At 71.0% G+C, this 189,448-nt stretch carries 171 protein-coding genes, 1 tRNA gene and 2 pseudogenes (1 of these 174 cut by a window edge); 93 read left to right on the plus strand and 81 right to left on the minus strand.

Going from position 1 to position 189,448, the window contains the following annotated elements; genetic code table 11:
- Positions 1 to 2,241 carry the 5' portion of a M20/M25/M40 family metallo-hydrolase gene (locus tag C4T78_RS24165; RefSeq protein ID WP_093354943.1) on the minus strand. The gene continues 42 nt to the left of window position 1, outside the view, so only the first 2,241 of its 2,283 coding nucleotides appear in the window; it begins with the start codon at positions 2,239 to 2,241; the stop codon falls past the left edge of the window.
- Between the two features lie 261 nt (positions 2,242 to 2,502).
- Between C4T78_RS24165 and C4T78_RS24170 the strand changes: the two genes are divergently transcribed.
- From C4T78_RS24170 to C4T78_RS24185, 4 genes are all read left to right on the plus strand, one after another.
- Positions 2,503 to 4,917, plus strand: coding sequence for a phosphoketolase family protein (locus C4T78_RS24170; protein ID WP_093354941.1), 2,415 nt, complete (start codon positions 2,503 to 2,505; stop codon positions 4,915 to 4,917).
- Positions 4,914 to 5,999, plus strand: coding sequence for an acetate/propionate family kinase (locus C4T78_RS24175; protein WP_177247666.1), 1,086 nt, complete (start codon positions 4,914 to 4,916; stop codon positions 5,997 to 5,999). Before C4T78_RS24170 ends, C4T78_RS24175 begins: the two co-directional genes overlap by 4 nt.
- A 60-nt stretch (positions 6,000 to 6,059) precedes the next feature.
- The gene (locus C4T78_RS24180) at positions 6,060 to 8,009 is read left to right on the plus strand and encodes a WD40 repeat domain-containing protein (protein ID WP_143185925.1); all 1,950 of its coding nucleotides are present in this window, start codon (positions 6,060 to 6,062) and stop codon (positions 8,007 to 8,009) included.
- Positions 8,010 to 8,157: 148 nt separating this feature from the next.
- A complete protein-coding gene (locus C4T78_RS24185; RefSeq protein ID WP_093354934.1) occupies positions 8,158 to 9,147 on the plus strand; it encodes a glycerophosphodiester phosphodiesterase family protein in 990 nt (329 codons plus the stop codon).
- Here the strand turns inward: C4T78_RS24185 and C4T78_RS24190 are convergent.
- Positions 9,137 to 9,838, minus strand: a complete 702-nt coding sequence (locus C4T78_RS24190; protein ID WP_093354931.1) for a hypothetical protein — start codon at positions 9,836 to 9,838, stop codon at positions 9,137 to 9,139. The genes C4T78_RS24185 and C4T78_RS24190 overlap by 11 nt on opposite strands.
- Positions 9,839 to 9,951: 113 nt before the next feature.
- On the opposite strand from C4T78_RS24190, the gene C4T78_RS24195 reads away from it, so the two are divergent.
- Positions 9,952 to 11,934 carry an APC family permease gene (locus C4T78_RS24195; RefSeq protein WP_093354929.1) on the plus strand — a complete coding sequence of 661 codons (1,983 nt, stop codon included), beginning with the start codon at positions 9,952 to 9,954 and terminating at the stop codon, positions 11,932 to 11,934.
- A gap of 196 nt (positions 11,935 to 12,130) precedes the next feature.
- On the opposite strand, the gene C4T78_RS24200 is transcribed toward C4T78_RS24195, so the two are convergent.
- Both C4T78_RS24200 and C4T78_RS24205 read right to left on the minus strand, forming a co-directional pair.
- The gene (locus tag C4T78_RS24200; protein WP_093354926.1) at positions 12,131 to 13,165 is read right to left on the minus strand and encodes an MsnO8 family LLM class oxidoreductase; all 1,035 of its coding nucleotides are present in this window, start codon (positions 13,163 to 13,165) and stop codon (positions 12,131 to 12,133) included.
- Between the two features lie 46 nt (positions 13,166 to 13,211).
- Positions 13,212 to 13,913: a TetR/AcrR family transcriptional regulator gene (locus C4T78_RS24205; protein ID WP_093354924.1), complete on the minus strand. Its 702-nt coding sequence runs from the start codon at positions 13,911 to 13,913 to the stop codon at positions 13,212 to 13,214.
- A 191-nt stretch (positions 13,914 to 14,104) separates the two neighbouring features.
- Between C4T78_RS24205 and C4T78_RS24210 the strand changes: the two genes are divergently transcribed.
- Positions 14,105 to 15,199, plus strand: coding sequence for an FAD-dependent monooxygenase (locus tag C4T78_RS24210; RefSeq protein WP_093354922.1), 1,095 nt, complete (start codon positions 14,105 to 14,107; stop codon positions 15,197 to 15,199).
- 4 nt (positions 15,200 to 15,203) lie between these two features.
- Here C4T78_RS24210 and C4T78_RS24215 read toward each other — a convergent pair whose 3' ends face one another.
- A complete protein-coding gene (locus C4T78_RS24215; protein ID WP_093354920.1) occupies positions 15,204 to 15,386 on the minus strand; it encodes a PspC domain-containing protein in 183 nt (60 codons plus the stop codon).
- A 17-nt stretch (positions 15,387 to 15,403) separates the two neighbouring features.
- Between C4T78_RS24215 and C4T78_RS24220 the strand changes: the two genes are divergently transcribed.
- The 4 genes from C4T78_RS24220 to C4T78_RS24235 all read left to right on the plus strand — a co-directional run bounded on the left by C4T78_RS24220 (position 15,404) and on the right by C4T78_RS24235 (position 20,101).
- Complete coding sequence (locus C4T78_RS24220; RefSeq protein ID WP_093354917.1) at positions 15,404 to 16,288, plus strand: hypothetical protein; 885 nt, start codon at positions 15,404 to 15,406, stop codon at positions 16,286 to 16,288.
- Positions 16,289 to 16,436: 148 nt separating this feature from the next.
- Entirely contained in the window at positions 16,437 to 17,717 is a 1,281-nt protein-coding gene (locus C4T78_RS24225; RefSeq protein ID WP_093355288.1) for an MFS transporter, read from the plus strand.
- Positions 17,704 to 19,131, plus strand: coding sequence for an Nramp family divalent metal transporter (locus C4T78_RS24230; RefSeq protein WP_093354915.1), 1,428 nt, complete (start codon positions 17,704 to 17,706; stop codon positions 19,129 to 19,131). Before C4T78_RS24225 ends, C4T78_RS24230 begins: the two co-directional genes overlap by 14 nt.
- Positions 19,132 to 19,168: 37 nt before the next feature.
- Positions 19,169 to 20,101: a LysR family transcriptional regulator gene (locus tag C4T78_RS24235; RefSeq protein WP_143185923.1), complete on the plus strand. Its 933-nt coding sequence runs from the start codon at positions 19,169 to 19,171 to the stop codon at positions 20,099 to 20,101.
- Between the two features lie 138 nt (positions 20,102 to 20,239).
- On the opposite strand, the gene C4T78_RS24240 is transcribed toward C4T78_RS24235, so the two are convergent.
- Together C4T78_RS24240 and C4T78_RS24245 are read right to left on the minus strand one after the other, a co-directional pair.
- Positions 20,240 to 21,802 (minus strand): hydantoinase B/oxoprolinase family protein, encoded by a 1,563-nt coding sequence (locus tag C4T78_RS24240; RefSeq protein WP_093354910.1) that lies wholly within the window; start codon positions 21,800 to 21,802, stop codon positions 20,240 to 20,242.
- The gene (locus C4T78_RS24245; RefSeq protein ID WP_093354907.1) at positions 21,799 to 23,772 is read right to left on the minus strand and encodes a hydantoinase/oxoprolinase family protein; all 1,974 of its coding nucleotides are present in this window, start codon (positions 23,770 to 23,772) and stop codon (positions 21,799 to 21,801) included. The genes C4T78_RS24240 and C4T78_RS24245 overlap by 4 nt, the downstream gene beginning before the upstream one ends.
- A 160-nt stretch (positions 23,773 to 23,932) precedes the next feature.
- On the opposite strand from C4T78_RS24245, the gene C4T78_RS24250 reads away from it, so the two are divergent.
- Positions 23,933 to 24,433, plus strand: coding sequence for a GNAT family N-acetyltransferase (locus C4T78_RS24250; protein ID WP_093354904.1), 501 nt, complete (start codon positions 23,933 to 23,935; stop codon positions 24,431 to 24,433).
- Positions 24,434 to 24,441: 8 nt separating this feature from the next.
- On the opposite strand, the gene C4T78_RS24255 is transcribed toward C4T78_RS24250, so the two are convergent.
- The gene (locus C4T78_RS24255; protein ID WP_093354902.1) at positions 24,442 to 25,299 is read right to left on the minus strand and encodes a LysR family transcriptional regulator; all 858 of its coding nucleotides are present in this window, start codon (positions 25,297 to 25,299) and stop codon (positions 24,442 to 24,444) included.
- Positions 25,300 to 25,397: 98 nt separating this feature from the next.
- Between C4T78_RS24255 and surE the strand changes: the two genes are divergently transcribed.
- Entirely contained in the window at positions 25,398 to 26,297 is a 900-nt protein-coding gene (gene surE / locus C4T78_RS24260) for a 5'/3'-nucleotidase SurE (RefSeq protein ID WP_177247665.1), read from the plus strand.
- Between the two features lie 4 nt (positions 26,298 to 26,301).
- Here surE and C4T78_RS24265 read toward each other — a convergent pair whose 3' ends face one another.
- Both C4T78_RS24265 and C4T78_RS24270 read right to left on the minus strand, forming a co-directional pair.
- Complete coding sequence (locus tag C4T78_RS24265) at positions 26,302 to 27,330, minus strand: aliphatic amidase (RefSeq protein WP_093354897.1); 1,029 nt, start codon at positions 27,328 to 27,330, stop codon at positions 26,302 to 26,304.
- Positions 27,331 to 27,415: 85 nt separating this feature from the next.
- A complete protein-coding gene (locus tag C4T78_RS24270) occupies positions 27,416 to 28,492 on the minus strand; it encodes a substrate-binding domain-containing protein (RefSeq protein ID WP_235863656.1) in 1,077 nt (358 codons plus the stop codon).
- Positions 28,493 to 28,583: 91 nt separating this feature from the next.
- Here C4T78_RS24270 and C4T78_RS24275 point away from each other — a divergent pair, with 91 nt between their 5' ends.
- Positions 28,584 to 29,000 carry a MarR family transcriptional regulator gene (locus C4T78_RS24275; RefSeq protein WP_093354894.1) on the plus strand — a complete coding sequence of 139 codons (417 nt, stop codon included), beginning with the start codon at positions 28,584 to 28,586 and terminating at the stop codon, positions 28,998 to 29,000.
- A gap of 7 nt (positions 29,001 to 29,007) precedes the next feature.
- On the opposite strand, the gene C4T78_RS24280 is transcribed toward C4T78_RS24275, so the two are convergent.
- The 5 genes from C4T78_RS24280 to C4T78_RS24300 all read right to left on the minus strand — a co-directional run bounded on the left by C4T78_RS24280 (position 29,008) and on the right by C4T78_RS24300 (position 33,740).
- Positions 29,008 to 29,376, minus strand: coding sequence for a VOC family protein (locus C4T78_RS24280; RefSeq protein ID WP_093355283.1), 369 nt, complete (start codon positions 29,374 to 29,376; stop codon positions 29,008 to 29,010).
- Positions 29,377 to 29,482: 106 nt separating this feature from the next.
- Positions 29,483 to 29,812 (minus strand): hypothetical protein, encoded by a 330-nt coding sequence (locus C4T78_RS24285; RefSeq protein ID WP_093354892.1) that lies wholly within the window; start codon positions 29,810 to 29,812, stop codon positions 29,483 to 29,485.
- Complete coding sequence (locus C4T78_RS24290; RefSeq protein ID WP_093354889.1) at positions 29,809 to 31,773, minus strand: ATP-binding protein; 1,965 nt, start codon at positions 31,771 to 31,773, stop codon at positions 29,809 to 29,811. The genes C4T78_RS24285 and C4T78_RS24290 overlap by 4 nt, the downstream gene beginning before the upstream one ends.
- Entirely contained in the window at positions 31,773 to 32,501 is a 729-nt protein-coding gene (locus tag C4T78_RS24295; RefSeq protein WP_093354886.1) for a TIR domain-containing protein, read from the minus strand. The genes C4T78_RS24290 and C4T78_RS24295 overlap by 1 nt, the downstream gene beginning before the upstream one ends.
- A 36-nt stretch (positions 32,502 to 32,537) precedes the next feature.
- The gene (locus C4T78_RS24300; protein WP_235863655.1) at positions 32,538 to 33,740 is read right to left on the minus strand and encodes an NsdA family TPR-like regulatory protein; all 1,203 of its coding nucleotides are present in this window, start codon (positions 33,738 to 33,740) and stop codon (positions 32,538 to 32,540) included.
- Positions 33,741 to 33,948: 208 nt separating this feature from the next.
- On the opposite strand from C4T78_RS24300, the gene C4T78_RS24305 reads away from it, so the two are divergent.
- Positions 33,949 to 34,212: a hypothetical protein gene (locus tag C4T78_RS24305; RefSeq protein WP_093354881.1), complete on the plus strand. Its 264-nt coding sequence runs from the start codon at positions 33,949 to 33,951 to the stop codon at positions 34,210 to 34,212.
- A 410-nt stretch (positions 34,213 to 34,622) separates the two neighbouring features.
- Here C4T78_RS24305 and C4T78_RS24310 read toward each other — a convergent pair whose 3' ends face one another.
- Positions 34,623 to 35,603: a sugar-binding transcriptional regulator gene (locus C4T78_RS24310; RefSeq protein ID WP_093354879.1), complete on the minus strand. Its 981-nt coding sequence runs from the start codon at positions 35,601 to 35,603 to the stop codon at positions 34,623 to 34,625.
- Between the two features lie 119 nt (positions 35,604 to 35,722).
- Between C4T78_RS24310 and C4T78_RS24315 the strand changes: the two genes are divergently transcribed.
- The 4 genes from C4T78_RS24315 to C4T78_RS24330 are packed head-to-tail and all read left to right on the plus strand — an operon-like array spanning position 35,723 to position 39,810.
- Complete coding sequence (locus tag C4T78_RS24315) at positions 35,723 to 36,727, plus strand: zinc-dependent alcohol dehydrogenase family protein (protein ID WP_093354876.1); 1,005 nt, start codon at positions 35,723 to 35,725, stop codon at positions 36,725 to 36,727.
- Positions 36,717 to 38,060, plus strand: coding sequence for an ABC transporter substrate-binding protein (locus C4T78_RS24320; RefSeq protein ID WP_093354874.1), 1,344 nt, complete (start codon positions 36,717 to 36,719; stop codon positions 38,058 to 38,060). The genes C4T78_RS24315 and C4T78_RS24320 overlap by 11 nt, the downstream gene beginning before the upstream one ends.
- Positions 38,057 to 38,989, plus strand: a complete 933-nt coding sequence (locus C4T78_RS24325) for a carbohydrate ABC transporter permease (protein ID WP_093354871.1) — start codon at positions 38,057 to 38,059, stop codon at positions 38,987 to 38,989. Before C4T78_RS24320 ends, C4T78_RS24325 begins: the two co-directional genes overlap by 4 nt.
- Positions 38,986 to 39,810: a carbohydrate ABC transporter permease gene (locus tag C4T78_RS24330; protein WP_093354869.1), complete on the plus strand. Its 825-nt coding sequence runs from the start codon at positions 38,986 to 38,988 to the stop codon at positions 39,808 to 39,810. The genes C4T78_RS24325 and C4T78_RS24330 overlap by 4 nt, the downstream gene beginning before the upstream one ends.
- Positions 39,811 to 40,003: 193 nt before the next feature.
- On the opposite strand, the gene C4T78_RS24335 is transcribed toward C4T78_RS24330, so the two are convergent.
- Positions 40,004 to 41,917, minus strand: a complete 1,914-nt coding sequence (locus C4T78_RS24335) for a serine/threonine-protein kinase (RefSeq protein WP_093354866.1) — start codon at positions 41,915 to 41,917, stop codon at positions 40,004 to 40,006.
- Positions 41,918 to 42,180: 263 nt separating this feature from the next.
- On the opposite strand from C4T78_RS24335, the gene C4T78_RS24340 reads away from it, so the two are divergent.
- The 4 genes from C4T78_RS24340 (at position 42,181) to C4T78_RS24355 (ending at position 45,654) form a co-directional block, all read left to right on the plus strand.
- A complete protein-coding gene (locus C4T78_RS24340; RefSeq protein WP_235863654.1) occupies positions 42,181 to 42,606 on the plus strand; it encodes an FHA domain-containing protein in 426 nt (141 codons plus the stop codon).
- 25 nt (positions 42,607 to 42,631) lie between these two features.
- Entirely contained in the window at positions 42,632 to 43,288 is a 657-nt protein-coding gene (locus tag C4T78_RS24345) for a response regulator (RefSeq protein ID WP_093354864.1), read from the plus strand.
- Positions 43,289 to 43,325: 37 nt separating this feature from the next.
- Positions 43,326 to 45,068, plus strand: a complete 1,743-nt coding sequence (locus tag C4T78_RS24350) for a sensor histidine kinase (RefSeq protein WP_235863653.1) — start codon at positions 43,326 to 43,328, stop codon at positions 45,066 to 45,068.
- A 64-nt stretch (positions 45,069 to 45,132) separates the two neighbouring features.
- A complete protein-coding gene (locus tag C4T78_RS24355; RefSeq protein ID WP_093354861.1) occupies positions 45,133 to 45,654 on the plus strand; it encodes a DinB family protein in 522 nt (173 codons plus the stop codon).
- A 7-nt stretch (positions 45,655 to 45,661) separates the two neighbouring features.
- Here the strand turns inward: C4T78_RS24355 and C4T78_RS37110 are convergent, their stop codons facing one another.
- Positions 45,662 to 45,784 (minus strand): hypothetical protein, encoded by a 123-nt coding sequence (locus C4T78_RS37110; protein ID WP_256258523.1) that lies wholly within the window; start codon positions 45,782 to 45,784, stop codon positions 45,662 to 45,664.
- A gap of 114 nt (positions 45,785 to 45,898) precedes the next feature.
- Between C4T78_RS37110 and C4T78_RS24360 the strand changes: the two genes are divergently transcribed.
- On the plus strand, positions 45,899 to 46,831 hold the full coding sequence (locus C4T78_RS24360) for a phosphotransferase family protein (RefSeq protein ID WP_093354859.1): 933 nt from the start codon (positions 45,899 to 45,901) through the stop codon (positions 46,829 to 46,831).
- 9 nt (positions 46,832 to 46,840) lie between these two features.
- On the opposite strand, the gene C4T78_RS24365 is transcribed toward C4T78_RS24360, so the two are convergent.
- The 3 genes from C4T78_RS24365 to C4T78_RS36510 all read right to left on the minus strand — a co-directional run bounded on the left by C4T78_RS24365 (position 46,841) and on the right by C4T78_RS36510 (position 50,092).
- A complete protein-coding gene (locus C4T78_RS24365) occupies positions 46,841 to 48,160 on the minus strand; it encodes a hypothetical protein (protein ID WP_235863652.1) in 1,320 nt (439 codons plus the stop codon).
- Between the two features lie 69 nt (positions 48,161 to 48,229).
- Positions 48,230 to 48,607, minus strand: a complete 378-nt coding sequence (locus C4T78_RS24370; protein ID WP_177247664.1) for a hypothetical protein — start codon at positions 48,605 to 48,607, stop codon at positions 48,230 to 48,232.
- A 189-nt stretch (positions 48,608 to 48,796) separates the two neighbouring features.
- Positions 48,797 to 50,092: a hypothetical protein gene (locus C4T78_RS36510; RefSeq protein ID WP_177247663.1), complete on the minus strand. Its 1,296-nt coding sequence runs from the start codon at positions 50,090 to 50,092 to the stop codon at positions 48,797 to 48,799.
- Between the two features lie 519 nt (positions 50,093 to 50,611).
- Here C4T78_RS36510 and C4T78_RS24380 point away from each other — a divergent pair.
- The 3 genes from C4T78_RS24380 to C4T78_RS24390 all read left to right on the plus strand — a co-directional run bounded on the left by C4T78_RS24380 (position 50,612) and on the right by C4T78_RS24390 (position 51,673).
- Positions 50,612 to 50,902, plus strand: a complete 291-nt coding sequence (locus C4T78_RS24380; protein ID WP_093355270.1) for a hypothetical protein — start codon at positions 50,612 to 50,614, stop codon at positions 50,900 to 50,902.
- Between the two features lie 76 nt (positions 50,903 to 50,978).
- A complete protein-coding gene (locus tag C4T78_RS24385; protein ID WP_093355268.1) occupies positions 50,979 to 51,296 on the plus strand; it encodes a hypothetical protein in 318 nt (105 codons plus the stop codon).
- Positions 51,297 to 51,352: 56 nt separating this feature from the next.
- Positions 51,353 to 51,673: a hypothetical protein gene (locus tag C4T78_RS24390; protein ID WP_218161632.1), complete on the plus strand. Its 321-nt coding sequence runs from the start codon at positions 51,353 to 51,355 to the stop codon at positions 51,671 to 51,673.
- Between the two features lie 136 nt (positions 51,674 to 51,809).
- Here C4T78_RS24390 and C4T78_RS24395 read toward each other — a convergent pair whose 3' ends face one another.
- On the minus strand, positions 51,810 to 52,358 hold the full coding sequence (locus tag C4T78_RS24395; RefSeq protein WP_093354856.1) for a TetR/AcrR family transcriptional regulator: 549 nt from the start codon (positions 52,356 to 52,358) through the stop codon (positions 51,810 to 51,812).
- Between the two features lie 91 nt (positions 52,359 to 52,449).
- Here C4T78_RS24395 and C4T78_RS24400 point away from each other — a divergent pair, with 91 nt between their 5' ends.
- Together C4T78_RS24400 and C4T78_RS24405 are read left to right on the plus strand one after the other, a co-directional pair.
- The gene (locus C4T78_RS24400) at positions 52,450 to 53,943 is read left to right on the plus strand and encodes an MFS transporter (protein ID WP_093354854.1); all 1,494 of its coding nucleotides are present in this window, start codon (positions 52,450 to 52,452) and stop codon (positions 53,941 to 53,943) included.
- A 184-nt stretch (positions 53,944 to 54,127) separates the two neighbouring features.
- The gene (locus tag C4T78_RS24405; protein ID WP_093354851.1) at positions 54,128 to 55,717 is read left to right on the plus strand and encodes an outer membrane protein assembly factor BamB family protein; all 1,590 of its coding nucleotides are present in this window, start codon (positions 54,128 to 54,130) and stop codon (positions 55,715 to 55,717) included.
- Here the strand turns inward: C4T78_RS24405 and C4T78_RS24410 are convergent.
- Positions 55,694 to 56,311: a TetR/AcrR family transcriptional regulator gene (locus C4T78_RS24410; protein ID WP_093354849.1), complete on the minus strand. Its 618-nt coding sequence runs from the start codon at positions 56,309 to 56,311 to the stop codon at positions 55,694 to 55,696. The genes C4T78_RS24405 and C4T78_RS24410 overlap by 24 nt on opposite strands.
- Positions 56,312 to 56,464: 153 nt before the next feature.
- On the opposite strand from C4T78_RS24410, the gene abc-f reads away from it, so the two are divergent.
- The 4 genes and pseudogenes from abc-f to C4T78_RS24430 all read left to right on the plus strand — a co-directional run bounded on the left by abc-f (position 56,465) and on the right by C4T78_RS24430 (position 60,317).
- Positions 56,465 to 58,060 carry a ribosomal protection-like ABC-F family protein gene (abc-f, locus tag C4T78_RS24415; RefSeq protein WP_177247662.1) on the plus strand — a complete coding sequence of 532 codons (1,596 nt, stop codon included), beginning with the start codon at positions 56,465 to 56,467 and terminating at the stop codon, positions 58,058 to 58,060.
- A 70-nt stretch (positions 58,061 to 58,130) separates the two neighbouring features.
- Complete coding sequence (locus C4T78_RS24420) at positions 58,131 to 58,730, plus strand: CatB-related O-acetyltransferase (protein WP_093355265.1); 600 nt, start codon at positions 58,131 to 58,133, stop codon at positions 58,728 to 58,730.
- A gap of 886 nt (positions 58,731 to 59,616) precedes the next feature.
- Positions 59,617 to 59,859, plus strand: a pseudogene (locus C4T78_RS37115) (ribosomal protein bL12); the annotation flags it as partial.
- A gap of 176 nt (positions 59,860 to 60,035) precedes the next feature.
- Complete coding sequence (locus C4T78_RS24430) at positions 60,036 to 60,317, plus strand: HU family DNA-binding protein (RefSeq protein ID WP_093156217.1); 282 nt, start codon at positions 60,036 to 60,038, stop codon at positions 60,315 to 60,317.
- A gap of 51 nt (positions 60,318 to 60,368) precedes the next feature.
- Here C4T78_RS24430 and C4T78_RS24435 read toward each other — a convergent pair whose 3' ends face one another.
- The 3 genes from C4T78_RS24435 to C4T78_RS36515 all read right to left on the minus strand — a co-directional run bounded on the left by C4T78_RS24435 (position 60,369) and on the right by C4T78_RS36515 (position 63,778).
- Positions 60,369 to 60,731 (minus strand): hypothetical protein, encoded by a 363-nt coding sequence (locus C4T78_RS24435; protein WP_093354843.1) that lies wholly within the window; start codon positions 60,729 to 60,731, stop codon positions 60,369 to 60,371.
- Positions 60,732 to 62,014: 1,283 nt separating this feature from the next.
- Positions 62,015 to 63,286, minus strand: a complete 1,272-nt coding sequence (locus C4T78_RS24440) for an HNH endonuclease signature motif containing protein (protein WP_235863650.1) — start codon at positions 63,284 to 63,286, stop codon at positions 62,015 to 62,017.
- A gap of 354 nt (positions 63,287 to 63,640) precedes the next feature.
- The gene (locus C4T78_RS36515; protein WP_177247661.1) at positions 63,641 to 63,778 is read right to left on the minus strand and encodes a hypothetical protein; all 138 of its coding nucleotides are present in this window, start codon (positions 63,776 to 63,778) and stop codon (positions 63,641 to 63,643) included.
- A 240-nt stretch (positions 63,779 to 64,018) separates the two neighbouring features.
- On the opposite strand from C4T78_RS36515, the gene C4T78_RS24445 reads away from it, so the two are divergent.
- From C4T78_RS24445 to C4T78_RS24530, 18 genes are all read left to right on the plus strand, one after another.
- A complete protein-coding gene (locus tag C4T78_RS24445) occupies positions 64,019 to 64,726 on the plus strand; it encodes a thioesterase II family protein (protein ID WP_093354841.1) in 708 nt (235 codons plus the stop codon).
- A gap of 64 nt (positions 64,727 to 64,790) precedes the next feature.
- Positions 64,791 to 65,039 (plus strand): hypothetical protein, encoded by a 249-nt coding sequence (locus C4T78_RS24450; protein ID WP_093354838.1) that lies wholly within the window; start codon positions 64,791 to 64,793, stop codon positions 65,037 to 65,039.
- A complete protein-coding gene (locus tag C4T78_RS24455; protein ID WP_093354836.1) occupies positions 65,036 to 68,194 on the plus strand; it encodes a non-ribosomal peptide synthetase in 3,159 nt (1,052 codons plus the stop codon). The genes C4T78_RS24450 and C4T78_RS24455 overlap by 4 nt, the downstream gene beginning before the upstream one ends.
- Entirely contained in the window at positions 68,191 to 68,868 is a 678-nt protein-coding gene (locus tag C4T78_RS24460) for a thioesterase domain-containing protein (protein ID WP_093354833.1), read from the plus strand. The genes C4T78_RS24455 and C4T78_RS24460 overlap by 4 nt, the downstream gene beginning before the upstream one ends.
- 58 nt (positions 68,869 to 68,926) lie before the next feature.
- Entirely contained in the window at positions 68,927 to 69,727 is an 801-nt protein-coding gene (locus tag C4T78_RS24465; protein WP_093354830.1) for an SDR family NAD(P)-dependent oxidoreductase, read from the plus strand.
- A 6-nt stretch (positions 69,728 to 69,733) separates the two neighbouring features.
- Complete coding sequence (locus C4T78_RS24470; RefSeq protein WP_093354828.1) at positions 69,734 to 70,999, plus strand: glutamate-5-semialdehyde dehydrogenase; 1,266 nt, start codon at positions 69,734 to 69,736, stop codon at positions 70,997 to 70,999.
- Positions 71,000 to 71,022: 23 nt separating this feature from the next.
- Positions 71,023 to 71,304, plus strand: coding sequence for an acyl carrier protein (locus tag C4T78_RS24475; protein WP_093354825.1), 282 nt, complete (start codon positions 71,023 to 71,025; stop codon positions 71,302 to 71,304).
- On the plus strand, positions 71,301 to 72,647 hold the full coding sequence (locus C4T78_RS24480) for a TrpB-like pyridoxal phosphate-dependent enzyme (protein ID WP_093354823.1): 1,347 nt from the start codon (positions 71,301 to 71,303) through the stop codon (positions 72,645 to 72,647). The genes C4T78_RS24475 and C4T78_RS24480 overlap by 4 nt, the downstream gene beginning before the upstream one ends.
- On the plus strand, positions 72,644 to 73,705 hold the full coding sequence (locus C4T78_RS24485) for a hypothetical protein (protein ID WP_093354820.1): 1,062 nt from the start codon (positions 72,644 to 72,646) through the stop codon (positions 73,703 to 73,705). The genes C4T78_RS24480 and C4T78_RS24485 overlap by 4 nt, the downstream gene beginning before the upstream one ends.
- Positions 73,702 to 75,189, plus strand: a complete 1,488-nt coding sequence (locus tag C4T78_RS24490; RefSeq protein ID WP_093354819.1) for a class I adenylate-forming enzyme family protein — start codon at positions 73,702 to 73,704, stop codon at positions 75,187 to 75,189. The genes C4T78_RS24485 and C4T78_RS24490 overlap by 4 nt, the downstream gene beginning before the upstream one ends.
- Positions 75,182 to 76,435: a type III PLP-dependent enzyme domain-containing protein gene (locus C4T78_RS24495; protein WP_093354816.1), complete on the plus strand. Its 1,254-nt coding sequence runs from the start codon at positions 75,182 to 75,184 to the stop codon at positions 76,433 to 76,435. The genes C4T78_RS24490 and C4T78_RS24495 overlap by 8 nt, the downstream gene beginning before the upstream one ends.
- Positions 76,436 to 76,437: 2 nt before the next feature.
- Positions 76,438 to 76,686 (plus strand): phosphopantetheine-binding protein, encoded by a 249-nt coding sequence (locus C4T78_RS24500; protein WP_235863649.1) that lies wholly within the window; start codon positions 76,438 to 76,440, stop codon positions 76,684 to 76,686.
- Positions 76,683 to 77,951, plus strand: coding sequence for an acyl-CoA dehydrogenase family protein (locus C4T78_RS24505; protein WP_093354813.1), 1,269 nt, complete (start codon positions 76,683 to 76,685; stop codon positions 77,949 to 77,951). Before C4T78_RS24500 ends, C4T78_RS24505 begins: the two co-directional genes overlap by 4 nt.
- Positions 77,944 to 79,101 carry an acyl-CoA dehydrogenase family protein gene (locus C4T78_RS24510; protein WP_235863648.1) on the plus strand — a complete coding sequence of 386 codons (1,158 nt, stop codon included), beginning with the start codon at positions 77,944 to 77,946 and terminating at the stop codon, positions 79,099 to 79,101. The genes C4T78_RS24505 and C4T78_RS24510 overlap by 8 nt, the downstream gene beginning before the upstream one ends.
- The gene (locus C4T78_RS24515; protein ID WP_218161631.1) at positions 79,086 to 79,712 is read left to right on the plus strand and encodes a 4'-phosphopantetheinyl transferase family protein; all 627 of its coding nucleotides are present in this window, start codon (positions 79,086 to 79,088) and stop codon (positions 79,710 to 79,712) included. Before C4T78_RS24510 ends, C4T78_RS24515 begins: the two co-directional genes overlap by 16 nt.
- A complete protein-coding gene (locus C4T78_RS36160) occupies positions 79,709 to 80,614 on the plus strand; it encodes a hypothetical protein (RefSeq protein WP_093354808.1) in 906 nt (301 codons plus the stop codon). The genes C4T78_RS24515 and C4T78_RS36160 overlap by 4 nt, the downstream gene beginning before the upstream one ends.
- 5 nt (positions 80,615 to 80,619) lie before the next feature.
- Positions 80,620 to 82,155: an amino acid adenylation domain-containing protein gene (locus tag C4T78_RS24525; RefSeq protein ID WP_093354806.1), complete on the plus strand. Its 1,536-nt coding sequence runs from the start codon at positions 80,620 to 80,622 to the stop codon at positions 82,153 to 82,155.
- Positions 82,152 to 82,670: a flavin reductase family protein gene (locus C4T78_RS24530; RefSeq protein ID WP_093354804.1), complete on the plus strand. Its 519-nt coding sequence runs from the start codon at positions 82,152 to 82,154 to the stop codon at positions 82,668 to 82,670. Before C4T78_RS24525 ends, C4T78_RS24530 begins: the two co-directional genes overlap by 4 nt.
- Positions 82,671 to 82,689: 19 nt before the next feature.
- On the opposite strand, the gene C4T78_RS24535 is transcribed toward C4T78_RS24530, so the two are convergent.
- The gene (locus tag C4T78_RS24535) at positions 82,690 to 83,241 is read right to left on the minus strand and encodes a CGNR zinc finger domain-containing protein (RefSeq protein ID WP_235863647.1); all 552 of its coding nucleotides are present in this window, start codon (positions 83,239 to 83,241) and stop codon (positions 82,690 to 82,692) included.
- A gap of 131 nt (positions 83,242 to 83,372) precedes the next feature.
- Here C4T78_RS24535 and C4T78_RS24540 point away from each other — a divergent pair, with 131 nt between their 5' ends.
- From C4T78_RS24540 to C4T78_RS24550, 3 genes are all read left to right on the plus strand, one after another.
- Positions 83,373 to 84,683: an MFS transporter gene (locus C4T78_RS24540; RefSeq protein WP_093354801.1), complete on the plus strand. Its 1,311-nt coding sequence runs from the start codon at positions 83,373 to 83,375 to the stop codon at positions 84,681 to 84,683.
- 119 nt (positions 84,684 to 84,802) lie between these two features.
- On the plus strand, positions 84,803 to 85,408 hold the full coding sequence (locus C4T78_RS24545) for a class I SAM-dependent methyltransferase (RefSeq protein ID WP_093354799.1): 606 nt from the start codon (positions 84,803 to 84,805) through the stop codon (positions 85,406 to 85,408).
- Between the two features lie 554 nt (positions 85,409 to 85,962).
- On the plus strand, positions 85,963 to 88,953 hold the full coding sequence (locus C4T78_RS24550; RefSeq protein ID WP_143185921.1) for an AfsR/SARP family transcriptional regulator: 2,991 nt from the start codon (positions 85,963 to 85,965) through the stop codon (positions 88,951 to 88,953).
- An 87-nt stretch (positions 88,954 to 89,040) separates the two neighbouring features.
- Here the strand turns inward: C4T78_RS24550 and C4T78_RS24555 are convergent, their stop codons facing one another.
- The 3 genes from C4T78_RS24555 to C4T78_RS24565 form a co-directional block, all read right to left on the minus strand.
- On the minus strand, positions 89,041 to 90,225 hold the full coding sequence (locus C4T78_RS24555; protein WP_103908159.1) for a glycosyltransferase 87 family protein: 1,185 nt from the start codon (positions 90,223 to 90,225) through the stop codon (positions 89,041 to 89,043).
- 446 nt (positions 90,226 to 90,671) lie between these two features.
- Positions 90,672 to 91,742: a flavin-containing monooxygenase gene (locus tag C4T78_RS24560; RefSeq protein WP_093354791.1), complete on the minus strand. Its 1,071-nt coding sequence runs from the start codon at positions 91,740 to 91,742 to the stop codon at positions 90,672 to 90,674.
- Between the two features lie 61 nt (positions 91,743 to 91,803).
- Complete coding sequence (locus tag C4T78_RS24565) at positions 91,804 to 92,637, minus strand: helix-turn-helix domain-containing GNAT family N-acetyltransferase (protein ID WP_093354789.1); 834 nt, start codon at positions 92,635 to 92,637, stop codon at positions 91,804 to 91,806.
- A 99-nt stretch (positions 92,638 to 92,736) separates the two neighbouring features.
- Between C4T78_RS24565 and C4T78_RS24570 the strand changes: the two genes are divergently transcribed.
- Entirely contained in the window at positions 92,737 to 94,065 is a 1,329-nt protein-coding gene (locus tag C4T78_RS24570; RefSeq protein WP_093354786.1) for an FAD-dependent oxidoreductase, read from the plus strand.
- Here C4T78_RS24570 and C4T78_RS24575 read toward each other — a convergent pair.
- Positions 94,062 to 95,135 carry an ArsO family NAD(P)H-dependent flavin-containing monooxygenase gene (locus C4T78_RS24575; protein ID WP_093354784.1) on the minus strand — a complete coding sequence of 358 codons (1,074 nt, stop codon included), beginning with the start codon at positions 95,133 to 95,135 and terminating at the stop codon, positions 94,062 to 94,064. The two genes, C4T78_RS24570 and C4T78_RS24575, sit on opposite strands and share 4 nt — an antisense overlap.
- Positions 95,136 to 95,238: 103 nt before the next feature.
- Between C4T78_RS24575 and C4T78_RS24580 the strand changes: the two genes are divergently transcribed.
- The 3 genes from C4T78_RS24580 to C4T78_RS24590 all read left to right on the plus strand — a co-directional run bounded on the left by C4T78_RS24580 (position 95,239) and on the right by C4T78_RS24590 (position 97,086).
- Complete coding sequence (locus C4T78_RS24580) at positions 95,239 to 95,595, plus strand: ArsR/SmtB family transcription factor (protein ID WP_093156176.1); 357 nt, start codon at positions 95,239 to 95,241, stop codon at positions 95,593 to 95,595.
- On the plus strand, positions 95,592 to 96,647 hold the full coding sequence (gene arsB / locus C4T78_RS24585; RefSeq protein ID WP_093354781.1) for an ACR3 family arsenite efflux transporter: 1,056 nt from the start codon (positions 95,592 to 95,594) through the stop codon (positions 96,645 to 96,647). Before C4T78_RS24580 ends, arsB begins: the two co-directional genes overlap by 4 nt.
- 73 nt (positions 96,648 to 96,720) lie before the next feature.
- The gene (locus C4T78_RS24590; protein WP_235863669.1) at positions 96,721 to 97,086 is read left to right on the plus strand and encodes an arsenate reductase/protein-tyrosine-phosphatase family protein; all 366 of its coding nucleotides are present in this window, start codon (positions 96,721 to 96,723) and stop codon (positions 97,084 to 97,086) included.
- A gap of 15 nt (positions 97,087 to 97,101) precedes the next feature.
- Here C4T78_RS24590 and C4T78_RS37120 read toward each other — a convergent pair.
- Positions 97,102 to 97,218, minus strand: a pseudogene (locus C4T78_RS37120) (SDR family NAD(P)-dependent oxidoreductase); the annotation flags it as partial.
- Positions 97,219 to 97,314: 96 nt separating this feature from the next.
- Here C4T78_RS37120 and C4T78_RS24600 point away from each other — a divergent pair.
- Positions 97,315 to 98,112 (plus strand): alpha/beta hydrolase, encoded by a 798-nt coding sequence (locus C4T78_RS24600; RefSeq protein WP_093354776.1) that lies wholly within the window; start codon positions 97,315 to 97,317, stop codon positions 98,110 to 98,112.
- 29 nt (positions 98,113 to 98,141) lie between these two features.
- On the opposite strand, the gene C4T78_RS24605 is transcribed toward C4T78_RS24600, so the two are convergent.
- Positions 98,142 to 98,636, minus strand: coding sequence for a hypothetical protein (locus C4T78_RS24605; RefSeq protein WP_093354773.1), 495 nt, complete (start codon positions 98,634 to 98,636; stop codon positions 98,142 to 98,144).
- Between the two features lie 425 nt (positions 98,637 to 99,061).
- Here C4T78_RS24605 and C4T78_RS24610 point away from each other — a divergent pair.
- Positions 99,062 to 99,134, plus strand: a tRNA-Leu gene (locus C4T78_RS24610).
- 151 nt (positions 99,135 to 99,285) lie between these two features.
- On the opposite strand, the gene C4T78_RS24615 is transcribed toward C4T78_RS24610, so the two are convergent.
- The 3 genes from C4T78_RS24615 to C4T78_RS24625 form a co-directional block, all read right to left on the minus strand.
- Positions 99,286 to 100,854, minus strand: coding sequence for an ABC transporter substrate-binding protein (locus C4T78_RS24615; protein ID WP_093354771.1), 1,569 nt, complete (start codon positions 100,852 to 100,854; stop codon positions 99,286 to 99,288).
- A gap of 10 nt (positions 100,855 to 100,864) precedes the next feature.
- Positions 100,865 to 102,883, minus strand: coding sequence for a hypothetical protein (locus C4T78_RS24620; RefSeq protein WP_093354768.1), 2,019 nt, complete (start codon positions 102,881 to 102,883; stop codon positions 100,865 to 100,867).
- A 223-nt stretch (positions 102,884 to 103,106) separates the two neighbouring features.
- Positions 103,107 to 104,330 (minus strand): MFS transporter, encoded by a 1,224-nt coding sequence (locus tag C4T78_RS24625; protein WP_235863646.1) that lies wholly within the window; start codon positions 104,328 to 104,330, stop codon positions 103,107 to 103,109.
- Between the two features lie 91 nt (positions 104,331 to 104,421).
- On the opposite strand from C4T78_RS24625, the gene C4T78_RS24630 reads away from it, so the two are divergent.
- The gene (locus C4T78_RS24630; protein ID WP_093354766.1) at positions 104,422 to 105,333 is read left to right on the plus strand and encodes a LysR family transcriptional regulator; all 912 of its coding nucleotides are present in this window, start codon (positions 104,422 to 104,424) and stop codon (positions 105,331 to 105,333) included.
- Between the two features lie 29 nt (positions 105,334 to 105,362).
- Here C4T78_RS24630 and C4T78_RS24635 read toward each other — a convergent pair whose 3' ends face one another.
- The 3 genes from C4T78_RS24635 to C4T78_RS24645 form a co-directional block, all read right to left on the minus strand.
- Entirely contained in the window at positions 105,363 to 106,871 is a 1,509-nt protein-coding gene (locus C4T78_RS24635; protein WP_235863645.1) for an MFS transporter, read from the minus strand.
- On the minus strand, positions 106,868 to 107,431 hold the full coding sequence (locus C4T78_RS24640; protein WP_218161629.1) for a TetR/AcrR family transcriptional regulator: 564 nt from the start codon (positions 107,429 to 107,431) through the stop codon (positions 106,868 to 106,870). The genes C4T78_RS24635 and C4T78_RS24640 overlap by 4 nt, the downstream gene beginning before the upstream one ends.
- A gap of 81 nt (positions 107,432 to 107,512) precedes the next feature.
- A complete protein-coding gene (locus C4T78_RS24645) occupies positions 107,513 to 107,971 on the minus strand; it encodes a CAP domain-containing protein (protein WP_093354761.1) in 459 nt (152 codons plus the stop codon).
- A gap of 204 nt (positions 107,972 to 108,175) precedes the next feature.
- Between C4T78_RS24645 and C4T78_RS24650 the strand changes: the two genes are divergently transcribed.
- Both C4T78_RS24650 and C4T78_RS24655 read left to right on the plus strand, forming a co-directional pair.
- The gene (locus C4T78_RS24650; RefSeq protein WP_093355245.1) at positions 108,176 to 109,552 is read left to right on the plus strand and encodes an amino acid permease; all 1,377 of its coding nucleotides are present in this window, start codon (positions 108,176 to 108,178) and stop codon (positions 109,550 to 109,552) included.
- Between the two features lie 108 nt (positions 109,553 to 109,660).
- On the plus strand, positions 109,661 to 110,272 hold the full coding sequence (locus C4T78_RS24655; RefSeq protein ID WP_093156159.1) for an ANTAR domain-containing response regulator: 612 nt from the start codon (positions 109,661 to 109,663) through the stop codon (positions 110,270 to 110,272).
- Between the two features lie 91 nt (positions 110,273 to 110,363).
- On the opposite strand, the gene C4T78_RS24660 is transcribed toward C4T78_RS24655, so the two are convergent.
- Entirely contained in the window at positions 110,364 to 110,804 is a 441-nt protein-coding gene (locus C4T78_RS24660) for a hotdog fold thioesterase (protein ID WP_093354759.1), read from the minus strand.
- A 71-nt stretch (positions 110,805 to 110,875) separates the two neighbouring features.
- Here C4T78_RS24660 and polA point away from each other — a divergent pair, with 71 nt between their 5' ends.
- The 4 genes from polA to C4T78_RS24680 all read left to right on the plus strand — a co-directional run bounded on the left by polA (position 110,876) and on the right by C4T78_RS24680 (position 116,845).
- Positions 110,876 to 113,569 carry a DNA polymerase I gene (gene polA / locus C4T78_RS24665; RefSeq protein ID WP_093354756.1) on the plus strand — a complete coding sequence of 898 codons (2,694 nt, stop codon included), beginning with the start codon at positions 110,876 to 110,878 and terminating at the stop codon, positions 113,567 to 113,569.
- Between the two features lie 507 nt (positions 113,570 to 114,076).
- The gene (locus tag C4T78_RS24670; RefSeq protein WP_093354754.1) at positions 114,077 to 114,472 is read left to right on the plus strand and encodes a VOC family protein; all 396 of its coding nucleotides are present in this window, start codon (positions 114,077 to 114,079) and stop codon (positions 114,470 to 114,472) included.
- A gap of 42 nt (positions 114,473 to 114,514) precedes the next feature.
- Positions 114,515 to 115,327: a MerR family DNA-binding transcriptional regulator gene (locus tag C4T78_RS24675; protein WP_093354751.1), complete on the plus strand. Its 813-nt coding sequence runs from the start codon at positions 114,515 to 114,517 to the stop codon at positions 115,325 to 115,327.
- Positions 115,328 to 115,471: 144 nt separating this feature from the next.
- The gene (locus C4T78_RS24680; RefSeq protein ID WP_093354749.1) at positions 115,472 to 116,845 is read left to right on the plus strand and encodes a hypothetical protein; all 1,374 of its coding nucleotides are present in this window, start codon (positions 115,472 to 115,474) and stop codon (positions 116,843 to 116,845) included.
- 13 nt (positions 116,846 to 116,858) lie between these two features.
- Here C4T78_RS24680 and C4T78_RS24685 read toward each other — a convergent pair whose 3' ends face one another.
- The 4 genes from C4T78_RS24685 to C4T78_RS24700 form a co-directional block, all read right to left on the minus strand.
- Complete coding sequence (locus tag C4T78_RS24685) at positions 116,859 to 118,880, minus strand: YhgE/Pip domain-containing protein (protein WP_093354746.1); 2,022 nt, start codon at positions 118,878 to 118,880, stop codon at positions 116,859 to 116,861.
- Positions 118,873 to 119,526: a hypothetical protein gene (locus C4T78_RS24690; protein ID WP_093354744.1), complete on the minus strand. Its 654-nt coding sequence runs from the start codon at positions 119,524 to 119,526 to the stop codon at positions 118,873 to 118,875. The genes C4T78_RS24685 and C4T78_RS24690 overlap by 8 nt, the downstream gene beginning before the upstream one ends.
- A 35-nt stretch (positions 119,527 to 119,561) precedes the next feature.
- Complete coding sequence (locus C4T78_RS24695) at positions 119,562 to 120,494, minus strand: GNAT family N-acetyltransferase (RefSeq protein WP_093354742.1); 933 nt, start codon at positions 120,492 to 120,494, stop codon at positions 119,562 to 119,564.
- Positions 120,495 to 120,685: 191 nt separating this feature from the next.
- Positions 120,686 to 121,546, minus strand: coding sequence for a class I SAM-dependent methyltransferase (locus tag C4T78_RS24700; protein ID WP_093354739.1), 861 nt, complete (start codon positions 121,544 to 121,546; stop codon positions 120,686 to 120,688).
- A 302-nt stretch (positions 121,547 to 121,848) separates the two neighbouring features.
- Here C4T78_RS24700 and rpsA point away from each other — a divergent pair, with 302 nt between their 5' ends.
- Together rpsA and coaE are read left to right on the plus strand one after the other, a co-directional pair.
- Positions 121,849 to 123,348 (plus strand): 30S ribosomal protein S1, encoded by a 1,500-nt coding sequence (gene rpsA / locus C4T78_RS24705; protein ID WP_093156145.1) that lies wholly within the window; start codon positions 121,849 to 121,851, stop codon positions 123,346 to 123,348.
- An 88-nt stretch (positions 123,349 to 123,436) separates the two neighbouring features.
- Positions 123,437 to 124,633 carry a dephospho-CoA kinase gene (coaE, locus tag C4T78_RS24710; protein WP_093354737.1) on the plus strand — a complete coding sequence of 399 codons (1,197 nt, stop codon included), beginning with the start codon at positions 123,437 to 123,439 and terminating at the stop codon, positions 124,631 to 124,633.
- 95 nt (positions 124,634 to 124,728) lie between these two features.
- On the opposite strand, the gene C4T78_RS24715 is transcribed toward coaE, so the two are convergent.
- From C4T78_RS24715 to C4T78_RS24725, 3 genes are read right to left on the minus strand one after another with little or no spacing between them, the layout of a single operon-like run.
- A complete protein-coding gene (locus C4T78_RS24715) occupies positions 124,729 to 125,466 on the minus strand; it encodes an ankyrin repeat domain-containing protein (RefSeq protein ID WP_093354734.1) in 738 nt (245 codons plus the stop codon).
- Positions 125,467 to 125,494: 28 nt separating this feature from the next.
- Positions 125,495 to 125,980: a GlcG/HbpS family heme-binding protein gene (locus C4T78_RS24720; RefSeq protein ID WP_093354732.1), complete on the minus strand. Its 486-nt coding sequence runs from the start codon at positions 125,978 to 125,980 to the stop codon at positions 125,495 to 125,497.
- A gap of 58 nt (positions 125,981 to 126,038) precedes the next feature.
- Entirely contained in the window at positions 126,039 to 126,584 is a 546-nt protein-coding gene (locus tag C4T78_RS24725; protein WP_093354729.1) for a GlcG/HbpS family heme-binding protein, read from the minus strand.
- Positions 126,585 to 126,957: 373 nt separating this feature from the next.
- On the opposite strand from C4T78_RS24725, the gene C4T78_RS24730 reads away from it, so the two are divergent.
- Positions 126,958 to 128,097 (plus strand): sensor histidine kinase, encoded by a 1,140-nt coding sequence (locus C4T78_RS24730; protein ID WP_235863644.1) that lies wholly within the window; start codon positions 126,958 to 126,960, stop codon positions 128,095 to 128,097.
- On the plus strand, positions 128,094 to 128,735 hold the full coding sequence (locus C4T78_RS24735) for a response regulator (protein WP_093156137.1): 642 nt from the start codon (positions 128,094 to 128,096) through the stop codon (positions 128,733 to 128,735). The genes C4T78_RS24730 and C4T78_RS24735 overlap by 4 nt, the downstream gene beginning before the upstream one ends.
- A 52-nt stretch (positions 128,736 to 128,787) precedes the next feature.
- Here C4T78_RS24735 and C4T78_RS24740 read toward each other — a convergent pair whose 3' ends face one another.
- From C4T78_RS24740 to C4T78_RS24750, 3 genes are all read right to left on the minus strand, one after another.
- A complete protein-coding gene (locus tag C4T78_RS24740; RefSeq protein WP_235863643.1) occupies positions 128,788 to 129,171 on the minus strand; it encodes a DUF402 domain-containing protein in 384 nt (127 codons plus the stop codon).
- A 228-nt stretch (positions 129,172 to 129,399) separates the two neighbouring features.
- Complete coding sequence (locus tag C4T78_RS24745) at positions 129,400 to 129,996, minus strand: ribonuclease FAU-1 family protein (RefSeq protein WP_093354724.1); 597 nt, start codon at positions 129,994 to 129,996, stop codon at positions 129,400 to 129,402.
- 93 nt (positions 129,997 to 130,089) lie between these two features.
- Entirely contained in the window at positions 130,090 to 130,521 is a 432-nt protein-coding gene (locus C4T78_RS24750; RefSeq protein ID WP_093354722.1) for an SPW repeat protein, read from the minus strand.
- Between the two features lie 107 nt (positions 130,522 to 130,628).
- Here C4T78_RS24750 and uvrB point away from each other — a divergent pair, with 107 nt between their 5' ends.
- From uvrB to C4T78_RS24770, 4 genes are all read left to right on the plus strand, one after another.
- Complete coding sequence (gene uvrB / locus C4T78_RS24755) at positions 130,629 to 132,785, plus strand: excinuclease ABC subunit UvrB (RefSeq protein WP_093354719.1); 2,157 nt, start codon at positions 130,629 to 130,631, stop codon at positions 132,783 to 132,785.
- Between the two features lie 104 nt (positions 132,786 to 132,889).
- A complete protein-coding gene (locus C4T78_RS24760) occupies positions 132,890 to 133,666 on the plus strand; it encodes a phosphotransferase family protein (RefSeq protein WP_093354717.1) in 777 nt (258 codons plus the stop codon).
- 206 nt (positions 133,667 to 133,872) lie between these two features.
- On the plus strand, positions 133,873 to 134,814 hold the full coding sequence (locus tag C4T78_RS24765; protein ID WP_093354714.1) for an erythromycin esterase family protein: 942 nt from the start codon (positions 133,873 to 133,875) through the stop codon (positions 134,812 to 134,814).
- A gap of 50 nt (positions 134,815 to 134,864) precedes the next feature.
- Complete coding sequence (locus C4T78_RS24770) at positions 134,865 to 135,323, plus strand: VOC family protein (RefSeq protein ID WP_093354712.1); 459 nt, start codon at positions 134,865 to 134,867, stop codon at positions 135,321 to 135,323.
- A 59-nt stretch (positions 135,324 to 135,382) separates the two neighbouring features.
- Here C4T78_RS24770 and C4T78_RS24775 read toward each other — a convergent pair whose 3' ends face one another.
- The 6 genes from C4T78_RS24775 to C4T78_RS24800 form a co-directional block, all read right to left on the minus strand.
- Entirely contained in the window at positions 135,383 to 136,567 is a 1,185-nt protein-coding gene (locus tag C4T78_RS24775) for an acyl-CoA dehydrogenase family protein (RefSeq protein WP_093354709.1), read from the minus strand.
- A gap of 128 nt (positions 136,568 to 136,695) precedes the next feature.
- Complete coding sequence (locus tag C4T78_RS24780; protein ID WP_177247660.1) at positions 136,696 to 137,640, minus strand: 3-hydroxyacyl-CoA dehydrogenase NAD-binding domain-containing protein; 945 nt, start codon at positions 137,638 to 137,640, stop codon at positions 136,696 to 136,698.
- Positions 137,641 to 137,831: 191 nt separating this feature from the next.
- Positions 137,832 to 138,563 (minus strand): acetoacetate decarboxylase, encoded by a 732-nt coding sequence (locus C4T78_RS24785; RefSeq protein WP_177247659.1) that lies wholly within the window; start codon positions 138,561 to 138,563, stop codon positions 137,832 to 137,834.
- Entirely contained in the window at positions 138,560 to 139,333 is a 774-nt protein-coding gene (locus C4T78_RS24790; protein ID WP_093354704.1) for a crotonase/enoyl-CoA hydratase family protein, read from the minus strand. The genes C4T78_RS24785 and C4T78_RS24790 overlap by 4 nt, the downstream gene beginning before the upstream one ends.
- Positions 139,330 to 140,502, minus strand: coding sequence for a CaiB/BaiF CoA transferase family protein (locus C4T78_RS24795; RefSeq protein WP_093354702.1), 1,173 nt, complete (start codon positions 140,500 to 140,502; stop codon positions 139,330 to 139,332). The genes C4T78_RS24790 and C4T78_RS24795 overlap by 4 nt, the downstream gene beginning before the upstream one ends.
- Before the next feature lie 123 nt (positions 140,503 to 140,625).
- Positions 140,626 to 141,525 (minus strand): LysR family transcriptional regulator, encoded by a 900-nt coding sequence (locus tag C4T78_RS24800; protein WP_093354699.1) that lies wholly within the window; start codon positions 141,523 to 141,525, stop codon positions 140,626 to 140,628.
- A gap of 761 nt (positions 141,526 to 142,286) precedes the next feature.
- On the opposite strand from C4T78_RS24800, the gene C4T78_RS24805 reads away from it, so the two are divergent.
- A complete protein-coding gene (locus C4T78_RS24805; RefSeq protein ID WP_093354697.1) occupies positions 142,287 to 143,846 on the plus strand; it encodes an acyl-CoA dehydrogenase family protein in 1,560 nt (519 codons plus the stop codon).
- A gap of 181 nt (positions 143,847 to 144,027) precedes the next feature.
- On the opposite strand, the gene C4T78_RS24810 is transcribed toward C4T78_RS24805, so the two are convergent.
- From C4T78_RS24810 to C4T78_RS24840, 7 genes are all read right to left on the minus strand, one after another.
- A complete protein-coding gene (locus C4T78_RS24810; RefSeq protein WP_093354694.1) occupies positions 144,028 to 144,585 on the minus strand; it encodes a GAF domain-containing protein in 558 nt (185 codons plus the stop codon).
- A gap of 25 nt (positions 144,586 to 144,610) precedes the next feature.
- On the minus strand, positions 144,611 to 145,183 hold the full coding sequence (locus C4T78_RS24815) for a GTP-binding protein (RefSeq protein ID WP_093354692.1): 573 nt from the start codon (positions 145,181 to 145,183) through the stop codon (positions 144,611 to 144,613).
- Entirely contained in the window at positions 145,164 to 145,523 is a 360-nt protein-coding gene (locus C4T78_RS24820; protein WP_093156114.1) for a DUF742 domain-containing protein, read from the minus strand. The genes C4T78_RS24815 and C4T78_RS24820 overlap by 20 nt, the downstream gene beginning before the upstream one ends.
- A 2-nt stretch (positions 145,524 to 145,525) precedes the next feature.
- Entirely contained in the window at positions 145,526 to 145,963 is a 438-nt protein-coding gene (locus C4T78_RS24825) for a roadblock/LC7 domain-containing protein (protein ID WP_093156112.1), read from the minus strand.
- 45 nt (positions 145,964 to 146,008) lie between these two features.
- Positions 146,009 to 147,898 carry an ATP-binding protein gene (locus tag C4T78_RS24830; RefSeq protein WP_093354689.1) on the minus strand — a complete coding sequence of 630 codons (1,890 nt, stop codon included), beginning with the start codon at positions 147,896 to 147,898 and terminating at the stop codon, positions 146,009 to 146,011.
- Between the two features lie 401 nt (positions 147,899 to 148,299).
- Positions 148,300 to 149,235: an ABC transporter permease gene (locus C4T78_RS24835; protein ID WP_093354687.1), complete on the minus strand. Its 936-nt coding sequence runs from the start codon at positions 149,233 to 149,235 to the stop codon at positions 148,300 to 148,302.
- Positions 149,232 to 152,036 (minus strand): CocE/NonD family hydrolase, encoded by a 2,805-nt coding sequence (locus tag C4T78_RS24840; protein ID WP_177247658.1) that lies wholly within the window; start codon positions 152,034 to 152,036, stop codon positions 149,232 to 149,234. The genes C4T78_RS24835 and C4T78_RS24840 overlap by 4 nt, the downstream gene beginning before the upstream one ends.
- Before the next feature lie 469 nt (positions 152,037 to 152,505).
- On the opposite strand from C4T78_RS24840, the gene C4T78_RS24845 reads away from it, so the two are divergent.
- On the plus strand, positions 152,506 to 153,543 hold the full coding sequence (locus C4T78_RS24845; RefSeq protein ID WP_093354684.1) for a TerC family protein: 1,038 nt from the start codon (positions 152,506 to 152,508) through the stop codon (positions 153,541 to 153,543).
- A gap of 122 nt (positions 153,544 to 153,665) precedes the next feature.
- On the opposite strand, the gene C4T78_RS24850 is transcribed toward C4T78_RS24845, so the two are convergent.
- The 3 genes from C4T78_RS24850 to C4T78_RS24860 form a co-directional block, all read right to left on the minus strand.
- Complete coding sequence (locus C4T78_RS24850) at positions 153,666 to 154,322, minus strand: RES family NAD+ phosphorylase (RefSeq protein ID WP_177242028.1); 657 nt, start codon at positions 154,320 to 154,322, stop codon at positions 153,666 to 153,668.
- Positions 154,323 to 154,361: 39 nt separating this feature from the next.
- On the minus strand, positions 154,362 to 154,946 hold the full coding sequence (locus C4T78_RS24855) for a DNA-binding protein (RefSeq protein WP_093354682.1): 585 nt from the start codon (positions 154,944 to 154,946) through the stop codon (positions 154,362 to 154,364).
- Positions 154,947 to 155,114: 168 nt separating this feature from the next.
- Positions 155,115 to 156,095 (minus strand): chitinase, encoded by a 981-nt coding sequence (locus C4T78_RS24860; RefSeq protein ID WP_235863641.1) that lies wholly within the window; start codon positions 156,093 to 156,095, stop codon positions 155,115 to 155,117.
- 211 nt (positions 156,096 to 156,306) lie between these two features.
- On the opposite strand from C4T78_RS24860, the gene C4T78_RS24865 reads away from it, so the two are divergent.
- The 4 genes from C4T78_RS24865 to C4T78_RS24880 all read left to right on the plus strand — a co-directional run bounded on the left by C4T78_RS24865 (position 156,307) and on the right by C4T78_RS24880 (position 160,467).
- The gene (locus tag C4T78_RS24865; RefSeq protein ID WP_093354680.1) at positions 156,307 to 157,062 is read left to right on the plus strand and encodes an SDR family oxidoreductase; all 756 of its coding nucleotides are present in this window, start codon (positions 156,307 to 156,309) and stop codon (positions 157,060 to 157,062) included.
- A complete protein-coding gene (locus tag C4T78_RS24870) occupies positions 157,055 to 157,828 on the plus strand; it encodes an SDR family oxidoreductase (RefSeq protein ID WP_093354677.1) in 774 nt (257 codons plus the stop codon). Before C4T78_RS24865 ends, C4T78_RS24870 begins: the two co-directional genes overlap by 8 nt.
- Positions 157,829 to 158,108: 280 nt before the next feature.
- The gene (locus tag C4T78_RS24875) at positions 158,109 to 158,726 is read left to right on the plus strand and encodes a TetR/AcrR family transcriptional regulator (protein WP_093354674.1); all 618 of its coding nucleotides are present in this window, start codon (positions 158,109 to 158,111) and stop codon (positions 158,724 to 158,726) included.
- 109 nt (positions 158,727 to 158,835) lie between these two features.
- A complete protein-coding gene (locus C4T78_RS24880; RefSeq protein WP_093354672.1) occupies positions 158,836 to 160,467 on the plus strand; it encodes an AMP-binding protein in 1,632 nt (543 codons plus the stop codon).
- 4 nt (positions 160,468 to 160,471) lie between these two features.
- Here C4T78_RS24880 and C4T78_RS24885 read toward each other — a convergent pair whose 3' ends face one another.
- Positions 160,472 to 161,161, minus strand: coding sequence for a type 1 glutamine amidotransferase domain-containing protein (locus tag C4T78_RS24885; protein ID WP_177247657.1), 690 nt, complete (start codon positions 161,159 to 161,161; stop codon positions 160,472 to 160,474).
- Positions 161,162 to 161,556: 395 nt separating this feature from the next.
- Between C4T78_RS24885 and C4T78_RS24890 the strand changes: the two genes are divergently transcribed.
- Positions 161,557 to 163,107 (plus strand): AbgT family transporter, encoded by a 1,551-nt coding sequence (locus C4T78_RS24890; RefSeq protein ID WP_093354669.1) that lies wholly within the window; start codon positions 161,557 to 161,559, stop codon positions 163,105 to 163,107.
- Positions 163,108 to 163,193: 86 nt separating this feature from the next.
- Here C4T78_RS24890 and C4T78_RS24895 read toward each other — a convergent pair whose 3' ends face one another.
- The 8 genes from C4T78_RS24895 to C4T78_RS24930 all read right to left on the minus strand — a co-directional run bounded on the left by C4T78_RS24895 (position 163,194) and on the right by C4T78_RS24930 (position 171,167).
- Positions 163,194 to 163,646, minus strand: coding sequence for a MaoC family dehydratase (locus C4T78_RS24895; protein WP_093354667.1), 453 nt, complete (start codon positions 163,644 to 163,646; stop codon positions 163,194 to 163,196).
- 73 nt (positions 163,647 to 163,719) lie between these two features.
- A complete protein-coding gene (locus C4T78_RS24900; protein WP_093354664.1) occupies positions 163,720 to 164,817 on the minus strand; it encodes an acyl-CoA dehydrogenase family protein in 1,098 nt (365 codons plus the stop codon).
- Positions 164,814 to 165,998 (minus strand): acyl-CoA dehydrogenase family protein, encoded by a 1,185-nt coding sequence (locus tag C4T78_RS24905; protein ID WP_093354662.1) that lies wholly within the window; start codon positions 165,996 to 165,998, stop codon positions 164,814 to 164,816. The genes C4T78_RS24900 and C4T78_RS24905 overlap by 4 nt, the downstream gene beginning before the upstream one ends.
- 137 nt (positions 165,999 to 166,135) lie before the next feature.
- The gene (gene fabG, locus C4T78_RS24910) at positions 166,136 to 166,891 is read right to left on the minus strand and encodes a 3-oxoacyl-ACP reductase FabG (protein WP_093354659.1); all 756 of its coding nucleotides are present in this window, start codon (positions 166,889 to 166,891) and stop codon (positions 166,136 to 166,138) included.
- A gap of 242 nt (positions 166,892 to 167,133) precedes the next feature.
- Positions 167,134 to 168,345 carry an acyl-CoA dehydrogenase family protein gene (locus tag C4T78_RS24915; RefSeq protein ID WP_093354656.1) on the minus strand — a complete coding sequence of 404 codons (1,212 nt, stop codon included), beginning with the start codon at positions 168,343 to 168,345 and terminating at the stop codon, positions 167,134 to 167,136.
- 76 nt (positions 168,346 to 168,421) lie between these two features.
- Positions 168,422 to 169,465 (minus strand): phosphotransferase family protein, encoded by a 1,044-nt coding sequence (locus tag C4T78_RS24920; protein WP_093354654.1) that lies wholly within the window; start codon positions 169,463 to 169,465, stop codon positions 168,422 to 168,424.
- Positions 169,462 to 170,133 carry an HAD family hydrolase gene (locus C4T78_RS24925; protein ID WP_093354651.1) on the minus strand — a complete coding sequence of 224 codons (672 nt, stop codon included), beginning with the start codon at positions 170,131 to 170,133 and terminating at the stop codon, positions 169,462 to 169,464. Before C4T78_RS24925 ends, C4T78_RS24920 begins: the two co-directional genes overlap by 4 nt.
- Before the next feature lie 170 nt (positions 170,134 to 170,303).
- The gene (locus C4T78_RS24930; protein WP_093354649.1) at positions 170,304 to 171,167 is read right to left on the minus strand and encodes a TIGR03619 family F420-dependent LLM class oxidoreductase; all 864 of its coding nucleotides are present in this window, start codon (positions 171,165 to 171,167) and stop codon (positions 170,304 to 170,306) included.
- 371 nt (positions 171,168 to 171,538) lie between these two features.
- Here C4T78_RS24930 and C4T78_RS24935 point away from each other — a divergent pair, with 371 nt between their 5' ends.
- The 5 genes from C4T78_RS24935 to C4T78_RS24955 all read left to right on the plus strand — a co-directional run bounded on the left by C4T78_RS24935 (position 171,539) and on the right by C4T78_RS24955 (position 174,636).
- Positions 171,539 to 172,174, plus strand: a complete 636-nt coding sequence (locus tag C4T78_RS24935) for a cyclase (protein ID WP_093354646.1) — start codon at positions 171,539 to 171,541, stop codon at positions 172,172 to 172,174.
- A 323-nt stretch (positions 172,175 to 172,497) separates the two neighbouring features.
- The gene (locus C4T78_RS37440) at positions 172,498 to 172,788 is read left to right on the plus strand and encodes a hypothetical protein (RefSeq protein WP_235863640.1); all 291 of its coding nucleotides are present in this window, start codon (positions 172,498 to 172,500) and stop codon (positions 172,786 to 172,788) included.
- The gene (locus C4T78_RS24945) at positions 172,785 to 173,675 is read left to right on the plus strand and encodes a WXG100 family type VII secretion target (RefSeq protein WP_093354644.1); all 891 of its coding nucleotides are present in this window, start codon (positions 172,785 to 172,787) and stop codon (positions 173,673 to 173,675) included. Before C4T78_RS37440 ends, C4T78_RS24945 begins: the two co-directional genes overlap by 4 nt.
- Before the next feature lie 35 nt (positions 173,676 to 173,710).
- Positions 173,711 to 174,193, plus strand: a complete 483-nt coding sequence (locus C4T78_RS24950; protein WP_093354641.1) for a hypothetical protein — start codon at positions 173,711 to 173,713, stop codon at positions 174,191 to 174,193.
- Positions 174,190 to 174,636: a hypothetical protein gene (locus C4T78_RS24955; protein ID WP_143185917.1), complete on the plus strand. Its 447-nt coding sequence runs from the start codon at positions 174,190 to 174,192 to the stop codon at positions 174,634 to 174,636. Before C4T78_RS24950 ends, C4T78_RS24955 begins: the two co-directional genes overlap by 4 nt.
- Here the strand turns inward: C4T78_RS24955 and C4T78_RS24960 are convergent, their stop codons facing one another.
- Positions 174,637 to 175,809: a benzoate/H(+) symporter BenE family transporter gene (locus C4T78_RS24960; RefSeq protein ID WP_093354636.1), complete on the minus strand. Its 1,173-nt coding sequence runs from the start codon at positions 175,807 to 175,809 to the stop codon at positions 174,637 to 174,639.
- Positions 175,810 to 175,858: 49 nt separating this feature from the next.
- Here C4T78_RS24960 and C4T78_RS24965 point away from each other — a divergent pair, with 49 nt between their 5' ends.
- The 3 genes from C4T78_RS24965 to C4T78_RS24975 all read left to right on the plus strand — a co-directional run bounded on the left by C4T78_RS24965 (position 175,859) and on the right by C4T78_RS24975 (position 177,681).
- On the plus strand, positions 175,859 to 176,422 hold the full coding sequence (locus C4T78_RS24965) for a helix-turn-helix domain-containing protein (protein WP_093354634.1): 564 nt from the start codon (positions 175,859 to 175,861) through the stop codon (positions 176,420 to 176,422).
- Between the two features lie 210 nt (positions 176,423 to 176,632).
- A complete protein-coding gene (locus C4T78_RS24970) occupies positions 176,633 to 177,310 on the plus strand; it encodes a TetR/AcrR family transcriptional regulator (protein ID WP_309599291.1) in 678 nt (225 codons plus the stop codon).
- On the plus strand, positions 177,307 to 177,681 hold the full coding sequence (locus C4T78_RS24975; RefSeq protein ID WP_093354630.1) for a VOC family protein: 375 nt from the start codon (positions 177,307 to 177,309) through the stop codon (positions 177,679 to 177,681). The genes C4T78_RS24970 and C4T78_RS24975 overlap by 4 nt, the downstream gene beginning before the upstream one ends.
- A 275-nt stretch (positions 177,682 to 177,956) precedes the next feature.
- Here C4T78_RS24975 and C4T78_RS24980 read toward each other — a convergent pair whose 3' ends face one another.
- The 3 genes from C4T78_RS24980 to C4T78_RS24990 all read right to left on the minus strand — a co-directional run bounded on the left by C4T78_RS24980 (position 177,957) and on the right by C4T78_RS24990 (position 182,756).
- Positions 177,957 to 179,504 (minus strand): GMC family oxidoreductase, encoded by a 1,548-nt coding sequence (locus C4T78_RS24980; protein WP_093354627.1) that lies wholly within the window; start codon positions 179,502 to 179,504, stop codon positions 177,957 to 177,959.
- Positions 179,505 to 179,574: 70 nt separating this feature from the next.
- Positions 179,575 to 181,107, minus strand: a complete 1,533-nt coding sequence (locus C4T78_RS24985; protein ID WP_093354625.1) for an APC family permease — start codon at positions 181,105 to 181,107, stop codon at positions 179,575 to 179,577.
- Positions 181,108 to 181,262: 155 nt separating this feature from the next.
- On the minus strand, positions 181,263 to 182,756 hold the full coding sequence (locus C4T78_RS24990) for an aldehyde dehydrogenase family protein (protein ID WP_093354623.1): 1,494 nt from the start codon (positions 182,754 to 182,756) through the stop codon (positions 181,263 to 181,265).
- Between the two features lie 486 nt (positions 182,757 to 183,242).
- On the opposite strand from C4T78_RS24990, the gene C4T78_RS24995 reads away from it, so the two are divergent.
- The 3 genes from C4T78_RS24995 (at position 183,243) to C4T78_RS25005 (ending at position 186,611) form a co-directional block, all read left to right on the plus strand.
- Positions 183,243 to 183,812, plus strand: coding sequence for a TetR/AcrR family transcriptional regulator (locus C4T78_RS24995; RefSeq protein WP_093354620.1), 570 nt, complete (start codon positions 183,243 to 183,245; stop codon positions 183,810 to 183,812).
- 350 nt (positions 183,813 to 184,162) lie between these two features.
- Positions 184,163 to 185,026, plus strand: coding sequence for a coiled-coil domain-containing protein (locus C4T78_RS25000; protein WP_235863638.1), 864 nt, complete (start codon positions 184,163 to 184,165; stop codon positions 185,024 to 185,026).
- Between the two features lie 214 nt (positions 185,027 to 185,240).
- A complete protein-coding gene (locus tag C4T78_RS25005; protein WP_093354615.1) occupies positions 185,241 to 186,611 on the plus strand; it encodes a S28 family serine protease in 1,371 nt (456 codons plus the stop codon).
- Positions 186,612 to 186,663: 52 nt separating this feature from the next.
- Here C4T78_RS25005 and C4T78_RS25010 read toward each other — a convergent pair whose 3' ends face one another.
- On the minus strand, positions 186,664 to 187,779 hold the full coding sequence (locus tag C4T78_RS25010; RefSeq protein WP_177247677.1) for an acyltransferase family protein: 1,116 nt from the start codon (positions 187,777 to 187,779) through the stop codon (positions 186,664 to 186,666).
- A 115-nt stretch (positions 187,780 to 187,894) separates the two neighbouring features.
- Positions 187,895 to 188,677 (minus strand): SAM-dependent methyltransferase, encoded by a 783-nt coding sequence (locus C4T78_RS25015; RefSeq protein ID WP_093354610.1) that lies wholly within the window; start codon positions 188,675 to 188,677, stop codon positions 187,895 to 187,897.
- A gap of 163 nt (positions 188,678 to 188,840) precedes the next feature.
- On the opposite strand from C4T78_RS25015, the gene C4T78_RS25020 reads away from it, so the two are divergent.
- Positions 188,841 to 189,448 (plus strand): superoxide dismutase (locus C4T78_RS25020; RefSeq protein WP_103908139.1); only part of this gene is annotated, 608 nt, incomplete at its 3' end.

Genomic DNA, 189,448 nt, shown 5'->3' on the forward strand with positions numbered 1-189,448 from the left:
CTCGCGGGTTCCGGCTTCGAGGTCGGCCGGTCTCGGCCGGAAGCCGGGAGCCCCGGTGAGGCCGCGGGTCTCGTCGATCGCCGTCACCCGGACTTGGCCGCCGCGCGTGCGGAAGGAGATCTCGACGCCCTCCGGTGGCAGATCGCGGAAGCGGATCTCACCGGGCCAGGTCGCGGTCCGGGTGCCCGACACCTGGAGCGGGACGGCAGCGCCGCCGGGCAGCCGCGCCGTGACCTCGGTGATCGGCTGGTCCACGCGCAGCACCACCGAGCGGGCTCCGCGCGGCGAGGACACGTGCAGGTTCGTGGTGTCCCCGGTGCGGCTTCCGGTCACGCGAGGTCCTTCGACGGCGAGCGGTCGTGCCGGCCCCGTCCACAGCTCGCCGCGCGCATATCCGGGCGGGAGCGCTTCGGTGCTGCGGCTGCCGACGAACTGCGCGGTCCACCCGGTGGGCTTGGTCTCGGCGCTGACCCAGCTCGCGGTGCCGGTGTCGGCGTTCAGCACGTAAGCGAGGTGGGACCGGCGCGGGTGCTGCGCGTCGAACTGGTCGATGGCGAGGCCGCTCAGGACGAGCGCGACCGTCGCGGCGAGCGACGTGGACACCGCCACGACGGCCGATCGGCGGGACAACGCGCGGTCGGGCAGCAGGGCTTCGCCCGACGGGACCAAGAACAGGCCGAAGAGGACGATCAACGCCGCGGTCGCGCCGCCGAGCGCCAGGCCCATGCCGTTGAAGACGGTGCGCGCCACCACGGGCACCACCATCGCGGCCACTGCTGCGGCTGCGGCGATCGCGATGGCCGACCACCTCGGGAAGCACATCGCCAGGAGGAGTCCGAGCGCGCCGGCCAGCGCCGGCACGGTGAAAACGAACGCGGCGCCGGGCGCGATGGAAGCGCACGCGATGCCCGCCACCGTGGGCCAGGTCAGCGCCCCGAGGGCGAGCGCGGTGGGGCCGAGCCGGGTGCGCAGTGCCAGGTACCAGCCGATCAGCACGGTGGCGGTGAGCGCCGCGAGTGCGAGCAGGAAGGCCAGCGGTCGGTGCAGCAGGCCGTTCATCAGGTCGTAGTCGGGCCGCACGGCGACCAGCAGCGACCACAGCTCTTGCGCGAGCACGACCGCCACGGCGATCGGGACCAGCGCCGACAGCGCGCTCAGCAGCGTCCGCGGCAGCGAGACCAGCCGCCGGTACCGCGCCAGCACCACGGCTCCCACCAGCAGCAACGCGTTGAGCAGTGCCAGTGGGAGGACCACCGCGTCGGGATAGGTGATCAGCAGGCCGAGCGCGCGGAAGTAGACCAGGTCGTGGTCGGCGCGCAGATCCGCGAGGTCGGCGCCGCCGAAGGCGCGGGTCAGCGCGAGCATGTTCTCGCCCTGGTGCTGGAGGCTGCCCGGGTTGAGGTTGGCGATCGTGTCGCTCGCCGTGTGGTACCGCGACGAGCCTTCCAGGTAGGCCGAGTTGAGGCCCGCGAACCCGGCCCCGGCCAGATCGGTGAAGTCGGTGCTGTTGGGCATCAACCGGTACATCTCGACCATCGAGGAGTCGCCGCGCGGGTGCTCGACGGAGTCGGCGAACACCTCGATCAGGCGCGCGTTGTCCTGGGTGGTCTCGAACATCAGCGACGGGCCGTCGACGCCGCGCGCCTCCCAGTTCAGCACCACCCCGCCGCGAGCGGCCAGCGGGTGCTCCCGGGCGAAGACGCCCGCCCCGAGCGAGCCGTCCTCCTCGCCGTCGCTGATCAGCAGCACGAGGTCGTTGCGCAGCGGCCCGCTCTCCCGCAGCGCCCGCACGGTCTCCAGCATCGCCGCCACCGAGGCACCGTCGTCGGAAGCGCCGGGGCCGACGCCCGCCGAGTCGTAGTGGGCGGCGAGCAGGACCGTTCCCGTCGGCGCGGTGCCGGGCAGCGTGGCCACCACGTTGTCCACCTGGCCGAAGGTGGCCAGCCCGGTCGCGGCGTAGGCGCCCAGCGAGCTCTGGACCTCGACCCGGAGCCCTTCCGCGCGCAGGCGCTCGACCAGGTGGTCCCGGGCCCGGTCGGCCGCTGCGCTGCCCATCGGCCGCGGTTCGGTCGCGAACCCGCGCAGCTCGGCGATGGCCCGCTCGGCGCTGAACTGCCCGGCCGGAGCGGCGGATTCGGGTTGCTGGACGCTCGCCGCGCCGAACACCGACACCACGAGCACCGCTAGCACGGCCAGGACACCGGGTATCCGGAACCGCGTGCTGATCAACTTTCCGTTCACAGCGCGGAAAGTTACGGGCGCTGACGGCGTTGCGTAATGCGGTGCGCTGCACAGTTCCACTGCGGTTGTCCGCAGGGTCCGCCAGGAGTCGCCGCCCTGCTCCGCGGGGATCAGGCGCTTCGCGGCAACCGGAGCACCGCGAGCGGTCGAAGCGAAGACCGCCGGGCGAGCCGCTGCCGCTGGTCAGGCCGCGCCGAGTTGCGAACCGACTCGGTCCCCCCACGCTGAATGACGGGGGCGACGAGCGCGAGGGAGCCGCGGATGAGCAGTGAGATCAGCGTCGGCAGCGTCGGGTGGACCACCACGCCGGCCGTGCGCGAGCACCTCGAACGGGCCGAGCTGGACAGCTTGCAGCTCTGGTGGCAGGCCGCCAACTACCTCTCGGCCGGGCAGATCTACCTGATGGACAACCCGCTGCTGCGGGAGCCTCTGCGCCCGGAGCACGTCAAGCCCCGGCTGCTCGGGCACTGGGGGACCACGCCGGGGCTGAACTTCGTCTACGCGCACCTCAACCGCGCGATCCGGGCCCGCGATCTGGACATGATGTACGTCATCGGGCCGGGGCACGGCGGCCCGGGGCTGGTCGCGGCGGCGTGGCTGGAGGGCACCTACAGCGAGGTCTACCCGGATGTCGCGCAGGACTGCGACGGGCTGCGGCGGCTGGTCACCCAGTTCTCCTTCCCCGGCGGGATCCCCAGCCACGTCGCGCCGGAGACGCCGGGGTCGATCCACGAGGGCGGCGAGCTGGGCTACTCGCTGTCGCACGCGTACGGCGCGGCCTTCGACAACCCGGACCTGATCGTGGCGTGCGTGGTCGGCGACGGCGAGGCCGAGACCGGTCCGCTGGCCACCAGCTGGCACGCCAACAAGTTCCTGGACCCGGCCACCGACGGCGCGGTGCTGCCGATCCTGCACCTCAACGGCTACAAGATCGCCAACCCGGCGGTGCTGGCGCGCATCCCCGACGACGAGCTGCTGAGCCTGCTGCGCGGCTACGGCTACGAGCCCTACCTGGTCTCCGGGGCGGTGCCCGAGGCGATGCACCACCTGTTCGCCGCGACGCTGGACCGGTGCCTGGACGAGATCAGCTCGATCCACCGCCGGGCCCGCCGGGACGGCTGGACGCAGCGCCCGCGCTGGCCGATGATCGTGCTGCGCACCCCGAAGGGCTGGACCGGTCCGGGCACTGTGGACGGAAAGCGGGTGGAGGGCTCGTGGCGCTCGCACCAGGTGCCGATCAGCGATCCGCGCGGCGACCCGGAGCACCTGCGCCAGCTGGAGGCCTGGCTGCGCAGCTACGACCCCGACGCGCTGTTCGACGACGACGGCGCTCCGGTGCAGCGCATCAAGGACCAGAACCCGACCGGAACCAGGCGGATGAGCGCCAATCCGCACGCCAACGGCGGACTCCTGCTGCGGGCGCTGCGGCTGCCGGACTTCCGGGACTACGCGGTGCCGGTCGAGGAGCCGGGTGCGAGCACCGGTGAGGCCACCAGGGTGCTCGGCGGGTTCCTGCGCGATGTGATGCGCCGCAACGCCGACGCGCGCAACTTCCGCGTGTTCGCGCCGGACGAGAACAACTCCAACCGGCTCAACGCGATCCTCGACGCCACCGCCCGCACCTGGGTCGCCGACACCGAGCCCGACGACGACGCGCTCGCCCCCGACGGCCGGGTGATGGAGATCCTCTCCGAGCACACCTGCCAGGGCTGGCTGGAGGGCTACGTGCTGACCGGCAGGCACGGCTTCTTCTCCTGCTACGAGGCGTTCGCGCACATCGTGGACTCGATGGTCAACCAGCACGCCAAGTGGCTCAAGGTCGCCGCCGGGCTCGCCTGGCGGCCACCGATCGCCTCGCTGAACTACCTGCTCACCTCGCACGTGTGGCGGCAGGACCACAACGGCTTCTCGCACCAGGACCCGGGGTTCATCGACCACGTGGTGAACAAGAAGGCCGAGGTGGTGCGGGTGTACCTGCCGCCGGACGCCAACACGCTGCTGTCGGTGGCCGACCACTGCCTGCGCAGCCGCGACTACATCAACGTCGTGGTGGCGGGCAAGCAGCCCGCGCCGCAGTACCTGGACATGGACGCGGCGGTGGTGCACTGCACCCGCGGCATCGGGATCTGGGACTGGGCCAGCAACGACCAGGGCGGCGATCCGGACGTGGTGCTGGGCTGCGCGGGCGACGTGCCGACGATGGAGGTGCTGGCCGCCGTCGACCTGCTCCGCGACCACTTCCCGGACCTGCGGATGCGGGTGGTCAACGTGGTCGACCTGATGCGGCTGCAGGACGAGCGCGAGCACCCGCACGGCCTGTCCGACGCCGAGTTCGACAGCCTGTTCACCCGCGACCGGCCGGTCATCTTCAACTACCACGGCTACCCGTGGCTGATCCACCGGCTGACCTACCGCCGCCACAACCACGACAACATCCACGTGCGCGGCTACAAGGAGGAGGGCACCACGACCACGCCGTTCGACATGTGCGTGCTCAACCAGATCGACCGGTTCAACCTGGCCATCGACGTGATCGACCGCGTGCCGCGGCTGGGGCCGAGCGCGGCCTACGCGCGGGAAGCGTTGCAGGCCAAGCTCATCGAGCACCGCCACCACGTCTCGACGCACGGCGAGGACATGCCGGAGGTCCGGGACTGGACGTGGCGGGCGCGATGAGGGTGCTGACGGTCAACGCCGGTTCCAGCAGCCTGAAACTCGTGCTGCTGGACGGTGATTCGGTGGTGGCCCACGAGCACCTGGAGCGGTGGGACGGCGAGGAGGAGCCGATCCGCCGGTTCCTGGACGAGCACGGCGCCGACGCCATCGGGCACCGAGTCGTGCACGGCGGAACCCGGATCGTCGCGGCGACCGTGGCCGATGACGAGGTGGTGGACTACCTCGCGTCGCTGACCGAACTCGCACCGCTGCACCAGCCCCGGGCGCTGCGCGGGCTGCGCGCGGCCCGGTCGATCGATCCGGGCACGCCGTCGGTGGTGTGCGTGGACACCGCCTTCCACGCCGGGCTCCCGCCGGCGGCGTCGACCTACGCGCTGCCCCGGGAGTGGAACCGCAAGTGGTCGCTGCGCCGCTACGGCTTCCACGGCCTCTCGCACTCCTACGCGGTGGTGCGCGGCGCTGCCCTGGTGGGCCTGCCGCCGGGGGAGGGGAGGGTGCTGAGCTGCCACCTCGGCGCGGGCGCGTCGATGGCCGCCGTGCGCGACGGCAGCTGCGTGGACACCACGATGGGCTTCACACCGGAGGAGGGGCTGGTGATGAACACCCGCAGCGGCACCGTCGACCCCGGCATGATCGGATATTTGATCAACACGAAAGGCGTTGCGCCGCAAGAGCTGTTCGACGTCCTGGCGAAGCGGTCCGGCATCGCGGGGCTGTCCGGCACTTCCGGCGATCTGCGCGACGTGCTGACCGCGCGGTCCGAAGGGGACGGTGATGCCGCGTTGGCGTTCGACGTCTACCGGCGCAGCCTGGTGCGCTACGCGGGAGCGATGGCGGCCGTGCTCGGCGGCCTGGACCTGCTGGTGTTCACCGGCGGGATCGGTGAGCACCAGCCGCCGGTGCGAGCCGCGGTCGGCGAAGCGCTGTCGTTCGCCGGTGCGGCGGTGGATCCGCAGCGCAATGACGCGGCATCGGCAGATGCCGACATCACCGCGATCGGAGCACCGGTGCGCACCGCGGTCGTCCAAGCCCGCGAAGACCTCGAAATAGCCCGCCAGACCCGCGCCGCGATCGGCGGGTGAGCGTCGCGGATTCCGTGGTTCGGCGGTGAGCGTCGGGGTTCGCCCCTACCCTTCTCGATCATGGAAATGCGTGGCTTGAAAGCCCACCTGGGACGGACCGACCGGCCCGTTGCGCGGGAACTCCTGGAACAGCGGCTGGCAGCGCGCGGCGTGCGGCTGATCGAGTCGGGGAGCGAGCGGCCGGACGTGGTGCTGGCCGGTGAAGTGGTCTTCTCCGTGCGGATCGACGGACTGGAGGACCAGCAGCGAGGAATTCCGATCCTGCCGGAAGCCGAGCTGCACGAACTCCTGCTGACCGCCGAGCCCGGCGACGGCGAGCGCTTCGTCGACCACGAAGCGCTCGCGGCCGGATCCGCGGCCCGAGTGCTGGACCTGCTGCGCGAAGCGGACTGGGCGGCGTTCCGGCCGCAGCGGGATCTGCGGCCGTTGCGTGAGGCCCTGTCCGGGCTGGAGAGCTCCGGCGGGATCACCGAGGTGCACCGGTTCGCCACCGACCAGCTCCTGGCCCGTGGTGCCCGGCTGCGCCATCCGCACGCGCACCCGATCTACGAGGAGGGCGGTCGCGTCGTGGACTTCGCGCTCAGCCCGTGCGGGCGCTACCTGGCGACCGGCCGGTGGGGCGATGAAGCGGAAGCCGGGATCCTGCAGGTCTGGGAGCTGGCCACCGGGCGGGCCGTCAACGAGATCGTGGTCGACGGCGGCATCGGGTGGTGGGGCCAGCGGGACGCCGTGCAGTGGTCGGCCGACGGCAGCCGCCTCGCGCTGGGCTTCTGCACCAACCAGGTCGGGGTCTGGGACCCGTTCGGGCAGAACGCCAACCCCTGCGGCTACGCCGATGTGACCGACGGCGGCTCCGAAGGCGCGATCTTCGCGGTGTCCCCCGACGGGCGGCGCGCGTTCATCAGCACGCGCACCTCGGGCACCGAGGTGATGGGCTGCATCGCCGCGCTCGACCGCGGCCAGGTCGTCTACGCCGACCAGTTCGACCTGGTCGGAGGAGAGCGGCCCGAGCTGCTCCGAGAACCGATCCCGGCGGAACTCAGGCACCGGCTCGGTGCCTCGAAACCCGGCCGCGGTGGCGAACCCGACGAGTGCAGGTGGTCCTTCGGCCGGGTGCGGTGGTCGCGCGACGGTTCCCGGCTCATGGGTGAGCAAGGTTCGACGGCCTGCGCCGTGGACCTGCCGGGCGGGCGGATGCGCTGGCTGGTGCGCACCAGCGCCGAGATGCCGCTGGCGTGGAGCCCGGACGACCGGTTCGTCGCGGCCGTGGGCGAGGGCGAGCTCATCGTCCTGGACGCCGAAACCGGCGACCAGGTGGGGGAATCCGTCGAGCAGGGCCCGGGGATGCCGCACTGGGGAGTGCGCGACGGGGCAGCCCGGTTGGCGGTGGTGCTGGAGGGCGGCGGCGGTGTCGACGTCCACGACGAGGGCGGTCGGCGCTTCCACCTCGACATCGACACGACGGAGCAGCTGGGCGAGCACTCCGGAGACCAGCGCCCGTGGGCGTGGGAACCGTCCGGCGAGCACGGCGCTTGCCTGACCGGCGACGACCGGGTCGAGGTGTGGTCGCTGGGCGAGGAGCCCGCGCTCGTGCGGTCGCTGGACGTGCCGGAGGAAAGCACAGCCGTGCTCTGGGGAGCTGACGGCGTGCTGGTCGTGCTCGGTGCGCACGCATTGCGCTTCGTGCGCGCCCGGAACGGTGAAGTGCTCGGCGACTTCGTCTTCGACCAGGCTCCGGAGGAGGATTCGCGCCTGGAGGAGGAAGGCACCTACCTCGGCGACTGGTTCCAGGAGGACTCGTTCCCGCTGGACGATTCGACCTGGGCGACCATCGCCGAACCGGCGGTCGGCGCCGCAGCCCGCCTGGTGATCGCCCCAGAGGAGCGGCGCGAGGAGCTCGACGCGGTGCTGGCCTGGACCGTGGACCGGCGCTTCGCGTGGCCCGTGCGGTGGGGCGAGCTCGACATCGTCCCGGACTTCGAAGCCGCCGAGGAGGCCCTGGAGAGCTGAAGCGCCGTGCTCGATGGCCTGGGCCTGCTGGTGCTCACCGGCGGGATCGGTGAGCACCAGCCGCCGGTGCGAGCCGCGGTCGGTGGAACGGGCTGCGAGCGCGAAAGCCGGTGGGAGCCGGACTTCGCGCTGACGCCAGAATGGGAACATGGTCGACGCGCGCCCGCGGTGGCGGAAGAAGCGGTACGTCGCCGGTGCGCTGGCAGCGCTTCTGGTGACGTTCGCCTTCGCCAACAACACCCGGCTGTTCACCGCCGCCGGGCCGGAGGGGCCGAAGCTGCTGGCGCACCGCGGCATCGCCCAGACGTTCAGCACCGAAGGCGTCGCGAACGACACGTGCACCGCGGAGCGCATCGACCCGCCGGTGCACGGCTACCTGGAGAACACCGTCCCCAGCATGCGGGCGGCGTTCGACGCCGGCGCCGACCTGGTCGAACTCGACGTGCACCCCACCCGCGACGGGCAGTTCGCGGTCTTCCACGACTGGGAGCTCGACTGCCGCACCGACGGCACCGGAACCACCCGCGACTTCACGATGGCCGAGCTGAAGGCGCTCGACATCGGCCACGGCTACACCGCTGACGGCGGCCGCACCTTCCCGTTCCGGGGACGCGGTGTCGGGCTGATGCCCTCGCTGGACGAGGTGCTGGCGGCGTTTCCCCGCGAGCCGCTGCTGATCCACGTCAAGAGCGAAGACGCTGCCGAAGGCGCAGCGCTGGCCGAGCGGCTGTCCCGGCTGGAGGCGTCCCGGCTGGAGAACATCGCCGTCTACGGCGGCGACGCGCCGGTTCAGGTGGTGCGGGAGCGGCTGCCGCAGATCCGCACCATGTCGAAGGACATCGTGGTCGACTGCCTGCTGCAGTACGAGGCGGTCGGGTGGACCGGTGCCGTCCCGGCGGCCTGTGCGAACACCGAACTGCACGTCCCCGAGTCCTACGCGCCGTGGCTGTGGGCGTGGCCGTCGAAGTTCGTGAGCCGCATGGAGTCCGCGGGCAGCCGCGTCGTCCTGGTGGCCGGTTCGGGCGGGTTCTCCGAGGGGTTCGACACGCCGGAGTCGCTGAGGCGGATCCCCGATGGATTCACGGGCTACGTCTGGACCAACCGGATCGCCGAGGTCGCGCCGCTGATCAGCCGCTGACGCGGGAGGCGGAGTTCCAGAGGACGCACTCGTCGCAGTAGCCGCCTCCCGCTCGCCACCACTGGCAGCAGGTCGTCCGGCGGGGCCACGGGTCGCGATCGGGGGCGATGTCGAGGAGGCGTTCGCGGTTCGTCGCGGCGCGCAGTTCGCGGGCGGTGGCGATCGCGTCACCGGGCAGGCCCGCGCGTTGCAGGCGCCAGAGGACGGTGCCCACCGAGCCGACCGGGTTTCCCCAGTACTCGTGGCTTTCCGGTGGTGGGCCGCCCAGGGCGTGCAGTGCTTCGGTCAGCGGTTCGAAGGCCTCGGCCAGGTCCTGCCACCACTGCTGCGCGGTGACCACCTGCGAGGTCGCCGGGCGGAGCGCGGACAGGCGGCCTTCCGCGGTGATCGCGACCCGCAGGTCGCGCAGCGAGGGGACGGGTGCGCCGAGGTGGAACTCCGGGACCGTGGCGCAGGCCGCGAGCCAGCCGAACCGGAACGCCACCAGCACGAGGCCCGCTCGGCGGTGCCGGAAGCCGCCGCGCTCCTGCCACTCCTCGACGCAGCGCGGCAGCCACGGGCCCGCCGGGTCGCAGAACTCCGCCCACGGCGCGGTCGGCAGGGCCGAAACCGGGACCGTGCCCGGCCTGGGCAGCAACCGGTCGCACTCCCGCACGCGTCCGGCCAGCACGGCCGGGGAGCACTCGAGCATGTTCGCGATGCCTCCTCGCTCGTCGGCCGACAGCCTACCGCCGAGCCGAATGGCCACTGTGGACGATTTCCGTTGAGCGGGTGAGGCGCGCTGAGGCGGCCTACGCTGGAGCGGTGCCTTCGGCGGTGAACCTGGTGAAGCGCTTGCTGCTCGGTCGGCCGTTGCGCAGCGACCGGGTGGCGGAGACGCTGCTGCCGAAGCGGCTCGCACTGCCCATCTTCGCCAGCGACGCGCTCTCCTCGGTCACCTACGCCACGCAGGAGGTCCTGCTGGTCCTCTCGATCGGCGGGCTCGCGCTGCTGCACCTGGCGCCGTGGGTGGCGCTGGCCGTGGTGGTGCTGCTCGCGGTCGTGGTCGCCTCCTACCGCCAGGTGGTGCACGCCTATCCCAACGGCGGCGGCTCGTACGAGGTGGTGGTGCGCAACCTCGGCCGCGATCCCAGCCTGGTGGTGGCCGCCGCGCTGATGGTCGACTACGTGATGACGGTGGCGGTGTCGGTCGCGGCCGGGGTGGACAACATCGTGTCCGCGCTGCCGCAGCTCTACCCGCACCGGGTGGGCGTGGCGGTCGCCGTGGTCGTGCTGCTGATGGCGTTGAACCTGCGCGGCGCGCGCGAATCGGGGCGGGCCTTCGCGGTGCCCACCTACCTGTTCGTCGCCGCTCTCGGGCTGACCATCGTGGTCGGCCTGTCCCAGTTCGCCACCGGCCACCCGCCGGTCGCGGAGAGCGCCGGGTGGGCCATCCGGCCCGAGCAGGTGGACATCACCGGTGTCGCTCTCGTGTTCCTGCTGCTGCGGGCGTTCTCCTCCGGCTGCACGGCGCTCACCGGGGTGGAGGCCATCTCCAACGGGGTACCCGCATTCCAGCGGCCGAAGGCGGTCAACGCGGGGCGGACCCTGGTGATCATGGGCGTGCTGGCGATCTTCCTGTTCAGCGGGGTGACGGCGCTGTCGGTGATCGCCCAGGTGCGGGTGGCTGCCGACCCGTGCGACCTGATCGGCTTCCCGACCGACTGCCACAGCACCGGGCAGCGCACCGTCATCGCCCAGCTCGCGGGTGCGGTTTTCGGCCTGGACAGCGCGCTGTTCTTCGTCGTGCAGGCCGGTGCGGCGCTGATCCTGCTGCTGGCCGCCAACACCGCGTTCAACGGCTTCCCGACGCTGGCCTCGCTGCTGGCCCAGCGCCGCTACCTGCCGCGCCAGCTGCACACCCGAGGTGACCGGCTGGCGCACTCCAACGGCATCGTCCTGCTCGGGCTGGTCGCCATCGCGCTGATCGCGGTGTTCGAGGGCTCGGTGACGGCGCTGATCCAGCTCTACATCCTCGGGGTGTTCACCTCGTTCACGCTGAGCCAGATCGGCATGGTGCGGCACTGGAACCACGAGCTGGCCGGGGCCCGCGGTGCGCAGCGCAGGTGCATCCACGGGCACCGGCTGATCAACGCCGTCGGCGCGGTGCTCACCGCGACGGTGCTGGTGGTGGTGCTGGCCACCAAGTTCACCCACGGCGCCTACCTGGTGGTGGTCGCGATACCGCTGCTCTACGGGATCATGCGCGGCATCCACCGGCACTACCGCGAGGTGCGCCGGGAGCTGGAACCGGGGCGCGACGACGTCGCGCTGCCGAGCCGGGTGCACGCGGTGGTGCTGGTGTCCACGCTGCACAAGCCGACGCTGCGCGCGCTGGCGTTCGCCCGCGCGAACCGGCCGGACACGCTGACCGCGCTCACCGCGAACGTCGACGAGGGCGACACCGAGGTGCTGCGCCGGGAGTGGGAGCGGCACGGCATCGAGGTGCCGCTGACGGTGGTGGAGTCGCCATACCGGGAGATCACCCGGCCGGTCATCGACTACATCAAGCGCATCCGCCGCGCCGGGCCCCGCGATCTGGTGTGCGTCTACGTCCCGGAGTACGTGGTCGGGCGCTGGTGGGAGAACCTGCTGCACAACCAGAGCTCGCTGCGCCTGGTCTGGCGGCTGCGCTTCGAGCCGGGCGTGCTGGTGGTCAGCGTCCCGTGGCAGCTGGACTCCAGCCGCCACCAGCGGATCGACCGCGCCGACCACGCCCCCGGCCGAACCCGCCGCGGCATCGGTTAGACCTGGATCATTTCTTCCAGGCTCGTTTTGCATGGCGGTGCAGGTGGCGGAACCTCAGAGGTTCCCTGATCTGCGGGTGCCCAGCCTGATGTATGACCAATACACGGCGGCTGGGCCGTCCTCGCCAGGAAACCTCTGAGAACCCGCGGCGGTGCAAGCTGCCAGGGTGGGTCAAGCGCTGCGCGCTCGCGGCCGTTCATGCCGTCGTCGGTGTCCGCGTCGCGGCTGCGGACCCGACAGGAATCACGTGGCCGGGCACCTGCTGGAGCGTGCTCAGGAGCCGGTAGGAGTCGAGGCGGTCGGCCGGGTCGTGCGCGGTGGTGGTGACCAGGACTTCGTCCGCGCCGGTGCGCGCGGCCAGCCGCTCCAGACCGGTCGCGACCTCGTCCGGGGTGCCGAACAGGTGGCCGCGCAGGGCGCGCTCGAACTGGGCGCGCTGCCGGTCCGACATCGACCTCGCGAGGATCTCCTCCGGCGCCTCCAGCGGCGGGAACTCGCCGTGCGTGCGGGAGTACGCGGTCGCCCACGCCTCGGGGACGAGCAGCCGCCGGGCCCGCTCGGTGGTCTCGGCGACCGCGATCGAGCGGGCGAGCACCACGTACGGCTCAGCGGCCCGCGTCGAGGGGCGGAAGTTCGCGCGGTACTCCTCGATGGTGCGGATCATCCGGTCGTCGCCGTGGGCGGCGGCGATCACCAGCGGCAGCCCGAACTCCGCCGCGGTGGCCGCGCCGGTACCCGTGGCCAACAGGAGCACCGGCAGGTCCAGCCCTTCGGCGGGGACCGCGTGCACGCCGGAGGCCGACCGGCCGTCCAGGTAGCCCAGCAGCTCCGCGAGCTGGTCGCCGAATCCGTCGGCGGCTTCCTTGCCGCGCCCCAGCGCGCGCCGGATGCCGTCGGTGAAGCCGACCGAGCGGCCCAGCCCGACGTCGATGCGGTCCGGGAACAGCGATCCGAGCACGCCGAACTGCTCGGCGACCACGAGCGGCTGGTGGTTGGGCAGCATGACGCCACCGGTGCCGACCCGGATCCGGCTGGTCGCGGCGGCCACGGCGGCGGCGAGCACGGTGGGCGCGGCCCCGGCGACCCCGGGCACGCTGTGGTGCTCGGCGACCCAGAACCGGTGGTAGCCGAGTTCCTCGACCTGCTGGGCGAAGCGGACGGTGTCCCGCAGCGCCTGCTGCGGGCTCAGCCCCAGTCCGACGTGCGAGCGGTCGAGCACGGAAAGTCTCACACCGGGGTCAACGCCGGTGGTGCCGCGAGATTCCCGGTGTGACGGATCAGCCGATGCCCAGCCGGCCGGAGATCTCGCGCAGGCACTCCTCGAAGACGGGGTCCAGGTCGGTGTAGGCGAAGTCCAGCTGGTGCAGGACTTCCATGCACAGCAGGCCGTACAGGCGGACCCAGCAGGACAGGAAGACGTGCGCGGCCTCGGGCGGCAGGACGCCGCCGATGGACTCGGAGTAGTCGGCCAGCTGCCCGCGCAGCGACGGCGCCAGCTCGGCGGGATCGGGCACCGGGAACGGCCGGGTCCGCCACAGCTCGGCGGTCAGGTCCAGCAGGACCTGCTCGAAGCGCTGACCGGCCCGGTGGCGCGGCGAGTCCGGGCGCTGGTCGGCGGGGGCGATCGGGCTGGCGAAGACCCAGCCGAACTCGGCCGGGTGGGCGGTGGCCCAGCCGCGCATCGCCCGGCAGGCCGCCAGCAGCCGGTCGCCGACCGGTGCACCGGCGAGGGCGTCCCGGGCCTGTTCCATGGCGGTGGCCAGCTCGCGGAAGAAGTCCGCGGTCACCGCGCCGACGAGCTCCTCGTGGCTCGCGTAGTAGTGGTACAGCGCCGGACCGCTCATGCCGACCCGCCGGGCGACCGCGTTGATGGTCACCGCTCCCGGTCCGCCTTCCACCAGGAGCGCGCGCGCCGCTGCGTGGATCTCCTCCAGCGCGGCCTGGCGCAGCCGCTCCCGCCTGCTCGTGCCCGCGGCCATCGATGCCCCTCCCTGCGTCCGTTGACATCTTAGACCAACTATGTTTGCTTAATGGCTCTAAGTGAATCTAGAATGGATAAGAACGTGACGAAACGCTGGTGGTGGGTTCTGCTCCCGGTCGTGCTGGTCGCGGCCGCGTGGTGGCGGTCGTCCAGGGCCGCGCACCTCCGCCGCGAGGAGGTGGCCGGACGATGAAGGTGGCAGTCGTGGGCGGCGGCATCGGCGGACTGGCCGCGGCCGTCGCCTTCCACCAGCGCGGTTGGCAGGTCGAGGTCCTCGAACGCGCGCCGGAGTTCACCGAGATCGGCGCCGGGCTGTCGATCCAGCCCAACGGCCTCCGCGCCCTCCAGGAACTCGGCCTCGGCGATCGCGTGCGCTCCGCCGGGCTGGCGGACCCGCTGGCGGGCATCCGCCGCGCGAACGGGAACTGGTTGATCCGCAACGACGTCGACGACCTCAAGCGGCGCTTCGGCCGGTGGGCGACCGTGCACCGCGCGGACCTCATCGACCTGCTGCTCTCGGCCCTTCCGGCACGAGCACTGCGCCCCGGCACCGAGGTGAGCCAGGTGCGGCCCGACGGCACGGTCCGGCACGGCGGCACCACCACCGCCGATCTCGTGGTGGGCGCGGACGGCGTACACAGCGCGACGCGGCGCTCCCTCTGGCCGGACATCCCGGGCCCGCGCTACGTCGGATACACCACCTGGCGCCTCATCGCCCCGGCCCACCCCGTCACCGAGAGCGCGGAAACCTGGGGCAGCGGCGAGCGGTTCGGCTACGTGCCGATGCCCGACGGCCGCGTCTACTGCTACCTGATGGCCAACGCCCCCACCGGCACCCGCATCGGCCTCGACGTGCTGCGCGAGCGCTTCGCCGACTGGCACGACCCGATCCCGGCCCTGCTGAACTCGGCGCACGAGGTGTCGCAGCACGACACCTACGAGCTGCCGCGACTGCGCACGTTCACATCGGGGAAGGTGGCGCTCCTCGGCGACGCCGCGCACGCCATGACCCCGAACCTCGGGCAGGGCGCCTGCCAGGCGCTCGAAGACGCCGTCACGCTCGCCGCCGCGGTCGACGAGCTCGGCGTGCGCGCGGGACTGGCGGAGTACGACCGCACCCGCAGACCGCGCACCCAGCAGATCGCCCGCCGCTCCCGCCAGGTCGCCGCCCCGGCGCACTGGACGTCACCACCGCTGACCGCGCTGCGCAACGCGGCACTGCCCCGCCTCCCCAGCGCGTTCTTCGAACGCTCGATCACACCCGCCTACACCTGGACGCCCTGACGGCTCACGGCGAGTTCGGGATCAGGATCCAGAGCACCACGTAGAGCAGGATCTGCGGGCCGGGCAGCACGCAGGAGACGACGAAGGCCAACCGGACCAGCCCGACGCTCCAGCCGAACCGGTTGGCGATCCCGCTGCACACCCCGGCGATCACGCGCTGGTCGCGCGGCCGTTCCAAACCACTCATGCCCACAGCCTGCGAGCGTGGCGGACATCGCGCACCTCGGGGAGCCGTGGCACGTTGAGCCGGTGAACTTCGAGCAGATCGCCCGCGACCTGTGCACCGCCGACCCGGCCGGGTTCGTCGCCGCCCGCGACCGGGAAGCGGCGGAGGCCAAGCAGCGCGGCGACGACGACCTCGCCGCCGCGCTCAAGAAGCTGCGCAAACCCACCACGGCGGCGTGGGCGGTGAACCTGCTGGCCGCCCGCGAGCCGGCGGCGCTGAGCACCTTGCTGGACCTGGGAGAGCGGCTGCGCTCGGCCCAGCGCGAACTGCGCGGCGACGACATCCGCGGCCTCGCCGGCGAACGCACCGAGATCCTGCGCGACCTCACCGACCGCGCCGCGGCCCTGGCGGGCGAGCACGGCCACCCGCTGACCCCAACCGGCCGCCAGCAGGTCGAGCAAACCCTCACCGCCGCGCTCTCCGATCCCGCCGCAGGCCACGAGGTCCAATCGGCGACACTGACCAAACCCCTGGAATACAGCGGATTCGGCCTCGATGAGCTCGCCGTCGCAGCGATGCGCCGGACCGCGCAGCGCACCGAAAAACCGCGCCGGGCGGCCGAACCACTCGCCGAACTACGCGAAGAGCTGCGTCGCAGCGACGCGCAGCTGGGCGAAGCCGCGGACGCGCTGGAAGCCGCCGAGCGCGCGCAGCGCGAGGCCGAAGACCGGTGCGAGGAGCTGCGCGACGAGATCGACGAGCTGCGCGAGCAGCTCGCGCAGCGGCGCGGCGCGCTGGAGCACGCGGAGGACGAGCAGCGCGAGCTCCGACGCAGTGCGAAAGCCGCCCGGCAGCGCCGGGAACGCGCGCAGCGCGACCGCGACGCGGTAGCGGAGCGGCTGCGGAACGCGGAGGCGCGCTGAGCCATCCGCGGAGCGGATGGCGGGCATGCGCGGAGCGGGCTTTACCGGCGTGTGACGGCCGCTTATGGTCGAGCGCCGGATCCGCGACGGGTACGCGCCGCGGTCGGTTCCACGGCCCTACTGGGACACCGTCGTCCGGGGAGACCGCATGAGGCCACCGCAGGGCATCCGCCGGATGCGCGTCCTGCTCCTCGTCATGCTGCTGCTCATCGGCATCATCAACTACGTCGACCGCAGCACGCTGGCCATCGCCAACCACAGCGTGCAGGACGAGTTCGGCATCGGGCCGACCGAGATGGGGCTGCTGCTGTCGGTGTTCTCCTGGGCCTACGCCTTCGCGCAGCTGCCCGCCGGAGGGCTGCTCGACCGGTTCGGGCCGCGGAAGGTGCTCGGCGGCGGGCTGCTGCTGTGGTCGGTCGCGCAGGCGTTCTGCGGTGTCGCCGCCAACTTCAAGCAGATGCTGTTCGGGCGGCTGTTCCTCGGCGTGGGCGAGGCGCCCGCCTTCCCCGGCGGGGCCAAGGTCGTCGCCGACTGGTTCCCGCGCGAATCCCGCGGGTTGCCGATCGGGCTGTTCAACACCGCCTCCACGCTGGCACCGGCCATCGCACCGCCGCTGCTGACCTGGCTGATGCTCAGCTACGGGTGGCGCACCATGTTCGTGGTGGCCGGCGTCGCCGGCATCGTGCTCGCGCTGATCTGGTTCGCCGTCTACCGGGATCGCGCGCAGCTGTCCGCCGAACCCGGGCCGGCCCCGGAACCGGTGTCGCTGCGCGAATGGCTGGGCCTGCTGCGCCACCGCAGCACCTGGGGAATGATGATCGGCTTCTCCGGCGTCATCTACTCCATCTACCTGTACCTGACGTGGCTGCCCGCCTACCTGTCGAGCGAGCGCGGTCTGAGCGTGGCCGACACCGGCATCGCGCTCGTCGTGCCCTACCTCGCAGGCACCCTCGGCATGCTCTCCGGCGGCGGCGTCGGTGATCTGCTGGTGCGGCGCGGGTTTTCGACGATGATCGCGCGCAAGGTGCCGATCTGCGCCGGGCTGCTGCTCGGCGGGCTGTGCACCATCCCGGTCGCGCTCACCCCGAGCACCGCGCTCGCGCTGGTGTGCATCTCCGCGTCGCAGTTCTTCATGAACAACGCCAGCGCCGGTGCCTGGTCGCTGGCCGCCACCGTCGGCGCCGAGCGGATCACCGCCTCGCTGGGCAGCCTGCAGAACTTCGGCGGCTACTTCGGCGGTGCGTTCGCGCCGCTGATCACCGGCATCATCGTGGACCGCACGGGATCGTTCGTGATCGCGCTGCTGGCGGCCAGCGGGATCGCCATCGCCGCCGCGCTCAGCTACGCGTTCCTGGTCGGCAGACCCGTCGGCCCGGAGCCGGTGAAGTCCACTGTAGAGCAACGGAGGGGTGCAGATGGCCGAGGCTGACCCGACCGATCCGGCGAAGGCCTTCCCGGACGAGCACATCCCGCGCCCGCAGGTGCGCGACCTGCCGGAACCACCTGCCCGGCAGTGGCGGCTGATCGGCCCCGGCATCGTCGCCGCGGGCGTGGGCCTGGCCAGCGGCGAGTTCATCCTGTTCCCCTACATCACCTCGCAGGTCGGCCTGACCTTCGTGTGGGCAGCGCTGCTGGGCCTGCTCACGCAGTACTTCCTGAACATGGAGATCGAGCGCTACACGCTGGCCACCGGGGAGACCGCGGTCACCGGGTTCAGCCGGTTGTGGAAGCACTGGGGCCTGGTGTTCGCGGTGCTGGCCTACTTCGCGAACCTGTGGCCCGCCTGGGCGACCAGCTCGGCGACGCTGTTCACCTACGTCTTCGGCGGCGACGTCGCGGTGGTGTCGGTGGTGATCCTCGTCGTGGTGGCGCTGATCCTCACCCTGGCGCCCGCGGTCTACACGGCGCTGGAACGGGCGCAGATGGTCAAGGTGGCCGCGATCCTGCTGCTCATCGTGATCGGCTCGCTGTTCGTCCTCGGCGCCCGCACCTGGAGCGCGCTGCCCACGATCGTCTCGGAACCGCGGTTCCCGGCCGCTGAGCTGGGTTTCGCCGTGCTGATGGGCGCGCTGGCCTTCGCCGGTGCGGGCGGCGGCCAGAACCTGGTGCAGAGCAACTGGATCCGGGACAAGGGCTTCGGCATGGGCCGCTACGTGCCGAAGATCGTCTCACCGCTGACCGGCGAGACCGAGGCGCGCGGGCAGGCCGGGTTCATCTTCCCGGCCACCGAGGAGAACCTGGGCCGCTGGCGGGTGTGGTGGCGCTTCGCCAACAAGGAGCAGGCGCTGACCTTCGTGGCCATCACGTTCCTGTCCATCGTGTTCATGTCGCTGCTGGCCCACGCGACCGTCTTCGGCTCCGGAGAGGTGTCCAACGACGTGTCGTTCCTGCGCGTCGAGGGCGAGGCGATGATGGCCGCGGCCGGCGGCTGGTTCGGCTACTTCTTCTGGCTGGTGGGCGCGTTCTCGCTGTTCGCAGCGGCGCTGGGCATCGTCGACTACACCAGCAGGCTGGCCGCCGACGTGCTGAAGACGACGTACTTCCCGAAGGCATCGGAGAGCGCGATCTACGCCGCGCTGGTGTGGGGGCTGGTGCTGATCGGCATCGTCGTGATCATCGCCGGGCTCGGCCAGCCGCTGCTGCTGGCGACGATCTCGGCCTGCACGGGCGGGGTGATGATGTTCATCTACTCCGGCCTGCTGATCGCGATCAACCGCAAGATGCTGCCCGCCCCGATCCGCGTCCGCGGCTACCGGCTGGTGGCGCTGGTCTGGTCGATCCTGCTCTTCGGCGTGCTCGCGGTGCTGACGGTGCTCCAGCAGCTGGACAAGGTGTTCGGCTGACCGCGATCATCTGCCCGGTGAACACGAGGTGGTCGCGGTGAAGGCGGCGGAGGCGTACCGCTTCCGGCTGGACTGGTTCGTCAGCTTCACGTCCGTGGTGGAGCACGGTGGTTTCTCCGCCGCGGCCCAGGCCCTGTACCGCTCGCAGTCGAGGATCAGCACCCACGTCGCCGAGCTGGAACGGGCGCTGGGCGTGCGGCTGTTCGACCGCACGTGCACGCCCGTGGAGCTGACCGCCGAAGGCCGCGAGCTGCTGCCCCACGCCCGAGGCATGCTGCAGCACCTGCAAGCGGCCAGCGACGAGGCGGCGCGAGCCGCGCGGCGAGTGCACGGCAAGGTCCGGCTCGGCGCATGTCCCAGCGCGGCAGCGCACCTGTTCCCGTTCCTGTTCGAGCAGTGCGCGAAGCGCTACCCGGGTGTGGAGCTGGTGCTGCGGGAGGGCACGGCGCTGGAGCTGGAGGCGGCGCTGCTGTCCGGCGAGGTCGACCTGGCGGTCCGGCCGCTGCTGCCCGTCCCGTCCAGCGACGCGCTGACCTGCCGGACGCTGTGGCGGGAACCGCTGGTCGCGGTGCTGCCCGCGCGGGAACCCGCGGACGGCCCGCTGCGCCTGGCGGACCTGGCCACCCGCCCGCTGATCGCGGCAGGGGACAACGGCGCCCGCGGCAACGACCACGCCGCTGCGGCGCTGGCCTTCCAACGAGCGGGCCTGACGCCCGAAGTCGTCTTCCGCACCAACCAGTCCCAAACCCTGATCGCCCTGGTGCGCGCGGGAACGGCGGTAGGCGTGACGAACGCCCTGGCAGTCCTGGCGGCCAACACCGAAGGCGTCCGCATCGCCCCGGTCGAGGACGAGCCCAGAGCCCACGAAGTGGCCCTGTGGTGGCGAACCGACCGAACCACCACCAAACCCGCAGAAGCCCTCCGCACCCTCCTGGCCGAAGCCCCGCTCCCGGACCTGAGCCTGACGTAGGACTCCGTGAGGGCCACCGCGCCTTCGGCCGTCACCGCCACGTGACCAACGGAAGCCTCCGGCCGCTGGGGTCGGAGGCTCCGTCGGCCGGGGGTTCGAATGCTCCACGTGCCAGCGCGGAGCGCCCGGTCCGCACGTTCAGGGTAACTCTTCAGCCGGCTTTCCCCAGCCTCCGCCACCTGGTGTTTCGATGCGGATGCGGTCCCCTCGGCGCAGCGGCCAGGTGCCCTTCGACGAGAGCTCGTGCTCGGTTCCGTCGGCCCGGACGAGGACGTTGCGGCCGACCGCGCCGGGACGGCCGCCCCGGGCGCCTCGCGGGGCGTTGGCGCGGCGCTCGGACTGGATGGTCAGGGTGCAGTCGGCGAGGGCTTCCAGTTCGCGCACCAGGCCTTCGCCGCCGGGGTGGTGGCCGTCGCCGCCGGAGGACGGGCGCAGTTCGTAGCGCCAGACCCGCAGCGGGTAGCCGAGTTCCACCGCTTCGGCCGGTGTGTTGCGGGTGTTGGTCATGCCGGTGTGGACGCCGGACATGCCCGGGCGGTCGGGAGTTCCGCCCTCGCCGCCGCCGAGCGTCTCGTAGTAGCTGAACGCCGGATCGCTGCCGCCGATGAGCAGGTTGTTCATGGTTCCCTGGCTCGCCGCCGGGACGCGGTCGGGGATGGCCTGGGCGAACGCGCCGAGCAGGACGTCCACGATGCGCTGGCTGGTCTCGACGTTGCCCGCCGCCGTCGGTGCCGGGAACACCGGGTTGACCACGGTGCCCTCGGGAGCGGTCACGCGCAGCGCGCGGTAGCAGCCCGCGTTGGGCGGCGCGTCGGGATCGGTGAGCATCCGCAGGACGAACATCGACGCCGACAGCGTCACCGCGAACACCGCGTTGCAGTTCACCGGGATCTGGGCGGCGCTGCCGGTGAAATCGATCGACACCTCGTCCCCGGCGACGGTCACCGCCGCGCGGATCGGCACGCCGTCACCGATCTCCAGCTCGTCCTCGCAGCGGTAGCAGCCGTCGGGGATCTCGCGGATCGCCGCGCGCACCCGGCGGTCGGAGTAGTCGCACACCGCCGACATCGCCGCGCGCAGCCGGGCCGAGCCCGCCCGGTGCGCGAGTTCGCGCATCCGCAGCGCGCCGACGTGGTTGGCCGCGAACTGGGCGCGCAGGTCGCCGCGCCGTTCGCCGGGAGTGCGCGAGTTCGCCGCGATCAGGCGGACGACGTCCTCGCGCTCGCCCTCGGCGTCGGCGATGCGGACGGGCGGGATGCGCACGCCCTCCGCCGCGATCTCGGTGGCCGATGCGGGCATCGAACCCGGTGCCGCGCCGCCGACGTCGGCGTGGTGGGCGCGGTTGGCCACGTAGCCCAGCAGCCGGTCGCCGTAGCCGACCGCGGCGACGATCGTCAGGTCAGGCAGGTGGGTGCCGCCCAGGTACGGGTCGTTGACGCACACCTGCGCACCCGGTTCGAGCTGCCCGAAGGTGTCCAGCACCGCGCGCACGCCGGCGGGCATCGCGCCGAGGTGCACCGGGATGTGCTCGGCCTGCGCGACCATCTCGCCGTCGGCGTCGAACACCGCGGCCGAGCAGTCGGCGCGCTCCTTGATGTTGGGGGAGTAGGCGGCGCGGCGCAGGGCCACGCCCATCTCGTCGGCCACCCCGGCCAGCGCGTGCCGGAAGACCTCCAGTTCCACCGCGGAGAGTTCCGTCATGACAACCGCACCACCAGGTTCTCCGCATCGTCCACCACCGCCGCTTCACCGTCGCCGAGCAGCGTCGTGGTGTCCGGCTGCTCGACCAGCGCCGGGCCGGTGATCTCATCGCCCGGCCGCAGCGCGGCCCGCGCGACCACGCGGGCGCGCACCACCTGGTCGCCGATGCCGATCTCGCGGTCGTGCTCGCGCTGCGGGCTGCCCTGCTCCCAGTCGACCGGTGGGGCGGTGAGCACTGGCTCGCCCTGGGCGACGACCCGCACCGTCACCACCTCGACGCGCTCGTCGCGGATCTCGTAGCCGTAGGCCTCGTGGTGCGCGGCGTGCAGCAGTTCGGCGGTGCCGGTTTCGCCGTCGACGTCGACGCGCAGCTCGTGCGACTGTCCCGCGTACCGCATATCGGCCACTTTGGACAGTGAGATATCGGTTGTGACACCTTGCTTCTCGAGTTCGCGCCAGGCTTCCTCGGCGAGCTCCGACCAGGTCTGCGACAGGTCGTCGCCGGCATCGGCCAGCACCGTCCGCGAGGCCTCGAAGCGCGGCGGGGCCAGCAGCAGGCCGAGCGCGCTGAGCACTCCCGGCGCCGGGGGAACCACCACCGCGGGGCAGCCGAGCTCGCGCGCCAGCGCGGTCGCGTGCAGCGGCCCCGCGCCGCCGTAGGCGACCAGTGCCAGCCCGGCCGGATCGACACCTCGTTCGGTGCTGACCTTGCGCAGCGCCCGCGCCATCGTCGCCCGGACCACCGCCAGCACACCCGAGGCCGGTTCCGGCAGCTCGGCCAGCGCGCGGCGCGCCGCCTCGGCGTCCAGGCGCAGCCCGCCGCCGAACTCCCGGGCCGGATCCAGGTGCCCCAGCGCGCAGTGGGCATCGGTCACGGTCGGTTCCCGGCCGCCCGCTCCGTAGCAGGCGGGGCCGGGATCCGCACCGGCCGAACGCGGCCCGACGCGCAGCGCGCCACCCGCGTCGACCCAGGCGATCGAGCCGCCTCCGGCTCCCACGGTGTGGATCCCGACGGCCGGGGTGCGGAAGGGCAGCCCGGCGATCTCCGAGCCGGTCGACACCTCGGGACGCCCGTCGCGGATCAGGCAGACATCGGTGGAGGTGCCGCCCATGTCGAAGGCGATCGCGTCGTCGAACCCGGCCGAGCGCGCCACCGCACCGGCCGCCACCACGCCGGCGGCCGGTCCGGACAGCAGAGTGTGCACCGGGGCGGTCGCGGCGAAATCCACCCCCGCGGTGCCGCCGCCGGAGGTCATCACGGTGATCACCGGCCCGGGCAGGCGGGAGACCAGGCCGGACAGGTACCGGTGCATCACCGGCTCGATCGCCGCGTTGAGCACGCAGGTGGAGGCCCGCTCGAACTCGCGGAACTCCGGCAGCAGCGCGCTGGAGCGGGTGATCGGCACGCCCACCTCGGCCAGCGCCGCGCACAGCCGCCGCTCGTGGTCGTCGCAGGCGTAGGAGAACAGCAGGCTCACCGCGATCGACTCGGGCTCCAGCCGCCGCACGGCGGCGACCACGCGTTCGATTTCGGCATCGGTGAGGGCGATGACGGGCTCGCCGTCCGGGCCCATCCGCTCCTCGACCGCGACCACCAGTTCCCGGGGGACGAGCGGTTCGGGTTTGATGACCGACAGGTCGTAGAGCGCCGGGCGGTTCTGCCGGGCGATCTGCAGCACGTCGCTGAAACCGGCGGTGGTGACGAAGGCGGTGCGCGCGACCTCGCGCTCCAGCACGGCGTTCGTCGCGGTGGTGGAGCCGTGCGGGAGCAGGCGCAGGGTGCCGTCGGGCAGGCTCTCCCGGACACCGCGCCGGACGCCCTCGGCGGGATCGCCCGGGGTGGTGGGCACCTTGACGGCCTTCGGCCTGCGGCCGGGGGCGCGCAGGACCACATCGGTGAACGTGCCTCCGACGTCCACCCCGGCACACGCCTCGACCTCGTCCGACATCACGACACCCGAGGCCATCATCGCGCCACCGCGGCCATCCCGCTGGGCACGAGGCGCCCTTCTTCGCCCTCGGCGGCGCCCGCCTGGGCATCGGTGACGAGAACCCGCTGAGCGCCGTGACCCTTGGCGCGGGACGCCGGTCGTGCGAAGCTCCGGCTGCTGATGAACCGGGAGGAATGCGATGGAGATCCGCCGAGGCGGTTCCGCTGATGTGCCGAGGATCCTGGAGATGCTGGACGAGGCCGTGGAGTGGCTCGTCGCGCACGGCCGGTCGGGCCAGTGGGGCACCGATCCCTGGTCCGCGACGCAGAAGCGCCAGGACCAGATCGCCGGCCTGGTCGACGGCGGCACCACCTGGATCGCCGAGGTGGGCGGCCGCGCGGCGGGTGCCATGGTCGTCTCGCCCGAGCGGCAGCCCTACGTCCCGGCGGTCGACGAGCCGGAGCTCTACATCAACCTCCTGGTCAGCTCCCGGAGGTACGCGGGCAACGGCGTCGGCAGCGGATTGCTCGCGCACGCCCGGCGAGAAGCGGAGCGCCTCGGCGTCGGCCTGCTGCGCGTCGACTGCTACGCCGGGAGCGAAGGCCGCCTGGTCGACTACTACCGCCGCAACGGCTTCACCGCGACCAGCCCGTTCACCGTCGGCGACTGGCCGGGGCAGCTGCTGGTCCAGCGGATCTGAGCGACCGCTCACGGCGCGCGCGGCAGGCCGTCCAGCAGCGCCCGGAGCGTGCGGTCGGGATTGTCCTTGCGGTACAGCAACTTCACGTGGGTGCGCACCGGTGGTGCCAGCTCCACGACGCAGGTGCCCCGCACCGGCGCGTGCTCGGCGTGCCAGCGGTCGGTGAACGCGCAACCGAGCCCGGATCCGACCAAGTGCTCCCAAGCGAGGCGCTCATCGGTCTCGCACACCACGCGCGGGCGGATGCCGAGCGAGGCGAACCACAGGTCGAGCTGCCTGCGCCGGTGACCGCTCGCGGGCACGATCAGCGGCAGCCCGCCGAGGTCGGCGTGGGGGAGCGGTTCGCGCACCGGAATGCCGGTCGGGCACAGCAGCACGATCTCGCGGCGTCCCAGCGATGCGGTGCCCAACCCGTCGAGCACGTGGTCCGGTGCGGGGAGCTCGACGACACCGGCCATCGCCTGCCCGCTGCGCACCATGGCGGCGACTTCGCCGGGACCGTCGCGCCGCGCCAGGGACACCGTCGCCGTCGGGCACCGTTCGGTCAGCACGCGCAGGAGTCGTGGTGCCGTCCCGGCGCCGAGCGTGGGCGTGGCCGCCAGCACGAGCTCGCGATCTCCGCCCAAAGACAGGATGTCGGCGATGTGGTCGGAGATCGATCGCGCGTGGGCGGCGACCGCCAGCCCGGCCGGTGTCGGGCGCAACCGCTGTCCGTCCGAGGTGAGCAGCGACGCGCCGATCTCCCGCTCCAGCGCCCGCACCGCACGCCCGAGCGCGGGCTGGGAGACGTGCAGCGCGCGAGCGGCAGCCGTCATCGTGCCGTGCTCGATGACGGCCACGAGATAGCGCAGCTGCTGCAGGTTCATGTCCAGTGGGCATCGAAGCAAACCGAACCGGACTTGGACAAGTGCTTGGTTGGTCCGATGTCATGGGAACTCCGGTTCACCCGAGGAGAGGCGGCGTCATGAGGCGGAGTTTCCGATGGTGGGCGGCTTCGACGGCCGCGGTCGCGGGCATGCTCGCGACGGCTGCGGCGAGTCCCGCGCAGCAATCGCTGGACATCCTGCTGACCAACGACGACGGGCATGCGGCACCCACGCTCGCGGTCCTGAAGCAGGCGCTGACCGCTGCCGGGCACCGGGTGACCGTCGTCGCCCCGTGCGACGACCAGAGCGGCAGCGGCACCGAGCTGTCCTCGCACTACGCGACCGGGGAGCCGACGCCGGAGAACACGATCACGGCGAAGCGGCTGGCCCCGGACGTCTGGGCGGTGTGCGGATCGCCCGGTGACGCGGTGCTGTTCGGGGTCCAGAACGTCTTCGCCGCCGACCCGCCGGACGTCGTGGTCTCCGGCGTGAACCCGGGGCAGAACTCCGGAGCGGTCGCCAACCACTCCGGCACGGTCGGCGCCACCATCGCCGGCGGGGAGCTGGGCATCCCCGCCGTCGCGGTCAGCGTCGAGATCGATGTCAGCACCGATCCGCCGCAGGTCGGCTCGGCGCCCGCCGCCGCCGAGTACGCGGCCCGCGTCCTCGACCGGCTGCGGAGCACCTCGAACGGTGGGCCGCTGCTGCCGCGGCACATCGCGCTCAACATCAACTACCCGGTCGCCTCCGAGGTCGAGGGCACGCGGGTGACCTCGACCGGTCGGTCGGCGTTCGTCCGGCCGACCTACGAGCGCACCGATCTGTGCCCCGACTGCTACGTCATCCGGCCCGCGTTCGACGCATCACCGGACCCGGTGCGCGACTCCGACAACAACGCGCTGGCGGCCGACTACGTCTCCATCACACCGCTCGACGGTGACTGGACGGCCGACGAGCGGGTTCGATCGTCGATCCGGCAACGCCTCGGAGCGCCGTGAGCGCTCAGCTCGGCTCGGTCGGCAGCGAACCGACCTCGCAGTCCCGGACGCCGATCGTGTCGCGGGTGAAGGACTCGACCTCCTTCTGCGCGCGCTGCGGATCGGTCACCCAGTTCCGGTAGAAGTCGAACGGGCAGTCGGCGATGCCCTTGTCGCCCTCACCGGCCGCGTGCACCGCGGAGTAGCCGCGGTGCAGCAGCTTGAAGAGGTGGTTCTGCGACTGGTCGTGGCGGCGCGCGTCGCGGATCGCCGAGACCGACAGCTGGGCGTACTGGATGCCGTACTCCTCCTCGCCGGTCTCGCCGAGGGTGCGGCCGTCGAAGCCGATGATCGCCGAGTGGCCGAAGTAGGAGTAGACGCCGTCGAATCCAGCGGCGTTGGCCACCGCGACGTAGCAGTTGTTCGCCCACGCCATCGCCTTGGACATCAGGACCTGCTGCTCCTTGGCCGGGTACATGTAGCCCTGGCAGCGCACGATCAGCTCGGCGCCCTTCATCGCGCAGTCCCGCCAGATCTCCGGGTAGTTGCCGTCGTCGCAGATGATCAGAGAGATCTTCATGCCCTTGGGGCCGTCGGCGACGTGCGTGGTGTCGCCCGGGTACCAGCCCTCGATGGGCACCCACGGCAGCACCTTGCGGTACTTCTGCACGATCTCGCCGCGGTCGTTGAGCAGCACCAGCGTGTTGTACGGGGGTTTGGCCGGGTGCTCCTCGTGCCGTTCGCCGGTGATGGAGAAGACGCCCCAGGTCTCGGCCCGGCGGCACGCTTCGGCGAAGATCTCGGTCTCCTCGCCGGGCACGGTGGAGGCGGTCGCGAACATCTCGTCGCGGTCGTACATGATGCCCTGCGTCGAGTACTCCGGGAACACGACGAGGTCCATGCCGGGCAGGCCGGTCTTCATGCCGACCACCATCTCCGCGATCCGCTGCGCGTTGTCGAGAACTTCGGCCTTGGTGTGCAACCGCGGCATCTTGTAGTTGACCACCGCCACGCCGACGGTGTCCGGGCTGGCTGAGATGTCTCCGTGTCGCATCGCTGCCTCCGCGAGCAGGAATTTTCATGTGGAATTATTCCGAATGAAAGTAAAACGGCGCGGTGGTGCCGTCAAGCGCGGTGTTCTAGAGCCGGGTGATGACGTCGAAGTCGTAGCCGTCGGCGACGGCCAGGTGCACGTGCTGGGCCGCCTGCTGCCCGCGGAACTCGACGGTGCCGCGCGGGCCCTCGTAAGCGGTGCCGTCGATCGCGGCGTTGAACTCGGCGAGGCCCGGCGAATCCGCCCGGCGGGCGAGCTCGGCCAGCGCGTGCAGTCCCTCGTAGCAGGACTCGGCGGCGTTGTTCAGCGGCGGCGCGCTCGGCCCGTGCAGCCGGACGTACGAGCTGAGCAGGTCCATCGCGTGCCCGGTGGCCAGCGAGCGGAAGTACCCGGCGGCGACGAACAGCCCGCGCGTGGCGTGCGCGCCGCTGGCCAGCAGCATGCTCTCCTCCATGAGCGGGCTGAACCGCACCAGCCTGTCGTGCAGGCCCTCGGCGGCGAAGGCCCGGTTGAACCGCACCGCGTCCTGGCCGACGAGCAGCATCAGCACGCCGTCGCACGGCGCGGCGGCCACCTGCCTGGTCACCCGCCGCATGTCGCCGGAGCCCAGCCCGACGTAGGTCTCGCCGGTGATGCGCAGATCCAGCTCGTGCGCGAAGGTGCGGATCGCCCTGGTCGAGCCGTGCGGCCACACGTAGTCGTCCCCGACCACGAACCAGCGGCGGACGCCGAGGTTGTCGCGCAACCACCGCAGCGCCGGGGCGATCTGGAAGCGCGGTGTCTCACCGGAGCAGAAGATGCCCGCCCGCCGCTCACCGCCCTCGTACAGCGAGGTGTAGACGTAGGGCACCCGGCCGGCCACGACGGGCGCGATCGCGTGCCGCACCGAGGAGATGTGCCAGCCGCTGACCGCGTCCACCGCGCCGCGCTCGACCAGCCGCCGGACTTCCGCGGCGACCTCGTGCGGCGGCGCGCCGCCGTCCACGATCTCCACCGCGACCTCCCGGCCGAGGATGCCGCGCGCCCCGTTGAGCTCGTGCACCGCGAGCTCGGTGATCGCCTCGCACGACGGGCCGAACAGCCCGGCCGGGCCGCGCAACGGGATCACCATGCCCACGCGCCACTGCGCGGTGCGCTCGCGGAGCGCTGGGCCTGTCGTCATCCGGGCTCCGAAACGGTGTGGACGCTCGATTGCTTCCACCTGGAAGTTTTACTATCCGGGCAGGATCGCGCAAGAGTGAGGACGCAAACGCATGCGAGCAGCCACCACAGCACTGGCCGGCCCGTTGGTCCGGGCGGCGCGCGCGGTCGTCGCCGACGTCGAACAGGTGCTCAAACCGGAGGACCTGACCTTCGACCAGTGGCTGGTGCTGGACGCACTGGCCACCGACAGCGGCCTGGCGATGGCCGAACTGGCCGAGCGCACCGCGACGCCCGGACCGACCCTGACCCGCCTGGTGGACCGCCTGGTCACCAACGCGCTGCTGTACCGCGAGGTCGACCCGGCGGACCGCCGCAAGGTCCTGGTGCACCTCAGCCGCCGGGGCCAGCACGCGCACCGCCGCATCGCGCCGCGGGTGGCCGCCGTGGAGCGGGAGCTGCTGACCGGCCTGCGCTCCGGCGCCGGTCTGCTCGACTCCCTCCGCGACCTGGCCGAGGGCCGGCCTTAGTGGACGGTCACGGAGCCTTGGTCAGCAGCTCCATGTTGTGCCCGTCGGGATCGTCGAAGTAGACGCCCCGACCGCCCCAGCGGTGGTTGATCTCGCCGGGAGTCTGGTGGCCCGGGTCGGCCCAGTAGGCGATCCCGGCGTCGCGGATCCGCCCGAAAGCCTCGTCGAACCGGGCCTCGTCGACCAGGAAGGCGTAGTGCTGCGGCCGCACGTCGCTCTGCGTCATGTAGTCGAGCGTGGCGGAGTTGTCGAGCACGACCGGCACGAACGGCCCGGTCTCGGCACCGACCTCGACGCCGAGGACATCGGCCAGGAACCGTGCGGATGCGTGCTTGTCCCGCGCTCCGACGATGGTGTGGTTCAGCTCGATCCCCATGATCACTCCTCGATCGGTTCCGCGCACCGCCGCCGCCCGGAACACGCCCCGAACGACGGCCACCCGCTATACCGGTGCAACGGAAACCACCACCGGCGCTATTCCCTCAGATGAACGGGCGGGGCGCGTCGAACTTCTCCCGGACCTGTTCGGCCACCGCCCGGTTCCCACCGGCCTCGATCAGCTTCGCGATGCGGTGCGCGGTGAGATCCCGGACCGGGTTCCCGGCGTGCAGACCGATCTTGTCCAGCACGATCCCGACGTGATCGCTGGCGGTCCTGGTGCCGTGCATCAGCTTCTGGTAGATGCCGTAGAGCACGGCCGCGCACAGCGGCACGGTCACCCAGGCCGGCCACCCCAGCAGCAGGCCCAGCAGCAGCGGCAGCGCCGCGGCCAGGGACAGGCCGAGGTAGAGGGTCTTGCTCTCCTTGCTCATCGAACGGCCTCCTCGGGCATTCGGTCGTAGGCGTAGTCGGTGGCTTGCAGGCCCTGTGCCATGTCGATCAGCTGCGACAGCCGCACGGCAGCTTCGGGACGTCCGTTGGGGGAGGCGCTCCAGTCACGCGCGACGACGTGCAGCGACCCGAGCAGCGAAACGTTCTGGTACGCCGAATCGACCAGGATCCCGAGCAGAGCGTCGTACTGAGCGCATTGGGCGGCTGCGGTGAGCCAGTCGCACACCCGATTCCACACGGGATCGGCTGCCGAGAGCAGCGCCTTGTACCAGCACAGCACCAGCTGACCGCGGACGACGGCGTCGGTGATCAGCGGCTGCGGTCCGCCTGCGATGTGCCACGGATCGGCGAGGTCGAGGAACAGGTGCAGATCGGCTGGCCAGTCCTTGCCCCGGTTGATGTCCTGCGCCAAGCGATCCAGCAGGAGCAGCCACAACATCGGGTGCTGCCTGGTGAGCTCGGCGAGCGCCTGTCGTGCAGTCGGGTTGCCCGAGCCGTCCTCCCGGCGGGCACGGTGGTGGAGCCGGACCAGCGCCTGCGAGGGGAATCGTGGCGCGATCACCTCGACGCACACACTGACCAGGATCTGGCCCACGGATGGCGGCAAGTCGTTGCTCCTCGACCAGTCGTAGATCATCCGGCGGAAGAACCAGCCGTGCCGTTCGTCGGTCAACCCGATGATGAGCGCCTGCACGCCGAAGTCCCGAAGCTGGTTCCACTGCGCGTTGCCGGTGGGGAAGACCCACCGCTCGATCAGCCATCTGACCTGGCCCGGCGAATTGGTCCGCAGGGCCTCCGCTACCGCGCGGTCCACCAGGTCCTGGCGGTTCCGCGAGTCGAGCAGCGGATCGCGGACGGTCTGGTCCACCCAGGTGCAGTACTGCTTGCGCAGATCGGGGTAACTGTCCCAGAAGTACTCGCGCACCGCGCGGTCGTAGTCGATCCTGGCGAACTCGATGCGGTTGTCCGCGGTCATCTTCAGGTCCAGCGACCGCACGTGGTCGTGGTGGCCGTCCTGCTCGAACCGGTGAGCCTCTTCGACGGCGAGCTGCGCGACCAGGCGGTGGGAGGAGAAGAAGACCGCGTCGCTGGTCGCCCCGGCGCACATCGCCGCTGCGAACAGCACCGCCCGCGGTCGGCCGCCCCCGTGCTCCTTGACCTGGGCGATGACCTCATCACGCCGATCGGGCAGGATCGCGGCCACGTGGAGCAGGGCGCTGATTTCACTGGCAGGTGAGGTGCTGCGGAGTTTGACCGCCGACTGCGCGAGCTTCGCGATTTCCGACATCGAGGCGGTCTGCGTGCGCTTCCGGATGTCCTCGTCCAGCCAGCCGTCGGTGAGCGCGACCTCGGCGGCCTCCAGGTGTCTTCTCAGAACCTGGGCGCCGTCCGGGCGGCCGATCCGGACGGCGTGCTTCGAGAGCTCAGCGTCGACGTGGTGGTTGAGCGAATCCGGTACCACGACGATCAGCCGGGCATCGGCCTGCTGCAGTGCGAGGCGGAAGGCGGGCAGTTCGCGGTGGCGCTGGGCGAACACAGTCTCGGTGCTGCCCGACAGGTCCAGCACGTATCGGTGGCGTGCTCCGACCTTCAATTCGGGCAGCGTGAACTCCGGGTCCGCGGCTTCGTCGTCGAGCTCGACGACCGGGGTGCGCTCGTCCGAGATCTCGTGCAGCAGCATCCTCGCCGCGGAGCGACGGCCGGAACCAGCGGGGCCGGTCAGCAGGAGGATGTGCGAGGCGGCCAGTTCGGTGCGCGCCGAGCCCAAGTTCGGCGGCGGGACGAATTGCCGGTGGAGCTGCTGGAGATCTTCGACGAGGCTCCTTCTCCGACCCCGTGCCTGAGCCCGAACGCTCTCCTGGGCGTTCGCGTAGATGTTGATGTCGCCCGAGCCGGAGTGGACCGGGCCCACCTGGTCGTGGAATTCGCTGTGGTTCTCCATCACCGGTCCTTCCGCTTGCGCTTCGCACCGAAGTTCTGGTGGATGCCGCCGAGGTTGTCGCCCTGCACGTAGTTCGTCCCGTCACCGTGGAAGATGTTCAGGTTCCCGCTGCCGGTGGAGACCGGGCCCGTCGAGCCGTGGAACTCCGTGCTGTTGAACGTGATGGTGCCGTTGTTCATCTCCTGCGTCTGCACGGCGTTTCCGGAGTTGGTGCCGGTGATGGAGTTCTCCGCCCGGGATCGCGGTGTCTTCCGGAAGTCGAGACCCGGCACCAGTTCGGCGAGGTGGGCGGCGATCTTGTCCATGTCCGCTTCGGCGCTCCCGGTGTCGTAGACGATGGACTGCAGGTCGGCGAGGAAGCGGAGTTCGGCTGGGAGCTTCGCCGCTGACAACCGGTCGGTCTTGCGGCCGCACAGGATCGGGATGATGCGAGCCCCGGACTCCCGCGCGTTCAGGATCTCCTTGCGGGTCCAGTCGTTCTCGTCGGCCAGCTTGGGGTTTCCGTTCTCGTCGCGCGCGTCGAGCCACCCCGGCCCGATCAGGACCAGCAGCGCGCGTGCGGCGGCGGATGCCGTCGCCAGGCGGGTCTGGTAGTTCTCACCGGGGCGGATCGACTTGCTGGCGCGGAAGATCCGCTCGCTGCCGAACCGGGTCGACAGGCCTTGCTCGATCGCAACGGCGGTTTCTTCGCAGTCGCCGGTGCGGTAGTTGACGAAGATTTCTGGCACAGCGGTACCTCACGTGTTGCCGGGATGGTGGATTGCTCAGACGTTCTGCTGTCGCAGCGTGGCGATCAGCCTGGGCTGGATCTCCCGCACGGCCGGTGCGTTGTGGAACCGCGAGAGCGCACGGGCCAGTCGGCGGAGATCGGTGGTGATGGTGGCGGAGGAGACGGCGTCGACGGTGCCGAGCACGCTGCCGAGCAGCGCACAGGCCTGGTCGACTTCGCCTGCGCCTGCATGCGCGAGCGCGCGGCGCACGCCGTAGCGCGCGGTGGAGCGAAGTGCGGTCGGTGGAACGCGTTGGAGTTCCCTGTCCAGGACATCCGCCGCTTCCTTGTTGCGGCCGAGATCGTGCAGGCACCACCCGGAGACCATCGCGACGGGATCGGACAGGCTGGCGGGGCCGATCACCGGCCCGCTCTCGGGCGCGGGATCGCTGAGGAACCGCCGGGCGCGGTCCAGGCTCCGCATGCAGGAGTCGTAGTCCCCGGCCAGCGCATGGCCCTGTGCCTCGCGCTGCGCGGCCAGCCCCCGGATCCGGGCGGAAGCTCCGGCCGCCTGCTGCGCACGGCGGGCGAGATCGATGGTCTGCTGCGCATCTTCCCGGTACAGCGTGACGAGTGCCCGCCGGACCAGGGAGTACGCGGCGAGTGAGCGATCGCCGCCCGCCTCCGCGAGCTCGACCGCGCGGTCGGTCCACCACAGCGCGGCCTCGTCCTCGCCGGACTCCTGCGCCATCCACCCGGCGAACTCGGCGTAGCGAGCCCCGAGCACCAGCAGCTCTCCGCGGGCCCGGGAGCTCGCCGTGACCGCCAGTTCGCGGATGGTGTGGGTCTGCGCGATGAGCGAGGGCAGGACGACCGACGGGCTCGTGCTCTGACCCAACTGCCGGAGCTGGTCGAACATGGCGCGGAACGCGGTGACCGGAGCGCCATCGGCGACAGCACGACCACCGCCCATGCCGAAGGACAGCACCGAGGCCGCCCCCGCGGCGAGCACCTGCCTGCGGTCCACCGGGCGGAACCGGCTCCTGCCACCTGATTCGAGACTCATCAGCCACACCTCACCGTTGCCGTTCGCTTCGGGCAGCGGAGCTTCGGAAGTGCGCGCGGGAACCAGTGACGCGAGCGTCCCGTTGGCCTCCAGCAGCGCATCGCAGCGGCGGGCGAGCTCCGGCGTCGGTTTCTTCGAGCCGGTTTCGACTTTGCTGAGATGGCCTTTGCTGTAGTGCAGTTTGGCGGCCATTTCAGTGAGTGAAATGTCCGCGGCGATGCGCAGTCTCCGAAGCTCTGCTCCGAACATCGTGGGCTGCTGGGTCACGTCTTCCTCCGGGTTTCCCGTTGCCGATTCGAGCCGGCGACGGGAAACCGCTATTCGTCCTGATCGTTGCGCGCGCAATGTGGGGTTCACCGGCCCGACCGGGCCGGGCCTCCGGCAGACGTTAGGAGAAGAGATGATCAAGGGAGCGTGGTTCCGCGGACCGACACCCGAACAGCGCAATCGAATTGCTCTGTTCGGGAAGGCGCTGCTCACCGCTGTGTTCAGCGCAGCGCAGATGTGGTCGGCGAGCGTGCTGCTCGAAGTCGTGGAGGCCGGAGTCGTGCTGTTCGCATTCGTGCTGGTGCTCTCCGCGGCATTCATCGCTGTCCTCGACGGGTGGCTGGGAGTCTGGCGGTTCGCGGCAGCAAGCCGCTCGTCGGAGGATTGTGGTGGATGAACGACGGGAAAAGGCGAACAATTCCGCTGTTTCCCGTTTCCTCTTTCGGTCGCATCCTGCACCTCCTGGTGCGGGCGGAGAATGCAGCGGCTCATCGTGGTGAGGCCGCTCGGTGGCCAGCTCGTGGGCGTTGGGAGGCGATGTCGTCACCGACTCCCGGTCGGTCACCGGTTGAGGCCGGTGACCGCCGTTGACCTCATGCCGTTGGTTTCCGTGTCGAGCGCGGACGATAGTGGTCCACAGTAGACGGTGCCATCGCGCTCGGATTCCGAGTCGAGTGCCCGTGATCAGTGATGCGCCGAAGCAGTGCTGCGGACCGCGATGGCGGTATGCGCACCCACGCGCACCACCACGCCGTCCAAGACGCTCCGCTGGGCGGAGCTCCTGCGCCACGGCGGCCCTGATCGTCGTCAGGGCAGCGGGCGGTCGGCGATCAGGTCGAGGAGGGTTTCCGCCGCTTGGGCGTCTGTGATCAGGGTGGTCACCACTCCCGAGCGCAGGACCGCGTCTATCGCGCGGGCTTTCGGGACCGTGTAGCCCAGGGCGATCACCTCGGGGATCTGGCGGAGCTGCTCGTGCTCGATCGCCAGGACGTGGTGGGCAAGGCCGGTCGACATCGCGTTGCCGTCGGCGTCGAACAGGCGGGCCGCGATCTCCGCCGTCGCTCCGCGCTCCTGGATCGCGTCGCGCTCCGGTTGGCCGAGGGCGTCGTAGACCGTCGACTCATCGGGGCGCCAGGCGCCGATGCTGACCACCGCCTTGGTCAGGTGGCGGAACTGCTCGAAGGTCTCGGCGATGCCCGGCTGGTTGCGCAGGATCTCGGTGGTGCGGCGGTCCGGCAGCACCAGCGGCCCGTAGATCGGGTACGCGGGCCCGCCGGAGATGTCGGCCAGCCGGCCCACCGTCTCCACCGACCTGTCGCGCATGTCCATGCCCGCCTGCACGCCGCACAGCTGAACCACCGGGCACTTCGGCAACGTGTGGACGGCATCGGCCATCGCGTTGACCGAACGCGCCCAGGACAGGCCGAGCACGTCGTCGGAGGTGGTCGTTTCAGCCAGCAGATCAGCCGCCAGCGCGCCGATCCGGCGACGCAGCACCGGTCGTTCGGCCTTGGACTGCGCTCGGTTGAGCACCAGGACGCGGCGCAGCCGGTAGCTGGTGCGGACCGCTTCCGACAGTCCCAGGTCGATCGGCACCGGCAGGTCGAACTCGACCCGGACCAGGCCCGCTTCCTGCGCGGCAGCGAGGATCCTGGCCACTTTGAAGCGGCTGATCCCGTGCTCCTGGGCGATCTCCATCTTGGTGCGGCCCTGGACGAAGAACCGGTGCGCGATGGAGGCCGCCGTGATGGTGTCGGTCAGCCGCACCCGGGGCTCACTAGTGCTCATATGAGCATCCTAAAGGGGAAATGTTGACGTAACACGCGAGATCATCCTTGAATGCTCCGCGAGTTACCAGAACGATCGGCCCACGATGCTCATATGAGCGGGCCAGTGGAAGGGGTGTCATGCGCGCCGCGATCATCGATCAGCCCGGCTCCATCAGGGTGGGCGAGGTGCCCGACCCGAAACCGGGCGACGGTCAGCTGGTGATCAAGGTCGGTGCGTGCGGCATCTGCGGCACCGACCTGCACATCGCCGACGGGCACTTCCCGCCCACGCCCTACCCGATCGTGCCGGGACACGAGTTCGCCGGCGAGGTCGTCGAGCTCGGTGCCGAGGTGCGGGGCGACTGGAAAGTCGGCGACCGGGTCGCCGTCGACCCCTCGCTGTTCTGCGGTTACTGCACGCCCTGCCGCTCGGGCCACGGCAACCTCTGCGCGAACTGGAACGCCACCGGCGATACCGTCGACGGCGCCTTCGCCGAGTACGTGGCCATCCCCGCCAACACCGCCTACCGGATGCCCGACTCCATGAGCTGGGAGCAGGGCGCGCTGGTCGAGCCGGTGTCCTGCGCGGTGCACGGCGTGCGCCAGATCGGTGTCGAAGCGGGGGAGAAGTTCCTCGTCGTCGGCGCGGGCACGATGGGCCTGCTGATGCAGCAGCTGCTCCAGCGCGGCGGCGCGCAGGTCTCGGTGGTCGACCGCAACGCGGCACGGCTGGAACGCGCCACGAAGCTCGGCGCGGTCGCGGTGAGCACCGACGTCGCCGAGCTCGACCAGCGCTTCGACGCCGCCGTGGACTGCACCGGAGCCGCGCCCGCCATCGAGGCCGCGTTCGACTCGCTGCGCCGCGGCGGGCGGCTGCTGGTGTTCGGCGTCGCCCCGGCCGAAGCGCGGATCTCCCTGTCCCCGTTCCGCATCTACAACGACGAGATCAAGATCGTCGGCTCGATGGCGGTGCTGCACAGCTACGGCGCGGCACTGGAGCTGGTCGCCTCCGGCGCCGTCGACACCGACTCACTGCTCACCGACACGTTGCCGCTGGAGGAGTTCCCCGCCGCGCTCGACCTGATGCGCAGCGGTGCCGGGCTGAAGGTTCAGGTCCTGCCGGGAGGCGTGAATGCGAAGTAGAGCCAAGCTGGCCGTGCTCGCGGTCGTCGCGATGCTGCTCAGCGGCTGCGCGGGCGCGGGAGCGCTGGGCGCGGGCGGCCGGACGCTGGTCGTGGCGATCGTGTCCAACCCGCAGATGGAGGACGCCATCGCGCTGTCCGACCAGTTCGAGCGGGACAACCCGGGCATCAAGCTGAAGTTCGTGCAGCTGCCGGAGAACCAGGCGCGCGCGAAGATCACCGCATCGACCGCCACCGAGGGCGGCGAGTTCGACGTGGTGATGATCAGCAACTACGAGACCCCGCAGTGGGCGGCGAACGGCTGGCTGGAGAACCTGCAGCCCTACATCGACGCCAGCGAGGGCTACGACGCCGACGACTTCATCCCCAGCATCCGCGACTCGCTGTCGCACGAGGGCTCGATGTACGCGGTGCCGTTCTACGGCGAGTCGTCGTTCCTGGCCTACCGCAAGGACCTGTTCGCCCAGGCCGGGCTCACCATGCCGGAACGGCCCACCTGGGAGCAGATCGCCGAGTTCGCCGCGCGCCTGGACGACAAGGAAGCGGGCGTGGCCGGGATCTGCCTGCGCGGCAAGCCTGGCTGGGGCGAGAGCCTCGCCCCGTTCTCCACGGTGGCCAACACCTTCGGCGCCCGCTGGTTCGACGAGAACTGGAACGCCCAGCTGACGTCGCCGGAATTCCGCGCTGCCGCGGAGTTCTACGTCGGCCTGGTGCGCGACCACGGCGAGATCGGCGCCTCCAGCGCGGGCTTCACCGAGTGCGGCACGCGCTACGGCCAGGGCGAAGCGGCGATGTGGTACGACGCCACGGTCATGGCGGGCACCAACGAGGACCCGGCCAGCAGCGAGGTCGTCGGCAAGTCCGGCTACGTGGCGGCTCCGGTGATGCGCACCGAGACCAGCGGCTGGCTCTACACCTGGTCGCTGGCCATGCCGAAGGTCGCCCAGGACAAGGACGCCGCGTGGCGGTTCATGCGCTGGATGACCGACAAGGACTTCGTCCGCACCGTGGGCACCACGTTCGGCTGGAACCGGGTACCGCCGGGCTGCCGCCTGTCGACCTACCAGATCCCGGAGTACCAGCAGGCCGCGCAGGCCTACGCCCCGGCGACGCTGGCCGGCATCGACAGCGCCAACCAGCGCAACACGATGGTGAACCCGGTGCCCTACCCGGGGATCCAGTTCGTCGGCATCCCCGAGTTCCAGGACCTCGGGACGCGGGTGAGCCAGCAGCTCTCGGCGGCCATCGCCGGGCAGATCTCGGTGGAGGAAGCGCTGCAGCAGTCCCAGGAATACGCCGAATCCGTCGGCGCGGCCTACCGGGAGACCAGATGACGCAGACGGCCACCAAACCCACCGCAGCGCTGCCGGTGGCGACCAGGAAACCCATCGGCAAGTGGTCGCGCGAAGCGTGGCTGCGCCGCGCGCCGCTGATGCCCGCGCTGCTGTTCACCATCCTGGTCACCCAGATCCCGTTCCTGCTGACGGTGTTCTACTCGTTCCAGTCCTGGAACCTGGTGCGCCCGGGCTCGCGCCACTTCGTCGGGCTGCGCAACTACATCGACGTGTTCGCCGACAGCCAGTTCCGCGGCGCGATGTTCAACACGGTGCTGCTGACGGTGGTGTGCGTGCTGGTGGCGATGCTGCTGGGCCTCGGCCTGGCGCTGCTGCTGGACCGGCAGTTCCTGGGTCGCGGCGTGGTGCGCACGCTGCTGATCACGCCGTTCCTCATCCTGCCCGCGGCCGGTGCGCTGCTGTGGAAGACGACCATGTTCGACCCGACCTACGGTCTGCTGAACTTCGCCTTCGGCACCAAGATCGACTGGTTGTCGCAGTTCCCGCTGGCCTCGGTGATGGCGCAGGTCGTCTGGCAGTGGACGCCGTTCATGATGCTGCTGATCCTGGCCGGGCTGCAGGCCCAGTCCAAGGAGGTGCTGGAGGCCGCGGCGGTCGACGGCGCGGGCCGGTGGCGCACGTTCGCCTCGATCACCCTGCCGCAGCTGGGCCGCTACCTGCAGCTGGCCGTGCTGCTCGGCGCGATCTACATCGTGAACAGCTTCGACGCGATCTACCTGATGACGCAGGGCGGCCCCGGCACCGCGAGCACGAACCTGCCGTTCTACATCTACCAGCGCGCCTTCGAGGGCTTCGACGTCGGCCAGTCCTCGGCGATGGGCGTGATCGTGGTGGTGCTGACCCTGATCGTGGCGACTTTCGCGCTGCGCCTGATGTTCCGGACCTTCGGCGTTAGCGAGGTGCGATGATGCGGACCGGCAACCCCATCGGCCGCTGGGCGCTGACCGCGCTGACCTGGCTGATCGCGATCCTGTTCGTGTTCCCGGTGCTGTGGATGGTGCTCACCTCGTTCAAGCAGGAGAGCGACGCATACACCAATCCGCCGAAGGTGGTGTTCACCCCGACGCTGGACCAGTTCGCCGGCGTGCTGGAGCGCGGATTCCTGCCGTACCTGGCGAACTCGGCGTTCGTGACGGTGACCTCCACCCTGCTCGTGCTGCTGCTGGCGGTGCCCGCGGCGTACGTGCTGTCCATCTCCGCGGTGCCCGGAACCCGTGACGCCCTGGGCTTCTTCCTGTCGACGAAGATGCTGCCGATCGTCGCGGCGATCATCCCGCTGTACGTGATCTCGCAGAACCTCAAGCTGCTGGACAACGTCTGGGCGCTGGTGGTCCTCTACACCGCGATGAACCTGCCGCTGGCGATCTGGATGATGCGCTCGTTCTTCCTGGAAGTTCCCAAGGAGATGGTGGAAGCGGGCCGCATCGACGGCGCCAAGCTGCCGACGCTGCTGTTCCGCGTGGTGCTCCCGGTGGTGGCCCCCGGCATCGCGGCCACCGCGCTGATCTGCGTGATCTTCTCCTGGACGGAGTTCTTCTACGCGGTCAACCTGACGGCGGCGCAGGCGGGCACGGTGCCGGTCTTCCTGGTCGGCTTCATCACCAGCGAAGGCCTCTACTGGGCCCAGCTGAGCGCGGCGGCCTTCCTGGCCTCCCTCCCGGTGATGATCATCGGCTGGGCGGCCCAGAACCACCTCGTCCGCGGCCTCTCCATGGGCGCGGTGAAATAACCCGCCAACCCAACAGCGCCCGCCCGCCCCACCGGGCGGGCGCTTTTTCGTCCTCACCCGAACAGCCGGGCTCGACAGCGCCGACGAACGCGCAAGCACGGCCATGGGCCGGCAGCACGGAGTTGTGCTCCAGTCGGCGACCCGATGACGCCGACCTGCTTCGTGAACCGATCGACGGCGAGCAGGACCGGGCTCAGCCGCCGGTGTAGTTCTGGGGGCCGACGGTGCTGCGGGCTTCGCTGCCCGCCGACTGGAGGGCCGCGTCGCCGGAGTCGTCGCCTCTCAGGTCGATGTACTTGGACTGGGCGACGATCACGTAGCGGTGGTCCTGGCCGATGTACTGCCACTCGTCCGCGCCGTCCACGTCGCCGTCGCACACCCCCGCGCCGCGGCCGGAGTTCGGATCCCAGCAGCCCAGCTGCAGGTAGTCCATGGCGTCGAACTTCTCCTCCACAGCGGAGGCCGTGGCGTAGTCGGCGAACGGGAAGACCCAGACCGTGGTGATGATCTGCACGTCGTCGTCGACGAAGTTGGCCACCATCATCTGCGAGCAGCCGTTGTCGGTCAGCACCGAGCGGACCTCGTCGGACACCGAATCGGTGCATTCGTTGGTGGAACCGGCCTCGTAGGTGTGCCGCTTGCCGGTGTCGTCGGTGAAGTCGTCCGGCATGAACGCGTCCAGGGTGAACGGGGTCCGGTCGGTCGCGGCGTCGTCGAGCGACCCGCCGTTGGAGCTCGTCTCGGCCGTCGCGGAGGCGGAGGTCTCGGTCGGGTGGTCGTCCGACGTGGTGGTCGCGGACGACGGTGTCGGCGTGGCCTGGTGGGTGCTCGGTCCGGAACCGAGGTTGAGCACGACGATCACGATCAGCGCGACCAGCGTGGCACCGCCGAGCACCGAACCGAGAACGATGAGCCCGACCGGAGTCGTCCTGGCCGGTGGCACGTGCGGCGGGGGAGGCGCGGGCAGCTGCCCGGCCAGCGGGTGCGGCGGGGGGAACGTGTGCGGCGGTTGAGGCCCGGAGTGCGCGGGCGGTGGAAGCGTGGACGGCGGGTGCGGAGAGGGGAGTGTGGACGGTGGGTGCGGAGAGGGAAGCGTGGTCGGCGGGTGCGGCGAGGCGAGCGTGGGAGGCGGCAACGGCGCAGGCAGCGTGTCCGACGGGGGCGAGACGACCGGCGCGGGTGCCGGGGCCGGTGCCAGGACCTGCCCGGCCAGCGGGTCGATCTTGGTCGCGGCGATGGTCGCCGTCCGGCGCTCGTCGATCATGCTGACGACCTCCGCGGGCAGCCAGCGAGTCCGGTCGCCGGTCATGTCGGCGAGGGAGTCGAGCAGCTGCTTGGCCGTCGGCCGGTCGACCGGGTCCTTGGCCAGGCAGGTGCTGATGATCCGGGCGAGCTCGCCCGGCAGCTGGTCGAGACCGGACAGATCGGGTGCTTCGTGCACGACGCGGTACAGGATCGCCTGCGACTCGCCGCCGCTGAACGGCCCGCGACCGGTCGCGGCGAACACCAGCAGCGAGCCCAGGGCGAACACGTCGGCGGGCGCTCCGACCGGCTCGCCCTTGGCCTGCTCGGGCGACATGAACGCGGGTGTTCCGAAGACCTCCGCGGTGTGGGTCTCGTTCACCGCTCGCGCGATGCCGAAGTCGATCACCCGCGGGCCGTCCTCGGCCAGGATCACGTTGCTGGGCTTGAGATCGCGGTGCACCACCTCGCAGGCGTGGATGGCGTCGAGCCCCTCGGCCAAGCCGGCGCCGAGCGTGCTGAGCGCCGAAGGCGGCAGCGGCCCCTCCTGCTTCACGGCCTCGTGCAGCGTCGGACCGGGAATGTAGGAGGTGACCAGCCACGGCGCATCGGCGTCGGGATCGGCGTCGACCACCTGTGCGGTGTAGAAGCCCGACACGGCGCGAGCGGCGGTGACCTCCCGCGCGAACCTGCGCCGGAAGTCCGGATCGTCGCCGAGGTCCGCCCGGACCACCTTCACCGCGACCAGCCGCCCACCGCGCGACACGCCCAGGTACACCCGGCCCATCCCGCCGCGCCCCAGGCGGTTCAGCAGGCGGTACGACCCCACCTCCTGCGGATCGTCCGGCAGCAGAGCACCCAGCAAGGACGGCCCCCTCACAACGCATCACCCCGACGAGATCACCCGCGATCATGACACCCGAAAACTCCCGGCAACCGGGATTTCCGCAGATTGCCGGGGTCCGCTCGCTCCGCTCACCAGTGGTGACCGTCACGTCGGGTAGGTGGGGGACTTGGGACGAAGGTCCTGGCCACGGAGCGTGGTTGTTCGGCATGCTGGCTGTAGTCGCCCAGTCCTGGTCGGGGCAGTCCGGGCGATTTCCGTGCCTTTCTGCGAGGAGTACGACCATGGATGACACCCGGTTCCAGGCGTCCGAAACCACTGGTGTCGCGACGGCGGACCAGACGATGCGGACGCTGCTCGAGGCCGTGCCGGCCGCTCAGGTCGTCCCGGCGCCGCGCGATTCCGAGGAGTCCGTCGCGGGGCCCCGGCTGGTGATCAGCCGGGGGCCGGATGCGGGCACCGGCTTCGCGATCGGTGGCCCGAGCATCACGATCGGGCGAGATCGGGACTGCGACATCGTGGTGGAGGACATGACCGTGTCGCGGGTGCACGCCGAGCTGCGGCTGCGGGACGGCAAGTACGTCGTGGTGGACGGCGGTTCGCTCAACGGGACCTACCTCAACCGGCAGCCGGTGGACATCGCCGAGCTGGTCGACGGTGACGAGATCTGGATCGGGCGGGTCCGCTTCACCTTCCGCAGCGGCGGCTGAGGCCGCCCGCTCCTACAGTGGGGACGTGGGCGAGCCCGGCGAGACCACCGTGTTCCTGGTCGACGACCACGAGGTCGTGCGGCTGGGGCTGGTCGACCTGCTCGACTCCGAGGACGACCTGGTGGTGGTCGGGCAGGCTTCCTCGGTGAGCGAGGCGCTCGCCCGCATCCCCGCGGTCCGACCCGATGTGGCCGTGCTCGACGTGCGGTTGCCGGACGGCAACGGCGTCGAGCTGTGCCGGGAGCTGCGGTCCCGGATGCCCGCGCTGCAATGCCTGATGCTGACCTCCTTCAACGACAAGCAGGCCATGCTCGACGCGATGCTGGCCGGGGCCGCCGGCTACGTCGTGAAGAACATCAAGGGCATGGAGCTGGCCTCGGCCGTGCGCCGGGTCGGGGCGGGCAAGACGCTGCTCGGCGAGCAGGAGACCACCTCGCTGGTGAACAAGCTGCGCGCCGAGCTCGACGGCACCTCGAAGCTGCCCGACCTGACCGGGCAGGAGCGGATCCTGCTGGACTGCATCCGGCAGGGGATGACCAACCGGCAGATCGCCGACCGGATGTTCCTGGCCGAGAAGACCGTCAAGAACTACGTCTCCCGGCTGCTGAGCAAGCTGGGCCTGCAGAGCCGCACCCAGGCCGCCGTGCTGGCCACCCGGTTGCGCCACCACCCGGAGACGTGAGCTCGCCGGGCGGCGCGCGGCCTGTCAGAGTGGGGTGGTGAGCAGGGCGGACTCGCCAGGACCGGGGGAGCTGCGGGAGGGCGCCGCTCCGTCGCTGGTGGGCACGCTGTCCCGGCTGCGACTCAAGGAGCTGCTGGCCCAGGTCCAGGCGCGCATCGAAGAGATCGTCGGCCTGCGGGACCGGATGGACGTCCTGCTGGAGGCCGTGCTGGCCATCTCCTCCGAACTGGAGCTGGACTCGGTGCTGCGGCGCATCGTGCGCACCGCCATCGACCTGGTGGACGCCCGCTACGGCGCGATCGGCGTGCTGGCGCCCGACGGCTCGCTGAGCCGGTTCATCTACGACGGCATCGACGAGGAGACCACCCGCCGCATCGGGCACCTGCCGACCGGGCACGGCGTGCTGGGCGTGGTCATCGAGGCCGACAAACCGCTGCGGCTGGAGGAGATCGCCGGGCACCCGGCGTCGGTGGGCTTCCCGAAGCACCACCCGCCGATGCGCACCTTCCTCGGCGTGCCGATCCGGGCCAGGCAGGAGACGTTCGGCCGGTTGTACCTCACCGAGAAGGTCGGCGGTGGCCAGTTCACCGAGGACGACGAGGTGGTGCTGCAGGCGCTGGCCGGGGCGGCCGGGATCGCGGTCGACAACGCGCGGCTGTTCGAGGAGGTCCGGCGCCGCGAGCGCTGGCTGGACGCCACCGGTGAGATCACCGCGGAACTGCTGGCGGGCACCGATTCCATCGACGCCCTGCAGGTGATCGCCGAGCGCGCGGCCGAGCTGACGCACGCCGACTTCGCGCTGCTGGCGGTGCCCGCGCGCAGCGACGACGTCGAGACCGAAGAACTGGTCGTGACGGTTTCGGCAGGAGCCGGTGTCGAGGAGCTGGTGGGGCAGTCGCTGCCGGTCGACAGTTCGGTGACCGGGCAGGTGTTCCGGGAACGGGTGCCGCGCAACGTGCCCACCCTGACCACGATCGAGGGAGCCGCGGTGCAGCTCGGCCCGGCCCTCGCGGTGCCGATGCGCGCGGAGGGCACCATCGCCGGCGTCCTGCTGGCCGTGCGGCGGGCCGGGGCGAAGCGGTTCGACGAGGAACAGCTGCTGGTGGTGTCGTCCTTCGCCGACCAGGCCGCGCTGGCGCTGCAGTGGGCTGAAGCTCAGGCCGCGCGGCGCGAGCTGGACGTGCTGGCCGACCGCGATCGCATCGCCCGCGAGCTGCACGACCACGTCATCCAGCGGCTGTTCGCCATCGGCATGTCCATGCAGGGCACCCAGCGGCGGGCGAAGGTGCCCGACGTGGCGGGCCGGCTGACCGAGCACATCGACCAGCTGCACGAGGTCATCCAGGACCTCCGCGCCAGCATCTTCGACCTGCAGGTCGCCGCCGAGCACCCGACCGGGTTCCGCAACCGGGTGCAGCGCGTGGTCACCGACGTGGTGGGCGACAACCCGATCCGGATGACCATGCGGATGGCCGGGCCGCTGGACGTGCTGCCGCCGAGGCTGGCCGAGCACGCCGAGGCGGTGGTGCTGGAAGCGGTGAGCAACACCGTCCGGCACGCGCGTGCTTCGGAGCTGTCGGTGACCATCTCGCTGGACGACGACCTCACCATCGACGTCACCGACAACGGCGTCGGCATCGCGAGCACGGTCGCGCACAGCGGACTGCACAACCTGGCCGAGCGGGCGGTGCAGGTGGGCGGTCGGTGCACTGTGGACCGGATGCCGACCGGTGGGACGCGGGTGCTGTGGACGGCGCCGCTGAGGGCCGCGCCCGGCTGACCCCGGAACGGCGCGCCGGATAATCGTTTTCGCCCGGATTGCTCGTCGTGGCAAGATCTCGCGTATGTCCACATCGCGCGTCGACCTGCTGCGCTGGCAGTTCGACTTCACCTGGTCGTTGTTCGAGTTCCACCTCGCCGAGCTGGTGCCCGCCGACTTCCGCTGGGAACCGGCCGAGCACTGCTGGACGGTGCGGCGCGGCGCCCACGGCTGGGAACCGGACTTCGCCGAGGTGGAACCCGATCCGATCCCGGTGCCCACCATCGCCTGGACCACCTGGCACATCGGCTGGTGGTGGTCGGTGACCCTGGACCACGTCCAGGGCAGGCCGCCGCGCGACCGCACCGATGTCGAGTGGCCGGGTGAGGACTCGGTCGTCGAGTGGTTGCGCGGGCTGCGCGCGGAGTGGTCGGCGGTGCTGGACCGGCTCACCGACGCGCAGCTGGACGCGCCCGCGCCGTTCCCGTGGCAGGACGACCCGGAAAAGACCGTGGCGCACATGCTGGCGTGGGTGAACGCCGAGCTGATGAAGAACGTCGCCGAGATCGGCCAGCTCCGCCTGCTGCGCGCCGCCGGCCGGCAGTGACCGCGCCTCACCGCCACCTGGTCAGGCCGCGCAACGTCAACGCCACCGCGACGAACACCACGATCAACCCGACGGCCCACAGCAGGTCCGGCATCGGTGCCGCCTCCCTCGCGAGTTCTCCTGCCGACACCTCCAGTACACGCCTGCGGAGCGGGCGCGGGAAGGTCGCCCGGCGGAATCCGCACGTCACCGGTGTCGATCGCGCCGCCGAAAATCCGTTGCCCTGATCGGTAACGTCGGTTCCATGGACGGGACGGGCAGCACCGGCCGGGTGGCGGCGGAGGTTCTCGGCGAGCACGGGGTGGACCTCGGCGACGCCCGGCGCGGCACGGGCTGGACCAACCACACCTGGCTCGCCGACGAGCTCGTCATCCGCGTCGCGCCCGAGCCGGGTTCGGGCGACCTGCTCCGCGAGCTGAAGCTGGTCGAGCTGCTCCCGGCGGAGGTCGGATACCCGGCGATCGTCGACGCCGGCGTGCGCGACGGGCACGAGTGGGTGCTCAGCCGCCGCGTGGTGGGGGAGAACCTGGACGAGATCTGGCCGACGCTGGACGACGCGGCCAGATCTCGCGCGATCGAGCAGATGTGGGAGCGGGCCCGCCACGTCCACCGCGTCGACGTCGACGCGGCTGCCCCGCACGCCCGCAGCCGCTCCCCGTTCTTCCCGGACGACCCGGCGGAGGTCGATGCTTCGTTCGAGCGGATCGTCTCGGCCGGCATGCTCACCGAGCGCCAGACCAGCAGCCTCCAGCAGACGCTCGATCGGTTCTGGGCCGCGCTGCCGACGGCGCCGCGCGCCTTGAACCACGGCGACCTGTGCGCGCCGAACACGTTGTGGCACGGGGACTCGGTCGCGGCACTGCTGGACTTCGAGTTCGCCGTCATCGCGCCCACCGCGATCGACCTCAACGAGATGGTCAAGATCGCCTTCGGACCGGGCGATGCCGCCGAGCGGGAGCCGCTGCAGGGCGCGGTGCGCGAGATCGCCGGGTCGGAGCTGGCCGCGGCGGGCGGGCCGGACGTGCTGCTCGGCTACTCGGTCATGCTCGAAACCTGGATGCTGGACCAGGATCTCGCCGCGGCGGAACCGGACTTGGACGACCGGGCCAACTCGACCGCGATGCTCAGCGCCATCGCCCGGGGCGACGGCGGGTACTTCGCCCCGATCCTGTCCTGAGAACCGCGATCAAGCGCGTGAGCGGCGGATGCGGCGGGTGAGGCCGCGCGCCAGGTTGTAGAGGACGAGCGTGATGCCCGCCCACGGCAGCACCAGCAGGAACATCCGCAGGACGCCGACCACGGCCGCCGCGGCGTCGCCCGCTCCGACCGCGCTGCCCACGCCGTCCCAGTGCGTGCCCAGCGCCTGCCAGACCACGGGCAGCACGTAGGGCGCGAGCACCAGGAACCCGATGAGCCAGTACGCCAGGCAAGGGATCACCAGCACCACCCAGGCGGTGATCACCCAGCGGACCCAGGGCTTGAGCTCGCGGACCCGCGGATGCGGCGGACGTCCCGGCAGCATGCTGCGCAGGACCGGCCCCATCCGGTCGAACAGGTCGGGAACACCGACCAGATCGCTCAGGATGTAGTAGCCGTCCAACCGGATCGACGGCACGAACTGCCAGATCGTCGAGACCTGCCAGGCCACCAGCGACACGAGCAACCAGGGCAGGCCGGTCACCGCGAAGACGGCGATCATCACCAGCATGGCGAGCACGTTGAAGTAGACGCCGCCCAGGTCGGTGCGCAAGCGGCCGCCCCGGCTCAGCCGGTAGGAATCGGTGACGGTGCTGTACATCGCCGGCCACACCAGGTAGATCCCCACGCCCATCGCGCCCGGCCGCGCGCCGCCGTAGCGGCACGCCGCGACGTGCCCGCACTCGTGGAACATCCCGGAGAGCACGAGCACGCCCACCACCAGCAGGATCTGCTCCGGCCGGTCGACCAGTTCCCGCGCGCCCGCCAGCAGTTGCGCCACTCCTCCCTGGACGGCGAGCCAGATCTCGGCGGCGACGAAGGCCAGCAGCGCGAGGACGACGACCGGTGGCCAGAACAACGGCTGGAAGATCCGGGCGATGATCGCGACGACGTGCTCGGGAACCAGTGCGACGCGGAACTTCAGCGCCAGCAACCGATCCCGGCCCTTCGGCAGTGGCGCGGACTGGTCCGGTCCGGGCTCGGCGACGAGGATTCCCGCGCGGCGCAACCGGTTCTCGACGAGGTAGGCCACCTGTCCGGCGGTGATCTCGCGGCCCCATTCGGCGCTCAGACCGGCGGCCAGCTGCGCGTAGGTGCGCTGGCCGTCGAGCCCGCCCGCCACGAGGTAGAGCAGGTGGGAGAGCTGCAGGACCTGGCCGTCGACGCGGCGGACCAGGTAGGGCGGTTCGCGGTGGCCGGAGCCCTGGTACCGGCCGATCAACTCGGTGCCCGCGACCAGGGCGGGCACCACGAGCCGTGCGACGTCCTCGTCGGCCGCGGGCTCGCTGCGGTGCCCTTCTGCGACCATCACGACTCCTCGAAAGTGCCGACGGGGTGGTGCACCGAGCGATTCGGCGCACCACCAGGACAGCCGGGATCAGCTCGGGTTGCCGCCGCCTTGGCCGCCGATGCCGTTGCCGCCGATGCCATCGCCGCCGATGCCGTCGCCGCCATCGCCACCGTCGCCACCGTCGCCGCCGCTACCGCCGTCGCCGCCGTTGCCGCCGTTGCCGCCGCCTTGGCCGCCGCCGGTTCCGCCACCGGTACCGCCGTCACCGCCGGTGACGTCACCGGTGGTCGTGACGTCGTTGTCCCCGTAGGCCTCGACGTGGGTGTCCGGGTCGGGATCCAGGACCACGACGTCCGCGCCGTTCCACGGGAGCCAGAAGGTCGACATGACGGTGCGCGCGGGCAGGAACTCCACGCGCTGCATCTCGATCTCATCGGGGCTCAGCGGTCCAGAGGTTCGTGGCATCAGGTGCTCCTTCGCAAACTCAGTGAATTCACCGGAAGAACCGGAACGAGGCCACCCCCTCGAAGAACGCGCTCCAGTGGCGCGTTCCTGGCACACGGGGCAGAACGTAGGAGCACCGGGCGTGCGGTGCACCTCGAATCACCCGCTCGGGTGCGCGATCTTCCGGGGTGGTCGTTCTCGGTCAGGACGTCAGGGGTTGCGGCGACCGGTTTCGGTGCCGGTGGTGGCGAGATGACCGCCGGGGCCGCCCGCACCGCCCGCGCCACCCGTGTCGGCGACGCCGTTGAGGCCGCGCAAGCCCGGGATGCCGGGCGTGATCCCGTCGCCGCCGGTTCCGCCGTCCCCGCCGTCACCGCCCGGGCCGCTGATGGTGTGGACGGTGGCCCGGCCGCCGTCCTGGGACATGATGTTGCCGATGTTGGCGACGCCGCCGTCCCCGCCGGTGCCGCCCGTTCCACCGGCGCCCTCGACCTCGTTGTCCGCGGCAGCGGCATCGCGGGCGCTCGGCTGGTGACCGGTTCCGCCGTCGCCACCGCGTCCACCGCGGCCGCCCTTGCCGCCCTGGACGGTGATGTCGTCGGTACCGGTGCTCACGATCGTGCCGGTCTTGCCGTTGGCCGCGCCGCCGCGGCCGTTGGCCCGCTCGCTGCCACCGCCGCCGTTGCCGCCGTCACCGCCGTTCCCGCTGCGCGTGCTGGCGGTCGCATCCCCGCCCACGCCGCCGGTTCCGCCGGTTCCGCTGTCGCCGCCGATGATCGTGACGGTGTTCTCGCCGTCGCCCGGGTAGATGTGGCCGAGGTTCCCGGTTCCGCCGTCCCCGGCGTTGCCGCCCCGGCCGCCGCGGGAGTCGGCGGGATCGGCAGTGCCCGTGCCGCCGTCTCCGCCCGTGCCGCCGTTGCCGCCCCGGCCACCGGTGACGGTGATCGTGTTGTTCCCGGTGCCGCCGTTGATCACGCCGGTCTCGGTCACCCCGGGCCCGCCGTTGCCGCCGTGGCCACCGACACCGGCGCTGCCGCCGGCCCGCGCGCTGGGACCGGTCGCGCCGTCGGTCCCGGCCGCACCACCGGTGCTGCCGCCGTTCTTGCCCCCGTTCTCGCCGTTCTTGGTGTTCTTGGTGTCGCCGCTGCGGCCGTCGAGGTGCCCGTTGCCGCCCTTGCCGCCGTCACCGCCCGCGCGGCCGGTGACGATGATCAGGTCGTCGCCCGCACCGCCGTTGACGGTGCCCGCCACGGCCCCGTTGAGGTAGAAGCGGTCGTTGCCGTCGCTGCCGTCGAGCGTGGTGCCCTCCGGGACGCCGCGTTCGCAGACGACGTCCACCCCGGAGCCGTTCGAGGTCCGCGTGCAGGACGGCGGTGCTGCCTGGGCGGTCGGGACCGCGGCGATGCTGAAGGTGACGGCGAGCATGGCGGCGCTCGGCAGCGGCCACCAGTGCTGGACCTGCCGGACCGGACCGCCGCTAGCGGTCCGAGGTGGGCGATTGCGCATCGGCACTACTCCTTACCCGGGATGGTTTCGGCTGGGCCAAACAGCGCGGGAGTCTAGGCCGAGTGGATCAGCGGTGGTGGTATCCGAGCGGGCGACGTTGGGGGAATCAGCCGCGGACCACCCGAATCGGTGGTTGCCCGCCCGCCCGGTGCCGGAGCGGCTCCGGTGCGCATTCGCCCGGGCGCCGTGACGCCGAATTCCGGGGCTTGCGCTGATCGGTTCTTTTTCCGGAGGAGCGGTTTTCTCCACAATTCGCGGTAGTGCGTCTAACCGTTCCGGCTGTCGCTCATGAATCTTCGAAGTGGCCTGTGAGCAGGCATTTTCTTCTGAATCGCGGATGTTGGTTGTTTTCGGACTGCGCTGGTCATCGGGTGCATTTACCCTCCGAATCGGTGCCGGTGAATCTGGGGGCGTTGGATGGGGGATCTGGGTTTTCGACCTTGTCCGGCATCGATCTCCGGCTGCATTCCGAGCCCGTTCCGACTGGGGAGGACGAAAGTGATCGATGAAACTGAACCGGTGAGCTTCGAAGAGCTGGGCGACCAGCGCCTGGAGTTCCTGCCGCCGCGCACGGTCATGTCGACGCTGTTCCAGGCCGGCGGCTGGGACGGTGTCGTGATCGAAGGCGGTTCCGGAGGTACCGGTGGTGGCACCGGCGGCGGCAACGGCGGCGGTGACGGCGGCGATGGCGGCGACGGCGACTTGGGCGGCGTCGGCGGTCACGGCGGCAACGGTGGCTTCGGCTACGGCGGCTTCGGAATCGGTGGTCCGGGCATCGGCGGCAACGGCGGGCCGTTCTTCGGCTGGTGATCTGCCTTGACCTCGCTCCTCCGCGGGTAGGCCTGAGAGGTCCGCTCAACGCGCTCCGATGGCCAAGGGGGATCTGATGTTCGAACCGAGACGGCAGCTCAGCGCGACGGAGCTCGATGAACTGGGCCTCGTCGAGTTCCTGCCACCGCGCACGGTCATGTCGACGTTGCCGGCCCAAGCCGACTGGGGCGAAGTGGTGGTCGAGGGCGGCGACGGTGGCGACGGTGGTGGCACCGGCGGCGGCAACGGCGGCGGCGACGGTGGTGACGGCGGCGACGGCTCCGCCAACGGCGGCGACGGCGGCGACGGTGGCCTCGGCGGCGACGGAGTCGGCGGCGAGGGCCTCGGTGGGGCCGGAGTCGGCGGTGACGGCGGGCCGATGCTCGGCGGCTGACCCGGCTCCGCGGATGCGAACGGGCTGTCCGGAAACTTCCGGGCAGCCCGTTCCTCGTGCCCGGAGCAGGCGGGTGTCCGCTGTGCGTCCGTCCAACCGGCGTTGGAGCTTCGACCGATTCCGCACCGGAGCCCGGTGGCGCGCTGCTGTTCGTCAACATCCCGGGCCAGCTCGTCGGCCCGCTCGGTGGGCTGGCGGGAGGCGGGGGCATCAGCCTGCCGCTGTCCCTGCTGCTCGCGGCGGTCGGCTACCTCGGCCTGCTCCGGGCGTTCCCCGAGCCCCGTGACGTGTTCGGCCCGGACGGGCTCCGCTGGGTGCCCTGCGCTGACACCCCGGTGCCGCCGATCGCGGCGGAACCCGTTCGTGATCGGCTCTGAGGTGGGAAGTTCCGTTGAGCTCGGCCGGTGAACGAGAGGACGGCCACCGTGGGCTCTCGGCGGCGACGGGTGGCGGCACGCGGTGGTGGACTGATGGGCCGACTCGGACTGAACAACCCGATGGTCACCTGGCCGTCTAGGCCTGGCGGGCTTCGGCGACCTGCGCGAGCAGCCGGTCGAAGACCTTCTTGATCAGCTCCGGGTCCGGGTGCGGCAGGCCGGACAGCGCGCTGAGGTAGAGGCCGTCGCCGACCAGGCGCACGATCTCGGCCAGCACCGGGTCGCCGATGTGGTCGGTGAGCAGCTCCGACCAGCGGCCGAACACCCTGGCCAGCACCTCGCTGCCCGCCTCGCTGAGACCCTCGGCGCTGCGCAGCGCGGCGATGACCGACCAGTAGAGCGCCATCTCCTCGTCGCTGGCGGGCAGCGAGGTCTGCAGGAAGTACCGGACGACGTCGACGCCGTCCTCGGTGGCCTGCGCGAACTCGGCCTCGGCGGCGTTGTCGAGCCGCAGCGTGAGGCCCTGCAGCATCGCCTGCTTGGAGCGGAAGTGGTAGAGCAGGCCGCCCTTGGACACCCCGGCTTCGGCGGCGACCGATTCCAGGGTCACCGCGGCGGTTCCCTTGCGGATCAGGATCCGCTGCAGCGCGTCGAGGATGCGGTCTCTGGTGTCGGAGGCAGCCACGGTTTGAACTATACCGTCTGGACGGTTAGTATCCCTACCGGACCGCTTCTGTACCGTCTGGACGGTACAGATCAATCGAGGCCGTGTAGAGATGACCAACCTGAAATCGCCCAGTACTTCCCGCAGGCAGTGGGCCGCGCTCGGCGCGCTGCTGCTGCCCGTCCTGCTGATCTCCGTCGACAACACGGTGCTGAGCTTCGCCGTGCCGCACATCAGCGAGGAGCTGCGCCCGAGCGGCGGCCAGCTGCTGTGGATCGTCGACATCTACTCGCTGATGCTCGCCGGACTGCTCGTCACGATGGGCACCCTCGGCGACCGGATCGGCCGTCGCCGCCTGCTGCTGATCGGCGCCACCGGCTTCGGCCTGGCCTCGGTGCTGGCGGCGTTCGCGCCCAGCGCCGAACTGCTCATCGCCGCCCGTGCCCTGCTGGGCGTGGCCGGTGCGACGCTGATGCCCTCGACGCTGTCGCTGATCCGCAACATCTTCACCGATCCGCGCGCCCGGACCACCGCGATCGCCGCCTGGACGGCGACCTTCGCCGGTGGTGCCGCGTTCGGACCGCTGCTCGGCGGCCTGCTGCTGGAGCACTTCTGGTGGGGATCGGTGTTCCTGATCAACCTGCCCGTCATGGTGCTGCTGCTGATCGTCGGGCCGCTGGTGATCCCGGAATCGCGCAACCCGAACCCGGGCCGCTACGACCTGCCCAGCGCGGGGCTCTCGCTGCTGGCGATGCTGGCGCTGGTCCTCGGCGTCAAGGAGTTCGCCGGCGGCGGCTCGCTGGCGCTGCCCGCGGTGGCCGTGGCGCTGATCGCCGGGTGCGCGTTCGTGCGCAGGCAGCGCAGGCTCGACGACCCGATGCTGGACCTGGGCCTGTTCGCCAAGCCGCGGTTCAGCGTGGCGGTGGCCAGCAACCTGCTGGCGGTGTTCGTGATGGTCGGCGGGCTGTTCTTCATGACCCAGTACCTGCAGCTGGTGCTCGGGATGTCCCCGCTGCGCGCGGGCCTGGCGCTGCTGCCGGGCATCGGGCTGTCGGTGGTCGGCTCGCTGGTGGCCGTTCGGCTGATCCGCCGGGTGCGGCTGGCCGAGCTGCTGGGTGCGGCGATGTTCGCGACGGGCCTGGGCTACCTGCTGATGGTGCTGCTGCCGTCGGAGGGCAGCGCCTGGCTGGTGGTGGTGGCGTTCATGATCGTCGGCGTCAGCGCGGGGATCACCGAGACGGCCACCAACGACACCATCATGAACACGGTGGCCCCGGAGAACGCGGGCGCGGCCTCGGCGATCTCGGAGACCGGCTACGAGCTGGGTGCGGCGCTGGGGACGGCGGTCCTCGGCAGCGTGGTGACGGCGGCCTACCGCAGCCACGTCGACGTGACCGGCCTGCCGGAATCCATTGTGGACGCAGCGCAGGACACGCTCGGCGGTGCGCTGGCGGTGGCCGGTGAGCTGCCGCTGGAACAGGCGGTGGCCCTGCGCGACTCGGCTGCGCACGCCTTCACCCACGGCGTGCACGTGACCAGCGTGGTCGGCGCGGTGGTGCTCGCCTTCGCGGCCTTCCAGGCCTGGTGGGTGCTCTCCCGCCGCTGATCGGCGAGGTGGCGGTCCCGTTCGGGGCCGCCACCTCGTTCGTCCACTGAGGACTCCAGGAGTCCTTTGCTCGCAACGGTTGCGGCCTGTTGGTGCTCGCGAGCCTGGTCTCGGTGGCGGATCGACTGGAACCGGCGTTGCTGCCAGGCTGGGCACCGACGAACCGGACCGGGGAGCGGATCCTATGCGCCGAGCACGCGGATGGCTGGTCCTGCTGAGCGCTGCCGTGCTTCTCGGCGGCGCCGTGAGCGCTTCGGCCAGCGAGGACGAGGGCGCCCGGCCCGGTGACTGGCCCAGCTGGCAGGGCGATCCCGCCGGGTCGCGGTTCAACGGCGCCGAGGACCGGATCACTCCCGAAACCGTCGATGGGCTGAAGCTCAAGTGGGCCTTCGCCTACCCGAAGACCGGCGCATGGGTGAAGAGCCAGCCCGCGGTGGTCGGCGACGACGTGTTCTTCGGCGGACCGGACGCGCGCTTCTACGCCGTCGACGCCCGCAACGGCCAGCTGAAGTGGCAGTTCGATCTGGCATCGGTGGACCCGGCTCCGATGGACGGCGTGGCGTTCAACGGGGCGACCGGGCCAGCGGTGGCCGAGGGCAAGGTCTTCTTCGGCGACAGCCGCGGATACGCGTACGCGCTGGACCAGCGCACCGGCGAGCTGATCTGGGCGGTGGACACCGAAGACCACCCGCGCGGCTGGCACACCAGCTCGCCGCTGTACCACCAAGGCCGGATCTACCTGGGCTCCTCCAGCGCCGAGCACGGCGGCGGGCCCGACTACCCGTGCTGCACCTTCCGCGGGCACGTCGATTCCCTCGACGCGAAGACGGGCGAGCTGATCTGGCGCTACTACACGGTTCCCGAACCGCAAGCGGTCGGCACCTGGCCCAGCGGAGCGACCTGGTACGAGCCCTCCGGTGCGGGAGTGTGGGGATCGCCGGTCATCGACGCCGAAACCGGCACGCTGTTCGTGGGCACCGGGCAGAACTACTCCGGCAACGGCGGCGACTTCGACACCCTGCTGGCGCTGGACGCCATCGACGGCACGCTGCGCTGGAAGCAGCAGGTCACCGACGTCGACAGCTGGCGGGATCTGTGCAACGTCCCCGATTCGGCGGGCTACTGCCCGGGTCTGCAGGACGGCACCGCACTGGACTTCGACCTCGGGGCGAGCCCGAACCTGTTCCCGGTGCAGGGCCGCACGCTGGTCGGCATCGGGCAGAAGAGCGGCGTCTACCACGCTTTCGACGCGCGGACCGGTGAAGTGCGCTGGCGCAGGCAGCTGTCGGTGCCGTCCCCGCTCGGCGGGGCGACCGGGCTCCAGTGGGGTTCCAGCTACGACGGCGAACGCCTGTACGCGGCGAGCTACTTCGCCGACCCGGGCACCTTGAACGCCATGGATCCCGCCACCGGCGAGGTCGTGTGGACCACGCCCAACCCGGCCGACGGTTGTGACTGGGGTGGTGCGGCCGAGCATCCCGACCAGTGCGTGCTCGCGCACACGCCCGCGGTGACCTCCACGCCGGGCCTGGTCTACGAGGGCGGCACCGACGGCAAGATGCGGATCTACTCCGCCGAAACCGGCGAGGTGCTGTGGGAGTACGACACCGTCCGGGACTTCGCAGGCGCCAACGGGTTGACCGGGCGCGGAGGCTCGATCGCCGGCAACGGCGGCGCGGTCGTCGCCAACGGGACGCTCTACGTCCAGACCGGCTACGAGCCGATGTACCCGAGCGAGCACGGCAACGTGCTACTCGCCTTCGACCTGCCCTGATCCGCGCGCGAAAGCGCCGGCTGCTGCTGCCAGCGCGGCAGTTCCGGCCGCCTGCGCGGGCAGTTCCGGGTCGGGCGGGGTGCCGAGCAGCACCAGCTGGTGGTAGAGCGGTGCGGTCGCTGCGATGAGCAGGGCGCGCGCGTCGGTCCCGGCTTCCAGCTCGCCGCGCTGAACCGCCCTGTCGACGACGATCCCGCAGCGCTCGTAGCGGTCTTCCCACAGCCGCCGCAGCGCGCGGGCGGCCTCCTCGGATCGGAAGGACGCCGCGATCAGCGCCGTGGCGATCGAGGGGTGCTCGGTCAGCGACGTCTGGATCTCCTGGTTCAGCGCGGTGAGATCGCCGCGCAGCGAGCCGGTGTCGGCGGGCTGCCAGTCGTCGTCGCTCGTCGAGTCGAGGAGATCGGTGAGCAGGCCGCCGACGTCGCGCCAGCGGCGGTACACCGTGGTGCGGTGCACGCCGGAGCGCGCCGCGACGGCATCCACGGTGAGGGCGTCGTAGCCGTTCTCGGCCAGCTCAGCGCTGACGGCGGCGAGCACCTGGGCGCGGTTGCGGGCGGTGCGGCCACCGGGCCGGGGCTGTGGCGTGGAACTCATCGTCGGCGGTCCAGTTGCTCGGCGGGACGGGATGCGCTTATCCTAACGCAACTGTTGTCGCACTAGTGAGGTTGCCGATGCTCAACCGAAGCGTTCGTCCCACCCCGCGGTTCCCGCTGGCCGCGTCCCCCTCGAATGCTTCGGAGTCCATGCATGCCAACCCAGATCACCGCGCTCGCGGTCAGCAAGTCCTTCCACGGCAGGCCCGTCCTCGACGCGGTGAGCTGCTCGCTCGCCGCGGGTGAGCGCACCGGGATCATCGGTGAGAACGGGTCCGGGAAGTCCACCCTCCTGCGCCTGTTCGCCGGAACCGAGCAGCCCGACCGCGGCGAAGTCGTCGTGCACGCCGACGGCGGCGTCGGATACCTCGCGCAAGACGAACGGCTACCGCCGCAGCTGACGGTCCAGCACGTCATCGACCGCGCGCTGGGCGACCTGCGCGCCATCGAACGTCGGATGCGCGCACTGGAAACCGCCATGGCCGACGGCGACGAAACCGGCCTGGCCGAGTACGGCGAGCTCACGACCGCATTCGAACTGCGCGGCGGCTACGACGCCGACGCCCGCGTGGAACGAGCCCTGCACGGTCTCGGACTCGGACTGGTCGACCGCGACCGCACCGTCGGCGGGCTCTCCGGTGGCGAACAGGTCCGGCTCCGACTGGCCGCCCTGCTGGCCGCCGGGCCGGAAGTGCTCCTGCTGGACGAACCGACCAACCACCTCGACGACAACGCCGTGCACTGGCTGGAAGAACACCTGCGCACCCGGCGCGGCACCACGGTCGCGGTCTCCCACGACCGGGTCTTCCTGGAACGGATCGCGACGAGCCTGCTGGAGGTCGACGCGGACCGGCACTGCGTCGTCCGCTACGGCAACGGCTACGCGGGATTCCGCGCGGAGAAGGCAGCGGCGCGCGAGCGCTGGGTGCAGGCCCACGCGCAGTGGCAGGCCGAGACCGCGCGGCTCCGCGAGGTCGCCGCGACCACCGCGCGCGACGTCGCGCCGGGCCGGGCGATGCAGGACAACAACAAGATGGCCTACGACCGGGCAGGCGGACGGGTGCAGCGATCGCTGGCCAGCCGAGTCCGCAACGCCGAAGAACGGCTGCGCCGACTGCTCGCGGAACCCGTGCCAGCGCCACCGGAACCACTGCGGTTCACCACGACCCCGCGATCCGGTGGAGTCGGAGGAACCGTCCTCGACGCCACCGACATCGCGGTGGCCGGACGGCTCGACCGGACGAGCGTTGCGGTCGAAGCAGGGCAACGGCTGCTGATCACCGGCCCGAACGGAGCGGGCAAGAGCACCCTCCTGCGGGTGCTGGCCGGAGACCTCGCGGCTGACCGCGGCACCGTCGTCCGCCGCGGCCGGATCGGCTACCTCGCACAGGACCCCGGGCCCGTCGTGCCGGGCGAGACGCTGCTCGCGGCCTTCTCCCGCGGGCGGCCGGGAGGCGCCGCGCAGCTGCTCTCGCTGGGCCTGTTCACCAGCGCCCAGTTCTCGACGCGCGTCGAGAACCTCTCCACCGGACAGCAGCAGCGGCTCGCGCTGGCACGGCTGGTCACCGAGCCCTCGGACGTGCTGCTGCTCGACGAGCCCACCAACCACCTGTCGCCCGACCTGATCGAAGAACTGGAAGCCGCCTTGGCCGACTACCGGGGCGCGCTCGTGGTCGTCAGCCACGACCGCCTGCTGCGCCGCCGCTGGCAGGGCGAACACCTCGCCCTGCAGGCCTCGGTGTGCGCCTGACACCACTCACCCCAGCGAAGGAGACCCCGCTGTGCCAAGCATTCCCGCGGACCCGACAGTGCTCCACCCGATGCCCGACCAGCCGCGCGTGGTGCTGCTCAAACCACTCGTCACATCACCGCTCATCGAAGTCGGGGAGTTCACCTACTACGACGACCCGGACGACCCGACCGCGTTCGAAACCCGCAACGTCCTCTACCACTACGGCCCGGAGAAGCTGATCATCGGCAAGTTCTGCGCGCTGGCCACCGGAGCGCGGTTCATCATGAACGGCGCCAACCACCGCGTGGACGGGCCGTCGACCTTCCCGTTCCCCACCATGGGCGGCTCGTGGACGGAGCACTTCGACCTGCTCACCGACCTGCCGAACCGGGGCGACACGGTGATCGGCAACGATGTCTGGATCGGCCGCGACGTCACGGTGCTGCCCGGCGTGCGCATCGGCCACGGCGCGATCATCGGCACCGGATCGGTCGTCACCGCCGACGTGCCCGACTACGGCATCGTCGGCGGCAACCCGGCCCGGCTCGTCCGAACCCGCTACGCGGAACCGGACATCGCCCGCCTGCTGGTGGTGGCCTGGTGGGACTGGTCGCTGGAGCACATCACCGAGCACGTCCGCACGATCATGTCGGGCAGCATCGACGACCTCGAAGCCGCAGCCCCCTGATCACTCCGGGCGCAAGCGCCCGAGTTCCCCGCCACGACGACAGTCACGGCTCTGCGGGACGAGCTCGGCGAGATCACTCGGTCGACGAAATGTCAATACCTCAAGTAGTTTCGCGGCCATGCCACAAGGCGCTCCGTTATCGCGTCGACCGCGCCGCGACGATTTCGATCGAGCACTCGACCGCTTGAGCACCGAAGGTTGGCAGGTCGTCGATGACGAGCGCTTCGAATCCGACACCGCAACCGCGGGGATGTTGAGCATTCCCAGCGACCTGCCCGACCACTTCGGCCCGGACGGCACGCTCGTCGAGGACATCACCCTCCGCTGGCGGGAATGCGAGACGTCCATGCTCCAAGCGGCCTTCGCCCGCGAAGGCCTCGTGCTCTCCGTCCCCGGCCAGGGACCCGAGGAGCACGACGCCCTGGTGGGCATGGACTCGGAAGGGCTCGCCAATGCCTACGAAGACGCGATGCGGAAACTCATGGCCGCGGCTCACGGCACCGACGAACCGGCGGAAGGCACGGTGACCTGCCTGGCCACCGACATCTCCTCGGACCTCCGCAGGATCGCGGAAGCATTCGACCGACTCACCGAACATGGCTACCTCGCCGAACCCGCTCTCTGGCCGACCAACTCGGGCTGCTGGCAGCGCATCCTCGCCAGAACCGAAGGCGAGCAGTCACCCAGGGCGGTCTTCTGGAACACCCAGAACCACCGGGACTGCTTCGACCCCCGCGGCGACCTGGTCGACGAGCTCTACGTGCACTGGGCGGGAGAGCGAGATCTGATCGCCGAGATCCTGGCCGGCACCGGACTCGCGGTGCGGGTGCCGAGCAATGAGAGCACGACGTTCGTCCTCTCCGCGGCCGACGGGATCTCATCGACCGATGAGCTCGACGTCGTCCTGGAATCGGCCGGGGACGACCGGCTCCAGGTCATCAAGGCCGTCCGCCAGGTCGTCTCCGGGCTCGGTGTCGCGGACGCCAAGAAATTGGTGGAGAGCGCCCCGAAACCGGTTCTGACGGAAGTCGCCACGTGGGCCGCCGAAGCCGCGAAGAAGAAGCTGGAAGCCGCAGGCGCCGAGATCAGCCTCAAGCGTTCGAGCGCCACGTGCACGACCGGCGGCTGATGTGCGAACGGCCCGAAGCCACTAGCCCGGCCGGACACGATCTGTCGTTGATCACCCGTATCGGTGAAATCCGGGCGAGGTGGGCGGGTCAGTGCTGGTCCGGTGATCTCACGGGGGGTAGTGGTGTGTCGCGATCGGTGAACACCGGTCTGCGGATGCATCGAAGGGAACAGGACATGGCCCTGACCAAGGACCAATTGGTCACCGAACTCGCCGAAGTCGTGGAGGTCTCCAAGACGACGTCCCGAGCGGCACTCGAAGCCCTCGCCGGCATCGCCGCGGAGCAGCTGAGCAGCGGCGAGGAGATCACCCTGCCCGGCATCGGGAAGCTCAAGGCGGTGGACCGCCCCGCGCGGACCGGCCGGAACCCCGCCACCGGTGCGGAGATCAAGATCCCGGCGAAGCGCGTGGTCAAGTTCGTCCCGAGCAAGAACCTCGACGAGACGGTGAACAACTAGCACGTGGTCGCGGTGGAGCCTCCGGAAGCCGCAGGCTCCACCGCGCGGCCGTCACCGGTCGCGGAGCCTGTCCCGAGCCGCCTCTTCCGCCGGGTCCAGCTCCTCCAGCGCGACCTGGAGCGCACCCATCGCCACCCCGGTCTGCATGGCGAACCGCGCCTGGGCGATCGGCCGGGACAACGGGTTCCGCTCGTAGGACGCCGCTGTCTGCTCCGCCGACTGAATGGACCGCACAGCGGAAGCGAGATGGTGCTGCAGCCGCTCCGAGTCGACGTCGAGCAGCTCGGCGGCGCAGGAGGTGACCTTGTCAGCGGCCCCCTCAAGCTCGCCGGCGCGCTCGATGCAGGACGGCGTCGTGAAGGTCGCCAGCAGATCCCGGACCTCCCGGAGCCCTGCTGCGGCATGTGCGTGCATGCGGCCCATCTTGCCTGATCCGGAAGCTGTTGATCTCGGGGCGGACGGGCTCGCCCCGCTGCGGCAGTCACCGATCTCGTCGGCAACGCCGTCCGGGCGCGCACCGCAGGTGGAGCCGTCAGTGTGCCGGAGGACGGCGTGGGCTCGCGCTTCGACTTCCTCCGGGTTTGAACGGCTTGGTGATGTGGGCATCGCCACTTAGACGGAGCCCGTTGGTCGACGGGATCACGGTGGGCGTTGAGAACCGGCAACGGCACCGGAGCGCTCGTTCCGCTCAACGGCCGGAGCCGCTGGATCACCTCGAAGACGTCCAGATCCAGCAGCACCACGTCAAGGAGCGCTAGGGCCGAGGTGCAGAGTCCCTCCTGCTCCAGCGCCTCACCGGCAGGGTGCAGAGGTCGCCTCGAACCGGTCGAATCGCCGGGCGGCGGCCAGAAGTCCCGCACCGTGGAATCACCGTCCACGGTGAGCAGATCGGTTACGGGGCCCAGATACCGCGCTGAACCTCTCCGGACAGCCCTGTCACCTCGGGTAGCTGCGCGAGTGTCACACCTCGGCCGGAGTGGGGACGGCGAAGTGCGGCGCCATGGCCGCTGCTGATTCGCTCGACTTCGGCCGGACTTTCGGTTGCGGAGGCACAGATTTCGATGAGATGCGCCTCGACCGGCTCCATGGACGCCGTCGATGTCGGTGTCACGTCCGGTCGTGTGCACGCGGACGCGGCACACCACGCTGCCGAGGGGAACGAAGCCCGGAGATCGGGTGCGGGATCGAGCATCACCGGTCACGCGCAGTTCCGCGTGCCGGGTCGGCAGGCCGAGTCCGACGTTGTCCTCCAGCTCGGCCGGAACGACTGGTGGCACTGTGGAACCGCTCCACCACGAGGTCGATCGGCCCGGTTGTTGATCGCGAGAACACCGACAGCGACGGTCACCAGACCGTTGTCGTGCCAGTACGGCGTGCCGCTGTCCTCGGGATAGGCCCCGCGGCCCGGCAGGGAGAGCTGGTGATGGGCTGACGTGGACTGTGCCCGACATCTGGAGCACAGGCCGATCAGGCCAGGCCGGAAGCGCCTCGTTCCGGGCGTAGCGGGAGCGAAGACGAGCTCCACTGGATCCGCCGCAGGAGCGCCACGAGCGACCAGCACGCCGCGAGCCCGATCGACGCGGGCGGCCGAATCCTCACTTCTCACCCGAGCAGGCCAGGGCCAGCCGGGGTTCGGGACGACCGCCCGGATCGCCGGATCGATGGGCGTGCGGGGGTGGCCGCCCGGTGCGGGCGGCTCAGACGAGTGTTTGCGGTTCCTCCGGCTGGCGTGGTTGTGGGATCAGCTGCTGGAGGAGCGCGTTGTGTTCGGTGCCGGTGGGCCGGCCGCCGGGTCTCGGGCTCCGCATGGAGTCCACTGTGGTGGGTGCCGCGAAGACGGGACGGTCGTCCTCGATGGTGATCGTCCAGTGCTGGGCGTGGATGGCCCGGTGGTGGTGACCGCAGAGCATGACGAGGTTGTTCAGGTCGGTGGCACCGCCATCGATCCAGCTCTCGACGTGATGCGCCTCCGGCGTTCCCGGCGGGCGGTCGCACGCGGGGAACGCGCACGTGCCGTCGCGCAGGAGCAGTGCGGCACGCAGGTGGGGCGGTGCGGTCCGCTCGGCGCGGCCGACGTTGAGGGGCAGCCCGTCGCTGCCGAGGACGACGGGGAGGATTTCGGCATCGCAGGCCAGCCGTCGGACGGTGGCGGCGGTGATGGGCTGGCCGGTGGAGGTGAGCGTGCCCGGCAGAACGCGCTTCCCGGTGTCTTGGAGCGTGCGGGTGAGGTCGTCGTAGTCGATCGTGATGGTGATGTGCGGTCGCTGGCCGCCGGACCGGGGGAGCTGGTCGGAGGCCAGCGCGATGTCCAGCAGGACGTCGAGGGCATCGGCGTTGCGCTGGCCGGGACTGCGGAAGTCCGGCTGGCCGTCTTCGGCGGGCAGGGGCGCGGCCAGCGGCTGGAGCGCGGCGCGGAACTTCGCGCCGGCCTCGCGGGAGAGGCGCGCGTTGATCACGGTCATCCCGTCGGCATCGGTGCCGTAGTGCAGTTCCCGCAGCGCGTGCTGGACTTCCTCGGTGCGGAAGGCGTTGTCCTCGTCGAAGTAGTAGCGGACCCGTTCGGCCAGCGTCGCCAGGTCGTGCGGGCTGTGGTCGCGGGCGTAGTCGGCGAGCACGGCTTCGGCCTGCCCCAGCTCGTCCGGGGTGCACACCGGTGCCATGCGGCGCACGCCGTTGATGATGGTCCGGGCGTGCGCGACGGTGATCGCGCCGGTGGTGATCGCGTCGGCGACGGCGGGTAGTTCAGCGGGAACCGGATCGCCGTCGGCGGTGGTGCTCTCGGTGGCCATCCGCGCCACCAGCACCCGGGACTTGGCCTCCCCGGCGGCGATGTTGAGCTTCTCCCGCACCCACGTCTGGGTCTTGCGCGCACCCTGCGCTGCGGGAATGCCCCGCTGCTCGGCTTCGGCGATGGCCCGCAGCTGCAGTGCCATCGCGGCCCGCATCACGGCCTCGGTATCGGCGATCACGGCCACCAGCTCAGCATCCGAGCACGTCGCAACAGTCGACTGTGGACTTCCACCGTCCACACCCGACCCCGACAACATCGCCAAGACATCCATGAAATCCACGGTGCCAGCGTCGAACGCCTGTTTCACCACACGAACAGGTGTAAACCACCTCGCCGACCGAAAGGGATCGCTGGCCTCGCCCCGAAGGGAACCAGCTCCTCCAACGCTGATCGGTCATCGGCAACCGGCTGCTGCGGCAGAGCGGCCTCCGTCGATCACCAGACCGGGAGGCCGCGGGCGCAACGGCCACGAACGCCGGGGCGGTGCCGGTGGGGGAGTCGGCCGCTCCACCCCACCGGCACCGCTGGCCGGTCAGCCCCAGGGGGTGTCGTCGCCGGGGGCGGCCGCGATCGACGCCGGAGCCTCGGAGGTGGTGGCGAGCGCGGTGGTGACCGGGACTGCGGCGGCCAGGACGGTGAGGGCGATCGCGAGCTTCTTGAAGAAGGACATTGCTGCTCCCGTGCTGTGTGACGTGGCTCTTCGGGTGCCGGCTTCGTCGTGAACCGGAACTGCCGATGACGTTAGGGAGCGGACTTATCAGGCCGCCGTCGCGCGGCTGTCATCTCCCCATCGCCACCGCCGCGCGGGGTGATGGCGCGGTGATAGGCCGCTGATGGGGCGGTTGTGGAGAGTCTGTTTCGCACGGGGTCGGACATCGGGGTCGGCCGCCTTCCGGAGAGGAGCGGGTCAATGCTGCGGAACGCCTCCGGATGGTCTCGCTGGTTGTTGCGCGATCCCGATCCCGGCAGCCGGGCCCTGCTGTTCGCGCTGCCGCACCCGGGGTGCGGTGCCGAGACCTACCGCAGGTGGCCGCGCACCGTCGGCCGCTGGGAGGTCTGCCCGGTGCAGCTGCCGGGCAGGGACGTGTTCGCCAGGCGCTCGCGTCCGGCGTGCTTCCAGCAGCTCGCGGCGGAGCTCGCCGGCGCGCTCGGCCAGTACTGCGGGCGCTCGCTGGGCTTCTTCGGGCACGGTGCCGTGGCTCTGCTGGGCTACGAGACCGCGGTCCGGATGGCCGGGCGTGAACCGGTGCAGGTGTTCGTCTCCGCGCAACCCGCGCCGGGGTGCGGGCCGGATCGGTTCGACCGCGCATCGGATGCGCTGCTGGCCGAGGTCCTCTTCCGGGTGCTGCTGGAGGTGGGCGGGAATCCGCTGCCGTCGCTGGTGGAGGCCCGGGTCGGGGTGTTCCGCGACGACCTGGCCGCGGCCGCCGCCTACCGGCCGGTTGCGGCGTCCGACCGGGCCCGGGTGACCGCGGTCGGGTGGGCCGACGACGCGGTGTCGTCGGTGTGCGGGTGGCACGAGTTCGGCGGCGTCGCCGCGCACGTGCTGCCGGGTGATCAGTTCAGGTTCCTGTCGGCGCCGGTCGCGCTGCAGCGGGTGCTGGATCCCGCGCAGTAGTCCGCCGGAGCAGTCGCAAGTCGAAACGCAGGCGTCCAGAGTCGCGCTACGGGGAGAAGAGGTCATGACGGAAGCGATTCCGAGGGAGATCGACGCACGGCTGGCCGAGTTCGTGCGCTCGCAGTGGCGAGATGATTCCACCCTGGTCGAGGTCGGCATCGATTCGCTGACCGCGGTGCGCATCGTCGTCGGGTTGCTGCCCGACGACGACGCCGAGATCGACGCCGCCCGGCTCGGTGGCATCCGCACCGTCGGCCAGTTCCGCCAGTGGCTGCGCGATCTGCTGTCCGAGCAGGCCGGAGTGGTCCGATGACCGCCACGGTGGTCCCGGTGGAGGGCCGGGACGAGCAGGATCCAGCCGCCGCGCCGCTGACCGAGTCGCAGTTGGGCCTGCTGGTCGTGCACCGCTCAGTGCCCGCTGCCCACCTCTACAACGTGGTCGCCGAGATCGGCCTGGATCCGGTCTTCGACGGCGTGCGGGTCCGCTCCGCGCTCGCGGATGTGCTCGCGGTGCAACCAGCGCTGCGCAGCGCGCTTCGCGAGAGCCCGCGCCCGCACGCCCATGTGGCGGAACCGGTTCCGGCGAGCCGGGTGCCGGTGGGTCTCGCCCAGGCTTCCGCTGCGGAGTTCGACGCGGAGAAGCAGTCGCTGCTGGCCGAGCTGGCGAGCACGGCCTTCGACCTGGCCGACCCGCCGTTGCTGCGCGCAGCGCACCTGCGCGCCGCCGACGGCAGCCGCGCCGTGCTGCTGCTGGCCGTGCACCACACCGTCTTCGACGGATTCTCCCTGCGCCCGTTCGTCGATGATCTCTCCAAGGCGCTCACCGGCACGCTCGACGTCGGCGCGTTGCAGAAGAAGCGGGAACGCGCAATGCGCAAGGAACTCCAGGCGCAGGTCGCCGCCGCGGACACGGCTGAGGCCGAGGCCGCGGTCGAGGCCATGGCCGAGCTGCTGCGGCAGATCTCGCCGACGGTTCTGCACCCGAGGCCGAACCGGCCGACGAGCACCGACTTCAGCGGTGACCGGGTCGAGCTGCGGTTCACCGCCGAGGAGAACCGGCTGATCGACCAGGCCTGCGGCGCGCTGGGCATCAGCGCGTTCACGTTCTTCTCGGCGATCTACGCCGCGGTGCTCGCGCGCCACAGCGGGCAGGACTCGGTCGTGTTCGGCGCACCGCTGATGGCGCGGCGCACGGTCGGCTCCTTCGACCTGTGCGGGTTCTTCGTCAACACGCTGCCGCTGGTCGTGGACGTGCCGTGGCAGGTGAGCTTCGAGGCCTACCTCCGCGATCACGTGGTCCCGCGAGTGCAGGAGGTCAAGTCCAACGCCGCGGTGCCGTTCACGCGCGTCGTCCGGCGCGTCGATCCCGGTCGCGGTGGCAACCGCAACCCGCTGTTCTCCTGCATGCTCGCGATGCAGGACTCCACCGAGGTCGCCGGGGATTCGCCGGTCCGGGAACTGCGCGAGCACGGCACCGGGACCGCGAAGTTCGATCTGTGGCTGGGCGTCACGCCGACCGGTGACGGCTGGTTGCTGGAGCTGGAGCACGACCGGACGTTGCTGCCGCCGGAGATCGTCGACGGCATCGCGGGTTCGCTGCGCAGCGCTCTGCGCGCCGTCGCAGCCGACACCGACGTGCGGTTGTCCGATCTGTTCACCGACGCGTCCGCAGTGGAGACCGAGCGCGCGGACGGTTTGGGCGTGCAGCCGGCGGCACCGGATCTGGACGGCTGGCTGCGCAAGGCGTGCGCGGCCAGGCCTGACGCGATCGCGGTCGACGAGCGCGACCGGCAGGTCAGCTACGCGGAACTGGACGCCTCCGCCGGGGCGCTGGCCGTGCGGTTGCAGCAGTGCGGTGTGCGCGCGGGCGACGTCGTGGGGCTCGCAACCGGTTCGCTGCTGGACACGATCGTCGCGATCCTCGCCGTGCTGCGGTTGCGCGCGGCCTACCTGCCGCTGGATTCCTCGCTGCCGGACGAGCGGCTGGCCTACATGCTCGACAAGGCCGAATGCCGGGTGGCGGTGGCCGACGCCCCGGTTCCGGGAGTGCGCGTGGTGGCGCCGGGAGACGCCGACCCGGCGGACCTGCCGGAGCAGCCCGGTACCGATGCCGACGCGGTGTACGTCATGTTCACCTCCGGATCCACCGGCAAGCCCAAGGGCGTGCTGATGCACCACGCGCCGCTGGTCAACCTCACCGCCTGGCAGGTCGACGCGCTCGCCATGGACTCGACGACCCGGTTCCTGCAGTACGCGCCGGGCGGGTTCGACGTGTCCTTCCAGGAGATCGTGCCGACGCTCGTCGCGGGCGGCACCGTCGTGGCCCGCGACGACGTCGACCGCCGCGATTTCCCGGCCCTGGTGCGGCACGTGCGCGACAAGGCCGTCACCCACGTGTACCTGCCGGTCGCCGCGCTGGCACCGTTCGTGCAGGCGGTGGAGGCGGCGGGGGAGCGGCTGCCGTCGCTGCGGTGGCTGTGCGTCTCCGGTGAGCAGCTGGTCATGACCGCCCAGATCAGGCGGTTCTTCGCGCAGCGACCGGGTGTCGAGCTGGTCAACCTCTACGGCCCGACCGAGACGCACGCGGTGACGACCTTCTCGCCGACCGCCGCCGACCACTGGGACTCGCACGTCCCGATCGGCCGCCCGATCACCGGCGTGACCGCGCAGGTCGTCGACCGGACCGGGCACCTGGCGCCGCGCGGCGTGCTTGGCGAGCTGCTGCTGGGCGGTCGCTGCCCGGCGCACGGCTACGTCAACGATCCGCAGCGCACCGACGAGCGCTTCCTGCCCGATCCGCGCAGGCCGGCGGGCCGCCGGTACCGCACCGGTGACCAGGTGATGTGGGCGGCGGACGGCCAGCTGGTGTTCCTCGGCCGCAACGACGACCAGGTCAAGATCCGGGGCTTCCGGGTCGAGCTCGGCGAGATCGAGGCCGCCGCGCAGGAGCTGCCGGGCGTGCGCCTGGCGGTGGCGGCGGTGGACGGTGACGCAGCGGCGCGCCGGCTGCTGCTCTTCCTGACCACCCAGCCGGATTCGGCTCCTGATCCCGCCGAGGTGCGGCGGGAGCTCGCGGCGCGGCTGCCGGGCTACATGGTGCCCGCGGTGGTGGTCGCGGTGGAGCGGATCCCGACCACCGCCAACGGGAAGGTCGACCGGAACGCGCTGGTGGCCGCCGCGGCGGATCTGCTGGCCGAGGACGATCGCGCTGCCGCACCGGCCGCGTCGCTGTCGGCCGATCCGGTCGAGGCCTGGTTGCAGTGGATGTGGGCCGGGCTGCTCGGTGACGCGCTGCCGCCGGTCGACGGGTCGCTGCTGGAGCTCGGCGCTCATTCGCTCAACGCGCTGATCGCGCTGGCCCGGATCGAGGAGGAGTTCGGGGTGTCGTTGACGATCCTCGACTTCTTCGCCGATCCGTCCGTCGCGGCCATGGCCGCGGCTCTGCGCGCGGAAGGGGTGCAGCGATGACCAGCGCGTTGGCGTCGCTGCTCGTGCCGATCAAGCGGGGCTCCGGGCCGCTGTCGGTCGTGCTGCCGCCCGCGGGCGGTGGTGTCGGGCCCTGCCTGGGTGCGGCCGCGCACCTGGCTCGGCGCGGGCCGGTGCAGGGCGTGCGGGCCAGCGGCCTGATGGCCGGGGAAGAACCGGACACCGAGGTGGCGGCGATGGTGGAGCGCTACTGGGCGGCGCTGGAGCCGCTGGACGCGCCGAGCGTGCTGTTCGGCTGGTCGCTCGGCGGCTCGCTGGCCTGGGAGCTGGCGCTGCGCTACGCCGAACGCGGACGACACCCGGCCGTGGTGATGGTCGACAGCCCGGCCGTCGCCGAGCCGGTGCCGGAGGACCAGCGCGACCACCTGCGGGACCTGATCGCCGGTGGCGCGGACGACGAAGCACTCCGCGCGACCACCGATGCGCACATCACCGCCGCATCCGAGTACCAGGCGCGGCAGTGCTATCCGGGGCCTGCCCTGCTCGTGGCGTGCCGCCGGGAGAACCCGGCCCACGCGGCGGCGTGGCGGGGCCTGGCCGGTCACCTGCGCATCGCGGAGGTCGACTGCGGGCACTTCGAGGTGCTCGCGCGCCCGCACCTGGCCGAGGTGCTCGGCCATCTTGACGAGTTCCTGAACGCCCTGGAGCGAGCATGACACCCCGTGTGCCAACGGGGGGTCGGAGTCCTGTTCAACCGCATTTCAAGGGATCGTGATGCAACCCAGCCACGAGAAACCGCAGAACGCGAGAACAACGCCAAGCGCGACCACCGCTGAGAACCCCGTAGCCGGGGGACGGGCCGAGCTTGCGATCGTCACCGGCGGTACCCGGGGCATCGGCGCGGCGCTGAGCGCGCGGCTGATCAAGCTCGGCTACCGGGTGATCGCGGTGTACCGCACCAGCGGCGGCGCGGCGGACGGCACCGGAGCGCTGCCGGTTCAGTGCGACATCTCCGATCCGCAGGCCGTGGCAGCGTTCGCCGATCAGGTCCTCGACGAGCACGGCACGCCCGCGGTGCTGGTGAACAACGCCGGCATCAACATCGACCGGCCCTTCCTGGAGCTGACCGGCGCCGACTGGCAGCGGGTCATCGACACCAACCTGTCCGGACCGTTCCACCTGATCAAGGCGTTCGCCCCGGCGATGCTGGCGGCGGGCGCGGGAAACATCGTCAACATCGGCGCCACGACCGGGATCCGCCCGCGGTCCAACGGCGTGAACTACGCGGCGAGCAAGGCCGGGCTGCTGCAGCTCACCAAGTGCCTGGCCACCGAGCTCGCCCCCGCGATCCGGGTCAACTGCCTGATCCCGGGCATGACCGAAACCGACGAGCTCATCACCCGATTCCGGCTCGACGACCCGGAGCACCGGGCCGCCGTGCTGGCCGAGATCCCGCAACGTCGCATCGGTTCCCCCGACGACATCGCCGACGCCCTGGAGTTCCTGGTCAGCGCGCACAGCAGCTACCTCACCGGGCAGAAGCTGATCGTCGACGGCGGCCAATTCATGTGGTAGGAGACCATGACTGACGAACTGCTCCGCGCGGCCCGGCTCGCCTACGACACCGCACCTCCGGTCGGTGACCCGGCGTTCCTGCGCTATCCCGCCGAACTCGCCCGTGCCCTCAGCGAATCGTGGCCGCTCGTCCTGGAGGCCAACGCCCGCGACGTGCAGGCCGCTCAGGACCGCGGTCTGCCGCCCGTCCTGCTCGACCGGATCCGGCTCGGGGAGGCGCACCTGGAGCAGCTGCGGGCGTTGACCCGCAGCGTGGCCGCTGAGCTTCCCGACGTGCTCGAGCCCGGTCCGGAGACTCCGGTGGGCAAGACCGCATCGCTGCGCAAGGTGCCCAAGCCGCTGGGCGTCGCGCTGATGGTCTACGAAGCGCGGCCGACGGTCACCGTGGAGGGCGCGCTGCTCCCGGTGGTCACCGGCAACGCCGTGATCCTGCGCGGCGGCAAGGAGATCGCCGCCACCAACGCGGCGCTGTCCACTGTGGTGGACAAGGCGCTGGCGGCGTCCGGCCTGCCGATCGGCATGGTGACCACGCTGGACGATCCGAGCCGTGCCGTGCTGCGCGAGCTGCTCGGTCGCGGCGACGCGATCGACGTGCTCATCCCGCGCGGCAGCCCGTCGCTGATCGACTACTGCCGGACCACGAGCACGATCCCGGTCATCGCCAGCGGCGGCGGCGTCAACCACCTCTACGTGCACGAGTCCGCCGATCTCGCGCTGGCCGCGGCGGTGGCGCTGGACAGCAAGCTCGCCGAGCCCACCGCCTGCAACACCCTGGAGCTGGTCCTCGTCGACGAGCAGGTGGCGGCGCCGTTCGCCGCGGCGCTGGCAGAGGCCGCCGATCAGGAGGTGACGTTCCGCCTCGACGAGCGCATCACCGCTCCCGCCCGCGCCGACGGCGCGCTGTGGCGGATCGGGGAGCTCGCCGAGCACGACTTCGGACGCGAGTTCCTGGAGCCGGCGATCGGCGTCCGCGCCGTGGCGGGCCTGGCCGACGCGGTCGAGCACATCCGCCGGTTCGGCTCGATGCACACCGAAGGCGTGGTCTCCGGTGACGAGCGGGTCGCCGCGGAGTTCGTCAAGCGGGTCGACGCCGCCGCGATCGTGGTGAACGGATCGCTGCGGCTGCACGACGGCCCCACCCTCGGCCTCGGCGCCGAGGTCTCCATCAGCACCGGCCGCCTGCACGAGCGCGGCCCGGTGACGATGCGCTCGCTGTTGACCCACACCTGGCTGGTGGCGGCCAACGGCACGCTGCGCAGCACGGTCAGCTGAAACCCGCACCTGGAGGAGGAACCATGTCCACAGCCACGCTCGACCGCGCCGCGGTCGCCGAAGCGGTCAAACGAGTGGTCATCGCCGAATCGCGGATTTCCCTCACCTCGGACCAGATCCCGGACGACGAGCTGCTCAACGGGGACCGGTTGTCGGTCAACTCCCTCGGCTTCGTGGGAATGCTGATCCGCCTGGAGGACGAGCTGGACGTCGAGCTCTCCGACGACCTCTTCGTCGGCCGCCAGTTCCACACCGTCGACGACCTGATCAACGTGATCCTCCAGGCCGCGGAGGTGGCGGCGTGAACGGCTTTCTTCCCGGCAGTTGGCGCAGCGTGCTGCCGCACATCGACGAGCTCCCGGCCGACCGCAGCCCGCGGGTGACCAGCGGGCAGGGCGTGCAGGCCAACCTGCCGATGGAGCTGGTGCGGCAGAGCATCTCGCGCAAGGAGTACTGGCCGATCCCCGACGAGGTCGCCGACGCCTACCGGAAGTTCCGGCCGACTCCGCTGTGGCGGGCGACCGGTTTCGAGCGGGCGATCGGCGCCCGCGTGCCGGTCTACGTGAAGTACGAGGGCGGCAACATCTCCGGCAGCCACAAGCTCAACACCGCGCTCGCGCAGGCCTACTACTACTCGCGGGCCGGGGTGAAGGAGCTGGTGACCGGGACCGGCGCCGGGCAGTGGGGCACGGCGCTGGCCGCGGCGTGCGCCCTGTTCGGCCTGCGCTGCACGGTGTTCATGGTCGGGTCGAGCCTGAGCCGCAAGCCCTACCGCGGCGTGCTCATGCGGATGCTGGGCGCCGAGGTCCACGCCAGCCCGAGCGGCCTGACCGCGGTCGGTCGCGACCACGACGGCAGCCGCGGCAACAGCCTGTCGCTGGCCATCGGCGAGGCGGTGGAGTACGCCAAGGCCACCGACGGTGCCGCGTTCAGCATCGGCAGCGGCGAGACCTACAGCATCCTGCACCAGTCGGTGATCGGGCAGGAGGCGCAGGTGCAGCTGGCCGAGCTCGACGCCGACGTCGACGCGGTCGTCGGCTGCGTCGGGGCGGGCTCCAACTTCGGCGGCATCGCGCTGCCGTTCCACGCCGAGGCCGTCGCCACCGGCACACCCGCACCGCTGCTGGTGGCCGCCGAGTCCAGCACCACGCCCAAGCTGAGCCGCGGCGTCTACGCCTACGACCAGACCGACGCGACGGGAACCGGGCCGCTGGAGGCGATGTACACCATCGGCAGCGACTACGTCATCCCCGACTCGCACTCGGCGGGCCTGCGGTTCCACGCCGCGGCGAAGGTCGTCTCGGCGATGCGGCACGCCGGTCAGGTCGAGGCGATGGGCATCGGCCAGGTCGAGGCGCTGGAAGCGGGCCGGCTGCTGACCGTGCACGAAACCGTGCTGCCCGCACCGGAGTCCGGTCACGCGCTGGCGGCCGCGGCGAAGCTGGCGACCGGCACCGCCGAAGGCATGCGCGCCGAGCGCGGCGTGCTGGTGTGCGCCAGCGGTCACGGCTACCTGGACCTGGCCGCCTACCAGCAGTTCCTCGACGGCGAGCTCAGCGACGTCGCGCCGCTTCCGGAGGCGCTTTCGGCCGCGGTGTCCGGGCTCGACCGGGTGGGCGAGCTCTCGACGGCGGGGAGGCGGCCATGACGGTGCGCTCCGAGCTGCTCGATTGCGTGCAGGCCAACCTCGCGGTGCTGGCCGACCACCACCACGGCGCGGGCACGCACCTCAACCTCGGCGCGGCGCTGCGCTTCCGGTGGCGCGCCGGGCAGCTGCCCACGGTCGAACCGACGCTGGAGCAGCACCTCTCGGACGCGGAGAGCCTGCTCGGCCTGCGCCTCGTTGACCGGCGCGCGGTCACCGACGGCCCGCTGACCGAGGCCGTGCGGCCGGGCGAGCAGGCCTACGTCATCGCCGACGCGTACGAGCTGCCGTGGGTGCCGTACTTCCAGCAGCGGCACATGGAGCACAGCTTCCTGCTCACCGCCGACGGCGAAGTGGTCGACGCCTACGCCAATGACACGCAGTGGGGCCCGGCGAAACCCGGCACCTGGCAGTACCCGGGTCTCCGGGTAGCGGGGGAGGTCCTGCACTTCGCACCCGGTGCCGCGCCGAGTCCCGTCGCGTCGCTCGACGGCGGCGAGGTCGAGGAGTACGTGTCCGCCTACGAGTCCGAGCCGGACCGCGTGGCGGCGCTGGACCGGCTGACGCTGGAAACCTGGCTGCTGGCCCGTTCCCGGAAGCTGCACGCCGCCTTCCGCGAGCACCGCGGCCTGCCGGCGCCGACCGCGCTCGCCGAGCACCTGGGCCGCTGGGACGCGCTGGTCGAGCAGACCTACCTGGCCTACCGGCGCGTCGTGCGCGGCAGGCCCGAGCCCGCTGCCGTGGTGGAGCGCTTGCGGGCGGTTCTCGTCGCCGACCGCGAGGTGTTCGCGCTCGGCGACGAGCGGTGGCGGCGCTCGGTCGCCGGGGTGGTGGCGTCGGTGCTGGACGTGTCCGAGCAGCAGCTGCTCGGTGGCGTCAGCTTCACCTCGCTGCCGCGGTTCAGCTCGTTCCGGCTGGTGGAGATCGTCGAGCAGCTGGAGAGCGAGCTGGGCGCCGACATCGACGCCGCCGACCTGCTGCCCGAGAACCTGCACCGCCTCGACGACCTCTGCCAGGTGATCCGGCCACCGGCGGTGCGCACGGAGGGAGTTCTGCCATGACGTTGCTGCACGAACTGCTCGACGACGCGGCCGAGCGGTGGCCCGGTCGTCCGGCGATCACCGCGGCGGGTCGCACGCTGACCCACCTCGAACTGGCCGCGGCGAGCCGCCGTCTGGCCCGGCTGCTGCACGAGCGCGGTGTCCGGCGCGGACAGCGCGTCGTCGTGGTGCTGCCGTCGAGCGTGCTGCACCCGGCGCTGATCTACGCCGCATCGCGGATCGGCGCGGTCATCTCGGTGCTGCACGAGCAGACCACCGATCGCGCGCTGGAGCACGTGCTCGACGACTGCGAGCCCGTGCTGGTCGTCTCCGACGACGTCTCCGAGCCCGCTCGCGATCGCGGGATCGCGGTGCTGAGCAGCGCGGAGCTCATCGAGCGGCTGAGCGGGGGAGCGCAGGAGGCGCAGGAGGTGCCGGAGCGGGAGCCGCTGGCGGTGGACCCGCTGTTCCTGATCTACACCTCCGGCACCACCTCGGCGCCGAAGGCGGTCGTCAGCACGCACCAGCAGGTCACCTTCGCGGTGGCGGCGATCCAGTCGGTGCTGCGCTACCAGGACACCGACGTGGTGTACTGCCCGTTGCCGATGTCCTTCGACTACGGCATGTACCAGCTGTTCCTGGGCGCGGCATCGGGCGCGCACGTCTGGCTCGGCCGGCCGGCCGAGGTCGGCCCGAGCCTGGTGACGAACCTGGTGGAGGCCGGTGCGACCGTGCTGCCCGCGGTGCCCGCGGTCGCCGACGCGCTGGGCAGGCTGCTGGCCCGGCGCGCGGCGGTGGTGCCGGCGATCCGGTTGGTGACCAACACCGGTGCGGCGATGCCCGCGGAGGCGCTGGCGCGGCTGCGCGCGGCGATTCCCGGGCTGCGGGTGCAGCTGATGTTCGGGCTCACCGAGTGCAAGCGCGCGACGATCGCCGAGCCCGACGACGACCTGCGGCGCCCAGGCACCTGCGGGCGCGCCCTGCCCGGTACCGAGGTGTTCACAGTGGACGGTGACGGGCGCAGGCTGGCGCCGGGCGAGGTCGGCGAGATCACCGTGCGCGGGCCTAACGTGATGGCAGGCTACTGGCGGCAGCCGGAGATGTCGGCCCGCCGGTTCCTGCGCCGCGACGAGCTGTTCCCGGAGCTGCGCACCGGCGACTACGGATGGGTCGACGAGGACGGCCACCTGTTCTTCGAGGGCCGCCGCGACGACATCTACAAGGAGCGCGGTTTCCGGGTCAGCGCCACCGAGGTGGAGGCCGCCGCGCGGCGCGTCCCCGGGGTGAGCTCGGCTGCGGTGCTGCCGCCCGAGGGGCAGCGGCGGGCGGTGCTGATGGTCGTCGCCGACACCGGGCCCGACGAGGTGCTGGCGGCGATGCGCGCCGAGATCGAGGAGTTCAAGATCCCCGGCCGGTGCCTGGTGGTCGAGCGGATCGCGTTGACCCGCAACGGGAAGGTCGACCGCAAGGCGATGACCGCGATGCTGGAGGCCGATCATGGTTGAGGCCCTGCTGGAGCGCAGCGGTGTCCGCGACCGGCTCGGCGCGGTGCAGACCCCGGCTTATGTCTACGACTTGGCGGTGGTGCGCGAGAACCACGCGCACCTGCGGTCGGCGCTGCCGGGCTCGGCCGAGGTGTACTACTCGCTCAAGGCCAATCCGCACCCGGCGCTGCTGGGCGAGCTCCGCGCCGGTGGCGCGCTGCCGGAGGTCTGCTCGCCGGGTGAGCTGGACGCGGCGCTGCAGGCCGGCTGGTCCGCCGGGCAGGTGCTCTACACCGGCCCGGGCAAGCGGGACGCGGACCTCGACCGGGCGGTGCGGCTGGGCGTGCGGGAGTTCTCCGCCGATTCCGTCGTGGCGCTGGACCAGCTCGAAGCGGTCGCCGCGGCGCACGACGTCCGGGTGGGCTGCCTGCTGCGGATCAACGACGACCAGCCCGCCGCCGGGCAGGGCCTGGCCATGACCGGGGTGGCGTCGCAGTTCGGCGCCGACCTGGCCTGGGTGCTGGCCGAACCCGGGCGGTTCACCGGGCGGGCGCACGTGCGGATGCGCGGCCTGCACCTGTACATGGGCACCAACCTGCTCACCGTCGACGACCTCGTCGCGCAGTTCCGCCAGTCCGTGCGCACCGCTGCGCGGCTCTGCGAGGTCTTCGCCGCGCACGGCGAGACGATCGAGCTGCTCGACCTCGGCGGCGGTTTCGGCGCGCCGTTCGCCAAGCGGGGCGAGCGCATCCCGCTCGACGGCCTGAAACCCGCGCTGGAGGTCCTCTTCCGCGAGGAGCTCCCGGACCCGGCACCGGCGATCGCCTTCGAGACCGGCCGCTACCTGGTCGGCACCGCGGGCACGCTGGTGACCTCGGTGCTCGACGTCAAGCGCTCGCACGGCCGCGACGTGGTGGTGCTGGAGTCGGGCATCAACCACCTGGGCGGCATGGCCGGGCTGCGGCGCGTCCCGCCGCTGGTGCCCGACCTCGTCGGCGAGCCGGGCGGCCGGGGCCGGATGACCGCGATGATCGCCGGCCCGCTGTGCACGCCGCTGGACCTCTGGGCGCGGTCGGCCGAGGTGCCCGAGGTGCGGCCCGGTGACGTGCTCGCCGTGCCCAACGTCGGCGCTTACGGGCTCTACGCGAGCCTTCTGGCCTTCCTGGGCCACCCGATGCCCGCGGAGGTCGTCGTAGACGGCGACGACCCGCAGCGGTCGCCGCAGGTTTCCCGCTTGGAACTGATCCGAACCCACGGAGAGGACTGATCATGATGGACGCGCGTTTCACCGAGCTGCTGGTTCCGTTCCTGAAGTTCGCCGGCGGCCGCGAGATCACCGAGGACGCGAACCTGCGCGAGCTCGGGCTGGACTCCATGCAGTCCATCGAGCTGCTGTTCGCCATCGAGGACGCCTACGGCATCGCGCTGCCCGACGACGAGCTCAACGACGAGAGCTTCGCCACCGCGGGAAGCCTGTGGCGCGTGGTCTCCGCCCAGATACCGGAGGCAGTGGCATGAGCGGCTCCGTGTCGACTCCAGTTCTGCTCGACCGCGCCTCGGGGGAACCAGAAACCGCGAAAGGCGAGATCGAGTCGGACGTGACCACCGCTGTGCATCGCGGAGAGGCGGAAGCGGTCGGGTTCGACGCGCTGGCCGACCAGGTGGCCGCTGTCGCGGAGGAGCACGTCGCCGAGACCGACCGGGATGCGGTGTTCCCGGTGGCAGCGCTCGAAGAGCTCCGCCGCACGCGGCTGCTGGGGCTGCTGGTGCCGGTCGAGCACGGCGGTCTGGGCGGCAGCGTCGCCGACGTGCTGCGGATCGGCATCCGGCTGGGCCGCGTGGACATGTCGCTGGCGATGATCTTCACGATGCACTGCCAGCAGGTCGCCGCGGTCGTCCGGCACGCCGCGGAGCCGCTGCGGTCGGAGCTGCTGGCCAGGCTGGGCAGCGGCGCGGAGTACCTGGCGTCGGTGACGACCGAGGTCGGCACCGGCGGCCACCTGCTCAGCGCCGGGTCGGCGCTGCGCTCCGACGGTGCGCAGCTGGACGTCGACCGGTTCGCGCCGATCGTGACCGGCGGTGCGCACGCCGACGGGTTCCTGATCACGATGCGCGCGGTCGAGGCCGATTCGCCGAACCAGGTGTCGCTGGTCTACGCCCGTCGCGACCAGCTCACCACCGAGGCCTCCGGTGACTGGCAGCCGATGGGCATGCGAGCCAGCCACAGCATCGCGCTGCAGCTGACCGGGGCCGTCCCGGCGCACCAGGTCGTCGGTGCGCCAGGCGGTTTCGCCGACATCGCCGGCTCGGTGTTCGGGCCGCTCGCGCACCTCGGCTGGTCGGCGGCGTGGCTGGGAACCGCGGCCGGAGCGCTCTCGCGGGTGCTGCGGCTGCTGCGGAGCCCGGCCGGGCGCAAGCGGTTCGACGTCAAGTCCGAACTGCTGCTGACCAGGCTCTCCACGGCACGGCAGCGGCTGGACTCCGTGCACGCCCTGCTGTGGCGGACCGAGGAGATGGTGCGCACCACCTCGGACCTGTCGCTGCCGAGGAACCAGCTGCTGCTCAACGCGCTCAAGATCACTGCGGCCGAGCAGTGCCACGCCGCCGTCGACGACCTGGTCGACGCCGTGGGGTTGCGGCACGGCTACCTCAAGGACTCGCCGACCAGGCTGGAGCAGGCGCTGCGCGACCTGCGTTCCGCCGCTCTGAACTACAGCAACGACCGGCTGCACCTGGCCGACGGGCGGCTCGCGCTGATGGACGCGGAGGTGCGCTTTGCCTGAGACGACGTTGTCACCGGAGCCGATGGTCGAACTCCCCGGCTTCGACGTGCTGGAGAAGGTCCTCGACGAGCTCGCCCCGGCGGCCTCGGCGCGGGAGATCTGGGCGGTGCTGGGTCAGGCCGGCCTGATCGAGCAGGTGTACCGGCACGGCTCGCCCGGCGCCGGGGTGATCCCGCCGCGCCTGGCGCGCGTGCTCGCGGCGGTGGACGCGCGGTTCCCGGTGGGCACGACGCTTTCCGTGTGCGTGCAGCTCGCCACGGTGCTGCCGCTGCTCGCCGGGGACGACGGCCGCCCCGCGCAGACGCTGCGCCGGGCTCTCGGCGGATCGGCGACCGTGGGGCTGGCCGCCACGGACGTGGGCTCGGGGTCGGATCTGACGGCCCTGGAAACCGAGGTGGTGCTCGGCGAGCGCGAGATCGTGCTCAACGGCACCAAGCGGTGGATCACCAACGCGGTGACGGCTGACGAGTTCCTGGTCCTGGCCCGCCACCGCAGCGGTCGGCACTTCACCAACTTCACCTGGGTCCTGGTGCCCGCCGGGACTCCCGGGGTGTCCGTGCGAGCCGCGGATTCCGACCTGTTCCACGGTTCCGGAGTCGGTGACGTGACCTTCGACGAGGTCCGGCTGGAGCGGTCCTGCGTGGTGGGCCGACCGGGGCGCGGCCTGGCGAGCTTCGCCCGGCACATCGCCACCGAGCGGCTGGCCGGTGCGCTGTGGGCGCTGGCGCTGTGCCGCCGGACGCTGGAGCACACGCTGCGCGGCCTGTCGGTGCGCTCGCACCAGCAGGGCACGCTGTGGGACCTGGACAGCGTGCGGCAGCGCTTCGCGGCGTGCCTGGTCGACCTGCGGCAGCTGGACGCGTTGGCCCGCGACCTCAGCGGCCGCATCGCGAGCCGGTTCGACACCTCCGCGGCCGCGCTGCTGAAGGCGGCCGTGGGCGCCACTGTGGACAGAGTGCTCGCCGAGTGCGCGCAGCTGCAGGGCGCCGAGGGGTTCACCCCCACCGGAGCGCAGCGGTTGCGGGCGCAGGCCGCGATCTTCGGGATCGGCGGCGGCACCACGGAGGTCGTGCGCTCGGCGGTCGCCGACGACGCCGTGGTGGTGCTGGCCGAACTGGACCCGAGCGACTGGCCATGCACGACCGGCTGATCGAGGTGGCGGAGCGCACCTGGGTCGGCGCGGGTGCGATCGAGCGGCTTCCGGACCGCGCGCACCCCGCCGACCTGGCGCGCACCGCGGGCATGCCGGCGTGGCGGGCGCGGGAGTTCCTGGCGGGCCGGAGCCTGCTGCGCTCGATGCTGCGGGAGCTTTACCCGGAGGCGGCCGAGCTGGAGGTGACGGCTTCCGGCAACGGCAAGCCGCACCTGCTCGGCGCGCAGGGCCTGGGCGTGAGCGTGTCGCACGACAGCGGCGTCGTCGCGGTGTGCGTGGCCCCTGGCCGCGAGGTCGGGGTCGACGTGCAGGGCCCGCCGGAGAAGCTCGAACGCGCGCTGGTGCGGCGCTGCTTGCGCGCCTACACCGACGAGGTCATGCAGTTGCCGTCCGCGCGCCGGGCTCTCGAATTCGCCTGGGTGTGGACGGTTCAGGAAGCGTGCGTGAAGGCCACGGGCGAGGGCATCGGCGGCCGTCCGTGGGCGATCGACGTGCCGCCGGGCGCTTCCACCGGCAGCTGGGGCAGCTACCGGTGGGTGAGTCTGCGCGGAGCTTCGGAGGTTCCGCTGAGCTGCGCCTTCGGGCCGGCAGGAGAGGAGGGATCGTGACCGCGACGATGCGCGGCCAGGCCGAGCTGAGCTGCTACACGGCCAGTCTCGCCGCATACCTGGCCATCGAGGACCCGGAGGTGTGGTGGCGGCTGGCCGAAGCGGTGCGGCTGCGCGTGCGGCAGCACGACGACGGCGGCCTGGTCTTCAGCCACCACGCACGCATCGACCGGGGCGAGCTGGGCTACGACAGCGCGGCGCAGTGGGCGGAGTGCGCGACGGCGCTGCGCGCCGAGCTGGACGCGCACGGCCGCGCGCTCGCGGTCGCCAACACCGGCTACCTGCCTTGGGCGCCGGATTCCTCCGGGCAGGCACCGCACTGGGTGCTCCTGACCGGGCGGGAGAGCGGCACCTGGCACGTCGTCGACGAGTTCGAGGCCCTGCTGCCGACCGGTGCGCAGCACCCGCAGGACCGCTGGCTCACCGATGCCGAGCTGCGCCGGATCATGACTCCCGTGGCCGACCCGTCGCCGTCGGTCCGCAACCGCGATGCGCACGCGCTCGGCGAGCAGGTCCCGCTGCCGCCGTACGAGCACTACCGCTGGCTGACCCGGACGGCCGACACCGTTGGGACGCAGCGGGATTGGCCCGGCGACGCAGTGTCCACCTTGGAGTGCATCGCCGAGCACGTCCTCCGCGACGGCGCCGAATCCCTGGCGGCGCACATCGAGGACATGTGGGCAGCCGCCCGCCACCACCGCTTCCAGCTGACCTCCTTCGTGGCGGCGGGAGTGCTCACCGCCGAGCAGGCGCAGCCGGCGCTGGACGCGTGGGGCGAGCTGCCGAGAGCGCTGCGCTTCGCGCTGGACTCGGCGCGCCGGTCCCGGCCCCGGCCGGGCCTGGTGGCCAGGACCTTCGCCCAGCTGACCGAGGTGACCCGAGAACTGACCGGGAGAGGGTGACGAGGATGACCGACAAGACCACGATGTACGACTGGTTCGCGGCATCGGTGGCCGCCAACGGCAGCGGAATCGCGCTGGAGGTCGCCGGGCGAGCGCTGACCTACGCGGAGCTGGCCGACCTCGCCGAGGGCATCGCGGGCGAGATCATCGACCGCAACGGCGCGGTACCGGCCAGGGTCGGACTGCTGGCCGCGCGCAGCGTCGCGGCCTACGCCGGATACCTCGCGGCCCAGCGCCTGGGTGCGGCGGTGGTGCCGCTCAACCCGTCGTTCCCCGCGGCGCGCAACACGGCCATCGCCGAGGAGGCCGGGCTCGATCTGGTGCTGGTGCAGGACGACTTGGACGCGGAGTTCCCGGTGCCGGTGCTGCGGCTGGCGGAGAACGGCTCCGGCCCGCGGCGGGAGCTGCCGGAACCGGCCGCGGGCCCGGAAGACCTCGCCTACGTCCTGTTCACCTCCGGCTCCACCGGGCGGCCCAAGGGCGTGCGGCTGCAGCACCGCAACGTCACCGCCTACCTGGAGCACGTCATCGCCCGCTACGAGGTCGGGCCCGGTGACCGGCTGTCGCAGACCTTCGACCTCACCTTCGACCCGTCGGTCTACGACATGTTCACCGCCTGGGGCGCCGGTGCCACGCTCGTCGTGCCCACCCGCAACGACGTCCTGTCGCCGGTGCGGTTCGTCGAGCGCAACCGCATCACGCACTGGAACTCGGTGCCGTCGGTGATCTCGCTGGCCGCGCGGCTGCGCGCGCTGAAGCCCGGCACCATGCCGACGTTGCGGTGGAGCCTGTTCTGCGGCGAACCGCTCACCCTGCAGCAGGCGCGGGCCTGGCAGGCGGCGGCGCCGAACTCGGTGCTGGAGAACATCTACGGGCCGACCGAGATGACGGTGACCTGCACCGAGTACCGGCTCCCGCGGGACCCGGCGCAGTGGCCCAGCCCGGCCAACGGCACGGTGCCCATCGGAACCGCCTACCCGCACCTGGAGCACCTGGTGCTCGACGAGGAGGGCCGGCCCGCCGACACCGGTGAGCTGTGCCTGCGCGGGCCGCAGCGCTTCCCCGGCTACGTCGATCCGGCAGGCAACACCGGCCGCTTCGTCAGCTTCGACGGGGAGGTGGCGGAGGTCTACGACGGGTCGGAGCCGCTGACCGACGCGCACTGGTACCGCACCGGCGACCGGGTGGCGGTGGCGCAGGGCCAGCTGGTGCACCTCGGCCGCCTGGACCACCAGCTGAAGATCCGCGGCTACCGCGTGGAGCTGGGCGAGATCGAGGCCGCGCTGCGCGACCAGCCCGGCGTCGCCGACGCCGTCGTGCTGGCCGTCCAGGGCGAGGACGGCGAGACCCAGCTCGCCGCCGCCTACACCGGCGCGGTCCTCGACGACGAGGTCCTCGTCGAGGCGCTGGCGCGCCGCCTGCCCGGCTACATGGTGCCGCGCACGGTGGTCGCGTTCGAGATCTTCCCGCTCAACCCGAACGGCAAGATCGACCGCAAGGCGCTGGGCGGCAGCCTGGCCGCGACCGCGGGGCGGCGATGACGGTGACGGCTCAGGTGGATGTGCGGATCCCGCTGGACAGCAAGGCCTTCCGGCGCGCCATGGGGCTGTTCCCGACCGGCGTCGCGCTGATCACGCGGGGCAGCGGCGCCGAGGCGGAGGTGATCACCGCCAACTCCGTCGTGTCGGTGTCCCTCGACCCGATCATGGTGCTCGTCGGAGTGCGGGCGGACGGCCGCATCCGGCCGCGGATCGACGCCGCGGGCAGCTTCGCGATCAACGTGCTCAGCGCGGAGCAGCAGGAGCTGTCGGCGACGTTCGGCCGCCGGGAACGACCGCGCGGCCGCGACGCCGCCCGGCTGCTCGGCGGTGCGGTCGACGGTGCGGGAAACGTCCTGGTCGACGGCGCGGTGTTCGGGCTGGAGTGCCGGGTCGACGTCGCGCACCGGGCCGGCGACCACGTGCTGTTCCTGGCGCGGGTCGTGGCGGTGCACATGGGTGAAGCGGACAAGAGCCCGCTGGTGTTCCACCGCGGCGGCTACGCCTCGGTGGCGTGAGCGCCGTGGCGCCCGCCGGTCACCGGTCGGCTTCCGGTGACCGGCGGTTGCGCGCGGCGAAGCTGCGGGCCTTGTTGCGGTTGCCGCAGACCCGCATCGAGCACCAGCGCCGGCTGCGGTTCTTCGAGTTGTCCCAGAAGACCCAGCCGCAGTCCTCGGCCGGGCACCGCTTGATCCGCTCGTTCTCGCCGGTGATCAGCAGCACGGCCAGCGCGGCGGCGAGGGAGCCGAAGGCGCGGGAAACGGTCGGCAGCTCCGGCGCCGGTTGCAGGGCGGAGCCCGCGGCGGTGGCCGAGACCAGCAGCGGCAGCTCGCGCAGCACCGAATCGGCTTCGGCGAGCACGTGGGCCTGCCGGTCCTCAGTGCCGAGCAGTTCCCGGACGCCGCTGCGGAACCGCAGGCTCCGCTGGTGGTCCTCGGCGGTGACGGCGGGTGTCGAGGAGGTCAGGCCGGTCTCGGTGAGCCAACGGGCCAGGCCGGGGGCGTCGGCGAGCGCGTCGGTCTGCTCCTCGATGTCGACGGTGTTGGCGAAGGCCATGATCAGCTCTGCCTGGGGCGACGGATCGGTCACCGGGCACCTCCCCGACCTTCGATAACCGGTCAACTCGATAGCAGGTTACCCATTCGCCGGATGCGTGTGCAATGATGCGCCCGCATAGTATCCAGCAAAACGCCTTTGATGGTTATTTCGAGGTGGTTCGGATGACTGATCGACTCGTCGAAGACGCGCCCCCGGAGGTGGCGGCGCCTGCGCGGCCACGCGATCGCAGCGCGCACAACACGGTGGTCCTGGTGGTGTTCACCGCGATCACCAACCTGGCCGACGGCGTGGTCAAGATGGCGCTGCCGCTGATGGCGACCACGCTGACCTCCTCGCCCGGGCTGGTGGCGGCGGTGTCGCTGACGCTGACGCTCCCGTGGCTGCTCACGGCGCTGCACGTGGGTGTGCTCGTCGACCGGTTCGATCGCCGGAAACTGCTGTGGCTGGCCAACTTCATGCGCCTGCTGACGCTGGCCGTGCTGCTGTTCGTCCACTTCTCGGACGGCATCACCATCCCGCTGCTGCTCATCGGCGGCGCGGTGCTGGGCATCGCTGAGGTGATCGCGCTGACCTCGGCGATGGCGCTGACGCCGACCGCGGTCGGACCGCACTGGCGGGAACGCGCCAACGCCTGGATCACCGGTGCGGAGACGGTCTGCAACGAGTTCTGCGGCCCGCTCGTCGGCGGCCTGCTGGTCGCGGTCGGAAGCGCGTTCGCGCTCGGCGCCACGGCGGCGAGCTACGTGCTGGGCACGGTCGTGCTGGTGCTGCTGGTCGGCCGCTTCCGCGTGCCGCGCGAGGCGAACGAGCCGCGGGAGAGCGTGAGCCGCCAGATCGGCAGCGGCCTGCGGTACGTGTGGAACCAGCAGCTGTTGCGGCTGATGGCGCTGGTGCTGACGGTGCTGTGCTCCTGCTGGGGCGCGTGGCTGGCTCTGATGCCGCTGATGGCGACCACGGAGCTGGGCCTGGACGCCCGCGAGTGGGGCATGCTGCTGAGCGCGCTGGGCATCGGCGGCCTGGTGGGCGCGCTGACGGTCACCACGGTCAACCGCCTCATCGGACGCCGGTGGGCCCTGTTCGCCGACCTCGTCGGCACCCTCGCGATGGTGGTGACGCCGGTGCTGACCACGGAGCTGTGGATCCTGGCGGCGGGCGCGTTCCTCGGCGGCATGGGCGGCACGCTGTGGGTGGTCAACGCGCGCACCATCGCCCAGTACCTGGTGGAGCCGGAGATGATGGGCCGCTACAGCTCGGTGGCGCGGCTGTTCAGCTGGGGCGCGATGCCGATCGGCGCCGGCCTCGTCGGCCTGCTGGCGGAGATCTTCGGCATGCGAGCGGCGTTCGTCATCTTCGCCGTGGCGGTCCTGATCACCATCCCGCCGTTCCTCCGCACGGTGACCCCGCAAGTCCTGGCGGCCGTCGACGAGGCCAAGCGGCGCCAGATCGACGCAGCGGGCAGCACCGAGCACTGACCTCGCACGATCCCGGGCCGGTCCGGGGCGAGAACGCACCTGGCCCGGCTCTGGCCGCTGAGAGGAAGCCCGCATGCCGGTCGTGGCGAGGCGCCCGCGGGTTCCTGGAGAATGCGGGCATGGTTGAGCAGAGCATCTGGATGCAGAAGGTCGCCGCCGACCCCGGGCACTCCTCCTGGTACGTCGAGCGCTTCCGCTCGATGGCCCGCGCCGGTGACGACCTCGCCGGGGAGGCCCGCCTGGTGGACGCCCTGGTGCCGCGCCGCGCCCGCATCCTCGACGCCGGCTGCGGCCCCGGCCGGATCGGCGGCTGGCTGGCCGACGCCGGTCACGACGTCGTCGGCGTCGACGTCGACCCGTTCCTGATCGAGGCCGCCGAGCACGACCACCCGGGCCCGCGCTGGCTGGTCGGCGACCTGGCCGAGCTCGACCTGCCCGCTCGTGGCATCACCGAACCGTTCGACGCCATCGTCTGCGCCGGGAACGTGATGACCTTCCTCGCGCCGAGCACCCGCGGCGAGGTGCTCAAGCGGCTCCGCGCGCACCTCGCACCGGGCGGCCGGGCCGCGATCGGTTTCGGCGCCGGGCGCGGCTACGAGTTCCCGGCCTTCCTCGAGGACGCGGCGGCGGCGGGTCTCGAACCCGACCTGCTGCTGTCCACTTGGGACCTGCGCCCGTTCGCCGACGACTCGGACTTCCTGGTCGCCCTCCTCCGCGGCCGGTGAACCCGCGCCGATGAACGGAACCGGTATCAGAGGTCAATTTTCTGTTACCGAAGAGGCGATTTCACATCTCGCGCACCTCCATCGCGAGGTTTTCCGGGAAAACGCGGGGAACGGTCGATGCCGTTGCCGCCGGGAACGTGCCCGGCGGGCTCACCGGCCCTGTTGACCAGCGGTGATCGGCCACCCCGCGCGTTCCGCGACCGGAACGGGAAGCCGGGGCGAAGCGGTGCGCGATACAACGTCCGGGTCATCGGCGTGCGCTGGATGGTGGTGAGAACGTTCCCGAAGCGTCCGGTGATCCTGTTGCGCGCCTTGGGAACTCCACTCTGATTGGCCGATGGCGCGGTGTTGACCAGCCGATACGATCCCTACTTGGTTCAGGCAGGACGAATTTCGCCCGCTCTGGGGTTCGATTTTTTCGGCGCGGGCGACGTGATGGTCACCGGGCGAGGGGGTTTGGGGTCGTGAGCGGGAGCGGATCCGACTTCCACGGCGGTCCCGTGTTCCGGGTTCTGGGACCGGTGGAAATCGGCGCGGGTGATGCCGTTCGGCATGTGACCGCGTACCGGCAGCGCACCGTGCTGGGCCTGTTCCTGTTGCGGGTCAACGAATTCGTCTCGGTGGAAGAGCTGATCGACGCCATCTGGGGCGAGGCTCCGCCGCCGACCGCCCGCGAGCAGGTCCAGATCTGCGTGTCCAGGTTGCGCCAGATGCTCACCGGGATCGGCGAGCCGCGGTCGATCGTGACGCGCTCGGGCGGCTACGTCTGCCAGGTCGACCCCTCGCGCGTGGACGCGGCGCTGTTCGAGGAGTACTCGCGGGCCGGTGAGCAGCACGGCGCCGCGGGCCGAACGGCCGAGGGCGCGGAGATGTTCCGGCGCGCGCTGGCCCTGTGGCGCGGCGAGGTGCTGGCCGGTGCTTCGGGCAAGGCGCGGCTGCTGGCCGATGCGTTGGTGGAGAAGAAGATCGCGGTCGTCGAGCACTGCGTCGAGCTCGAACTGGAGCTGGGCAAGCACCGGGAGCTCATCGGCGAACTGGCCGGACTGGTCGCCGAGCACCCGTGGCGGGAGCAGCTGCGCGCCTACCTCATGGTCGCGCTGCACCGCTCGGGCAGGCAGGCCGAAGCGCTGGAGGCCTACCGGCAGGCCAGGCGGGACTTCATCGACGAGCTCGGCATCGAACCCAGCGATTCGCTGCGACAGCTCGAATCGGTGATCCTCGCCGGCTCCGACGAGCCCGAGATCGACGGCGTCGTGCCGTCCGGTCCGCCGCGCCGGGCCGAGGAGGTCGTGCCGCGCCAGCTGCCCGCTGCCATCGGTGACTTCACCGGCCGCGGCCTCGCCGTGTCGGCCATCGAGGAGAAGCTCGGCGGCCCCGCGGCGGAGAACACGATGCGCATCGTGTGCATCGCCGGGCGAGGCGGTATCGGCAAGACGGCGCTCGCGGTCTACGTGGCGCACCGGCTGTGCGACGACTACCCGGACGGCCAGCTCTTCGTCAACCTCCGCGGCACGACGGACCCGGTCGAGATCGCCGACGTCCTGGCCCGCTTCCTGCGCGCGACCGGCCTGCGCGACAGCGAGATCCCCGCCGACCCCGAAGAGCTGCAGGACCTCTACCGCAGCCGGTTGAGCGGGCGGCGCGTGCTGGTGGTGCTCGACGACATCGCGGGGGAGGAGCAGATCACGCCGCTGCTGCCCGGCAGCCCGAGCTGCTCGGTGATCGTCACCTGCCGGCGGCCGCTGGGCATCCTGCCGGGTGCGGTGACGCTCAACCTCGACATCCTGGAGGGCAAGCAGGCGCGCAACCTGCTCGCCCGGCTGGTGGGGCACGAGCGGGCGAGCGCGGAGAGCGAATCGCTGGACGCCCTGACGCAGCTGTGCGGTCACTGGCCGCTGGCCATCCGCATCATCGGCGCGCGGCTGGCGGGCAAACCGCACTGGACGCTGTCGGCGATGGTGGAGCGGCTGCAGGACGAGCAGGGCAGGCTCGACGAGATCGCCTACGGCAACCTGCACGTGCGCTCGACCCTGTCGATCTCCTACGACGGCCTCTCACCGCAGGCGAAACGCCTGTTCCGGCTGCTGGGCGTGTGCCGGGTGCCGGATTTCGCGCTGTGGGTGCCCGCCGCGCTGCTGGACACCGACCTGCGCACGGCGGGCGACGTCCTGGAGGAGCTGATCGAGGCGAAGCTGGTCGACGTGGTGGCGGCGCAGGGCACCCGCTTCGGCTGGCACGACCTGATCCGGATCTTCGCGGTGGAGCGGTTGCGCGAGGAGGACCCGGCGGCGCGCGCGGCGGCCGAGCGGCGCCTGCTGGGCGCCTACCTGGGCTTGGTGCGCGAGGCGCACCGACGGTTGTACGGCGGCGACTACACCGTGCTGCACGGCGACGGCTACCGCTGGGAGCTCCCCGAGAACCAGGTGGACCGGCTGCTGGCCGAGCCGATGAGCTGGCTGGAGGCCGAAGAAGCGGGGCTGGTCGCGGCGGTGCACCGAGCGGCGGAGACGGGGGCCGACGAGCAGTGCTGGGACTTGGCGTTGACCTCGGTGACGTTGTTCGAGGCGCGCGGCCAGGTGCACCGCTGGCAGGAAACGCACGAGCGCGCCCTGGAGTGCGTCCGCCGCGCAGGCAACCGACGCGGTGAGGCGGCCATCCTGTGCTCGCTGGGATCGCTGCGCCAGACAATGCGCGGCGATTCCGGGGTCGAACTCCTGGAAGACGCGTTGCGCCTGTTCGCCGAGCTCGGCGAACAGCACGGGCAGGCGCTGGCGCTGCGCAACCTGGCCTTCGCCGACCGCATGGCCGGGCACTTCGACAGCGCGGCGGTGCGCTACACCGCCGCCGTGGAGAGCTTCCGCGAAGTCGGCGACCTCGTCGCGGAGGCGCACACGCTGATCAGCCTGGCGCAGGTGCATTCGGGCCTGCGGCGCTTCGACGAGGCGACCCGAGCGCTCAGCGAGTCGATGACGTTGTGCCACCGCACCGGAAACCGCCGCGTCGAGGCCCAGGCGTGGCAGCGCTACGGCGAGCTCTACCTGCAGCAGGAGCTGTTCGGCAAGGCCGAGGAGGCCTTCCGCAAGGTGCTGGAGCTGGTGCTGCCGATGGGCGACCGGGTGGGCGAGGTCTTCGCCCTGAGCGGGCTCGGCGCGACGTGGACCGAACAGGGCAAGTACCCGGAGTCGGAGAAGGCCCTCACCCGCGCGCTGGAGCTGTGCCAGCTGGTCAGCGCGCACCTGGGCGAAGGCCGGGTGCTGCTCGAACTGGGCTGGCTGCACCTGGCGAGGCAGGAGCTCAACAGCGCCGACGAGTACCTCCTGCGGGCGTCGGACTCGTTCGAGGAGCTCCGGGCCAAGTTCTGGCAGGCCCGGACCCTCGACGCGCTGGCCCAGGTCCGCCTCCGCAGCGACCAGCGAGCAGCGGCGGGCACGCTGTGGCGCAAGGCGCTCGACCTGATCAGGACGACGACCTCGCACGAAGCGGAGAAGCTCGCCGAGAGGATCGAACGCCAACTGAGAGTCCTGGAAAGCCCGCTGCCCGAGTGACGGCGATCGGGCCGTCTGGTGACCGGCTCCTCGCGGTCTTCTTCCCGATGGCGCCACGGCGCGGGCAGCGGCGGTCCTGCCCCCGGCTCAGGGGAGGAACTGCGTCCTGGCCCTGGCGCGCACCTGGTGACCGGCGGCCAGGGCTCCGGCGAAGACGAGCAGGTAGGCGTTGCCGTAGAGGATCTCCACGCCCTGCCACGGTGGTACCGCGCTGATGCCGAGGACCGGGAAGTGGATGTCGAGCCCGAACAGGACGTGCACCGGCCAGGCGAAGGTGAGCGCGAGCAGACCGGCGATGGCGGTGGGGGATGCGAACCTGATGGCCAGCACGGCCAGCGGAGCGATCCACACCCAGTGGTGGCTCCAGGAGAACGGTGAGACGGCGGTCGCGGTCAGGCCGCAGAGGGTCAGCCCGAACAGCTCGTGACCACGAGCGCGCGCGACGGCGGCCAAGCCGATCCCCAGCGCCACCACGGCGATCGCGCAGATCAGCCACACCACTCGTTGGGCGTCCCCGACGCCGACGAGCCGGGCGATCAGGCCGTTGATCGACAGGTTCCCGGATCCGTCGGTCTCCGAGAACCTGGTGTTGTCCAGGAACGTTCCTCCCCAGTAGCGCGCAGAGTCCTCCGGGGCGATGAGGAACCCGGCACCGGTGGTGGCAGCCGCCGTGATCGCCGCCGCAGCCGCGGCCCGGAACCGTCGCGTGCACAGCAGGTAGACGATGAACAGCCCCGGGGTGAGCTTGATGCCGGTTGCGATGCCGAGCCCCACTCCGCTCCACCTGCCGCGAGCGGTGAGGTCGAAGAGCACGACGGCCAGCAGCAGCAGGTTGATCTGCCCGAGCCACATGGTCCACGTGATCGGTTCCAGCACGAACAGCACAGCGGTGATCGCCACCGCGGCCCGGCGCAGCTCCCGATCCGGGTGGTGCCCGATGCAGCGCAGGCACCGCCACACCACGGCGGCCAGGAGCGCGATGTGCGAGGGGATGACCAGTGCTTGGCACAGCCACGCCGGGATCAGGGCCAACGGCGTGAACAACACGGCCGCGAACGGCGTGTAGGTGAAGGGGAAGCTGCCGACGGCCACGCGCAGGTCGGCTTCGTACAGCGGTTCCCCGTGCAGCAGAGCGGCGCCACCGGCCCGGTAGACGGTGATGTCGAGGAAGTCGCCGACGACCATCTGCCCGGTGAAGGCCCAGTGCAGCAACGACGGAACGGCGAACACCGCTGCCGAGAGCACGACGACGGCCACCACGTGCCGGGACAACCACCGAAGCCGCGGCGAAAGTTCTTTCTCCCCGGCCGAAACCGTGACCTGCACGCCCGTCCTTCAGCTCTGAGGCAGGGCCCCGACTGGTCCGGGGGCGCTGCGCCACGTGCCATTCCGCGATGCACCGCTGTTCGGCTGACTGCCTTGTCCAGTAACTCTTTCGAGCCCCGAGTGCCGCGAGCCTCCTGACGAAGGCCGGACCGCGCCAAGACTATGGTCGCCGGCGAGTCACGGGCATCGGCCGAGCGGGGGAGACCGCAATCACAGTTCACGAAGGTTCAAATCGTGCAGCGGGACGGACTCGACTGGTGTGTGCGCGGCGTTGCGCGCAATCGACGAGTGCGCGGTGAACGTCTCCGAACCGAACTCGTCGGCACCGGGGTGCAACGGTGTCGCCGGGGCAGCGACTCCTCGCGCCACAGCCTCCACGTCGAATCGCGTCGCTAGGCGTTGATGGGGGAGCAGCAACGGGTCCGGGCGGCTTCGGCGAGGTGGCTTGTGACGTATTGGGCGTCGCGGTGGACGCCGCGCAGGGTGGCCGAGGAGAAGCTGGTCTGCCATTCCAGGCCGACGTAGCCGAGCCGGGGGCAGGTGGTGGAGACGCCGCGCCGGTGCTGCGGTGCGCCTGCGGCGTTGAGCGCGCCGAGACCCTGGAGATAGGAGACGTCGGGTCGGTAACCGGTGGCGAGGATGAGGGTGTCGACGGTTTCGCGAGTGCCGTCGGCCCAGGTCACGGTGGTGCCGTCGAGGTGGGTGAACATGTCTCGGCGGTCGGGGCTCCCGGCTTGGACGGCGGCTCTGTAGGCGCCCTTGTCCGAGATCGGTGTGGTGGGCGGGGTGCGCAGCCACGGGCCGATCGGGAGGACGTCGAGTCGGGTGGTGGCGGTCCACCAGTGCAGGTCCTTGCCGAGCAGGGTGGGCTTGGCGAAGCGCAGCGGTGCGCGGCTGGCGATGGTGGTGCGGGCGTGCCCGGCGAGTTCGACGGCGATCTGCACTGCGGAGTTGCCGCCGCCGACGATGACGACGCGCTGCCCGGCGAAGGCGGAGGGTTCGCGGTATTCGGCGGTGTGCAGCACGTTGCCGGTGAAGTGGCCGGGCAGCATCGGGCGGTGGGGGCGGCTGAACCCGCCGGTGGCGGCGATCAGGACAGGCGCGACGAAGGTGTCGCCGTGCGCGGTGTGCGCGGTGTGGGTGCCGTTGGTCGCGGTGACGGTTTCGACGCGGTGGCCGGTGCGGATGTCGACGTCGAGCGTGGCGGCGTAGCGGCGGAGGTAGTCGATGACCTCATCGCGGTGCGGGTAGCGGTCGGGATCGCCGGGGAACGGGACGCCCGGGAACGCGCTGAACCGCGCCGGGGAGAACAGGGTGAGGCTGTCGTAGTAGTTCGGCCAGGAGCCGACGGGTTCGGGCCCGGCTTCCAGCAGCAGCGGTCGGAGGCCACGGGCGCGGAGGGCGTGGGCGGCGGCGAGGCCGGACTGGCCGCCGCCGATGACGATGGCGTCGTGGTCGCTCAAGTTCGGGCACCTTTCAGCGCCCCGCCACCTTCGGCCGGTGGCGGGTCGGGGGCGTGCTGGGTCAGTCGTCGTCGCAGGTGCGGCGGCGTTCCAGGAAGACGGTGTCGCGCCAGACTCCGTGGTGCCGGGCGATGCGCTCGCGGATGCCGACGGTGCGGAACCCCGCGGAGTAGTGCAGGGCCAGGCTGGCGCGGTTCTCCGGGAAGATCGAGGTCTGCAGCGTCCACAGCCCGTCCAGGTCGGCGGCGGTGACCTGCTTGTGCAGCAGGGCTTTCCCGACTCCGCGACCGCGGAACGCTTCGCCCACGTAGAGCGAGTTCTCGCCGACCCCGGCGTAGCAGTTCCGGTTGGACACCGGCGTGATGGCGGCCCACCCGGCGACCTCGCCGTCGATCTCGGCCACCCATCGGTGCGCCGGAATCCATTTAGCCTCCAGCGCTTTGCGCGGTGGCACCTCGGTTTCGAAGGTGGCGTCGCCGGTGGCGATGCCCTCGGCGTAGATGCGGCGCACCGCCGGCCAGTCGGCGGCGTCGAGGGCGCGGACCGTGACGTCGGCGGGGAGGTCGTCCGGGCAGCAGGGGCGGGCGAGCATGCCCATGACGGCTTCGGCGGCGTGCGGCAGGCCGGTGCAGCACGCGGTGTTGATCGAGACGCGGGTGGTGGTGCCCTGCTTGGACAGCACCACGAAGCCGACGTCAGCGAGCTTGCGCACGTGGTGGGAGCAGGTCGACTGGCTGATGCCCAGCAGCTCGGTCAGCGCTCCCACGGTGGTCGAGCCCGCGGCGGCCACGGCGTGCAGCAGCCGCACGCGCATGGGTTCGGCGAGGCTGGCGAACCAGCCCGCGTAGGTCGCCGCGGCCTCGGTCGGCAGCAGCTGCGTCTCGGGTGTCGTCATGACGCCCAGTATCGACACCGATCGATGGTTGCGTCAATCGACGTCCGCCGATACATTCCCCTCATCTTCATCGAGCATCATCGATAAAAGGAGAGTCTCGTGGAAGAGCTGCCGGTTGTGGTGGTCGGTGCCGGGCCCATCGGGCTGGCCGCAGCGGCGCACCTCGCTGAACGCGGATTCGAACCGCTCGTGCTGGAAGCGGCGAGCGAGGTCGGGGCCTCGGTCCGCGAGTGGGGCCACGTGCGGCTGTTCTCGCGGTGGGCGGAGCTGGTCGATCCAGCCGCCGTCCGGCTCCTGGAAGCGCGGGGATGGCAACGCCCGGATGCGGCGGGGTACCCGACGGGCGCGGACTGGGTTTCGCAGTACCTGGATCCGCTCGCAACCGCCCTCGGTGACCGGGTCCGGCTGGGCGCGCGGGTTGCCGGAGTGGCGCGGCGGGGCCGGGATCGCGTGGTCGACGCCGGGCGGGACACCGAGCCGCTGACCGTGCACGTGACCACCGCTGGTGGCGAGGAGCTGATCACGGCGCGGGCGGTCGTCGACGCATCCGGCACCTGGAGCTCGCCGAATCCGCTGGGCGGCGACGGCCTGCCCGCGCTCGGCGAAAGCGCGGCGCGGGAGCGGATCACCTACCAGGTCCCGGACTTCACCGATGAGCAGGTGCGAGCGCGCTTCGCGGGCAAGCGCGTGGTCATCGCCGGAAGCGGGCACTCGGCGCTGACCGCTCTGGTCGGGCTGGCGCAGGTCGCCGAAGAAGCGCCGGGCACCGAGATCGTGTGGGTCCTGCGCCGCGGCACGCCGGGCAACGTCTTCGGCGGCGGCGAGGCCGACCAGCTCCCGGCTCGCGGCGCGCTCGGACTGCGCGCCCGGCAGGCGGCCGAGTCGGGACGCGTCCGGACGATGACGGGGTTCCGCACCGCCTCCGTCGAGCCGGGCGGGGACGGCCGCCTGGTGCTGACCTCCTTCGACGGGCACAAGACCGATCCGGTCGACGAAGTCGTGGTGCTGACCGGGTTCCGGCCGGATCTGTCGTGGCTGTCGGAGATCCGCCTCGAACTCGACCCGGTGCTGCAGGCGCCGGTGGCGCTCGCGCCGCTGATCGACCCGAACGTGCACTCCTGCGGCACCGTCTACCCGCACGGCGCGAAGGAGCTCTCGCACCCGGAGCCCGGGGTGTTCCTGGTCGGGATGAAGAGCTACGGCCGCGCGCCGACCTTCCTCGCGATGACCGGATACGAGCAGGTCCGCAGCGTCGCCGCCGCGATCGCGGGCGACACCGAGGCCGCCGAACGCGTCGAGCTCGTCCTCCCGGAAACCGGGGTGTGCGGCGGTGCCGGTCTGTTCGACGAGCCTGAGACCGAGGAGGGCGGCTGTTGCGCCGCGCCGGAGGTCATCGGTTTGACCGCGCCGCCGCCCCGCGCGGGTTAACCGGCGGCTTCGTCGCGCTGGAGCTCTTCGGCGATCGCTGCCGCGGTCGTCTTCGCGATCCGGCTCGCGCCGACCAGCGTGGCCGCGGCCCAGCCGGTCCAGTCCCCGTAGCCGAGCAGGTGCAGTCGCGGTTCCTGCAGGCAGCGGGTTCCCTCGGTCGGCACCACGCCGTTGTCCACCTCCAGCCCCAGCGGCGCGAGGTGGCCGAGGTCCGGGCGGAAGCCGGTGCACCAGATGATCGCGTCGCAGTCGAGTTCGCGGCCGCCGTTCCAGCCGATGCCGCCTTCGGTGAGCCGGTCGAACATCGGCTCCGCCCGCAGGGCGCCGCGGTCGCGGGCGTCGCGGACGGCGGGCAGCATCACGATGTCGCCGAGGCTCCTGGTCCCGCCGTTGTCGGGGAGCCCGGCGCGGCGGGCGGCCTCGCGCTGGGTGGCCACGTCGAACAGCACCCGCCCGTCGACGTCGTCCGGCATGAACCGCGGCGGTCGGCGGGTCACCCACGTCGTCGCCGCGACCGCGGAGACCTCCGCGAGGATCTGAGCGGCGGAGTTGCCGCCGCCGACCACCACCACGCGCTGACCGGCGAACTCCTGCGGAGACCGGTAGTCGGTGGTGTGCAGCTGCCGACCCGCGAACAGTTCCTGGCCGGGGTAGGACGGCAGGTGCGGAGCGCCCCAGGTGCCGGTCGCGCTGATCACTATCCGCGCCCGCCACGCGCCCTGGTCGGTCCGCACCGCCAACCACCCGCCCGCATCGTGCACGCCCCGCACCCGCACGGGCCGTTGCACCGGGAGGTCGTAGCGCTGCTCGTAAGCGGCGAGGTAACCGGCGACGTGCTCGGCCGTGGGGAACTCCTCGCCGGGTTGCCGGGGCATCCACCAGCCCGGCAGCGGGCTGTACTCGGCGGGGGAGAACAGGCGCAGCGAGTCCCAGCAGTGCCGCCAGGCGCCGCCGGGCCCGGGCTGGTCGTCGAGGACGACGAAGTCCGCACCAGCCCGCCGCAGGAAGTACCCCGCCGCCAGACCGGCCTGGCCACCGCCGATCACCACCACGTCCCGAACCTCGGTCACCCGCGCCTCCCGACTCCACGACCTCCTGAGTCACCGGTCACACTGCCGCGCGGAGGCCGCCACCGAGCTTGCGTCCTGCATCGATGACTGTCAAATTAGATCCATGTCGAAACACGAGTTGCCGATCGTCGACGCCTGCTCGACGCAGGTGATGCGCGAGCCCCTGACCGCCGAGCAGGCGGCGGAGCTGGCCAAGGCGTTCAAGGCGATCGGTGACCCGGTCCGGCTGCGCCTGCTGTCGCTGATCGCCTCCCACGCAGGCGGCGAAGCGTGCGTGTGCGACCTCACCGGCGCTTTCGAGCTGTCCGGGCCGACGATCTCCCACCACCTCAAGGTGCTGCGCGAAGCCGGGCTCATCACCGGCGACCGCCGGGGCACCTGGATCTACTACCAGGCCCGCCCGGAAGCGCTCAAGCTGCTGGCCGAGTCGCTGCTGCCCGCGCAGGCGGTGACGGCGTGAACCGGACCGCGGAGAGGGCAGTGGTGGTGAAGCTGTCCACACTGGACCGGTTGCTGCCGGTGTGGATCGGTGCCGCGATGGTGCTCGGCCTGCTCGCCGGGCGCTGGATCCCAGGACTGGGGCCAGCGCTGGATTCCGTGCAGCTCGACGGGGTTTCGCTCCCGATCGCCCTGGGGCTGCTGGTGATGATGTACCCGGTGCTGGCCAAGGTCCGCTACGACCGGCTCGACACCGTCACCGGCGACAAGCGCCTGATGATCTCCTCGCTCGTGCTCAACTGGATCCTCGGCCCCGCGCTGATGTTCGCGCTGGCCTGGATCTTCCTGCCCGACCTGCCCGAGTACCGCACCGGGCTGATCATCGTCGGCCTGGCCCGCTGCATCGCCATGGTCATCATCTGGAACGACCTCGCCTGCGGCGACCGCGAAGCCGCCGCCGTGCTGGTCGCGCTCAACTCGCTGTTCCAGGTCATCGCCTTCGCCGGGCTCGGCTGGTTCTACCTCTCCGCGCTGCCCGGCTGGCTCGGCCTGCCCCAGGTCGGCCTGGAGGTCTCCGCGTGGGAGATCGCCAAGAACGTGCTGATCTTCCTCGGCATCCCGCTGGTCGCGGGTTTCCTCACCCGCAAGCTCGGCGAGCGCGCCAAGGGCCGCCAGTGGTACGAGGATCGGTTCCTGCCCAAGATCGGCCCCGTCGCCCTCTACGGCCTGCTGTTCACCATCGTCGTCCTCTTCGCGCTGCAAGGTGACGCGATCACGTCCAACCCGCTCGACGTCGCCCGCATCGCGCTGCCGCTGCTGGTCTACTTCGCCGTCATGTGGGCGGGATCGTTCGCGCTGGGCAAGGCCGTCGGCCTGAACTACGAACGCTCCGCGACGCTGTCGTTCACCGCCGCGGGCAACAACTTCGAACTCGCCATCGCGGTGGCCATCGCCACCTTCGGCGTCACCAGCGGCCAAGCCCTCGCCGGTGTCGTCGGCCCGCTCATCGAGGTCCCGGTGCTCGTCGGCCTGGTCTACGTCTCGCTCGCCGCCCGCCGCTGGTTCGCCTCGTAACGACCAAGGAGCCGCTGTGCCTTCCACTCCCGAGGTCCTGTTCGTCTGCGTGCACAACGCGGGCCGCTCGCAGATGGCCGCAGCCCTGCTGCACCACCACGCCCGAGGCCGGGTCACCGTCCGCTCGGCTGGATCCGCACCGGCCGACACCATCAATCCCGCGGTGATCGAGGTGATGAGCGAACTCGGCATCGACCTCTCCCGGGAGTTCCCGAAGAAGCTCACCACCGACGCGGTCGAAGCGGCCGACGTGGTGATCACCATGGGCTGCGGCGACGCCTGCCCGGTCTTCCCGGGAAAGCGCTACCTCGACTGGCAACTCACCGACCCGGCGGGCAAACCCGTCGACGAAGTCCGCCCGATCCGAGAAGACATCGACAACCGAGTCCGCACCCTGCTCACCGAACTCCTCCCGGAACACCCCGGCGACCAGCGATGAGCAGGGCGCGCGAGCGCCCAGCCGCTTGGCGGTGGCCGCTGTCATGTCGCTGACGATGAAGCCGGGCGCGATCCCGTTGGCGGTGATGCCGTCGGGCGCCAGCTCCAGCGCGAGGGCCTTGGTGTAGCCGCGACTGATCTCCACGACTTTCCACAGAGGCGAGGCCACCCGCCCAGCCGATCCGGCGCGCACAGCCGACCCGGCGCGATGTCGCGCACACTGGGAGGTGTGCTGCGCGTCGTGCTCGTCGTGGGGCTGGTGATCGCCGTGGTCCTGGGCTCGGTCTGGGCGTTCCAGCGCAGGCTGATCTACTACCCGTTCGGTCGGCCGCCGCCGGCGGCCGCGGTGCTCAGGGGCGCTGAGGAGGTCGTGCTGCGCACGAGCGACGGGCTGCAGCTGGGTGCCTGGTACCTGCCAGCCCGCGGCCAGCACCGCGGTACGGGTGTGCTGGTCGCCGACGGCAACGCGGGCAACCGGTCGCTGCGGGCTCCGCTGGCCGACGCGCTCGCCGACCGCGGACTGGCGGTGCTGCTGTTCGACTACCGCGGTTACGGTGGAAACCCGGGCCACCCGAGCGAGGCGGGGCTGGCGAAAGACGTCCGCGCAGCCCGGCGCTACCTCGTCGAGGAAGCCGGGCTGCGACCGGATCGGTTGGTCTACTACGGCGAAAGCCTCGGCGGGGCCGTCGTCACCGAGCTGGCGTCCGAGCACGAACCCGCCGGGCTGGTGCTGCGCTCACCGTTCACCGACCTCGCTTCCGTCGGCCAGCGCCACTACCCGTACCTGCCCGTGCGGTCGTTGCTCCGGGACCGGTTCCCGCTCGCGACGCACCTGCGCGACGTCCGGTGCCCGGTCGCCGTCGTCTACGGCACCGCCGACTCCATCGTGCCTCCGGAGGAGAGCCGGGCCGTGGCCCGGATGCGGCCCGGCACGATCGAACTGGCCGTCGCGAACGCGGACCACAACGATCTCGCCCTGCTGGACGGTCCCGAGGTCGTCGAGTCGGTGGTGCGGCTCGCGAACTGACCGGCCCCCCGCTCACGCCTGGGCGGTGCTCACCGCCAGGGGGTCTCCTGGGTGCGCCACTGGGCGATCTGGAAGGAGCGGGTCTCCTGGAAGTACTGCTTCGACGGCTTGCGGCAGACCAGGACGATGAACGTGATGGTGCCGGTCAGAGCAAGTGCGCGGACGAGCGCGATCATGACGATCAACCCGGTGGGAAGCCCGAGATGCCAAGGCAACCCGAGCGCCACGTACATGACGGGTACCAGGAGGCTGCTCAGCAGTTCCAAGCCCAGCCAGACCGCGGCGAGCACGATGAGCGTCACCCGAGCCCAGTTCCGTCCCGCGCGCACCTGCAGTCCGAACGCGATCCACAGCGCGATCAGAACGACGCACATGACCGCGGTGTAGATCCAGTCCGTGTCCTGGGCCGGCACCGGTTCCACGCCGTACCGAGCCAGTGCGGCGTCGAGGCCGGAGGCGATCACATCGTTGGTCAGGTAGGCGAACACGGTGTCCAGCGTGCCGACCACCAGCGGTACGACCATCGCGATCCAGAAAGCAATCTCGACCGTTCGCGGCCGACGCGGCTCGGTCAGCTCTTGCGCGGGCGCCGGTGGAGCCGCGTCCGCGAGCGGGGAGCCGCTCTGCGGTAAGGGTGACTCGCCGCCCTGACCGTGCGACTGCTCGTCGCGGGATCCCGGCTCGGGAAGCCCGTCCGGGGGCTGTTCGCCTCGACCTTGAACAGGTGGCAACGTCACGGATGAACAGTAGGAACATCGCCGAACCCCGACCACTGAATTCCGGCAATCGTTACGGAACCGCCGAATTCACCACAAGCCCGCTACGCAGCCCGGTCCACGCTCGCCCGCCGCATCGGGACCGCCCGCCGCCGACTCGCGTCCGCCAGGGGCCATGCGGCAGGGGGCTGCCGAACCAGGTGATCACCGGTCACGTACGATGTCCAGCACAAGCCCCCGTAGCCCAACGGCAGAGGCAGCGGACTCAAAATCCGTCCAGTGTGCGTTCGAATCGCACCGGGGGCACGTATTGGTGCAGGTCAGCGCGAGTGTGGCTGGCCTGCATTTTGGTATGCCACGGGCCGACCCCCCGAACTCGCCTTCTCGGCATGGGTGGGCGCCGCAGCTCCGGCCCCCATTCACGTCGTGGCCGGACGTGTCCTGTTGCGGTGGGCGTTCAGCACGGTGAGGTGCGGGGTTTGCAGGGTTCGCCGGCGCGGGCGCTCAGCCTGTCGAGGGTCACCACGCCGTCCGGGCCGACCTTGAGGATGGGAACCGCCTTGTTGATGGCTTCACCTTGAGCCGACAGGGAGATGTAGCCGCTGGCGCCGCGGACCAGGTTTCCTCCGTGCAACCTGGCCAGCGCTTGGCCGACCGCGCCGGGGGTGGTGTTGGGCGCGTACGGGTCGCGCACGGCGGTCACCGCGGTGAGCACCGCGTCGAAACCGATGATGATGCCGCCGTCCGCGAGTTCTTCCGCGGTGTCGCGGCCGGGGTGGACGCGGGGGTAGCACCATTGGTCGCACGGTCCGCGCAGCGCGGTCACCGAGGCCTGCGGGAAGGCGGCCGGGTCCGCGTCCCAGGCCTCGGGGTGGGCGAGGCCGGTGTACTCGACGGTGACCTGAGCGCTCAACGCGTCCCGCAGCCCGGGCTCGTCGCGGGCGACCGCGTTGGCGAAGGCGACCGCGTCCGAGCCCGTGATGATCCGCACCGGCTGTTGCGGGCAGTTGCGCGAGGGCAGTGCTCGGACGAGGGTGTTGAGGTCGTTGCTGCGCCCGGCGAAGAACACCACGTCGGGTCGGGTGTCGCAGATGTCGCGGACGATGCCTGCCATGGTGGTGGCGACACCTTCTCCTCCGCCGTCGAAGGTTTCGTTCCCCACCAGCTCGTGGGTGGAGTCGGCGAAGCTCTCCTGGAACGCCTTGCCGAGGGAGTCGGCGTAGATGTTGGCCGGGTTGCGGTCCTGGATCACCATCGCGGTCGAGGCGCTGGACTTGACCGCTGCCGCGGCGGCCGCGGCCTGGTCGCGGTTGGTCGGTGCGACCCGCGCCAAGGGCACGTTCGGCGAGGGCGGGGCGTCGGTGAGCTGGTCGGCGGTGAGCCGCGCCGCGATCACCGGGATCGACACCTGCGTGAGCCGGTCGAGCGCGGCGCGGGTGGTTCCCAGGGAGCGCCCGGAGGCCACGACCGCGACCAGCCGCTGGTCGTGGCTGCCGCCGGGGGCGCGCTCGATCAGCCCGGAGACCGCTGTGGACCAGTGCTGGGCGTTCTCACCGCTGTTGGCCACGACCAGCCGCACCTGCGGCCGGTCGCCGATCAGCTGGGCGCGGTTGGCCTGGATCTGGGCCAGCTGGGCGCCTTCGAGGTCGTGGCGCACCGCGGTCAGGTAGTCGTCGTCGGTTCCCGGGCTGGGCAGCGGGATCAACACCCCGATGGTCACCGGCGGGGTGTTCGACGGCGTCTGCTCCACCGCGGTGTTCTCGCGGTGGATACCGGCCATGATCGCGGCGATGCCCGGATCCGGGTGCAGCTGGGTCGAACCGTCGCTGACGCCCGCGCACTGACCGTCGCCGGTGCCGGTGAGCCCCGCGCCGCAGGGCCGCAGCAGCGGGTGGATCCAGTACACCGACGCGAGGAACAGGGCTGCCGCCACCGCCGTCACCATCAGGCCGGTGGCGAAGCCGCTGAACGGCCAGCCCAGTCGCTCCGGTCGGTCTGCGTTCGCGGATCTTCGGAGAGGTGTCATGTCCGGGACCTCATTCGCCGAAGTTGCGCCAGCGGGTGTGGCAGTCCTGGTAGATCGTGGCGTGGTCGTGGAACGTGCCCGCCGGCCCGTACTTGTCGCCGAGGGCCGCCAGCCCGTGGGCTATGACCGCGCACATGCTGTGGTGCGGATCGCCCAGCGGGTCGTTGTGCAGCTGCATGGCCAGCACCAGTCGGGCCAGCACCGGCTCGTCGACCGCACCGGCGCTGGACACCAGTTCGTGGTGGTGCTCGACGACGGGCTGCGATGTCGTGACGCGCGCGAGCGGGGCCTGGGTGATCGCTTCCAGCCTGCCCAGCCAGTCCTTGGCTCCCAGCGTGCTCTCGCCGAGCCACGCCTCCAGGGCGTCCACGACGTCGGCGACCTTCCCGGCCGCGAGCTTGTGGTACAGCGCGGTGACCGGATCGGACTTCTGCATCGCGACGGCGATCTGGGTGTGCCAGGTCTCCCACACGACGTGGCGGAAAGCCCTCGCTCCCACCTGGTGCGCCACCGCGCGGCGCAGCAGCGGATGGATCACCGGAGGGGCGGCGGGATCGTCGGGGTCGTACTCCACCCAGGCGTCCCGGGACAGGAACTGCGCGAGATCGCTGCCGACACCGGCGCCGTTGTTCCGGAGCGGGGCGTAGACCTGGTCGGTGCACTCGTCGGTGAGCGTGCGCAGCAGGGCGAACTGGATCACCCCGGGGCGGATGGCCGCCGGCCAGCGTGCGGTGGCCAGCTCGATCACCCACTCGTCGAAGCGCCGGCCCGCGGTGGTGAGCTCGCACAAGCCGCGCGGGTCGGGCAGCTGTCCGCCGTGCTCGTGGGCGTGGGCCGCGATCGCGTCCATCAGCACGGCGGTGGCACCGGGGTGATCGCCGGTGAGGCGGCGGAGCGTGGTCACCAGCGGGCGCAGATCGGCGCTGCTGTTGGCGGGCAGCTTCCGGCTCAGCGCGACCTGAGTCGTGAAGGAGCCCTCCTGCTGCCGGCTCGTGGCGCGGATGTTCACCGCCGGGCGCCAGACCAGCGGGTAGCGCAGCTTCCAACCGTCCCCGCGGGCCGGATCCCAACCCTGGTAGCGGGAGTTCGCGACCAGCTCGGGGCGCCACAGCGAGGCCGCCTGGCCCGGGATCACCGGGCGCAGCGGACCGGCTTCGACCAGCAGCGCCGGACTGGTCCTGGGTCCCGCGTCGGTGGCGCGGAGCTCGGCGAGCTCGCGGATCACCTGCTGCACCCCGTTTCCCTGCACGCGGTAGGGCGTCCGCTCCGGCGGGGTTCTGTCGAACACGATGAGGCAGCGCCGGGATCGCTTGAAGACGCTGGGGCGGGTTTGCTGCCACGCCGCGAGATCGGCCACCACGGCCCGGCACAGGATCGGTGCGACGGCGTCCTTGTTGTCGGGGTGCAGCGCTGCTTTGCGGGCCAGCTCGATCAAGCCGTCGACACCCGTTCCGACGTTGGCCCGGGTGATCTCGTTGCGGTACCACTGCAGCGGTTTGCCTCGTAGCAGAAGGGCGCGGTGCAGGTATCCGGCCGCCGAGCCGGTGGCCGTGCCCACCCAGGCGGCGGCGGTCGACGGGACGCCGAAGGCCTCGGCCAGCGCCGTTCCGGTCTGGTTCAGCCAGTTCACGAGCGCGCGACCGCCGCCGAGCTTGCCGCCCAGCGTGCGGTTGATCATCTCGTCGCGGCGGGCGTCGGGCAACGAGCTCTCCAGCTTCCCCTGACTGGCCAGCACACCCAGTGCGAACCGGGGAAATCGCGGTGCCGAACGCCAACGCGCGCTGCGGCTCAGCTGCTCGGTGAGGCGCAGCAGAACTTCGAGCATCGAATCGCCGTGCAGCTGCGCCCGGGTCACATGCGCAGCCGGAACGATGGGCCCCCACCGCTCGACCAGTGCTTCCAGCGCTTCGGGCAACTCGGTTCCCGAGGCGCCCCACAGGCTCAGCACCGGCGGTTTGCCCGGCGCTGAACGCACTTCCAGTGCCTCGGCCACCAGCTGTCGCAGCCGCGTCTCATCGGAGTCCCCCACGAGCCCTCCCAACGCCGCCACGCGCCTCGAATTGAGATCGACATCATATCGACCAGCTGGTCGATGTGATCGCGTTTGCTCGAATTTCCGGCGCGCTGCTCGTTCGGCTCGACAGTGCGCGAGGCGTTGCGGAGACACCGCCGGGCGGCGATCAGCGGGTGATCGCCGCCCGGAAGCCGCGGTCAGTCCGCGGGGAGTTCGGTTGCGAAGTGGACGATTCCGGTCATGCGGCGGGAACCTTCTCCGGGATGCGAGGCTCGGAGGTGATCGTCGACGGGCCCGGGCCGAGCAGACCCGCGGCGAGGGCGGCGAGCGCGAGGGCTGCGGCCGTCCAGAGGAGAGGCGTCATGCCAGCGATCTCGAACACCGTGCCGCCGAGGAAGGCGCCGAGCGCGATGGAGGCGGTGAAGACTCCGACGTAGAGGCCGGTGACGTTCTCCTCGTTGCCCGCTGCGGCGCGGGTCATCCAGATCTGGCCCGCGACCGAGAGACCGCCGTAGGCCAGGCCCCAGACGACGATGGCCGCGATCGCGATGGCGGCCACTGCGCTGAACAGCGCCAGGACCGCGATGGCGAGCAGGATGCCGAGCGCGAGCAGCACGACCGTCGCCCGGGAGCGCTTGGCGGCGAGGGCGCCGGCGGCGAAGTTGCCGATGAGGCCGAAGACTCCGTAGGCGAGCAGGACCGCCGCGATCGAGGCGGCGCTGATCCCGGTGCTGTCCTCCAGCACCGGGCGGATGTAGGTGTAGGCCGCGAAGTGCGCGGTGACCAGGAAGACCACGACGATCAGTCCGACGACGACCGCCGGAGTGCGCAGCAGCGGCCGACCGCCGGTCGACGCGGTGGCGGAAGCGGTCGGCTTCGGGAGTTTCGGCAGCGAGATCAGGAGAATCGCGGCGAGGAGCAGCGCGCTGGCGGTCAGCGCGCCGAAGGCGCTGCGCCAGCCGAAGGCGTCGCCGATGAGCGTGCCGAGCGGGACGCCGATGACCGAGGCGGCCGCCACGCCGCTCACCGCGAGCGACACCGCGAGGGCAGCGTGCCGGGCGGTGACGAGGCGGGGCGCGACGACCGCTGCCAGCGACCAGACCACGCCCATCCCGATGCCGAGCACGGTTCGCGACACGACGAGCACCGCGAAGTCCTGCGCGAGCACGGTGAGCGCGTTGCCGGCGGCGAGCAGCACCATCGCCACCGCCAGGACCGTGCGCCGGTCGAGGGTGCCGAGCACGCGGGGGGCGATCGGGGCTGCGATCGCGGCCACCACGCCGGTGATCGTGAGGCTGTAGCCGGCCATGCCCGGCGTGATGCCGAGCCCGCCCGCCATCGGGGTCAGCACGCCGACCGGCAGCATCTCCGAGGTGACCACGATGAACGTGCACAGCGACAGGACCGCGACGGCCAGCCACTGCCGGAGCGGGCCGCGGTCGGATTCCAGTGGGGTGTTCACGTCCTGATTCGAACAACGCCCGGGAGGCCGAACAACAGCGATTCGCTGCACGATCGATGAGCTAGGCTCATCGATGGAGGGGGATGACGGGATGGAACAGCTTCCCGCGCGGGAGATCGAGTGCCTGCTCGTGCTGGCCGAGGAACTGCACTTCGGGCGGACCGCCCGCCGCCTGGGGTATTCGCAGAGCCGCGTCAGCCAGCTCATCGCCGCGCTCGAGCGGCGCATCGGCACCGAGCTCGTCGAGCGAACCAGCCGACGGGTCGAGCTGTCCAGGTTCGGGGCGGAGTTCGTCAGCGAGGTCGGCCCCGCCTACGCGCAGCTGGTCGGCGTGGTCGGGCAGGCGCGCGATCGCGCCAAGCGCGGCGGCCTGCCCGAGCTGCGCATCGGATTCCAGGGCAGTGCGTACGAAGAGGTCACCGAGGCGCTGCGCCGCTTCCGGGTGCGCTACCCGATTTCGGTTGTGGTGCAAGAGATCCCGCTGGGATCGCCGTTCTCCGCGGTGCTCGACGGCGCCGTCGACTGCGCTGTCGCGCTGCTGCCCGTCCAGGACGAGCGGCTCACCGTCGGATTCCGCTTCCCACCGCAGGACCAGTACCTGGCGGTGGGCGCGACGCATCCGTACGCCAGGCGAGAATTCCTCGACGTCGAGGAACTGGCAGCGGTCGACCTGATCTCCTCCGCCGGCGACGCGCCCGGCTACTGGACCGAAGCCCAGGTTCCTCCCACGACGCCGTCCGGAACCGAACTCCGTTCCACGACAAGCGTTTCCACGCTGCAGGAGGGCTTGACGCTCGTCGCGGGCAGCGAGCACGCGATGCTGCTGTGCCGCCCGTTCGTCGAGCGCAGCAGCCGCCGCGACGTGCGCTGCGTCCCGGTCACCGGACTGAGCGGCACGTCGCAGCTCGGACTGATCTGGCGCACCGACCGCACCACGGTGCAACTGCAGTACCTCGCACGACTGCTGGCCGAGGAATCCGCGCGAGCGGCTTCCACCGCGTGAACCCACGACCGGACGGATTGTGAGTCCGCTCAGTGCTTTCCGTCCAGGCCGGTGTTCTTGGGCAGCAGGAGGAAGACCGCGATGGCGGTGGCGATCATGATCAGGCCGCCGAACAGTCCGGTCTGGGCCAGGGAGTGGTTGAACGCCTCCTCGGCCCGGATCGCCAGTTCCGGCGCACCCGTTTCCGCCGCGATTTCCAGGGCGGCGCCCAGGGATTCCTCTGCTCCGACCGGAACGATCGGGGCACCGCCATCAAGGTGTGCGCGATAGGCGACCGAGGCCGCGCTGCCCAGGACCGCCACACCCAGCACGTTGCCCAGGTCGTAGGCGGTTTCCTCGGCTGCCGCCGCGTTTCCCGCCTTCTCCGGCGGCGTGCCGGACATGATGATCGCCGAGGCGATCGCCAGCGAGCTCGCCCCGATGCCCAGCAGCGTCAGGGCGAGCAGCACCACGGGGTAGGTCAGGGGCAGCGCGTGGAGGCTGAGGAAACCCAGGCCCGCCAGGGCCAGTCCGCCCGCCACCGTCGTGCGCGCACCGATCTGCGCGGCCGCGGTCGGGGCCAGCGGTGAGGCGATCGCGGCGCCGACGGCCATCGGCAGCAGGTACACGCCGGTCTGCAGCGGGGAGAAGCCTTCGACGAGCTGGAACCACTGGGCGACCAGGAGCAGCAGGGCCGCCATCGCGAACATCGAGGCCAGCGCGGCCAGCACCCCGGCGGTGAACGGGCGCCGCGAGAACAGGCCGACGTCCAGCAGCGGGTCGGTGCGGCGCAGGCAGCGCAGGACGAACCAGGTCAGCAGGGCCACCGCCGCGGCCAGCGCCGCCCAGGACGGCAGGTCGGCCGGGCCGAGCTTCGCGAGGCGCTTGATCGCCCAGATCAGCGCGACCATGCCGGCGATCGCCTGCGCGGTGCCCAGCACGTCCCAGCGGCCGGGGGCGGGATCGCGCACCTCGGGCAGCAGCACGAGTCCCGCGATGAGCGCCGCGATCATCAGCGGCACGTTGACCAGGAACGCGGCGTGCCAGGAGAAGTGCTCCAGCAGCAGGCCGCCCGCGATCGGGCCCACCGCCATGCCCAGCGAGGAGACCGCCGCCCACACGCCCAGCGCGGTGGCGCGCTCGCGGGGATCGGTGAACAGGGAGCGGATCATCGACAGCGTCGTCGGCATGATCATCGCGCCGCCCACGCCCAGCAGCGCGCGGACCGCGATCACGGCGCCCGCGCTGTCGGCGGCCAGCACCAGCAGCGACGCGCCGCCGAAGACCGCGAACCCGCTCAGCAGCAGCTTCTTGCGCCCCCACCGGTCGGCCAGCCGGCTCATCGGGATCAGCAGCCCGGCCAGCACCAGCGAGTAGACGTCGATGATCCACAGCTGCTGGTCCGCGCCGGGCCGCAGGTCGGCGGCCAGGCTGGGCAGCGCGACGTTGAGGATCGTCATGTCCATCGCGATGACCAGCAGACTGGCGGCCAGCACGCCGAGGCCCGCCCAGCGGCGGCGTGCGGACAGCGCCGGGGCCGCGAGGCCGGAGGTGCTCACGCCCGGCCTCCGGGACGCATGAGCGCGGTGATCGCGCGGCGCAGGAACTCGGCGTCCAGCGGCTCGTCGTGGAGCAGGGCGTGCACGATGGTGCCGTCGCAGAAGACCGCGATGGTCCGCGCGGTCTCCGCATCGGTGTAGGGCGCGAGGATCTCCGCCATGCGCTCGGTCCAGCTCAGGGCCAGCGGGCGCAGTTCGGCGTCGTTGGCCGCGGAGAACGTGAGAGCGCTGTCGATGCGCACCTGCGCGGTGTCGTTCAGGTAGTCGTGCAGCCACGTCGCCAGCGCCGCCGGGTCGCCGTCACCGGCGGCCAGCGCGTCCCGGATCTGGTCGAGGGACTCGTCGAGCCGCTGGGCCAGCCGCGCCAGCGCTTCGGCCTTGAGCTCGTCCAGCGAGGAGAAGTAGTAGGTGGTCGCCCCCAGGGACACTTGGGCGCGCGCCGCCACCCGCCGGTGCGTCAGCTCGTCGACGCCGTTTTCGGACACCAGGGCCACCGCGGCGTCGATGATCGCCTGCCTGCGGCCGCGCGGATCACGGCGGGCCCGCTTCTGCTCCACCACGGTTTCGCTCCCTCGATTCACAGAACAAGCGTACATGTACGCCCGTACTGTACGCATGTTCTGCAAGGGGGCGAGCCGGGATCAGCGGCCGAAGTCCTGGGTCCAGTAGTCGCCGTTGACCGCCACTCCGACGGTCTTCATCGAGCAGTTGAGGATGTTGGCCTTGTGCCCCTCGGACTTCAGCCAGCCGTCCATGACCTCCGCGGCGCTCTTGTAGCCCTGCGCGATGTTCTCCGCGCCGGGGGAGGGGTGCCCGGCCTGCTTGATGCGCTGGCTGAAGGTCTCGCCGTCGGGGTTGGTGTGGTCGAGGTAGGAGCGGCCCGCCATGTCGGCGCTGTGCTCGGCGGCGGCCTTGGTGAGCCGGGCGTCGGCCTTGACGGCCTTGCAGCCCGCTTCGGCGCGGGCCTTGTTCACCAGGGCCACGACCTGGTCCTCGATCGAACCGGAGGCCATCGCCGCGGGGGACCAGGCGGCGGAGCCGATGCCGATCAGCAGTGCGGTAGCGGTGATTACGGAGCGTCGAAGAGTCGGGGTCTTCATGCCAGCTCAAGCTACCCATGCGGGTGAGATCGAACTGTTATATATGGAGTAAGTCACGCTGAGTAATGCACTGCGTGATGGCGCGACTACGGCCCGGTGCGACCGTTCGGCCTGGTTCCTCCCGGTTCGGGACCCTGGTGGTGCTGATCAACGCGAGTTAGGTTCACAGCTCAACCGAGGGTCACCGGTCGGACGGGGGCTGTGATGGTCGACGAAACCGCGATCGAGCACGACGACGCCGGGCTGCGGCGGAGCCTGAAGAACCGGCACCTCCAGATGATCGCGCTCGGCGGCATCATCGGCGCCAGCCTGTTCATCGGCAGCGGCGCGGTGATCTCCACGGTCGGGCCCGCGGCGGTGCTGTCCTACGCGCTCGGCGGGCTGCTCGTCGTGCTCGTGATGCGGATGCTCGGCGAGATGGCCACCGCCGCGCCGACACTCGGGTCCTTCATGGAGTACGCCCGCACCTCGCTCGGCGACTGGGCGGGATTCACCATCGGCTGGCTGTACTGGTACTACTGGGTCGGCGTGGTGGCCTTCGAGGCCGTCGTCGGCGCGGAGCTGCTCAACCCGCTGGTGCCGGTGGTGCCGCAGTGGGTGCTGTCGCTGGTGCTGATGTTCGCGCTCACCGCGACCAACCTGGTCTCCGTCCGCTCCTTCGGCGAGACGGAGTTCTGGCTGGCCTCCATCAAGGTCATCACCATCGTGATCTTCCTGCTGTGCGGCGCGGTGTTCGTGCTCGGGCTGTGGCCGGGAGCGGAGTTCTCGGTCGGCAACATCGCGCGCGACGGGTTCGTCGCCAACGGCTGGTTCGCGGTGCTGCACGGCGTGGTGATCGTGATCTTCTCCTACTTCGGCACCGAGATCGTCACCATCGTCTCGGCCGAGTCCGACGAGCCCGAGCGCTCGGTGGCCAAGGCGACCAAGGCCGTGGTGTGGCGGGTGCTGCTGTTCTACGTCGGCTCGGTGGCGCTGCTGGTGATGATCACCCCGTGGCAGCAGATCCCGGTCGAGAGCAGCCCGTACGCCGCGGCGTTCTCCCGCTTCGGCCTGCCCGGCGCGGAGGTCGTGGTGAACGTGGTGGTGTTCACCGCCGTGATCTCGGTGCTGAACTCGGGCCTCTACACCGCCTCCCGGATGCTCTTCGCCCTGCAGCGGCGGCGTTTCGCCCCGGCCTGGGTGCGCGACGTCAACCGGCGCGGAGTGCCGTGGAAGGCGATCCTGCTGTCCACTCTGGTCGGCTACGTCGCGGTCGCGGCCAGCTACGTCTCGCCGGACACCATCTTCTACTTCATCATCAACTCCGCCGGCGCGGTCGCGCTGTTCATCTACGCGATCATCGCCGCCTCGCAGCTGCGGATGCGGCGGCGGCTGGAGCAGCGGGCGCCGGAGCGGCTGAAGCTGCGGATGTGGTTCTTCCCCTACTTGACGTGGGCCACGCTGGTGGTGATCGCGGCTGTGATCGTCACCATGGGAGCCATCGGGGAGGTCCGCTCGCAGCTCACCCTCAGCCTGGTCAGCCTGGTGGGCATCCTGCTGGTCTACGTGCTGTTCGTGCGGCCGCGGCGCCGCTCGGCGTGATGTCGCAATGGTCACGCCGCGGGTTAACCTCGACGTCAAGTCGGGACCGGTATTCTGCGGTTTCCGGTGCAGATCGCACTGGAAACCCGAGCTCTATGGAGGACCCCGGTGACGACGCCGGCTACCGAGGACACACGCGAGGCCAAGCCCGTCGAACGTCGCGTACTCGTGGCCGAGGACGAGGCGTTGATCAGGCTCGACCTGGTGGAGATGCTCCGGGAGGAGGGCTATCAGGTCGTCGGTGAGGCCGGGGACGGGCAGGAAGCCGTTCGCCTCGCCGAGGAGCTGCGCCCCGATCTGGTGATCCTGGACGTGAAGATGCCGAAGATGGACGGCATCGAGGCGGCCTCGAACATCGCGGGTGAGCGGATCGCGCCGGTGGTCATCCTGACCGCCTTCAGCCAGCGCGACCTGGTGGAGCGGGCGCGCGACGCGGGGGCGATGGCCTACCTGGTCAAGCCGTTCGCCAAGCGCGACCTGGTGCCGGCCATCGAGCTGGCGGTGTCCCGGTTCACCGAGGTGCAGGCGCTGGAGTCCGAGGTCGCCGACCTGACCGAGCGGCTCGAAGCGCGCAAGACCATCGAGCGCGCCAAGGGCCTGCTGATGAGCAAGCACAGCCTCTCCGAGCCCGAGTCGTTCCGCTGGCTGCAGCGCACGGCCATGGACCGCCGCACCACCATGAAGGCGGTCGCCGAGGCGGTGCTGGAGAACCTCTCCTGAATTCCAGGCCCGTTCCGCCTGGCGGCGGGATTCCGTTCTGGCGGACGTGAACCGGAGCCCGTGAGCGGCAGCGCCCACGGGCTCCGTCGCGTCACCGGCCCGGGGGCTGGTCGCGGAGCACGCAGGTCAGGCGCGCGGTGCAGGTCCGGCGGTCCTGCTCGTCGGTGATCACGATCTCGTAGGTCGCCGTGGAGCGGCCCCGGTGCACCGGCGTCGCGACCCCGGTGACCTTGCCCGCGGTGGCCGCGCGGTGGTGGGTGCACGACAGCTCCAGGCCGACCGCGATGCGGCCCTCGCCGGCGTTGAGCGCGGCGGCGATGGAGCCCAGCGTCTCGGCCAGCGCCGCGTTCGCGCCGCCGTGCAGCAGGCCGTAGGGCTGGCGGTTGCCCGCGACCGGCATGGTGGCGACCACACGATCGGGTGTCAGCGTCGCGTACTCGATGCCCAGCTTGTCGGCCAGCTGCTCCCGGGCGCCCGACAACATCTCGATCGACAGGCCGTTCTCGCTGGTCATCGCCTCACCACTGGTCATATCCGCCACCTCTGGTGCCTCCCGTCGCCTCCGGTCACGCGCTGTCGGGGCTTGAGCCTAGACTCGCCGCCGTGACGCATTCCGAGGACCGACGCCTGCTGCTCATCGACGGCCACTCGATGGCCTACCGCGCTTTCTACGCCCTGCCGAAGGAGAACTTCCAGACCGGCACCGGGCAGCACACCAACGCGGTCTACGGCTTCACCTCGATGCTGATCAACCTGCTGCGCGACGAGCAGCCCACGCACCTGGCGGTGGCCTTCGACATCTCGCGCAAGACCTTCCGCTCCGAGGCCTTCGCCGACTACAAGGCCAACCGCAGCAGCTCGCCCGACGAGTTCCGCGGCCAGGTCAGCCTGATCCAGGACGTCCTCGGCGCGCTGAACATCCCGGTGCTGAGCAAGGACAACTACGAGGCCGACGACGTCATCGCGACGCTGACCACCCAGGCCACCGGCGACGGCTTCAAGGTCGCGATCTGCACCGGCGACCGCGACGCGCTGCAGCTGGTCACCGACGACGTCACCGTGCTCTACCCGACCAAGGGCGTCTCCGAGCTGACCCGCTTCACCCCGCAGGCGGTGGAGGACAAGTACGGCCTGAGCCCGCAGCAGTACCCGGACTTCGCCGCGCTGCGCGGCGACCCGTCGGACAACCTGCCGAAGATCCCCGGCGTGGGGGAGAAGACGGTCACCAAGTGGATCCAGCAGTTCGGTTCGCTGGCCGAGCTGGTGGACCGGGCCGACGAGGTCAAGGGCAAGGCGGGCCAGGCGCTGCGCGACCACCTGTCGTCGGTGCTGCTCAACCGGCAGCTGACCGAGCTGGTGCGCGATGTGGAGCTGGAGATGGGCCCGTCGGAACTCGCGGTGCGCGCCTGGGACCGCGACGCCGTGCACCAGCTGTTCGACGACCTGGAGTTCCGCGTGCTGCGGGACCGGCTGTTCGCGACGCTCTCCAGCGCCGAACCGGAGGTCGAGGAGGGCTTCGACATCTCCGGCGGTGTCGTGCAGCCCGGCCAGCTGCCCGCCTGGCTGGCCGAGCACGCCCGCAACGGCGACCGCGTCGGCCTGGCGTTCACCGGGCAGTGGGCGCGGGGCCGCGGTGACCTGACCGGTCTGGCGCTGGCCACCGCGACGGGCGCGGCCGCGTTCGTCGACGTCAGCGCCCTGACCACCGAGGACGAGCAGGCGCTGGCGGCGTGGCTGGCCGACCCGGCGACCACCAAGGCCGCGCACGACGTCAAGGGCCCGCTGCACGCCATCCGCGACCGGGGCTGGCAGCTGGCCGGGCTGACCAGCGACACCGCGCTCGCCGCCTACCTGGTGCGGCCGGGGCAGCGCTCCTTCGAGCTGCCCGACCTGGTGGTCCGCTACCTGCAGCGGGAGCTGCGCGCCGAGACCGGCGAGGAGGACGGCCAGCTGTCGCTGCTGGAGGACGAGTCGGAGACCAGGGAGAAGGCGGCATCGGCCGAGCTGGTCAGGGCGCGCGCGGTGGCCGAGCTGGCCGACGCGCTCGACACCGAGCTGGACCGCATCGACAGCCGCGGCCTGCTCACCGACCTGGAGCTGCCGCTGCTGGTGGTGCTCAGCGAGCTGGAGGGCGCGGGCATCGCCGTCGACGCCGACCAGCTCGCCGAGCTGGGGGCGCGCTTCGCCGCGCGCGTCAAGCAGGCCGCGCAGGACGCCTACGGCGTGATCGGCAAGGAGATCAACCTCGGGTCGCCGAAGCAGCTGCAGGTGGTGCTCTTCGACGAGCTGGACATGCCGAAGACCAAGCGCACCAAGACCGGCTACACCACCGATGCCGAGGCCCTGCAGACGCTGTTCGAGAAGACCGAGCACCCGTTCCTGCAGCACCTGCTGGAGCACCGCGACGCCACCCGGCTGAAGACCACTGTGGACGGATTGGCGAAGTCCATTTCGGACGACGGCCGGATCCACACCACGCTGAACCAGACCATCGCGGCCACCGGGCGGCTGTCCTCCACCGAGCCGAACCTGCAGAACATCCCGATCCGCACCGAGGAGGGCCGCCGGATCCGCGAGGTGTTCGTGGTCGGCGGCGGCTACGCGGAGCTGATGACCGCCGACTACAGCCAGATCGAGATGCGCATCATGGCGCACCTGTCCGGCGACGAGGGTCTCATCGAGGCGTTCAACACCGGTGAGGACCTGCACAACTACGTGGCCTCGCGGGCGTTCGGGGTGCCGATCGAGGAGGTCGACCAGGAGCTGCGCCGCCGGGTCAAGGCGATGTCCTACGGCCTGGCCTACGGGCTGTCGGCCTACGGGCTGGCGCAGCAGCTGCGCATCTCGGCGGAGGAGGCGAAGGCGCAGATGGACGCCTACTTCGCCCGCTTCGGCCGGGTCCGCGACTACCTGCGGGAGGTCGTCGACCAGGCCCGCAAGGACGGCTACACCTCGACGATCCTCGGCCGCCGCCGCTACCTGCCGGACCTGACCAGCGACAACCGGCAGCGCCGCGAGATGGCCGAGCGGATGGCGCTCAACGCGCCGATCCAGGGCAGCGCGGCCGACATCATCAAGGTCGCGATGCTGGGCGTGCACCGAGCGTTGCGGGACAACGACATGCGGTCGCGGATGCTGCTGCAGGTGCACGACGAACTGATCGTCGAGGTCGCCGACGGCGAGCAGGCCGAGGTGGAGAAGCTGCTGCGCGAGCAGATGGGTTCGGCCTACGAGCTCTCGGTCCCGCTGGAGGTCTCGGTCGGCTCGGGCCGGTCCTGGGACTCCGCCGCCCACTGAGGACTCCCGCGATTTCTCCAGGCTCGTTCTGCGTAGCGGTGCGGGTAGCGGAACCTCAGAGGCCGCCTGGACTCCGGGAGCCCGTTCTCATGTATGACCCATACACAGCGAACGGGCTGTCCTCGCCAGGCGACCTCTGAGAACCCGCGGCGGTGCAAGTTGCTTGGGTGGGTTATGCGCCTGCGGCGCATGCGACACCTCTGGGATCGGTGCCGGTCGCAGGTCGCGGCTGCGGTCCCGAGCAGGATGATGCGATTTCAATGGAAATTGGACGTCCGATTTCCATTGAAATCGCAGGGTTCCGGGGTGGTGGGGCAGGTTGCGGGTCAGTCACGAAGTGGGTGTCGCCCGGGTGCCGAGCCCGGCGGGTCGCCTTGAATGGCGGACATCACCGTCGGCGCACCCGCCGTTTCCCGCGTCCGATCGGTGCGGATAGCCTGCCGTACGCGTGACCGGGCGCGGCGGGGGCACCTAGGAGCCGCTTCCACGCCGACCTCTAGGAGGAGCATGATCAACATCGACAGAGTGGACCACCTGGTCCTCACCGTCGCCGATGTCGATCGGGCAGTGCAGTTCTACGAGCAGATCCTCGGCATGACGCCGGTGACGTTCCCCGGCGAGCGGCGGGCGGTGAGCTTCGCCGGGCAGACCATCAAGCTGCACGCGGCCAGCGAGCTGGTCGAGCCGACCGCGACGCACCCGGTGCCCGGTTCGGCGAACCTGTGCTTCGTGACCACCAACGCGCTCAGCGAGGTCCAGGAGCACCTGCGCGCCAACGACGTGCGCATCGAGGAGGGCCCGGTCAGCCGCATCGGCTCGGCGGGCCCGATCACCTCGCTGTACCTGCGCGATCCGGACGGCAACCTGCTCGAGATCGCCCGCTACGACGAGCCCGAGGAGTAGCGGAGTGGACCTTGTCCCCGGGGCAAGGTCCAGACTCGTCCCATGCTCAGCATTGGGGAATTCGCGCAGCTGACCGGCCTGAGCGCGAAGGCGCTGCGGATCTACGACAAGCAGGGGCTGCTCAAGCCCGCCGAGGTGGATCCGTGGTCGAACTACCGCCGTTACTCGGCGAGCCAGCTCGAATCCGCGATCCAGCTGAAGGCGCTGCGCGCCGCGGAGATCGGTCTGGCTGAAGCGCAGCGCGCGCTGCGCGGGCGCCAGGGCGCGGCGGCGGTGCTCGCCGAGCACCGCGAGCGGCTGGCGGCGGAGCGCGCGCGTCAGGACGAGGCGCTGGCGGTGGCGTCGGCGCTGCTGGAGCGCGACCCGCTCAGCTGGGACGTCCAGGAGCGTCAGGTGGAGGCCCAGCACTGGGTCGGTGTGGTGCTCCCGGTGACCGACGAGCTCACCGATGACCAGGCCGATCTCGCGTTCGGCGCGCTGCACCGAGCGCTCGCGGCAGCGGAGAACGCGCCGACGGGGCCGTTCTGGTCGTCGATGCGGGCCGGCGCCGGTGAGGACGACGTCGAGCTGCTGTGCTGCTGGCCCGTCGCGCGGGCGGTGGCGCCGGACTGGTCGGTCCCGGGTGCCTCGGTGGTGCGCGGTGAGATCCGCGCCGGGCGGGAGCTCGTGGTGGGGTGGCGGCACGACGACGGGGTTCCGGTCGTGGACTCGGCCGTGCACCCCGCGGTCCTCGTGCTGCTTGCCGAGGCGGAGCGGCGCGGCGCGGAAGCAGGCCTGGCCGAGCTGCGCCAGATCGGGCTGCTCGACGAGACCGGGGACGCCGTCGGCGTGGAGGTCGCGATCCCGCTGATCTGACCGGTGAACATCGGATTCGGCATATACCACCGGAGCAGTGGAGCTGCTCGGCCGAATGGGTGCTGATCGCCCGATCGTGTTCCGGGGCACAGCGATAGCGTTCGGCGGGTCGGAGAACGTGCGCGGCTTGTCGGGAGCTAAGACGTGGGTTTCGCCGCCTCGGAGTTCACCCGTGACAAGGTCGGCTTCCTCTCGGTGGAAGGTCAGCTCGTCGAGTCGCTCGACGAGCAGGTGGACGTCGGGGACGAACGGCAGTGGCTCACCTGGCTGACCGCGGAGGCGACACGGCGCGAGGACGGCCGCGAGCAGCTCGCCACCGCGCTGATCGCGCACTGCCGGGACAAGGGCATCCAGGCCCCCGCGCACGACCAGGCCCGCGGCGTGGCGGCCCACGCGCTGCAGGACTTCGAGCGGCTGCTCTGCCACCGCGTGGTGGACCAGCTCGGGGACGCGGCCGGGCAGCTGGAGGAGCTGCTGCCCGAGCCCGGCACCGGCAGCGGCTGGCTGCTCGCCGAGCTGCGCTCCGAGGTGACCCCGATCGATCTGCGCTCGTTGGCCCGCGAGCTGGACGACATCATGTCGCTGCAGGCGCTGGGCCTGCCGACCGACCTGGCGGCGGATTCGGCGGATCGCGTGTGGCTGCGGAGCCTGCTGACCGAGGTGGAGAAGCTGACCGCGGTGCGCCGGTTGTGCCTGCCCGCCGATCTCCTCGCCGGGTTCCCGGCCGAGCTGGTGGCCGCGTGGAGCGCGCGGGCGGCAGATGCGCAGCCGGAGGAGCTGCAGGCGCTGCCGCAGCCGGTCCGCGTCACGCTGCTGAGCGCGCTTTGCGCGGTGCGCCGCGCCGAGATCACCGATCTGCTCGGGCACGTGCTGATCGGCCTGCTCCACCAGATCCGGGCCCGTGCGGAGCACCGGCTCGGCGGCGGGGCCGACGACGTGCCGCTGCCCGGCACCACGCGGGACGTGCTGCTGTTCGACCTGGTCAAGGCGGCCGTCGAGAATCCCGATCACACCATCCGCGCGGCGTTGTACCCGATCGCGGGCGAGCCGCTGCTCAAGCAGCTCATGCGGGACAGCGCAGCCCGGACCGCCGAGCACGTCAGGCGCAAGCGAGCGGTCCTGCGGGGCACCTACTCGGCCTGCCACCAGCAGCTGTTCCGGCTGTTGCTGGCGAGCCTGGAGTTCCGCAGCCGGGAACCCGGCTGCTGGCCCCTGCTGGCCGCTCTGGGCGAGCTGGTCGGTGACTACACCGCCTGCTGGGGTCGGGGGAGGTTCTACGAACCCGGCCACGGTGCGCCGCTGGAGGACGTCGTGCCGCCGGAGTGGCGGTCGGCCGTCGTGGACCGGGAAGGGCGCGTGGAGCGCATCGCCTACGAGTTCTGCGTGCTGGTGTCGCTGCGGGACCAGCTCTGCACCCGGCAGATCTACCTCGCGCACGGGCACCGGTGGGGCGAACCGCCACCGGTGCCCGCGCGCGCCAAGCACGCAGAGGTCCGCTGGCCCACCCAGGACGAGTAGGCCAGCGGACGGTTCACAGCGAGAGCTCGGGCTTGAGGCGCGACGGCGTCCACACCCGCTGGCGCCAGGCCGCGATGGTGCTCAGCAGCAGCGCGGCGACGAGGTAGCTCACCAGCACCGTCACCGAGGTCGTCACCGCGGACATGTCACCGCCGTAGAGCAGGTGGCGCAGCCCGCTGACCACGTAGCCCAGCGGCAGCACCTGGTGCAGCGGGTGCAGCGGCTCCGGGATCGTCTGCCACGGGAACGTGCCGCCCGCGGTGACCAGCTGGAGCACCAGGACGACCAGCGCGATGAACTTGCCCTTCGGCCCGAACGCCGCGTTGAGCGAGTGCACCACCGCGGTGAACGCGAACGAGGTCAGCACCAGGAAGCCGAGCGTCTTCCAGGTGTGCGCCGGCTGCACGCCGACGGCGTAGACCACGACCAGGTACAGCAGCACCGCCTGCACGAAGCCGACGAGCGCGGCGGGCAGCCAGCCGCCGAGCGCGACGCGCCACGGCGCGACCCCGGCCGCCAGCGCCCGGCTGGACAGCGGCCGCATCAGCAGGAACAGCACGAACCCGCCGACCCACAGCGCCAGCCCCATGAAGTACGGGGCCAGCCCGGCTCCGTAGGTGTCGGCCTTGACCTGGGCCAGGGTGTCGATGGCGAGCGGGTCGCCGATGGTGTCCGCGGTGGCGTCGCGGGTCTGCTCGTCGGGGTTGGGGATGTCGTTGACGCCCCTGCCCAGCTCGGTGGCCAGCGTGTCGGAGCCGTCCTTGAGCTGGCCGGAGCCGTCGCGCAGCTGGTGCGCGCCGCCGGCCAGCTGGTCGGCGCCGTCGGTGAGCTTCTTGGTGCCGGTGACGGCCTGCTGCTCGCCGTCGCGCAGCTGCTTGGCGCCGTCGTCGAGCTTGACCGAGCCGGTGGCGAGCTGGTCGATGCCGCTGGTCAGGGCGGGCATCGCGCCGGCCAGCTGGCGGTTGCCGTTGGCGACCTGGCGGGATCCGTCGGCGAGCTTGCGCAGCTGCCCGACCTGGCTCTGCACCTTGCCGTTGGCCTCGGTGATCGGGCTGTGGAGCTCGTCGAGACCGGCGGTGACCTTCTCGATGGTCGCTTCGTCCACCCCGGCCTGGCGCAGCTGGTCGGCGACGCGGGTCTTGTGGCCGTCGAGGTGGTCCACGACGTCCTGCGCGGCGTTGCCCAGCGTTTCGGCCTTGGTGGCGAGCTGCTCGTTGCCCGCGGCGACCTGCTCGGCGCCGTCGGCCAGCTTCGCGGTCTGCCCCGGCAGCGGCGCGGTCTTCTGCTGCAGCTGCGACAGCCCGCCGCGCAGCTCGCCGGTGCCGTCGGCGAGCTTGTTCGCGCCGTCGGCGAGCTGGCGCTGGCCGTCGAGCAGCTGGTGGGCACCGGCGGAGAGCTGCGCCGAGCCCTGCTCGGCCTTGCCGAGTCCGTCGTAGAGCTGCCCCGCGCCGTCGGCGATCTGCCCGGCGCCGTCGGCGGCTTCCAGCGTCTTGTCGTGCACCGTGGCGAACCCGAGCAGGAACTGCTTGGCCGCCTCGGAGCCGACGCTGGAGGCCACGCCCTTGCGCACCTCGGAGGCCACCTTGTCGGCGATGGTGCCGACCAGGTAGTTGTTCGCGTCGTTGGTGATCAGCCGGAGCTTGGCCTGCCGCGGCTCGAACTCGCCCGCCGAGATCAGCGCGGTGGAGAAGTCCCGCGGCACCACCAGCGCGAAGGTGTACTCGCCGCTGGCCACGCCCTGCTGGGCGGAGACCTCGTCGGTGCGCGACCAGTTGAACGTGTCGGAGTCGATGAGCTCCTGGTACACGTCCTGCCCGGCGTCCAGCCGGGTGCCGTCCTCGCGTTCGGCGCCGGTGTCGTCGATGACCACGGCGGCGGGCACCGAGTCGAGCTTCCCGTAGGGGTCCCAGTTCGCGTAGATGTACATGGCGCCGTACAGCAGCGGCACCAGGGTGACCGCCAGCAGCGCCAGCTTGGGCAGCTTGCCGGAGGTGAGCCGGCGCAACTCGGTGGCGGCGAGCCGGAGACTAGTCATCGCAGGCCTTCGTGAAATCCGATGTGGACAGTTCGGGGTTGTCGGCGCCGATGCGGGCGGGCGTGACGCCCAGCTTCTCGGCCGTGTGCGGGGAGCAGAGGGCGATCACCGCCAGGCCGCGCTCGGCCTGTTCGACGGCCAGCGAGTACCAGCCGGTGGGATCGCCGCCGTGGCGGTCCGGGCAGTCCAGGACCAGTGCTTTCGTGGTGCGGGCTTCGCAGGCGAGCTCGATCAGGAGCTTGGTGCGGTCGAGCGGGGCGAGGTTCTCGCAGCGCTCGTCGGCGTTGTACTCGCGCGTCGACAGCCAGGCCTTGACCTTGCGCCGGGTGGACCAGCGGCCGGCCAGGGTGAGGCCCTCGGCGACGACGTCGCGCACCGAGATCGAACCGTCGGGTTCGGTTATCTCCGGCGCGTCGACGACCGCGACCTGCTGCCGCAGGGCGCCCGCGTCGAGCGCGCCGTCCAGGCGGACGGTGCCCTTGCCGGGCCGCAGCCGGCCGGACAGCACCAGCGCGAGCGCGGTGTGCCCGGCGTTCGGGTCGCCGGTCACCAGCAGCGCCTGACCGCTGCGCACGCGCAGCGAGGTGGGCGCCAGCAGCGGTCCGTGCGCTCCGTTCACCTCCACGCCGGTGGCGACGATTTCCAAGCCGACTCCTCGACTCTCACGGTCTGGTGCACCGGTCAGCGCAGCGCGGTGGCCGGGCGCACCTCCCACATGGTCCACAGCGGTCGATAGCCCTGGCGGGGCCAGAACACCGAGGACAGCGGGTTGGGCGGGTTGTAGTACAGGAAGCTGCCGACGACTCCGGCACGAGCGAACTCCTCGTGCACCGCGTTCATCAGCCGCTGTCCGACGCCGGTCCCGCGGGCCTGCTCGTGCACCGACACGCAGTTGACGTAGGCCCAGGTGCCGGGGCGGAGCCGGTGGCCGGCGGCCGACAGGTCAGCGTCGACCCAGCCGCACTCGGCCACCGCGACCGGAACGCCGTCCCGCTCCGCGAGCCAGACCGGATCGCTGGAGTGCAGTCGCACTCGGGCAGCGGTCCGCTTCAGCTGCGGGGCGTCGGGGCGGTAGGTCGAGGATCCGACGAGGGCGGCGTATTCGAGCTCGAGGAGGGTGAGTTCGACGACGGCGTCCAGGTCGGCCGGTCCGGCGCGACGTACAGTTACGGTACCAGATAGTTCCGTAAATGTGCACGGCGGAGTGGGTGGGCGCACAGCAAGACAGGACAAAGGGGTGAAACCGCCGTCCAGCAACGCTTTTGCCGCCCGGACGTCCCGGCTGGGCCAGGTCACCAAGCACGCCGAATCGCGCTCCGGAGCGCCCTGTTCGAGCAGCTGCTCGCGCCACGCCGCGAGCAGCGCGGACATGCCCGCGGCCGAGTGCTCGCCGATCAGCGGGAACAGCTCGAAGACCGAAGCGGGCTGCCAGAGGCTGTGCACCGAGCCGGGCGGGTTCCACGTCCGCGCCGCGATCCCGGCGACCGCGTCACCGCCCGCGGTGCGCGCCACCAGCGGCTCGCCGCGCGGTACCGGGTAGCGGTCGGGCAATTGCGGGTCCAGCTCGGCGAACCGCGCGCACTGGGCCTGCAAGAGCTCCTGCGCAGTCGCCACGGCCGCTCCTCGACGAAGGGATGTTCCGCGGCACATCGAACCAGCACCGGCCGAAACCTTCAGCGCGAAGAACGGCCCGCGCAGCCGAGATCACATCGCCTTCGTGGCGGCTCGCGAATTCCGCCGGAATCGCGAGCCGGTGTTCGGCCGAATGCCGGAATCGTCGGCGAACATCCGGTGATTCCGCTAGGTCAGGAATCGAGGGTGCAGACGAAGATGGCCGTGCCGGGGAAGAGGCGTCCGCGCAGCGGGCTCCACTGCCCCCAGATCTCGGTGTGCCCGGCGGGCCACTCCGGCTCGACCAGATCGGTCAGCCGCAGCCCGGCCTCCGACAGCGCGCGGACGTAGTCGCCGAGGGTGCGGTGGTGCTCCACGTAGGTGGCGCGGCCGGTGGCGTCGATCTCCACGTACGGCGTGCGGTCGAAGTAGGACTGGGTGACGGTCAGCCCGGTCGGACCGGGGTCGTCGGGGAAGATCCAGCGCATCGGGTGGGTCACCGCGAACACCCACCGGCCGCCCGGCCGCACCACCCGCGCGACCTCCCGGAACACCGCGCCCACGTCCGCGACAAAGGGCACCCCGCCGAACGCCGAGCAGGCCAGGTCGAACGAATCGGCGCCGAACGGCAGGCAGTCCGCGCTGGCCTGCACCAGCGGCACCGCCGTCCCGCTGCGCCTGCCGCCCTCGGCGGCGTGCCGCAGCATCCCGGCGGAGATGTCCAGGCCGACCGGCAGCGCGCCCCGGTCGGCCAGCCAGCGCGAGCACGAGGCCGCGCCGCAGCCGATCTCCAGCACCCGCTTGCCGCGCACGTCGCCGAGCAGGCCGGCCTGCTCCTCGTGCAGGCGCTCGGGGCACCAGACGAAATCGCTCAGGCCGAGGAAGCCGCCGTGCTCGGCCTGGTAGTCGTCGGCGTCGGCGTCCCACCACAGCCGGTTGGCGGCCCTGGATTCCGCCGCGTCGGCAGTGCGCTTGCTCACACCTGCGGTGCCCAACGCGTGCTCCGCGGAGCTACCCTGGACCTCGGCGCTCTCCGGGTCGTCGGCTCGTGTCAAGGGTTCTCCCCGCCGATAGTGGGTATTGCTCGGACGTGAAGCATTGTGGCCGTCCGGCGCCGACTGCTCGTCGGGGCCCACCGCGGTTTGCCCGGCGATCGAGAGAGCGCGTACGATACCGCCCGCGCCGTGGGTCTTTTTTCGTCGTCGTTCCCGCCAGCCGGATCGCACCGGCAGGGCGGGCCGGCCGAGGAATCGGATCACCCGGTCCAGCCGTCCGGTTGGCCCTGGTACCAACGCCCGCGGCGCGGTAAGAACGTAGAACCAGCGACCAAACTATCCGTACCGGAGCAACCCACCTGATGTCCACCGACACCACCACCGTCCCGACTGCAGCCGCCACCAAGCCGCAGGTCGCAGTGAACGACGTCGGGACGGAGGAGGACTTCCTCGCCGCCGTCGACCAGACCATCAAGTACTTCAACGATGGGGACATTGTTGAGGGCACCATCGTCAAGGTCGACCGTGACGAGGTGCTGCTTGACATCGGCTACAAGACCGAGGGCGTCATCCCGTCCCGCGAACTGTCGATCAAGCACGACGTCGATCCCGCCGAGGTCGTCACCGTCGGCGACTTCGTCGAGGCCCTCGTCCTCCAGAAGGAGGACAAGGAAGGCCGGCTGATCCTCTCCAAGAAGCGTGCGCAGTACGAGCGCGCCTGGGGCACCATCGAGGAGCTCAAGGAGAAGGACGAGCCCGTGCGCGGCACCGTCATCGAGGTCGTCAAGGGCGGCCTCATCCTCGACATCGGGCTGCGCGGCTTCCTGCCGGCGTCCCTGGTCGAGATGCGCCGCGTCCGCGACCTGCAGCCCTACGTCGGCCGCGAGCTCGAAGCCAAGATCATCGAGCTGGACAAGAACCGCAACAACGTGGTCCTGTCCCGCCGCGCCTGGCTGGAGCAGACCCAGTCCGAGGTCCGCAGCGAGTTCCTCAACCAGCTGCAGAAGGGCCAGGTCCGCAAGGGCGTCGTGTCCTCGATCGTCAACTTCGGTGCGTTCGTCGACCTCGGTGGCGTTGACGGTCTGGTGCACGTCTCGGAGCTGTCCTGGAAGCACATCGACCACCCGTCCGAGGTCGTCGAGGTCGGCCAGGAGGTCACCGTCGAGGTCCTCGACGTGGACATGGACCGCGAGCGCGTCTCGCTGTCGCTGAAGGCCACCCAGGAAGACCCGTGGCGCCAGTTCGCCCGCACCCACGCGATCGGTCAGATCGTGCCGGGCAAGGTCACCAAGCTGGTTCCGTTCGGTGCGTTCGTCCGCGTCGACGAGGGCATCGAGGGCCTGGTCCACATCTCCGAGCTGGCCGAGCGCCACGTGGAGATCCCGGAGCAGGTCGTCCAGGTCGGCGACGAGGTCATGATCAAGGTCATCGACATCGACCTGGAGCGCCGCCGCATCTCGCTGTCGCTGAAGCAGGCCAACGAGGGCTTCAGCACCGACTCGGAGTTCGACCCGACCCAGTACGGGATGGCCGCCGAGTACGACAACGAGGGCAACTACATCTACCCCGAGGGCTTCGACGTCGAGACCCAGGAGTGGACCGAGGGCTACGAGAAGCAGCGCGAGGAGTGGGAGCGCCAGTACGCCGAGGCGCACAGCCGCTACGAGAAGCACCTCGCGCAGATCGCCAAGGCCCGCCAGGCCGACGCGGAGGCCGCTGCGGCCGCCGCGACCGGTGGTGGCGAGGAGTCGACCGGCGGTGGCAACTACTCGTCGGCCTCCAGCGACGACCAGGACAGCGGCTCGCTGGCCAGCGACGCTCAGCTGGCTGCGCTGCGGGAGAAGCTCTCCGGCGGTGCGTGAGCACTGACGCCTGACGGCTGAAGCACAGCGGCCCCGCACCTTCCGAGGTGCGGGGCCGCTGTCGTCGTCGGGCTGGCAGGATGGGCCCATGTTGCGGGTGGGACTGAGCGGCGGAATCGGATCGGGCAAGTCGACGGTGGCCCGGCGGCTTGCGGAGCTCGGCGCGGTGCTCGTCGACGCCGACGTGCTGGCCAGGGAGGTCGTGCGGCCGGGCAGCCCGGGTCTGGCGGAGATCGTCGAGCGCTTCGGCGCGGACGTGCTGGACGCCGATGGTGCGCTGAACCGGCCCGCGCTGGCCGCGAAGGCCTTCGCCGACGACCGGGCCCGCGCGGACCTCAACGCCATCACGCACCCCAAGATCCGCGATCTGACCGCCGAGCGGATGGCCGGTGCGCCCGCGGACGCGATCGTGGTGCACGACGTGCCGCTGCTGGTGGAAGCCGGTTACGCGCCGAACTACCACCTGGTGGTCATCGTCGACGCGCCCGAGGAACTCCGGGTGCGGCGGCTGGTGGAGCGCGGCCTGACCGAGCAGGACGCCCGGGCCCGCATCGCCGCGCAGGCCACCACCGAGCAGCGCCGCGAGGTCGCCGACGCGTGGCTGGACAACAGCGGCCCCGTCGAGGAGATCCTGGCGCAGGTCGACGCGTTGTGGCGGGACCGGCTGGTGCCCTTCGAGGAGAACGTCCGGTTGCGCCGCCGCCCGCCGAAGCGCGCCCCGCGGCTGGTCGGGCCGGACCCGGACTGGCCGCGCCAGGCGCAGCGCCTGATCGACCGGATCGAGCGCGCGGCGGGGGACAAGGCGGTGCGCGTCGACCACATCGGCTCGACGTCGGTGCCGGGCCTGCCCGCCAAGGACGTCATCGACCTCCAGCTCACCGTCCGGTCCCTGGCGGATGCCGACGCGCTCGCCGAGCCCCTCGCCGAAGCGGGTTTCCCGCCGATCCCGGAGATCACCGGCGACACGCCGCACGCCTTCGCCCCGGACCCGGCGCAGTGGGAGAAGCGCATCCACGTCTCAGCGGACCCGGGCCGCTACGCCAACCTCCACGTCCGCCCGGACGGCAGCCCGAGCCAGCAGCTGGCCCTCCAGTTCCCGGCCTGGTTGCGGGCCGACGAGGAAGCCCGGGCCGGATACCTCGCCCTCAAGCGGGAAGTGGCGGAGGCCCACGCCAACGACCCGTCCCACGACGCCTACGCGGACGCCAAGGAGCCCTGGTTCGCCAAGTCGCTCCCGGAAGCCCGGGCGTGGGCGCAGCGGACCGGGTGGACTCCCGGCGCGTGAACCGCGGCACCGGTGCCCCGCCTCGGGCTCGGGGCGGGGCATCGGCGGTGGTGCGGGTGGGAACGAGGTTCGGGGGCAACTCGTCCCCACCCGGCTCAGGAAGCCGCGCGGAGGATTCGCGCGATCTCGGTGTAGCCGTCGGCTTCGGCGTGCTGGAGCGCCGTCACCCCGTTGCGGTCGCGGATGTTCACGTCCGCCCCGGCGTCCACGAGGATCTGCACCGACTGCTGGTAGCGCTCGCTGCCGTCACCCAGGACCACCGCTTCCAGCAGGGCGGTCCAGCCGAGGTCGTTCACGTGGTTGACGTCGATGCCGGTGCGCACCGCCGCCCGGATGTACTCGACGTGGCCGTGCTCGCCCGCCGGGATCAGCGCCGTGCCGCCGTAGCGGTTGAGCAGCGTGAAGTCGGGGTTCGCGGGCAGCAGCGCCTCCAGCATGCCGACGCTGCCGGTCACCCCGGTCACCAGGAACGCGGTGTCCTGGCGGTAGTCGGCGGCGTTCGGGTCGGCGCCGGCGGCGACCAGCTCGCGGGCCACCTCGACGTGGTCGGCGAGCGCGGCCAGCACCAGCGGGGTGCGCTGGTCGTCGTCGCGGGACTCCACGTTCGCCCCGGCGGCCAGGGCCGCGCGGACCTGCGCGAGGTCACCGGAATCGGCCGCCTCCAGCAGTTGCCGGTCCGCTTCCGGGTTCGGCTGCTGCGCGGCCTGCGGCTGCTCCACGGGCTGCGGGGGAGCCGGTGGAGCAGCGGGCGGCTGGGTCGGGGTGCAGGCGGCGAGCGCCAGTGCGGCGAACGCCTCGAGCGCCACGCGTCGGGTCAGCGCGGCTGTCCTCATCGAATCCTCCTGTTCGGCGGTCGTGCTGTCACGGCAGTTCGGCTTCGACGGCTTCGAGACCGGCGCGGGCGAACTCCTCGTCCAGGTCGCCGCTGGGCGCACCGGCGACGCCGATGCCGGCGATCGGGGAGCCGGCGATCACGGGGACACCGCCGCCCAGGAACAGGGTGCCCGGGATGCCGCGGAGGGCGGCGCCGTCCAGCTCCGAGGTGGGCTGGCCCCAGGCCGCGGCCGTGAAGGCCTTGCGCTTGGCGGATTCACCGCTCTGCGGGCCCGCTCCGTCGCTGGTCAGCCTGATCCGCTCGTTGCCCGATCGGTCCACGATGGACACGGTCACCCGCTGGCCCTCGGCCTCGGCGGCGTCGAGCGCGGCGTGCGCGGCCTTGGACGCGGCATCGGGGCTGAGCACCTGCGGTGGCCCTGCGGGCTGCGGTTCGGTCGGGGTGCAGGCGGCGAGTGCCAGTGCGGCGAACGCCCCGAGCGCCACGCGTCGGGTGAGCGCGGCTGTCCTCATCGGTTTCTCCTGTTTCGGCGGGCCGGTCCCCGGTCGGGCCGGGGACCGGATGGGGGTGCTACCGCAGTTCGGCCTGGATGGCGTTCAGCCCGGCGCGGGCGAACTCCTCGTCCAGGTCGCCGCTGGGCGCACCGGCGACGCCGATGCCGGCGATCGGGGTGCCCGCGGCCACCGGGACGCCGCCGCCGAGGAACAGGGTGCCCGGGATGTCGCGGAGACTGGGGCCGTTGCCGCCGGCCTGCTTGCCCAGCTCGGAGGTGGCCCGGTTCCAGGCCACGGCGGTGAAGGCCTTGCGCTTGGCGGACTCGCCGCTCTGCGGACCGGCACCGTCGCCGGTCAGCCGCACCCGCTCGTTGCCCGCGCGGTCCACGATGGACACGGTGACGCGCTGGCCCTTGGCCTCGGCGGCGTCGAGCGCGGCCTGCGCGGCCTTGGTCGCGGCGTCGATGCTGAGCACCGGCTGCTGGATGACCGCGGCCGGCGGGGTCGGTGCCTGCTGGTGGACCGGCTCGGCCTGCGCGACGGTGAAGCCGGTGGCGCCGCCGAGGATGCCCAGGCCGACCAGGGTGCCGACGACTGCGCGGTTGCGGGAGGTGGATCGCATCGGTGATGACTCCTTCGCTTCGGTTCGGTGCTTCCAGCTTCGGCCGCGCAGCCGCCCCGGGCGTCGTCGGAACGGATCTCCTCGGACGCCACCCGGTGGAGAGCGGGTCAACCGATCCATTGATGTGGCCGGGCCCGGAGCGGCTTACAGTCTGTCGGCGTGGCCGTCCGCGCCCTGTAGGCGGCGCCAGCCGCTTTGAGCACGCACGCAGCTCGCACCGCCGCGGGTTCTGAGTGGTTCCTGGCGAGGACGGCCCCGGTACATCAGGAGGGGCACCCGCAGTCCGGGGAAGCACTCGGGTTCCGCCACCCGAACCGCTGCGCAAAGCGACCACCAGCAGTTCGCCCGGAACTGCTGCGACGAGGGGATCGCGTTGACCGAACGACCTGGCGGCTGGCTGTACCGCGCGATGCACGTGGGCTTCTTCGTGCTGCTCGCGTCCTCGGCGTCGCGCTACGTCGCCGGGCACGGGCTGCAGGGCGTGACGCCGCTGCTGCTCGGGCTGTCGGCGGCGCTGGTGCTGATCTACGTGGCGGGCGTGGTGTGGTGGGAGCGCGCCGGTCAGCTGTGGCTGGCCGCCGTCGTCGGCGTCTGGTGCGCGCTGGTGCTGGTGGCGCCGAGCTTCAGCTGGTGCGCGGTGCCGCTGTTCTTCGTGTGCCTGCGGCTGCTGCGGCCGAAGCCGATGCTGGCCGCGGTCGTGCTGCTCACCGGCACGGTGATCTTCGCGCAGCTGCGGCTGGCACCGCGCTTCGAGGTCATCGACGTGCTGGTGCCGCTGGCGGTGGCGGCGATGGCCACCGCGGTGTTCCTGCAGATCAGGCACGAGGGCGAGCGCCGCCAGCAGCTGATCGATCAGCTGGTCCGCACCCGCGGGGAGCTGGCCGAGGCGCAGCGGGAGGCCGGCATCAGCTGGGAGCGCGAACGGCTGGCGCGGGAGATCCACGACACCATCGCCCAGGGCCTGTCGAGCATCCGGATGCTGTTGCAGGCGGCCGAGCGCGAGGGCGACCGGAGCGAGCACGTGCGGCGGGCGGGAGCGGTCGCCGAGGACAGCCTCGCCGAGGCCCGCCGCTTCGTCCGGGGCCTGGCGCCTGCGGCGTTGACGCGGCAGTCGCTGGCCGATGCGCTGCGCGAGCTGGTCGCGCGGACGGCGGCGGAGACCGGCATCGAGGTCCGCTTCGAGGCGGTGGGCGAGCCGCTGGCGACCTCCGAGGACGTCGACGCGGCGCTGCTGCGCGTAGCCCAGGGCGCGCTGGCCAACGTGCGCGAGCACAGCGGCGCCCGCAAGGCCGGTGTCACCCTGTCCTACCTGGCCGACGCGGTGGCGCTGGACGTGCGCGACGACGGGACCGGTTTCGACACCGACGCCCCGCGCTCGGGTGCCGACCGGGGTTACGGGCTGCGCGGGATGCGGGCGCGGGTCGCGCAGCTCGGCGGCGAGCTGGTGGTGGAGAGTGGTCCCGGGGAGGGCACGGCGATCGCGGCGACCTTCCCGGTAGGAGGGAACTCATGACGGTGCGGGTGCTGGTCGTCGACGACCACCCGGTGGTGCGCGCGGGCATCTCGGCGCTGCTGGCCGGTGCGGAGGACATCGAGGTGGTGGGCGAGGCCTCGGCGGCGGCGGAAGCCGTGCAGCGGGCCGGTGCCTTCAAACCGGACGTGGTGCTCATGGACCTCCAGCTCGGCGACGACGTGGGCGGCGTGGCGGCCACCCGGCAGCTGCTGGCGCTGCCCGAACCGCCGCACGTGCTGGTGCTGACCACCTACGACGCGGACACCGACATCAACCGCGCCATCGACGCGGGCGCCACCGGCTACCTGCTCAAGGCCGGGCCGCCGGAGGAGCTGTTCCAGGCGATCCGCGCCGCCGCGCAGGGCCGCACCGCGCTGTCGCCGGAGATCGCCAGCCGCCTGCTGCAGCGCAGCCGCACCCCGGAGGAGGCGCTGAGCGACCGCGAGGTGGAGATCCTGGAGCTGCTGGCGCACGGGCTGGGCAACCGGGACATGGCGCGCGAGCTGTTCATCAGCGAGGCCACGGTGAAGACGCACCTGGTGCACATCTACGCGAAGCTGGGCGTGGACAGCCGGATGGCGGCGGTGCGCGAAGCCGTCCGGCGCAGGCTTATCCGCTTCGACGACGCACCGCGCTGACCCGGGGTCCCGGAGCTACCCGCACCGCTACGCGAATCGGCCCGCCTTCTCGTCACCAGATTTCGAAGATGCCCCGGTAGGCCAGCCACTGGTTCAGGTCGCGGTGGCGGGTGATCTCGTCGAGCGTGCGGTGCACCGTGTGCAGGGCGTAGTCGGCTTCGCTGAGGCGCAGCGCGCCGGTGGCGACGGCCGTGGCGAATTCGGCGGCGTGGGTGATCCGCGCGCGGCCGCGGTCCTGGATCTCCAGCCCGAGCAGCAGGTCGGTGGTGGTCCAGGAGCGGGTTTCGCGCTCGATGTGCACGGCGGTGAGGGTGCTCGGCCCCGGGCGCGAGTGCCTGCTGCGCGGGCGGAACCGGGTCAGCTTGAGCCCGAGGTCGGGCAGCAGCCAGGTGATCTCGGCGGCGTGGTCCGCCGCCTCCGGGGTCGGGCATTCCACCGCCAGACCCCACCGCTCGACGTGGCATACCTCGAGCTGGTGAACGTATCCCGAGGGATGCCTACGCTGCGAGCTGAACACGTCGATGACTTCAACCAATTGGGGAGAAATCGCAGCCGCCACGGCGTCAGACAGTAGCGGGAAAAATGCGTTTGAAGATCATCGTCGACTGTTTTTAACGTAACTTTTCAGTGCTCGTCGGATATCGATTTGCGCTGGCCACGGGCATCACCGGGTTGGCGGTAGCCGCCGCTGGCCGGGTACGGGATCCTCGACAGGTTGCCCACGCCACGACAGCTCGATATCGCTCTCGCGCAGCCACGCCGACAGGTCGTAACCGTGCCGCGCCAGCCCGTCGACCGCGGCGCAGGCTCGCTCCATCGCCCGCTGCGCGGTCGCCGCGTCCAGCAGCCCGGCGCGCACGGCGATGACGAATTCGTCGATGTCCAGCAGCTCCGCACCGCGGCGGTCGCGCACCTCGACGTCCAGGTAGTGGTCGACGGTCCGCCACTGCCGGTCGCCCACCTCGACGTCCACCACGTCCAGGTAGAAGTCCAGGTCGCGCTCGTACCCGGGCTGCCAGTCCCAGCGGGTCACCCGCAGCCCCAGCGAGGGCAGCAGCCACGATTCCAGCGCGGCGAGGCGCGGGTGGCCCGGCATCGTGCGGGCGAGGTAGAGGCCGAAGGGCTCGCGGTGGAAGCGCTGCACGGCGCGCAAGTGGCCCTTGGGGTCGGTGTTGGTGCCCGCGACCAGGTCGAACACCTCGGCCTTCGGCGGGTGGACGGGCAGTCCGAGCTGCTCGGCGATCTCGCGCTGCGTGGTCACGGTGCCACTGTATGCGGCGGGCGCGACGTCCGAAGGTCGTCGCGCCCGCTATCTCTTCACCACTTGAATACCGTCACCTCCGATCGGTCGGGGTCAGGTCGACGCGCGGGTGGCGAAGGCCGGAGCCATCGTTCCCGCACCCGCGAGAACCAGGACCGCGCCGCCGATCACGTTGCACAGCACGGTGCTCGTGGTCATGACGGACCCGCTCATGACGAACACGGCCACGATCGTCCACACGCCCAGCACCGGAGCTGTCCAGGCGATGCCGTGCGTGCGGTGGTAGGCCGCGGCGAACGAGATCCCGAGAACCGTGGCGGCCAGGCCGACGACCAGGTTGTTCAGCGCCAGCGACGGCGTCGTGGCGGCGAATCCGGTGATCCACGGCGACAACGCGACGAACAGGCCACCCAAAACGGTGAAGCCGTCCGCCACCTGAGCGGTCGGAGTTTCGGATGCCCGCTCATAGCGCATGCGCATCTCGGTGAGATCCGGATGCCCTGCGATGGGTGCGCTGCTCGACATACACCACCTCCAGGACTGGGGTGACGCAGCCCATTATTCGCCCTGGCAGCGCTTCGGGCATCCCGTGGCGCGACATGATGTCGGGGTGAGCTCGTACGCTGGGTGCCGTGGCATTCGCGACTGAGCACCCCGTACTGGCGCACTCCGAGTTCCGGCCGGTCAGCGACATCCCGCGGACCGACGGCCGGTTCCGGATGGTCAGCGACTACCAGCCCGCCGGCGACCAGCCCAAGGCCATCGAGGACCTGGAGCGCCGGATCAACTCCGGGGAGAAGGACGTTGTGCTGCTCGGTGCCACCGGTACCGGGAAGTCGGCGACCACGGCTTGGCTGATCGAGCGCGTGCAGCGCCCCACGCTGGTGCTGGAGCCGAACAAGACGCTGGCCGCGCAGATGGCCAACGAGCTGCGCGGGTTCTTCCCGGACAACGCCGTGGAGTACTTCGTCAGCTACTACGACTACTACCAGCCCGAGGCCTACGTCCCGCAGACCGACACCTACATCGAGAAGGACTCCTCGATCAACGAGGACGTCGAGCGGCTGCGCCACTCGGCCACCTCGAACCTGCTGAGCCGCCGCGACTGCGTGGTGGTCTCCTCGGTGTCGTGCATCTACGGCCTGGGCACGCCGCAGTCGTACCTGGACCGGTCCATCCCGCTGGAGGTCGGCGGCGAGATCGACCGGGACGTGTTCCTGCGCGCGCTGGTGGACGTGCAGTACAGCCGCAACGACATCGCCTTCGCCCGCGGCACCTTCCGGGTGCGCGGCGACACCGTGGAGATCATCCCCGCCTACGAGGAGCTGGCGGTGCGGGTGGAGTTCTTCGGCGACGAGATCGACCGGCTGCACTACCTGCACCCGATGACCGGTGAGATCGTGCGCGAGGTGCGGGAGCTGCGGATCTTCCCGGCCACCCACTACGTGGCGGGCCCGGACCGGATGGAGAAGGCCATCCACGGCATCGAGGCCGAGCTCGAGGAGCAGCTGGGCAAGCTGGAGAAGCAGAACAAGCTGCTGGAGGCCCAGCGGCTGCGGATGCGCACCCAGTACGACATCGAGATGATGCGCCAGGTCGGGTTCTGCTCCGGCATCGAGAACTACTCGCGGCACATCGACGACCGCGCCGCCGGGTCGGCTCCGGCCACCCTGATCGACTACTTCCCGGACGACTTCCTGCTGATCGTCGACGAGTCGCACGTGACGGTGCCGCAGATCGGCGGCATGTACGAGGGCGACGCCTCGCGCAAGCGGACGCTGGTCGAGCACGGCTTCCGGCTGCCCAGCGCGATGGACAACCGGCCGCTGACCTTCGAGGAGTTCTCCGACCGGATCGGCCAGACGGTGTACCTGTCGGCGACGCCGGGCCCCTACGAGATGGCGCAGGCGGGCGGCGAGTTCGTCGAGCAGGTGATCCGCCCGACCGGGCTGGTCGACCCCGAGGTGATCGTCAAGCCGACCGAGGGGCAGATCGACGACCTGGTGCACGAGATCCGGGAGCGCGCCGAGCGCGACGAGCGGGTGCTGGTCACCACGCTTACCAAGAAGATGGCCGAGGACCTCACCGACTACCTGCTGGAACTGGGCATCCGGGTGCGCTACCTGCACTCCGAGGTGGACACGCTGCGGCGCGTCGAGCTGCTGCGGCAGCTGCGCCTGGGCGAGTACGACGTGCTGGTCGGCATCAACCTGCTGCGCGAGGGCCTGGACCTGCCGGAGGTCTCCCTGGTGTCCATCCTGGACGCCGACAAGGAGGGCTTCCTGCGCTCCGGCACCAGCCTGGTGCAGACCATCGGTCGTGCCGCGCGCAACGTCTCCGGCCAGGTGCACATGTACGCCGACCGGATCACCGACTCGATGCAGCACGCCATCGACGAGACCAACCGGCGCCGCGCCAAGCAGATCGCCTACAACGAAGAGCGCGGCATCGACCCGCAGCCGCTGCGCAAGAAGATCGCCGACATCCTGGACCGGGTCTACACCGAGTCGGAGGACACCGAGGAGTCGGTGGCGGTGGGCGGTTCGGGCCGCAACGCCTCCCGCGGCAAGAAGCCGACCGGCGAGGCGGTGGCCAGCGCGGGTCTGCTGGACGACCGCGACATCAAGTCGATGCCGCGCGCGGAGCTGGCGGACCTGGTCCAGCAGCTCAACGACCAGATGATGAACGCGGCCCGCGAGCTCCAGTTCGAACTGGCGGCCCGCCTGCGCGACGAGATCCAGGACCTGAAGAAGGAGCTCCGGGGCATGGACGCGGCAGGCATCGAGTGATGGAGCGGACGGGCGGTGTGGTGAACACCGGAGGTGACCGGTCGTCGCGGCGGGCGGCCGGAATTCGGTGGTGAGCGGCGCTTCGCGGCTCTAGGGTCCGAGCCGTGGAGTTCGGCGGTGGCTGGGACAGCGCGGCGCGGCTGGTCGGCGGGCGGTGGGTCGAGCGGCGGCCGCGGCGGCCGGAAGTGGCAGTCCGGTTGCGGCGGGAAGCGCGGCTGATGCCGTGGTTGGCGCCCCGGCTGCCGTTGCCCGTCCCTGTTCCCGAAGTCGTCGCGGAGGAACCGCTCGTCGTCCGGCACCTCATCGTGCCCGGCGAACCGCACGAGCACCTGAACGCTGGGCACGGGCGCGTTCTCGGCCGCTTCCTGCGGTGCCTGCACGAGGTCTCGGTGCCCGATGCCGTGGCGCGCGGCGTTGCGCCCGCAGCGGACGCGGCAGCCGAGCTGGCCGGTGAGGTGGCGCGCTTCCGGGCCGAGGTGGTGCCGATGCTGGCGCTCGATGAGCAGCGTGCCGGGCTGGCGCTGCTCGATGCCGTGCGCGACTGCCCGCGGGACGTGCTCGTGCACGGTGACCTGGGGCCGGAGCACGTGCTGGCGGATGCTTCCGGGATCACCGGCGTGATCGATTTCGCCGATGCGGGCATCGGCGATCCGGCGCTGGACCTCGCGTGGGCGCTGCACGGTACGCCGACGGCGTTCGCCGATGCACTGGCCGCCGCCTACGGAGTGACCGATGACCAGCGCGAACGCGCTCTCCACTGGCACCGGCTCGGACCGTGGTACGAGGTCCTCCACGGCATCGACGCCGGCGATCCCGACCTGGTGCGCAGTGGTCTGGCAGGAACCGCGGCCCGGCTCGAAGGTGCACCGGCGGAACCGTGAGAACGGAGCGTCCGACAGGACCTGCCGGTCGCGGTGATCGCCTTCGACCGGCGCTGGGCACGGAGGAAGGCGGTGGTCGTCGACCTTTCTCGACATTCCTGGAAGTTTTCGGTTGACCTCTACCTTGGTCGATGTTTGATGCTTCTCGTGCGGCGCCGGCCGCGACCGGGGCGCTCCCGGACCGCTCCGAACGAGGAGAGCTGATCATGACCGAGGCAGTGACCCGGTGGGTCGAGCAGCACGCCCACCGCCTCAGCACGTCCGACCCCGGTGCTCCGCTGGCCGATCTCCGGCCGCTGGCCGCCATCGTGGGCGACGCCGAGGTCGTGGCCGTCGGTGCGTCGATCCGCCACTCCCGCGAGCTGTCCGTCCTCTCGCACCGGGTCGTCCGGTTCCTGGTGGAGGAGCAGGGTTTCCGCTCGTTCGCGCTGGAAGGGGACGACGCGTCGAGGCTCGGGCTCGACGAGCACATCAGGACCGGGGCGGGCGATCCGCGGGCGATGCTGGCCGAGGCGAGATCCTTCTGGCAGACCGGGGAGATCCTCGACGTCATCAGGTGGATGCGTTCGTTCAACCGGCGCAACCCCGGTGATCCGGTTCGCTTCGTCGGCGCGCTCGCGGAGTGGACGCCGTCGCTCGACGGGCTGGCCGGTATCGAGCAGGGCCTGGCCGAGGGCGTGATCCGCTGGCACGAGCGCACCGGCGACAAGATCGTCTACTGGGGCGGGCTCGCGCACACCGCCGTCGGCGATCCGCGGACCGTCTCGCCCTCGTCCCCGCCGCAGACGCACCGCAACGCGGGTGGCTACCTCCGCGAGCACTTCGGCGGCGACTACGTGTCCATCGGCCTGACCTTCCACCACGGCACCGCGCTCTACCAGATCCCGGCCCCGCCCGCGGAGTTCGCCGACGCGGCCCTGGGCGCCACCGGGCTGGACGCCTACCTCCTGGACCTGCGCGCCGACGGCCCGGCCCCGGTGCGGGACTGGCTCGACGCGCCGGCGAAGACGCGCCTGATCGGCCCCGAGTACGACGCCGCCGACGACGCGGCCCACCACCTCTCCGGCGGATCGCTCGCGGGCTGGTTCGACGCCGTGATCCACGCCCAGGAGATCACCCCGGTCAGCCCGCTGCGCGCGACTGCGTGACCGGCCCCGCGCTCCGCATCCACCCTTCCCGCAACCGAGGAGTCAGTTCCATGTCCGAGACCACCGTTCCCGAGACCTACCGCAAGGCCGTCGTCGCCCACGTGATGCTGGACGGGGCCGCCGAGGCGATCGCCTTCTACCGCACCGCGTTCGGCGCCGAGGAGCTCTTCCGCATCGCCGACGGGGACGGCAAGATCGTGCACGCGGAGATCAGCATCCAGGGCTCGACCATCATGCTGGGCGATGCCGAAGGCCCCGTCTTCGCGGCGCCGACCAGCATCGGCGGCACCACCGTGGGGCTGCACGTCTTCGTCGACGACGTCGACGCGCTCGCCGAGCGGGCCGTCGCGGCCGGAGCCGAACTGCTGCAGCCGCCCGCCGACCGGTTCCACGGCGACCGCACCGCCATCCTGCGCGATCCCCACGGGCACGTCTGGGTCCTGCTCACGCACGTTGAGGACGTGTCGCCGGAGGAGGTCGTCCGCCGGGCGCAGGAGTTCTTCGGCTGAGCGCGGCGGAACGGGCGCCTCCGGGGAAGTCCGGAGGCGCCCGTTCGGTCCTGGTGGGCTCAGGCGAAGGCGCTGTGGCCGGTGATGGACTTGCCGACGATCAGGGTGTTCATCTCGCGGGAGCCTTCGAAGGAGTACACCGCTTCGGCGTCGGAGAAGAACTTCGCGACCTCGTAGTCCAGGACGATCCCGTTGCCGCCGAACAGCTCTCGCGCCCAGGCCACCACCTCGCGCATCTTCGTCGTGGTGAACGCCTTGGCCAGCGCCGCCTGCTCCGCGCCGCCGCGGCCCTGCGCGACCAGCTCGTTGAGGCGGACAACGATGCCGAACATCGCGGTGATGTTGCCCAGCATCTTCACCAGGAGGTCCTGGATCATCTGGAACGCGGCGATCGGCTTGCCGAACTGGACCCGGTTCACCGCGTACTCGCGCGCCAGCTCGTAGGCGCGCACCGCCACGCCCAGCGCCTGCCAGGCCACGCCGCCGCGGGTCTTGGCCAGCACCTTGGCGGTGTCGCGGAAGCTGTTGATGTTCTGCAGCCGGTTGGCCTCCGGCACCCGGACGTCGGTGAGCACGATGTCGGCGTTCTGCACGGTGCGCAGTGCGATCTTGCCCTCGATCTTGCTCGTGGTGAAGCCCGGCGTGCCCTTCTCCACCACGAAGCCCTTGACCTGGCCGTCGGCCTCGTCGCGGGCCCACACCACGACCAGATCGGCGAACGTGCCGTTTCCGATCCAGCGCTTCGCGCCGTTGAGCACCCACTCATCGCCGTCGCGCCGCGCCGTGGTGCGCATGCCGCCCGCCACGTCGGAGCCGCCCTCGGGCTCGGTGAGGGCGAACGCGCCGATCTTGGACATGTCCGCCATGTCGGGGATCCAGCGGTCCCGCTGCTCCTGGTCGCCGCCGTTGTAGATGCTGCCCATCGCGAGTCCGGTGTGGACACCGGAAAACACCGCCAGGGACGGGTCGATCCGGTTCAGCTCCAGGCTCAGGAAGCCGGTGAACAGCGGGCTGCGCGACTTGCCGTCGCCGTACTCGGGGTACTGGTAACCGGCCAGGTGCAGCCGGGCGAACTTCGCCACGACCTCGAACGGGAACTCGGCCTTCTCCCACGCGTCGTTCGCGAGCGGCTTGATCTCCCGCTCCAGGTAGTCGCGGATCTCGGCGAGTTCGGCGCGCTCGGCATCGCTGAGCAGGTCGGCGAACCCGAAGAAGTCGGGGTTGGTGTTGACGGGCTTGGGCATTCCTCAGTCCTCAGTGGTCGTTCGGCAGCCCCCGGCGCCGGTGCCTCCGCAATTTCAATTGAAATTGGACGTGCAATTTCAATTGAAATTGCGGGAACGGGTGGCGGAGGCCGTGGTGCGGGTCGGGTTCAGCTCTGCTCGATGTCGTGCAGGGCCGCGTTGATCGCGTTCTGCTTGCGGTCGCGCAGTTCGGAGCGCTGCTCGTAGGCGGTGGGGCCCGAGCCGTAGGTGGTTTCGGTCTGGTCGGAGATCGCCGCGATGGCGTCCTCGGTCAGCTGCGGGTGGCCGAGGTCCTTCCAGCGCTCGGCCATGCCGATGCCGAGGTGGGCCATCATGTGCCGGATGCCGCCGGGACCGCCGCCGAGGTGGAAGCTCTCGAACGGGCCGACGGTCGCGTACCGGCCGCCCAGCGATGCCTTCATCACGGTGTCCAGCTCCTCGACGCTCACGACTCCGCGCAGCACCAAGGAGATCGACTCCTGCATGATCGCGCTCTGCAGGCGGTTGGCGACGAAGCCCGGGATCTCCTTGCGCAGCCGGACCGGGGTCTTGCCGAGAGCGCGGTAGAACTCCACCGCTGCCTCGACCACCGGCTCCGCGGTGCGCTCGCCCGGCACGATCTCCACCAGCGGCACGACCTGCGGCGGGTTGAACGGGTGCGCGATGAGCAGCCGCGCTGCCACGGCCCCGGGCAGTTCGGCGGCGATCGCGCTGGCGATGATGCCGGAGCTGGAGGAGGCCAGCACCGCGTTCTCCGGTGCGTGGCGGGCGATCTCGGCGAACAGCCGCTGCTTGAACTCCAGCCGCTCCGGGCCGTTCTCCTGCACCAGGTCCACGCCGGTCACCGCCTCGGCGAGATCCCCGGTCAGGTGGATGTGGTCGAGCAGCTCGTCCACGTCGGCGCCCGGGATGCCGGCGGCCAGCGACGGCATCGCCGCGCGCACCGCGTCGGCGAGGTCTTCGCGCGGGTCGGTGATGCGGACTTCGAGGCCGTTCGCGGCGAACAGCGCCGCCCAGGACAGCCCGATCGTCCCGGCGCCGACCACCGCGACTTTCGTCCACTGCGCACTCATGCGCTCTCCTCGATCAGTGTCGGTCGTTGAACTTGCTTCTTGGTCTTCGTTCTGAGACGCCGGAGGCGTTCAGTCCGCCGTCGGCGTTTCCCAGCGTTCGCCTGGCGAGGCGCCCCGACCGCCGTGCATCAGGCCGGAGGGCCGGCGGGCGCTGAGGTTCCGCTGCGCGAGCGAGTTCGCAGGCAGAGCTCTCAGGCCAGGTAGTCGTGCACGGGTTCGATGCCGCCCAGGGTCAGGTCGGTCAGGACGTGGCTGGCCGAGACGATCTCGCGCACCGGCAGGTCGGCCAGCGGGGCGAGCACGTGCTCGAACAGCTGCAGCCGCGCGGGACCGGTGTAGGCGGCCTTGACGGTGATGTCGGTGATCTGGCTGCGCACCAGTTCGCACACCCGCGGCCCGCGCGCACCGGGCACGATCTTGAGCATGTAGGTGGGCGCGGTGATCTGCGCTTCGGCCTCGGCCGGATCCAACGGGTGGTGCTTGTAGCCCATCGTCGCGGTGGCCACCCGCTCCGCGCCGTAGTCCAGAGTGCCCACCAGCGCGGCGTGGTCGACGCGCAGCGCCGGGGAACCCATCACCTTCGGGTAGGCGCTGGCCTCGCGCCCGGCCGCGGTGGCCGGGAAGTTGTCGAGGTACATGGCGTGCAGGTACTCGCCGCGCTCGTCGCCGAGGCGCACCGGGATCGCCTGCCCGGCCTCGACGTACGGGCCGAACGAGGTGACATCGCCCATCTTCATGACCTCGAAGCGCACCAGCGGTTCGTCGAACTCCAGCGGTTCGGGCACCACCGCCCGCAGCGCGTCGGCATCGGTGCGGTAGACGATGTTCAGGTACTCGCGGTCGGTGAACCGCACCGCGGCCGGGGCGTAGGCGGGGCTGGTCAGCGGTGTGGCCACGCTCCGCAGGATCTGTTCGCGGTTCATCGTCCCGTCCACTTCGGAGCGCGCTTCTCGGCGAAGGCGCGCACGCCCTCGGCGAAGTCCTCGGATTCGCGCAGCGCTCGCGCTTCCGCGCGTTGTGCGGAGAACGCCTCGGCGTCGGGCGCACCATCGGAGAGCCGGACCACCTTCTTGACCGCCGCCAGCGCCAGCGGCGCGTTCGCGGCGACCTCGGCGGCCAGCTGCAGGGCGGTGGTCACGGCCTCGCCGTCGTCCACGACGCGGTTGACCAGGCCCAGTTCGCGCGCCCGCTGCGCGTCGATGGCGCGGCCGGTCAGCAGCAGTTCCATCGCCAGGTGGTGCGGGATGCGCTTGGGCAGCCGGATGACCCCGCCGCCCCCGGCGATCAAGCCGCGCTTGACCTCGGGCAGCGCGAACCGCGCCCCGGTGGCGGCCACGATCAGGTCGCACGCCAGCGCGAGTTCGAACCCGCCGCCCATCGCGTAGCCCTCGACGGCGGCGATCAGCGGCTTGCGGGTCTCGGCCTCCGCGAGCCCCGCGAAGCCTCGGCCCGGCACCACCGGCGATTCGCCGCGAGCCGCTGCCTTGAGGTCCATGCCCGCGCAGAAGGTGCCCGCCGCGCCGGTGAGCACTCCCACGCTCAGCTCCGGATTGGCTTCGAGCTCGTCGACGGCGGCGGCGATGCCGGTGGCCACCGCGGTGTCGACGGCGTTGCGGGCCTGCGGGCGGTTGATGGTGATGACCAGCGCGGATCCGGCCGTCTCGGTCTGCACCGCGGTGTCCGGCGCGTTCATTCGCCCCTCCTGAGCTCGGTGCGGACTTCCTCGGTGTGCTGGCCGGGCAGCGGCGCGTGCCGCCGGATCGCGGCCGGGGTGGCGGAGAAGCTCACCGGCACGCCCACCACGCGGTAGCTGCCTTCGCTGGGGTGCTCGGCGACGTCGAGCAGGTGTCCGTCGCGCACGTAGGGGTCGTCGGCGGCCTCGTCGAGCTTGAGCACCGGGCCGACCGGGATGCTGTGCTTGCTGCACACCTCGATCCACTCGGCGGTGGTCAGGGCGGGCGTGACGGACTCGATCAGCTCGGCCAGCGCCTCGCCGTCGCGCCTGCCGTCCACGAACTCGCCCGCCAGCCGCGGGTCCTCGGCCAGGTCCGGGCGGCCGGCCGCGCAGAACAGGTCGCGGAAGTTCTGCGGGCTGTAGGGGATGATCATGGCCAGGCCGTCCTTGGTGGGCCGGGCGCGGTGGCCCTTGTTCATCGACAGCGCGAAGCCGGTCGGCCCCATCGGCGGCTCGTACAGGCGGCCCTGCAGGTGCTCGACCAGGTTGAACGCCAGCAGCGTGTCGGCCATCGGCACCTCGACGAGCTGGCCCTGCCCGGTGGCCCGCTGGTGCACCAGGGCGGCCAGCGCCGAGTAGGCGATGGTCAGCGCGGCGACCTTGTCGGCGAAGATGCTCGGCAGCACCACCGGCTGCCCGATGTCGCCGGAGCGCTGGGCCAGGTCCAGCAGTCCGGAGGCGGCCTGCACGGTCTCGTCGTAGGCGGCGAGACCGGCGCGGTCGGAGTCGGGGCGGAAGCCCTGCGCGTGCGCGTAGATCAGCTGCGGGTTCGCGGCGGCCAGGCTCTCGTAGTCCATGCCCAGGCGGCGCAGCGCGCCGATGCGCATGTTGGTGATCAGGACGTCCGCGGTGCCGATCAGCTCCAGGGCTTCGGCACGCTCCGCGTCGTCCTTGAGGTCCAGCCGGACGCTGCGCTTGTTCCGGTTCACGTTGAGGTTCAGCGGTGTCATGCCGGGGGTCCGGTGCAGCGTGCCGTGGCGCACGGTGTCCTTCGGCGACTCGATCTTGATCACGTCGGCGCCGAGGTCGCCGAGGATCTGGGCGGCGTAGGGGCCCATCACGACGGTGGCCATGTCGATCACGCGCACGCCCGCCAGCGGGCCGGTTGAGGTATCAGCAGAGGTCATTACCACTCCCGGGAACAGTTCCCGATGGATTAATTCGCTTCGCTAATTACGTTAGTCCGGCGGTCGGCGGGGATTCAATCGATGGGTGGCACCATTGCGCGAACAATGGCGTGACCGCAGCGGTCACGCCGCCAGTGCCAGCTTGGCCTCGTCGATCAGTCTCAGCAGGTCGGAGTGGGTTTCTGCGCGATCCCGCCGCCAGATCAGGCCGGTCGCCAGCGCCGGGTCGAAATCGGCGAAGGGGAGCACCACGGTGCTTTCCACGCGGTGCTTCTGCATTCCGCTCGCCGGATCCAGCATCGAAATGGAGAATGCCGACCCGTTCGCGACGAATTCACTCGTGCTGCCGTAATCGCCGGTGTTCAGCGTCATCCGGCGGTGGATCCCGGCGGCCCGCAGGCGCGCCTCCACCTCGTCGTAGTAGCTCGGCAGCATCCGCGGCGCCGGGCTCACGTAGGTGTGGTCGACCAGCTCGTGCAGCGAGACCGAGGTCCGGGAGCCGAACTCGGCGGCCGGCAGCACGGCGCCCAGCGGCTCGCGCATCACCTCGAACACCTCGATGCCCTCGGCGTGCACCGGCAGGTGCACCAGGGCCATCGCCAGCTCTCCGCGCTGCACCCCGATGAGCAGGTCGTCGCTGCCGCCCGGCCAGCGCTTGAGGTCGCACTCGGCCGCGCACCGCTGTTCGAAGGACCGCAGCCGGTCGCGCAGCGAGGAGTGCAGGCCGGGTGGGATGCCGACGTAGACGATCGCGCGCCGCGGGCTGGTCGCCTCGCGCAGCCGCCAGGGGATGTCGTCGAACCGGCCGAGCACGTCCTTGGCGATCGGCAGCAGAGCCGCTCCGGTGCTGGTCAGCCGGACGTGGTGGGAGTCGCGCTCGAACAGCGCCGAACCGAGGTCGCGCTCCAGGTCGCGAATGCGCTGGCTGAGCGGCGAGGTCGCCATGTGCAGCTGCCGCGCGGCCTTGGAGAACGACAGGTTCTCCGCGACGGCCACGAAGTACCGCAGGTGGAACATCTCCATGGCGTAGCTCAAGCTGTCGAGGCCGGACCGGACTGTGTAACCAGCCTATCACGCGCGAATGCCGTTGGCGCGCAACGGTTCTGGGTGAAACCGTGGCTCCGGGAGAGGGTTTCTCCATCGCCGAGGGTGATCGGCGCGCTGCGGACAGGTACCATCGACCAAGATCAACTCTGCGTGACTGTCAAGAGAGGATGGCTGGCCGAAAGTGTGATATTGCAACAGACCTTGTTACTCATGAGTCATAAATGTTGAAGTTTTATTGCGCTGCGTGACTGATCTTCCGTTTTGGGGTGATCGTCTCACCGTAAAGGTGGTACCCCGTATGAACTAAAGAGGGTATTTTTGCCACCACTGTTCGACATTGGACGGATGCATCAGGTTGTCGTGGAACGGAGCTAGTGCATGAACGCCGCCCAGTCGCTTCGCGGGTGCCCTCGTGGGCGTCGCCGCGGTCGCGTCGGGGCTGCACGAACTCCGGCGGGCGAGGTGGCCGCACCTGCCACCGCTGCCGCCCGCACCGCGGTGCACCTGCTTGCGCCGGTCGGCCCGAAGTCGGGGCCGCCGGCACCCCACGTTGGTCAGGAGCCAGCGACCGCTTCGCGTGGAGTCGCCTTTCCGCCGTAGAAAGACTCGCACCCCACCTGCCGGAACGCCCCGGCAGGAGATCTCGCGCGCCCTGACCGTCCCGCCTCCGGCAGCACCCGCCGGTTCTGCGGTCCGGGCGCCACCATCGCGCGCGGCGGTCCGCACAGGAGGGACGTATGGAACCAACCGATCACAGCGACACAACCCCGGACCGGGTGTCGCACCTGCTGGAATTCCTGCGCAGGTACAGCAGGCAGCGGCTCGACTCGCGGCGCATGGACGAGCGGCGCGCCTTCCCGACCTCGCTGATCCCGGACTTGGCCGCCCACGGGCTGTTCGGCCTGCAGATAGCCGAGGAGCACGGCGGGCTGGGCCTCTCCCACTCCGACTTCCTGCGCGTGATCACCCAGCTGGGCGCGATCGACGCGAACCTGTTCGTCCTCCTCGGCGTGCACAACACCCTCGGTGTCCCACCGGTCGCGCACTACGCCGCGGAGCACGTGAAGAGCGCGGTGCTGCCGGACGTGGCGCAGGGGCGGGCGCTGATCACCAGCGCGATCAGCGAGCCCGGTGCGGGGTCGAACGTCCGCGCCGTCCAAGCGCGCGCGGAGCGGTGGCCGGACGGTTCCTACGTGATCAACGGTTCCAAGCAGTGGATCAGCCTGGGCGCTGATGCCACCTACGTCAACGTGTTCGCCCGGCTCAGCGACGAGTACGGCCGGGACCTGGGCATCACCGGTTTCCTGGTCGACACCTCGACGCCGGGCTTCGTGGGCGGCCCGGAGGTCCTCACCCTCGGCCTGAAGGCGGTCCCGCAGAACAGCCTGGAGTTCCAGAGCCTGCGCGTGCCCGGCGACGCCCTGCTCGGCGGTGAGGGTGCCGGGCTGCTCGCGGCGAAGGAAGCGTTCATGCGCGGCCGGGTAACCCTGGCCGCGGGCGGCCTGGGTGCCATGATGCGCTCCCTGGAGCTCGCGGAGCGCTTCGCGCGGCGGCGGCAGGTGGCCACCGGGAACCTGGCGGAGAACGGCCGCATCCACCAGCTCTTCGCCGAATCGGTGGCCGCCACGCAGGCCGTCGAGGCGCTGGTGCGCTACATCGGCGCGCGGATGGACTCCGGCGAGCACGTCCCCGAGGAGCTCTTCTTCGCCGCGAAGATCACCGGCTGCGAGCTCATGTGGCAGGTGGTGGACCGCAGCGTCCAGCTGCTGGGCGCGCGCGGCTACGTCGACACCAACGTCCTCGGCCAGTTCTTCCGCGACTACCGGCTGCTGCGCATCTTCGAGGGTTCCACCGAGGCGATCACCGTCTACCTGGGGTCCCGGATGCTCGCCGCGCCGCAGCGCGTGCTGTCGCTGCTCGACGAGTTCGACGTGGCGCCGCACCTGCAGGAGCTCGCGGCCGGAGTCGCCAAGCTGGCCTCGGCCAAGACCGCGAACGTGCAGAGCCAGCACGTGCTGGCCAACGTCGTCGGCGAGCTGACCTGCTGGACGATCATGGCAGGCCTGACCGCGCAGTCGCAGCACCGCTCCGAGATGGCCCAGTACACCGCGGCCTGGTGCGAGCAGCAGCTGTCCGAGCGGTTACGCACGGCGGAGCAGGGAACACCGTTCGTGGAACTGCCCACTGTGGATGCGATCGCCCGGCACATCGGCGGCTACGACGACACCATCGGCGACGTGGAACAACGCCGCCCGGGCGACCAGAACGACCTGGACCTCCTGCTGCGCCGCCACTAGCGCTGCTGAAAACCCAGGTCCGCCCTGCGCGGCGGAACCTCAGCGGTCGCCTGGACCGCGAGCTGTCCTGGCCCAGGCGGCCGCTGAGAACCCGCGGCGGTGCGAGCGCCGCCAGCCAGGGCGAACACGACGAAAAGCCCCGGTGTTCAGCTGAACGCCGGGGCTTTTCCTGTGGTCGTGCTCAGTTCTGCCGCTCCCGCTCGTGGGTGTGGATCAGCTCCACGCCCTCGCTGGCCAGCGACTTGATGGCGTGCAGGCCGTCCCGGCCCCACGGCCGCGGCTCGCTGTCGATGACGCACAGCGTGCCGAGCGGGGTGCCGGTGCGGTCGATCAGCGGCGCACCCAGGTAGGAGCGGACGTTCATCCGGTCCACGATGTCGTTGCCCGCGAAGCGCGGGTAGTCGCAGACGTCCTCCAGCACCAGCGCCATGCCGCGCGCGATGACGTGCGGGCAGTAGCCGGTGTCCAGCGGTGCGGTGCGCATCTCCGGGCCGGCGGTGGCACCTTCGTCGGGCATCATCTGCGAGTACAGGCCGCCGACGTACTGGTGGGTCGCGCCGACGAAGTTGACCATCGCGTTGGGCACGCCGAGGGTCTTCGCGACCCGCTTGGCGAACGCCTCGAACTCGGGCTCCGGCTTCTCGCCCAGCCCGAGCTGGCGAAGCCTCGCTTGCCGCTCGGCACCGCGGTTGTCGACCGGGGTCAGATGCCGGTAGCCGGCTTCGTCGAAGGTCGTCATTGGGAACTCCGTTTCCAAATGGCGTCTATAGTGGACGGGCGGTCAGTACGTGCTCGGTCAGCTTCACCAGCACCGACGCCGCCGATCGCCGATCGCGCGCGTCGCAGAGCACCACCGGCACGTGCGGTTTGATGTCCAGCGCTTCGCGCACCTCCTCGGGCTGGTAGTGGAACCCGCCCTCGAAGTGGTTGACCGCGATGACGAACTCGATGCCGCGCGACTCGAAGAACTCCACCGCGGCGAAGCAGTCCTCCAGCCGCCGGGTGTCGGCCAGGACCACCGCGCCGAGCGCGCCGCGCACCAGGTCCTCCCACATGAACCAGAACCGCTCCTGGCCAGGGGTGCCGAACAGGAACAGCACGATGTTCTGCGGGTCGAACGTGATGCGCCCGAAGTCCATGGCGACGGTGGTCGTGGTCTTCTCCCCGACACCGGTCAGGTCATCGGTGCCGATGCTGGCGACGGTGAGGGTCTCCTCGGTGGTGAGCGGTTCGATCTCGCTGACCGACCGGACGAAAGTGGTCTTCCCGACGCCGAATCCGCCCGCGATCAGGAACTTGAACGCGGTCGGGAACAGCTCAGAGCTGTCGGAGACCATGCAGCAACGCCTCCAGTTGTTCTCGGTCCGGCATATCGGTGGGCACGCGCGTGGTGATGGCGCCCCAGTCGATGAGGTCGGACAGCAATACCTTCGTGACCACCGCGGGCTGGCGCAGGTGGGCGGAGACCTCGGCGACCGAGGTGGCGAACCGGCACAGCTCCAGCATCCTGGCGTGCGTCGGTTCCACCCGGTCAGGGGCGAGACGACCGGTCGACCGCACCAGCGACTGCAGTGACAGCGTCGCGGACGGCTTGGTCCGGCCGTTGGTGAGCGAGTACGGCCGCAGCAGGGGGCCGGCTTCGTTGTCCAGCCACATCTTCTCCGGAGGTCCCGACATCGTCACCTGCCCAGTTCGCCGACGCCCCGCGCGGCGGCCGGCTGCCGGGATGCGGTGGTCAGGTGCGCGGGCACCCGCTTGACGAGCTGGGCGATCTCGTAGCCCAGCACGGAGGCGTCGGCTTCCGGGGTGGCGAGCACGACGAGCACCGCGCCCTGGCCGGCGGCGGAGACGAAGAAGATCACGTCGTCGAACTCCGCCACCACCTGCCGGACGCCGCCGCCGGCACCGAAGCGGTAGCCGCCGTTGCGGGCCAGCGAGCACTGCGCGGCGGCCCAGGCGGCCAGCGCGTCGGCCTCGTCGGAATCCAGTCCGTGGTGGTATCGGCGCAGTCCGTCCGAGGAGGCCAGCAGGGCGCAGCGGGTGTGCGGAACCCGGCGCATCAGATCGGCGAGCAGCCAGCTCAGGTCGGATGCCGAGCCGGGCACGTCATTGGCCATCGGTAGAGAACTCCTTGGGATCAGTGCGGGGGAGGAGCGAGCGGGTCAGCCCGACTGGTCGTCGGGGCGTCGGTCGGCGACTCCGCCTTCGACGCCCTGACGGAAGGACGCCCACAAGCCTGGGTTTGGCCCGCCGCGCGGGGTGTCGTCGGTCCGCGGACCGCCGGCGAGCTCCGGTGCGACGTAGCTCTTCGTTCGATCGCGCCGCGGCAGCGGCGGCCGCTTCTCGTCGATGAGCACCTTCTCTCCGGGGAACTGCCCGGTGGGGGTCGGCTCGCTCGGGAGCTGCGTTCTGGGGAACTGCATGGTCGTGTCCGAGGAGCTCGGCTTCTCCGCCGGGACGACTCCGGTGTGCCGCCCGTAGGACGGCGCCGAATTCCCGTTGGAACCGCCGGACATGCTCTCGACGGGAGCGCGGTGCACGCCGCGTCGAGTGCCGTTCTCGGGTGCGTGGACCGGCTCGGGCGGGGCGGGCCACGCCTCGATCCGCTCCTGCCTGATCGCCGGCTCCGGCTTGGCGGCCGGTTCGGGTGCGACCGGCTCGGGCGCGGCGACCGGTTCCGGCCTGGCCACCGGCTCCTGCCTGGGCGGCGGTTCCGGTGCGGCCACCGGCTCCGGCGCGGCGGCCGGTTCCGGCTGGGGAGCCGGTTCCGGTGCCACGATGGCGTCCACGGGGGACCGCTCCGGCTCCCCGTCCTCGACCTCGCCGAGCAGCTTGTTCGGGATCACCACGTGGGCGTCGGTGCCGCCGTACATGTTGTTCTCGAGCTCGACGGCGACCTGGTGCCGCTGGCCGATCTGGGCGACCACGTACAGCCCGATCCGGCCGTCCTTGAGCCGCTCGTCGCGGTCCACGGTGCCGGGGTTGGCGAGCAGCTCGTTGAGCTGGGTGCGGTCGGCCGGGCTCATGCCCAGCCCGCGGTCGCGGATGTCGATCGCCATGCCCGCGGTGACCCGCTGGGTGCTCACCGTGACCTGGGTGTCGGGTTCGGAGAACGAGGTCGCGTTCTCGACGAGCTCGGCGACCAGGTGGATGACGTCGGCGACCGCGTGCCCGTGCAGCGTGCCGTCGACCGGCGGGATCACCTTGACCCGGGCGTAGTGCTCGACCTCGGCGACCGCCGAGCGCAGCACGGTGTACATCGCGACCGGCTGGCTCCACTGGCGCCGCGGCATCGAACCGCCGAGCACCGCGAGGCTCTCCGCCTGCCTGCGGACGCCGGTGACCAGGTGGTCGACGGCGAACAGGCCCTTGAGCAGGTCCGGGTCCTCGACGCGCTGCTCGAGGTCGTCGAGCCGCTGGATGGCGCGGTGCGCCAGCGACTGCACCCGGCGGGCGATGTTGGCGAACACCGCGACGCTCGGGTCGACGGCCGCCCCGCTCTCGGTGAACTGCTGCATGCGGACCACGGCGAACTCGGCGGCGGCCTGCGCCTGCCGGATCTCGTAGGAGAGCAGCTCGAAGGGGTCGCTGCTCGCGCCGGGCTCACCGGTGGGCCACCTCGGCGCGGGCTGGTCGCCGGCCTGGACGCGCTCCACCAGCTGGGGAAGTTCTTCCCGGCCCTGGGCGATCTCCTTGCGCAGGGTCTCGATCCACTGCCGCTCGCGGCGCGCGTTGTCGATGAGGGAGCGCTGCGCGTCCTTGGAGGAGTCCTCGGAGCGCTCGTTGAGCTCGGTGGCGGTGGCGGTCGCCTTGCGGAATCCTATGAGGAGAACGGCTATGCAGCCGATCCCTCCGACCCCGAGCGCTGCGTAGCGCAGCTCGACGGGCGTGTCCAGGGCCAGCACCACGGCCACGGCGATGCCCAGCAGGGCCACCACCACCAGCGGGAGCATGACCAGTCGCTGCAGCTCGGGCCGCAGGTCTTCATCCGCGTCGGACGTCGACGCGGGTAACCGCTCGGGCTCCGATGCGGCTAAAGGGAACTCAGACATCAGCGTCCTTGGTCGGGGGAGACGGCGACGGGTGCGCGAAGCACCGGGGGTCGGGGGCGTCACCGCGGGACTACTGGTGTTTCACTTGTTGATCAACTCATCACCGGGGTGATCCTAGCGACCCTAGTGGAGAATCAGTAGCGAGGGTGTTGACCTTCGGAAACGCTTGAATTAAGCCCGCAACGGGCGATGACGTGCGCGAAGTGCCCGCGCGTCGGCCCGATCCGGTCCGCGCTGGGCGATTTCGGGCGGGATCGGTCCAGTGGTCGCCCACCGCGCGATCCCGCCCGTCCGGAGCGTCGGGCTGACCTGTGCGAACGGCTCTCCTCTAGCATCCGAACGCGATCTTGAGGTCGTCCGTTCGGGTGATTCTTGTGACGGCGGACACTCCGGGCCGCCGGTCAGCTGGTGATGTCCTTGCGCTGGAAGCGCCAGATCGCCAGCACGGTGAACACCATCGCGTAGGCCAGCGCGGAGAACGCCCCGTGCGCGACGTCGGTCCAGTCGGCCTCGGCGCCGAGCAGGTCGGCGTAAGCGGTCGAGTAGTGCGTCGGCAGGTAGGCGCGCAGGCTCCCGAGCGCGTTGATCTGGTCCAGGATCTCGGACAGGATCGACACCACGACCGCGCCGCCGACCGCGCCGAGCGGCGCGTCGGTGCTCACGCTGAGCAGCAGCGCGAGACCGGCGATCCAGGTCAGGTGCACGGCCAGGTAAGCGGTGGCCGCGGCCAGGCTCACCAGCCCGGCCGGGAACGGCACCGCCTCGCCGGTGATCGTCACCAGGTTCCCGGTGCCGTACCACAGCACGCCGACGCCCAGCGCCATCGCGGTCAGCAGCACCAGCCCGAAGACCGAGAGCAGCCCGGCGACGATCGCCTTCTGCCGGAGCATCCGGACGCGCGGGACCGGCGCAGCCAGCAGGTACTTCAGGCTCGACCACGAGGATTCGCTGGCCACCGTGTCGCCGAAGAACAGCGCGACCACCACGACCAGCAGGAAGCCGGTCGAGACGAACAGGGTGAACACGGTGAAGTTCAGCCCGCTCTGGGTGGCCATGTCGGCCAGCGTCCGCCCGCGCCCGCCCGCGTCGCCGATCTCGAACGACAGCAGCAGCAACACCGGCAGCACGACCAGGAAGCCCAGCGTCAGCCGGGTGCGGCGGCGGCGCAGCTGGCGGATCAGCTCCACCCGCACCGGCAGCGTCCGCCGCGCCCGGTAGCCCTCGATGCCGCCGTCCGGCTGCGCCGGGTGGCTGCGCCCCGAGAGCACCAGCGCGGTTTCGGTGGTGTCCAGCTTGCCGACCTTCGGGGGCTCGCTGAACCGCGGCTCGTCGGTCACCTGCTCTCCTCTCCGACCAGCTGCAGGAAGGCGTCCTCCAGGCGTCGCCGCGGCCCGACCTGGTGCACCGAGATCCCGGAGTCCACCAGCACGTTGACCGCCACGGCGGCCTTGTGCCCGGACAGGTCGGCGTGCACCAGGTCGCCGTCGACCTCCACCTGGCCCAGCCCTTCGATCGTGCGCAGCGCCGCGGCGGCCTGCTGCGGCTCGTCGACCCGGAACGTCGCCGCGCCGTCGACCGCCACGACGTCGGCCACGCTGCCGGTGGTCACCAGCCGGCCGTTGTGCATCACGACCACGTGGGTGCAGGTCTGCTCGACCTCGGCGAGCAGGTGGCTGGAGACCAGCACCGACCGCCCGGTGGCGGCGTAGCGGCGCAGGATCTCGCGCATCTGGTGGATCTGCGGCGGGTCCAGCCCGTTGGTCGGCTCGTCGAGCACCAGCAGCTCGGGCAGCCCGAGCATCGCCTGCGCGATCGCCAGCCGCTGCTTCATGCCCTGGCTGTAGCCGCGGACGCGGCGGTGCGCGGCGCTGCCCAGCCCGGCGATCTGCAGCACCTCGTCGAACCGGGCCTGCAGCATCGGGCGCCCGGTCGCCGCCCAGTAGTACCGCAGGTTGTCCACACCGGACAGATGAGGCAGGAAGCCGGGGGACTCCACCAGCGCGCCCACCCGGGACAGCACCGGCGCCCCGGGCACCAGCCGGTGGCCGAAGAGCCGGATCTGACCGGAGCTGGGCTGCAGCAGGCCGAGCATCATCCGCAGCGTGGTGGTCTTGCCCGCCCCGTTGGGGCCGAGCAGGCCGACGATCTGCCCGCGCTCGACCCGGATGGACAGGTCCTGCACGGCGGCGGGCTTGTCCGGGTAGGACTTCGTCAGCCCGGCGATCACCAGGGGCGTGTCGGCCAGCATCGGGTCGAGGTCGTCGCTGCTCTTGCGGCGGATCCGCGAGATCACCCACGCGATCAGCGCCAGCCCGGCGAGGCCCCCGATGCCCACCAGCGGAGCGGTCGGCACGGCGTCGGCGCTGCTGGTCGTCCCGCGCACCGACGGGATCGACACCGTCGCGTCGCCGGCCAGCCCGATCAGGTGCACGGCGGGTTCCTTCGGCACCGCGTAGGCCTGGTCGGTGGTCGTCACCGCCAGCTCCAGGCGGTGACCGGTCTCCAGCGGGTGCACCACGCCGGGCAGCGCCACGTCGACCTCGACCGGGCTGCCGTCCGGCGGCAGGTCCGTCACGTGCAGCGGGGCGACCGCGTTGCCGATCAAGGTGCGCTTCTGCTCGGCGTCGACGTCGTAGAGCTTGGCGAACAGCACCGCGCTGCCGGTGCTGGGCTGGCCCGGCACCGAGGCCACCGACAACCGCGTTCGCGGCGTGCCGGAGATCAGCAGCTGGCTCTCCAGCGGTTCGGTGCGGAACACCGCGGTCTGGCCGGGCAGGTCGCGCGCCAGCGACTGGCCGAGGCTGCCCGCGGCGTCGAGCACCTGCCCGGCGCCGGGCAGCGAGCTGGTCGTCGCCGGGCTGCCGCCGGGCGGGTTGACCACTTCGGTGGGCGATCCGCGCAGCGCCAGCGCGAAGCGCGGAACCCGCTCCTGGCCGCCCACGCCCGGGTAGGCGTCGGCGGTGACGGTGCGGACCGGGATCTCGCCGTTGCGCTGCGGCCGCCCGGCGATGTCGAAGGCGAAGGCCGTGCCGGGATCGAGCCCCGGTTCGACGCCGCCGAGGTGGTGGGCGAACCAGTCGGCGATCTGCTGGCGCAGTTCGGGCCCGGGCTCACCGCCGTCGTGGCCGCCCGCGAACCAGATCGTCTTGACCGGCGTGCCCGCCGCGCTGATCTGCCGGGCGTTGGCATCGGCCTGGTCGAGGCCGAACAGGGTGTCCCGCTCGCCCTGCACCAGCAGCGTCGGCGCCTTGATCCGCGAGGTGACCGACTTCGGCGAGACCCGGTCGAGCAGGTCCAGCGTGGCCTGCCCGGCCCGCCCGGTCTGCGCCACCTCGCTGTAGGCGGCGCACACCTGGGCGGTGAAGTTCCCGCAGGTCAGCGACTGCTCCTGGAGGCTGGTCGAGGTGCTCGGGGCGCCTCCGTTCGGCTGCGCGTCCGGCCGGGGTGCGCTCCCGGCGGCGAACAGCAGCCCGGCCCACGCCTGCTTGAGCACGCCGTGGTCGTTGAACGAGCCGCCCGCCGGGGTGGTGGCGGGGCCCGCCAGGCGGGCGGCGTTGTTGGGCAGCAGCGCCTGGCCGAGGTCGTTGTAGGTCATCACCGGGGCGATGACGTCGACCCGCGGGTCCTGGCCGGCCAGCAGCAGGCTCAGCGCGCCTCCGTAGGACGTGCCGGTGACGCCGACCTTCGGGTCGCCGTCGCTGTTGCGGGCGACCTCGGGCTGGCGGGCGAGCCAGTCGAGCAGCTGCTGGGCGTCCTTGACCTCGTAGTCGGGGTCGTTGAGCGCGATCTGGCCGGTGCTGCGGCCGAATCCGCGGGAGGAGTAGGTGAGCACCGTGAAGCCGCGCTGCACCAGTTCGTGCGCCTGCGCGGCGGTGTCGTCCTTGCTGCCGCCGAAGCCGTGCGCGAGCAGGATCGTCGGCGCCGGGGTCTCCTCCGGGGCGTAGAGGGTGACGTCGAGCTGGATCCGCTGGTCGTCGTCGGGGCCGTCCAGCACGTCCACCATCGCCTCGCGGGGAGGTTCCGGTGCGGTGCGGCGGGGTTGCTCGCCGGACCACAGGAGCGTGGTGAGCACCACCACGGCGATGCAGGACAGCGCGGCCAGCGCGAGGCGCGTGCGGCGGCGACGGGATGCGGACACGTTTTCGACAGTAGGGGAAGTGGGAGGCACCGGTTCGTATCCAGACGAGTGCGAAGACAAGAAGCTATGAACCAGAGACCAAACAGCAACCGGACACCTCGTCGTGCCCGCCGCCGGGTCGTCGCCGCATCCCCGCGTGCGACCGGGTGTCGGTGATCATAACGATGATCGGCCGCGGTGCAATGGCCGCTTCGGCCGCCGTCGGGGTGATGTGAGGGCGCTTCGCATTGCTGCCCGTGGACCTGCGCCGTACCGTCCGTGCGTGATGTTCGTTGCTCATGCGCACCCCGCCTGGTGTCGAGGCGCGCGGGTAAGTGACAATCTTGGCAAGTGGAGGGGAGTATTCCTTCGCGGCGGTGTCGTCATCACGGAACTTGCCTGGACAAGCCCGGTGCCGTCGACCGGCCTCAGCAGGCCGGTGGAAGAGACCTCCGGTCCCTTGGCGCGTGCCCTGAACCGGAGGTGATTCATGGGTGCCGACGTGACGTTGCTCGCCCAGCAGACGCAACGAGTGGTCGACAAACTCGATGTTCCGTGGTGGGTGTGGGCCGCCACGCTCGGCGGGTTGGCCCTGCTGCTGTTGCTCGACCTGGTGATCGTGGACCGCAAGCCGCACGAGGTCACCACGGGTGAAGCGGCCAAGTGGGTCGCCTTCTACGTCGCGTGCGCGATCCTGTTCGGCATCGGTGTCTGGATCTTCGGCGATTCGCACTTCGCCATCCAGTACTTCACCGGTTACATCACCGAGTACTCGCTCAGCATCGACAACCTGTTCATCTTCATGGTGATCATGTCGAGCTTCGCGGTGCCGTCCATCCACCAGCACCGCGTGCTGCTGATCGGCATCCTGCTGGCGCTGGTGATGCGCGGCATCTTCATCGCCGTCGGCGCCGCGCTGATCGCGCAGTTCGTCTGGATCTTCTTCATCTTCGGCGCGTTCCTGATCTGGACCGCCATCAGCATGGTGCGCAAGAAGGACGAGGACGAGGAGTACGGCGAGAACGCCGTGGTCCGCTGGGTCCGCAAGGTGTTCCCGGTGACCGACGAGTACCACGGTCACAAGTCGATCGTGAAGATCGACGGCAAGAAGTTCCTGACGCCGATGTTCGTGGTGATCGTCGCGATCGGCAGCGCCGACCTGCTGTTCGCGGTGGACTCGATCCCGGCGATCTTCGGCATCACCCAGGACCCGTTCCTGGTCTTCGCCGCCAACGCCTTCGCGCTGATGGGCCTGCGGCAGCTGTACTTCCTGCTCGGCGGCCTGGTGGACAAGCTGGTCTACCTGTCGGTGGGCCTGGCCGTGATCCTCGGGTTCATCGGCATCAAGCTGATCATCCACGCGTTCCACGAGTACCACCTGGTGCCGGAGTGGCTGGAGATCACCAACTGGATGTCGCTGGGCTTCATCGTGCTGGTCCTGGCCATCACGACCTGGGCCAGCCTGGCCAAGGCGAAGAAGAACGGCAGCGAGTCGGAGTCGGCGTCGGAGCAGGCCGAGAAGGCCTGACCGGTCGAGCGCAGGTGCCCGGGACTCCGCGGAGTCCCGGGCACTTTCGCATCGCGGATGCGGACAGCAGTTCGAGAACACCCGCGGACTCGCACCGCGGAGTGGGCCTGGAGAACGCCTCGTCAGTCCAGCAGGGTGTAGCTGAGTTCCTTGCACACCCTTCCCAGCGGCACGTCCAGTCCCGGGTGGCTCAGGGGCAGCAGGACGTCGGGGGAGTCCGGCAGCGCCGTGGCCGCCGGTGGGTCCCACAGGCACAGCGACGGGTTGCCCGCGTCCATCGAGGAGCGGTACCAGAGACCGTCGAGTTCCGGGTAGGCCGCGCGGATCCCGCGGGCCCAGGCCTGGGTGCGGAGCTTGGGGCCGGTGGCGATCGCCTGCGAGGCTCCCGCGCGGGTCGGCCACAGCCCGGTCAGGTCCAGCAGCCGCAGCGTCCGACGTGGACGGAACAGCACCAGCTGCGGGCCGCGGGTGCGGCGGTCCACTGTGGAAGTCGCCTGGAACACCTCTGCGATGCAGGTCTGCACCGACAGCGAGAAGTAGAGGACGCCGTGCTCGCGGGTGACCGTCGGCCCGCCCTGCGCGTTGGGCAGGTGCGGGTCGAAGCGGGCGTGCGGCAGCGGGCCGGCGTAGCGGAAGCTGTTCCACTGCTGGGGGTGGTTGCCCCCGGTGGTGAACACGCGCACCAGGCGAGTGCCGGCCGGCACCGCGATCACGTCTTCGGTGCGCCGGAGCATCGCCTGCAGCACTGCCGGCGCAGGCGGCTGGGGTAGCCGTGCCATGGACGTCCTGGAGTGGGGTCTCGAAGGGAGGGGGATCGCTCAGGCCGGGGTGCCGATGGTGGCGGCGAGCGCGGCCACCCGCTGCGGGTCGCCGCCTGCCAGCAGCCACTCGCGCGGGCTCGCGGGGCGGTCCCCGAGTTCGAGGTCCTCCTGCGGCGTCGTCATGAAGTTGGCCAGCACCAGCGCCGGCTGGTCCACGGGCATCAGCGCGAGCACGCCGTCCAGCCCGGGGAGCACGTCGGTGTCGGTGAACTGCCACGCGGGCAGCCGCCATCCGCCGCGGTCCTTCCAGCCGATCAGCCGTCGTTCGCTGATCCGGTGCCGGATCCGGCTGGTGTCCACCCCGATGCGCTCGGCGGCCTGGTTGACCGAGAGCGCGGTGTCGCGCAGCACGGCCTGTTCGGCGACGGTGCGCGCACGGGGGTCGGCTTCGGTCTCGCCGAGCGGCGTCAGGTCCAGCCCCGCCTCGCTCAGGGCGACCCGTTCCGCGTCGTTGAAGTGCGCGGCCGGGTCCCCCTGGGGCGAGGTGAGCTTCTTGGCTGCATCCTCGACCAGTGTCAGGAATTCGTTGGCGGTGACCTTTAAACCGGCACGTGCCAACACGGTCTCCAGCGCGGCTGACATGCCTCCAGGGTAGCGCTGTTCGCCGGAAATGTGTGCGCGAACGTGCGCCGGGTGCGAAAACTCACTTTTCGTAGCATGTGGATTGCGCACTGTGACGAGTGGGCGACTCCGGTCGGGTCGTGCGACCGCGTGGTCGTGGGCCGAATGCCCGACCGGAGCCGCCGCCGATTACGGCAGTGCGTCCAAATGCGCCCGAACCGGGTTGGAGAATCCGTTGCCGCTGCTGGCATCCCAGTTGATGGACCACGTCATGACGCCGCTGAGCTCGGGGCTCGGCTGGGCCGGTGTGTACTGTCCGCAGCCCTTCGCCGCGGTCAGGCACGTCAGCGCGTTGCCGATCACCGAAGGGTCGACGTAGCCGCTACCGGCCGCCGACGGCGCGGCGGGCAGGCCCAGCGAGACCTGGTCCGGCCGCAGCACTTCCAGCAGGTAGCACGCCTGTGCGGTGATGAAGTCGACCGAACCCTGGCTGTAGACGCCGCCGTCGCAGCCGTTCATCGAACCCGAGTTGTAGTACTGGGTGTGCACGACGGTGATGACGTCCTTGAGGTTGTTGATGAGCTGCATGTAGGACCCGCCGGGCTGCACGTCGAGCGTTTGCGGGGCCATGGTCAGCAGGAATCCGTCGCCCACCTTCGCGTGCAACTGCTGAACGGCACTGGTGGTGTTGGGAACGTTGAGGCCGTGCTCCAGGTCGATGTCCAACCCGTCGATGCCGTAATCGGTGAGAATTTTTCCAACCGAATCGACGAAGTTGGTCACGTTGGCAGGCGAGCTCAGGTCGACGTTGCCCAGTTCGCCGCCGATGGACAGCACGAACGACTTGCCCTCGGCCTTCTTCGCGGCGATGTCGGCCTTGAGCTGGTCGTCGGTGTAGCCACCGAGCGCGTCGGACAGCTTCGGGTCGACGTTGAAGGTGACCGCGCCGGGGCGGGCCGGGTCGGCGTTGGCGAATGCCAGTGCGATCAGGTCGTAGTTCGGCGAGATGTCGCTGACCTTGAGCGGTTTGGCGGCGTTGACGAAGTTCTGCCAGTAGCCGGTGAGCTGGTGCTTCGGCAGGGCCTGCGGTGCCGCGGCCGTGGCGGCGGCCGGTGCGAGCGCGAGTGCGGTCAGGGCCGCCGCGGCCAGGGTGGCCAGGCGTCTCATCATCGAGACCTCCGGGGGATCGGTGCCGGATGCGTCTTCGAAAAATGGACTAGACCAGCTGGCCGGTCAACGGTTTGGCGAGCTTGCGAAGCGCCGGGAGGGTTGACGCGGCCGGGCGCGGGTCGTTGACTGGACGTACCGACTGGTCGGTCTCAACGTGGGGCTCCGCGGCGGCGAGATCCTGACGAGGGGTCGAGGGAGAGGAAGGGTGCAGATGAGCAAGCGCTTCGACGGCCGGGTGGCGATCGTGACCGGCGCCAGCCGGGGCATCGGCCTGGCCATCGCCGAGCGGCTGGTGGCCGAGGGCGCGAAGGTGACCGTGACCGCGCGCAAGCCCGAGCCGCTGGCCGAGGCGGTCGCCGGGCTGGGCGGCGCCGAGCACGCGCTCGGGATCGCCGGGAAGGCCGACGACGCCGAGCACCGGGCCGAGGCGGTCGCCCGGACGGTCGAGGCGTTCGGCCGGGTGGACCTGCTGGTCAACAACACCGGGATCAACCCGGCCTACGGGCCGCTGCTCGACGTGGACCCCGCCGTCGCGCGCAAGTCGCTGGAGGTCAACGTGCTCGCCGCGCTGGCCTGGACCCAGCTGGTCCACCGGGCGTGGATGGCCGAGCACGGCGGTTCGGTGCTCAACGTGTCCTCTGTGGCCGGTGTGCGGCCGGCGCCCGGGATCGGCTTCTACGGGGCCACCAAGGCGATGCTGGCCTACATCACCAAGGACCTCGCGGTGGAGCTCGGCCCGAAGGTCCGGGTCAACGCCATCGCGCCGGCGGTGGTCAAGACGCAGTTCGCCACCGCGCTCTACGAGGGGCGCGAGGAAGAGGTGGCCGCGCAGTACCCGTTGCAGCGCCTGGGAGTTCCCTCCGACATCAGCGGTGCGGCGGCGTTCCTGCTCTCCGACGAGGCTTCCTGGATCACCGGGCAGGTCCTGGTGCTCGACGGCGGCGTGACGCTGAGGGGCGGTGTGTGAGGTGCGGCTCGACGGCTCGGCCGTGGTGATCACCGGTGCGGGCAACGGCATCGGCGCGGCGATGGCCCGCAAGTTCGCCGGGCTCGGGGCGAACGTCGTACTGGCCGATGTGGACGCCGAAGCCGTTCAGCGGGTGGCGGCGGAGGTCGGCGGCCTGGCCGTGCCGGGCGACGCCGCGAGCGAGGACGGGGTTCGCGCGCTGGTCGGCGCGGCGCTCGGCGAGCTCGGGCGCATCGACCTGTTCTGCGCCAACGCCGGGATCTCCCGCGGCGGCGGCCCGGAGGCCGACGAGTCGGCGTGGGCCGATTCCTGGGAGGTCAACGTGATGGCGCACGTCCGCGCGGCCCGCGCGGTGCTGCCGCACTGGCTGGAGCGCGGGCAGGGGCACTTCCTGGCCACGGTGTCGGCGGCCGGGCTGCTGACCATGCTGGACGCCGCGCCGTACTCGGTGACCAAGCACGCCGCGCTCGGCTTCGCCGAGTGGATGGCGATCACCTACGCGGACAAGGGCATCACCGTGCAGGCGCTGTGCCCGCAGGGCGTGCGCACGAACATGCTCGGCAGCAGCGGGAGCACCGGCAAGACGCTGCTCGACGACGGGGCGCTGGAACCCGAGCAGGTCGCCGACCTGGTCGCCGACTCGCTGGACGGCGGCGAGTTCCTGGTCCTGCCGCACCCGGAGGTCGCCGACTACTACGCGTTGCGCGCCGGTCAGCCGCAGCGGTGGCAGGCGGGCATGCGCAAGCTCCAGCGCAAGCTGGGCTGATCCCGCCGGTCCGCCGCGCGGCGGACCGGCGGCTCGATACGCTGAAAGCCTGTCGGCGAATGCCGTCCGCGTCCTGGGAAGCGGCGGCGGCCGCTTGCACCCACCTACGTAAGGTGACCACCGGCGGGTTCTGAGCGGTTTCCTGGCGAGGACGGCCCCTGCACCGTGCACTGGTCGTGCATCAGGAGGGGCAGCAGTCCGGGAAGCGCTCAGGCCCGCCGAGCGACCACACAACGCAACCACCAACAGGTTCTGAGCGGGACCGACAGGGGAGGTAGACATGGCGCGGGTGGCCAGCGGCCGCACCACTGCCGCGACGGCGGCGGGGGACGAGCCGGTCCCGCAGCGATTGCTCTCGGTGGCGACGCGGTTGTTCGCCGAGCAGGGCTACGAGCTGACCTCGGTGCAGCAGATCGTCGACGCCGCCGGCGTCACGAAGGGGGCGATGTACCACTACTTCGGCTCCAAGGACGACCTGCTCTACGAGATCTACGCGCGCGTCCTGCGCGTCCAGCACGCGCGGATGGAGAGCGCGGCGGCCGCCGACGCCCCGGTGCAGGAGCGGTTGCACGCGGTGGCCGCCGACGTGGTCGCCACCACGGCGGCCAACCTGGACGACACGAAGATCTTCTTCCGCTCCATGCACCTGCTGCACCCCGACAAGCAGGCCGAGGTCCGCGCGGAGCGCCGCCGCTACCACGAGCGGGTGTGCGCGCTGATCGAGGAGGGCCAGCGCGCCGGGGTGTTCCGGGCGGACAAGTCGCCGGACCTGGTGGTGGACTTCTTCTTCGGCGCGGTGCACCACCTGGGCACTTGGTTCCGCCAGGACGGCGAGCTCACCGGGCAGGACGTGGGGGAGCAGTTCGCCGACCTGCTGCTGGCCTCGCTGCGGCCCTGATCCCGGTACCGGTCAACGGTTTTCACCTTGACCGCGCGGTGCCGAGGTGCGAGATTCCCAGCAGTCGCGGAAGAACGCCGACGTTCCCGCTCCGGACTCTGGTGGTCAGATGAGCAGCTACGCGCAACGACCTTGGCTGGCCCACTACGGCGACCTCCCGGCGGATGTCGAAGCCGAGCACGGCACCGTCCTCGACCTGTTCCGGGCCGCGGTGTCCCGCGCTCCGGAAGCCGCGGCGATCCGCTACTTCGACGGCGAGCTCACCGTGGCCGAAGTGGACGCGGCCTCCGATGCGCTCGCGGTCGCGTTGCAGGACAACGGTTTCCGGCAGGGCGACCGGCTCGGCGTCTACGTGCAGAACGACCCCGCGTTCGTGATCGCCGTGGTGGCCGCGTGGAAGGCCGGGGGCGCCGCGGTGGTCATCAACCCGATGAACAAGGCGCGGGAGCTCACCTACCTGCTGGCCGATTCGGGCGCCACCGCGCTGCTGTGCCTGGACGAGCTGCACGACTCGGTCGCGCGCGAGGTCCTCGCCTCGGGTGCCACGCGGGTGTCGACCGTCATCACGTGCTCGGCGCAGGACTGGCGGCCCGGCGCGGCACCGCGGGCCGGCGGGGAAGCCCTGGACATGCTCGGAATCGTCGAGCGCAATGCCGGGCGCGAGCCGGTGGCCGAGCCGCCGTCGCCCGACGACGTCGCGGTGCTCACCTACACCTCGGGCACGACCGGTGAACCCAAGGGTGCGATGAACACCCACGCCGTGATCGCGTTCAACGCGCAGGCCTTCCGCGACTGGATGGGGCTGACCCCGGCCGACAGCGTGCTGGGCGTCGCACCGCTGTTCCACATCACCGGACTGGTCGGGCACTTCGCGCTGTCCCTGCTGGTGCCGTGCCCGCTGGTGCTGACCCACCGGTTCCAGCCCGAGGTGGTCCTGGAGGCGATCCGCAGGCACCGGCCCACCTTCACCATCGGCGCCATCACCGCGTTCATCGCCCTGGCCGCGGTGGACGGCGTGTCGCCGGCGGACTTCCGGTCGTTCCGGCTGGTCTACTCCGGCGGCGCGCCGGTGCCGCCAGCGGTCAACCAGCGGTTCCTGGAGCGCACCGGCCACTACGTCCACAACGCCTACGGCCTGACCGAGACGACCTCGATCACCCACCTCGTGCCCCCGGGCGCGCGGGCGCCGGTGGATCCCACCTCCGGCGCGCTGTCGATCGGCCTGCCGATCTTCAACACGGTGGCGCGGATCCTCGACGACGAGGACGCGGAGGTCCCGGTGGGGCAGGTGGGCGAGATCGCGATCTCCGGCCCGCAGGTGGTGCCCGGGTACTGGGGCAAGCCCGAAGCGACGGCGGCGGCCCTGCCGAACGGCGAGCTGCGCACCGGCGACGTCGGCTTCATGGACGCCGACGGCTGGTTCTACGTGGTGGACCGCAAGAAGGACCTGATCAACGCGGCCGGTTACAAGGTGTGGCCGCGCGAAGTGGAGGACGTCCTCTACGAGCATCCGGCCGTGCTGGAAGCGGCGGTGGTGGGGGCGCCCGATCCGTACCGCGGCGAGACGGTCGAGGCCTTCGTCGCCCTGAAGCCGGGAGCGTCGGCGACGACGGACGACCTGCTGGCCCACTGCAGGAACCAGCTGGCGGCCTACAAGTACCCGCGCCGGATCGAACTGCTGCCGGAACTGCCCAAGACCTCGACCGGGAAGATCCTCCGCCGCGCTCTGCGCGACCGCTAGCCGCTCAGCCCAGCTTCGCGACCACGGCTTCCGCGACGGCCTTGGCGCTGCCCGGGTTCTGACCGGTGATCAGGGTGCCGTCCTCGACGACGTGGGTTTCGAACGGCACGGCGGCGGTGGAGTAGTGCGCGCCGCGCTCGACCAGCTCGTCCTGCAGGCTGTAGGGCACCACCTGCTCGCGCTTGGCCAGTTCCTCCTCCGGCCAGGAGAACCCGGTGACGTTCCGCCCGCTGACCAGGTGCTCGCCGCTGCCGAGCTTGGCGCTGAGCAGCCCGCACGCTCCGTGGCAGACCGATGAGACGACCTTGCCGGACTCGTGGAACTCGCGGAGCAGCGCGGCCAGCCGCTCGCTGCGCGGGAAGTCGAACATCACTCCGTGCCCGCCGGTGAGGTAGATGGCGTCGTAGTCGGCGGCGTCCACCTCGGCCACGGAGGGGGTGTCGCGCAGCCGGTCCATGAACTCCCGGTCGGCGTAGCGCCGGTCGGTGCCGAGTTCGGCGAGCACGTCGTGGCTCAGGCTCTCCGGGTCGAGCGGGACGTACCCGCCGTCGATGCCGGCGATGGTGCAGCTGTGGCCCGCGCGTTCGGCGACGTCGTAGAAGTGGGTCAGCTCGCCGAGCCAGAGGCCGGTGCGGAATCCGGCCCGCTCGTACTCGCCGACGTTGGTCACGATGATCAGGATCCGCTTGGTCATGATCGGTGCTCCTCGCGGTCGTCTCGGCACCGTTGTGGCGCTACCACTGTCCCGTGCGGCGAGGCTCCCCGCAGCGATGTGAACGATCTTCGCTTCTTGCTGTGGCTTCAGTGTCGAGCGAAATAAATCCGAAGACGATTCGGGCCCGGCGGTACCGGTTCGCCGTGGAGGGTTGCGCCGCGCGTGGTCGGGGAGGTTCGCTACCGCTTGCCCTTCACGTCTGTCTCATCGCAGGAGCGAGCATGAGACCCCTTGTGCCGACCCCAGCCCTGCTCAACCGCACCTCAGAGGACCGTGATGCCGCCCGGCCGCAAGAAACCCCGCAACGCAAGATCGACCCCGCACGCGACCACCGCTGAAAAACGCGGAGAGGCGGGACTGAGAGGCGGTACAGCATGAGCGAAACCCGCGCCGGTCGGCCGCCGCGGCTCGACCGGGTGCTGAACCTGGTGGAACGGGTGGGCAACAAGCTGCCCGAGCCGTTCATCCTGTTCGGACTGCTGTTCCTGGCCGTGGTGGTGATCTCCACCGCGGTGGCCGCTTTCGGCGTCAGCGTGCGGATTCCCGGCGATGACGAGGTGACGCCGATCCGCGGTGCGCTCACCGGCGAGGGCCTGGAGTTCCTGTTCACCGAGATGGCGGAGAACTTCATCGGGTTCCCGCCGCTGGAAACGGTGGTCACGATCATGCTCGCGGTCGGCCTGGCCGAGCGCACCGGGCTGCTGACCGCGCTGATCCGGGTCGCCTTCGGCGGGGCGCCGCGCTGGGTGCTGCCCTACGCGGTCGGGCTGGTGGGCATCGCGGCCAGCGTGATGGCGGACTCCTCGATGATCATCGTCCCGCCGCTGGCGGCGCTGGTGTTCAAGGCGGCCGGGCGGCACCCGGTGGCCGGGCTGCTGGGCGGGTTCGCCGCGGTGGGCGCGGGCTACTCGACCTCGCCGCTGGTGACCAGCCTGGACGCGCTGTTCGCCGGGATCAGCAACAAGGTCGCCGAGACCCTGCCGGATCCCGGCGCGGTGGTCACGCCGGTGTCCAACTACTACTTCAACCTGGCCTCCTCGATCGTGCTCGGCCTGCTCGCCGGGCTGCTGATCGACAAGGTCATCGAGCCGCGGCTGGTGCGCACCGGAGTGCCGCGCGAGGAGTCCGAGGCGGCGCCCTCGGTCAAGGCCGAGCTCGAACCGGCGGAGCGCCGCGGCCTGGTCCGCGCCGGGGTGGCGTTCCTGCTCACCGCCGCCGGGGTGCTGCTGCTGGTGGTGTGGCCGGATTCGCCGCTGCGCAACGAGGCGGGCGGTTTCCTGCCGAAGTCGCCGCTGCTGGACTCGGTGACCACGCTGATCTTCCTGGGCTTCGGGGTGCCGGCGATCGTCTACGGCGCGCGGGTGGGCGTGGTGCGGCGGGCCGCCGACGTGCCCAAGCTGATGGCCGAGGCGATCCGGGAGCTGGCCGGGTTCCTGGTGCTGGCGTTCATGCTCGGCCAGTTCATCGCGCTGTTCAACTGGACGAACCTCGGTGCGTGGGTGGCGGTTTCGGGCGCCGAGCTGCTGCGCGCGATCGGTCTGGACGGCTATCCGGCGTTCCTCGGGTTCATGGTGCTGGCCTCGGTGCTGAACCTGTTCATCATCTCCGGGTCGAGCCTGTGGACGCTGATGGCGTCGGTGTTCGTGCCGATGTTCGTGCTGCTGGGCTTCGAACCGGGCTTCGCGCAGGCGGCGTTCCGGGTGGGCGACTCGGCGACCCAGATCATGACGCCGCTGAACCCGTACATGATCATCATCCTGGGTTACCTGCGCCGCTACGAACCGTCGGCGGGCATGGGCACCCTGGTGGCCCGCATGACGCCGTTCGTGGTCCCGTTCTGGCTGGTCTGGGCGCTGATCCTGACGGTCTTCTACTTCGCCGACCTGCCCCTGGGCCCCGGCACGGGCATCCGCATCACCCCGTGAGGCGTCGACTTCGCGCGAAAGCGACCGTCACCCGGGTGAACGTCGATTCTGTACGAGATCGACGCCACTCCGGGTGACGGTCGAGGTCAGAAGACGACGCGGGTGAGGCCTTCGGCCACGCAGGCCGGTTTGGCGGCGCCTTCGATCTCGATGGTGGACCGGATCGTCAGCTGGACCCCGCCCTGGACCTCGGTGACGTCGGCCAGTTCCGCGACGGAGCGGATGCGGGCGCCGACCGGCACCGGGCTGGGGAAGCGGACCTTGTTCAGGCCGTAGTTGATCCCCATCTTCGCGCCCTCGAACCGGTAGTTCTGGGAGTTCAGCTTCGACAGCAGGCTCAGGGTGAGGAACCCGTGCGCGATGGGCGCGCCGAACGGCCCCTGCTCCGCCCGTGCCACGTCGACGTGGATCCACTGGTGGTCCAGGGTGGCGTCGGCGAACTGGTTCACCTGCTCCTGGGTGATGGTCAGCCACTCGCTGGTGCCGAGCGGTTCGCCCTTGGCGGCGACGATCTCTTCCTTGCTCGTGAACACGCGCACTGCGGGAACCTCCTGTGGGGACGTGGGTCGTGAGTGCGTAGCAGTTTCGAACACTGCTACGCACTCGCGACCACTACGGGGTGGGCAGGTCGGCGAGTTCGCCGATGCGGCTGCGGTGGGTCTCGGCGATGCCGAAGGCGAGCTGGGAGCTCTTGGCGCGGCCCAGGTAGAGGTGGGCGGGGTGCTCCCAGGTCATGCCGATGCCGCCGTGCAGCTGGAGGTGCTCCTCGGCGGCCAGCACCACCAGGTCCGAGCAGTGCGCTTGGGCGATGGCCACCGCGAGCTCCGGCTCGGTGTCCCGCGCCAGCGCGTCCGCGGCGTTGCGAGCGACCGCGCGCCCCGAGCTGACTCCCACCCACAGGTCGGCGAGCCGGTGCTTGACGGCCTGGAACGAGCCGATCTGCCTGCCGAACTGGTAGCGGGTCTTCGCGTAGTCCACTGTGGAGTCCAGGCAGTGCTGCGCGAGCCCGACCTGCTCGGAGGCCAGCATCCCGGCCGCGGTCAGCAGCGCCTGGCGCAGCGCGCGTTCGGCCTCGGCCCCGGAGGCCAGCCGCCTGCCGGGTGCGCCGTCCAGGTCGAGGGTGCCGAACCGCCTGGTGAGGTCCAGTGGCGTGGTCGGCGTCCGGGTGACCCCGGCTGCGGAGGTGTCCACCAGGTACAGCGCGGGACCGTCGGCATCGATCGCCGGGACCACGACGAGGTCGGCGACCTCCAGGTCCACCACCGCCGACACCGCGCCGGTCAGCGCCGCCCCGTCGGCCTTCACCGCCTGCGGGAACGGCGCCTGCGGCGGGGTGGTCAAGCCGACCGCGACGGTGCCGATCCGCGATCCGTCCGCGAGCTCCGACGGTGCCTCCGCGCAGGCCACCAGTGCCGCGGTGGCCAGCACGTTGCCCAGGAACGGCACCGGGGCGACCGCGCGACCGATCTCCTCGGCCACCACCGCCACCTCCCGGGCGCTCGCCCCGGCTCCGCCGAGTTCTTCGGGCACCAGCAGCGCCGCCAGGCCGAGCTCGCCGGCCAGGGCGCGCCAGAGCGCCAGGTCGTAGGGCTCGTCGGTCTCGCAGCGGGCCAGCACCGCGGTCCAGTCGCAGCGGTCGCGCAGCAGCCGCCGCACGGTGGCCCGCAGGTCTTCCTCCAGCTCGCTGTAGAGCAGGTCCGGCGCGCTCATCGCGGCAGCTCCTTCCACGGCCGGTCCTTGTCGGTGCGGATCTCCTGGGGCAGCCCAAGGATCCGCTCCGCGATGACGTTGCGCAGGATCTCGGTGGTGCCGCCCTCGATGGAGTTGCCCTTCGCCCGCAGGTACCGGAAACCGGCCCCGCGCTTGGTGAGCGAGGCGAAGTCGGGCTGGCGGAAGGTCCAGTCGTCGTAGGACAGCCCGGCCTCGCCCTGGAACTCCAGCTCGAAACCGGTGATCGCCTGGTTCTGCTCGGCGAAGGAGACCTTGACCGCCGAACCCTCCGGGCCCGGCTCGCCGATGGCCAGCTGCTGGCGCAGCCGGATGCTGGTCAGCCGCGTCGCCTCGGCGTCCACCCAGAGGCGCAGCAGCCGGTCGTGCAGGCCGTGGGTGCGCTTGTCCGGGTTGGCGCGCCAGGCCTCGGCGGCTTCGCCGATCATGCCGCCCTCGCGCGGCGGCGTGCGCCCGCCGATGGCCACCCGCTCGTTCATCAGGGTGCCCATGGCGACCTGCCAGCCCTGGCCGACCTCGCCGAGCCGCTGCGAGTCCGGGATCCGCACGCCGGTCAGGAACACCTCGTTGAACTCGGCCTCACCGGTGATCTGCCGCAGCGGGCGCACTTCCACGCCCGGTGCGGTCATGTCGCAGATGAAGTAGCTCAGGCCCTTGTGCTTGGGCTGGTCGGGATCGGAGCGGGCGACCAGGATCGCCCAGCGGGCCCGGTGCGCCAGCGACGTCCACACCTTCTGCCCGTCGACCACCCAGTCCTCGCCGTCGCGCACCGCCCGGGTGGACAGCGCGGCGAGGTCCGACCCGGCGCCCGGTTCGGAGAACAGCTGGCACCAGGTCTCCTCGCCGGTCCACAGCGGGCGCAGGTAGCGGCGACGCTGCTCGTCGGTGCCGAAGCGCAGGATGGTGGGCCCGGCCATGCCCAGGCCGATGACGTTGAGCTGGGGCTGGTTGTCCGGCGCGCCCGCCTCGGCGAACGCGGCGTCGACCTCGGCCTGCAGCTCCCGCGCGGCGCCGAGGCCGCCGAGCCCGGCGGGGAAGTGCACCCACGCCAGCCCGGCGTCGAAGCGCGCCCGCAGGAACTCCAGCCGGTCGGTGCGCTGCGGATCGTGCGCGGCGAGGAACTCCGCCACCCGGCCGCGGATCTCAGTGGCGTCGGCGGTCATGCCGTACCGCCTCTCCGGGTTTCTTCAGTGGTTGTTGCGTTTGGCGTCGTTCTCGCGTTCTGCGGTTTCTTGTGGCTGGGTTGCATCACGTTCCCCTTAGACGCGGTTGAGCTGGACTCCGGCCGACACGAGGGGTGTCATGCCTTCGGCCCGCCCGCCACGTAGATGACCTGGCCGGAGACGAATCCGGCGCGCTCGTCGAGGAAGAACGACACGGTGTTGGCGATGTCCTCGGGCTGGCCCACCCGGGCCACCGGGATGCTCGCCGCCGCGGCCTTGGTGAACTCCTCGAACTCCATGCCCACCCGCTCGGCGGTGGCCCTGGTCATGTCGGTGGCGATGAAACCGGGCGCGATGGCGTTGGCGGTGACGCCGTACTTGCCCAGCTCGATGGCCAGCGTCTTGGTCAGGCCCTGCAGACCGGCCTTCGCGGTGGAGTAGTTGGCCTGGCCGCGGTTGCCCAGCGCGGAGGTGCTGGAGAGGTTGACGATGCGGCCCCACTTGGCCTCGACCATGTGCTTCTGCACCGCGCGGCTCATCAGGAACGCGCCCCGCAGGTGCACGCCCATCACGGTGTCCCAGTCGTCCTCGGACATCTTGAACAGCATGTTGTCCCGGATGACGCCGGCGTTGTTGACCAGCGCGGTCGGCGCGCCGAGCTCGGCGGCGACGCGGTCCACCGCGGCCTGAACCTGCTCGGCGTCGCTGACGTCGCAACCGACGGCCAGCGCCTTGCCGCCTGCCGCCTCGATGGCGGAAACCGTTTCGGCGCAGTGCTTCTCGTCGAGGTCGATGACGGCGACGGCGAAGCCGTCCTCGGCCAGCCGCTTGGCGGTCGCCGCGCCGATCCCGCGGGCGGCACCGGTGACGATCGCGACTCGACTGTCTGCCATGGAATCTCCTTGTGCGTTGTGCTGCCGTACCAGAGGCTTTGCCGGATACAACGAGTATCGAGCGGAACGGTTGTTCTTCTGAAGCGGCGTGGCCGCTTGGCCCGTCCCCGGTGCTTGCGCCGCTGCGGGTTCTCAGGCGTTCGCTCGGGAGGACGGCCCCGACGTCGTGCACTGGCACACGAGTCGGGGGCCCCGGAGCGACCGCTGCCCGCACGCGGGATGAGCCCGGAGTCCATTCATCGTCAGCGGTACTTCTTCAGCTCGCGGCGGGCGAGGGAGCGGCGGTGCACCTCGTCGGGGCCGTCGACGATGTGCAGGGTGCGGGCGTGGGCGTAGAGGTTGGCCAGCGGGAACTCCTGGCTGACGCCACCGCCGCCGTGGGCCTGGATGGCGCGGTCGATGACCCAGGTGGCCATCTCCGGCACCGCCACCTTGATCGCCTGGATCTCGGTGTGCGCGCCGCGGTTGCCCACGGTGTCCATCAGCCACGCGGTCTTGAGCACCAGCAGCCGGGCCTGCTCGATCTTCACCCGCGATTCGGCGATCCAGTGCTGCACGATGCCCTGCTCGGCCAGCGGCTTGCCGAAGGCGACGCGCTCGCTGGTGCGGCGGCACATCAGCTCCAGGGCGCGCTCGGCCATCCCGATGGCGCGCATGCAGTGGTGGATGCGGCCCGGCCCGAGGCGGGCCTGGGCGATCGCGAAGCCCTCGCCCTCGCCCGCGATGACGTTGTCCACCGGCACCCGGACGTCCTCGAACACCACCTCGGCGTGGCCGCCGTGGTCGGCGTCGCTGTAGCCGAAGACGTGCATGCTGCGCTCGATCCGCACGCCCGGGGTGTCCTTGGGGACCAGCACCTGGCTCTGCTGGCGGTGCCGCTCGGCGTCCGGGTCGGTCTTGCCCATCACGATCAGGATTTCGCAGCGCGGGTTCATCGCGCCGGAGGAGAACCACTTGCGGCCGTTGATGACGTAGTGGTCGCCGTCGCGCTCGATGCGGGTGCCGATGTTGGTGGCGTCCGAGGAGGCGACGTCGGGTTCGGTCATGCAGAACGCGGAGCGGATCTCGCCCTCCAGCAGCGGTTTCAGCCACCGCTGCTTCTGCTGCTCGGTGCCGAACTGCGCGAGCACCTCCATGTTGCCGGTGTCCGGCGCGGAGCAGTTGGTGGCCTCCGGCGCGAGCCGCCCGGCGCGGCCCATGATCTCGGCCAGCGGCGCGTACTGCAGGTTGGTCAGCCCGGCGCCGTGCTCACCGGGCAGGAACAGGTTCCACAGGCCGCGCTCGCGGGCCTCGGCCTTGAGCTCGGCCATGATCGGCGGGTGCGCCGCCCACTCGTCCTCGGCCTCGGCGAGCTGCTGCAGGAACACCGGCTCGGCCGGGTAGACGTGGGAGTCCATGAAGTCCAGGAGCTGCTCGCGCAGTTCCTCGGTGCGTGCGTCGTAGCCGAAGTCCATTCAGTCCTCCTTGATGGCATGCATGAGTCGGGGATCCCGGGGCGAGCGGGCGTCTGAGGTTCCGCTGCCCGCCGCGCTACGCGGGATGAGTCCTCGGACCGTCCTGGAGAGTGGCGAGGCCCTGCGCGACGAGCGGGCTCACCAGGGCGCCGACGTGGTCGAAGCCCTCGCCGACGGTCTGGTCGTGGATGAAGCGGTAGTGGATGCCCTCCAGGATCACCGCGATCTTGAAGAAGCCGAACGCCACGTACCAGTCCAGTTCGGACAGGTCGGTGCCGCTGCGCTCGGCGTAGCGCGCCAGCAGCTGCTGGGCGGTGGGGAAGCCGTGCTCGGGGCCGATGCCCTTGGCGATCGGGTTGCGCTCGATGCCGCTGAAGCCCTCCCAGTACACCGCGAGCAGCCCGAGGTCGGTGAGCGGATCGCCGAGGGTGGCCATCTCCCAGTCCAGCACGGCGGCGATCCGCTGATCGTCGACGATCACGTTGTCCAGCCGGTAGTCGCCGTGCACGATGCCCGCGCGCGAGGTGGCGGGCAGGTTGCCGGCCAGCCGGGTGGCGAGCTCCTCGATGCCGTCGATGTCGCGGCTGCGGGAGGCGGCGAGCTGCTTGCTCCAGCGCCGCACCTGGCGTTCCAGGAAGCCCTGCGGGCGGCCGAAATCGCCCAGCCCGACCGATTCCGGGTCGATCGAGTGCAGGTCGGCGAGCACGTCCACCAGTTGCCAGGACAGGTCGACGCGCTGCTGCGCCGCCAGCTGCTCGGTCAGCCGCTGCGTGCGGTAGACGGTGCCGGGAACGTACTCCATGACGTAGAACGGGGCGCCGAGCACGCCGTCGTCCTGGCACAGCAGGTGGGTGCGCGGCACCGGCACGTCCGTCCCGGCCAGCGCGGACATCACCCGGAACTCGCGGCCCATGTCGTGCGCGGTGGCCAGCACGTGGCCCAGCGGCGGGCGGCGCACCACCCAGCGCTGCTGCCCGTCGCTGACCAGGTAGGTCAGGTTGGACCGTCCACCTTGGACGAGTTCGCCGGTCAGCGGCCCGGCCAGCAGCCCGGGCCGCTCGGCGTCGAGGTGGGCGCGCAGCCGGTCCAGGTCGAGGCCGGGCAGCGGTTCGGCGGTCATCGGGACTCCTTGCCTCGCGAGGTGACAGTGGTCAGGGCGCAGACCTGCGCGCGGGTCGCCGCGGGGTCGGTGTGCAGCACGGTGCGCATGCCCAGGCGCCGGGCGGCGTCGACGTTGGGTGCGCCGTCGTCGACGAACACCACCTGCTCGGCGGACAGCTCCAGCCTTTCCAGGGCCATGCGGTAGATCCTCGGGTCCGGTTTGCGCAGCCGCACCTCCGCCGAGATGACCGCGACGTCGAAGAGCCCGTCGAGCAGGTCCCACGGGTAGTCGTTGCCCCAGCTGTTGGACAGCAGCGCGGTGCGCACGCCGCCGGCGCGCAGATCGCGCACGAGGTCGAGCATGGCGGGCTCGCTGCGCATCCGGGCGAACATGCGCTGGAGCAGGCCCTCCGGCGCGACCGGTGATCCGTCGATCGAGCGCAGCCGCTGCGCCAGGGTGCGGTTGAAGTCCTCGGCGTCGAGCTCGCCGGTCTCCAGGCGGTGGATCGGGGTGCCGGGCGGTGCGTCGCGCGACAGCCACTCCTTGATCGCGGCGGAGAAGGTCTCCGGGCGGATGCCCTCCTGCTCGATCCAGCCGTGCAGGGCGGCGCGGCCGGAGGTGGTCAGCACTCCGCCGTAGTCGAAGATCACCGCCCGCGCCGGGCGGGTTGCGTCGCCGGAACCCATACCAGGACCGTACCGACTAGACGGTATGTAGCGCTAGAGGCCACGAGCGGTTCCACCGCGAGACGGCGGTGCGCGGTTCCGCGCGGCACCGGCGGCTGGGGTGGGGAGGTGTCGATTTCGTGCGGAGTTGACCACGCCCAGGTGCGGTGTCGCGCGGAACCGCCCGCGTGTCAGGGGCGGAAGCCGTGCCGGATGCGGGCTGCGCGGTCGAGGAACTCGGCCGGTGTCGTGGTGCTGAACTGGAGGTCGACGAACGCGTCCGCGACGCCCAGTCCGGCCAGCTCGTGCAGGTAGTCCACGAGCTGTTCGTCCGGGCCGGTGGTCTGGGCGTTGATGCGCACCGCGGTGGCGATCGGTCCGCGCCCGGCTCGCCGGGCTTCGTCGTCGATGTCGGCCATCGTCTTCCGCAGCGCTTCCACCGGCAGTGCCACGCCGAGCCAGCCGTCCGCGCGGCGGCCGATCCGGCGGAACGCCGCTGGAGACACTCCGCCCAGGTAGATCGGCACGTGACGCTGCGCCGGCTTGGGCTGGAAGTGGCCGGGGCTGATGGTCCAGAACTCGCCGCTGTGCTGCACCGGGTCGGCTGCCCAGAGCGCCGCGAGCACGTCCAGCGTCTCGTCCAGCCGCGCGCCGCGCTGCCGCCACGGCACCCCCACCGCGTCGTACTCGTCGCGCGACCAGCTCAGCCCGAACCCGGCGATGAGCCGCCCGCGGCTGAGCCGGTCGATCCCGGCGAGGCTGCGGGCCAGGTGGATCGGCGGGTGCAGCGGTGCGTTGAGCGTGCTGGTGCCCAGCAGCGGGCTCGTGGTGGCGTTGGCGGCCAGCGTCAGCACCAGCAGCGGGTCGAGGCCGCTGCGGAACTGCTCGGGCATGGCGCCGCCCGGATAGGGCGTGATCGGATCGGTGGCGGCGTGCACGCGTTCGCCCGCCCAGAGGCTTTCGAAGCCGAGCGCTTCGGCTTCGGCCGCCAGCTGCGGCACCAGGAGCGGGTCGGAGAACGGGCCGAACTGGGGGAGTGTCAGTCCAAGGCGCATGGGAGCCATGGTGTCGCTGCGGGATCTCCGCTGCCAAGCTCTGGTCGGAACGGGTGCACCGGGACCGGCGTTCGGACCAGCGAGCGCGCCATTGCCCCGGGTGAGCGTGCAACTACACCAATGGCAGGCCGGTTATCACTGCGGGTCGCGGCCGCGCGCGTTCCGGCTGCTGCGCCGAACCCGTTCGTCGCAACGTCATCCATCAGTACGGCGGTTGTGCGCGCATTGGTGGCCCACCGGGTGTGGCGCTCGGTGCGCACTGTTAATTGTGGGAACGAGCGGTGCGTTGACGCGGAGTTTACTCGGCAGTAAGTATTCGGGTCGCCGCGCGGCCCGCACCTTTTCGTTGCCGATTCTGCGAGGTGAGGCCAATGACGTCCCAATCCCGTGGCAGACGTGTCGCCACTGCTGCCGCCCTGACCGCAGCCGCTGCGCTTGCGTTCACACCGCAAGCCCTGGCTGCCGCGTTCGACGTCAACTTCGACTGCTCCGGTTCGTCCCCGGTGGGCGAGCAGCAGTTCAGCCTGCAGCAGGGCGCCGACGTCACGGCGCCGGCGACCGTCGCCCCCGGCGGCACGCTGGACATCGTGATCGACCCGGCGGTGAACACCGTTCCCTCCGAGGTCAACGGCTACACCGTCAAGCGGATCGAGGGCATGGACCTGAAGATCCCGATCCCGGCGAACTCCACGTTCGTCTCGGCCGACCTGGAAGGCGGTTCCGGCCTCGGCCCGAACCCGCCGACGATCAGCGTGGAGGGCAACATCGCCACGCTGCACCTGGACGGCCCGATCGCGGGTGGCTCGCAGTTCGAGCTGCCCACCGTGATCGCGCACCTCACCGCCGGTGACTCCGGCACGATCGAGACGAAGCTGCACGGCACCAGCCACGACGACCCGGGGCTGACCTTCACCGCGGTGGTCTCCTCCATCATCGGTGACACCAACGTGCCCTCGCGCTGCTTCCCCAACCCCAACCCGGTCCTGACGACGACGACGATCGGCTGATCCCGACGGCGGCGGGGCTCCGCGCCCCGCCGCCGTTTCCACCCTTCCCGTTGCGGTCGAGGGATTTCCGCGTCGGAGAAGCTCCGATCGGGCCGCTCGCCGCAGCGGCGGGGCTGCTTCCCTCCCGGCCTGCGCCGGTCGGTCTTCCGCCCGGAACGCCGCCATCGCACCGAATCCGGCCGAACGGCCGAAAAGCGCTCGGTCGCTGTGGGAGCCTCGACGCCTGGAACTTCGTCACAGTTGCTGTTTCGCGGCGAACTGGAGGAGAGACGGCGGAGAAGTTTCGGGTCGAACCCGAGCACCTGCGGGGCTACGCGGGCTTGTTGGAGCGCAACGCCCAGCACTTCCTGGCGATCCGCCAGCACGCCGAGACCAAGGGTTCCGACACCAGCGGGTTCACCGGGGTGCTGGCGCTGCTGCAGCCCGTGGTGATCGCGGTCGGCAAGCTGTACGGCGAAACCCTCGAGTTCGCCAACGAGCGGCTCACCGGGGTGTCGAACGCCGTCAAGGAGTCCGCCGAGGTCTACGAGAAGGACGACCAGGCCAACTCCGAGCGGATCAAGCAGGTCGAGTCGATCATGGGTGAGGCCACCAGCCTCGGGGGGCGCAAGTGAGCGGATACGCCGACACCCAGGATCCCGCCGCGGTGCTCAACGCCGCTGCCCAGAACCGGCCCGGGCTGCAGTCCACCAAGGAGCTCATCGAGGCAGCGGGCTGGAAGCTGCAAAGCGTCAACTGGGTCTACGAGAAGGTCACCGGCGAGAACCTCGTCGACTCGCTGATCAAGCCGCTGCTGGGCGACTTCGAGAAGATCGACGAGAACGCGGCCGCCTGGAACAACATCGCCAAGGCGCTCGACGCGGTGCGCAACAACCTCAACGCCGGGCTCCGGGAGCTGGAACCGCACTGGGAGGGCGAGGCCGCGCAGAACTTCGAGCAGCACATCAGCGTGGTGTGGACGGTCGGCATCGAGGCGGATTCGCAGGTCGCCAAGCTGATCGGCGACCGGTTCCAGAACACCGCCGACACCTGCCGGATGATGTGCAACACCGCGATGTCCCTGCTGGACATCCTGATCGGCCTGCTGATGGACGCCGCGATCAAGGCCGCTTTCCCGCCAGCCTGGGCCACCGTCGTGCTGATGGTCAAGAATGCCGTCGACATCGTCGACGCGATCCGGCGGATCATCATCCAGGTCCAGCAGATCATCGAGGGCGTCAAGTCGATGATCGATGGCATCGTGGGCATGGGAACGGCATTGATGAAGATCAAGGACGTCAACAACGTCAACGACGCCATGAACGTCCTCGACGAGACCCAGGACGCCAAGCAGAAGCTCGACGACGGCAAGAAGGCGGTCAAGACCGGTGCCGTCGGCGCGGTGATGGCCGGTGCCGGTGGCGCGTGGGCGGCTCGGGGCCTGAGCAAGGGCGCCGCCTCGATGCGGTCCGGCGGAACGAGCGGAACCACCGGAACCGGGGGAACCGGTGAAGGTGCCTGACGGCGTCGCGACGAGGGTGGGAAAGGACGCAACGAGTGTCGAGTCCGATTGACGATCCGCAGCTGCGCGCGCTCACCGAGCAGCTCGACGCTGCGCTGGCCGAGGGGCGGCGGGTCGCCGAGGAGGCGGCCCAGATCGGCAGGTACGCCCCGGCGTTCACCGACGAGGACCTCGCCGAGATCGAGCAGTTCGCGCGCAGCGACCAGGCCCCGCCCGAGCTGCGGGACCTGCAACGCCGCATCGACGCCGGTGAGCTGTCCGGGCAGGACGTCCGCGCCGGGCGGGTCGCGGACGACCCCGGCGTGCTGCGCGGGCTTTCCGCCGGCATGCCCGCGTTCGAGGAAGCGCACGCCCTGCTGCGCGAAGGCCACGACGTGGACGAGGTCATCGCATCCAGGGAACCGGCCCCGGAGCAGCCCGGCGCTTCGAGCACGCCACCGCGCCCCGCCGAGGCGAACTGGGACGATCCCGACGACTTCGGCAACGACAGCTGGATGCACCGGCCGGACCGGTGGTGACGGAACCTCGTCGGCGGCTGCTGCTGCCGGGATGTCTGCCGGTGGTGCTCAGCGCGTTGTTCGGCATCGCCGGAATCGGCGTGATCGTGGCCGGTTCGGTGTCCGGCACGGCGGTCGACCGCGCTGAGCCGCACAGCTGGACGGCCGGTGACGTGGTGCTGCAGTTCAACCGCTACGGAACCTGCGAGGTGGTGCCCGAATCGGGGGAGCCCCGGGTGGTCGAACCGCAGCGGCAGGTCGAGGAGCTCCAGGTGCAGCGCTGGTTCTCCGGAACCGCCGCGATCACCTGCGACCAGCCGGTGACCGCCTGGCAGGGCAGCGCGGCCGGGCTGCGGTCGTTCGTCTCGTCATCGGTGTTCGAGTACGGCCTGGCGACCCTGGTCGTGCTGCCGCTGCTGGGACTGGTGGTGCTGCTCGTCCGGCGCCGCGGTGCGCCGCGCTGATCAGCTCCGCCGCCGCGTGATCAGGTGCGCGGCCACACCGGCGACCAGCCCCCAGAACACCGAAGCGATGCCGAACACCGTCAATCCCGAGGCCGTCACCAGGAACGCGATCAGCGCCGCCGTGCGGCTGTCGGCGTCCTCGGTGGCCTTGGCCAGCGAACCGCCGATGGTGTCGAGCAGCCCGATCCCGGCCAGCGCGGTGATCAGCGCCAGCGGGAACGCCGCGATGAGACCGCCCAGCGTCGCGCCGAAGATCCCCAGCAGGACGTAGCAGACACCGGAGGCGATGCTCGCCTTGTAGCGCTGCGCCGGATCTTCGTGGGCGTCGCGGCCCATGCACAGCGCGGCGGTGATCGCCGCCAGGTTGATCCCGAAGCAGCCCAGCGGCGCGAGCACCACGTTCACCGCACCGGTCCAGGACAGCAGCGGTGACACCGGAGTCGAGTAGCCGTGCGTCCGCAGCGTGACCACGCCGGGCAGGTTCTGCGAGGTCGTGGTGATGACGAACAGCGGGATCGCGATGCTGATCGTGGTGTGCAGCGACCAGCTCGGCCACACCCACACCGGGGCGGCCAGCGCGATCTCGACCCCACCCAGCCGCAACGACCCCTGCGCGCCGGCGAGCGCGACGCCCACCACCAGGGCGATGAGCACCGCGTAGCGCGGCAGCAGGCGCTTGCCGAGCAGGTAGCCCGCCAGCATCGACGCGACCAGCCAGAACTGGTCCTGCATGGTGGTGAAGACGCCGATGCCGAACTGCAGCAGCACACCGCCGAGCAGGGCGGCGGCGATCGAGGCGGGGATCAGGTCCACCGCGCGCTCGAACAAACCGGTCAGCCCCACCACGACGGTCAGCGCTGCGGCCAGCAGGAACGCGCCGACGGCCTCGGACATCGAGACGCCGTGACCGCTCGTGGCCAGCAGGGCGGCGCCGGGCGTCGACCAGGCGAGCACGACCGGAGCCCGGTAGCGCAGCGACAGCGCGATCGAGGTGACGCCGATGCCCACGCCCAGCGCGAGGATCCAGGAGGCGATCTCGGCGGGTCCGGCGCCGAGCGCGCGAGCGGCCTGGAAGACGATGGCCGCTGAACTGACCACCCCGACCAGCGTCGTGATCCCACCGGCGACCAGAGTGGATGCCGATGCGGTGGGGAGCCGTTGACGCAACTGCACTTCGGACCGTCCGTTCTGTATATGGAACGACGCGATGCTAGGAGGAACGGTGGAGCTGGTCAAGGTGGTGGGGGGCAACCTGCGCGCGATCCGCACCGAGCGCGAGCTGTCGTTGTCGGAAACCGCGCGGCGAGCGGGGATCGGCAAGGCGACGCTCTCGGAGCTGGAGGCCGGACGTCGCAATCCGACGCTGGAAACCCTCTACGCGCTGGCCACGGTCCTCGGCGTTCCACTGGGGCGGCTGCTGGTCGCGGAACCGGAGCCCGGCGCGGAGCCCGCTGTGGTGGTCAACCGCGCCGGCGGCGCGGAGCTGTCCGGACAGGTGGTGGAGGTGCAGCTGATGGACCGGGTGGTCACCGGCGGCCAGCGGCAGGAGATCTACCGGCTGCGCGTGCGCGCGGGTTCCAAGTACGTCTCCGCCGCGCACCGGCCCCGCGTGGTCGAGCAGCTGCTGGTGCACTCCGGAACTCTGGTCACCGGCCCGGAATCGGCCCCCGAGACCCTCGGCCCCGGCGACTACATCCGCTTCGACGGCGGGGTGGACCACGTCTACCAGGCCCCGGCCGACGACGTCCTCGCGACGCTGGTGATGCGCTACCCGGCCCCGTCCTGAGCCCGCTGGGGGCGTTTCCGCTGGTCGGGTCTCGTGAGTGTTTTGTGGGGTTATAGCACCCCAAAACACTCACGGGCCATCACCTGCCAAAACCTTCGCGCGGCCCAGGCGTCAGCGTTGAGTCGTCTCCGGGTGCGCTTGGGCACGGTGCGGAGTGAGCGCTCACTTCGCCCTTGACGGAGTGAGTGCTCACTCCGTACGGTGGTCGGCATGGGTGAGACGACGCGGCGCAGGGCGCCGGGGATGAGTCCCGAAGAGCGCCGGGCGATGATCATCACGGTCGCGATTCCGCTGGTGGCCGAGTACGGCGCGGCGGTCACGACCAAGCAGGTGGCGCGGGCCGCCGGGATCGGGGAGGCGACCATCTTTCGGGTTTTCGAGGACAAGGACGAGCTGATCTCGGCGTGCATGGAAGAAGCGCTCCGCCCGGATCAGGTGACGCGGGAGATCGCCTCGATCTCGCTCGACGACCCGCTGGCCGACCGGTTGCGTGCCGCGGCGGATGCGCTGGCCGCGCACCTGGAGCGGATCGGCACGTTGGCCGGAGCGCTGCACGCCACCGGGCATCCGAGCGGTGCGCGCAACGCCATGGCGGGCAAGCTCCGGACGAAGCGCGCGAAACGGCCCGGGTCCGCGGAGCAAGGGTCTGAGTCCGCGGAGCAACGGCCCGGGCCCGCGGAGCGGGAGGGCGGGCACCAGGTTCGCGATGCGGTGGCCGAGCTGTTCGAACCGGAACGGGATTCGCTGCGGCTGCCGCCGGACAAGCTCACCGCGATGTTCCTGGGATTCCTGTACACGCGCGGGCGCATGGGCGGCGAATCCGCCGGGGTGGAGCCCGCCGAGCTCGTCGACCTGTTCCTGCACGGCGCGCTGGCGGAGGCGAAATGACCATCACCTTGAACCACACGATCGTCCCGGCCCGGGACAACGCGGCGGCGGCCGACTTCCTGGCCGGGATCCTCGGCCTGCGCCGCCTGCCGCCGGACGGTTTCGACGGGAAGTTCGCCCCGGTCGAGGTCAACGACTCGCTGACCCTGCAGTTCATGACGCTGCCGGGCGTCGAACCGCACCACCTCGCCTTCGACGTGGCGCCCGAGGACTTCGACGAGATCCTCTCCCGACTCCGGGAGGGCGGCGTCCCCTTCGGCAGCAGCCCGATGGAACCGGACAACGGGCGGGTCGACCACCCGCTGTGCCCCAGAGGCCTCTTCTTCTGCGACGAAACCGGAAACCTCTACGAAGTCATGTCCCCGGCCTGACCCGGGGCGGCCGACCGCCGCGATTTCAATGGAATTCGCACGTCTGATTTCAATGGAATTCGCACGTCTGATTTCAATGGAATTCGCACGTCTGATTTCAATGGAATTCGCACGACCGGAGATGCCGCGCAAAGGCGAAGGCCCCTCCAGGGCGGGGGACCGGAGGGGCCTTCGCAGCTACCGAACACCAAGCTGCTTTCGGGGAACAGCACCGGCTTCGGCATCGATCGGGTGAGATCGTTCGGCGGTGCGGGGCGCTGCGACCCCGCACCGGATCAGCTGTTGTCCTCCTTCAGCATGTCCGAGCACTTCTCACCGATTGCCATGGTGGTGATGTTCGGGTTCACCGCCACCAGGAACGGCATCGCCGAGGCGTCCGCGACGCGCAGGCCATGCACGCCCTTGACCCGCAGCCGCGCGTCCAGCGGCTTGGTCGGGTCGTCGTCGGCACCCATCGGCACCGAGGCCGCCGGGTGGTAGACGGTGTTGTGGGTGCGCTTGAGGTAGTCGGCGATCTCGTCGTCGGTGCGCACGTCCGGGCCGGGGAACAGCTCCGCGCCCGCCCACTCCTGCATCGCGGGCCGGGCCACGATCTCGCGGGCCAGCTTGATGCCCTCGGTCATCACCCGCATGTCGTGCGGGTCGGTGAAGTACCGCGGGTCGACCTTCGGCTTGTCCCGGAAGTCGCGGCTGCGCAGCCGCACCGTGCCGGTGGAGCGGGCGCGGGTGACGTTCGGGGTCAGGCAGAAGCTGTTCTCCGAGGTCGGGTAGCCCTGCCGCACGGTGTGCATGTCGAAGGGCACCGAACCGTAGTGGAACATCAGGTCCGGCCGGTCCAGCCCGGGCTCGGTGGTGGTGAAGATGCCGATCTCCCACCACTGCGTCGAGTCGGTGACCATCGGCTGCTTGGCGTCCCAGCTGATCACGCCCTCCGGGTGGTCCTGGAGGCTGGAGCCGACGCCGGGGGAGTCCACCAGCACGTCGATGCCGAACTCGCGCAGGTGCTCGCCCGGGCCGATGCCCGAGAGCATCAGCAGCTTCGGGGTGTCGATGGCACCTGCGGAGAGCACCACCTCGCGGCCGGCGGTGACCGTGCGGGTGTGGATCAGGTCGGCGTCCAGGTACTGCACGCCGGTGGCGCGGGTGCCGTTGAAGGTCACCTTCTTGGCCCACGCCTGGGTGCGGATCTCCAGGTTCGGCCGGTCCAGGTTCGGGTGCAGGTAGGACACCGAGGACGAGGAGCGGGTGCCGTCCTCGCGGGCGTTGATCTGGAACCAGTTGGCCCCGTGCACCACGGTCTTGCCGGAGTTGAACTCCGTGGTCGGGATGCCCTGCTGCTCGCAGGCCCGCAGCAGCGCGGCGCCGCACGGGTCCTCCGGCGGGACGCTGCGGATGGTCACCGGGCCGCTGCGGCCGTGGTGGTCACCCGGCCCGTCGTTGGTCTCCAGCCGCTTGTACAGCGGGAAGATGTCCTTGGCGCCCCACCCGGTGGCGCCCATCGACTCCCACTCGTCGAGGTCCTCGGCCGGCGCCCAGAACGCGATGCAGGAGTTGTGCGAGGAACAGCCGCCGAGCACTCGCGCCCGCGCGTGCCGCATGAAGGAGTTGCCGTTCTCCTGCGGCTCGATCAGGTAGTCCCAGTCGTAGCCGGACTCCAGCAGCGCCATCCAGCGCTTGAGCTCCAGGATCGCCTTGTCGCCCACGTCCGACGGCCCGGCCTCCAGCAGGCACACGGTGACGTTCGGGTCCTCCGAGAGCCGTGCCGCGACCGCCGCGCCCGCGCTGCCGCCACCGACCACCACGTAGTCGAACTGGTCTGTCATTGTCCGAATCTCCGTTTCTTCTCCGCGGGTTCCGGTCATCTCGCGCACCCGTGCGAGATGCCGGACCTCATCAGGCGACCGGGCTGGTCTCGTCGTGGTCCGATGTGGACGCGTGGTCGGCGAGCACGCCGACCTTGTGGCGCTGAACGAACCAGTAGTACGCGAATCCGCCCACCGCCGCGACTCCGACGAACAGCATCGAGCTGTACTGCAGGTACCAGTGGTAGGGCGGTTCGGCGTTGTAGACCTCGCGGCGCGGCCAGGCCAGGTTGACCGTCATGCCCACGCCCCACAGCACTGCTAGCACGTTGACCGGCAGCCCGAGCTTGCCCAGGCTGAACCGGCCCTCCTCCTTGGTCGGCTGCCACTTGCCGCGTAGCCGCGCGATCAGCATCGGCACCGTGACCAGCAGGTAGGAGATGTAGATCAGGATGATCGCCAGGCTGGTGATGGCGGTGAAGATCTGCGGCTGGCCGATGTTGACCACCAGCAGCGCCACCGCGAGCACGCCGATGACCACCGCGGGGATCACCGGGGTCTGGAACCGCGGGCTGACGCGCGCCAGCAGCTTGCCCGCGGGCAGCGCGTTGTCGCGGGCCATGGCGAAGGCGATGCGGATCGCCGCGGTGTGCACCGCCAGCACGCAGACCGTGATCGCCACGAAGATGGCCAGCAGGAACAATCGGCCGACGAACGGCCCCAGCGCGTCGTTGAGCACGAACTGCAGGCCGCTGGAGGCCAGCTCAGGCGCGGAGAAGTCGCGCGTGGCCATCATGCCGAACAGCAGGATCAGGCCGCCGAGGACGAACGAGGCGATCAGCGCCCGCAGGATCGCCTTGGGCGCGTTGCGGTGCGGGTTGATGGACTCCTCGCCCAGCGAGGCGGCGGTGTCGAAGCCGTACATCACGTACGACGAGGCGATCCCGGCGATCAGGAAGGCGCTGAGGTAGCTGCCGCCGAAGGCCGATTCGGTGCCGTTGGTGTCGAACACGACAGTCGGCGGGTTCACCGCCACCAGCGCCAGGGCGACGATCAGCAGCACCGCGGCGACCAGCTCGATGAACACGCCACCGCTGTTGATCCGGGCCATCAGCTTGACGCCGAAGGCGTTGACCAGCGTGGTGAACAGGATCAGCACCAGCGCCAGCAGGATGCCGTTGACCGCGGCGTCGGTGCTGTTGGAACCGTCGCCGATGACCTGGAAACCGGACCAGATCTGCGGGAGCGTGTTCTGGTAGGCCAGCGCGGTGGCCGAGATCGACACGATCGAGGCCAGCAGCATCATCCACCCGGCCAGCCAGCCGACGTGCTGACCGCCCAGCTTCTTCGCCCAGTTGTAGACGGAGCCGGCGATCGGGTACCGGGATGCCAGCTCGGCGAAACTCAACGCCACGAGCAACTGCCCCAGGAACACGATCGGCCAGGACCACCAGTAGGCGGGTCCTCCGAAGGAAAGGCCGAAGTAGGACAGTTGGAAGGTGCCGGTGAGCACCGAGATGTAGCTGATCCCGGCCGCGAAGGTGTGGAAGCCTCCGAGACTTCTCTTCAGTTTGTTGGTGTAACCGAACTCGTTGAGCTCAGCGTCATAATTGGGCGCGCTCATGCCCCGAACTCCTTTCCCGATCAACGCCGCCCGCCGGATGCGGGAGGGTTGGACCGGGTGGTTGCTTGCGTCGCGCGAAATGCGATCGCGACCTCTTGGGCCGCACAGGTGCGCTGCGGCGGTGGATCAACACCGCCGCAGCGCACCGAATCTCCTTACTTCCCGGAGAACCAGTTCTGCGGCCCGGGCCGCAGGTTCTGGAAGACGTGCTTGGCCTCCTGGTATTCACCGAGTCCGGCGCGGCCGAGTTCGCGGCCGATGCCGGACTGCTTGTACCCGCCCCATTCCGCCTGCGGCAGGTAGGGGTGGAAGTCGTTGATCCACACGGTGCCGTGCCGCAGCCGGTTGGCCACCCGCTGCGCCTTGGCCGGGTCACCGGTGAACACCCCGCCGGCCAGGCCGTAGTGGGTGTCGTTGGCGATGCGCACCGCGTCGTCCTCGTCGGTGAAGCGCTCCACCGTCAGCACCGGGCCGAAGGACTCCTCGACCACGGCGTAGGAACCCTGCTGCACGTCGTCGAGCACGGTCGGCAGGTAGTAGTGGCCGTTCGCGTAGCGCTCGCCCTCGGGGCGGCGGCCACCGGTGCGCAGGACAGCGCCCTCGGCGACGGACTTGGCCACGTATTCGTCGACCTTCTGCAGGTGCGCGGCCGAGATCAGCGGCCCGGTCTCGGCGTCGGCGTCGAACGGCCCGCCGAGGCGGATCAGCTCGGCGCGGCGGACGATCTCGTCCACCAGCGCGTCGTGCAGTTCGTCCTGCACGATCAGCCGCGCACCTGCCGAGCACACCTGGCCGGAGTGCAGGAACACCGCGGTCAGCGCGTAGTCCACGGCGGTCTCGAAGTCGGCGTCGGCGAAGACCACGTTGGGGTTCTTGCCGCCCAGTTCCAGGGCGACCTTCTTGACCGTGGCGGCGGCCGCGGCGGAGACCTTGCGGCCGGTGTGCAGGCCACCGGTGAAGGAGACCAGGTCGATGTCGGGGTGCTCGGAGAGCACCGAGCCGACCTCGGCGCCGGTGCCCAGCACCAGGTTGCCGACACCGGCGGGCAGCCCGGCCTCGGTCAGCGCGCGCATCAGCAGGATCGCGGTGCTCGGCGTGAGCTCGCTGGGCTTGAGCACGAAGGTGTCGCCCGCCGCGATGGCCGGGGCGACCTTCCAGGCCACCTGCAGCAGCGGGTAGTTCCAGGGCGTGATCATGCCGCACACGCCGACCGGTTCGTACTGCACGCGGCTGATCGAGTCGCGGGAGCCGGTGTCGACCAGGTGGCCCGCGTCGGTGCCCGCGATCTTGCCGAAGTAGCGGAAGCAGGCGGCGATGTCGTCCATGTCGAATTCGCTCTCGACCAGCCGCTTGCCGGTGTCCAGCGATTCGGCGCGGGCGAACTCGGCCTTGTCGCGCACCAGGATGTCGCTGACCCGCAGCAGCAGGTCACCGCGCTCCCACGGCGAGCTGGTCGCCCAGGAGCCCTCGTCGAAGGCGCGGCGGGCCGCGGCGATGGCGCGCTCGGTGTCGGCCCGCCCGCCCTCGGCCACGGTGGCGACCAGTTCCCCGTCGGCGGGGCAGCGGATCTCGCGGGTGCGGCCGTCCGCGGCAGGCACCCATTCGCCGTCGATGAACAGCGTGGCCGCCGAATTCTCAGCTTGCGACATGCTCGTATCCCCGTGATGTCGGTTGTGCTTAATGTGCTGGAACCGCACGACCTCGCACTTCTGGTGGCGGTGTGGTCACACAATGCCGCGAGAGCCGGCACTTCGCCACGCGAATCGTCGTCGTCGCATCGGGGCGAAATTCGACGAATGGTGCCTTCGGCACGCCGTGGTGCGATTTCACCTCCTGGCGGTGCATTCGGTGGCGGCCGTGCGCGGTCTTCGTTCAATTCCAGCGTCAGATCGATTCCACGACCTGGTGCGATTGCTCTCAGTGCCGCCGAAGACCCTAACACCGGTGGTGTACATCTGTACATCACCGGGCTCGGAGGATGTCGTTCTCCGTTGAAAATATGCGCTCCGAACAGCATGAACGCCAATTCGGTGACCTGGGCCGCATCGCGCGGGCACCGGGGCATGGCAGGCTGGGCGAGGTCATCCGGCCCGCTACCGGAGGTGGCCGGCAACACGGGAGGGACGCCGAAGCGAATGTCGACCACGCAGCCCGCGCCCGCCGCGCGCCGCAAGGACCCGGCCCGGCCCGAGCGCATCGCGCGCGCCGCGATCGCCGTCGTCGCCGAGCGCGGTGTGGACAAGCTCACCCACCGCGCGGTCGCGGCGCAGGCCGGGGTGCCGCTGGGGTCGACCACCTACTACTTCGCCACCCTGGACGACCTGCTGGCCAGCGCCCTGCGGCAGGCGGCCGCCGACGACGTCGCGCACCTGCGGGAGTGGGCCCGGCGGCTCGACGGCGACCTGGCCGTCGCGCTGACCGATCTGGTGCTGCACTACCTCGGCCCGGCCCGCGCGCAGACCGCGGTGGAGCACCAGCTCTACATCGCCGCGCTGCACAAGCCCGCGCTGCACGGCGCGAGCCAGGAGTGGGACAGCGCGCTGGCCGAGCTGTTCGCCTCGCTCGTCGACCCGGCCACCGGCCGCGCGCTGTCGGTGGTGTTCTGCGGATTGCTGCTGCAAGGCATCGTCCGGGAATCGGTGCCGAGCCGAGATGAAATCGAGATGATATTCCGCCGGGTGCTGCCGCGGCCTGCGGAAAGCTGATTCCAGCAGGCATTTCTCGCCGGGTGTCCGATCGGTCAACATCGGATGTCCGTTGCATTGCACCGAATCCGGGGCTGTTGATCTAGCTGCCCGGGCCGGGAAGAATGGTGCCAGCGATCCGTGGCACCCTGCGCGCCGGGCGTGCGCCGCCGCCGGTTTTCAGCCCGGTGGAGCACATCGCCGGGCGTTTTTCCGGTGTACAACGGACTTGCCGCGTCGGGGCGTGGCTCGCTCCCAGCACATTTGATCAACTCAGGTGGGGTGAGACCGTGGGGCACAGCGAAGACCGCGAATTGGTGCCGCTTAAGTCGGATTTCGACACAGTGTGGTACGGGTTCCGCAGATCTCAGGTGAAGTTCTACATTCAGCAGACCGAGGCCGAGGTGCGGATGCTCGCCGAGGATCGCGACTCGGCGCTCAGCCAGGTCGGCGATCTGACCGCGCAGCTGGAGCAGGCGCGGGCCGAAGTCGACTCGCTCAAGCAGCAGCTCGACGAGCAGGCCCGCACGCCGGTCGATGCCGCTGCGCTGACGGACCGCTTACGCCGGATGGTCCGGCTCGCCAACGATGAGGCGAACGAGGTGGTCGCCGCCGCGCAGGCCGCGGCGGAGCACGAGTGGGCGCGCAGCGAGCAGGCCGCGGCCGAGCTGCGCGAGCGCTACGAGAAGCTGGTCGCCGAGGCCGACGAGTGGCGGCGGCAGTCCGAGCAGCAGCGCAACGAGATGCTCGCCCGCACCCGCGAGGAAGTCCAGGCCATGAAGCGCGAGGCCGAGGACTGCCGCCGCAAGCTCGACAACGACGCCGAGCAGCGGCGCACCCAGGTCGAGCACGACTTCGAGGTGTCCATGGCGGCGCGCCGCGAAGAGGCGATGCGCATCATGGCCGAGCGCGAGCAGGCCAGCCGGGAGGCGGCGCAGCGGCGGGTCCGCGAGGCCACCGCGGAAGCGGAGCGGCGGATCCGGCGGGCCGACGAGTACGCCGAGACGATGCTGCGCATGCGGCAGGACCTCGCGCAGCGGGTCCGCGCCGCGCAGCAGGTGCTGGCCACCGCGGAACCGTTCCTGGTCGCGACGGAAGCGGGCGCGGCCACCGAGGGCTCGGACGGCTACGTCACCGAAGTGGTCCACAATGGACACGTGCCGTCCGGCGACGTCGACGTCCCGGAGCAGCGCCACGAGGAGCCGGTGCCCGAAGGAGCGGCCGCCGGCGCCTGAGAACGCCGAGGTCTCGCGAGGGCCCGCGGGTTCTCGCGAGACCTCTGCTGCCCGCACCCCCGCCGTCACCCGCCCGCCCGCTCGGCGGGCGGAGTCGATCACGAACCGCGAAGATCCTCACCGGCGGAGCCGCCCGGCGAGAACTCGCCGACACCTTCCGGGCTCCGTGCGTGATCACTAGGTTCGACTGGGATTCGGCGCAGTGGGAGGCGGAATGAACTGGCGCGGTCTGGTCACCACCGTCGCGGTGTGCGGCATGCTGCTGGTCGGCGCACCGGTGGGTGCGGCACCACCGGCGGACGACGTGCGTGACCGGCTGGAGGCGGTGCCCGATCTGACGGTGGTGGGCGAGCGGCCCACCGAACCGGGATTCCGGCTGTTCGACCTGACCTTCACCCAGCCCGCCGACCACCGGAACCCGGCGGCCGGGCAGTTCCAGCAGCGCCTGACCCTGCTGCACCGCGACCTGTCGCGGCCGACCGTGCTCTACACCTCGGGCTACGGCCTGCCGGAGAAGACCGCCCGCACCGAGCCGACGCGGCTGGTCGACGGCAACCAGGTGAGCCTGGAGCACCGCTTCTTCACCCCGTCCCGCCCGGACCCGGCGGACTGGGGCGACCTGGACATCTGGCAGGCCGCCACCGACCAGCACCGGGTGATCAGCGCGCTGCGCGCGGTCTACGACGACCAGTGGATCACCACCGGGGCCAGCAAGGGCGGCATGACGGCGGTCTACCACCGGCGGTTCTACCCCGACGACGTCGACGGCACGGTCGCCTACGTGGCGCCCAACGACGTCGACAACGACCAGGACCGCTACGACGAGTTCCTGGCCGGGGTCGGCACCGACCCGGCCTGCCGGGCGGCGCTGACCGCGGTGCAGCGCGAGGCGCTGGTGCGGCGCGACGAGCTGGTGGCGAAGTTCCAGGCCTACGCCGACGCCGAGGGGCTGACCTTCGACCGGATCATCGGCGACATCGACCGCGGCTTCGAGATGGTCGTGATCGACACGCCCTTCGCGTTCTGGCAGTACCGCGGCCAGGACGACTGCGCCCAGGTGCCCGCCACCACGGCGAGCACCGACGAGATCTACGCGTTCTTCGACCGGACCACGGAGTTCCGCTTCTACACCGACCAGGGCATCGAGCCGTACGCGCCGTACTACTACCAGGCGGGCACCCAGCTGGGCTGGCCGCACGTCTCCGATGAGCCGCTGGCCGACCTGCTGCACAACCGCGAGCTCAGCCAGCCCCGCAACCTGGTCTCGCGGGAGATCCCGATGCGCTTCGAACCGGGCGTGATGCACCGGGTCGACGCGTGGGTTCGCAGCCGCGGTTCGGAGCTGATGTTCGTCAACGGCGAGCGCGACCCCTGGAGCGCCGAGCCCTTCGAGCTGGGCCCCGGCACCCGCGACTCCTACAGCTACCTGGTCCCGGGCGCCAACCACGGAGCCAAGATCGAGGGCCTGCCCGCCGACCAGCGGGCCGAGGCCGAGCAGACGCTCCGCCGCTGGGCCGAGGTCGAAGCACCGGCCATGCGCTCCGCGGTCCTGGACGCCGAACCGCTCCAGCGCCACCCCCGCTGAGCAACGGCGAAGGGCACCTCGCTCGCGCGGGGTGCCCTTCGCAGTGTCCGGGTCAGCCGGTCTTGGTCCGCGCCTTGCGGCGGGCGGCGAGGGTGTCGTAGGTGTTCATCAGGAACTTGTGCGACGGGCGCTCCACCACGCGGGTCAGCGCCCAGCCGAGGACGGTGCCGGTGATCAGCATCGCGGCGGTCTGCAGCAGCGGGTCGACGCCGACGTCGTCCAGCTTGCGCATCACGATGTAACCGATCGTCTGGTGCACCAGGAACACGCCGTAGGAGATGCCCGCGAACCAGCTGATCCGGCCGGCCAGCCAGTTCGGCACCACCCGGTTCCAGTCCGGGCCGTAGGCGGTCACCGCCACCACGAGCATGCCCAGGCACACCGCGATCGTGGATCCCCAGTCGGCCACCAGACCCTCGGGCGTCTCGGCGTAGTTGTGCAGCGCCTGACCGGCCATGCAGGCCAGCAGCATGCCGAGGAAGTGCGGCAGCGAGATCCGCCGCGTCGACCACAGCCAGATCGCCACGCCGACCACGAACAGGTGCCAGCGGTGCACGCCGATGCCGTCGACGACGGTCCGGTAGATCTCCGAGGGATCGCTGACCCGCAGCGGCCACTGGACGATCGGCAGCAGCACCGCCAGCCACAGCACGACGATGATCCGCCGCCCGTGGCCCCACTTGGTGGCGAACAGCGCCGCGGCGGCGGTGAAGCCCATCAGCTGCAGCGGAACGGTCCAGTGCGAACCGTCGATGAACCAGTAGTCGGCGGGCTTCCAGTTCCACAGCATCAGCAGGTTGGACACCAGATCGCTGCGGGTGGGGTAGAACCAGCCCTCCACGGCCGCCCAGCGCATCACCAGGAAGACCACCACGACGGCGCCGACGAACGGCGGAACGAGCCGGGCCATCCGCCCCCACCAGTAGCGCAGCAGCGTGCCGCGGCCGATGGTCACGCACGCGAAGTACGCCGAGATCACCAGCAGCAGGCTCGCCCCGACCTGGAACGGGAAGACGACCGAGCGCGGTGTCATCTCCGGATGCAGGTAGGTGCTCAGGAAGGTGGAGTGGTAGAGCATCACCAGCACGACGCAGGCGGTTCGCACCACGTCCCAGCTGATCTTGCGCTTGCTCCGGCCCGAGCTCCGCTTGGTGGCAGTGGGTGTCATCTCGGGCACGCGGGTCACCGTACCAGGGGTGTTTGTCTGAATCTCGAAGGATCATCGCGTTCTGCGCTGGGCAGATGGCGCAGCGGTCCGCACCGGTTGGTCCATGTCGGATTGGTCACGGTTTTCGGGCCAGCGCGGCGTAGCTCAGCGGGGTGCCGGTGCTCAGGCCCGCATCGCCGGGCTCCGGTCGCCAGTCCGCGGTCGGCACCACTCCGGGATCCAGCACCTCCAGGCCCGCCAGCAGCGACTCCAGTTCGGCGCGGCTGCGCGCGGTCCCGGACAGCAGATCGGCCATCGCGCGCATGGCCTCCGGCGCGTGATCGGCGGTGAAGTGGGTGAGCCCGAGCAGCGAGCCCGGGGCGAAGACGTCGAGGTAGCCGTCGAGCACCGCGGCCGGGTCGTCGGGGACGAAGTGCAGCACGGAGAACATCAGCACCGCCACCGGTTCGGCCGGGTCCAGCAGCCCGCGGGTGCGGTCGGAGGCGAGCACCGCGTCGACGTCGTGCAGGTCGGCGTGCACGATCGCGGCGTTGGGCACGCCCTCCAGCAGCAGCTCGCCCTGGGTGACGGCGAGCGGCTCGCTGTCGATGTAGACCACCCGCGCGTCCGGGACCAGCTGCTGCGCGATCTGGTGCGCGGTGCCGATGGTCGGGATTCCGCAGCCGACGTCCATGAACTGCCGGATGCCCAGGTCCAGGCAGGTGCGCACCACGCGCTGCAGGCAGGCGCGGTTGACCAGCGCGTCCAGCCGCGCGTCCGGGGCCACCGCGAGCACCCGGCGGGCGAGCTCGCGGTCCGAGGAGAAGTTGCTGCCACCGCCCAGGAGGAAGTCGTGCACCCGCGCGCCGCTGGGGCGGTCCAGGTCCAGGTCGTGCGGGAGCGGGGAGTTCTCGGACATGGTTCCTCCGGGTGACCGTGCTGGAGCGCAGAGTAGTTGCCCGACCGTGTCCCGAACAGGGTGAAAAGTGATCGAGCACACTAACGCTGCGTCATTGACCTGGAGTGCGCTGGAGGTTCGAGACTGCTGTGGAACCGCGAGATTCGGTGAAGGGATGAGTTCGATGGCGCAGTACGTGTTGCCGGAGTTGGATTACGACTACGCGGCGTTGGAGCCGGCGATCGCCGGTGAGATCAACGAGTTGCACCACAGCAAGCATCACGCGACCTACGTCAAGGGCGCCAACGACACGATCGAGAAGATCGCCGAGGCGCGGGAGAAGGGTGATTTCTCGTCGATCGTGGGGCTGGAGACCACGTTGGCGTTCCACTTGGCGGGGCATTCGTTGCACCTGGTGTGGTGGAAGATCCTGTCTCCGAACGGTGGGGACAAGCCGACCGGTGAGCTGGCGGCGGCGATCGATGAGGACTTCGGTTCCTTCGATGCGTTCCGGGCTCAGATGGAGGCGGTGTCGGGCACGATCCAGGGCAATGGCTGGGGTGTGCTGGCGTGGGATCCGGTGGGGCGGCGGCTGGTGACTCAGCAGTTGCGTGATCATCACTCGAACCTGTCGATCGCCACGACGCCGCTGCTGGTGTTCGACATCTGGGAGCACGCGTACTACCTGCAGTACCGCAATGTGAAGGCGGACTACATCAAGCAGTTGTGGAACGTGGTGAACTGGGAGGAGGTCGGCAAGCGTTTCGCCGATGCCCGTGCGGGCTACAACGG

The organism is Saccharopolyspora kobensis (assembly GCF_900108315.1).
Taxonomy (GTDB): domain Bacteria; phylum Actinomycetota; class Actinomycetes; order Mycobacteriales; family Pseudonocardiaceae; genus Saccharopolyspora; species Saccharopolyspora kobensis.

Coding starts and splice junctions, on each gene's coding strand:
- C4T78_RS24170 (WP_093354941.1), top strand. CDS start 2,503: ATGAGCAGTGAGATCAGCGTCGGCAGCGTCGGGTGGACCACCACGCCG.
- C4T78_RS24175 (WP_177247666.1), top strand. CDS start 4,914: ATGAGGGTGCTGACGGTCAACGCCGGTTCCAGCAGCCTGAAACTCGTG.
- C4T78_RS24180 (WP_143185925.1), top strand. CDS start 6,060: ATGGAAATGCGTGGCTTGAAAGCCCACCTGGGACGGACCGACCGGCCC.
- C4T78_RS24185 (WP_093354934.1), top strand. CDS start 8,158: ATGGTCGACGCGCGCCCGCGGTGGCGGAAGAAGCGGTACGTCGCCGGT.
- C4T78_RS24190 (WP_093354931.1), bottom strand. CDS start 9,838: ATGCTCGAGTGCTCCCCGGCCGTGCTGGCCGGACGCGTGCGGGAGTGC.
- C4T78_RS24205 (WP_093354924.1), bottom strand. CDS start 13,913: ATGGCCGCGGGCACGAGCAGGCGGGAGCGGCTGCGCCAGGCCGCGCTG.
- C4T78_RS24210 (WP_093354922.1), top strand. CDS start 14,105: ATGAAGGTGGCAGTCGTGGGCGGCGGCATCGGCGGACTGGCCGCGGCC.
- C4T78_RS24215 (WP_093354920.1), bottom strand. CDS start 15,386: ATGAGTGGTTTGGAACGGCCGCGCGACCAGCGCGTGATCGCCGGGGTG.
- C4T78_RS24225 (WP_093355288.1), top strand. CDS start 16,437: ATGAGGCCACCGCAGGGCATCCGCCGGATGCGCGTCCTGCTCCTCGTC.
- C4T78_RS24230 (WP_093354915.1), top strand. CDS start 17,704: ATGGCCGAGGCTGACCCGACCGATCCGGCGAAGGCCTTCCCGGACGAG.
- C4T78_RS24240 (WP_093354910.1), bottom strand. CDS start 21,802: ATGACGGAACTCTCCGCGGTGGAACTGGAGGTCTTCCGGCACGCGCTG.
- C4T78_RS24245 (WP_093354907.1), bottom strand. CDS start 23,772: ATGATGGCCTCGGGTGTCGTGATGTCGGACGAGGTCGAGGCGTGTGCC.
- C4T78_RS24250 (WP_093354904.1), top strand. CDS start 23,933: ATGGAGATCCGCCGAGGCGGTTCCGCTGATGTGCCGAGGATCCTGGAG.
- C4T78_RS24255 (WP_093354902.1), bottom strand. CDS start 25,299: ATGAACCTGCAGCAGCTGCGCTATCTCGTGGCCGTCATCGAGCACGGC.
- surE (WP_177247665.1), top strand. CDS start 25,398: ATGAGGCGGAGTTTCCGATGGTGGGCGGCTTCGACGGCCGCGGTCGCG.
- C4T78_RS24265 (WP_093354897.1), bottom strand. CDS start 27,330: ATGCGACACGGAGACATCTCAGCCAGCCCGGACACCGTCGGCGTGGCG.
- C4T78_RS24270 (WP_235863656.1), bottom strand. CDS start 28,492: ATGACGACAGGCCCAGCGCTCCGCGAGCGCACCGCGCAGTGGCGCGTG.
- C4T78_RS24275 (WP_093354894.1), top strand. CDS start 28,584: ATGCGAGCAGCCACCACAGCACTGGCCGGCCCGTTGGTCCGGGCGGCG.
- C4T78_RS24280 (WP_093355283.1), bottom strand. CDS start 29,376: ATGGGGATCGAGCTGAACCACACCATCGTCGGAGCGCGGGACAAGCAC.
- C4T78_RS24285 (WP_093354892.1), bottom strand. CDS start 29,812: ATGAGCAAGGAGAGCAAGACCCTCTACCTCGGCCTGTCCCTGGCCGCG.
- C4T78_RS24290 (WP_093354889.1), bottom strand. CDS start 31,773: ATGGAGAACCACAGCGAATTCCACGACCAGGTGGGCCCGGTCCACTCC.
- C4T78_RS24300 (WP_235863655.1), bottom strand. CDS start 33,740: ATGGCCGCCAAACTGCACTACAGCAAAGGCCATCTCAGCAAAGTCGAA.
- C4T78_RS24305 (WP_093354881.1), top strand. CDS start 33,949: ATGATCAAGGGAGCGTGGTTCCGCGGACCGACACCCGAACAGCGCAAT.
- C4T78_RS24310 (WP_093354879.1), bottom strand. CDS start 35,603: ATGAGCACTAGTGAGCCCCGGGTGCGGCTGACCGACACCATCACGGCG.
- C4T78_RS24315 (WP_093354876.1), top strand. CDS start 35,723: ATGCGCGCCGCGATCATCGATCAGCCCGGCTCCATCAGGGTGGGCGAG.
- C4T78_RS24320 (WP_093354874.1), top strand. CDS start 36,717: ATGCGAAGTAGAGCCAAGCTGGCCGTGCTCGCGGTCGTCGCGATGCTG.
- C4T78_RS24325 (WP_093354871.1), top strand. CDS start 38,057: ATGACGCAGACGGCCACCAAACCCACCGCAGCGCTGCCGGTGGCGACC.
- C4T78_RS24330 (WP_093354869.1), top strand. CDS start 38,986: ATGATGCGGACCGGCAACCCCATCGGCCGCTGGGCGCTGACCGCGCTG.
- C4T78_RS24340 (WP_235863654.1), top strand. CDS start 42,181: ATGGATGACACCCGGTTCCAGGCGTCCGAAACCACTGGTGTCGCGACG.
- C4T78_RS24355 (WP_093354861.1), top strand. CDS start 45,133: ATGTCCACATCGCGCGTCGACCTGCTGCGCTGGCAGTTCGACTTCACC.
- C4T78_RS24360 (WP_093354859.1), top strand. CDS start 45,899: ATGGACGGGACGGGCAGCACCGGCCGGGTGGCGGCGGAGGTTCTCGGC.
- C4T78_RS24365 (WP_235863652.1), bottom strand. CDS start 48,160: ATGGTCGCAGAAGGGCACCGCAGCGAGCCCGCGGCCGACGAGGACGTC.
- C4T78_RS24370 (WP_177247664.1), bottom strand. CDS start 48,607: ATGCCACGAACCTCTGGACCGCTGAGCCCCGATGAGATCGAGATGCAG.
- C4T78_RS36510 (WP_177247663.1), bottom strand. CDS start 50,092: ATGCGCAATCGCCCACCTCGGACCGCTAGCGGCGGTCCGGTCCGGCAG.
- C4T78_RS24385 (WP_093355268.1), top strand. CDS start 50,979: ATGTTCGAACCGAGACGGCAGCTCAGCGCGACGGAGCTCGATGAACTG.
- C4T78_RS24400 (WP_093354854.1), top strand. CDS start 52,450: ATGACCAACCTGAAATCGCCCAGTACTTCCCGCAGGCAGTGGGCCGCG.
- C4T78_RS24405 (WP_093354851.1), top strand. CDS start 54,128: ATGCGCCGAGCACGCGGATGGCTGGTCCTGCTGAGCGCTGCCGTGCTT.
- C4T78_RS24410 (WP_093354849.1), bottom strand. CDS start 56,311: ATGAGTTCCACGCCACAGCCCCGGCCCGGTGGCCGCACCGCCCGCAAC.
- abc-f (WP_177247662.1), top strand. CDS start 56,465: ATGCCAACCCAGATCACCGCGCTCGCGGTCAGCAAGTCCTTCCACGGC.
- C4T78_RS24420 (WP_093355265.1), top strand. CDS start 58,131: ATGCCCGACCAGCCGCGCGTGGTGCTGCTCAAACCACTCGTCACATCA.
- C4T78_RS24430 (WP_093156217.1), top strand. CDS start 60,036: ATGGCCCTGACCAAGGACCAATTGGTCACCGAACTCGCCGAAGTCGTG.
- C4T78_RS24435 (WP_093354843.1), bottom strand. CDS start 60,731: ATGCACGCACATGCCGCAGCAGGGCTCCGGGAGGTCCGGGATCTGCTG.
- C4T78_RS36515 (WP_177247661.1), bottom strand. CDS start 63,778: ATGTCCTTCTTCAAGAAGCTCGCGATCGCCCTCACCGTCCTGGCCGCC.
- C4T78_RS24445 (WP_093354841.1), top strand. CDS start 64,019: ATGCTGCGGAACGCCTCCGGATGGTCTCGCTGGTTGTTGCGCGATCCC.
- C4T78_RS24450 (WP_093354838.1), top strand. CDS start 64,791: ATGACGGAAGCGATTCCGAGGGAGATCGACGCACGGCTGGCCGAGTTC.
- C4T78_RS24455 (WP_093354836.1), top strand. CDS start 65,036: ATGACCGCCACGGTGGTCCCGGTGGAGGGCCGGGACGAGCAGGATCCA.
- C4T78_RS24460 (WP_093354833.1), top strand. CDS start 68,191: ATGACCAGCGCGTTGGCGTCGCTGCTCGTGCCGATCAAGCGGGGCTCC.
- C4T78_RS24465 (WP_093354830.1), top strand. CDS start 68,927: ATGCAACCCAGCCACGAGAAACCGCAGAACGCGAGAACAACGCCAAGC.
- C4T78_RS24470 (WP_093354828.1), top strand. CDS start 69,734: ATGACTGACGAACTGCTCCGCGCGGCCCGGCTCGCCTACGACACCGCA.
- C4T78_RS24475 (WP_093354825.1), top strand. CDS start 71,023: ATGTCCACAGCCACGCTCGACCGCGCCGCGGTCGCCGAAGCGGTCAAA.
- C4T78_RS24485 (WP_093354820.1), top strand. CDS start 72,644: ATGACGGTGCGCTCCGAGCTGCTCGATTGCGTGCAGGCCAACCTCGCG.
- C4T78_RS24490 (WP_093354819.1), top strand. CDS start 73,702: ATGACGTTGCTGCACGAACTGCTCGACGACGCGGCCGAGCGGTGGCCC.
- C4T78_RS24495 (WP_093354816.1), top strand. CDS start 75,182: ATGGTTGAGGCCCTGCTGGAGCGCAGCGGTGTCCGCGACCGGCTCGGC.
- C4T78_RS24500 (WP_235863649.1), top strand. CDS start 76,438: ATGATGGACGCGCGTTTCACCGAGCTGCTGGTTCCGTTCCTGAAGTTC.
- C4T78_RS24505 (WP_093354813.1), top strand. CDS start 76,683: ATGAGCGGCTCCGTGTCGACTCCAGTTCTGCTCGACCGCGCCTCGGGG.
- C4T78_RS24515 (WP_218161631.1), top strand. CDS start 79,086: ATGCACGACCGGCTGATCGAGGTGGCGGAGCGCACCTGGGTCGGCGCG.
- C4T78_RS24525 (WP_093354806.1), top strand. CDS start 80,620: ATGACCGACAAGACCACGATGTACGACTGGTTCGCGGCATCGGTGGCC.
- C4T78_RS24530 (WP_093354804.1), top strand. CDS start 82,152: ATGACGGTGACGGCTCAGGTGGATGTGCGGATCCCGCTGGACAGCAAG.
- C4T78_RS24540 (WP_093354801.1), top strand. CDS start 83,373: ATGACTGATCGACTCGTCGAAGACGCGCCCCCGGAGGTGGCGGCGCCT.
- C4T78_RS24545 (WP_093354799.1), top strand. CDS start 84,803: ATGGTTGAGCAGAGCATCTGGATGCAGAAGGTCGCCGCCGACCCCGGG.
- C4T78_RS24565 (WP_093354789.1), bottom strand. CDS start 92,637: ATGACGACACCCGAGACGCAGCTGCTGCCGACCGAGGCCGCGGCGACC.
- C4T78_RS24580 (WP_093156176.1), top strand. CDS start 95,239: ATGTCGAAACACGAGTTGCCGATCGTCGACGCCTGCTCGACGCAGGTG.
- C4T78_RS24590 (WP_235863669.1), top strand. CDS start 96,721: ATGGCCGCAGCCCTGCTGCACCACCACGCCCGAGGCCGGGTCACCGTC.
- C4T78_RS24605 (WP_093354773.1), bottom strand. CDS start 98,636: ATGGTCGTACCGCTGGTGGTCGGCACGCTGGACACCGTGTTCGCCTAC.
- C4T78_RS24615 (WP_093354771.1), bottom strand. CDS start 100,854: ATGACACCTCTCCGAAGATCCGCGAACGCAGACCGACCGGAGCGACTG.
- C4T78_RS24630 (WP_093354766.1), top strand. CDS start 104,422: ATGGAACAGCTTCCCGCGCGGGAGATCGAGTGCCTGCTCGTGCTGGCC.
- C4T78_RS24645 (WP_093354761.1), bottom strand. CDS start 107,971: ATGAAGACCCCGACTCTTCGACGCTCCGTAATCACCGCTACCGCACTG.
- C4T78_RS24650 (WP_093355245.1), top strand. CDS start 108,176: ATGGTCGACGAAACCGCGATCGAGCACGACGACGCCGGGCTGCGGCGG.
- C4T78_RS24660 (WP_093354759.1), bottom strand. CDS start 110,804: ATGACCAGTGGTGAGGCGATGACCAGCGAGAACGGCCTGTCGATCGAG.
- C4T78_RS24670 (WP_093354754.1), top strand. CDS start 114,077: ATGATCAACATCGACAGAGTGGACCACCTGGTCCTCACCGTCGCCGAT.
- C4T78_RS24675 (WP_093354751.1), top strand. CDS start 114,515: ATGCTCAGCATTGGGGAATTCGCGCAGCTGACCGGCCTGAGCGCGAAG.
- C4T78_RS24685 (WP_093354746.1), bottom strand. CDS start 118,880: ATGACTAGTCTCCGGCTCGCCGCCACCGAGTTGCGCCGGCTCACCTCC.
- rpsA (WP_093156145.1), top strand. CDS start 121,849: ATGTCCACCGACACCACCACCGTCCCGACTGCAGCCGCCACCAAGCCG.
- coaE (WP_093354737.1), top strand. CDS start 123,437: ATGTTGCGGGTGGGACTGAGCGGCGGAATCGGATCGGGCAAGTCGACG.
- C4T78_RS24715 (WP_093354734.1), bottom strand. CDS start 125,466: ATGAGGACAGCCGCGCTGACCCGACGCGTGGCGCTCGAGGCGTTCGCC.
- C4T78_RS24720 (WP_093354732.1), bottom strand. CDS start 125,980: ATGAGGACAGCCGCGCTCACCCGACGCGTGGCGCTCGGGGCGTTCGCC.
- C4T78_RS24725 (WP_093354729.1), bottom strand. CDS start 126,584: ATGCGATCCACCTCCCGCAACCGCGCAGTCGTCGGCACCCTGGTCGGC.
- C4T78_RS24735 (WP_093156137.1), top strand. CDS start 128,094: ATGACGGTGCGGGTGCTGGTCGTCGACGACCACCCGGTGGTGCGCGCG.
- C4T78_RS24750 (WP_093354722.1), bottom strand. CDS start 130,521: ATGTCGAGCAGCGCACCCATCGCAGGGCATCCGGATCTCACCGAGATG.
- C4T78_RS24765 (WP_093354714.1), top strand. CDS start 133,873: ATGACCGAGGCAGTGACCCGGTGGGTCGAGCAGCACGCCCACCGCCTC.
- C4T78_RS24770 (WP_093354712.1), top strand. CDS start 134,865: ATGTCCGAGACCACCGTTCCCGAGACCTACCGCAAGGCCGTCGTCGCC.
- C4T78_RS24775 (WP_093354709.1), bottom strand. CDS start 136,567: ATGCCCAAGCCCGTCAACACCAACCCCGACTTCTTCGGGTTCGCCGAC.
- C4T78_RS24780 (WP_177247660.1), bottom strand. CDS start 137,640: ATGAGTGCGCAGTGGACGAAAGTCGCGGTGGTCGGCGCCGGGACGATC.
- C4T78_RS24785 (WP_177247659.1), bottom strand. CDS start 138,563: ATGAACCGCGAACAGATCCTGCGGAGCGTGGCCACACCGCTGACCAGC.
- C4T78_RS24790 (WP_093354704.1), bottom strand. CDS start 139,333: ATGAACGCGCCGGACACCGCGGTGCAGACCGAGACGGCCGGATCCGCG.
- C4T78_RS24795 (WP_093354702.1), bottom strand. CDS start 140,502: ATGACCTCTGCTGATACCTCAACCGGCCCGCTGGCGGGCGTGCGCGTG.
- C4T78_RS24800 (WP_093354699.1), bottom strand. CDS start 141,525: ATGGAGATGTTCCACCTGCGGTACTTCGTGGCCGTCGCGGAGAACCTG.
- C4T78_RS24805 (WP_093354697.1), top strand. CDS start 142,287: ATGGAACCAACCGATCACAGCGACACAACCCCGGACCGGGTGTCGCAC.
- C4T78_RS24810 (WP_093354694.1), bottom strand. CDS start 144,585: ATGACGACCTTCGACGAAGCCGGCTACCGGCATCTGACCCCGGTCGAC.
- C4T78_RS24815 (WP_093354692.1), bottom strand. CDS start 145,183: ATGGTCTCCGACAGCTCTGAGCTGTTCCCGACCGCGTTCAAGTTCCTG.
- C4T78_RS24820 (WP_093156114.1), bottom strand. CDS start 145,523: ATGTCGGGACCTCCGGAGAAGATGTGGCTGGACAACGAAGCCGGCCCC.
- C4T78_RS24825 (WP_093156112.1), bottom strand. CDS start 145,963: ATGGCCAATGACGTGCCCGGCTCGGCATCCGACCTGAGCTGGCTGCTC.
- C4T78_RS24830 (WP_093354689.1), bottom strand. CDS start 147,898: ATGTCTGAGTTCCCTTTAGCCGCATCGGAGCCCGAGCGGTTACCCGCG.
- C4T78_RS24845 (WP_093354684.1), top strand. CDS start 152,506: ATGGGTGCCGACGTGACGTTGCTCGCCCAGCAGACGCAACGAGTGGTC.
- C4T78_RS24850 (WP_177242028.1), bottom strand. CDS start 154,322: ATGGCACGGCTACCCCAGCCGCCTGCGCCGGCAGTGCTGCAGGCGATG.
- C4T78_RS24855 (WP_093354682.1), bottom strand. CDS start 154,946: ATGTCAGCCGCGCTGGAGACCGTGTTGGCACGTGCCGGTTTAAAGGTC.
- C4T78_RS24860 (WP_235863641.1), bottom strand. CDS start 156,095: ATGATGAGACGCCTGGCCACCCTGGCCGCGGCGGCCCTGACCGCACTC.
- C4T78_RS24865 (WP_093354680.1), top strand. CDS start 156,307: ATGAGCAAGCGCTTCGACGGCCGGGTGGCGATCGTGACCGGCGCCAGC.
- C4T78_RS24875 (WP_093354674.1), top strand. CDS start 158,109: ATGGCGCGGGTGGCCAGCGGCCGCACCACTGCCGCGACGGCGGCGGGG.
- C4T78_RS24880 (WP_093354672.1), top strand. CDS start 158,836: ATGAGCAGCTACGCGCAACGACCTTGGCTGGCCCACTACGGCGACCTC.
- C4T78_RS24885 (WP_177247657.1), bottom strand. CDS start 161,161: ATGACCAAGCGGATCCTGATCATCGTGACCAACGTCGGCGAGTACGAG.
- C4T78_RS24890 (WP_093354669.1), top strand. CDS start 161,557: ATGAGCGAAACCCGCGCCGGTCGGCCGCCGCGGCTCGACCGGGTGCTG.
- C4T78_RS24900 (WP_093354664.1), bottom strand. CDS start 164,817: ATGAGCGCGCCGGACCTGCTCTACAGCGAGCTGGAGGAAGACCTGCGG.
- C4T78_RS24905 (WP_093354662.1), bottom strand. CDS start 165,998: ATGACCGCCGACGCCACTGAGATCCGCGGCCGGGTGGCGGAGTTCCTC.
- fabG (WP_093354659.1), bottom strand. CDS start 166,891: ATGGCAGACAGTCGAGTCGCGATCGTCACCGGTGCCGCCCGCGGGATC.
- C4T78_RS24915 (WP_093354656.1), bottom strand. CDS start 168,345: ATGGACTTCGGCTACGACGCACGCACCGAGGAACTGCGCGAGCAGCTC.
- C4T78_RS24920 (WP_093354654.1), bottom strand. CDS start 169,465: ATGACCGCCGAACCGCTGCCCGGCCTCGACCTGGACCGGCTGCGCGCC.
- C4T78_RS24925 (WP_093354651.1), bottom strand. CDS start 170,133: ATGGGTTCCGGCGACGCAACCCGCCCGGCGCGGGCGGTGATCTTCGAC.
- C4T78_RS24930 (WP_093354649.1), bottom strand. CDS start 171,167: ATGCGCCTTGGACTGACACTCCCCCAGTTCGGCCCGTTCTCCGACCCG.
- C4T78_RS24935 (WP_093354646.1), top strand. CDS start 171,539: ATGACGTCCCAATCCCGTGGCAGACGTGTCGCCACTGCTGCCGCCCTG.
- C4T78_RS24970 (WP_309599291.1), top strand. CDS start 176,633: ATGGGTGAGACGACGCGGCGCAGGGCGCCGGGGATGAGTCCCGAAGAG.
- C4T78_RS24975 (WP_093354630.1), top strand. CDS start 177,307: ATGACCATCACCTTGAACCACACGATCGTCCCGGCCCGGGACAACGCG.
- C4T78_RS24980 (WP_093354627.1), bottom strand. CDS start 179,504: ATGACAGACCAGTTCGACTACGTGGTGGTCGGTGGCGGCAGCGCGGGC.
- C4T78_RS24985 (WP_093354625.1), bottom strand. CDS start 181,107: ATGAGCGCGCCCAATTATGACGCTGAGCTCAACGAGTTCGGTTACACC.
- C4T78_RS24990 (WP_093354623.1), bottom strand. CDS start 182,756: ATGTCGCAAGCTGAGAATTCGGCGGCCACGCTGTTCATCGACGGCGAA.
- C4T78_RS24995 (WP_093354620.1), top strand. CDS start 183,243: ATGTCGACCACGCAGCCCGCGCCCGCCGCGCGCCGCAAGGACCCGGCC.
- C4T78_RS25005 (WP_093354615.1), top strand. CDS start 185,241: ATGAACTGGCGCGGTCTGGTCACCACCGTCGCGGTGTGCGGCATGCTG.
- C4T78_RS25010 (WP_177247677.1), bottom strand. CDS start 187,779: ATGACACCCACTGCCACCAAGCGGAGCTCGGGCCGGAGCAAGCGCAAG.
- C4T78_RS25015 (WP_093354610.1), bottom strand. CDS start 188,677: ATGTCCGAGAACTCCCCGCTCCCGCACGACCTGGACCTGGACCGCCCC.